This window comes from Acinetobacter sp. GXMZU3951, assembly GCF_054457875.1.
This window is the reverse complement of the sequence record NZ_JBTLFO010000004.1, coordinates 1-230,686: the sequence shown is the minus strand read 5'-3', so window position 1 is coordinate 230,686 and position 230,686 is coordinate 1. Positions and strand designations below refer to the sequence as shown.

Genomic DNA, 230,686 nt, shown 5'->3' with positions numbered 1-230,686 from the left:
TGGGTTGATTAAAGACTTGTTGTTCAGAGAGTTGCTGTAGTAAAAATAATTTTTCAGATTGAATTATGGAAGATTCATCATTCCAAAAGTTTTGGCGCATGGCCATCAGGTTGTTGTGCTTGTAGCTCATAGTGAGAGTAAGAGTAAATAGTGCCTTTATATATAAGACGCGATCCAACAGGTTTCAAGTTGCATTTCGAGTGATTGGTGAGTGTTTTGTATCTTTATGTTTGAGCTTTTTGTATCTTGCAACAAATTCCTGAACTGAACCTGCACTGGAAAAATTGTATTGAATTGCATGTGGCTGAAAAATGGAATGAAATAAAGCAGAAACAAAGTTAAGCATTATAAAATCAGGAAAAACAAGGTATCATAAGCCGTTTTTATGAAAATGACCTTGGAGACGCCCTAAGTGGATCGACCGACTATTAGCCCTGAACATTTACAGGAAGCAGCTGAAACCCTGACAACTATCCGTGATTTTATCCGTTTTGGGGTGACAGCATTACGTCAATACGATGCACACTTAGGTCAAGGTACAGAAGACTTTTTTGCAGAAAGTTCTGCCTTGGTATTACAGACTTTATCTTTAGAATGGAATGCAGATTCAGAAATTCTCGACTCTAAACTGCTACCAAGTGAAAAAGCTGAATTTCTCGCACTTTTAGAGCGCCGTATCAATGAAAAAGTGCCAACTTCTTATTTGTTGAATTTAGCCTATTTCTTTAATAAACCGTTTTATGTAGATGAGCGCGTATTGATTCCGCGTTCACCAATTGCTGAACTGATTGAAAACCGCTTTGCACCGTATTGCCTAGATGAAAATGGCGAAATGCGTGCAGCGGACAATAATCTTCCAGTCAATACTCAACCTAAAACACCACAACGTATTTTAGATATGTGTACGGGTTCAGGGTGTATCGCGATTGCCTTGGCATATGCATTCCCAGATTCAGAAGTGGATGCAACCGATATTTCAAAAGAAGCATTAGAAGTTGCTTCAATTAATGCTGAACATCACGATAAACAATATCAAGTAGCGTTATTAGAGTCTGACTTGTTTGCTAAAATTCCTGCTGAAAATCAGTATGATTTAATTGTCTCTAATCCGCCTTATGTTGATGCCGAAGACATGGCTGATTTACCTGATGAATTCCGTCATGAGCCAGAATTGGCATTGGCTGCGGGACAAGACGGTTTAGATTTAGTGCGTAAAATGTTGGCTCAAGCAGCAGATTACTTAACTGAAGATGGCTTAATTGTTATTGAAGTAGGTAATTCTGAATGGGCGATGAAACAAAACTTTAATACCATTGATTTCCATTGGTTAAAATTCCAGAAAGGTGGTTCAGGCATCTTTGCTTTAACAGCAGCACAATGTCGTGAATTCCGTGATTTATTCATTCAATCTGTTCAAGCATAAGGAGTCGTGAACATGGCAGGTAATAGTATTGGACAACTTTTCCGTGTAACGACCTGTGGTGAATCTCATGGCGTAGGCTTGATGGCGATTGTGGATGGTGTACCGCCAGGCCTAGAGCTTTCTGCTGAAGATTTGCAAAAAGATTTAGATCGCCGTAAACCGGGGACGTCAAAGTTTGCGACCCAACGTAAAGAGCCTGATGAAGTCGAAATTATTTCAGGGGTATTTGAGGGTAAAACAACGGGCACTCCAATTGGATTGCTGATTCGTAATACTGACCAAAAGTCCAAAGATTATGGCAATATTGCACAAACTTTCCGTCCTGGTCATGCCGACTATACCTATACGCAAAAATACGGTTTCCGTGATTACCGTGGTGGCGGGCGTTCAAGTGCGCGTGAAACGGCAATGCGTGTGGCTGCGGGTGCAATTGCAAAAAAATATCTTGCTGAAAAATTTGGTATTGTGATTCGCGGTCATGTGACACAAATTGGTACAGAGAAAGCAGAAAAGTTAGATTGGAATGAAGTTCCAAATAACCCATTTTTCTGTGGCGATGTTGATGCTGTGCCACGTTTTGAAGCGCTCGTCACTTCTTTACGTGAGCAAGGCACAAGTTGTGGCGCTAAATTGGAAATTCTGGCTGAGAAAGTCCCAGTGGGTTGGGGTGAGCCAGTATTTGACCGTTTAGATGCCGATATTGCTCATGCCATGATGTCAATTAATGCGGTCAAAGGTGTTGAAATTGGTGATGGTTTTGCCGTAGCAGAACAGTTTGGTCATGAGACTCGTGATGAATTAACCACAGATGGTTTCTTGGCTAATCATGCTGGTGGAATTCTCGGTGGTATTTCTAGTGGTCAGACTATTCGTGTTGCGATTGCACTCAAACCAACGGCCAGTATTACTACGCCAGGTAAAACGATTAATATTGAACGTGAAGATACGGATGTATTGACTAAAGGGCGTCATGATCCTTGCGTGGGTGTACGTGCCACACCGATTGCAGAAGCAATGTTTGCAATCGTGCTGATGGATCATTTCATGCGTCATCGTGCTCAAAATGCTGATGTGGTTGCACCATTTGCACCAATTGCACCGTAATTTTTAGCATCAAGCCAGTTTGCAACAAACTGGCTTTTTATTATGTCCGAATAAAATAGCCTAAGCATAAATAAAAATTAGATTATAAAATTTACAGGGGATACTTATGCATGCATTACAATTTCGCAAAGCAGTTTTAACAGATTTACCTCGACTCCTAGATTTAATCAATCAAGCTTATCGAGAAGACTATGCATATAGTTGGAGTAATGAAGCGAAGTATGTTTCTGGTCTAAGAATTAATGAGCAACAATTACGAGAAGCTTTGGAAGATAAAAGTTTTCATTTATATGTTGCTGAAATAGATCTCGATCCAGCAAGCTCAAGAATAGTTGCGACTATTGGTTTAACTTTTAATTATGATGAGGTGGAGATCGGAACTTTCTGTGTAGATCCAACTTTTCAAAATACAGGAATTGGTAAGGTCGTTTTATCTTTTGCAGAGAAACAGGCATTGTTGATACAGCCAGAGCTGCATATATATGTGATGTATGTACTTGATATTCGTGCAGAGCTAATCGCGTATTATCAACGCCGTGGTTATAGTCCGACAGCACCCTAGATGCCAATGTCGGACAGCCGTTTATGCATATTGAACTACTGCAACTCATTAAGAAAAAAACTGAATTTTGACAAGCTATAAAAAAGCCCTCAATCATGAGGGCTTTTTTATTAAGCAAGGAACCAAGTGTAATAGCCCCATAGCATGAGTGGCCAAGCGATGAAGGGGCTAAACAGCCACTTCCACAGCCAAAAGCGAGGAATGAAACCAACACCGTAAACAAAGCCACCTGAAATACCAATCATAATTAACATCATGGCACGGTGACTATATTCACCATTGGCATCGAGCATTGCACTTGGGTGTACTAATAACACCGCAGCAAGCGGCAATGCCAACAAAAAGGATACGGCCATGACCAATTTATTTGGTTTTTGCGATTGCTCTGTTGTCATTGCTACTTCCGTCATTGTTTATTCCTCATCTAAATCTTGATGATGCTCGATATAGAGGGCGCTGAGTACGCCAGCAAAGCATGCCATCAAAATACCGAGAATCCAGGCAAAATACCACATAATTTATTCTCCTAAGCATTGCCTTAGTACAGGCTATGTGAATTCTCTTGAATATGTTTTTTGGTAATCACGCCCCACATTTTGTAGTAACACCAAGTGGTGTAGCCCAAAATGATGGGTACGAAAATACATGCTGCAACTGTCATAACAGTTAAGGTGGTTTGACTTGAAACAGCATCCCACATGGTTAAGCTTGCAACAGGGTTAATGCTTGAAGGCATAAGGAATGGGAACAGCGCAAAACCAGCCGTTAAGATTGCACCAATCACAGAGAAAGAAGTCCCTAAGAAAGATAGACCTGCTTTATCTTTACCTGCCGCAAGGATCACAATTAACCCACCAAGAATCGCTAAAACTGGAGCAATAATGGTGATAGGGTAAGTTGAGTAGTTGTTCATCCAACCTGGGTTAGCATTGGTAATGACTTCTTTAGCCAATGGGTTTGCAACACCATTCGTATCAAAAGGAGCAGCAAGTGTGTAGCCCTGAATACCGCCGAAGTATAACCATGCACCTGCAGCAAGGAAGCAGACTAAGAAAATAATGCCCATTAATTGAGTTGCTTTCGCAGAACGTTTTCTAAGTTCGCCATCAGTACGCAGCATCAACCAAGCACCGCCATGAGCTGAAAGCATTGATAAGCTCACAATACCGCAGACCAAAGCAAATGGGTTGAGTAAGGCAAAGAAGCTACCCGTATACGTTGAACGTACAGTTTCATCTAAGGTAAAAGGTACACCAAGGAACATATTACCAAAAGCTACCCCGAACACGAGTGCGGGTACTGCACCACCGACACATAAGCCCCAGTCCCAAGCGGTACGCCACTGCGTATTTTCCAGTTTAGATCGGTAGTCGAAGCCAACAGGTCTTAAAAACAGCGCAAATAAGACCAAGAGTAGTGCCCAATACATGCCAGAGAATGCGGTTGCATACACCATAGGCCATGCCGCAAATAATGCACCGCCTGCAGTAATGAACCAAACTTGGTTGCCATCCCAGTGCGGTGCAATCGTATTGATTGCAGCACGGCGTTCTTCATCGGTTTTACCTACGAATGGCATGAGTGCCATCGAGCCCATATCGAAACCATCAGTGAGTGCGAAGCCAATCAGTAATACACCGACCAACACCCACCAAATAATTTTGAGAAGTTCATATTCGATCATGATTGAGCCTCCTCAACAGGGTTATTTTGTGCAGCATTTTTTTCAAAGTGGTATTTCCCAGTATGAAGCGCACTAGGACCAAGACGAGAGAATTTAATCATCAAGTACATTTCAATAATAAGAAGCACTGTGTAGAACGTTGCGAGGGCAGTAATAGAACCCCAAATATCTGCAGTTGTTAAAGTCGATGCAGATAAGTGAGTCGGTAATACTTCACCAATGGTCCAAGGTTGACGACCAACTTCCGCAACATACCAACCAGTTTGAGCTGCGATCCAAGGTAATGGTAAAGCAAATAATGCAAATTTAAGTAACCAAGGTTTGTTTTCCGCATTACGTTTAGCGACTGCAAAAGTGGCTAAAACAAACAGCAATAACATTAAGAAACCAGATGCAACCATTGCACGGAATGCCCAGAACAAACTTGGTACATGTGGAATCGTATCTAAAGCAGCAGATTTAATTTGTGCTTCAGAAGCATCTACAACATTCGGTGTATATTTTTTCAAAAGTAGACCGTAGCCTAAATCTTTTTGAGTTTGTTCGAAAGCTGCTTTAAGTTCAGGAGATGTATCACCAGCACGTAGTTTCTCGAGCTGAGAGTAGGCAACCATACCATTACGGATACGTTCTTCATGTTGAACTAAAAGGTCTTTAATACCAGTTACTTCTTTAGTTGTTGAACGTGTCGCAATAATTCCCATGACATATGGAACTTTAATCGCATAATCAGTGGTCATGGTTTCTTTATTTGGAATACCGAATAAAGTAAATGGTGCTGGTGCAGGGTGAGTATCCCATTCTGCTTCAATCGCAGCGAGTTTAGTCTTTTGCACATCACCCAGTTCATAACCCGATTCGTCACCAAGTAAAATGACAGAGAGGGTTGATGCAAGGCCGAAAATAGCGGCAATGGCGAAAGAACGGCGGGCAAATGGAACATCACGTTTTTTCAATAAGTAGTAGCTTGAGATGGCTAAAACAAAAATTGCACCTGTTACATAACCAGCTGAAACGGTATGTACGAACTTCACTTGTGCTACAGGGTTAAAAATCAGTGCCCCGAAATCTACCAGCTCCATACGCATGGTTTCGTAGTTGAATTTAGAGCCAACCGGGTTCTGCATCCAGCCGTTTGCAACCAAAATCCAAAGTGCGGACATGTTCGAACCTAGAGCAACTAACCATGTTACAGCTAAATGCTGCACTTTGGTGAGTCGATCCCAACCGAAGAAAAATAGACCGATGAAAGTGGATTCTAAGAAGAATGCCATTAAACCTTCAATTGCGAGAGGTGCACCAAAAATATCCCCAACATAGTGCGAATAATAAGCCCAGTTCGTACCGAACTGGAACTCCATGGTCAACCCCGTCGTTACCCCGAGTGCGAAGTTAATACCGAAGAGTTTTCCCCAGAATTTGGTCATATCTTTATAAATTTCTTTACCAGAAATGACGTAAGTCGTTTCCATAATGGCAAGAATAAAAGCCAGACCAAGAGTAAGTGGAACGAAAATAAAGTGATACATCGCGGTCATTGCAAATTGGAACCGCGAAAGATCGACCACGCTTTCAGAAATCATCAACGTGTCTCCTTGATTTGGGAAGGACTGCCAGCAATACGCTCAGCAACTTGATTGTCAAAGTTTTTGGGAATGGTAGGAGCATCAAACCAGATATGTTTAATGGTGAGTAAGATAACGACCTTAATTATTAAAATGATCGTTATTTCACGAACTAAACGTTGGTTAAAATCTTTGGGAATTAAGCTCATGGAAATAAGCCTATTTTTATAACTTACTGGATATTATTAAACAAATTTATACAAAAAATAAATAGGTAGAACAGTTAAAATAAAAATATATTATTTTAACTTTTTAAATCAGTATCTTATGAGTGTAGTGGTTTTAATTTTATTCTAAGTAATATGTGTTTATTTCTGAGTAAAACGCTTGTGTTTTAATAAAAATAAACCCGACAAAAATACTTATATTTAAAAAATTAAATCCAAGTGTTTTAGTCTATTAAAAAATAGACCAATTATTAAACTATACTAAAAAGATCGGATTATGGTTTAGTCTATTTAATCAATGCTCTTTTTTTTATTGTGTTGATTAATAAATATACACAGGATTATTCTGAGTGCCATAGGCTGATTTGTAATTTTTTTTAACAAGGATAAATCTGTACAGAATTTTGTGTATGTCGCAAGGTTAATGTCAGATTGAACTCAGCGAGATGAGTCGTTCAAACTTGTCACAACAAAGCTTCAATTTGATGAAATACAATAAAAATCCAAAAAAAAGTGCTTATCAGCACTTTTTAAATACAGTCTTCATTTTTGCTTGATTCAGCGGATGAGATTATTTATTGATATCTCTGGTAAACAGATCATTAGATTTGGAAATTTTTTTAGCAATGTAATGTGAATGCTTTAAACGAATCAGGATAATTTGTGATTGGAACTCTAATTCTCCAAACTCAGGTTCAACCTGAATGTAATGCAGTTGCCCAAATTCATCTCTGACACGTGCTTGCGCCGAAAAACCGGGACGAGCATTACCACTCGATATGGTCGCCAGTCGACCTAATAGATTGGTTTGAAGTTGTACCTGTTTTGGTTTAATGACTTGATCCAAGCAGTGAATCATAAAAACGGTAAAGAAAATGGCAATAATTAATGCAGGCAGAATTACATAGTAAGCAGGTAAAAACTGTTGCTGTTGTGCGAAGTAACTAAATTGTAGGAAATAGCCTGAAAAGCTAAAGTTCATTAATAAGAAAACTAAAATCAAGATTTTGGAAAACTTGACACTGAGCAAGGGGGCTTCAGCGATTTTTTGCGGGACAATTTTTTTGAAAAATTGGCTAGGCTTAATTTTTAAGAAATAACCAATGGTTTCTACCATGCTGAGTACGACAAGAGCCAATAAACTTAAATGGAAAGGCATTAAATTTATATTGTGTAATAGCTCAAGCATGGCAAATTCCATTAATTATTCGGACAGGTATATTCCGCCATCAGAATGTACGTTAATGGCTACTTTTTCAAGGGCTTGTCCTAGGCATGGCCCTGAAATACATTCACCGGTTTCGACTACAAATAATGCACCATGGGTAGAGCATTCAATATATTCTTGCTCACGATCTAGAAATTGATTTTCCAAGAATTCTAGTTCAACTTGTAGGTGTGGGCAGACATTCTGATAGGCAAAAAATGCCCCATCACGTTGAGTAATAAAAATTGTATCACCATTCGGCGTTTCATAAGCACGTGCTTCACGCTCTGGAATGTCTTCAGTCATACAAATTTTATGCATTAGGCACATTCCTTTTTTTCAAAACTCGCCAGTAGTTGAGCATAAGCTTGATTCGCAAGACGAGGGCCAAACTGAGACACGACTTCACTCGAAATCAGAATGGCAAGTTCAGCCGCAGTTTGTAAACTTTGCCCAGCATTTAATGCGTACAAGAATGAACCTGCAAAAGCATCGCCAGCACCGTTGGCATCGACAGCAGTCACTGCACGACCAGGGACACGAATAGTTTCTTGTTCAGAGGAAACTAAAGCACCTTCTGCACTTAATGTAATTACAACATATTTACTATGTAATTTTAATTTAGCCAATGCATCTTCAACTGTGGTGGTTTCGGTATACATCATGGCTTCGTGTTGATTACAGAACAGTAAATCGACACCATCATCTAATAGTTCGTTTAAGCCATCGCGGGCATATTGCACCATTGCTGGATCAGAAAGTGTTAAGGCAATTTTAACATTATGGCTGCGAGCGATTTGGCGTGCTTGTTTGACTGCAGAACGAGCGGTTGCGCTTGTTGAAAGGTAGCCTTCAATATATAGCCATTCTGCTGTTTTTAGAGGTTCGAAATCGATTTGCTCTGCTGATAACTCTGCGGTAATGCCTAAATAAGTCTGCATAGTACGTTCTGAGTCCGGACTTACCAAGACCATACAAGTTCCAGTGACACCTTCACTCACAGATTTAGGTGTAGTCTGAATGCCAGCCTCGTTGAGACCATCTAAATAGATTTTACCAAGCTCATCATGACCTACACGGCAACCGTAAAATGCAGAACCGCCTAAGGCGCTAAATGCGACTGTGGTATTCGCAGCAGAACCACCAGAAGCTTGCCCTTTATAGATTTCTGATTGTTGAAGCTGGGTGTATAAACGAGCTTGTTGTTCACCATCAGTCAGTTGCATGGTTCCTTTTTGCAAATTATGTTGCATAAGGAATTCATCAGAAACTTTAAATTCTTGGTCAATCAGCGCATTACCAATTGCAAAAAGATCAACTGAGGCCATGTCGTTTAATCACATCTAAAAATAAAACCTAAGTTTACACCAATGCTCAGGATTGCAGAAGTTTTGTGAATAAAATTCAAGATTATACCTAATTGATTGTGTTTTATTGTTTAATAGGCAAAAACCAGTGTTAGGTATTAGATAGAAAATGAATCTCATCATTAAAGAAGCTGAACAATTACCTGCTCAAATTGAAACTTTACTAAAACTAGCCAATAAAGAGGGTGTAAATGTAGTTCAGCGGCTAATTGAAGAATACGCGAGCGGTAAAAATCGGTTTCAGGATGAAGGTGAGTTTTTTTTACTAGCGTATGATGGGGATAAGTTAATTGGTTGTGGTGGTTTAAACCAGCAACGCGAGGAAGAAGGGCAAAAAAGTCGTATTGGTCGGGTCAGACGTTTTTATGTGCATCCCAAGTACAGACGTCATGGTGTCGGTAAAGACTTGTTAGCCTACTTAGAAAGTAAGGCCAAACCGAATTTTTCGGCCCTTTGTTTGCAAACAGACACTCGTCTTGCTGCGGATTTTTACCAAAAACAAAACTATGTCTGGGTCGAAAATAATCCCAGCTACAATTATTTTAAATATTTAATCTAGTTTTTCTTTAACTTGTTTAAATTTTGGCAATATATCCTGTAATCGGGTGTATTGCCTAAAGCCTGAATAAAATACTCGGGTTTAGTGCGTGAATTATGGTTCAAACTAAAGCTATAATCATTTCAGTTTTATTTATATTATATTGGAGTACACATGACTGTAGATGTCACTGAAACCCTTTCTCAAACTGTACATCCTGCGTTTCAGTTGATTCGTCAACACCATGTTGAAGCCTTAGATATTTTGGTGACTGAGTACCAGCATAAAGTCACAGGTGCGGTACATTATCACCTTGCGACCAATCATGATGAAAATGTTTTTCTGGTCGCTTTCCGTACCCAGCCGATGGACTCCAAAGGTGAAGCGCATATTTTAGAACACACGGCATTGTGTGGTTCTGAAAAATTCCCAGTCCGTGACCCGTTCTTTTTAATGATTCGTCGTTCATTAAATACTTTTATGAATGCCTTTACTGCGGCGGACTGGACCGCATATCCATTTGCAACGCAGAATAAAAAAGATTTCCAGAACTTATTAGAAGTGTATTTAGACGCAGCATTTGCAGCCAATCTGAATCCTTTGGATTTTGCTCAAGAAGGTATTCGCATTGAGCTTGAAAATGACGTGCCTGTTTATAAAGGCGTTGTTTTTAATGAAATGAAAGGCGCAATGAGTTCACCTTCAGATCAGCTCTACCATCAACTAGCGTATCATTTATTCCCGAAAACGACATATCACTATAATTCAGGTGGTGATCCAAAAGATATTCCAGATTTGACTTACGATGAGTTAGTTACTTTCTATAAATCACATTACCATCCAAGTAATGCCGTATTTATGACTTTCGGTAGTCAATCTGCATTTGAATTACAAGAACAATTTGAAACTTTGGCTTTGGCTAAATTTGGCAAAGGTGAAACATTATATTCTAAGCCTGAGCAACGTTTAGCAGCACCTATAGAAGTCACGGAATCTTATGCTGTTGATGCAGAAGATTTGAAAGATAAGACGTATCACATTATTTCTTGGTTATTGCCACAAGCCAGTGATATTAAACTACGTCTCGGCATGCGTTTGGTTGAAGGTGTTTTACTTGAAAACTCAGCGTCACCTTTACGTCATTATTTAGAAACCTGCGGTTATGCACAATCGACTGGCCCTATTATGGGGGTTGACGATTCTAACTTTGAAATGACCTTCTTCTGTGGGGTGCAGGGTTCTAATCCTGAACATGCTGAAACCTTTAAACAAGGTGTATTTAAAGTTCTCGAAGATGTTGCCTCAAAACCGATTGATTCGGCATTGGTGGATGCGATTTTGCACCAAATTGAGTTGCATCAGCGTGAAATTAATGGAGATGGCATGCCATATGGTTTGAGCCTGATTTTAAATGGTTTAAGCAGTGCAATTCACCATAGTGATCCAATCCACGTTTGGGATGTCGATACTGCGATGGAGCAAGTCAAAGAAGAGTTGCAAGACCCAATGTGGTTGTCGCGCCTTATTCAAGAACACTTAATTGACAATCCACATCGTGTGCAAATGACTTTGGTGCCAGATGCGACAAAATCAACAAAAGAAGCACAAGCTGAAAAAGAGCGTTTGGCTGCGATTGGTGCGACATTAACTGAAGCGCAAAAAGCTGAGATTATTGCGCAAACAGAGGCGTTAAAAATTCGTCAAGATACGCCTGATGATTTGAACCTGTTACCGAAAGTAGGCTTGGAAGATGTCCCTGCCGAGCTGCCAATAGTACAAGGTCAGTTACGTGAAATTATCTGTAATGGTTTAGATACGCCATTAAATCTCTACCATGCAGGCACGAATGGTATTTATTATCAACAAGTCCTGATTCAGATTCCTGAGGAAATTGTTCAGTCGCCATATTTTAACTTGTTGTCGATTTTACTAGGTGAAGTCGGTGCGGGAGAATATGACTATTTAGAATTGCAACAACTTCAAACTGCAGTGAGTGGTGGTTTGGGAATGGGCGCATCTCTTCGTTCAAAAGTTGATGATAAGCAAAAAATCAGTGCATGGTTAACCTTAACGACCAAATCTTTGGTACATAACTTTGAAGCAATTCGACTGCTTAAAATTGCATTTGAACAGCTGCGTTTTGATGAAAAAGACCGGATTGTAGAGTTGTTGCAACAGCGTAAAACCCGCTGGCAGTCGCGTTTATCGGGTTCGGGGCATAGTTATGCCATGCAGATTGCTTCACGTCATCACAGTGCATTAGCACTACGTGACTATAACAATACTGGTTTAGGCGCACTCAATTGGTTGGGTGAGTTGGTCACGCAAATTGAATCAAGCGAGGAAGCATACAATCAACTGATTGCTGAGTTGCAATTGATTCATCGCAAACTGTTGCAAGCTCCAAAACAGTTCTTATTGGTGTGTGAAGAGCATCAAACAGATCGTTTGTTAGAAGAAATTCAAGAAGTGTGGAACAAGCTCGCTGTAGACAAGTCACAACAGGCTTTAAACCTTGTGATGCCAGAAGTTAAATCTCAGGATCAAGCCTGGTTGATTCAGGCCAATGTACAGTTCTGTGCATCGGCTTATCCTGCGGTAGATGTTGCTCATGCAGATGCTGCACCGTTGATGGTTTTGGCAGCCTATTTGCGTAATGGTTTCTTACACAGTGCGATTCGTGAAAAAGGCGGTGCCTATGGCGGTGGTGCGAGTTACGATGGTAATGCTTGCTCATTCCGATTCTATAGTTACCGAGATCCACGTTTAGCTGAAACCTTCAATGATTTTGAAGCCAGTGTGGCATGGTTGTTGAATGTTGAACAACAGCCGCATCAGTTGGAAGAAGCCATTTTAGGTTTGATTGCTTCAATGGATAAGCCGGGTTCTCCAGCAGGTGAAGCAATTACCGCGTGTTATGCATTGTTACATGCTCGTACTCCAGCATTCCGTAAGCAATTGCGTGAACGCTTGCTAGCTGTGACTTTGGATGATTTAAAACGCGTAGCGGAACAATATTTGCTGCAACAAACACCAAGTAAGGCAGTGGTTGCTCCAATGGCGAAAAAAGAAGAGTTGTTGACCTTAGGTTTCGAAATTTATCAAGTCAATTAATACAATAAAAAGAGGTGTATTTATGGCGTTCAAATCATTTGAACGTGGTGTGCTGTCGCTGAGTGTGATTATGCTCAGCACAGCTTATGCTGCTGCAAATGCCCAAGATCCTGATAGTCAAATTACGCCTGCAAGTCCTGAAGCATGTGTTGCTTTGGAGTCAAATGCAGATCGTTTGGCCTGTTATGATGCTTTATTTAAACTACCTGCAGTAGATCAAGCCCAGCCTGCTGCTGAGCCGGTGTTGGTGAAGCAAGCGACTAAGTCTCCGGTAGAAACTGAAACAGAGGAAAAGAGCAGTAGTTTAAGCAACCTCTTTGCACTAGAGGGGCCAAAGATAGATCCAAACCAATCTTTACTGGATAAACGCTGGGAATTATCCGAAGACAGTAAATTGGGAACTTGGAACATTCGTGCTTACAAACCAGTCTATCTCTTACCTGTATTTTGGTCCAGTAAGAAAAATGAGTTTCCTGAAAGCCCGAATCTCAAAAATACCGTTAATCAAGATCAGAATTTGAAATCGACAGAAGCGAAATTTCAAATCTCGCTTAAAACCAAGGCGGTCGAAAACCTATTTGGAAACAATGGTGATATTTGGGTTGGCTATACCCAATCCTCACGTTGGCAAGTCTATAATCAAGATGAGTCGCGACCATTTCGAGAAACCAATTATGAGCCTGAAGCCAGCTTGATGTTTCGTACCAATTATGAGTTTCTGGGTTTAAATGGTCGCTTGCTGGGGGTTACGCTTAACCACCAGTCGAATGGTCGTTCTGATCCCTTATCGCGTAGTTGGAACCGAGCCATTTTCAACATTGGCCTAGAGCGAGACAACTTTGCGTTAATGATTCGTCCTTGGTATCGTTTTGATGAGAGTGCTGAGGACGACAATAATCCAGATATTAAGGATTATGTGGGGCGTGGCGATATTACCGCCTTTTATCGTAAAGATGACCACGACTTTTCCTTAATGTTGCGACATTCTTTAAAAGGTGGAAATGATTCGCATGGCGCAGTTCAATTTGATTGGTCATTTCCGATTCATGGCAAATTGCGTGGACAATTCCAGCTCTTTGATGGTTATGGTGAAAGCCTGATTGATTATAACCATCGTGCAACTTATGTTGGGCTGGGCGTATCATTGCTGAATTGGTATTAATGCACTCAAAATTTAAAAAGCCTGAAATATATATTTCAGGCTTTTATATATGGATTTTTGATGGTTTATTTGGGTTTGTTTTGAAAGCTTGCTTGAGGATGATGCTAAATACATCCTCGCTTAGATGCCTATTTAGCGCCCGCACAAATTCCAGTATGTTCAATATATTCTTGGTTGATACGATACCATTGATGTTCTTTTATATTTTCTGGATTTTTGACTTCAAAGAATTCGGTCACTAAGGGGGGATTTACATTCGGTTTAAACTCGAAATCTTCTGCATAGTAGCGTTGAGCAATATTTGCAACTTTTTGCGCTTTACAGTCGATCAGAACTTCATTCACCACGGAAGTTGCTGATTTTCCATCAATAAAAAATTCATCATAGCGCTTCATGCGCAGTAAAAAGGGGTGTTCTAGACTGACATGTTGAAGATCTTGTTTATTAATGTAATTCGGCATGACCCTTTCATCAGGAGTAGTCAGCTTCCAGTCTTTTTGGCTGTCATTCTTTGCAGGATTAAACGCTTTAAAGTCCGGTGCTTTAGCGCAATATTGCTCTGCAGCATATGAACCTTTCAAGAACATATTCCATTTAGAGTCATCTATGGGTTTATTCAAATCAATCAATGTTTCAGAGTGTTCTCTTGCCTTGCCTGTATCATCATGGTCTTGAGTTTCTTCATAAACACGGGCGAATTTTAGGTTAGCGCAATCAAGGAGTAGGACTTGGGTAAATATGGTGTCTTCAGCTTTGCCAGAAGGACCGATTGCTTTGACTATACTTTTTTCTCGGACTAAAAAAGGTGTATTAAACTGAATTGACTTGATATTTTGCTCGTCCACAAAACGTTGTGTTGAAATGAGATTAGGTTGATTCGGGTCAATTCCATCTTGTTCAGCAGACCAATGATCGGCTAATTGCCAATTAGGCTGAACTTTGAGGAGAGTGTCTAAATGAGCGTCTATTTTTTTATTGGCACAAGCAGAGAGTAAGAGTGTTGAAGCAGTGAGTACGCATAATGTTTTTATTTTCATTCTAAGTCTTCTTGTTCGGTTGAAAAGGCTGGTAGTATTTTTTACAGCTGCTTTAAGCGCACATTGTTGAGTAAAACGGCATACATTTGTTGATGGTATTCACCAAAATTTAGAAATTGGCTCTCTATATTAAATAGGAAAGCCAAATCTTTTGTGGACAATAATGAAACTCAGTCTATTTTTTTAAGTTATATAGTAAAAATTTCAGTAACTTAAACTCGCTCGTTTCGCTTCTTTGAACATATCTAAAGAAGCAAAAGAGTTCAAGTGAAAAGTAACCTCATAGCCCATCATGGTTCTTGTTTGGGTTTAACCAATTTGAATGTCGGTTGATGGGTGCTTTAAACGTGTTCTTTTCGGTGTCGCAATCATATAGGCTAAAGTTAACGGTCCGAGGCGTCCAGCGAACATTAGCAGCATCAGGGCGATTTGACTGGCAGGTTGTAAATCGGCGGTGATTCCGCGTGACAATCCGACGGTACAAGCGGCAGATACCGCCTCAAACAGTAAATCCAAGAAATGCTGATCAGGCTCTAAGAGCAATAAACTCAGAAATCCTGCAAAGACCAGCATCGCGGTGATTGAAACCACGGCCATGGCTTTAAATGAGGTTGCATGTGGAACTGAAAAATTAAAAATTCGGATTTCATCTGCACGGCGTAAGAAACTAATTACACTCAGGATCACCACGATAAAAGTCCCGACTTTGATCCCTCCGGCAGTACTTAGTGAGCCACCGCCAATAAACATCAATATCATGGTCACCAGTGCTGCGGCATCGGTCATGCTACCGACATCCAAACTATTAAAACCAGACGAGCGAGGCACAGTGGCATGAAACCAGGCATTGACCGCCTGATCGCCGATGCTCATGGGTGCTAAAGTCAATGGATTATTGGCTTCAAGCAGCCAAATGACAATAAAGGCAATCAGATTGAGTCCTGCAATGGTCAACAAAATCAGCTTACTGTTCGGACTTAGTCTTTTCCATCTGCGGTGGCGTTTAATATCCATCAGAACCAAAAAGCCAATGCCGCCAATAATATACAGCAGGCTAATGGTGAAGGTGATGAAGTAATGGCTGGAAAAGTCCATAAGGCTGTTCGGGAAAAGTGAAAAACCACCATTGTTAAATGCAGAAACACTATAAAAGGCTGCATAAAAAAGAGCTTTCAAGAAGTCGTATTCTTGCATCCAAGCAATGGTTAAAATTACCGTACCGATTGCTTCAAAGAAAATTGAATACAGAAATACCGCTTTAATGGTATGTGAAACTTTAGATAAACTGGTTTGTCCGATGGTTTCTTGAGCCATGATTTGTTGCTTTAGCCCAATTTTAGTGGACAGGCTCATGACGGCTAAAATAGCAAATGTCATAAAACCCAAGCCCCCACATTGTAATAACAACATGATGACAATTTTGCCAAAGACCGTATAAGCCTCACCGACATTTACCACGGAAAGCCCAGTAATGGTGACTGCGGAAGTGGCCGTAAATAATGCGTGAATCCAAGGGAGTTCACCATGATGGGCAAAGGGTAATTTCAGCAATAGGGTGCCAATTACAATAAAGCTCAGAAAGCCAAGGGCTAATAGACTTGGTGGACTGAGATTGATCGTACTTTTCGGCTTCTTTCTTAATCTTTTCATATTATTTAAAGCGATTTGATAATCGGCGTAAGTGTTCGAGGTGACCTTCAACCACTAAAATATCCCCGCGTTGTAAGATTAAGTTCGGATCGATATGGTAGTGCATCTCTTTGCCACGTTTATGCAAAATCACGTTAATTTCTTTGTTGTATTCACAAATGCTGTGGAAACGAGAACCATGTAAATTGTCCTTAATTTCAACTTTGACAATATAACGGTCATCCTCAAGTGACATGTAGCGGCTCACCATCGGATAGCTTAGGGATTGTGCAATCCGAACCCCCATGTCTTCTTCAGGATGAATAATTTTTTCAATGCCGAGATGACTGAGAATCATGTGGTGGGATTCTGATTTGGCTTTAACCCAAATTTTTTCCACACCTAAATTTTTTAAATGCAGTACACATAGAATGCTGGCTTCAATATCTTCACCAATGGCAACTACAACCGCATCGCAGTTTTGAATATTGAGTTCATTCAGGACATGTTCATCGGTGGCATCGGCAATAACTGCATGGGTCAGTACGTCTGAAATATTTTCAACGTATTTTTTATTGCTATCAATGCCAATCACATCATGTTTTAACTCAACCAGTTCAGTTGCGACTGTTGCACCAAAACTTCCTAAGCCAATCACCGCAAATTGAGCCATGTAAGGTCCTTATCTTGTGAAGTGTATTATTATTTACACATTTAAATTACATAATATCCAATCATAGCTTTATTTGAGGGTTGAAATGAAGGGTCTACGTTTTGACTGTATATTAAGTAAAGCAATTCACATAACAATAAGGGTTTCAGGATGAACGAAAAGAAGATTTATAAGCAATTAAGACGCTGGTTTCCCAAGTTGAAGCAAAATCCACTACCGAAAAAAAAGCATCGGGCGAAACCCAAGTACTTTTTACAGTGGTTAAATTTTCAGGATGACAGTGAGCAACAAGGGGAATGGATTATGCCGCTGAACCTCAGTCGATATTTGGAAAATGGTTTGACGGAGCATCCGTTTTTTAGTCAGATGACCACGGAAATCGAGATTGTACAAATGCAAATTCAATCTCGCGCAGATCCGATTCTAAAACACTACGAACAATTTGAGCATGTGATTGGGCGCTTTTATCGAGTGCAAGATCAGATTTTAGAAATTATGCTAGATGAAATTTATAAATTTTTAAAATCGCAAAATTTTGCATTGCTTTTACTTTGGGGCGATGGTTATTACTGGCTGGCTGTACCCAATCAACCCAAGAAAATTGAGTTATTTTGTGAGTTATTTAATCAGCAATTTTTAGAGGAAGGCTTAAGGGTAGAAAAATATGAGCCCTCGGAGATGTCTTGGTCAATATAAAACACAAACAGAGCCATTTTAGACTCTGTTTGTAGGGTAGATGCTGACTTATTTTAAGAAGCGTTGATAGCCGAGGTTATTGGTAATTTCCACATATGGATAGGTAATGCTTTCCAGTGTTTCAATTAAACCATCAGGATTCTGTTTGGCATCACTGGCTTCTAGACCTACCAATACGCGACCTTCGGCGGCACCGTGGTTACGGTAGTGGAACAGCGTGATGTTATGTGTAGGACCTAAACGTTCAAGGAAGGTGAGCAAAGCTCCTGGGCGCTCTGGAAACTCGACACGGAATAAACGTTCGTTTTCCAAGTCTGCATGACCACCCACCAAGTAACGAATATGCAGTTTAGCAACTTCATCATCAGACAGATCATCAACATCGTATTGCGCTTTTAATAACTCATGAATGTCGTGACGTTCTTTTTCACCGCTTTTTAGGCTAATGCCGACAAAGACTTGAGCAGCAGATGCATGGCTGGCACGGTAGTTAAACTCTGTGATGTTACGACCTTGCAAGGCGCGGCAGAAGTTAAGGAATGAACCCTTTTCTTCTGGAATGGTGACGGCGAAAATGGCTTCTTTGTGTTCACCTAATTCGGTACGTTCTGCAATATAGCGTAAACGGTCAAAGTTCATGTTTGCACCGCAAACAATCGACACCATGTTTTTACCGTGAATATTGTGTTGCTCTACGTATTTTTTAATACCTGCTAAAGCCATTGCACCAGAGGGTTCTACAATGCTACGGCATTCATCATAGGTATCTTTAATCGCAGCACAGATTTCATCAGTATTCACCAGAACCACATCGCGTTCCACGATTGGTCCAGAATTATCTGATTTTTGTAATTGCAGCACTTCAAATGGTTTTTCACCAATCTGTGCTACGGCCGTACCATCAGCGAACAGACCTACAGAAGGCAGAATGACACGTTCATTGGCTTCAAATGCTGCTTTTAAGCAAGCAGATTCATCATATTCCACAGGAATAATTTTGACATGTGGAGCAACATCGCCAAGGTAAGCTGCAATGCCTGCAATTAAGCCACCACCGCCTACCGCAACGAAGACATATTCCACATCGCGCCATTGACGTAAAATTTCATTGGCAATCGTACCTTGACCCGCCATGACTAACTCGTCGTCATAAGGGGGAATAAAGGTCATGCCTTCATCTTTGGCACGTTGAATCGCATATTTGTTGGCAACATCAAAGGAGTCACCATGCAATACAACCTCACCACCCAAGCGTTTAACTGCTTGAACCTTAATGTCAGGTGTGGTTTTTGGCATGACAATAATGGCGCGAATACCTAACTTTTGACCAGATAACGCCACGCCTTGAGCATGGTTACCTGCTGAAGCAGTAATAACGCCACGTTCCAACTGAGATTTCGGTAATTGACTAATACGGTTATAGGCACCGCGTAGTTTGAAAGAAAAGACAGGTTGTAAATCTTCGCGTTTAAAGCGAATGTTGTTGTTTAGCCTTTCACTAATTCGTGGCGCTGCTTCGAGTGGGGTTTCGATTGCAACGTCATACACCGTTGCTTGTAAAATTTGTCGAACCAAACGAGACAGCATGTTAATTTTCCATCTAACAGTTTAAAATAGGCGTTTATTGTAACAAACCCCTGCACATTTGCGTTTTAAAATTGCGCGAAACGTGAAAAAAAGTTGAGTGATGTCATGAGTCTATATGCAACCCAAGATGAGAAAAAACAAGCAGCAGCGAAAGCCGCTTTAAAACACTTACCAAAAGGTGGCATTTTAGGGGTAGGTACAGGGAGTACAGTGAACTTTCTGATTGATTTGTTACCAGAACTTCAACTCGAAGCAGCTGTAGCAAGTTCTGAAGCGACTGCTGAACGCCTGAAAAAATTAGGCATTGAAGTGGTTGATATGAACCATGTTGGTGGTTTAGATGCCTATGTCGATGGTGCGGATGAAATTGACCGTCATATGCACATGATTAAGGGTGGTGGTGCTGCACTCACTCGTGAAAAGATTGTGGCTTCAATTGCCAAAAAATTTGTATGTATTGTGGATGACTCTAAATGGGTTGAGCAATTGGGTCGTGAATTTCCATTGCCTGTAGAAGTCATTCCTATGGCACGTTCTGCTGTAGCACGTAAAATTGTGAGTTTGGGTGGTGATCCTGTATATCGTGAAGGTGTAGTGACTGATAACGGGAATGTTATTTTAGATGTTTATAACTTAAATATTTTAAATGCCCTTGAACTCGAAAAAACCATCAATAACATTCCTGGTGTGGTGTGTAATGGTATTTTTGCTTTAAATAAGGCCGATATTGCGGTAGTTGCAACTGATAATGGTATTGAAGAGCGTACTGCGATTTAAATAATCCTGCGTAAGCCGCCTTTGAAAATGAAGCAAAGTCCTTCTTTTTCAGAGCAAAAGTTAAAGCAGTGCTTTAGCTTTTGCTCAGACTTGGGAAAAATTGAATAATCTATATAAAATTTTAAAAATAAATGACCCAGACTCTACCCGAAATTCAAATTACCCATCATGCACGAGCTACGCGATTACGCTTGCGTGTAGAACCGACTCAAATCCGTTTAACGGTTCCAAAATATTGTACCCAAAAGCAAATACAGCATTTTTTGAATGAATCTGAGCAATGGATGCGGGAAACTTGGCTGAAACAACAAGAAAAAATTGGACAATTCGATCGAAATTTACCAACTGAACTTCAATTATTTAATCTCGAGCAGCCAATACAAATCGATTATGTCACGCAGAAGCAATCCTATCTCTGGAATGCCGATCAGCAAAAACTTTTGGTCAGTGATCGACAGCCTGAGCAGTACTTGAAAGCCTTTGTAATTGCCTATGCAAAACTGCATTTGCCTCTTTATCTGAGTCAGCTGAGTCGGGAAACAGGTTTGAAGTATGCACAATGCAGTATTCGCCAGCCTAAAACGCGTTGGGGAAGCTGTAGTGCAAAGCATGACATTATGTTGAATAGTGGCTTGGTGCTTTTTGCATTTGAAATTACGCGTTATGTTGCTATTCATGAATTGGCGCATACTGTGCACTTTGACCATAGCCCAAAGTTTTGGGCAGAAGTAGAAAAGCATGATCGAGATTATCAGCAGCATCGTAAAATTTTAAAAAATACAGCATTACCTTATTGGTGGTTTACGGCATAAAAATGTAATTGAATGCTTTATTATTGAAAGTATTCAATTCAGTTTAAATCATCTAAACTGTTTTTAGTTTTGGTCTAGATGTTTAGTTTCGAGCGTGAATTTCCCAGAAACACATTACTTTATATTAATTGTACCTGCTTGCCTGATTTTAATCGGAAGCGTGTTCTTAATATGTCATTACAATTATAAAGCACCTACATATTTATTTTGGTTAGGGTTGGGTTATATCGTCCCTTCATTTTCTGTTGCGGCACAAAGTTTTATGCCAAACCAACAGCTGGCTTTGTTTGCACCGCTATTAGGAGCGATGTATTTGTTTGGTGCTTGGGCAAGTGCCTATGCCATGGCGTTAAGAAAAAATGCGCAGGCACACTCTTTATGGTGCTTAGGAATAATCATTATTGCATTGATATTGATTGGCTATTTTGCCTATGTTGATGAAAAATTATGGCTCAGGATGTTGATTCTCAATTTTTCCATTGCCTTGGTTGAGTCCTTAGTTTTGTTTTCTATTTTCAAACACTATAAAAAAGAAGATTTACTCAACAAAATTGTCGACTTTTCCTATGTGTTTATTGTGCTATATACCTTTGCACGTAGTCTTATTATTTTTTTGTTTTTAAAAGATATTGAAGCCAATATGTTGGTCAGTTCGGTATGGTGGTTAATCATGCTGGCAGCCAGTATTTTCTTAAGCATGTGGTTTGCCATGGTGCTTATGGGGACTTTGGTGCGCGATATTATTCATCATTTAAATGATGAGCGTTTAAAAGACCCCTTAACGCATTTACTGAATCGCCGTGGATTTAATGAGGCTGTGTATAAAAGGCTGAAGCAGGTATCTCATCAACGTTATTTTTTATTGATGTGTGATATTGATCATTTTAAAAAAATTAATGATCAATATGGGCATTTGGTGGGTGATCAAATATTGCAGCACGTTAGCCGAGTGCTTCGACAAAACCTTCGAGTACAAGATTTAATCGGCCGTTTTGGTGGGGAAGAATTTATTGTCTTATTCCAAGCACGGGAGCTAAATCAGGCCTATGAAATTGCTGAGCGCATTCGTTTGAACATAGAAACAGAGCCGCAATACGCATTAAATATACCCATCACCGCTAGTTTTGGCTTAACTGAAGTTTTTGATCAAAATCTAATACATACCATCGGTGTGGCAGATAAATTACTGTATAGCGCAAAACAATCTGGACGTAATTGTGTCTGTCTAGAAAGTCCAAGCTAGAATTCGATTGTACTGAAATAGAGCTACAACGAGACGAAAACATATAAAATACAAGTAAAACAGTTTAGAAAGCCCTAACTTCCTGTCATACTACGCAGTTACACAAAGAATGCTTTTGAATAGGGGTAAAGCACGTGATTTCAGTAGGTATTGTTGGTGGTACAGGCTATACAGGCGTTGAATTGTTGCGCCTATTACTTCGACATCCAAATGTACAAGTAAATGTACTGACTTCGCGTACTGAAGATGGCCGCCGTGTCGATGATATGTTCCCGAGCTTGCGCGGACATACTGAGCTTAAATATTCAGATTTAAATATTGAACAATTAAAACAATGTGATGTGGTGTTTTTTGCGACACCGCATGGCGTTGCCATGAAACATGCTGAAGAATTGGTTGCTGCCAATACTAAAGTGATTGATTTGGCAGCGGACTTCCGTTTGCAAAATCTCGCTCAGTTTGAAAAATGGTATGGCATGCAGCATGCTTGTCCAGAATTATTAAAAGATTCAGTCTATGGTTTATCTGAGCTGAATCGAGACAAAATCAAGCAAGCCAATGTTATTGGTAACCCAGGTTGTTACCCTACAACGGTACAGCTTGGCTTGGCCCCATTATTTAAGCACAGCGACACATTAGTTAAACCAGAAAGTATTATTATTGATGCGAAATCGGGTGTTTCTGGTGCTGGACGTAAAGCCAGTATGGGCATGATCTATACAGAAAATGCGGATAACTTCAAAGCTTATGGTGTTGCAGGTCATCGTCACCATCCTGAAATTGTTGAAGCATTAGAAAATATTTCAGGCCAAACAGGTGTCTTTGATCAGATCTTGTTTGTGCCGCATTTAGTGCCAATGATTCGTGGCATGTTGAGTACGATCTATGTCGATTTAACTGAGCAGGGCGCTGCGGTTGATTTGCAGGCATGGTATGAGCAGTTCTATGCCAATGAAAGTTTTGTCGATGTGATGCCTGAAAATAGTTCGCCTGAAACGCGTTCTGTACGTGGTGCGAACCAGTTGCGAATTGCGCTTTATAAACCACAACCAAAGAAATTGGTGGTGTTGGTTGCACAAGATAACTTGGTTAAAGGTGCAGCAGGTCAGGCGGTGCAAAATATGAACTTAATGTTCGACTTTGCCGAAACCGCGGGCTTAGAAGGCATTGGTTTATTGCCATAAAATATGATTTACACCTTCACACACATTTAAATTTGGATTTAAATGTGTGTTTTGAATAATTCAAAATAAGAGATGACGATGCAGAATACTGACTCGAACATAGCGTCACAACCAGATGAACCTGTCAAAAAACCGTTTCTTGAAACCAATCTCCCTTTAGCCATTGGCGCAGCGGTATTGGTGTTGGGAAGTGGATTTATCGGTTATTCGGTGGGTCATCGACAGGGTTTGACCGTGGTGGGTTATGATGCAGATGCCGAGCAACTGGTTGAAGTTGTTCAGAAGCAGAAGCAAACATTGGAAAGTCTGAACAAAAATTTGAATCTGGCTGTTCAGGAGCGTGATGTTGCTGTTAGTAATTCAAACGATTTGTTTACAGCATTAACTCAAGCCCAAGCCACAGAAAGCCAGTCACGTAGTTTGGCAGCGCTCTATCGTGAAGTATTGCGGCAACGTGGCGGGTTAAGTTTAACCATACAGGGTTTAAGTATTAAGCCACTTCCAGAAAACGCCTATGAGTATCAACTTGATTTGGTGCAAGTGAGTCCGAGTAAGCGTAACACTTCTGGTGAGGTAGAATTGCGTCTCATTCAAGGTACTGAAGTTTTGGTTGTCCCGATGGAAGATAAAAACTTTAATTTTGATGAATATGAACGTTTGACCGGGCGTTGGACGATGCCTAAAGGATTTAATCCACAATTTGTAGAAGTTCGTTTAACGGGAACGAATACACCTGTAATCAAACGCTTTAGTTGGTCTAAAGGGAATGCCGTGGAGTCAACCACAAGTAACATTTCCGAAATTCCACAAGCTGAAGCCAATGCGCAATAGTTGTAAAAAAATCTTATGCCAAATTCAAAACGTCAAATTTGTTTGAACGATATTAAAAATAGTTTTTATCAGTCTGGTTTGGTGGACTGGCACTTTAATCCGCGCTTAGTGGATGAGCCTCAGCATGAGGAACACGGGGATGTTGCGGTACAGACTGCACCACCCGAATTAAAGCGTCCTCCACAGTATGTTGTCGTTTTAATGAACGATGATTACACCCCAATGGACTTTGTAATTGAAATTTTACAACAATACTTTGCAATGAATCTTGACCAAGCGACTCAAGTAATGTTAACAGTACATTACGAAGGTAAAGGTGTTGCAGGCGTCTATCCAAGAGATATCGCGGAAACCAAAGCGAACCAAGTCAATAATTACGCTCGATCTCAAGGTCATCCATTGCTTTGTCAGATTGAGCCAAAAGATTAAGGGGGTTACATGCTCAGTCGTCAATTAGAAGTATCATTACGTTTGGCTGTTAGCATGGCTCGTCAAAAGAGACATGAGTTCCTAACAGTTGAACATTTATTATTAGCCTTACTGGATAATGATTCTGCTGTAAATGCTTTAAAAGCATGCGGTGCAGATATCATCGTCTTACGTAAAGAATTAGAAGAATACGTAGAACAACATACTCCCAAACTTGGTGAAAATAGCGATCAGGCACCGCATCCAACAGAAAGTTTTGATCGCATTCTACAGCGCGCAATTTTCCATGTGCAATCTAGCGGTGGTGACCGTACTGTAGAAGGGGCTGATATTCTCGTGGCAATGTATTCCGAGCGGGATTCATTTGCAGTGTATTTATTAAAACGTCATCAAATTAACCGTTTAACCTTAACGCAGTATTTGTCTCATGGTACGCGTAAAGATGAGGTTCAAGTTGAAGAAGAAGCGGAGGAGCTAGATGGAGAGTCAGCATCTTCTGCGAACTCAGGTCCTTTAGAGCTGTACACAACCAACTTAAATAACGAGGCACAAAAAGGCAAAACGGATCCGCTCATTGGTCGTGAAAAAGAGATTGAGCGTGCGGCACAGATTTTATGCCGTCGCCGTAAAAATAATCCATTATTAGTCGGTGATCCTGGGGTTGGTAAAACTTCGATTGCAGAAGGCTTGGCTTGGCTGATTGTAAATGGCAAAGCACCAAAACCTTTGGCGAATGCTGAAATTTTCAGTTTAGACATTGGGGCGTTGGTCGCGGGTACGAAATACCGTGGCGACTTTGAAAAGCGATTAAAACAGTTACTGAATGCGTTGAAGAAAAAACCAGAAGCCGTTTTATTTATTGATGAAATCCATATGATTATTGGTGCTGGTTCGAGTATGGGTAGTACCATGGATGCATCAAACCTGATTAAACCTGCTTTGGCGAATGGTACACTTCGTTGTATTGGTTCAACAACGTTCCAAGAATATCGTCAAGTATTCGAAAAAGATCATGCACTTTCTCGTCGCTTCCAAAAAATTGATGTGAATGAGCCTTCAATTTCGGAAACGATTGATATCTTGCGTGGTTTAAAATCTAAGTTTGAAGATTTCCATCATGTGAAATACGAAGATAAAGCATTGGTATCTGCAGTAGAACTTTCTGCTAAATTCATTAATGATCGTTTCTTGCCAGATAAAGCGATTGATGTGATTGATGAAGCCGGTGCACAACGCCGTTTGAAAGCTGAACAAGATGAAAGCTTGATTACTGTTGAAAATATTGAAGATATTGTTTCTAAGATTGCGCGCATTCCACCGAAAACAGTGTCTAAAGATGATAAGACAGTATTGGAAAATCTGGAACGTGATTTAAAACGAGTGGTCTTTGGTCAAGATGAGGCGATTGAAGCTTTGGCATCTGCGATTAAATTATCTCGTGCGGGCTTAAAGTCACCAGACAAACCAGTGGGTAGTTTTGTTTTTGCGGGACCGACCGGTGTAGGTAAAACAGAAGTCACTAAGCAGTTGGCAAAACTGCTAGGGGTTGAACTGGTCCGCTTTGATATGTCTGAGTATATGGAACGTCATGCGGTTTCTCGCTTAATTGGCGCACCTCCTGGCTATGTCGGCTTTGATCAGGGAGGTCTATTAACCGATGCGATTCATAAAAATCCGCACTGTGTTTTATTGTTAGATGAAATTGAAAAAGCGCATCCAGATGTCTTTAATTTGCTCTTGCAAATTATGGATCATGGCTCGTTAACGGATAACAATGGACGTAAGTCTGATTTCCGTAATGTGATCTTGGTTTTAACCACGAATATTGGTGCAGAAAGTATTTCTCGCGTCAGCATTGGTTTCATGGAACAAGACAACAGCCGTGATAATCAGGAAGCCATGAAGCGTGCATTCTCTCCAGAATTCCGTAACCGTCTAGACGGTGTTATTCAGTTTAAAGCACTTCCAACCACAGTGATTGAAAGCGTGGTGGATAAGTTCTTAACTGAGTTGCAAGCACAACTGGATGACAAGAAAGTTATTCTTGAAGTTGACCAAAGTGCGCGTGAGTGGATGGCTGAGCATGGTTATGATCGTTTAATGGGTGCTCGACCAATGCAACGTTTGATTCAAGAACACTTGAAAAAGCCGCTTGCCGAAATGATTCTATTTGGTGAGTTGGCTGAGCATGGTGGTAACGTTGCAGTTTCTGTGAAAATGGAAAATGGCGAAGCGGTTGGTTTAAAACTGGAAGTGTTTGAAGATCAAACCGCAGAACCTGCCTAGTTAGCCATTTAAAAAATAACCCGTGCAAATACGGGTTATTTTTTGCGTACGATTTTATCCTCTAAGTTATAGCTTTTTGAATGGTGCAAGACATATTTATGGATCTGCCAGTGATCAAGATTTTTACCACGTTTTTATTATTTTTGCTGACGGCGATTGCGGAAATTTTAGGCTGTTACTTTCCATATCTAATTCTGAATCAAGGTCGTTCTTATTGGTTGTGGATACCGACAGTTTTGAGTTTGGCGCTTTTTGTTTGGTTATTAACACTGCATCCTGCCGCTTCTGGACGCATTTATGCCGCTTATGGCGGAATTTATATTTTTACCGCTTTAATGTGGTTACGTTATGTTGATCAGGTGATGCTTTCACGTTGGGATATGATCGGTGGGGGAATTGTGCTACTTGGAGCGGCAGTGATTATTTTGCAGCCCCAAGGATTGATGCGTTAACCTTGTTACTCCGCTTGGTCAAAATTACATTCTGAATTTTTTAATTGAAGATCGTAACTCTTTTGTTCTGCGGTTAATTTAATGTTCACATGATAAGGATTGCTACGTTGGAATTGATGTTCAAAAAATTTTGGACAGCTATGGACCAAATTTTTTTTCATCATGGTTTTAACTTTTTGGTCACCAATATCCTGCGCAAATTGTTTGAAGTCTGGTGACGTAATTAAACCAGAAATCTCCATATGGTCTGCGTATAGGCGCATTTTTTCGATCACGATATTCTGATCCAGCTGGTAAGGCATGGTGCGTGAATCTTCATCACTGATATAGTCAAGAATTTCATTCAGTGCAGCGCTATTTTTAATACCGTAATTGTTATCGACGATTTTTTTCTTTACGAGATATTGATCTAAGTCAGTGGGTTGGGCGAGGGCTAAAGTGCTCACTGTGCTGGTGAGTAGTGTTAAGATAATTGTTTTAAATTGCATAAGATCAAATCACTTATAGATGTTATGGTTTTGATTATAGCCTTGCTCATAGAAAATAAGCACCCGAAGGTGCTTATTTAGAATGAAAAATTAGTCTTTTTTTAGATTTTCATTGATTAAGAATTCAACCAAGGCCTTTTGTGCATGCAAGCGATTCTCCGCCTCATCCCATACCACAGCATTCATATGATCTAACATGGTTTCTGAAATTTCTTCACCACGATGTGCAGGGAGGCAGTGCATAAATAAGCAATCTGAGTGTGCCAGACTCATTAATCGTTCGTTGACTTGATAATCTGCAAACGCTTTTGCACGAATTTTCTGTTCTTCTTCCTGCCCCATGCTTGCCCAAACATCAGTCACAATCAGGTCGGCATTCACTGCAGCATCTTCGGCTGAATCAACCAATTCTACACAATGGGCAAATTCTGAGAGAAATTTCTCTTGCGGTTCATAGCCTTTTGGCGCTGCAATTTTCAATTTAAAGCCCCACATATGCGCGGCTTCAATATATGAATTGCACATATTGTTACCATCGCCAATCCAAGCAACGGTTTTACCTTGGATTGAACCGCGGTGTTCAAGGAAGGTTTGCATATCTGCAAGCAACTGACATGGATGATGGTCATCGGTCAGGGCATTAATGACAGGCACTTTAGAGTAAGAAGCAAAACGTTCAACAATCTCATGGCCGAAAGTACGAATCATCACAACGTCGAGCATGCTTGAGATTACGCGTGCCGAATCTTCAATCGGTTCTCCACGACCTAGCTGCGTGTCACGAGGAGAAAGAAAAATTGCGCTTCCACCAAATTGGCTCATACCAGCTTCAAACGAAACACGTGTACGGGTACTCGATTTTTCAAAAATCATCCCCATAACTTTGCCAACGAATGGTTGAAAAACTTCGTTATTGTGTTGCTTTCGTTTTAGTTCGATCGCACGGTGCAAAATTTGGTTGAGTTCTAAAGTCGATAAATCACGTAATGTTAGAAAGTGACGCAGAGCCATAGTTACTCCACAATAATTGCCGTCTTTGGTAGTACAACAATTAGTTGTTGGTTGGTTAAAAGAAAAGACTAACATTTATATACTATAAGTGTCAGTAAATGCAAAAAAACTAGGCTTTTTGATGACCGTCTAAGAAGCGATCGACACAGTACTGAATATATTTCAGGTTTTCTTGCTCATTCTCTTGCTCATAAATGTTCATGAGCACTTGCCACTCGAGATTCCGAATAATGCCAAAAAATAGCTGTGCTGAATAAGCGGGTTCTGTACAGGTAATTAATCCGAGCTCATCTGCTCGAGTTAAGATGCATGCAATTGCACTTTGGATATGTTTTGGACCTTGTTCGTGAATATATTGTGCAAGTTGTGTACTACGCTGCGTTTGTTCAAAAATAAGCCGAAAAAAAGCAGCATTATCGGGCAGGACCAAATGGGTTTGAAGATTTAATAAGGTTTGAATCAGATACGTGCGTAAATCATCTTTTTCAATATCAAATGGCAAACAAATATCTTTAAAAAACTGTTCACGGCGGTAGTCACAAATTGCAGTGAACAAACCTTCTTTATTGCCAAAATATTTGTAGATGGATGCTTTGGAGCCACCCGCATGATTAACGATGTCATCTAGCGATACGGCATCATAGCCATGCTTTAAAAACAACTCGTTTGCACTCAATAAAAACGCAAGACAACGCTCATGACCACGTTTAGTTTGAGCAACATCTCGTGCGAGAGGTTCTAAATCAGCGATATCATGCATGTTCAGGAACGCGTGTAATTAAAAAATTACTTGAAATTATAGCAAAAGTTTGCACAAGTTTTCTTAATCCCTAGGATTTATATGTATTTATCGTGTTATGAGGTTAATTAATAACACTATATTTTTTTATATTATGTTTTCTTAAGTTGAGAGGATCTAGCACACGTGAAGGGCTGATTCAGCCTTAATCTGAATTAAAACAACATGGAGAAGAGGTTCTCCATGTTAGGCGATCTATTGCAACAAGAATGATTCAATAGGAATACTAAAGATGATAATTAAAGCGCAATCACTTTGACTAAAATGGTTTGGCTTTCCTCAAAATCATCTTGAATTTGTTTGCGATGCAATTCTTTGCTTTTTACTTTGAACTCACGGTTTTGAAATTGAATCACCAATGGAATCTGATCAAAATATTGACCATCGACATCCAGTTCTTCTTCAAACAGTGGTGTGCCAAGTTGGTAATCTTTACTTTTTAAAACCACATATTTGACGGTTGTTTTCATTCTAATGTCTGCCTTTGTTTCCATGCTTTATTTTTAGTTGTATCAGTTTTTAACTGGGGAATAAACAGTTATGCTTATGGTTTGTTTATGAATTGGACAAACACTCCCTTGAATCAAGGTTTTGTCCAATTTTTGGGGGAAGCTATGCTCAAGCGATGCTGTAATGAATTGGAACGACAGCAACTTAAAATTGCTTTTGTCGAGAGCGCGAGTTCTGGGTTCTTGTGCAGTCAATTTTCAATCTATAAGCATAGTGGCGCAGATATCTTATTGGGCAGTATAGTGTGTTATGACCCCAGTATAAAGTTAGAAATCTTGCAGCTTGATCCTGCCTTAATTGAGCGCTATAGCGCTGAGTCTGCTGAGGTCACTACGGCCTTGGCTTATGCAGGACAGCAGTTATTTGCAGCAGCCGATGTGATTGTAGCGTGTACCGGACTCTTAAAGCCTGGAGGAAGTGCCACGCCAGAAAAACCCGAGGGAACATTCTATATTTCCATTCTTTTTAATGATCAATGCCATGACTATCATTATTGGATTGCAGGAACGCCCAAACGGCGACTTGAACAATTGACGGAGTATGTTGCGAATTCCGTCTATCAGCTGATTACGTTTAAAAAAATTAGCCGCTAGTTTTTATGGCTCCTTGAGAGTTTGGTTAATAATGTTTCATTATTGTCTGTAAATGTCAAAATTTGTCACATTTTTGGATTGTAAATGTAGTGTAAACGTGTCTAAATAGACCTACCTCTGAAGAAATAGAGGGTGAGGTATGAAAGCTTTAGAATTATTAATCACGTCATCGTCGGTTTTGATGTTGATGCTAGTAATTTATGCCTTTGGGCAAATGATGCACTAATCGTCTTGTAAGTATGTGAATACGTTGCAAAGCAAAAAATAAACCCTAGTTTGCATGACTAGGGTTTATGCTATGCGGTTTTAAAATGATTCATTTTAACTCCACCAATAGCGCAAAATGTGAAAGAAAATTGGTGCAGAAAAACAAATGGAATCAAGACGATCTAACATACCACCATGTCCGTGAATAAGTTGCCCCCAGTCTTTGACACCACGATCGCGTTTAATGGCAGACATGACCAAACCACCAAAGAATCCAAAGATACAGACAATCAATCCGATCAAGGCTGCTTGCCAGTAACTAAATGGCGTTAACCATTTCATCACGATGCCTAGACTGGTCGCTAAGAAAATACCGCCTAACAGCCCCTCTATTGTTTTTGAAGGCGAAAGGATTGGGGCAACCGGATGTTTGCCAAAGAGTTTTCCGCAAACATATTGTAAAACATCTGAAGCTTGAACGACGATAATTAGCCAAATTGCCAACCAGATTTTTTCGCCAGCAAAGCCGGGGAGTTTTAAGTTCATCAAGGCGGGGACATGAGAAATACAGAATACGCAGACCATTAATCCCCATTGGATTTTGGCGCTGCGTTCTAGAAAGTGCTTGGTATCTTCTTGTTTTAAGCTGGCAATCGGGATCAGCAAAAAGACATATAGGGGAATAAAGATGGAATACAAGCCATACCAGTCAATATAGATGAGATAATACTGGTAAGGAATCACAAAATAAAATGCGATCAGTAATGGAAAATAATCACCACGTCGTGTGGGCAATAGACTGATAAATTCACGGAGTGCGAACAGGGAAATTAAGGCAAACAATAAAATAAAGGTGACCTTACCCAGTAAGATTGATGTCGCAAGGACAATCAACATCACCCACCAGGCATTAATGCGCGCATTTAAGTTGTCAATAACAGGTGAAATTTGATGTGCATTACGTTGCTTGAGTATCCAGCCGACCGTAGAGGCAAAGATTAAAATTCCAGTGAAAATAGCAAAGAGCAAATAGGTTTGCTGTAAATTATTGACGGTCATTGGAATTCGACCTCTTTTAATGCCAATAATGCTTGTTCCGCTTGCTGCAAGAACTCTGATTTAGGCAGATCGGGCTGTAAGTTTAAAGGTGCTCCAAAAATAACAGTGGAAAGCAAGGGTAGTGGCACTAAGGCACCTTTAGGCATGACACGTTTAAGATTAGAAATCCACACAGGAATGACTTCTACTTCAGGAAACTGCTGGCTTAAATGATATAGCCCACTTTTAAAGGGCAGCAATTCAATATCATCATTCAAATTTCGGGTACCTTCAGGAAAGAAAATAATGGAGTCACCTTGTTGCAGCACCGTCTTAATGGGTTCTAGTGGATCTAAAGGACCATGTTGGCTCCTTTGGATGGTAACGCCAGTAAAGGTGTCATGAATAAGAAAACGTCGAAAACCATCTTTTAGCCAATAATCAGAGGCGGCTACAGGTCTGGTTCTACGGCGGACAGGCGTCGGTAAGGACGACCACAATAAAATAAAGTCGATGTGACTATTATGATTGGCGTAATAAATCCGTTGTTTGGTGGCGGGCTGACATCCGACCCATAAACTGCGAGCACCTGTAAGAAGACGGGCACTGCGACGAGTTAGAAATGCAATAGTGCGGGCAAGCGTTTGACTCAAGAAATGTGTTTTACGGGGAACTTCGGATGGGGAAGCGTGGGGATTTGGCATAAAGTCACCGTATTTATTCTTGTTGTAATAAAAATATCATGAGTATGAGTAAAACGATATATTGGCAGACCACCACCATCACATGCAGTTTAAACAGATGCAAACAGCCTGCAAGGCGGTCTTGCCATGGGCGGGCACATTTTTCTGAGGGAATGAGATTGAGTTCGACTAAGCTTTGATCCAGTAGTATGGTTTTGTGGTCTAACTGTAATTCATCTTCGGTAGGGTTAGAAGTTGTGAGTAACTCGAGAACTTCGGCATCAAAACGCAGGCGAATGCTGAGATAATGTTGCAGCAGACATAACAAAAAAATGCAGAACAGGCTGAGATAAAGCCAGACCGAATACCATGCATAAAAAAATAGCCGAATATAGACAAGCTGAATGCGACATAGCCAGAATTGCGTATGCCATCGGTATTACGCAATAGCTTTGCGACAAGCTGTAGTTTCATAATTTTGCCTTTAAGTATTCTGCTTGATAAGTGTTTAAGGCTTCGAGTTGTGCGCTGTTTAAGACAATCCACGGGCGGGCACGGTGTATTATTTGCACGGCCTCTACTACATGATGGGCTTGCTGGGTATAGAGTAGCCATGCTGCTAATATACTGCTACTACGTGAATAGCCCAAAGCACAGAAAATCAGAATTTTACTCGGCTTGTGTTGGATTAATTCATTGAGAGCCAATACGCCATTGGCCAATTGCTGCGGCTGTAAAGGAATTAGGTCTAGACTTAAAGCTTGCTGGTAGGTTTGTCGTGGAGTCAGGGGAAGTTCTGCGCAACAGTCCAATAAGGCTTCATAGTGTTGTGCCTGTATTGAGGACGGGATGCGTCCCAAAAAAATGGAAGTTTGATTGACTTCAAGTACCAAGCTGTCTTTTTGATGCGAGCGTGTCCAGATCCGGCTGTTGAGTTTGGCGAGGGCAAAATAAGGAACAAACAAGATCCATGCAGCCAAGGTCATGCTGCCATTAGCTTGCTTCTGGAAAAAATGAAATCGGTTGAGAGCATACGCCGTGGCGACCAGTAAGAAGCTACTGGCAGGATAAGTGAGCCATAGTGCCCAGCCCTGAAAATAAGCCGCGATACAGGTTAATACCGCTGAAGCAAACAAGTAATAACCGGCAAGTTTTAAATGCTTGACGGTTTTATACTGCATGGATTGGGCTTGAAATGGAGATTTTCCTTGTAATGGGAATAGCCATAAGCAGAATGCACCGACCCAAATTCCTGTAGGGATATCGATAAAATGATGTTGCCAAGTGGTTAAGACCGAGATGCCAATCAGGCTACACCATAGATGTACCAGCCAACGAGCGCTAGGTTTGATATGGCGAGCATAGAAATCCCATAAAATGATCAGCAGGACGATATGTAAGGATGGGGCTTGGTTAAATGGCTTGTCAAAACCCATAAGGATATCAAACCACAGGCCAAAGAATCCGTGTAATTCGGGGCGTTCAAAACTGAATTTCAGCGGGAACAATAAAAAGCAGCTAATCGAGATCAGTTGAGCTGAAAATAAACGGAAGGCATGTTGGCGAAGTTCAAATTTATTCCAGCACAACAGCAAAGAGAGACCATAAAACAGGTCAATCGACCAATAAGGCACAATCGTCCACGGCCATAAAGGAATATACTTTTCCCAAGAGAATACAATACTGGGCACATCGATGAGTCCCGCAGCATAGTGATTGGCAAAACCATAACTGAGAAAGAAAAATGGGGCTAAAAAAATTAGGCAGAGCAGCCCCCATAGCCACGTACCTGCCTGATGATCTAGTTTAAGCATGGATGGCTAAGACTCGATTTTCTGTGCAACAGACACAGTGAAAATGCCATATTCATCAATACACTGATCAATTTTTTTAAATCCTGCTTGTTCGACCAGCGCATCCATTTCGGCTTGCGCACGTAACCGCATGACCCATGCTTCACCCTGACGATGGGAAGTTAGGGCGCGTGCAATGAATTCCTGCTGTGGATGCCAGATTTGCCCGGTATAAATTAAATAACCATCCTTTAACAGGGCTTTATTTAATCCAGCCAAAGACTGACGTAACAGGTTGTTATCGCTAAACAGCTCATAAAGTCCGGACACCACAGCCAGTGTCGCTTTCGGTTTAATATTGGCTAAAGATTCTGTATCAAAGGCATCTGCTTGTACAAAGGTTGCAATATCACCTAAACCACGCTCATCAATTAAACTTCTTCCGGCTTCTACATTCAGCTCGCTATAGTCGCGCAGCAAAATTGACTCGGGGCGTTTCGGGAGTTGTGTAACTGCATCCAGAATGTAGCGTCCATGGCCCGAGGCAATATCCAAAATTCGTACAGGCTTGCGCTTTTTGACTAATTGCTGCGCGTATTTTTGTAAAAGCTGTTCAATATGTTGCTTACGGATACGGATGCCGCGCCAACCGATGGCATTCAAATAGTGGTGGTCGATTAGTTGCCCCAATCGATTTTGACTTTCGGGTTGATTGCGATAGACAAAGTCTAAGGTGCTTCCAGAGTCATATCCAGTTTGTTCACCAATTTTAAGCCCGATAGAAAACAAGCTGCCAAACTTAAGTTGACGCTGAGTCAGACTCCAAAACATTTGTTTGAGCGACTTTTCAGGTAGAGGCTGGCTAAACTGTTCAGCCGCAGAGCAGCTTGCACCAATTTTATCGGCATTCAGCACAGCGGGGGCTTGGTATGGTGTGGCATAACACTGTTGAATAAAGCGTTTGATTTTATGAATCGCTATAGCACGGTCTTTTTCGCCCAAGGTATCGTGATAAAAACCTTCTAGAATATGGAACTCTTTATTGGGATGAGATAAGCGCTCATAAAATTCATATTGGGGTTTTTGCTGCACCACAAAATCTGAACCTGAACACAAGACTTGCGTGGGAACATAAATATTTTGCGCATCTTTGACCAGTCGTTCTGCGGCATCATAAAGCCCGAGCAGCATTCGGACTGAGATGGCACGTGCAATTTTAGGATCATGTTCATATTGCTGTGCACGTTCAGGGTCATGCGTCAGCATTTTGGCTTTTACATAACTCTGAATAAAGAAATTGCCTTTTAACTTTCTGAGTAACGTTAATCCCGTTTTGGCAAAAGGTACATACAGTTTAATGTCAAATGCAGGTGAGGCTAAACACAGGGCTCGAATTTTAGGGGCATAGTCATGCACCCATGTCGCAGCCAACACAGCGCCTACACTCTGTCCGATAATGGCAATATTTTCAGAGGGAATGGCATAGTTTTGTTCAATATGTTGGATAAAATATTGAATATCTTTGACGCACGCAGAAAAACTTGGTGCATCACCACGCTCACCTGGGGAGTCGCCGTGTCCACGTGCGTCCCATGCAAAGAAATCAAAATCGGGCAATCCTAATTCTTCAACCAAATGCGCCATGCGTCCTGAGTGCTCATGCCCTCGGTGGAACATCACAATCGCTTTCTTCTCGGCATGATTGGTGGCTGCCCAGTGTTGGTAAAATATAGCTTCGCCATCATGGCTAATAAAATGGTGCTGACTATTCTTGTGATGCATGTTTTATAGTCCTGAAAATGATCAATATAATGAATTAATTTGTCGTATTTTGAATAGCGTGATGTATACGGTTATAAATGGTCACAAGCAATAAGAGGATGATGAACGTTAATAGGCCATTGCCGATATAGGTGAGATGTTGTTCCGTGACAAAGTCAGCACAATAAGGGCTGGCGACAAACAGAATTGCCAATAGACTAAACCAAAAAGCGCGGTCACTTTTACCCATCGGGCCATCATAACGGCGCTCTTGCCCAATTAAAGGCGCCATTACGCCTGCATATTCACTCACAATCGCGAGAAATATGGTCAATAAAACGAGTGGGGTTGAAATAAAGCTAAGCACAATAAAGCACAAATAGAGCGCCGTGTCTGAAATAACATCACATAATTCATTTAGATAAGCCCCCAATTTAGATTGCTGTTGAAATTCACGCGCCAACATACCGTCAATCGCATTAAAGGCCATACGAATAAGCATCCAAACGGGAATGCTGATGAAATACCATGCCGATGCAGTCGGGGAAGAATGAAAAACATATCCAAGATAAGCTGCTAAAAATACGGAAATAAACATCGCCAATACGGTGACTTGATTCGCCGTTACACCACGGTGATATAAGCCACGAACCATGGGGCGTAATAAATTTTGAAAAGCGGGTTTAAGCTGATAGATCGAAGGCATGTTTATTTTTAAGTATCATATTCTGGCTAAATTGTACTCATTTCAGGAAGTTGAATTCAAGTAGTGTGAATTTTAAAATAAAATAGCCTAAGCATCTTTCACAATTTAAGCCTGAAATGCCTATAATTGGTTTAATTTATTGAAGAGCTCCCAGTAGATGACACCAGCTTGTAAATTACTTAAAAGTAAAAAAATTGATTTTTCTATTCATGAATATGAACATGATGCCAATGCGAAAAGTTTTGGTCTTGAGGCGGCTGAAAAATTGAATCTCAAGGTCGAAGAAGTATTTAAAACGCTATTGGTGACCGATGATAAAAATTACTACGTTGCGGTTTTACCTGTTCATCATTTATTAAATTTAAAAAAAGTTGCGACAGCCGTTGGGGCAAAAAAATTGCATATGGCAGACCCTAAAGATGCTGAAAGATTAACGGGATATTTGGTTGGCGGAATTAGCCCAATCGGGCAGAAAAAACGACTAAAGACCGTCATTGATCGTAGTGCTCAAAGTTTAACGAAAATTTATGTCAGTGGCGGTAAGCGTGGTCTGGATATTGGCTTGGCACCGCAAGATTTAGCTGAAGTATTGGGGGCAATATTTGCAGATGTTATTGATGAATAAAGCCGAGAAGTATTGATTGACTGATTAATCAACAGATTTGCTTACATGAATTAACATTAAGCTTAATAAAAAACACAAAAAATAGCCTATTGTTTAAGTTTTAGATTAATTATTAATCAATATTATTTCATATCGTGTCATTTCTGCTCCAAGGTTATTTTTTTGATTAGGCTAAAAGCTGTACATAACAATAATTTGAGGAGCATAAATGCTGAAATTTCATGATGATGTGATTTTGGGTGCAATTTTTGATATGGATGGAACAATGTTTGATACTGAGCGGCTTCGGTTTCAAACCTTGAAACAGGCATCTCAAGAATTGATAGGTCAAGCATTTTCAAATGATTACCTGATGGCATGTTTAGGACTGAGTGCCAAAACCGCGCATGCCTTAGCACAGAAAACTTATGGTACAGATATTCCGTATGCCGAAATCCGTAAACGGGCAGATGAACTGGAGTTAGAGTCTGTCCGCACTCATGGCGTACCTATTAAAAAAGGGCTGGTGCAGGTTTTAGAGCGGTTAAGAAAGTCTGGCTTACGCATGGCGGTTGCGACCTCCAGTCGACGTGCTATTGCAGAAGAATACTTAATTAATGCCAATGTTTATAAATTCTTTGATGTAGTGGTTTGTGGTGATGAAGTCGAAAAAGGTAAACCACATCCTGAGATTTTTCTCACTGCCGCAGAAAAGCTTAATTTAAAGCCCGAACATTGTTTGATGTTTGAAGATTCAGAAAATGGCGTGACTTCAGCCTATGAGGCTAACGGCATTACGATCTTGCTCAAAGACATTAAGCCCGCGAATGCCAATATGCGAGGCAAAGCCAATTATTATTATGAATGCATGTATGACTGCTTGGCAGATTTAGATTGTTATACCAGTAAGCAAGACTTGCCTCAGTTACAGGATACTTTCCCGCAAACATTGAATCAGCTCACGGTTGGGATTCATGGTTTTGGTGCGATTGGTGGTGGATACTTGGCGCAGATTTTGTCACATTGGGATGGTTATACCCGCCCCAAGCGTTTGATTGCATCGACACGCAATAGTTTGTTTCGAGAAGCAGTGAATGCTTTTGGTGGATACTGTATTCGCTATGGACAAATCTCTTACGATGAACACATTAATAATATGTCGGTAATTGATGCAGATGATGAACTGCAAATGACCGAGATGTATGTGGAATCAAGCCTGATTGCGGTTTGTTTACCCGAAAGTGCATTGCAACATGAATTAAAAATGATGGCGAAAGGCCTTTATGCACGCCATATCTCACAAAATGGATCAGCCAAAGAGCCTTTAACACTCTTAATTATTCTAAACAAGGTCAATGCAAAGCAGTTGTTTATGGATGAATTGCGCAAATCCTTGAATGAGTTGACCAGTGTGGGAATTACCGAGCAGATTCTACAGCAGCATTATTTCTGTGATACGGTGGTGAACCGTATGGTGTCTAAGTTAAGTGAGAAAAATCTCTATCGGCAATTAAAAATCAAATACAGTATTTTTAAGCAGTTTCAGGAAGAGGCAGATACTGATAGTGCAGACAGTGTAGATATCGAGGAAAGTACTAAATTAAGCTCCACTCAGGAGCATCAGGCCTCTGTATATATTGAAGACTTGCGTCGTAACTTCCAGCCTAGCCATATTTTGCAAAGCATGGATTTAATCCTATTTCATGCAGAACTGGACATGCCCATCTATGTAGAGAATCAAAGTCCATTACTGAGTAAAATGCGGCAAATGATTTTGGTGGATGATATTTCTGAAATTCAGCTCATCAAAAACCGCTTGTGGAACGGCACACACGCCATGATGGCATGGTATGCCAGTTTGCTGGGTCATGAAAGTATAGGTGTAGCCATGGGCGACATGCGGATTCAGCAGTTTACGCAAGCTGTACTGACTCAGGTTAAAAGCGGACTGTTACAGCAGCTTCCGCATCGAGAGGCAGATTTAAAGCGCCTAACTCAAAGTTTTATGGATTCCTGCCGTTTTGCCTTTAAAGACCCTTGTAGCCGTGTCGCGCGAGATCCTCTACGCAAATTAGAGAGAACAGAACGTGTTTTGGCCTCATTGCAACAGCAATTAGCAAGTGGAAAGGCGTATGATCAGCTTCTTGCAGGGGCAATCATGGGCTATGCCTATGCGCATAGGCAAGATCAAGTGGCACTCGAGGATGTGCTGCTAGCTATGCGGCAGGAAGTCGAGATGTTATTGCTTCCTGTATCGCAGCAACAAGCGCTTTTGTTGCAATTAAAACAAGGGCTGAGCTATCTGTTACAGCGGCCCGAACAGTTTCAACCCCGTGAAATTCAGCATTATGTGCAAACCTTCTCTGCAGATTGCGCATAATTTGAATTATTTTCAGGTCAAACTGAATATTTCTAAAGGTTACCCTACATAACTGCATGAAATAACGTGTTTTAATAGCGCTTTTAGCATCAAGCGATTTAACCCTGTGTTTTTAACGTCTACAAGCCAAGTGGTTCCTACACAGCGCCGTGATTATCCAGAATGGCATCATGGTCGGGAACACTTTGCCTTGTGGTATATCGAGTTGCAAGATCCCGACTTGATTTTGTATCTTAATCAAGTTCGGGATTATTTTTCTGATTTTTTGCTGTTGCCGAATAAGCGACAATTTCATATCACCCTGTTTGTATGTGGGTTTTTAGCAAAAGAGGGCATGAGCCGTGATGATGACTTCACATTCGCTCAGTTTCAACAACAACAGGCACAATTAAAATTACAACAGCCGAGTCCATTCAAACTAACAATCGCGCAGGTCAATAGCTTTCATAGTGCCTTGTTTTTAGAGGTACAAGATCCTGATGGAGTTTTGAGTGCAATTCGCACGCAATGTGCGCAGTTTAGTGATGAAATCGCAGCGTTAACGTATTGTCCGCATATTACTTTGGGGTTATATAACGCCGCGTTTCCAAGTCAGACCATATTAGACAAAATAGCCTCCTTTAAAAGCCATGCCTTTGAGATAGAGATTACTCAGCTGAATTTTGGCTATTATCAAGCTCAGGTCTTACAAGGGCCTTTATATTCTCTTCAGACTGTTACGTTAGGTGAAGTATGTTGCAACTGATATTAGGCGGTGCACGTTCGGGCAAAAGTCGTCTCGCTGAAAAAATTGCTCAGGATTCAGGTTTAATGGTTCATTATGTTGCCACAGCACAAGCCTTAGATGCAGAAATGCAGTCGCGGATAGCGCATCATCAGGCACAACGTCCTACACATTGGCTACTGAGTGAAGAGCCGCTGTATTTGGCAGATCGTCTACTCGCGATTGATGCTCCTCAGCAATTAATTTTGATTGATTGTCTGACGTTATGGATGACAAATTTGCTTTTGGCCGATGATCAATCCTTGTTTCAGCAGCAAATACAAAAACTTCTCGAGATTTTACCGCAATTACAGTCAGAAATTGTGATGGTGAGTAATGAAACTGGTTTGGGCGTTGTGCCGCTTGGAGCATTAAGTCGTACATTTGTAGATGAGTCAGGGCGATTACATCAGCAATTGGCCCACATCGCCCATAAAGTCCTGTTTTGTGTCGCAGGATTATCCATGCAATTAAAAGGAGAGCAAACGTGAGTTGGTGGTTAGCAGCGTGTAAACAGCCGAATACTGAAATGCAACAACGTGCAGAAGCCCGTCAATTACAGTTGACTAAACCGACTGGCTCTTTGTCGGAATTAGAGCGTATCGCAATTTTGCTGGCGAGTTTGCAGCAAACAGAACAACCGAACATTAATACGCCGTGGATTTGTATCTTTGCGGGGGATCATGGCGTCATGGCGGAGAATATCTCAGCCTATCCGCAGGCAGTTACGCGGCAGATGCTCTTGAATTTCACCACGGGTGGAGCATGTATTAGTGTGATTTCCAAAGAGTACGCGGCTACGCTTCAAGTCATTGACTGCGGTACGGTAGGTGAAGCCTATCAATATCCGCTGGTAGAAACGCACTGTATTGCACCAGGAACAGCCAATTTTGCCAAACAAGCCGCTATGACCGAGCAGCAATGTCTGCAAGCTATGGCACTGGGTCAACAGAGCGTTGAACGTGCCGTAGCGGCTGGTGCTTCAATTTATGTTGCCGGTGAAATGGGGATTGGTAATACCTGTTCTGCTTCAGCGTTGGCTTGTTTGTTATTGAATGAACCCGCAGAGCAATTGACCGGTGTGGGGACAGGCATTCGTGCGGAACAATTGGCGCATAAGAAGCATGTGATTGATCAAGCCATCGTGTTACATCGTAATGCTGTTCAAGAGGATGCCTTTAAAGCCTTATGCGCAGTGGGTGGATTGGAAATTGCAGCGATGGTGGGAGCATATATCCGCTGTGCCCAGTTAGGTTTAGCCATGGTGGTTGATGGTTTTATCAGTACGGCAGCAGCATTGGTTGCGGTAAAGTTAAATCCAGCTGTACGTGCATGGATGTTGTTTGGACATCAGTCAGCCGAATATGGACATCAACGCCTATTACAAGAATTACATGCAGAACCTATTTTAAAATTGAATTTACGCCTAGGTGAAGCCAGTGGTGCGGGGGCTGCTTTAGGAATTATTAAGCTGGCATGCAGCCTTCATAATCAAATGGCAACCTTTGCTGAAGCCGCTGTAATTGGTGAGAAAATATAGAGCCCTCATGATGAAACTACAGATTGATCTGCTACGGCACGGAGAAAGTGAACTGAGCCATACTCTGAGGGGTTCACTAGATGATGCCTTAACACCATTAGGCTGGCAGCAAATGCAGCGTAGTATCGATCAATCTGGTGATCCGCATTGGGACATGATTTTTTCTTCGCCGTTACAACGCTGTCGTCTCTTTGCTGAGCAGCTAGCACATCAGCAACAGATACCGCTTAAACTGGACCCTAATTTACAAGAAATGCATTTTGGCGATTGGGAGGGACAGTCAATAGTAATGCTTTATCAGCAGTTCCCAGAGTTGTTGTCCGATTTCTGGCAACAGCCGATGCAAACGACATTGCCGAATGCAGAGAGCATGCAACAGTTCCAACAACGAGTCAGCCGAGCACTCACCAATATTCAACAGCAGATGCAGATGCAGCAACAGCACCGTGCTTTGCTGGTGACCCATGGCGGAGTCATTAAGTTGCTGAAATGCATTGCCTTGGCTCAACCACTAAATGATCTTTTGAAAATGACCGCAGAACTGGGACAGTTAAACGCCTTTTTTTGGGATACTGAACAACAACGCTTGGTCTTAGGGGAGTAGCGATGACGCCATTCTTGATTTCGTTACAATTTCTAACTACATTCCCGATTCAATTAAAACAGATGCCAACAGCGAAACAGAATGCCTATTCAATTCTGTTTTATCCTGCGGTGGGGCTGATCATTGGTGTGGTTTTGTATCTTGCAGCGCTGGTACTTTCAGGGTTGCCGATAGCTTTAGCATCCAGTCTGATTTTGGTTATTTGGATTTGGCTAACAGGTGGATTGCACCTTGATGGTTTGGCCGATACCGCTGATGCTTGGGTCGGAGGATTTGGAGACAAAGAACGCACCCTTAAAATTATGAAAGACCCCAGTTGTGGTCCGATAGGGGTGTTGAGTTTATTAATGGTCTGTGGGTTGAAATGGTCAGCACTGTATGTGCTACTTCAGACCCAGAGCAGTTTGGCATTACTGATTTTTCCATTTTTGGCACGTATTGCTCCTTTGGTTCTATTTTTAACCACGCCTTATTTGCGCGCGCAAGGTTTAGGTCGCAGTATTGCACTGCATTTACCTAAACGCCGTGCTTGGTGGGTGGTGGGCATTTCACTTAGCATGATGCTGTATTTTGGCTGGCTTGGGTTAATGGTGACTTTGGCCTTTATATGCACGCTGATGTATCTTCGTATTAAATTCCTGCAACGCATTGGCGGCATTACAGGAGATACGATTGGGGCAAGTATTGAAATTTCCGAGACCATTGGTGTATTAGTCTGGGTCATTGCATTACATTATTTGACATTCACCCCGCTATTTTAACAAGACCTTAATGATTTTTGATCGCTGGAATAACCTTGTCTTTATGCCAAATAGTGAATAACGGCATGAATCAAACTTGGCCCGACAATCACCATAAAAACGCCTGCCAGCACCATGGTCAAAGACGCAATCACACCTTCCTCATGATGGCGCATAAATGCCTTACTGGTACCGAAACCATGGGCGGCATTGCCTAAAGATGCGCCTTGGGCAAATACAGAATTTAGCCTAAGCAACAATAGAACCAAATCACCGAATAGCACACCGACAATGCCTGTAATCATGGTAAATAAAATCACCAGTTCGACCGAACCACCAATATGAGAGGTGAGTTCCATGGCAAATGGTGTTGAAATTGAGCGTGACATGAGGCTATAAGTCGTTTGGCTGTCAAAATGGAACAGTTGTGCTAAATAGAAGGCACTCATCACGCCAGCACACATTCCGATGACAATCCCAAGACTGATAGAAAACAGATGTTCCCGAATCAACTGACGGTATTCATAAATAGGAATCGCAAAAGCAATGGTTGCGGGTCCAAGCATCCAGACAATCCAGTGATTATCGGTCATATAGGTGTCATAGGAGATATGGAAACCCAATAGCACTACAATCAGCACAAAAGGCACCAGTATGGCTGGAGAAAGCAGCATATACGGAAAGCGACGATAGATTTTTTTCGCGACGATATAACCCGCAATGGTTGCAACAAAGCAAAACAGCGCCGTTAGGTTCATATGTGGATTTCCTTTTTGCTATGGCGGCTCAATTGTCTCTGTTGTAATTTACGTTCTAGTTTAAAACCAAAATATACACTGTACGCCGTCATAACCATCACGCAGATGGTACCAAATACCACAGCAAGGATGAGTTGCCAACCTTGAGTCAGGAACAGGTGTTTGTACTTTACTAAGCCGACGACGCAGGGAATAAACATCAGCACCAGCTCGGTCAGAATAAAATCTGCACCCGCTTTAATCCAAATCAGTTTGATGATTCCCGTCATTAAAGCGAATAAAAGCAGAATCAGCCCGATTACACCCGCGGAAAGCGGCAGTTGAAAGAACACCTGAATAAAATGACTGAGCCACCAAAGTCCAATTAACACGCCTAGCTGAGCAATGACTTTAAGGGCGTATTTAAATTTTATATCACTGGGAGAAGTCATAATCTGCGTAATAAACCAAACAACTTGGTGCTATTGTAGAATTGACCCAAAAAGTTAATTATGAATAATAAAAAAATTATTATGCAAATTTGGAATGTTTGTGTGGATATTAAAAGCCTGCAAATCTTTGTTACCCTTGTAGAAACACAAAGTTTTACGGTTGCAGCAGAGCAGCTTAATTTAACCCAACCGACCATTAGTAAGTCGATGCGCGGCTTGGAAGAGCAGCTGGGGGTTGCATTACTCCATAAAGGAGAAGCAGGGCGTAAGCGAGGTGTGGCGCTTACCTATGTCGGGCAGCAAGTTTATGAACATGCCTTGGTTATTTTAAACGAGCAGCAGCGTATTCTGGATACAGTGACTCAAGTCAGAGGCTTGAAGAAAGGCAAGCTGACTATTGGATTACCTCCTTTGGCAGCCATGATGTTAAGTACCGTGATTGCCAAGTTTCATAATCAATATCCGCATATAGAGCTGAACTTTTTAGAAGTCGGGGCGACAGGCATCGAAGAAGCGATTTATCGTAAAGAAGTTGATGCCGGCGTAATTATGGGCGATTTAAAGCCTTTATTGAGCGGTTTTGAAATTATCAACTCACCGATTTGTCTATTGGCGAAAAAGAATGCCCATTGGCGTAGAAAACACGAAGTTCGCTTAATTGAGCTGAAGGAAGAATCCTTCTTACTGTATGCCAACACCTTTACCCTAAATAATGTGATACTTCAGGCCGCACAATCTGTAGGTTTTGAGCCTAAAGTGGTTTGTCGTAGTAGTCAGTGGGACTTTATTGCCAAACTGGTCGAGTCTAATGTGGGAATTGCCTTATTGCCACAAGCCTACTGTGAACGCCTTAATCAAGATGAATTTCATATAGCCTTGCTTACCGAGCCGAAAATTAACTGGAATCTAAAAATGGCATGGAATAGTACGGTCAGCATGACACCTGCAACCCGCGCGTGGCTGAATATTATTGAAGATCATCTAGAGAGCATCCACTTTTAGGGGGGGGAGTGTTATTGGATAAATAGACAGCAGCATTGAATATGTTAATATGAAGACAAACCCTTCTATACGGATGGAGTACGTAACCTATGTCGTATCCAGTCATGAAAATAAGTCGCTATGAAGATGAGATGATCCCTAAATTGGCTGCTCATGCATTTCGACGTGCTTTCCAGCAAGCATGCGCCGTGTCAAATGTGGTGTATGTGAAAAACCATCAGATGATTCAACATCATGTAGATGGTCATGAGGAAGTATTGAAGGACTTATCTTCAGCCTATGTGAATATTGGCCAATTACCGAAAACCTTAAAGCGCAAAAAACACGCGGCAACGGTCTAATTCATGCCAAAACCTAGAATCCGAATGTTTGCTGGTCCAAATGGTTCTGGGAAAAGTACAGTAAAAGACTACTTATTGCCGCATCATATTGGGGCCTATTTAAATGCAGATGAGTTAGAGTCGGAGTTAAAAGCCACGTCTCAGCTGGATTTAAATCGCTATCATCCGGCTTTATTAGCCATCAATTTATTAGAATTTTTACAACAAAAACAACGACCAACAGCAATAGGTTTAGTGCCATTATTAACAGCACCTCCGCAGCTGATCACAGCACAACGTATGCAGTTTGAGACAAGCGAAATCGATTCCTATTTGTGTGCGCGGATTATTGATTACATTCGGCTTGAATTCTTAGGTTTAAAAATCAGTTTCACCTTTGAAACAGTGATGTCGCATATTTCCAAAGTGGAGTTTCTACAAGCGGCCAAACAACAAGGTTATCGGACATATCTTTATTATGTGTCAACGGTCGACCCAGAGATTAACATTGCCCGTGTGCAATACAGAGTCAGTCAAGGCGGGCATGGCGTACCCGAACAGAAAATCCGAGAGCGCTACGTGAGAAGTATGCAATTATTAATGCAGGCCGTAGATGCTAGCGATCGAACCTATTTCTTTGATAATTCATCCAATGGTGAAACAGCCGTCTTTATTGCTGAAATTGAAAATGCCGAAGTTTTAAAAATTAATCCCGCTTTAGATGAACTGCCTAAGTGGTTTGTAGAAAGGGTGCTGACTGAATTTGAAAGATGAGTGCGAGAATATTGTACAAATATGCACTTGAATAATTTGCAAATAAACATATTATAAAAACATATAATGTTTTAATTGGATCACACGAAATGCATGACTATTTAACAGCTTTCATCGGTGGAACACTGTTGGGTGTTTCTGCTGTGGGTTATTTGTGGGTCAATGGTCGTATTGCTGGTATAAGTGGTTTAATTTCCCAAGTTTTAAGTCCTAAAACACTGTTCAGTACGCCTGCAATTTGGTTTTTATTAGGATTAATCATTGTCCCATTTGTTTATGGTGCTTTTACACAGCCGAATATTCAAATAGAAAGTTCACCAATGATCATGATTCTGGCGGGTTTGCTGGTCGGCTTTGGTACACGCTTAGGCTCGGGATGTACAAGTGGACATGGGATCTGCGGGATTAGCCGCCTCTCTAAACGCTCCATCTTTGCCACCTTAACCTTTATGTTTGCCGGTGCAGTCACCGTATTTGTAATGCGTCATATTGTGGGAGCCTAAAAATGAAAAATGTATTTGCCTTTATTTTTGGTGGCTTATTCTCGGTTGGTCTGATGTTCTCCGGCATGGCCAATCCAGAAAAGGTATTAAATTTCCTTGACGTATTTGGAACATGGGATGCAAGTTTAGCCTTTGTAATGATCGGTGCGATTGCGATTGCATTTATCCCATTTCAGATTCTATCTAAACAGAAAGCTCCAAAAACCGTATTTAAAGAACCGATTTTGTTGCCGACCAATACCAAATTAGATCCTAAATTATTAACGGGAAGTGCTATTTTTGGCATAGGTTGGGGACTCGCGGGTATTTGTCCTGCGCCAAGCTTGACTTTAATCGGTTTAGGACATTATCAGGCCTTCTATTTTATTGTTGCGATGGCTGTAGGGGTTATTTTATATAACAAAACACTTGGAGAAAAATTATGATAAATCAGCCTGTTGTAAAGGCATTCTTTGAGAAAGAAACCAATACATTTAGTTATGTCGTTAGTGATCCTTCCAGCCAGCAATGCGCAATTATTGATAGTGTGTTGAACTATGATGCGGCATCCGCGACGACAAATACTCAATCGGCAGATGAAATCATTGCTTATATCCAGAAAAATAGCCTAAGCGTAGCATGGATTTTAGAAACCCATGTGCATGCCGATCATTTGACTGCTTCACAATATTTAAAAGAGAAAGTCGGTGGGGTAGTGGCCATGAGCGAAAAAATTTCGGTTGTGCAGGACACATTTAGTACGATTTATCATATTGATCTTAAATATGATAACGCTACGCGCTCTTTTGATTATTTATTTAAAGATGGTGAGCATTTTAGTATTGGTGAGCTAGATGCCTACAATATTCCGACACCTGGACATACGCCAGCATGTTTAAGCTACATGATTGGTGATGCTGTTTTTGTCGGTGACACATTATTTATGCCTGATTATGGTACAGCGCGTTGTGATTTCCCAAAAGGCAGTGCTGAAATGCTGTTTGATTCCGTGCAAAAACTCTATGCACTAGACGATCATACCCGCGTGTTTTTATGTCACGATTATCTACCCGAAGGTCGTGATCATTACGTTTACGAGTCTAGCATTGCTGAGCAGAAACAAAAAAACATTCATATTCATAGCGGCACAGCAAAGGCTGAGTTTGTGCAGATGCGCCATCAACGTGATGCGACCTTGGCCATGCCTAAACTGATTTTGCCTTCGATTCAAATTAATATGAATGCAGGAAAATTTCCAGAACCTGAGGCAAATGGTGCTCGCTATCTGAAAATCCCATTTAATTACTTTAAATCGAAATAACCTTAATTTATTGGTTTTGCAAATCCCTCTAATTCTCTAAAATTACTGGGATTTTTTATTATATTAAAATAGCCTAAGCAAATTTATTGATTCTTAAACAAGAAAAATACACTATATATAAAAATTTCGGAAAAGGGCATTATGATTCTTAATTATCAAATAGAGCAATCAGTTGAACAAAGCGATTTAGAGCCAATAGTGTTAATTCATGGCTTATTTGGTAGCTTAAGTAATCTTGGAATGCTTGCACGCGGTTTAAATACAAAACATACAATTATTCAGGTTGATGTGCGAAACCACGGATTATCAGCACATAGCGACATTATGAATTATGATGTTATGGCACAAGATGTATTAGAAACTTTAAATCATCTGACTATTGATCGTTTTTCTGTCATTGGTCATTCAATGGGTGGAAAAATTTGTATGAAGCTTGCAGCTATAGCCTCAGAACGCATACATAAATTGGTTGTACTGGATATTTCTCCATTTGCATACCGTGAGAGCCATCACGAACAGATTTTTAAAGCATTATTTGCTGTTCAGGAAGCTTCACCACCATCTAGATCGCAAGCAACAGTGATTATGAAGCAATTTATTGCTGAGGATGCTGTGATTCAGTTTTTATTGAAATCATTCAATCAGGGTCAATGGCGCTTTAATTTGAATGCTATTTTTCAAAACTATGCGGAAGTCTTGGCATGGAAAGATATTGAGCCTTATCCAAAGCCTGCGTTGTTTTTGCGTGGTGGTCAATCTACATATATTCAACAGCCAGAACATTTTGAGGCTATTCAACAGCAATTTACAAATGCTGTAGTTAAAGAAATCATAAATGCTGGGCATTGGTTACACGCAGAGAAAACTTCTGAAGTTATGTTAGAGCTCTCTAATTATCTAAATTCATAAAATGCATTACGGCGGCCTTGTTTATTCAAGGTCGCCGTTCACTTAACTAAAGTTGTTACTAATGAAAAATATATAAATCAATTAGATATAGTTTTTTATCCATGGTTTTAGTTAATTACTTTTTAACTAATTTTGTAACTCTTATGAAGAGTTAACTAAAATTGTAACTCTTGTAAACGTTTTATTATCAATATCTTATCAATCGAAAATCTTTATTTCTAAGCAGTGTTATGACAGCACCATTTAATGAGGTTACTAGGTGCATACCATTCATTTCTTTTAGACCAGGACAAATACTCTTGTATTTATCAACTTCTCTTCTACCTATACTGTAATAAACAGCACCATTTGGGTATTTTTTTCGTCCGAATTTCAAGATATTAGCAACGTGTCTTGGTTTGATACCTCGTTGTGAAGATCTTTTCACAGCATGCTTACTGAACCCTAAGCTTAATTGTTCAAAGTTCATAGAGATAGTCATTGTATCCGTCCTTAAATCAAACTGTGTACAATGAAATATATGCGAAACGCCAATTTTAAGAATGGTTTTACAAGCTTACGACAAGCCATTTTAATAAAGTATGCGAGTTATTATTTAAGTTGAAATTTAAAAATATTCAGAGTTTTTGTTTCAACTTTACTTGGTAAGGCAATAAAAGGTTAAGAAAAGCTTTCTAATTAAGTTAATCTAATATTAGAAGTTAAGTAATAGCTGAAAAAAGAATAGTTCATAGTTAGAGAGCAGAACTGTATGCAAAAGAATATCTTATTTTTAGTTACGGGAATGACACCTCAGATCATTACTGAAACTTTATATGCCTTGGCAGTTGATCCAGAGCTTACTGATAAATGGGTGCCCACTGAAATCCATGTGCTGACGACTGCAAAAGGTAAAATTCAGATTAGATCACGGTTGTTTAATGATGGAATTTTTGAAAAGTTTCTTCAGGATTTTCATTTACCCAATATCAAATTTGATGATTCCACACTTCATGTCATTAGTCGTGATGGTGAAGAAATAGAAGACCTTAAAAATTTGGATGATAATGAACTAGCAGCGAATGAAACGTGCCGTTTAATTAAGCTTTTTACAGATGAGGAAAATTCTAGCGTACATGTGTCGATTGCTGGTGGACGCAAGACGATGGGGTTCTATGCAGGATATGCACTATCGTTATACGGCAGAGCGCAGGATAGTATGTCTCATATTTTAGTATCAGAAGAGTTTGAGTTTGCAACGAACTTTTACTATCCAACACCCTATGAGCATTATGTTGGCAAATACAATTCACAAGAACATTTGAATGCTCAACATGCGAAAGTCTTTTTAGCAAATATTCCTTTTGTTCGTTTGAGAAACACTTTACCTGATACACATCCATTGAAAATGGAAAACTATACGTTTTCAGATGTCATTGAACAACTTAATCAGGTCAATCAGCCGATATGTTTGGAAATTAATATAACTCAACGTTATATCAAAATTAATGATTCATCCAGGGTTGAATTACCACCTCGAGAAATGGCAATGCTTATGTGGTTCGCAGACAATAAAATGCAGGGGAAAGCAGGTATTAAAGCACCTACTGGTTCTCATAAAGGCGAAATGAGTCCTGCCGAACAGGTTTATATTCAAGAACTAACTGAAGAATATTTGCTTCATTATGATGAGTTAAAAGATAGTGATAGTACGATAGAAGTGACGAAGGACTTTTTTGATAGTACGAAGTCTAAGCTTAAAAAACAGTTAGCGAAACAATTAGGCAATGAGCTAACGGCTCGAATTATGCCAAAACAGAATGCGAGAAGTGCTCCTTTTTATTTGCCGATTGAGAAGGAACAAATCGCGATTATTAATCACTTTAAAGATAGGGTGATCTAATAGTGATTTAGTGGCAATCGTAAGCTTACGGTGATTTATGAATACTTATGGATCGAATAATCGTATTTTAGGCATTTAGATAGTTGCAGACTGTATTTGGGGCATAAGCTTCCAGAATGAAAAGTTTTAATAGGATTTTCTCTAACATTTACCCATAAATTAGAAATTTACAGGGTACAGAGATGAACCATTTAGCAATGAATACGGTACATAATGATTTAGTTCTTCATGCAATTCAGAACAAAACTTTGACTGCCTCTAACTTAGATTTCCAAACCTTACGTAATTTTGCGGGTATTGATAGTGATAAGCGTGATGAGCTGGATCGAGGTCGCTTAACGATCCATCGTCAAGATTTATTGAATCAATATCTATATTCGTATGGCTTAATGGTTCAACGTCAATGGGACTATGTAGTTCCGAACATTATCGATATGTTAAGTGGTAATAATGGTGAACCGATTCATTTTTATGACTATGGTTGTGGTCAGGGTTTGGCAACTTTACTCTTATTAGAGAATACATTAGGTTTTCAAGAACAAGTAAAGAAACTGACATTGATAGAACCTTCACAGATCGCATTAACCCGTGCAGAGGGTTTAATAACGTGTAAATTGCCAAATATATCAATTCGATCAGTTGAGAAAAAATTGGATGATGTTATATCAGATGATTTAGAGATCGATCCTGAAAAAATGAATGTGCATATTTTTTCTAATATCTTGGATATTGAGGGTTTTGATCAATTTGAATTGTTTAATAAAATTTTAGAGCAAGGTGGCAAGCATTATATTATTGCAGTGAGTAACGATCGTAACTGTTATGGGGGAACTGCACGGCTAGAGTCATTATATAACGCCCTATTAAGTATCAAACTACAAGAGGGTGAAAATTTATCTATTACTTATGAACAATTTAAGCAATTCACTGATGCCAAGAATATGAATCACGTTTACTTTTGTCTGAAAATTGAGATTCACTAAAATGAATGATTTATTTGATGCAATAATTGAAAACCAGATGAAGACGCTTTCATTCGCGTTACCTGAAGTTGATGGGTGTTCAAGTCAATGGGATGAGTCACGTCAAGGTTTTATTATTCAGATTCCGAATGGTGCGTTATTCTACGCACCTCAGTTTTTCCCTCAAAAAATTGGTGATCGTTCAGTAGAGTATTTTTTGGAAAATGACACTTATGATCTGAAGCAAGTAGATTGGAGTGCAATTCAAGTGGAAGACTTTAAAAAAATCCAATTCAAAAATATTTTTTGGAAACAGGATTATATCCATTTATATGGGAAAAAAATTCCATTACCTAGATTAACCAGTTGGTATGGGGATGAGGGTAAGGCTTATAAATATTCAGGTATTTTGTCACAGCCGAATCCATGGAATAAAGGCTTACTGTATATCAAAGAGCAAATTGAAAGGGTCGCAGGTACACAATTCAATAGTGTGCTAATGAATTGGTATAGAACTGGTGAAGACTATTTAAATTGGCATACAGACGATGAGCCAGAGCTTGGTAAAAATCCGACGATTGCCTCTGTGAATTTTGGAGAAACTCGAGATTTTCAAGTACGTCATAAAGATGATCACCAGCTTAAATTTACGGTACCATTACAACACGGTAGCTTGTTGATTATGTCTGGTGAAATGCAGCATTTTTGGGAACATGCTGTACCTAAACGGAAAAAAGTGTTGAGTTCTAGATTCAATCTTACTTTTAGGCTGATCTATGATTAATCAATTTGGTTTCTCAGTTTGAGAAACTGTTATATATCGAAATTAGACTAAAAGATATATGTAAATGTTTGATTTTTCTGTGATAAAAATCATATAATTCAGAATAAATGATAAATAAATTTGTGCGAAGCTAATTTTAAATAAGTGAGAGGGGGAAATTAAAATGGTAATGCAACAATTTGCTGTAGCAACAGCACGACCTTTACCAGTCATTATATTGGCTGATGTAAGTGGGAGCATGACACAGGATAATAATATTGGCGCACTCAATGCTGCCTTAAAAGATTTCCTCAGTACGTTATCTCAAGAAAGTCGTTTAAATGCTGAAATTCAGGTTTCTATCATTACTTTTGGTGGTTCAAAAGCTGAGGTGAATGTGCCTTTAACACCTGCATGGCAAATTAATCAAACAAATGATTTGGTTGCTTCAGGTGGAACACCAATGGGTGGTGCTTTTGAGTTGGCCTTAGAGATGATTGAAAATAAAGAAATTATTCCTAGTCGTGCTTACAAGCCAACGATTATTCTGATTTCTGATGGTATTCCCACAGACAATTGGGAATCTTCTTTTAATAAGTTGAAAAATTCTGACAGAGCACAAAAGGCATCGCGTATGGCAATGGCCATAGGTGCAGGTGCTGATAAAAACATGTTAAAGGCATTTGTGAATGATTTAGAAGCGACGGAAGTATTTGAAGCACATAATGCAAAAGAGATACACCGTTTCTTTAGAGTTGTCAGTATGAGTGTTAGTAGTCGATCTCAGAGCAATACACCTAATCAACTTCCTACAGTAGACTTTTCGAAATTACCAGATGATGAATTGGATCTGAGTGATTTTTAATTGTGTATTTATCCCTATGTTCCATTTCAGTGATTGGTCCACGCAATCTGCGTGAAAAAAAAATGAATCAAGATGCTGTCATGCACCGGTTTTGGAAGAACAACTGGTGCATTGCAGTGTGTGATGGTATGGGCTCTAAGCCTCTATCTCATATTGGTTCATCCTTAGCCTGTCAGTCAGTCTATGAAGTTTTGAAGCATTGTGATTTTTCTTTAGCTGAGAAAGAAGTGGCGAAGAAAATATACATGTACTGGCTAAAACTGCTGAAAGACAAAAATATTTTACCTACTGATGCAGCCACAACTTGTTTATTTGCTTGGGGAAATCGTCAGGGAAATGTGCGCCTGTTTCAGTTGGGAGACGGTGCTATTTATTATCAATCAGACAGTTTTGGTCATGTAGGTGTGAAGTCTGATGATTTATTTAGTAATCAGACCAATGCCTTAGGGTATTCCAAAAAATGGGATGATTGGTCTTATAAAGAAATTAATTTAACCGACCCAAACCACGGCATCATATTAATGACTGATGGTATTAGTGAAGATTTATTGAATGAACAACTCTTTACGTCCATGTTGATTCAAAAAGCGACATTGCACAGTGTAAGGCGATTAAAAAAATATATACAGCATGAGCTCATTCACTGGCCAACACCTCAACACAGTGATGATAAAAGTATTGGAATAGTTTTTTGGAAAAAATAATGGATGCAAAACAAATAATAGTCAAAGATCTTCATGGAGCGACCTATACGCTCATAGAAAAGATTGGTGAAGGCGGGCAAGGTACTGTTTTAAAAACTGATCATGCGAACTTGGTTGTAAAAATCACAAATAAGCTTTCCGAAGGTCAATTAAAAGAAGTACGTAAGCAATTTCAAAATGTGATGCGTTTACCACTACGTGATTTAAAAATTGCATTACCTTTGAGTTTATTGCAATTAAAAAATCGTACGGGCTACGTGATGGAACTCATGGATGGCCTAGAGCCTCTTTCCTCACAAATAGAGCGTATGTACACCCTAGAAGGGCAACTTGATATTATCAAGTATAGAGACACAGGTAGTTTTTCTCGTCGGTTACTCATTTTAAAAGAACTTGCCGAAACTTTGGCGAAGCTACATGGTAAAGGTTTGGCTTTTGGAGATTTATCTCCTCAGAATATTTTTGTATCTACTTCAATTGAACATCATCAAGTTTGGTTAATCGATGCCGATAATATTCATTATGCGGAACAATCCAATCAACATCATTTCTATACCAAAGGTTATGCTGCACCTGAGCTGATTCGCAATGAAACAGGTACAAATATACAAACAGATGCCTGGTCTTTTGCAGTCATTGCACTTCAATTATTAACACATACGCATCCGTTCAATCATGGAATTGCTGTTGAGGATGAAGATCCTGATATTGCCGAAGAAAAAGCCGCTCGAGGGGAGTTTCCTTGGGTATTTGATGTTGAGGATGACTCAAATGAAATAGCCGTAGCAGGTTTTCCTGTGTTTGAAATGTTAAATAAACGATTATTTAATCTATTTCAACGTTGTTTTGGATCGAGCCGTTTAATAGAAAACATATATGACCGCCCGACCATGGCGGAATGGCATTATGAGTTAAACAGAACATTGTCCTTGGTTTTGCTTTGTCAGGAAAAAGATTGCCGTAGTAGTTTTATAGTTAATCAGCGATTAAATTGCCCATTTTGTAATACTCTCCAAGATAAAACCGAATATATACGCTTAAGATATTGGGGCTATGACCAAGATCCATTGATGGCTGAACAGCCTTGGTTTGCAAGTTCTGAGCAATTGTTTTTAAGTTTAGGGCAAGAGAAGGCTATTTATCATGCATCGCATAGTTCTTTTGATAATGAACAGAGTCAGCCTTGGTTTAAGATTGCCTTAACTAATGATGGATTAAAGATTACACCTGAAGAAGGTGAGCATGCCATCCTCCAAAATGTAGATGGCTCAAAATCATATACTTTACATAAACCTCAGATTTTAAAAAACCACCAAAAAGGTGATAAAGACCTTTTGATTACACATGCTTCTTTGCAAATGAATAGTGAAAAAACGCATTCATTCTTTTGGCGTTTCTCTTGGTAGTGCTATGAAATTACATGAGTTTAAACTTGCTCAGCTACAAATAGTGCAAGCTGAGTGTTTGGAAAAATTAGACATTTCTGAAAATCATCCAGTTCACTTATTTTTAGAAGATGAACAGTGTTATTTAGAATTTGAAAACCATATTTACCCGATACAATTGAACTCAACTGGTTCTATTACAGCATCATCAGCAAAAGAGTTAATCAAACAAAATGGTTTGTGGTTTTTTACTCATAAACAAAATACAACGATAGCTTTATCGGGCTTTGTACCAGAAGCCCGTACCGCTTTAGATCTAGATATTGCAGTGGATGAAGCAATTACACAACTACTGGCGGATGATGGGAAAATTGAGCAGAATGATATTCAACTTGCAATTGATTGGCTAACAGAAGAGTTTTTAGTTGAACTCGATCAATCAACATCTGTAGCATTCTCAATTTTTTATACCAATCAGAGTGAACATCACATTTTACTGGTCGGTCAAAATCATCAATTAGACATTAGAGCAATTCAGGGCTATTGGCAAGTTGAAAAAATTAGTAAAAAACGTCCTAGAGGGAATTATCGCTTAGTTGCACTACAGGGTGGAATACAGTTTAAAGACCATTCAAGTGCAAAAAGAATGGGGCATTTTCCCCATGAAATTGCTTTAAAAGAACATACCGCTCAACATGGTGACTACATTGATGTTTGGAAACAGTATAGTGATGCCCAATGGGAAGATGCAGTACGTCGCGCAAATCAACTGAATTATTTGAAGTATTGTGGCTATGAACCGGCTCATAAAACTAGTTATTGGTATGTTCATGTTGAAGATCGAGAAAAATTATTAGATTTTGAAAAAAAATGGGATCGTTTAGATCGAAAAAAAGATGAACAGGTGCAATTAAGTTTGACGATTGCCGACTGGTTGGATAATCAGTTGGATGTTAAAGAAACAGGCTTAGATGTTGAAAAAAAATCTTGGCGGGCTGAAATTATTCAGATTGAGCCACAGAACAAACGTATTTTGCTGAAATTTGCAGAAAAGAGAGATCGACGTCCACCATTAAACCAGAATACAAAGCAAGGTTTTCTATTTTTATCTATATTTGCCATTAATATTCAACGTAAGCGACAGCAGGAAGCACTTAATCTAATTACCAGTCGCCGAAATCCAATGCCAAGCTTACATGGTCTTTTACAGGGTATTGAAGTTGCAACACCTGAGCGAACGTTGCGAAAAGAAAAATGGAAGAGCACTAAAACCAAAGCGCTGTTTAAAGGTGGTCGACCAACGATTAAGCAACAAGAAGCGATAGAACTTGGTTTAAATAGTTCAGATTTAACCATTATTATTGGTCCACCTGGAACGGGTAAAACGCAAGTAATTACTGCATTACAGCAACGTATTGCTGAGTTATCTCATGAGAAGATTCAACGTAGCATCTTACTCACGAGCTATCAGCACGATGCAGTGGATAACGTTGTAGACCGCAGTAATGTCATGGGCATTGCGGGTTTACGAGTAGGTGGAAAAATTAGAAATGAAGATGATGAGCTTCATGGTGTTGATACCATTGAAAAATGGGCAATTCCCGTCCAGAAAGATCTGAAAGCATTAATTGAAAGCAATGATTTTCTAAATTTATATCGACAGTTAGAGGATCATGTTCTCAAATTAAGATTTGGGCATGCAGAGCAGAAACAAAAAAGCATTGTAGAAATTCAATGTATTTTTGATCAATTGTCTGAAAAATATAATATTTATTTAGCTCATGATTTAAAACAATGGTGGGAGGACTTCACAGAACCTAAACAGTCTTTGCCTGTTGCTCGTAAACTCATGGAACTCTATCCACTTCTATATTCATTGCGCACAAAAAAATCAAGTTTTGTTGATGATGGTGTACAACGATGCCGTTTAGTACTGGCTTCATTACAGCTTTTAAAACAGCAAGACAATACACAAATGATTTTATTGGACGATGAGCAAAAAGTTCTAGAGCACTTTATTCATTTGAATATCAATGTCAATCAAGATATAGATTTTTCAGCATTAATTGAATTAAAAAACAAACTGCTTGATCGATGTTTACCTGATTTTAGACCGGCAAATATACAGCGCTTGTTAGATGAAGAGACTTGTCAAAAATTAGATGAGCTACTTAAGGATATTCATGATAAAGCGAAAAAGTCAAAAACCTTAGCCCATTTAATCAGTTTGGATAAGTACCGTTATCATTTAATGACTTCTACCGGTGATATTCGAGAAGCTATTTCACATTATACAGCGGTACTTGCAGCAACGTGTCAGCAATCAGCGGGTAATGCGATGCAAGATCTAAAATCTTTCGATAATAAGATTGTTTTTGAAAATGTCATTGTCGATGAAGCTGCACGAGCAACACCGCTAGATCTGATGATTCCAATGGCAATGGCAAAACGTCGATTAATCTTGGTGGGCGATCATCGTCAATTACCTCATATGTTGGATGACAAAATTGAAAAAGAATTGTCACAGCAAGAGGATTGGAAAACAGTACAGCGTGAAATGTTAGAGCAGAGTTTGTTCCAACGACTCGTTGAAAATATGCAACGTTTAGAAGAGGAAAAGCAGCAACCTCAGCGTGTGGTGATGTTAGATACCCAATTCCGTATGCATCCTATACTGGGTGATTTTATTAGTAAAAACTTTTATGAAAATCATAAATTACCGCCAATTAAATCAGGTCGACCAGAAACAGATTTTATTCATGCGATCAGTGGCTATGAAGACTTAGTCTGTGGATTTAAGTCAATTTCCAACGAAAAGCAGCAACGCTTTGGCACCAGTTGGCATCGACCAAGTGAAGCACAATGGATTGCGCAAGAAGCAAAAAGAATTTTGGATGAAAAGCCTGAGTTAAGTGTCGGTATAATTAGCTTTTATAGTGGTCAGATTCAATCTATTTTCAAAGCAATGGAACATCCTCAAATTGGATTAACCACAGGAAATAAAATCACTGAAAATTACCGAATGATTTCCACTGGTCCCAATATTGGGGACGAACGACTCCGCATAGGCACTGTAGATGCTTTCCAAGGTAAAGAATTTGATGTGGTTTTTGTTTCATTGGTACGTACTTTGCCGAATGAATTGAATGTCGAAACATTAACTGAGCTTGAGAAGGACGAAGTATTGACACGTGCTTATGGTTTTTTACGCGTGGATAACCGCTTAAACGTTGCACTCAGTCGACAACGTTCTTTATTGATTGTGACTGGAGATAAAGCATTGCTCGAACATCCTGCAACTCAAGAAGCTGTACCTGCTTTACCTGCATTTTTAAAACTATGTGGAGGTCAGCATGGCAAAATTTTCTAACCAATTTTTATCATATTATGACGCTTTGCCTAAAGATGATGCGAAACAAAATATGGTTTTTTTGCCAATCTGGATTTGGCGAATTTGGGCACCAGTGGCGGGGAAAACAACCAATATTAATGTGTTTCAAAAGACCCTTTTAGATCTCTTATATATTGGGCGGCAGGATCGTCAAGAGCTGGCAAATTGGATTGGTGTCGATATAGAACTGGTTCATCTTATTATTGATACAGAATTAGAACCGCATGGTCTGATTCAGATTGATGATAAAACTAAGAAGATTACGCTCACCGCAAAAGGAATACAGGCTTTAGAGGACGAAATTGATCGTAATGATGACCTAAAGACTTACTATTTGGTACAGGATGCCATCACAGGGAAGTTGTGGGATCGACTTATTCCCAATGATCTGGCGTTGATAGATGTAGAGGAGCATCATTCAAATATTAAGATTCAAGGAAGTCGCGATTCAGGGAAATTGATCAGTGTCTTTGTTGTAGAGCCACATAAATTTTATGAACCTCAGGCTCCATCACATTATAAAATCACGCAAACCATCAAAAAACACAATATGGCGATGCGCGGAACTTTAGTGCGTGATCAGGATGAAAAGGCTCAATATGTCGATAGTCAAAATTTAAAAAACTACCAATTTTATTCTCAAAAACCAGAAGCTTGCTTTATTTTATCGCACTTAGAAGAAAGTCTGGATTCATCGCATATCTGTCAGTTACAAGATCCTTGTCATGTTTCAAAATATGATGATTGGATACAAAACTTACATTTTGATTTAGCCATGCAGCATCAGGGCTTTGCTACGAAAATCAAAACATATTTAAAACAGGATATCAGTAGCGATGAAACGATCGATGAATTCGAGGCTCGTTTATTAGAAGAAATTGCGTTTGAACTGTCTGTAGATTTCCCATTTTCTGATCGTATTGAAAACCTTTCACAACATTTAAACAGGTTACTCACGCGAAAGAAAAACTTGGAAGAAAAGGGGAATTATTACGATATTGATGATTTATTGAATCAATGTCAAAAGGCATTAGAGTCATGCTTTAAACATATGTTATGTCAATGGAAACATAAGCATGCAAATACGACCCCGAAGCAGTTAAATCGTGAGCAAATGAAAACGGTTTTAATGTTACAAGTGGGTGAGTATTTTTCTGAAAATCTTATGGAAAAAATGAAAACTGTGAATTCATCACATGTTTTTAGTGCAAATGGATATTCTGCGGGCAGATTTCCTCGTGTCGGCGTGTCGTTAAAACCGCTTATTATTTCAAATTTATTGTGTGTGTCGGAATATCAACAGCATCCACTCATTCGTAGAAAACAACATCAGCAAGATCTACAACAGCTCATAGAAATATGCGAGCGGCGTAACCAAGGCAGCCATGATTCTGGCGAAGAAATCGATATATCAACAGCATTAAACCTCTCTGAATTTACTTTGGAGTGGATTTCATTTTATACAGCAATTGAGGCGTAATATTTAAATGGCTAAAGCATCCAAAAAAACAAATCGTTTTCAAAATACGGGTATTCCTTCTACTCCAGTTGATGTGAAAGAAAAAGTGTCTATTTCATCTTTATTTCAGCAGGTGACAGGTGTTGTTGTAGATAAAGAAAAAGAAGAATTATTGGCCCGTGATGAGCAATTGCGTCAAGAAGTAAAAGGTGCGCTACAAAAATTAGAATCGGCTTTAGAAGACACACGTCTGAAACAAGCAGATTATGAAGAAAAAGTAAAACTGCTTGCAGATGAAGATGAACGGTTAATGACACAGGAAAGTCGTCTTCAAAAACAAGAACAAGAACTTAGATGTTTAGAGTCGGATCTGGAAGTTAAAAAGTCTGATCTTCTAGAGCAAAATAAAAAAATTGCATCTGAAAAATCAGCCTTAAGATCTGAACAATTTAAGTTACAAGAGAAGTTAGCGACATTAGCAGACCTTAAGGCAAATGCTGAGCTCGGCTTTGCATTAGAAAAGCAAAAAGCATTAGAAGACAAAAGAGCGGAATTAGATCGTCTGCAAACTGAAGCTCTGGAAAAACTATCAGATACGGCACAACGCTTAGCAGAGCAAGAAAAAAAGCTACTTGAACGCGAGGAAAGCTTACTTCTCAAAGAAGCCGAGGCCATTTCAGGTTTTATACGTGAAAAGAAAGACATCCTTAATCAACAACATGCTGAAATCCAAGCGCTACAAAATGCGTGGAACAAAGAAAAACAGCAACAAGAACAGGAGTTAGCTCAGGCTAAGCATGAAATTGTTGTAAAGCAAGTAGAAATAGAACAAGCAGAACATCAGCTTAAAAATGACAAAGATCAGTTTGAAGCAACGATCGAAGCGATGCGCAATAGTATTCGAAATGAATTTAGTGTACAGATCACTAAACTAAAATCATCGAATGAAAGTTTGGAATACAGCCATAATCAGGCTTTAGATGAAATTGATGCTTTAACAGCAAAATTACAACAATATGCCGATTTAGAAAGACAACTTGAAGGTCAGGGCATCATTGAAGTTCAAGAAGAGTTAACGGATTTACGTGAAAGAAATCGTGAATTAAGAATTAAATTGAGTGAGCGTTCAGAAGAAGGTTTAGAAGAAGAAAATGAGCGTTTAGAAGAGAAATGCGATGATCTGGAGTCACAAGTGTTTGAGTTACGTCAAAGAAATAATGATTTAGAAAATGAACTGAATAATTCACGCTTAAGTGTCATGGCTAAGCAGCATCTACAACAAGAAAAGCGCGTTTTAGAAGAGCACAAACGTGTTTTAGATACCAGTATTGGTCAATTACGAACACAAATTGATGACTTGGTCGAGAAGCAACAAGGTGAGTTGCCATTCAAGAGTCTGAGTGAAATGGATCAGATCTATAGAAGTGAAGCAAGAGGACTGCAAGCTGTCCCAGAGCTTCAACGATTTGTATCCATCATGCAGTCAAATATTGCAAAACAGAAGTTCTATTACAGTCTAAAAGATATCCGTTTATTCATTGCTGGTTTAGCGATGAGTAAGCTGCATTTACTTCAAGGTATCTCTGGAACGGGTAAAACCAGCTTAGCGCGTGCATTTGCTAAAGCAATCAACAATGCGACAGGTGAAGGGCAAGAAAAACAGTACTGTGAAATTGTTCGTGTACAAGCTGGATGGCGTGATCGTGAAGATTTATTGGGTCATTTTAACGCGTTTGAAAAACGTTTTTATACCAAAGAAGCTTTACAAGCATTATACCGTGCCCAACAGCCAAAGTTTAAAGATACTTTACAAATCATCTTGTTAGATGAAATGAACTTATCACAGCCGGAACAATATTTTGCGGATTTCCTCTCTCTCATGGAAACGCCAGATCGTGCTGAGATTAATTTGTTGGATAGTGCGAATGAAAAAGCACCTGAGTTGTTTATCAATAAACGTGCCATCAAAATTCCACACAACGTTTGGTTTATTGGTACAGCCAACCATGATGAAACGACAAAAGAATTTGCTGATAAAACTTATGATCGTGCCCATGTCATGGAAGTTAAACGCAGTGAAGAAGACGTTGATATCAGTTATGCAAATACTGAACAGTATTCATTTAGCTCATTGATGCAAAGTTTTGAACAAGCTCAACACAAGCATAAAGCCGTGGTGAAAAATATCTTCACTCAATTGCAAAATAGTCTGCTTGAAGATGCTTTAAAAGCGGTGAATGTCAGCTGGGGAAATCGTTTAGAACGTCAAGCATACAGCTTTATTCCTGTATATATTGAGATGGGAGGCTCAGTGTCGGAAGCGCTTGATCATCTATTTGCGACTAAGGTTTTCCGTCAGGGGAAAGTGACGGGTCGATACGATACTCGAGTAGATAAAATCGAACTCATTATTTCATGTTTACAAGACGCTTGGCTGGATCTTGGTTTAAAAGATGAAAAACCTGTAATGAGCTTAGCGTTATTGAATCAAGATGTTGAGCGTTTAAAAGGTAATCTATGAAACTAATAGACCGACTCACTCAACAATCTTTAGCTGCGGAGGAACTATTGCATATCGATGCAATCGTTCCTGAACGCTATGTACTTGCTACTGATTGGGAGTTTCAGTCTCTCACATTGCCAAAATTCAGTTTTTTATTTGCGGATGGTGGTTCTATCCGACTAAACGCAAATAAAAATTTACATACGCATACACCTGAGATCTCGCCGACCATTGCTGAATCAATTCAATATATAGGCGAGCTTGTCCGAGAATGTGGCATAGGTGAGTCTTTCAACAATTTACCAAATCCGCTTGTACCCAATAGCGTATTTGATTCTGAAACTCAATTAAAGCCTTTAGAGGAAATGTTGCAAGATGTCTTAGAAAAAGGGCATCTGCATCATATTGCCTATAACCCGCGGATGGATATGCGTTATGACGAAGAACTCGTTGATGTCAGTCGTGCGAAAAAAATTTCAAATAATGCGCATCGCTATTTGGCGGGGCATTCTGAAACATGGCAACAACGTAGTTTAGTTGGGATTAGACCAAAGAAAGTACTTGCGAAAGTGAGTGATGATGAACTACTGATTTATGAAAATAAGGTGTTTGCACAACTGCTTGATAAGTTAAGATTTTATATTGCTTCGCGTCTCAATGATTTAGTGCAACAGCAATCTAATTTACAAGCGGCTTTAAATTTAGGTGATTCTTCAGAAACTTATTATAAGTTGAGCAATGAGTTATGTGAACTTTGGGCAGATAATCTCACTGCAGATGAAACAGAAAATATTCTTTCTCAGCTAGAAGAAACTATTCTCTATAATCAGCAGTTGTTGTCGAACATTAAAACTTTGCAATCGTCTGGTTTATACGTGCAAATCCCACCACCACATCGTAAAGTGGCCGATCAGCTGCATAAAACCAATATTTTAAATTATGATCAACATTATCGGCATTTAAATCGCTTATGGGCAACCCTATACGAGCAAAAAAATAAAACACCGAATTTTAAGGAAAAGTTCGAAGCTTATTGGCATTTTCAGCTTCATTATGTTGAGGAATATAGCTTACTTATTATTTTACAAGCCTTTTCTAGCTTGGGCTTTCAGATTTCAAAATCGTCCGATTCAAATATGCATTATTCCTTGAACAGGGAAAATATCAGTTGTGCTTTAAAATTTGATGCAGAGCTGAAAATTTGGAACATTACTTCAGTACACGACACATTAAATATTGTACCGATTGCCACAGATCGCCATGAAAGTCTTTTGGATGCATTAAAACACAATCCACATCTTGTTATTTTTTCATTAGGTGGCAACTTAAAAATTCAAGAAAAACATAGGCATTTTGTCTGGACGAATCCGTTTAATTTTGAGGCCGTTGAAAAATTTATCGTGATTGTCTTGGAGTGGATATATAAGCCTCTTTTACAATCGTACTCGAAAACACTGAACTTAGGCAGAGTCCCTCAATCTGTTAAAAATGAACTGGGGCTACATGCTTATATGGTAAATAAAAACGATGAAATGCAATTGGTGAATGTGCTTAATTCCGAGCAGTTAAGTTCATTAGCATCAGCTTGTTCGGCTGCAAATACAGAGAATATTTACCGTGTTATTCGAGCGCAGCATGATGATTACTTAAATTTTACGAACTGTCCGGTGTGTTTATCTCAGGCTGAATTTGAGCCTCGAATATCCAACCAAACTTTTATCGCGCAATGTACTGATCCTGAGTGTGGTGTGAGTTATAAGTTAATCAGTAGTGGAAATCAGGATAAAGAATTTTCTTTACAGGCTGCCGGAGATTGGGTGAAGGGTGGAAGATGGGATTTAAATTTCCAGATTTGAATTTACCCACAAATATAGATTGTTAAATACAGATCTTATTTTAAATAATATAGGCTGCTGAGGATTGTATATAGCAGCTTATATTACTAAGCTATTGACTTTATATAAATAAATTAAAATCGAGGGTTGTGATGCAATCTCAGAACTTTGAATTTCTAAGAGAAAACTTTCCACTTTTGGCAGATTTGGGGGCACTTGCGGAAGCGATAATTTATACAGATCCGGGCAGTGCAACCACACGGTTACGTGCTTTTGCAGAAGAAGTGGTCAAATCTATCTATGAGTTTGAAGCTTTAGCACGTCCTCAAAAAGCGAATTTTTCAGAATTGCTCACTGAGTCTGATTTTAAAAACAGTATTACACCGTCGCTATTATACAAACTTGATTACCTACGCCAACAAGGTAACTTGACGGCGCATGGTGCTTTGGGTAATCAAAAAACAGCTTTTGCTTGCTTAGGTACAGCCTTTGGAATCGGGCAGTATCTGATGGTGAACTACTGTAAAGTTCCCAATGAAGCTCTACCTACATTTAAAAATATTGAAAAGCATTCTGCGACTGAAAAAGAGCTCAATTTACAGTATGAAGAGAATCAAAAGTTAAGAGAAGAATTAGATAAAGAGCGTTTAAAGAACCTAAAAGTAGAAAAAATCAGTACCGAACTCGCTCAACAAAAACGTGCGAGAAGTACCCATGTTGCCCACAGCTTACAGTGGAATGAAGAAAAGACGCGTAAATTTATCATTGATAATATGGTGTTAACCGCGGGTTGGGATATTACCGATCCACAGCAGGTTCAGCTCGAATTTCCTGTAGACATGCGCGATGGGCAAAAAGGCTTTGTTGACTATGTGTTTTTTGATTTAGAAGGTCAGCCTATTGCGGTCTTAGAGGCTAAAAAAGCTAGTGTCAGTGTGCATCAGGGCCGAGAGCAAGCTCGACATTATGCAGATGCTTTGGAAGACATGGGCTTTAAGCGTCCAGTCATTTTTTATAGTAATGGTTATGAAACCTATATTTGGGACGATGCACGATATAGCAGCTATCGCCAAATTTATGGTTTTTATAGTCGCGACAGTTTGGCAAATTTACGTTTCCAACATCAATATGCGAATAAAGAATTAGAGCGTAATAATCCGGACTTATCCATTGTTGAGCGTCCGTATCAAATTGAAGCTATTAAAACCTTAAGCCGTAAATTTCAAGATCAAGGTCGTAAAGCTTTAATCATTCAAGCCACAGGTACAGGTAAAACCCGTGTAGCAATTGCCTTGTCGGAATTACTCATTCGTGAACATTGGGCTCAGCGTATTTTATTTTTATGTGATCGTCGAGAATTACGTAAACAAGCAGATGATGCTTTTAAGGACTTCTTGAGGAGTGAACCACGTTGTGTGATTGGCGCAACAAATAAAGTACCCACAGATTCTCGTATTTATATTGCAACTTATCCAGGCATGATGAATCGCTTTGCCCAGTTCGATGTGGGGTTCTTTGATTTAATCATTGCCGATGAAAGTCACCGCAGTATTTATAATCGTTATAAAGATCTATTCGACTATTTTGATGCGCTACAAGTCGGTCTAACAGCAACACCAGTTAAGTTTATTAGTCGTAACACGTTTAAAATGTTTGACTGTACTGATACGCAACCGACCTTTGAATTTGGCTTAGACAAAGCCATTGAAAATGAACCTCCTTACTTGGTTCCATTCAAAGTCAAAGATGTCACGACAGAATTCTTACGTGATGGGATCCACTATAATCAACTTTCTGAAGAGCAAAAGAAACAACTCGAAGATGATTTAGGGGAAGATGTTGCCAAGCAAACGACCATTAAAGGTAATCAGATTGGTAAGAAGATTTTTAGTGAATCAACAGACACTTTTATTTTGCAAAATCTGATGGAAAATGGCATTAAAGATGCCACCGGAAGTTTAATTGGTAAAACAATCATTTTTGCGCAACGCCAAGATCATGCAGAGCATCTAGAACAACTGTTTTGTAAGCTTTATCCTCAGTATGGTGCGCGGGTATGTAAGGTGATTCATAACAAGATTCACAAGGTAGATAACCTGATTACAGAGTTTAAAGAACCGAATAATGATTTTCGAATTGCCATTTCAGTGGATATGCTCGATACAGGAATCGATGTTCCAGAAGTGGTTAATTTAGTCTTTGCTAAACCTGTCATGTCTTGGGTGAAATTCTGGCAGATGATTGGTCGTGGTACACGCCTTTGTGAAAATCTATTTGGTCCAGGTAAAGACAAAAAAGAATTTTTGATTTTCGATCATTATGGCAACTTTAAATATTTTGAAGAGGAATATGAAGAGCCGGAAGATGTTAAATCGGTTTCTTTATTGCAGTCGACTTTCCTTGCTAAGTTGGATTTTGCCAAAGCTGCTTTAATCCATAGCGACATTGATGGTTTTGAGATTGCAACCAATCTGCTCGCCGCTGATATTAATGATTTACCAAATGATAGCGTGACCGTTAAGAAGCACTTACGTATCGTACATCAGTTACAACAAACCCAGTTGATTAAAGAGTTTAGAGCCTCCACGCAGCATATTTTACTGGACAAAATTGCACCCTTAATGGATGCACGTGTACTGAAAGAAAAAGAGGCAATTGCATTTGATAAGCTGATTGCACAGACTCAAGAAAGTTTAATTCGTAAATCTAGTTCTTATGAAACTTATAAAGCGCAAGTTCTTGCTGAAGTTTCATCTCTAGCTGTGAACATTCAGGCAGTCCGACAAAAGGCGGAGCTGATTAAGGCGGCGCAAACCAATGCCTATTGGTCAGATATTACGGTCAGTAAATTAGAGCAACTGCGACTTGAACTGCGGTTATTGATGCAGTTTAAACAAGCAGGAAATACAGTAGGTGGTGCATGGGCAACACCAACGACAACGACCCAAGATGGTGAAGTTCAAATCATTGAAAAAGATATTAAACTCAGCAATAACGAAGCAATGCTTTATCGTAAAAAGCTGAAAGAAATTTTAGATCAAATGATTGAGAGCAACACAGTATTACAGAAAATTCGCCAGCAACAACCAGTCGAAGAAGGTGAATTACAGATGCTCACTTCAACTGTATTGTCTGAACATCCGAACATTGAAATTGACGTGCTCAACAAGTTTTATGGTCGTACAGCAACCGAATTACATCTGACCATTCAAGACATTGTCGGTTTAGATCCTAAGGCGGTGGAGCAGCACTTTAGAGCGTTTTTATACAACCATCCACAATTGACCGCTCGACAAGTGCAATTCCTCAATTTATTGCAAGCTTACATTTCTCAAAATGGTGGCATCATTATTGATAAATTATATGAAGCACCATTTACGGGGGTTCATCCACAGAGTCTAGATGGTCTGTTTACACCGGATGATGTAACAGATCTCATCCATGTGATGAAACCCTTTGTTAAAAAACAACCACCTGAGCAGCGGATTGCTTAATTTAAAGCCCTCGCTCGATTAAACTGATGAAAACTTTGCTGTTATTGGAATTGCTATGCTAACTGGATCTATTCGCAACGATATTGATAAACTTTGGGAAAAATTTTGGACCGGAGGCATTACCAATCCTTTAACCGTGATTGAGCAAATTAGTTACCTAATGTTTGCCCGTATGTTGGATATGCAAGAAGACGTTGCCGACAACAAAGCAGCTAAAGGTTTGACGGTGACAGGGCGTTTGTTCCCACAGACACCAGAAGGTCAGTTACTGCGCTGGAAAAACTTTAAAAACTTAAGCGGCAAAGAATTACATCAGCATTTAAAAAGCAAAGTTTTTCCATTTTTTGCAGAGTTAGGCAGTAAAAGATCGACAGAGCAAGGTTTTAGTAGCATCAGCGAATATATGCAAGATGCCGATTTAGAAATTAAAAATGAATCGGTCTTGGTGTCTGCGGTGAAGATGGTCGATGAATTGCCACTCATTCAAAGCGATGTCAAAGGTGATATTTACGAGTATTTACTGAGTAAATTGACCACTGCAGGGATTAATGGTCAATTCCGTACACCGCGCCATGTGATTGATACCATGATTGAAATCATGGATCCTCAACCAACTGAAAACGTGTGTGACCCTGCCTGTGGTACAGCAGGATTTTTGGCACGTACCCGTGAATATTTAAACCGCCAACATTCTAGTGAATACGGCGTAGTTGTCGATGAAGATGGCAATAAAAATTACCTCGGTGATTTGCTGACGCCCTATATGGATCATATCAATCACGATATGTTCTGGGGCTTTGACTTTGACAGCACCATGCTCCGTGTTTCGAGTATGAATATGGCATTACACGGTGTGACCAATGCCAATATTTTGTACCAAGACAGTTTAAATAAATCCATTAAAGAGCATTATCCACAGCAGGAAGAAAACTTCTTTGATGTGATTTTGGCAAACCCACCATTTAAAGGCAGTTTGGATGAATCCAACATTAATCCGCCTTTATTGAAAATGGTCAAAACCAAGAAAACTGAACTGCTCTTTGTGGCGCATATTTTACGTGCTTTAAAGCTAGGTGGTCGTGCGGCTGTGATTGTACCTGATGGTGTTTTATTTGGCTCTTCGAGTGCGCACCAACAACTGCGTAAGAGCATGATTGAAAACAATCAGCTTGAGGGCATTATTAGCTTACCAAGCGGTGTGTTTAAGCCGTATGCGGGTGTCAGTACTGCGATTTTACTGTTCACGAAAGGCGGTTCGACTGAGCGTGTTTGGTTCTATGATGTTCAGGCAGATGGTTATTCTTTAGATGATAAGCGTACGCCACTGAGCGGTGAGGGTGCGAATGATTTACCGGATGTGGTTGCACAGTGGAAAGCGTATCGTCAGCTTGTATTGAATAATGCTTCTGCTGAGGAAATTGCAACAGCGTTTGGTGATAAGTCGAAAAAAGCTTTTGTGGTGGATGCCAAAGATATTATTGCCAATAAGTTTGATTTTTCGATTAACCGTTATAAAGAAGTCCTGTATGAAACGGTTGAATATGCTGATCCAAAAACGATTTTGGCTGAACTCAAACAGTTGGAAAATGAAATTCTTCAAGGGATGAATGAGCTTGAGGAGATGATTAAGTGAGTTTACCTTTCATCAAAATAAAAGATTGCGTAGAAAAGGTTAGTAACTGGAATCCAATTACTGAAGCACCCGATCAAGTTATTGACTATGTAGATCTGAGTGCTGTCGATAAAGATAGTAAAGCAGTATCAGATGTAATTAGAGTCGAAGGGAAATCAGCGCCATCTAGAGCACGACAGTTAGTAAAAGCTGATGATATTTTAGTGTCAACTGTCCGACCTAATTTAAACGGTGTAGCCAAAATTGATTCATCTTTAAATGGAGCTACTGCTTCTACAGGTTTTACAGTTCTACGGGCTAGGAGAACTGTTTTAGATCCAAATTATTTATTTCATTGGGTCAAAACATCTCAATTTATTAATGATATGGTAAGTAAGGCTACTGGGCAAAGTTATCCTGCTGTTTCCGATAAAACAGTATTAAATTCAGAAATTCCCTTACATCCATTAGAAGAACAACGCCGAATTGCGTCAATCTTAGATAAAGCTGATGAAATCCGCCAAAAACGTCAGCAGGCAATTGCAAAGTTAGACGAGCTTTTACAAGCAACGTTTATTGATATGTTTGGGGATCCAGTTTCTAATCCTAAAAAATGGCCTATCAAGTCTTTGAAAGAGTTTGGAAACTTTAAAAATGGTTTGAACTATGGGAAAGGTGAGTCAGGTGTTACTAGAAAATATATTGGTGTAGGAAACTTCAAAAACTTCTCAAAACTAGATGATATAGAGTCATTAGGATCAATAAAACTGAATAATGATCCATCTAAAGAGTACTTCTTAAAAGATGGAGATCTTTTATTTGTTCGCTCAAATGGTAATAAAGAATTAGTTGGCCGTTGTATGGCTGTTTATCCAAAAAATGATTTGGTTACATATAGTGGATTTTGTATACGTTATCGAATTGAAAAAGATGGACTTACGCCCGAATATTTAAGTCATTTATTCCGTTCTGAATCATTTAGATCTAGTATTTTAAAAGCAGGGCAAGGTGCAAATATTCAAAATATTAATCAACAGTCATTGAGTGAGTTACTTATCCCGATCCCACCTGAAGAACTACTTAGTAAATGGTCTATTTTTTTAAATCAGATTGAAAAGCAAAAGTTGCTTTGCTCAAAAGAATTAGAAAAGGATTTATTTATTTCTTTACAGCAAAAAGCATTTAATGGAACGCTTTAAATGTCAGTGCAACAAGTATTTAATCGATCCGTCAATCGAGTCTTTCTCTTAGGCAAGATCAAAGACATTCAAACCCTTCAAATCGATCAGACCACTTTAAATTATCTGATTATGGAAACAGAAGAGGGTTGGAAGGACAAATTTGGGAATCAGAAAACACAAGTAGAGCAACACTATGTTGTTCTACCATCTCACTTTGGCGAATATCTGAATAATCTCGAACCTAACCAAAACATCATGCTTCAAGGTAGCATCAAAACCAAACAGCAAAATCAATATCCACAGTTTCAATGTATGAGCTACGTTTTGGCTGAAAGCATCCAAGATATTGCCAGCTTCACAGAACTTCATGAAATGGAAGTCAATGACGGCTTACCATTTCCAAAACGTCTTATCTCTCTGTGGTCTGAGCCAACAGCGCACTAATTATTCCGTGTTTTAAAGGAATAGGTTTATCTATGTTAATCCAATATATCCATCATAAAGATACCAATCAAACAGCCGTAAAAGCTTTAAGTCACCAATTACAGCAATACTTTAATGTCACTGATTATCGGGTCAATGTCGGTTGGATTCATTCACGCACGCGCTCAGAACAGGGTTATAACATTCGTTCAGTGAAAGGCACAGAACGCTATTATTTACATACAGGTAAGGATAAAGCTGAACTTAAAACTGGCGAACTGGTTTTCTTCAATTATACCGATTCAAAACATTGTGAAGACCGTTTAGACCTCGTTGCACATTGTAGTTTAGAAGAATTTTTTGACACGAAAAATACCGCACTGATTAGCAGTTTTTTAGACTTTTTCTATGTCATTTTCTCTTACGCAACAAAAGCGGATGTTTATACAAAGCAACTCGATCAAGTATGTACATTACTGCTAAAACAGCAATATGAGGATGCTGTTTACCAAAACATCTTTGCCAATAGAAGTTTGCTGAACACGCTGATTTTAGAACATCGTGCGCTTAGCAATTCCTATGCCCATGCCTATTTACTAAAAGCAGAAGAAGAATTACCTGAAAGCTTACTCATTAGATTTCTGAAGCAAAATGTCGACCGACCGAAAGACCTCGACTTTTTAGTGAAATATGCAGCACATAAGGGTTTTAAAAAATTAAACTTTGCCATCAAACTGGTTATTGGTCATTCACTCGATGTAAATGAAATTAATGACCTACAGCTTGAAGTTCAATATAGCTTTTTAAATGAATACATACCTAAACACCCTTTGTGGCGTGAAATGGTATTGGCGCATCCAGCAACACTGTATAACGATGCCATTGCTGAAAAATTTATTGCAGAATTACCGCAAGATAAAACTCAGTGGTATAATACCCTACTGCAATTTCCACTGAATATTCAAAATGATTTAGCCAATAAATTGGCGGAAGACAATTTTGAATATGTCTATCAGTTGATCTCTGATGAACAACGATATATTCATCATATTATGCAATGTATACAACATAGCTACTATGAAAATTTCGCTAATTATTACGAGTTTTCCAAGCAACGTAATTTTCATCATGTATTTTGTATTCTTAAAATAATTGAATACAAAATTTTGAATAAGCCGATTAAAGTTTATGAACTTAATAAAATTATAGAAAATTATGTAGATGGTCTTTTTAAAACCAATAGTCAGGATAATTTATTAACAAAAATAGATTTCACTATCTTTTCCGGTTGCACATATATGCCAGAAAGTTATGGAAAAGAAAATACAGTAAATATCTATAAAAATGCTAATCCGGATGCAAAATTTTATCCAACTCCTTCTGTATTACAGCCATTAAGTTTTTGTGAGGGAGGAATATGGTTTAAGGATAAAGAAGTTCAATATAAAGAGATCAATGGAGGAAAAATTAATTTAGAACTCTTAACAGAAGATGAAAGAAAAACTTTAAAAGATGATGAGATTGTTAAAGAAGTTGTTAAAGAAAGAAATGTACTATGTAGACGACATGCCTGCCAACACTGCACAACAGATACGCTTGAATCTAGTGTATTTTATCAGCTTTTACGCAAAGTTGATTTTGATCCTTTAGTTTTACATGATGGTAGAAAAGACAATAATCAAGTTATACGTCGAATAGCCGGGATTAATCGATGGAATGAAATCATTGATCGATTAACTTGTAGAACATGTAATAGTAATTTTTCAGTTTCAGAGCATACTAAATTTTCAATCGGTAAAATGGCATATAGTGCAAGTTATTGGCATTGTTCGAATGAAAATTGTCATGAATTTACTCATGTGGTGAAAATTACCCATTGTCTAGCTTGTATGTCAGTCATTGATAGTCGTGACTCGCACTTTAGCTGTAATCCATATGAAACTTTATCATTCAAAAAATTTTATTTATGTAAAAATTGTGCTGGTTGCTGTTGGGAGCATGGTTTTAAAGGAACATGCCCATCATGTGGGTTAGAAGATGCCTATCCGAATTTAACAGAAGAGAACCGTACTAAAGCACAATGTAAAGGATGTGGCGAAAAAGTATCAATTAAGAAAAGACTTTTTCAAAACTATATGTTAAAGAAAAATCTACCGCCCAAATTGGTCAAATATGAAGATCAAACAGTTATAACAGAATTCAAAAATGGGGTTCAAAAACTCTACGTCTATGATTTATATAATGCGCTAACAAGTAAGAGAATGCAGTTTAGTCGACTGAAAAATTTCGACTTTATTATTGATGTCAAAATTTTATATAAAATGGCATTCCTTGGCTTAGATCACAAACAGTATAAAAATATCCTGCCGGATGATCAGATTCCTGTACAGCTTGAACAGGACGCTGTGAATGTAGATATGGTGACTTTGGAAAAGCTCAAAGAGCTTGCGGATAAAGCCTTAAGCCGTCCTTATTTCCATCAACTCTACAAAATGATTGAGTTACCTTTTGCATTAGCTTTATATCAATATGCTCAGACAGGGCTTTATCTTCCTTCTAAGAGGATTAAAGCATTTGCTGAAAAGATTGAGCATGCACGCAATGCAATTAACTTTAAGGTACAAAATGAAGTCGGGGTCTTTGCTTCAGATCAAAATGAAGTAAAAAAATATCTTGAAGATAAATATCATCATCAACTTTTATTAGAAATCAATAGTGAGAGGGATTTTGAGAGCATCATCAAAAGACAAAAAGATGACCTCATTGTGCAGCAATTACAAATGCTGGATAAGATCAATCGAGCTGGTTCTGTTATTTCAGAGTTTTCTCGTTTAAATAGTGAAATAGTACATCCAGAGTACCAAATTATAGGGACGGTAACAGGTCGATGTACTGCGAAAAAACCAGCAATTTTATCATTCCCGAAAGTCTTCCGTTCTATTTTTGCCGGTATCCCAGATCATCAGTTGTATTCATTTGATTATGGACAAATTGAGCTAGGGATATTGGCAGGTTTATCTCAGGATGAGCAATTAATTGCTGACTATAATGAATCTGATATCTATCAGGAATTAGCAGATGAAACAGATCTAACACGTGATAATGCAAAGATCTTTTTCTTGGGTCTACTCTATGGCATTACAGACCAAAATCTAATCAAAATGATGGGAATTAGCCAAGGTGAAATCTTAGAGATTAGACAACGTTTAATGGTACGTTACCCAAAGATTGAGGAACTCAGACAACGTTGTATCAGCTTTGGACAACAGCATGGTTTTATCAATAATATGTTTGGCTTACACCGAGCTACGATAGAGTCACGAAATAAATCACCGTATGTACAGAATTGGGAAAAAAATTGGTTCTTTAATTTCCCAATCCAAAGCACGGCTGCTGGCGTTTTCAAGAAGGCATTGATTCACATTTTTGAATCTGATACAAAAAAAACCATGAAAATGGTCTGTCCTTTGTATGATGAGTTTTTAGTACAAATTCCGAATGCAGATCGTGCTTATTATATTGCATTGATTCGAACAGCGATGATTACAGCACTGAGTGAAACATTCCCACAGTTAATCCCTAAAGTTGACTTACAGGTTTATGAGGATGAAGGGGTAGATGAATTTAATACGCATGCTTGGTTAGCTTGGTTTGAGCAGTTTAATGTTAAACCTATGCAGCAGGTTGTGTATCACCATGATCCAGATTTACCATTTTAAGAATAAAGAGCGAAGTTAAATATTATGAAAATCACCAAGATTTCTCTCACCAATTTTAGAGCTTTCAAGCAAACTCAAACGATTGAGTTTGCTCCTGTGACCTTACTTTTTGGTCCAAACAGTGTTGGGAAAAGCACTGTGCTCAAAGCATTGTTCTATGTACAGCAAATTCTTGCTAAAGGACAATGCAACCCAATGTACTTAGATGCTTTAAATAAAAAGTACATTGGTGGTTTTGAGAACTTGGTGCATAAACGAGATTTGGACACCAACATCACCCTTAAAATTGAATATGTTAAGGGTGATGCAATTGGGAGTAGTTATGCTTACCTCTATGAATTATTGAGCGAAGAGCTGGATATTCAGCTCAGTAGTCCAGTCGTTGATGCTAAGACGATTGCTGTTGAATTTGAAATTGCATGGCATAAATTTGAGAAAACGGCTTATATCAAAACGTATCGAGTGGAGTTTGACGGAGACATTATTGCGGAAGTCTCAAGTTCTGGACCGAATCAAGCGTTTCTTACATTCTTGAACTATATTCATCCATTGCTGTTACCCGCGAATCATGAAGATTGGTTAAAAGTTCAAAAAGAGTCAGAAGCAAATTTACATCCGTATAATCGCTTGTTATTGGATGGGAATTATGTTTATGAAAATTATGATGAACGTGACCAAAGTGAATTAGAAGAAAAATTAAGCCAGAAGCTATTGGAGCATTATTCTTCATATTATGAAAATGCAGTAGATGAAGAGTCATTACTAACGGTATTTAACCAACATCTACAAGAATATGCTAAACATCTTGCAACGTACAAAGCTCTGTTGAATAAACAATATACTATTAATCAAAATAAGGTGAGTGTTGAAATAGGTGAAAATTTCGGTTTTGCTTTTACAAATGATAGCTCACTTATCGTAGGTTTAAATAAAAATACATTAGGCATAGATGCCTTTGAATTTTTAGAAAAACATAAAGGTATTGGAAGATATACATCTAATAATTATTTTGTCAGTGCATTACATGAGCTCATTAATTTGCATGAGCGAAATCAACGGAATATGATTTCGATCCAAGATCATCGAGAGTATGATCTTTTACATAATGTATTGACGCTTGAAACGGGTAGTGGTGCTTTGCCACCCTTAGGTAAAAAGATCAGAACTAATCTTGAGTTAGATACGATTAAACATGATGAGATTATTACTGAGTTATTGAGTGATGTTCTAGTTGCTCCATTGGATAACCTTCTAAAGTTATTAAATGAAAGCTTGTGCATTGGACCAATTCGTAAAATTCCGGATGCAAACTATCAACCATTGCCATATGTGGAACAGGCTGATTGGTATGATGGGAGTGCTGCCTGGAGTGTGCTAAAAAAAGCCTCTTTCAATGAGTTAAAGCAAATTCACCAATGGATGTCAGATCAAGACAAATTAAATCTTGGTTATGGTATATCTGCAAAAGTAAGTAAGACATTTAGTTTGTATAACCTTGTTTATGATACACATAACTTTGAAAGTTTATCTCCTAAAATTGATGAACTCATTCGTTGGTATTTAGGTGATAAACGTTTAAATGAAATGGAAGGGGTATTGAAGCTAATTTCTGAAATTGAAACCCGTATTGTAGATCCTACGAATGAAGAGGAATATAAGCATGATTTCGCGCAGAAAGCCATTATTAAGCAATACCGGAAATTGGAAAACCAAGCGAGAAATTTAGAGTCACTTATCGCTGAAGTACAATCTAAGAAAGATTTTGAAGAACATTCATTGGATTTACAGAGCAGTGCGCTTATCAAGCAATTAGATGAAGAGGATTACGACCTTCAGGAGCTTTTAAATAATAGAACTTATGAAGACGTGATTTCTGATTTAACGGCTAAATTGGAAGAAATCCAAGCTAAGAGATACAAAGTTTTAAATCAAACTGATTTTCTGAAATTAGACACAAATGATTTAGTTCAAGGATATTCTATTTGGGATCAACAAAATGACATATCAGTAGAGCCAAATGAAATCGGTACTGGTGTGTCTCAGTTGATGCCATTAATCGTTGCAGCAATTACCCAAAAGAGTGGTTTAGTTGCCTGTGAACAGCCTGAGCTCCATTTACATCCACGAGTACAGGTCGCTATTGGTGATTTGTTAAGTCAAAATACGGAGCATGTAAATTATTTAATTGAAACGCATAGTGAGCATTTGATTTTGCGTCTCAGAAGACGTATTAGGCAAAACACAGACCATGAATTACCAATAGGATTAAAAGCATTTAGCCCTAAAGAAGTGATCATTAACTATTTAGAGCCTTCAAAAGACGGTGTACAAGTTAGATGTATCCGTATGGATGAAGATGGTGAATTTACAGATCCTTGGCCAAATGGGTTCTTTCATGAAAGATTGGATGAGGCAATGTAATGATTTACGAATATGCTCTAGACCCAAAAGTTATCTTAAAGTGGTTAGAAAGTGAAAGTACTGCAACTTGGTTGGAAAGTTTAAATGGAGTTGGAATAGGAACTCCACGGTTTTTTAGTACTTTCCCTAGTCAGAAAAAAAGAAAGTTTATCAGTGGTTTGGCAAAATTAAGATATGAAATGTCAGATCATAATCTCATAAGTCGTTTAGATCGTTTATGTGAATACTTAGATAAGGCAGGGATGTTTATTAGAGCATCAGAAAATTTTTCAGGAGATGAATGGCATGAAAAAGTCATTCAATCACACAATATAAGCCCTTTTAAGGCCATAGTGACATCAAATAAATTGGAGGTGTTAGAGTGGCTACCTCCAGAAAACGTAGTCTACTCGCAACTATGGAATTTACCATCACAAATAAGTTTTAGTCGAACTACAAAAGATTTTTTAGAAAAAATATCTAATTTCATTAATTCAACTGAGAAAAATTTAATCATCGTCGATGCTTATTCCTGGAAAGAAAATGCTATTACTGTAATCGGTAAGATTCTCAATCAGTTTGGAAATAGTTCATCTCTACCATCAGTAAAAATTTATTATAAAGAAAATCGAGAAAACTGTTCACCTAGTGTTGATCATATAAAAAGACAGTTAATTAGGGTATTAAAAAATAATGCTAAACACTTAAATATAACAATTTATCAGATTAAGGAAACTGATCAGAGTGATGCTTTCCATAATCGTTATATTTTAAATGATTTAGGTGGAGTTCATATAGGGCATGGTTTAGATCTTTCAGAAAAAGAAAATCATACAGATGAGGTTACTTTATTAAACCGTGAGATCTATATGAAACGATGGAAACAATTTTACTATCCAGATAAATTTGAAATTCTAGATAAAAGTGAGTGAATTTAAAAACCGCTATTAAATGATATAAAATTTAGTAATTATAAATAGAATAGCTTTAAACAGCTATTCTATAGAAATATCTGTCATTCTTCATGAATTTTATCACATAGCTCAATCCATCCGTTCCAATAATTATTTTTTCTATAAAAACTTTTATCCCAGATATCTTTCCACCAAGGCGTATAAGGATTAAATACGCATAAAGGATGAATATTCCCAGAAACCAGCTCTTCGAAATCATCACTTTTTAAGATAAAACTTTTTATTTTTTTTCTTAAAAAAGTTAACTCTAAATTCTTATTTATATCCTTTAAAATATTAGAAAATATCTTAATATTTTTTAAGTTTTCCCCATATACCATTTGGTTTAATATTATATTATTTATGAAAATAATTTCAAATAGATGAGATTCATATATTTTAACAATATAAAAATCACCAAGATCATCTTTACTACGTAGTAACAAAATTTCTATTGGTTGATTATATAAATTATGAGACTTATTAAGCCATTCTATAGCGGCAGAATTATCGAGAGGAAAATTATCTTCTAGAATGGTGAAAGGATTACCTAGGCCATGAAATAACCATTCAACATTGCAATTAAATAATTGAGCTATTTTCCTTAACTGCGAAAAAGACGGTTCTAATTTTCCTTTAAACCAAAGATCCACATGCTCCGCATATTCTTCATTGATTTTATACGCAATTACTGATGAAGATAAGTTTTTTTCAATTCTATTAAACTGATCCTTTAATAAGTTAAGGCGGTTTGATAAATCAGCCTTTCGATTTGAATAAATATTTTTACTGACTAATTCCTCTATTGCTTTTAGTACTGTATTTAAGGAGTTGATATCTACGTCAAAAGAATCTTGTAAACGCGCAACGATATCGGCATTCATAGATCGATTTTTTTCTTGAGCAGATTGCTCAATTTTTTCTTTCAAATCTGCCGGGAGCCGCAGCTTGTACTGCGGATCTTTTTGAAGAAAGCTCATACGAATTCGTTAATTAGTAGTCATTTCTTAGGTTATTGACATTTACAAAAAAACTCAATATGGTACCTACTAGGTACCTTTTGTGGTTTTAGTCATGATAAATTTTGTTGCTCTAAGAAAAGGGCGTATTGGTATAGAGCTTCAGAATATTGTGGAATGGCCAACTTTTGATGAAGGGGCATTAGAAAAAAAGAAATATCTTGAATACATCAACAGAAAAAAAGGTGTTGAGATGTATGCAAGAGGGCATGATGCTAGTTTGATAAAAACTGAAACAGGCTTCTCAGAAAAATACATATTCAGACTTATTACCGAGAGGTGTTTAGCAACACATCAAGATGGACGTATTTATGGTTGGAGAGGACTAGTTCCTCATATCAATATTAATGGATATAAAAGGAAAAATAAGGTATCAGCAAATTCCTTTGGACATGGATGTAGTGGGGCATTAGATTCCTTATTTGTAAGATTTCCAGAAGTTAAAGAATCTTTTAATAATAAAATTCTCAATTCTAGAGGACAAAAAAATCTTGACTACGTAAATCAATCTAGCAAAGGATTATGGTTGTGGTTTTTAAGCCAATTAAAAGAGTTAGGGCTAGAAATCAAACAAGAATGGCCTTTCGACACAGACAAAAGAGGTTACGTAACTATTACTAAGTACATAAAAAAGGTTTTAGCAGAAAACCCTGCACAGGCAGTGAAGGTATTTGGTAAGAAAAGCAGTCAAAAAATTACAACAGGAGATGGTACTGACAGACCTATTGACGCACCATTATCACGAGTAGAAATGGATGCACATCTTCTTGATGGTCACTTTTGTATTCTTGTACCAGACTTTTCGGGGGATTTTACTGAAAAAATTATTCATAGAGTTTGGGTAATTGTACTCATTGATGTTTATACAAGAGTAGTTTTAGGTTATCACCTATCTTTAGGTAAAGAGGTTAATAAATTTGATGTATTAAAAGCCATTAGAAACTCTGTCACAAAATACAAACCTAGTAACAACTTTTCAGATATTAAATATTGTGAAGCCCCTGGTTTTCCTTCGATGTTATCTGATAAGTATATTGGTTTGTGTTGGGATGAGATGTGTGTTGATGGGGCCTTAGCAGAAAATTGTACTTATATTGAGCATATTTTGAATAATGTAATTGGATCAAAACTAATATCTCCAGTATCGAAAATTACCAATTATGCTAAACTTAGAAATAAAGATGATAGGCCAAATATCGAAGCTTTTTTTAGAAATATATCTACTTATGGCTTTCAGAAGTTAAGTAATACAAGTGGTAAAGACCATAAATCAAAAAGAGAGAACCCTCAAAAAATTGCCATAGAGTCTAGATTTCAACTGGAGTATGCTGAAGAGTTACTAGGTGCAATGATTACTGAATACAATAATACTCCTCATTCGAGCTTAGGATATAGATCTCCTTTGGAATATTTTGAATTTACGATACGAAAACAAGAAAATCTTAGGTATGTAGATCAAGAAAAGATTGATATTTTGTTTAGTTATAGAAAAAAATGTCAAGTTAAAGGTGATCTTCAACAGGGAAGAAAACCTTACATAAATTTTGAAGGAGCAAGATATAACAGTGAAATATTAGGGCAAAGATTTGATCTAATAGGTAGCTATATTTGGGTTTCAAATCATTTACCTGATGATGCACGAGTTGTTATGGCATCTACAGAAAATGGTGACTCTTTAGGAATATTGCGAGCTGCTATGCCATGGCATAAGCATCCTCATAGTTTGAGAGTTCGAAAACATATCAACTCTGCTATTAACAAAAAAATTATTCATGTTTATGAAAATAAAGATGCTGTAAGTGCTTTTATGGAGTTTGCTATTACTCATAAAACACTACCAACGCACCCAGCTTACTTAGAACTACAAAGAATATTAGTAAATGATAACAGATACTAGTGATTCATTTATTGATGAGAATTCGACCAATTTCCCAGACAGTTTAGAGATTAGCTCTAAGGAAAATAAACAAAAAATAGAATTATCAAATGTTGAGCCTGGTTTTAAATCATCTAAAACAAACAATAAAAAATATGATTTATCCAACTTACCAGCTAGAAGAAAAATAGTACAGGGGTGATGTATGAATCAAAATATTAATTTTAACCATCCCATATTTACTCAGAAATATACAATTTATACTCCTCCAATGGATGAAATGATAGCAGTTATTGGTGATTGGATAGAACAAAGGTTGAGTGGAGGTTATTTGTATGGTCCGTCAAGATTTGGAAAAACTCGTACTGTAAGGGATTATTTAATAGGTGAATTATCACAACGTTTTAAACATGAAATTCCTTTAGTATTATGGAGTCGAAAAGACTCATTAATGAGTGAAGGTGAGTTTTGGAATGAAATATTAAAATCAACAAATTATGAATTTTATGATATAAAAAAACCAAAAACAAAAATGATTGCAAGGAACTTAGTAGAAGAAAGATTTAAAACCATAGCTGATTTCGCTTATAGTAATTATGTAATTATTTTAATTGATGAAGCTCAAGAGATGACTCTTAAAGAGTGGAAATGGTTATTAGGTTTGCAAAACAATTTTGACTTAAGTGGTTATAAACTAAGTGTTTTTTCAATAGCTACCCATAATGTAAATTATAAGCCAAATTATTTAGCAAGAACTGGTAATCCTCATATAGCAGCGAGATTTTTTACAGGTGATTACCGCTTTAAAGGTATTAAAACCTTGCAAGAAATTGCTTTTATTCTTAGATCATATGAAGAAGAATCTGAATGGCCAGTCGGAAGTGGAACCACATATTTGGAATATTTTGCTCCAACAGGTTATAAAAAAGGTAATCGTCTAATTAATTATGCTGAATTAATATGGGACGGTTTTCAAAAATCATATCCACAGAAGGCATATAAGAAGAGTCAATTTGAAATACCTATGCAACACTTAGCCTTATTAATTGAAAAAACTCTTAAAGACCTAGCTAATGATGGTGAAGATTGGGGTAAGCTTGAATCATTAGATTACTGGTTAGATTTGATTAAGAAGACGGGTTTCGAGAGTCATATTTCAATGATTACAGAAATACCTATTTAGGAATTATAATGATTAAAAAATCAGTAAATATTAATTCCCCCAAATATCCTAATTTTAATTGGAGTATCGATCTTTTAAATAAAACAGAATCATTTGAAAGTTTTATTGCTAAATTTTGTCATTTAAATAAAATAACTGTAAAAAAATTTTTACAAAATTGGAATTACTTATATACTGATAAAATTAAATTTGATAATTTTTTTAGAAATATATCAAAAAATGATAAGGATATTTTAGAATCTTACTCTCAATTCAAGTACGCTAAACTAGATTGCATTGAACGTGGAATAAAATTAGAAAAAGGAAACAATACTCATAAGCAAATATTTTCATACTGCGAATTATGTATGAAATCTGGATTTCACAGTGAAATTTTTAATAAAAATTGGATTAGTATATGTCCAGTACACAAGACTAAATTGCAAAAAATAAACTTGTTGACAGAATCAACATCTAATAAAAATGACTATTTTGAGTCAAGGGTTGAAAAAATAAAAGAATTGGCAATTAGTTTAAATTTAGATTGGCCAAGAAGTAAAGAAAGGGTTTCAACATTGAGATTTTGTAAAATAAAAAATTGGGTGGTCGGATTGGAAAAAGAAATTCAAGAATATTTCTCAATTACAGGGAATATTATATGTGCTACGAATGAGAGTGATATTAATAGATTATTAGTATTTTTTAACTACATTTTTCCCATCAATAGTACTGATCTTAATTTTATATTCAGGAATACAAAACAGACATCACCCGAAGTAAAATTATATTATGACAAGGAGGTCTTAATTTTTATAAGAGATTATAGGTATGAAATAAATAATTTATTAGAGCACTATAAAAATAAATTTCAAGCTGACAAGTTTAATAATTTTAAATTTTTCAAATTTATTAATAATTACTTAAATTATATTAATAAAATTCATTGCAAAAAAAAATGTAAATGGGCTGATAGAAAGAGGGAGTATTATTGGAAAACAAGTGAAAATCAATTTCACAACAATTTATGGACGACTTGTCAATACGAGCAAGTAGGATATTTAATCAGTGCTAATTGGTTAGATTACTCGTTATTAGGACATACTGAGGTCAAGAGAATCTTAAGTCAGGAGTTTCATTATCGAAAAATAAACATCAGCAAAAAAGTTGAAAAATTCCTTGAGGAAATCCTGTTCGAATTACTTATAAATATTATTTTTGAATTAAGCAATAAAATTAAAGAGGTACAGAAGTTCCCAGGAAGAAAGATAGATCTCCATGAAATATTTGCATCTAACATCTATCTAAAATTAGAAGATGATAAATGCATACTCATCAATACTGTAGGATCATCTACATCTGATAGAGTTACAAAATTAGTTAATTTTCAGTAACAAGTTTAATTAAATGAACGTGACTTCCATTTTTATTCCAAATTTTTAAGTCTGAGATTTCGTATAATATAGATTATGTTAAATAAGGTGTTGTGCCATAACTACCTAATTATTAGAACTAGCTCAGGTTATAATGATGACCTCCCAAAATATGATTGATCAATTATGAACACCTCCAATGACCCTTTACACGGCAAAAAACTTGCTGACATTTTGGATGAATTATTGGATTACTACGGTGGCTTTGAAGGCTTAAGTCGTAAAATTGAAATTAGATGTTTTTGCATAGATCCAAGTGTTAAATCATCATTGCGATTCTTGCGTACCACTCCATGGGCACGTGAAAAAGTAGAAAGCTTATATTTGTATGTCTTACGCCAAAAAGCCAAACAGAAATCGTAGCTATAAAAACCCAGCCTCAGCATTTTAATTAGTGGTGGACTGCCACCACTCTCCTAGACAAATTTAGTCTATTCTTAAGACCTTTTTAATAGGAAAATATGTATTCATAGTCAGTTTCATGAACCTAATATTTTATAAGTTATTGAATAGCCACCAAAATTCTAGACACACATAACCATCTTTTGATGGGCCTTTTCATAATCTAATGGAGAACGTTGCCCATTGGAACCATGCCGTCGTTTTGAATTATAAAACATCTCAATATATTCAAAGATATCAGACCTGGCTTCAGTTCTTGATGCATATATTTTCTTCTTTATTCTTTCTCGCTTTAACAACTGAAAGAAACTCTCAGCAACAGCATTATCATGGCAATTTCCTCGTCTACTCATACTGCATTCCAGATTGTGTTGTTTAAGGAATGTTTGCCATTCATGACTCGTATATTGGCTGCCTTGGTCGGAATGAATCAGAACTTTATTCTGTGGTTTTCTCCGCCATAGAGACATTAATAATGCATCTAAAACCAGATCTGTCGTGATTCTGGATTTCATTGACCAGCCAACAACAAGACGTGAAAAAAGGTCAATCACAACTGCAAGATACAACCATCCTTCATGTGTACGAATATAGGTAATATCAGTCACCCACAATTGATTGGGATGAGTTGGATTAAACTGTCGGTCTAAAGTATTTGCGGCAACGACAGCAGGCGTACCAGCGTGAGCTCTAGGTTTACGATAGCCACGCTGTGATTTGAGACCATTCGCTTTCATGAGCCGATGTACTCGATTGATACTACAACTTTCGCCAACATCTTTTAAGTCACAGTGAATCTTGCGATAGCCGTAAACTCCGCCAGATTCCAGCCAGAACTGTTTAATCAATCCTGAAAGCTGTTGCCGTTTCCTCGCAGTTTTACTTGTGGGTTGCTTTAACCATGCGTAATAACCACTGTGATGAACATCTAACGTTGAACATAAACGACGAACAGGCCATATATGCTGGTTGTCCCGAATAAAGGCGTACCTCATTTGGACTGACTTGCGAAGTACACCGCGGCCTTTTTTAATATGTCTCTTTCTTCAGTGACCCTTTGCAGTTCTTTTTTTAATTTTGCTAATTCTGTACTTGGATCATTAGATTCTGTTGTCTTGGGTTGTTGTGGATCATAACGTTTAATCCAGGCATATAAACTATGTGTAGTTGTACCTAAACGCGCAGCAACCTCGGCCACGCTATAACCTTTCTCGGTAACTTGCTTTACTGCTTCAATTTTGAATTCTTCAGGGTATCGTTTACTGCTCATAAGCACCTCGTTAATTAGCCATTTTATCTAACTAAAAGGTGTCTACAAGATCGGTGGCTATTCAATCACTTTAGTGCTCTAAGTAATTAAATTTTTTGTTTATTAAACATAAATTTAATTGTGAACTAGATTACAGGTAAACATAAGTTAAATAACGTATCCAAGACTGTAGCCTACACAACTCGGTTGTTACTACACTTCAACATCTCAAGAAAATTTAAATTATATCGGGCACATTTAAAGATACTTTTACCCGATCTAATACAACCGTTGTTTTAAACCATTCTACATTTGAATTGTTATGAAATAGTTCATCACAAATCTCTTGGAAGCGTTTCATACTTGGTACTAATAAAACAAGCATAAAATCTGCTTCACCTGTGACGTAATAACACTGCTGTATCTCTGACCTAGAGAAACTTTCTTTTATTGCTTCAAGATCTGTAATATGAGTTTTATTAAGCCTAACTTCGACAATAACAGTAATGACTTGATTCAGCTTATCTGGATCAAGAACAGCAACATTCCTAACGATATAACCGTTTTCACGTAATTTCTGAATACGTCTTTGTATTGAAGCAGTCGATAAGTGCACAGCTTCAGCTAATTCACGTAATGGAATTAAACAATCCCTTTGAAGCAATTTTAGCAATAAAAAATCAAATTTATCTAGAACCATATTAGTTTATGCTGTGAGAAATTTTCTCGTTAAGGATAAAAAATAAGAGCCTTATTATCAATTATTCTGAAATAAAATATCGTTTAAATGATTCAACAAGTTCAAATCCATGCATACTCAATCTAATACGGCTCTTGGTATTACCTTTAATGTTATCGCCTCTTTATTATTTGGGTTAATGTTTGCATATACCTCTCTACTCCATTCATTACAGGGAAATGAAATCTATGGTTGGCGTATATTACTTACATTCCCATGCCTGACGATTTTCATTATTCTTCAAGGAAATTGGTCACAAGTTATCAGTATTTATAGACGTTTATACAATGAGCGCTATTTCTTTTTTACTCGGGTTATATCTTCATTTTTAATTGGAATACAACTTTGGTTGTTCATGTGGGCACCCAGTAATGGTTATGGGCTGGATGTATCTTTGGGCTATTTTATGATGCCTATTGCCATGGTGATTCTAGGTCGTATTGCATTTAAAGATAAAATGTCACGATTACAAAAGTTGTCCTGTATCTTTGCAATACTGGGCATTATTAACATGCTGGTTCTGTCACAAACGTTGACATGGCCAACTTTACTGATTTGTTTAGGTTATCCCATTTATTTTTGGTTAAGACAAAAAACAAATACCAACAATATTGGTGGTGTTTGGTTTGATATGATCTTCAGCCTGCCGATAAGTATTTTTTTTATCCTTCAAGGTGGAGTCTTATCCGGAGAATTTGGCCCTCTATTTGACATACTTTGGTTGGTTTTAGGCTTAGGACTCATCAGTGCATTGGCATTAGGTTTCCAGTCGCTATCAGCTCCGCATCTTAATCTTAGTCTTTTTGGTCTTCTTGTATATGTTGAACCAGTATTGTTACTGACCGTTTCTATATTACTTGGAGAAACAATTAAGTCAGCAGAATGGCCAACTTATATTGCGATTTGGTTAGCGGTGTGTGCCCTCATGCTTGAAGGCATTATCAACTTAAAGAAAAAGCATATTGCTTAATTATCAGAACTGATGGATTTCAATTCAAAAGGTAAAGGTGTTCTTTTAACTTAAAATGCCTAATCAAATTATTTAGCTTTTGCTTCCTGTTTAAGCCAATCTCTAAATGCACTTAATTTGGCAAGTGATTGGCTTTCCGAACGATATACAACATAGTAAGCAAGCGCAGAAGCACATTGTAATTCAGGATAAAGTCGAATTAAACGTCCTGTCTTTAAATCATCATGAGTCATCATGTTTATCATTCCAGTCGATAAACAAATTTTGCAGATTATTGCTTTAATGGTTGCTACACCAATGGCTGGGAACGTTGTTGTAATCTCCAATACTTTGGGCTTACATCCTGAAAAAGCTGCTACTTCAGTCATGTTGAGCACAATGCTGGCTTTAGTTACGGTTCCTATCGCACTCTACTTTGTTATTAATTTTTAAACTCTAATTAATGATAAAACGCCTTAAAATTGTAAGGCGTTTTCTCTGTTTAAAGATCGATAAGGTTGCTAACTGTATTTTCGAGGTAAATTAAATTTTAGAAAGAGCTTCAAGATGCTCGGCAAAGCTCCCTTCCTTTCCAGTTGCATTAACATGATCAAAGTAATCATACCAACCGCTTGCTTTAATGCCAGCAAGTAACGCATCACGAGCTTCTTGATTTGGGAAGTACCAGACACCTAAAAAAACTATAATGATTCATGCGCTGTGGTTTACGGTAAATCTACTTCTTAATTTATTGTTTTCATTAATGATCTTAATGGTGAAAATGATGAATTTAGATTATAAAAAATAATCCGTATCACTCTCAATTTTAGGTGAAATATGCTGTTCAACCCACGTTAGCCATGCTCTGGTTTTAGCATCAATAAAATGACGTGAAGGTAATAAGGTATACACCCCTATATCAGGCGATCTCCAATCTGTTAAAATACGGCGTAATCGTCCAGTACGGATAGCCTCAATCACTGTAAAAGTTGGAAGCAAGGCAATGCCCATGTCTTGCTGAACCATATCCAGCAAGAGTTCTGGTGAATCTGCAATTAATGGTCCTGTTATATCAATTTGATTCGAACAGCTATTTTCACTCACCAAATGCCATTGCGGTGTTATTGAGGGGTTCACCAATCTTAAACAGGCATGTTTTTGTAAATCATCTAATGATTTTGGTTCGCCATATTTTTCTAAATACGTTGGTGATGCACAAAGTACCGAAAAAATTGTCCCAATCTGACGGGCTACAAATCGTGAGTCAGCCAAAGATTCCGCAAGATATAAACTGACGTCAATTCCTTTACCTAAAAGGTCAGGGACATTCTGAGAAGTTCGGTATTCAACAGTCAACTCTGGATAGGTTTGACAGAAATCGGCCATCATTGGCGACACATAATGATGCCCAAAACTTGCCATACTCAAAACACGTAACTTTCCCTGCGGTTTGGTTGCCCTGCCCATGGCTTGAGTTTCAGCTTCATCGACCATGGCGAGTACGTGGCGACATTGCTCTGCATAAGTTGCACCAATATCGGTCAGTGCGTGCTGTCTTGTCGTTCGTTGTAGTAATTTTGTTCCTAAACGCTCTTCTAACTCGCTAACGAGTCGCGATACTTGCGCTGTTGTCAGTTCCATCTGCTCTGCCGCAGCAGTAAAGCTTCCACTATCAATGACTTTGAGAAAAGCATGCATTGCATGAAGTAATCCACCATCAAGATTTTTGCGCATAACGTAAATATCTTTTGCTTAATTACGCATTGTTGCACCAGTCTGGATCAATCACAATGACATTAATGTACATACATTGAGCAGTTCTAGTGTCTGAAATGAACTGATCAACCTTTTCTGAGTATGTCATTTACTCCAAATATTCAACAGGATGTTGAAAAAGAAAGTAGCTCGAACTACAAGATTCTAAGGAGACATAAATGAATATAGCGACAAAATTTACTCCAATTAAAATTCCAACCAAGGATGTATCACTCGAAGATAAATATCTCAGTGATCACGGTACTGCTTACATGACAGGTATTCAGGCCATGGTGCGCTTACCCCTCGCGCAAACACGGCGGGATACTTTAAACGGTTATCATACTGCTGGTTTTATTTCTGGTTATCGTGGTTCCCCTGTCGGAAATTATGATAATTATCTCTGGCAAGTTGAAGGCATACTTAAAGACCATCATGTGGTTTTTCAACCTGGCGTAAATGAAGATCTCGCTGCTACTGCAATTTGGGGGACTCAACAAGCCAATCTCGCTGGTCAAGGTAAATATGATGGTGTGACCTCTTGGTGGTATGGCAAAGGCCCTGGTGTAGATCGTTCTGGAGATGTTCTGCGTCATGCCAATCTTGCGGGTACCTCAGAACTGGGTGGTGTGGTGGCTTTCTTTGGAGATGACCATTCTTGTAAATCTTCGAGTATTCCACACCAGTCAGAACACGTGATGATCGGTTGCGGCATTCCCATTTTTTACCCGAGCTCAATCCAGCAACTTCTAGATTTAGGTGTGCATGCTGTCGCAATGTCCCGCTTTGCTGGCGTATGGACATCAATGAAGTTGGTCAGTGAAATTGTCGAAACTTCTGCTTCTGTGCATGTAGATTCAGATCGCGTCACACCTATTTTACCTCAAAATATTCAAATGCCTGAAGATGGTGTCAACATTCGTTGGCCGGATCACGGTATTCAACAAGAAGAACGTTTATATAAATATCGCATACCCGCAGTATTGGCTTATGCTCGTGAAAATGAACTGAATCAGGTCACATGGCCTTGTCCAGATGCGCGTATTGGTATTGCCGCCAGTGGTAAAGGCTATTTAGATACCATTGAGGCTTTAAGGATTCTAGGCATTGAAGACGAAACCGCCCAACAGCTTGGTCTACGTGTGTACCAAGTTGCTTTAATTTGGCCTTTGGAGCCACAAGGTCTGCGTGAATTTGCTGAAGGTTTAGAAGAACTGATTGTTGTAGAAGAAAAACGTCCGATCATAGAAGCACAAATTAAAGATGAGTTGTATGCACTGCCAGATGGCAAACGCCCGCGTGTGATCGGTAAAGCCTGTGATGGAAAAGGTGAATGGAGTACCTCGATTGAGGAAGCCCCTTTGATTGGTTACTTTGAGTACCAACCTGAACCGATTGCCAAAATGTTGGCCGCTCGCTTCTTAAAATTGGATATTCCAGAAACTTTAAAAACGCAAATTCAAAGTCGCGTTGAGCTATTACAAAAAGCAGAGCAAGAATCAGCACGTGTGCTGGATATTGCCGAACGCAAACCTTTCTTTTGTAGTGGTTGCCCTCACAACGCATCCACAAAATTACCCGAAGGCAGTCGCGCACTAGGCGGGATTGGTTGTCATTATATTGCCGTGTTACAAAATCATGGAACAGAAACGTTCTCGCATATGGGCGGCGAAGGTGTGAGTTGGGCCGGTGCCTCTCACTTTACCAATGAAAAGCATATTTTTGCCAATATCGGCGATGGAACTTATTTCCATTCAGGTTATCTAGCAATCCGCCAAGCGATCGCGGCAAAACTCAATATCACCTACAAAATTCTCTATAACGATGCTGTTGCAATGACGGGTGGTCAGCATGTCGATGGCCATCTCAGCGTGGCACAGTTAACCCGACAACTCGATGCAGAAGGCATCACCAAACAAGTGATTGTTACGGATGAACCAGAGTTAATTCATGCAGAAGAAGGCATTGCACCTCACGTCGAGATTTACCACAGAAACGAACTCGATGAGGTTCAACGCAAACTACGTGAGATTTCTGGCGTTACGGCGCTCATTTATGTTCAAACCTGTGCCAGTGAAAAACGTCGTCGTCGTAAACGCAATGCTTATCCTGATATTGCCGAGCGCGTTTTTATTAACAGTGAAATTTGTGAAGGCTGTGGCGACTGTTCTAAACAATCGAACTGTTTATCGATTGAACCTGTTGAAACGGCGTTAGGCACTAAACGTCAAATCAATCAAAGCAGCTGTAACAAAGACTTCTCCTGTATCAATGGGTTCTGTCCGAGTTTTGTGACCGTACATACCCGTGATACGAAACGCCCAGACATATTCGAAGGGATACCTGCTGGCTGGCCTGAAAAGCCTGTTATTCCTGAACTTGCGCAAGATCCAATGCGTATCATGGTCGGTGGTATAGGAGGTACAGGTGTGGTGACATCAGGTGCTCTACTGGGGATGGCTGCACATTTGGAAGGTAAAGCAGCACGCATTATGGATATGGCCGGACTTGCTCAAAAAGGCGGTACCGTTTACTCCTACATACAACTTGCAACTGAAGATGATCAAATTTCCTCCACCAAAATCCCTGCAGGGCAATGTGATGTTTTAATCGGTGCAGATGCGATTGTCGCAGGCAGTAAAGCAGCACTCTCTCGTTTAAAAGCAAATGCTGTGGTGCTCGTCAATGAAGATAGTTCCCCTACTTCAAATTTCCTTGAGTCTCGTGATTGGTATGCGCCAATTACAGATTTGATTCATCGACTCCGTGGACGAACCACACAAGGAAAACTCATCGCTTTACCTGCAACACGTATTGCGACTCAAGTGCTGGGTGATGCAATCTTTGCTAATCAAATCTTGCTTGGCATGGCTTGGCAAGCCGGTCAAATTCCGTTGAAGCGGGAAAGTATTGAAAAAGCAATCCAACTAAATGACACGGCGGCCGAACAAAACCTTGAAGCGTTCCGTATCGGTTGTCATCTAATCAGTGAGCCAGACTTAGCCAAACGCATTATTGCAAGCATACCAGCAACGCATAAACCAAGCACCTTGCCCGAACTGGTTGATGACCGTGCTGCGCGTCTTGTTGAGTATTGGAATCAAGACTACGCAACACAGTACCGCACACTGGTGGAACAAGCTGCCAAAGTGTTGCCAGAAGAATTAGCTGGAACCATTGCGACCCAGCTCTATCGAGTCATGGCGTATAAAGATGAGTACGAAGTTGCGCGTTTACTTACCGGAAAAAGCTTTAAACAATCGATTGAAACGCAATTTGGTCAAGGCCTACGTTTAACCTATCACCTTGCACCGCCAGCTTTGGGGACTCATGCCACCACCCGCAAACGTGCTTTCGGTTATTGGATGCGTTTCCCAATGATGATTCTTGCTCGTCTACAGTGGCTCAGAGAAACTTTCCTTGATCCTTTTGCTTTACAGCAAGAACGTCAAAAAGAACAGGCTTGGCGTGATCGCTATATCGCCTTTGTGAAAGACATTAGTTCAGCTGCTGAAAGCTATGACTTGTCTGTAGCTGAGCAAATTGCTCAATTACCCGCGGAGGTACGTGGCTTTGGTCATATTAAAATGCAAGCAATGGAAACAGCAATCCAACGCTGGGATGAACTTTCATTGAGTCTGCGTAAAGAACCGCAATAAAGCGAACGGATCATTGAATAAGGTGGATCGTTTATAAAAAAGAGCCATAAGCTGTATGGCTCTTTTTTACTGAAGATTAAGCTGAAAAAGATGTATGATTTCGGGATGTGTGAAGTTGTAAACAAGTCTGAATATACTCGGCATAGACCGATAATTTTTCATAAATATGTTCTGCATAAAACATATCCTCCACTAGTTGCTTAGCTTGAATCTGGTTATAACGACCACTCACAGAGAGCAACTCTGCATTTAATATTGAAAATTTCTCACAGAGTTCCATATAGTTTTGATCTTTATGTTTAAACAACAACTGACGCATATTTAATTCCGTACTCTCCTGGATTTTGTCCCACGGATCCGTCCGAATCCAATAAATTTTGATTTTAAAAAACTGTTCAACCGCCGCTAATTTTTGGGCATCAAGCTTTAAGTGAGTAATTAAATAAATCTGAGTGACATCTGCTCGGCACAAAGCATTCAGTAAGGCGTAATAGAGAAATTCAACCTCGTCTAAATCCGTATCATGCAGGTCTAAATAAATATTCAGGGCTTGTAACACCTCATCTATTTTTATATTCACCTTGTTTTCCGCCTGATAGTAGCGGTTCAATAGATTCAGTACAGGTGTGGTGGCTTGACTATGATAGAGCGTGGTTTGATTTAAATTCCCCAGAATAAAAGGGGCAAACAAGTAAGCCAAACTTGACTGCTCAGGCTGAATGGCCGACTGCACAATATAATTGGCTTTCGCCTGAGAAAGTTCACGTAATACTTTGGACCGTAATAGTGTTGCTTCTAAATTGACAAACTTCTGTATTAGCTTCATTTTTAGCTTTTCAGACATTCCCTGTTCAATAATTTCCGGAATTCGATTCAGACTCTCTGTAACAAACATTTCAGCACGCTCTGTATGTATCATATCCCTCATTTTTAATGCTTTTGCGAATCAGCAGTAGCTACAGAATCGGGCTGAATGAATATAACAGCGTATTATTATTGACGATCTCTGTTATATTTTTTAAGGGGTATTCCTGTACCTACATCTTGAATATTTTGTCCTGCAAAATCTTGATAATTATTCAAAGTAGGTAGTTTTGATGAAACGATCTATAATTTTCTATAACACTGAAATAAAGCGTGTTGGTTCCAAAAATCTCAGAAATCTATGTCTGAAATGGGAGGTCCTATGAACCTCGGTTTAACCGCACTTGAACTCGCTCGAATTCAATTTGCTTTTACTGTTTCATTTCACATTATCTTTCCTGCCACTTCAATTGGCTTAGCCTGCTTTTTAGCCTTGCTCGAATGGAAATGGTTACGCACGCAAAACCCGATTTATAAAGATCTATTTAAATACTGGATTAAAATTTTTGCAGTCGCTTTTGCAATGGGCGTTGTATCTGGCATTGTTATGTCCTATCAGTTCGGCACCAACTGGAGTGAATTTTCCCGTATTGCAGGTTCTGTTACAGGTCCATTATTGGCTTATGAGGTATTAACGGCATTTTTCCTCGAAGCTGGATTTCTCGGCATTATGCTGTTCGGTTGGGGACGTGTCGGTCCTAAAGCACATTTTTTTGCCACCTTGATGGTTGCGATTGGCACCTGTATTTCCATGTTCTGGATTTTATCTTCCAACAGTTGGATGCAAACTCCGCAAGGCTTTGCGGTAGAAAATGGCATTATTGTGCCATCAGACTGGCTGGCGATTGTGTTTAACCCCTCCTTTCCCTATCGCTTTGCCCATATGGCAACCGCTGCTTTTCTTGTTTCTTCTTTATTGGTGGTCGGAACTGCCGCTTGGCATTTATTCAAAGGTCGTCGAGATGCGTTGGTCAAAAAGTCTTTCTCTATGGGACTTTGGATGGTGCTCGTCACTTCATGCCTGCAAGTGGTGATTGGAGACCAGCACGGTCTAAATACCCTTGAGCATCAACCGACTAAATTGGCTGCCATTGAAGGTCACTGGGAAACCAATCATGACCATGGCATGCCACTACTGTTATTTGCTTTACCCGATATGGAAAATGAACGGAATAACTTAGAAGTTGGCATTCCCAATTTAGGCAGTCTCATTTTAACCCACTCCATGGAGGGAAAAGTCACGGGATTAAAAGACTTCGCCCCAGAAGATCGACCACCTGTGCCCATTGTGTTCTGGAGTTTCCGCGTCATGGTGGGACTCGGCATGCTGATGGTGTTGATGTCGCTGACTGGGTTATGGCTACGTAAACAAAACCGTTTATATGAGAGCCGTCGTTTTCATCAGTTTGCAGTCCTTATGGGACCGACCGGTTATATCGCCTTACTTGCAGGTTGGGTGACTACGGAAGTTGGTCGACAGCCTTGGGTGGTCTACGGCGTGATCCGTACGCAGCATGGTTTATCACATACTGTCACAGCGGAACAAGTCGGTCTGAGCCTGATTATTTTTGTACTGGTCTATACCGTAGTTTTTGGTACTGGCATCTACTACATGCTGAAATTAATCAAGGCAGGTCCCGTACATATCGACAGTGTAGATTCGCAGCTTGCAGGTCCAGGCCACTTTAAAACCCCAATGCGGCTCTTAAGTGCTGTGGATGAGAGCATAGAGGGTTCGGCAAAGCATACACCTGACAATAAGGAGCAGCATCATGATTGATCTTGCATTAGTCTGGGTCGGTATTATTGGCTTGGGCGTATTAATTTACGTGGTCATGGATGGTTTTGATCTTGGTATTGGTATCTTGTTTCCTTTCATTCAAGGCAAACAAGAACGTGATGTCATGATGAACACGGTTGCTCCTGTGTGGGATGGTAACGAAACCTGGATGGTCTTAGGTGGCGCGGGGCTGTTTGCCGCTTTTCCTTTGGTGTATTCCACTGTCTTATCCGCCTTGTATTTACCCATCATTTTTATGGTGGTGGCTTTAATTTTCCGCGGCGTGGCTTTCGAATTCCGCTTTAAAGCCAATCGCAGCAAGCCCTTATGGGATCAAGCATTTATATGGGGTTCTTTCTTTGCTAGCTTTTTCCAAGGGGTGATTCTCGGCGCATATATTCAAGGGATTGAAACCCGCAACGGCATTTACAGTGGTGGTCCACTCGATTGGCTAACCCCATTCTCTTTGTTTGTGGGCTTAGGGGTAGTCATCATGTATAGCGCCTTAGGTTGTGCATGGCTCATCATGAAAACCGAAGCGGATTTACAAGCGAAGATGTATACACTCATGCCTAAGCTGATCATCATCTTGTTGATGGTATTTGGCGCAGTCAGTATCTATACCCCGATTAGCCATCCTGACATTGCACAGCGCTGGTTTAGCTTGCCGAATCTATTTTATTTCAGCCCTGTGCCTGTTTTGGTTCTGGTCTGTTCGGGATTCATCTTAAAAGCATGTACACAGCGCAAAGATGTGCAACCCTTTGTCTTGACGCTCGGTCTGGTCTTTCTGGCCTTTACAGGGTTTGTGATTAGTTTATGGCCCAACATCATTCCACCGACGGTTTCCATTTGGCAAGCAGCAGCACCTGAATCGAGTATGAAATTTGCCTTGGTTGGTGCTGTCATTTTGATTCCAATTATTCTGACTTATACCTTTTTATCTTACTGGGTATTCCGTGACAAAGTCCGTATTGGTGATGAAGGCTATCATTAAGCAAGGTGACCCTGATGAAAAAAATACACAATCGTTTGAGCCCCACTGCATGGTTCATATTATTATGGTGTTTTGGTTTTCTGACCCTTGGCTTAATTGCTGGTTTTTTTAGACTGCTACTGCGTCTAGCCTATTAAAAACGGACTTAATAAAAATTTGGATAGCAGTGCAATGGCTGCTATCCCTTTCCCCTATGAGCATGACACTGTATGTATAAATCAGAACAACTGGCCTTAAGTCTTAAGCATTTAATTGAAACTGGGACGTGGAAAGCCCATGAGAAACTTCCCTCTTTAAGACAGCAAGTTGAGATTTCAGGGTTTAGCTTAATGACGGTAATGAATGCCTATCAGGAGTTGGAGGCACAAGGACTAATTTATTCTAAAGAAAAATTAGGCTACTTCATTGCCGAAAATCCTGTGCAAATGGCGCTTGCAAAAAAAGTCATTGTGAATGACAAAATCGAAATTAACTCCATTGTTTTTAGATATTTAAAATCGATTCAATCGGAAAAAATTATCCCTTTGGGGAGTGCTTTCCCGAATAGCCAGCTGCTTTATTCAGCAAAACTGATGCAGACTTTGGCGCAACAGGCCAAATACCGCGTGGGTTATGAGCAGATGCCCAGCTTACCCCCAGGCAACTACGAGCTAAGAAAACTGATTGCGCAACGCTACTGCATGCAAGGCATTCCGACGGATCCTTCGGATATTGTGATTACGTCAGGTGGTCTGGACGCATTAAATCTGTCTTTAAGAGCCATGACTCAAGCCGGTGATTACATTCTCCTGCAAGAAACGGTGTTTTATGGTGCATGGCAAGCTGCGGAAAATCTGGGTTTAAAAGTCATTACTATTCCAGAACATCCTGAACATGGATTAGATCTGGAAGCCTTTAAAAAAGCCATTAGCAGCTATCCCATCAAAGTCTGTTTACTGATGCTGAACAGCCATAATCCAATTGGTTTTACCGTCAGTGATGAAATTAAATTTGAGCTGGCGAAACTGCTGCATCAGCATGACATTTATTTGATTGAAGATGATGTCTACGAAGAGCTTTATTATGATCAAAAAAAGCCGCTGTCGATGAAATATTATGACCAGCACAATTTAGTGCTGCATTGTTCTTCATTTTCCAAAACATTGGGGGCAGGTTTTCGTGTCGGTTGGGTCTATGCGGGGAAATTTTCTGAACATGTTCAGCATTTGCAATTGATGAGCACCATCTCGGTCAACTCCTTTATTCAAAATGCACTGGTGGACTATCTTTCACACCGTCATTATGAAAAACATTTAAAGGATCTGCGTACCACCTTAAAACGACTTAAAAATCAATATCATCAATATCTCAGCCATCACTTACCCGAAAATTGTAGCGTGCATTATTATCCTTCTGGCTATTTTCTTTGGGTGACACTGCCTGAACATATAGACAGCAGTCACATTTATGAAAAAATGATTCAGAATGGGATTGGTATTGCTCCAAGCATGCTGTTTTATCGTAAGAATAAAAAGCAGAACCACATTCGCATTAATTGTTCCTTTGAAATGAATGAAAATATCACTCAAGCTTTGGATCTCTTAATTAAACAAATTGCGGAAATGTAGTAGCGATATTGATCATCGCGATAGCTCTATGTCTGGCAAATTTAAGCCCGCATGTTTTGCATAACACAACATCCAATCAAAATGCACTTTGTGGGTTGTAGTTTATTGTTTTATTGATATTAATTTTCACTGTAAAACATATTCCCAGATGATAAAACCAATGAAAAACCCTAGAAATGAATAGGCCGTGATGATAAAGAATACAAACCATGCCTTATTTTTTTTAAATAAAAAATCCATCACTACGTCCCATCACTGATCTTGAATGAATATTTTAAGCGTCAGATCTGGGAAGTGTAGGTACAGTTTTTCAAGGAAAAATATAACAGCAGTGAATTACTTAACGTCAAAGGCATCTGCTAGATTTCGCCATCTGCATGCTCAGCGTATATAATTAAGCATCGTGCCTTATTGCTTTAAATCAAATATGCCCCATGCTTTTAATGACAACGCTCAAATTAGCGTGGTCTCTACTTTTTCTGAACTCGTAAATTCGAATTTTCACGGCGAAATGAATGCGATTTGCTGGTATAGAAATTTGGCGGGTGATTTTCGAGAAATTGTGGCTAAACTTCAGTTAAAAGAAAATATTACCGAAGTGTCGGTTGACGATCTTTTGGCCCTGCAACTCTCAGAAGCAGGTCATCAAGCACGAGCAATTATTTTAAGTGACATCCAGTTATTAACTGATTTTGGCGCATCCCCCTGTCTAAATCTACTGAAATGCTATGAGCGCGATGACGAACTCGATTTCATTTCTACCGATGTGTATTCCTATCACGTTGATCGCTCACCGATTGAAACGGATACATTTCTCTGTACCTATCATGGTTCTGCCAGTGAGATTCTGCCGAATGATCAGGTTCAGCAAAAGATTTTGATCCCAGCAATCCGAGAGAAACTCAAAGAGTTGCATGATGGTCCCGAAGCAGAATTTGAAACTTTTTTGGAAGAATATTTCTTTGATTTGCACTATCAGGCTAAAGCCGAAGCCACCCCTGTGAATTTAGGCAAAGGTCATCTTTGGCGCTTGGCAGTAGATCATCCCACGCAACAGGTTTTACCTTGTGTGCATCGCGCGCCCATAGAGCAAGAGGGTGAGTATAGACTCCTACTGATTTGTTAAATGTTTATTTGAGATTTTGAATTAATCAGAAGTGTTTTTCTCCGACTCAGTTGCTTAGTATTACTCAAGTTGGAGGAGTCATCGCAATTACACTCGAAGCAAAAGCATCTTGCTTTTTATTTAGCACAAGCCTAAAGTTAGCTTGAATGTCGAGCGGAATTGAGTCAAATGAACATTAGCGAATTATCCAAACAAAGTGGGTTGAGTACCCCGACCATTCGTTATTATGAACAGATTAAGCTACTGCCTAAAGCAAAACGCAAGTCAAATGGCTATAGAGAATATAGTGAAAATGATCTCAAACAGCTTTTTTTAATTCAACAGGCACAACAAGTTGGTTTTTCCTTGGCTGAGATTAAAGCTTTTTTACCTTCCAATGTCTCAACTTGGAATCACGATGTGCTGATTAATATTCTTGAAAGCAAAATTAAGGATATTGAGGATCTTGAGCAAAAATTAGCGATGAGCAAACAAAACTTGCGCACTATGATTGATGCCATCAATAAAAAACCTGATGAAATCACCTGTGAAGAAAATGCCCAACGCTTATTAAATCTCTATTATGAAAATGAAAAGAATTCATGATTTTTCTCGAATTTAGCCCTATCCAAGTTTTAATTTTCCCAACAAAAACAGATTGACCTTAAAGTAGACTTTAAGCATAGCATAGGCCACAGGTGATATAGAGGAGCCTGTCATGTTTAAAAGTGGGAATATTCAAACGTGGTTAATCTCGGTTTTAATGCTATTCGTTATAAGCAACTCAGTTCATGCTACCGAGACTGCTCAAGTCGGAGATCGTCAATCTCTCGGCAAAATTCTGGTGGTGATGACCAATCACTCAGCCTACCCAACGCGAACAGATACAACGGGTTTATGGCTGACTGAATTGACGCATTTTTATGATGTTGCACAGACGGCTGGTTATGAAATGGATTTTGTCAGTCCCCAAGGGGGTGCTATTCCTCTCGATGAGCGTAGTTTGAAACCTGTGTATATGGATCAATCTGCAAAAGCGCATTTAGCCGATCCTCAATTTATGCTGCGCTTAAAAACCACACTCGCAGCAACTGCAATTGAACCATCCGACTATAAAGCGATTTATTACACGGGTGGGCATGGCACCATGTGGGATTTCCCCAATAACCTTGCGTTAAAGCATATTAGTGAAAAAATCTATCAGCAAGGTGGCGTGGTATCTGCTGTCTGTCATGGTGTGGGCGGATTATTAGCTTTGCAAGATGCTCATGGTCAATCTTTAATTGCTGGCAGAACAGTGACAGGGTTTGCCAATATTGAAGAGACCTTATCTGGAGTCAAGTCGCAAGTCCCTTTTTCACTTCAAGATGGCTTAATTGCACGCGGTGCTAAATATCAACGTGCATTTTTACCGTTTACCTCGTATGTGGTTTCGGATGATCGAATTATTACTGGTCAAAACCCTCAGTCCAACAAAGAAATTGCACAAGCCGTTGTGGCACGCTTAAACAGCATCAATTAAAGCTCATTGTCTTCATCTAGGTCGGATTTATAACGTCTGACCTTTTTATTATCTGTCTGATTTCAATCTTTCTTTATTCTATTCATCTTATTTCATTTCCTCCTCAAAAAACACTTGACCTTAAAGCTTACTTTAATCTTAGCATTTGATTAAGGTTAATAGGAGGAACATGATGATGTTCAACAATCTTAATTTACGCCGTACGGCATCCGCGATCTCCATCGGCTTGTTGATCAGCTTATCAGCTCAAGCCGAGGATGCTCATCTTGGTGCGGTGGATAATGCCAAGCAAACGACCACGGTGGAATTTGGACCGTATAAGGTTCAAGTGCCTAAAGGTGGCTATTATGATCGATTCCGTATGAATCCCGATCTAGATGAAGTAGCCAAAGACCCGGCTGCGGGCAATATTGATTACTTCCGTACAATTCCTAAACAGCTGGTCGATACACGCGTGGGTAAGGTCTGGTCGCCAAATTTTTATTATCGTACCAGTAATGTGCAAGTCTTAATGTTAGCGCCTATTGCTAAATTAAAAGCCAAACTACCTGCGCCACTCGAGCCTTTACAAGCTTTTCCGGGGTACGGTTTGGTTTCTCTCACCTTCTTTGCCTATGCTGTCGGCGATGTAGACCCTTATGATGAAGTCTCTGTTGCGGTTGTTGTACGTCAACCGGGTGCACATCATTTTAATAGCACTGAATTACTCAGCTCGATGCGCACGCATCAGTATTATGGTCATGTACTGGCATTACCTGTAGATACCGAAATCGCTCGTGTGCGTGGCGTGTATGGTTATCAATTACCCAAATGGTTGACTGCAATTGATCTCAACATCGGTGAAAAGCAGGTTCAAGCGCAAATTTTCAATACAAATGGAACACCTGACCTCAGCCTGACAGCAGCATTGCCAACGCTGAAAACAGTCCAACCTCAGTCACGGATTGAGACGAAAACCATGTATCAACTTGTTGATGGTAAATGGCACAGTACCTCTGTCGAATCCAACACACTGACATATGGACAAACGTTATTTCCGAAGCATGTTGAACTGACCAGAAATGGCGGTCCTTTGAGTCAATTGCTGGATGAGCTTGGTGCAGCCAAAATTTTACGTTTCGATGTGGTTAAAGATGCACAACTAGCACTGAATATGCCAGTTCCCTATACCTCTTTAGATAAGGTTAAAGTAGCTAAGAAAAACTAATCTCGCTCAAACACTATAGCCTCTTTATTTAAAGGGGCTATTTTTTATTGCCTTAAATCGGTATTTTGATAGATCTATAACCGTTAAACTTTTAAAATTGAATATGTTGGAGGGGTTTGTTTTAATCTTATTTAATGCTCTGTTTCAAGTTTGAATAGACAACACCAGTCCATTTTTTTTATGAAAAAATAATGCCAGTAAAATAAAACCATAACTTCATCCTCTGTTTTAGCAGCCCTCCGTTACACTACGATCATTTCAGTGCATCTTAAAAAGGGAGGCCTATCTGGATGTCTGCTGGATGAGCAGGGTTATAGAAATTTAACCTGATTTTCATTTGAGATTGGCTATAAATTATAAGCATGCATAATTTATAAAAAAGCCAACGACTGAACATCCATCGTTGGCCTTTAATTAGTCATCTTAATCTTTACGAAATTGTTAATGAGCCTGAACCCGGAATTTTCGTAACCAAATCAGCACCCATCAATTTCGCAGGTGTATATGTCCCGCCCTGAACGGTATTTTTCAGTAAATACTGAATGACCATAAGCGAACCACTGATCGTTAAACTGTAGGTATTATCCGTTTGTATTCTCGCTGTTTTCGTGTGTCCTTGGGTATTTCTGACCTCACCCCAGACATACGTTGGGAGTGTGGCACGAATGGACTCATCTGGTCCAACCACGGAGGTGCTAATCCTTGCTTTAATCATATGCTGTATAAATTTAAGCTTTAACAATGGACGAATATAGTTCAACATTTTTGCCACAGCAATCATTTTAGGCGTTGCTGGAACAAAGACCTCAATATTCGGAATACCCGTGGTATAGAATGCAGTTGAAACGTCTCCCCAAGGGATACTCATTGCCGTTTTTTCACCATCGCCAAAGTTGATTTTGCGTACATGATGGGCTAATGCAACCTTAGTAATCTTCGCATTCTTGCGGATTTTTCCACCTTCAGCCATTCCCTCGGTACTGGTTTTTGCTGTCCCCGGTGAAAAACCTGACTTTGAGTCAAATCCTAATGCTAAATGTGTTGCATCAGGCATGGCTTGTTTAAGTGTTGCCGCGACGCAATCTGTAGGGATGACATCAAAACCCACACCAGGACAAAGTACCATATTGGCGTGTTGCGCTTGGCTATTTAAGGATTGTGCGAGTTCAAATACTGCAATTTCACCCGTAATGTCGAGATAATGTGCTCCTGCCTTTAAACACGCGAGCATCATTGGTTTAGAGGTTGCGGAAAATGGTCCTGCGCAGTGCATCACAAGTGCAACGTCTTTGAGTTGTTCACTGACCTGTTCAAGATCATCTAAAGCAAAAGCTTTGAACTCAAGTCCTAGCTCTTGCGCGAGCGTATGCACTTTTGTGGTATTACGTCCAGCCAATATAGGTGTTAAACCTTGCTGCACAGCTTTACGGGCGATTAACTCGCCCGTATAGCCATTTGCACCGTATATCATCCATTTCTTGTTGTTTTCTGTCATATCTAACCTTTTTTATGATGCTAATGCATAGTCACGCATACGACTTTTATATTGGCGGGTACGACGCGCCATGGCCGCTTGTTGTAAGATTAATGCCCATAACGGTGAAACTTTTGGATTTGGTGCTTTGCCAATACTAAGTTTACGCAACTGAAATTTCACGGTCGCCATATTGGCAAGCGAAGCCAAAGTTTTATTTTCCCAAGTAATTGGCTTGAGCTCTGGTGCAACATTTTGACCTTGTTTCCAAGCATTGGGTAAGTTTGGATCAATCGCTAATGCAGTTGCAATGCCGACCATATCCACACCGCTTTCAATTACTTGTTCAGCAACTTGTTTACGACGGATGCCCCCTGTCACCATTACAGGCATTTTGGCCACTTTACGAATTTCTTGGGCAAACTCTAAGAAATAAGCTTCACGGGCTAGGGTTCGACCATCACGTGCCTGACCCTGCATGGCGGGTGCTTCATAGCTCCCCCCCGATAATTCAACCAAGTCCACAGGCAATTCATTTAACATTTTGACCACTTGCTGAGCATCTTCGGCACTAAAGCCCCCCCGTTGAAAGTCAGCTGAATTTAGCTTAACGGCTACAGTAAATTCAGCTGAAACCACAGCACGGACGGCTTTAACAATTTCAATTAAGATCCGCGCTCGGTTTTCTAATGAACCGCCCCATTGGTCTTGGCGTTTGTTGCTCAGGGGAGATAGAAATTGGCTTAATAAATAGCCGTGTGCAGCATGAATTTCAACCCCTGTAAAACCCGCTTTTTCACCTAAACGTGCGGTATTGGCAAAACGTTGAATCACTTCTTTGATCATGTCTTGCGTCATTTCAATCGGAGTATTAAAGCGATCTGACATTTTGCCTAAATCTAGTGGAATTGCTGAAGGTGCCCATGTTGCCTGCCCCAAGTTAGATTGCATTTGGCGACCAGGATGGTTGATCTGCAACCAAACTTGAGCACCTTTAGCACGACCCGTTTGAGCCCAGCGTTTAAAGGTGTCTAAGTGCTTTTCGTCTTCCAATACGACGACGCCCGGTCCTGTCATCGCACGGCGATCCACCATTACATTGCCTGTAATGATCAGTCCAACACCGCCTTCGGCCCAAGCTTGATACAAACGCATTAATTCTTCAGATGGCGCATGGTTTAAATCCGCCATGTTCTCTTCCATTGCTGCTTTAGCAATGCGGTTAGGGATACTTGAGCCATTTGGGAAAACTAATTTTTCAAACACTTTCATTTTCGTGTCCTCATTGGGTATGAGTTCACTTTAAGATTAAAGCTTACTTTAATGTCAATAAGTTTTATCTCTTATTTTTTATTTTCTATGTAACCAATTATTTTTATTAAATAATTTTTTCTTTAAAGCAAAAAATAGAAGCACATAGGCTTCTATTTTTCTTTTTACTTTAAAGTGAACTCAGGATTAGGATCGAATAAAGGCCAATAAATCAGGGTTTATCACCTCGGCATTGACGGTTAACATGCCATGAGAAAAGCCTGGATATGTTTTCAGCGTTCCGTTTTGCACCAGTTTTACAGCTAAAGCACCCGAATTTTCATAAGGAACCACTTGGTCATCATCGCCATGCATAACCAAGACAGGGACTGAGATTTTTTTAAGATCTTCAGTAAAGTCGGTCTGTGAAAATGCCACAATGCCATCATAATGCGCTTTGGCCCCACCCATCATCCCTTGGCGCCACCAGTTCCAAATAATCGGTTCTGAGGGTTCAATACCCTCTCGATTGAAGCCATAAAAAGGCCCTGCAGGTACGTTATAGTAAAATTCAGCGCGATTTTTAAAGAGCTGATTTTGTAAATCATCAAAAACTTCTTTAGGTAAACCATCTGGATTATTTTCGGTTTTGACCATTATCGGTGGAACCGCACTCACCAATACGGCTTTAGCGACATTTTCCTCGCCATGACGAGCGATATAATGGGCAACTTCACCTCCACCTGTTGAGTGGCCAATGTGAATCACATTTTTTAGACCTAAGTGCTGTACCACTGCTGCAACATCATCCGCATAATGGTCCATGTCATGACCGTCCCAGACTTGACTCGAACGGCCATGTCCACGACGATCATGTGCGACAACGCGAAAACCTTCATTTAAAAAGAATAAGAGTTGAGTATCCCAGTCATCTGAACTGAGTGGCCATCCATGATGGAAAAAAAGGACTTGAGCATCTTGAGGTCCCCAATCTTTATAGAAAATATCTACACCATCTTTCGTTGTGACAAATGCCATGTTTGTTTCTCCTGTGTAAGATTTACACGTTAGAGGGGGTGTCTATGTTTTAATTAATGTGTGTTATTAAAATACTATCCTTATTAATAGCTCCATTATACTAAGATTAAAGCTCACTTTAAGGTCAATGCTTTTGGTCTTCGTTAGATGGTAAAATTGTAAATTAGCATGCCAGCAGAAATTGAAAAAATTAGACTAGATAACTGAAAATAAAAGGATTTAATTTTTTAATTGGCATTTAAACCTTTATTTTCTTTACATTCTCTTAACCAAAACATTCTCTATTTTAAAAATTTTAGATTTTGATACTTGACATTAAAGTTGACTTTAAACTTATAGTGATTCAACCAACTCAGGAGCGCTAGTACAACATCGCTAATCTCTTGGGTGATTTATCAATGTGAAGGTTGACGGACATGAATACAAAAAAACAGTTCACTGAAGTTGAATTTGGCCAACAGAAAGTCAAAGTCCCCAAAGGTGGTTATTACGATCGCTTTAGAATGAACCCCAACCTAGATGAAGTCGCTCAAGATCCTGCTGCGGGAAATATTGATTTTTTCCGTAAAATTCCAAAGCACATGGTGGAATCTCGCGTAGGTCCAGTCTGGGCACCAAATTTTTATTATCGTAGCAGTAATGTACAAGTGCTCATGGTAGCGCCGTTAAAGCAACTGAGAAAAAAACTCCCTGCCCCTTTAGAGCCGCTACAAGCATTTCCGGGATATGGGTTGGTCGCAGTGACCTTCTTTAGTTATGCAGTTTGTGATAATGATCCTTATAACGAAGTCTCCGTGGCCATTGTTGTGCGTAAACCGAATGCCAAAGGACCGAATGCTTTAGAGTTGCTGAATTCAATTCGTCAGCGTCGTTTTTATGCACATGTTTTAGCTTTGCCTGTAGATACTGAAATTGCTCGGGTTCGCGGTGTATATGGTTATCAGCTCCCCAAATGGTTAACCGAAATTAATGTAGATATAAATCCCAAACAGATCTACGCCGATTTAAAAGATACATCTGGTAATCCTGATTTAAGTTTAAGCACGCCAACCCCCAAATTAAAACATGTGAACTCCGAGTCTCGCATGAGTGAAGCCACCATGTTGCATCAGGTCGATGGTACAATGGCATCAAACACTCGTTCAGTCAAATACGCTGACTTTCGCGCAAAAACTATTCCCCAAAAATGTAGAATTGGTCCGTCATGGGGGGCCAGTCAGCCAACTTTTAAATCAGCTTGGCGCTTCAAAAATTTTACGCTTAGATGTCGTACAAGATGCTCAGGTTGTGCTGCATTTACCCAAAGTTTTGTAATTTATAGTCATAAATAAAAAAGGATAATCGCGAATGAAAAAAGCAAACTATGATCTTGTGGTCTTTGGTGCAACCAGTTTTGTCGGGCAAATTCTCACCCAATATCTCGCGGAATATTTTGCACAACAAGATGAAAAGTTGAACTGGGCAATTGCAGGACGTTCAAAGAGTAAGTTAGAAGAGCTGAAGCATGCCTTAGGTGCTCTAGGTGAAAACCTCCCCATCTTGATTGCCGATGCTGGCAGTGATGCAGATTTGACAGCCCTCTGTACAAACACGCGTGTGGTTGTGTCTACAGTTGGACCTTATGCGCTTTATGGTGAACCACTGATCAAAGCTTGTGTTGAAAATGGCACGGATTATTGTGATCTCACGGGAGAAACCCAGTGGATTAAGAAAATGATCGAAAAATATGAAACGCAAGCGCAGCAATCTGGTGCGCGGATTGTTCATTGTTGTGGTTTTGATTCTGTCCCATCGGATATGGGGGTTTATTTTCTACAACAGCAGGCCTTAAAACAATTTGGTGTGCCTGCCACCCAAGTCAAAATGCGCGTAAAAACCTTAAAAGGTGGTGCATCTGGTGGAACCGTTGCAAGCTTGATCAACGTGATTCAAGAAGCTGCCGCTGATCCCGTGTTAAAAAAAGAGCTGGTCAATCCTTATTTTATTTGTCCGAAAGGTCACTCTTTCACACAGCAGCAAGATTTTATAAAAACGGCAAAACTCGATCCTGATTTTAATGCTTGGATTGCCCCTTTTGTAATGGCGGCAGTAAATGAACGTGTCGTGCATCGTTCTAATGCCTTATCTGGAAATGCGTATGGATCTAACTTTAGTTACAACGAAGCAATTTTAACCGGCACTGGCATCAATGGCCGTTTAAAGGCGCTTGGTATGGTCGCTGGTCTGAGTGCATTCATGTTAGCTGCTATCAATAAACCGATTAGCCAACTCATGGAGCGCTATGTATTGCCCAAACCGGGTGAAGGCCCTACACCTGAACAGCAGCGTTCGGGTCGTTTTGATTTACGCTTTTTCGGCAAAACCAATGATGGTCAGAGTTTAAGAGTCAAAGTGATGGGGGATCGTGATCCAGGTTATGGCTCTACAGGGAAAATGCTCGGTCAAGCCGCGATTAGTCTTGCACTTGATCATGTGAAAGATGGGGAAAAAGTCGGTCGTGGTGGTGGTTTCTGGACACCAGCGACCATGTTTGATGACCGTTTTATTCAGCGATTAACACGCCATGCAGGTTTAGTTTTCCAAGAAATCTGAATAAAACCATTTTCATAGATACGTCCCATGAGGTGAAAGATGAACGCTTCACATCCAATCAACCCGACAGCTGCCGCTGAGATACTCAATCAACAGCGTCGAGCATTCTTCACTGAAGAGCCTCCGACTCTCGCTCAACGAAAAGCAAATCTGAAAAAATTACGTGATGTAGTCATTGCATATCGTAGCGAGTTACAAAAGGCGGTCAGTGCAGATTTTGGGCATCGTTCTCATCATGAAACAGATGTGATGGAACTGGTTGGGGTTGTTCAGTCAATTGACTATCTGAGCAAGAAACTCCGCCGTTTCATGAAACCCGAACGCCGTCATGTCAGCTGGTTTTATCGATCGGCCAAGGCATATGTAGAGTACCAGCCTAAAGGAATCATTGGTGTGATGGCGCCTTGGAATTATCCAATTTCTTTAACCTTAATTCCATTAGCGACCGCATTGGCTGCGGGTAATCGTGCCATGCTTAAACCGTCTGAATTAACCCCTCGAACCAGTGAGGTGATTCATCGCATGCTTGCTGCAACATTTTCGAGTGATGAGGTAGCGGTCATCTTAGGTGGTCCTGAAGTTGGTGCGGAGTTCAGTGCGCTTCCTTTTGATCATTTACTCTTTACAGGGAGTACCCCTGTTGGTCGGAAAGTGATGAAAGCCGCCAGTGAGCACCTTGTTCCTTTAACCCTAGAGTTAGGGGGCAAAAGTCCAGTCATTGTCGCGCGGGGCAAGATTAATCACCGAACAATGAGTAGTATCGCCTACGGAAAGTTATCGAATGCGGGGCAAACCTGTGTTGCACCAGATTATGCACTGGTACATGAAGATGATTTAGACGCTTTTATTCAACAGTTCAATCAAACCGTGACGCGTTTCTATCCGAATGGTCCAGATTGCCAAGACTATACCTCCATCGTCAATGAGAGGCATTATGCTCGTTTGCAAAGCTTGCTTGATGATGCACGAGAGCACGGCGCACGCGTAATTGAAATGGGGGCTAAGCCAGAATCCGCTAGTGGTCGTATTCGGACCATTGCACCAACCCTTGTTGTGGGTGCAAAAGACGATGATGCCATTATGCAAGAAGAAATCTTTGGTCCAATTCTTCCTGTCCGGACATATCGGAATATTGATGAGGTCATTGAGTATATCAATGCGCGTCCACGTCCTCTTGCGCTGTACTATTTTGGTGAAAACGATGCAGATTGCAAAAAATTGCTTCGGCGCACAACTTCAGGAAATGTTGGTATTAACAACACCATCATTCACGTAGCGCAGGATGATTTACCCTTTGGTGGTGTCGGTCCTAGTGGTATGGGGGCTTATCATGGCATAGAAGGCTTCCGTTCTATGAGTCATGCCAAAGGGGTGTTTGACCAAGGGCGATGGAATTTACCGAGTTTACTGCAAGCGCCTTTTGGAAAATTTATGGACTTTGCGTTGCGCATGACTTTAGGCAAGAACAAAACCACGCACTAATCAAATCTGCATGGGATTCACTCGCCCTAGAATCCCATGCCTTCTGCGTTTTCAATTTACACATCCAATAAAAACCCCTCAATTTTCATAAGGAAACCTTGATGAAATGCATTACTTTTAATGGTGCTGGCGGCCCTGAAGTGATTCGCTTAAGCGAACGAGACATACCAGAGTTAACGGATGATGGTGTGCTAATTGAAGTTGTTGCCGCGGGCATTAATGGTCCCGATGTGATGCAACGTCAAGGTTTATATGCCCCGCCTCCCGGTGTCACAGATATTCCCGGCCTTGAAGTTTCAGGCATCGTGAAACAAGTAGGTAAATCTGTTCAGAAGTTTAAAGCAGGTGATGAAGTTTGTGCTTTGGTTCAAGGTGGCGGTTATGCCGAGTATGTGGTTGCACAGCAAGACAATGTGCTTTTTATTCCAGAAGGATTAACTCTGGTTGAAGGTGGGATTTTACTTGAAACCTTTATGACGGTATGGTCGCATTTGTTTCAACATGCCAAGTTTCGCCCAAACAGTTCTATCTTGATTCATGGTGGGACGTCTGGAATTGGAACGACTGCAACAATGCTCACCAAAGCATTTGGCGCAACTCAGATTTTTACGACAGTATCGAGTGCAACTCATCAAAAAGCAAGTTTAGAACTTGGTGCAGATGTTGCGATTCACTATAAAGAACAAGATTTTGTTGAAGAAGTCAAAAAGCATACCGATGGCAAAGGTGTGGATTTCGTTTTAGATATCATCGCAGGTGATTATATTCAACGAAATTATGAAGTTGCAGCAATGAATGGCACAATTTTACAGGTCGGTGTGTTAAAAGGACTCGCTGAAAAAGTGAATATTTTCCCGATGCTTGCAAAACGCCTGACCCATACGGGAGCAACACTACGTTCTCAATCTTCAGAGGCAAAAGCCGAGGTCATGGCTGCCCTTCAAGCACAGGTTTGGCCTTTAATCTCAAAAAGACAATTAAAACCGTTGTTATTTAAATCCTTTGATCTTGAGCAAGCACGCCAAGCACATGAGTTTTTAAACCAAGGTCAACACGTGGGGAAATTGGTTCTGATTGTCAAAAAATAGTCAATCTTGTTCAGAAGTTAAGCGCCTTTCATTTAACTTCTGAGCTTTTCCATTGATGTCATTATAAATTTCAGCATACAGACTCAATTCAGCTTTAAATGGCATTGCTGCTACTTACACGATGACGGATAAAAAGTTAATCAGCCCTCCTTATTTTGAAATCCGCATAAGCTCATTAAGCATTATGTTTGCGCTAGTCAAAACACTGTTTTATAACACCGCCAGAGTCTAAATGTGGCATGCTTTTTTATCTGTATTCGATACATTGGATCTATACACACGGTTTAAGTCATCTCCGATAGACAAACCCTATGATTATATCTAGCAAACCTGACTGACCCTTAGTCTGTATTAGGTCTAGCGAAAGCTCGACATGGGGTAAAATATGCGGTTGCTATTTGAATCATTAAATAAAATTTCAATACAAGCAAAATCACGAGATATATAGCTGGGCGATATCAGAACTAAAAAAACATCTTTACAGTTAATTTTTTGATTTAATTTAAATTTCAATATTTTTTCAAAATAATATTCTGTATTGGAGATGGAGTTCTTTTATACTTCAGTGATTGCGAAAAAAATAAAGCTAAGCACGTCGCACTATCGTCAAGGAAAGCGCATAAACTCGAGATTTTGTGGATGATCACGTGATAAATTATGCTAAAGCTTGCTCTAAGTGTTCACATTCGTCACTGAACCACCATCTGACTTAGGATATTCCTTATGTCGAATTTCATCATTAAAGCTAAAAAGTCGGGGGTAATTGTCTATTACGGTACTCGGCATGGAAAGCAGACGGTGCTTGGATCGTTACAAGAATGGTTAGATGATTTAAGTCAGGGAAATTGTTTCTATTCGGAAAAAAGAGCAAAAGAACTGGTGGTCTTATTAGAGTCGCATTACAAAGATCAAGCACACATTAGTGATATTGCCATCGAAAAAGTAATGGGATGACCATTATCCTCTCTGAGATTTACTGGTTTTAATATCTGGTTAAGATGGTCTGGAACTCAGAACCTATTGAACTTGTATACGCATAAAAATTGGGTCTACTTACAAATTGATGCGCCTAAATTCAATAAACGAAGCACCTGAACATGCAGAATACCTCGTTCTCCCTAATTAATATAAAGAAGATTACAGCAGCACGTTTTTAATTTCGCAACTAAAAAAGCACCACATAAAGTGATGCTTTTTTATTATCTTGCGGGAGTTCAAGACTTAGAGAGAATTCTTTTGCTCATTCGGAATAAGGGGTTGAACCAACGCCGTTTCGCTTTCTTCAACTTTATGACTTTCAGTCTTAGCAATGACCGCTGTTGCGACACTATTACCAATAATGTTGGTTGCTGTACGCCCCATGTCTAAGAAGTGATCCACTGCAAGAATCAACAAGATACCAGCTTCAGGAAGTTTAAACATTGCTAATGTTGCAGCAATGACCACCAACGATGCACGAGACACACCTGCAATACCCTTACTGGTAATCATTAGCGTCAGTAACATCAAGATTTGTTGGGAGATACTTAAATCAATGTTATACGCTTGAGCAATAAATAATACCGCAAAAGACATGTAAATCATTGATCCATCAAGGTTAAATGAATAGCCTAATGGTAATACAAAGCTCGTAATACGCTTTGGTACACCAAACTTTTCCAAGGCAGTCATAAGTTTTGGATAAGCAGATTCACTACTTGCTGTTGCAAAACCTAATACTGCTGGTTCACGAACAGTCTTGAGTAAACGGAAGACATCTTTTTTCAGGAAGAGATAACCAACGGTAATAATCACAGCCCAAAGAATGAAAAGACTCGCATAAAATTCGCCTATAAAAACACTATAGTCGATAATGATTTGTGGGCCTTTTAAGGTAATCGCAGAAGCGATTGCCGCGAAAACAGCAATAGGAGAAAACGTCATCACGTAATCGGTAATACGGAACATGATACGGCATAATTCATCAATAATTTTTGCAATAACCGTATCACCTTCATCTTGTTGATGATGCACGTAAGCTAAAGCAGAACCAAAGAAAATCGAGAATACTAAAATCTGTAAGATTTCGTTATTCGCCATCGCTTCAGCAAAGCTTTTTGGGAAAATATGCGTAATAAAGGTCTGTATATTTAAACTGGTTGCACTGACACCAACATCAACAGGAGCTGTAGGAATTGGAAGATTCATTCCTGCACCAGGTTGAAGTAGGTTTGCCATGCCCATGCCTAACAGCAAAGAAATGAGAGATGCACCAATAAACCAACTCATGGCTTTAAGCGTAATTGAGCCTAAAGATGATGATTTACCCATTGAGATTAACCCAGAAACAATCGTTGCAAAAACCAATGGTGCAATGATCATTTTAATTAATCTTAAGAATATGTCTGTAAGAATTTTAAAATATGACGCGATATTTTCAGCTTGAGTAGTACTCAAATTACTATGAAAAAGCCAACCAACTAATATTCCAGAAACCATCGCAACTAGAATAAATTTTAATAGTTTTTTCTGATCCATAAAAATTTCCTTTTAATACCCTAAAATCGATAAAAACATCTTATTGTTTTATAAGATGTTATGATTTTGTTCCATCCAAGCCAAATATCCATTTAGCTTAGGGGTGTTGGCAGAATCTAACGAAAGTTGATCAAAATTAAAAATGCAAAAAAGTATTTTTCTATGCAAATTTTGCATGGAGATTGTTAAGAAAATATACAAAATGCCAATGACGCTATTCGTGAAAGAAACTTAAATATTGTTAATGTTTGTACACATCAAACATTGTTGTTAATGGAATTTAAGAACTAGGATCTGGTTAATGATAAGTAAAACTCTCCAATCATGCGGCTTGGCACTCACCCTTTTGGCATCTTCCACAGCACTTTACGCAAAAAATAATGTCGTAGTGGTCGCAACGGGCGGAACCATTGCTGGTGCAGGCGCAAGTTCAACCAATAGTGCAACCTATAGCGCGGCAAAAGTTCCTGTTGATGCACTGATCAAAGCTGTGCCGCAAGTGAATGATCTGGCAAATGTGACAGGCATTCAGGCACTGCAAGTTGCATCTGAAAGTATTACAGACAAAGAATTGTTATCTTTAGCGCGTCAAGTTAATGATTTAGTGAAGAAACCTTCTGTCAATGGTGTCGTCATTACCCATGGTACCGATACCATGGAAGAAACCGCTTTTTTCCTGAATTTAGTGGTACATACGGATAAACCCATTGTGTTAGTAGGCTCTATGCGACCATCGACGGCCTTGTCTGCAGATGGCCCATTAAACCTATATAGCGCTGTTGCTTTGGCCTCTTCTGATGAAGCTAAAAACAAAGGCGTAATGGTGTTAATGAATGATTCGATTTTTGCTGCACGAGATGTGACCAAAGGCATTAATATTCATACCAATGCTTTTGTCAGCCAATGGGGAGCTTTAGGGACTTTGGTTGAAGGCAAGCCGTACTGGTTCAGAAGTTCTGTAAAAAAACATACCAATAATTCTGAATTTAATATTGAGAAAATTCAGGGTGATGCTTTACCTAGCGTGCAAATTGTCTATGGTTCAGATTCTATGATGCCGGATGCATACCAAGCGTTTGCCAAAGCAGGCGTTAAAGCGATTATTCATGCAGGCACGGGTAATGGTTCTATGGCAAATTACCTCGTACCTGAAGTCAGAAAACTGCATGATGAACAAGGCATCCAAATTGTCCGTTCATCACGTGTAGCACAAGGTTTCATTATTCGAAATGCCGAACAGCCTGATGATAAATATGGTTGGATTGCGGCACATGACTTAAATCCGCAAAAAGCCCGTATTTTGACTGCTTTAGCACTCACCAAAACCAATGATGCCAAGCAAATTCAAGAGATGTTCTGGAAATACTAATCGTTAAAACAGATCCATCAGCGTTAAAAAAAGACCGATTCTAGTCTATGAATCGGTCTTTTTTATTTCAATAAATAAATGAGTAAATACAGTTTCTTATTCCATTTGAATGGGTCCTGAGGTTTGTGCATCAGAGTCATACCAATAGCCTGCATTTCTGTGCATTGACCCGCCCTCTAAAGTATATTGAATAAAACCCTGTTTAAAGACTAAGCCTGCATCACTTTTTTTGGCTGTGACTTTCTGTCCATTCACCCAGACATTTTCATCATTATCTACTCGTATGGTCGCCACAGTTTGACCGGTATTGGCATTTTTTGCCACCCACTGCCCCGTATAAAGATAGTGATTCTGATGATGATGCATCGGATAGACCTCTGCACCATACCCAGCTTTGGCATTTTCGGCTTTGCTTTTATTAATATCACAGCCCTGCATTTCGGACATTTGTGTACAACCCGACTGCTCTAACTTGGCTCTGTATTTCGCATCAATCGCATGTGCCGTATTAAAACTGCACAGAGTTAAAAGGATGAAACCTGTTTGTATAAGCTGTTTATTCATTGGATACATCCTTTTCATTGCTGCATTCAGTTCAAATTACTGACAATCGGATGAGCTCACTTTGCTCACGGCATTGATACGTCCGTTATAGCTGACTGTCGCAATACAACTGTAATTGCTGGCATTCCACCAATAATTGGTTTTCGAACTGTAATCTGCTGAACGGCTGGTAAGTGAATAGTTGTAGCGTTTAAATACAGAACCGGCCGTATTCATTTTGGTTTCTTCAAGATTTTTGATCTCGGGCGGCATTTGCATATTTTCATATTTTTCATTGTTGGCTTGTTCAAATTGAGCCAATGCCGATATAGAAGCAATAGAGAGTGCCGCACTCGACAAGGTCGCTGGATCAGTCCGGTAAGATTTTGTCGAAATAGGATCGTTTTCTGAACCTAGACCTGAATTCACATCATCTGGGTGTGTCGAGGATGTTTGAGCTTGAGCCACGTTTAATCCAACAGCAAACAAAAAAATGATGTTGAGTATTTTTTGGGTATTATTCATTTTTATGGCTCCTCTTTATCCTTAAGAAGATTTTTGTTATCTAAATACTCTATGCCTTTTTTACTCAAAAAAAAAGGGCTGAAATATTTTTTCACAACACTAAATCTTTAAATCTTATACTTATTTTTTTGCTCTTTTATAAATATCATAGATTTATATGCAATGTATCTGTAGCAATTTAAAAAGCGAAGGCTGTACACCTTCGCTTTTTCTAGATCCGTTTTTGGATTAAACGTAATCAGGTTTCTTTTGCTCAATTAAATCGTGCTGTAAATTAATACCCGGAGATAATTTTGCCGGTAATTGCACTTGTTCACTTTCCAGTGAGGCCATAGGCCATGCGCAATAATCTGCTGCATAGTAAGCACTTGGGCGATGATTGCCTGATGCACCAAGTCCACCAAATGGTGCAGCACTTGAAGCACCCGTTAATGGCTTGTTCCAGTTCACAATGCCCGCACGCGCTTCAATCAACACACGTTCAAACAAGTCACGATCTGGTGAAACCAGTCCAAATGACAAACCAAAACGGGTATTGTTGGCAATACGCATAGCTTCATCAAAATCTTGGTAGCGATAGATCGTGGTTAATGGACCAAATACTTCTTCATCTGGCACATCAGCAACATTAGTCAGATCTAAAATACCTGGTGTCAGTAATGAACTGTTTGGATCAATGCGTTTCATTTCAAGCAAAGGTTTTGCACCTAAGCTCAATAGCTGTTGTTGAGCTTGAAGAATTTGCTCTGCAGCACGTGATGAAATAACCCCACCCATAAATGGTTGTGGTTCAGCATTCCAAGCACCTACAGCTAATTTACTTGCAGCTTCAACCAAGCGCTGAACAAATGCATCACCTTCCGCACCTTGTTTCACCAAAATACGTCGAGCACAGGTACAACGTTGCCCTGCTGAAACAAACGCAGACTGAATTGCTAAATGCACAACAGCATCAAGGTCTTCAATCTTGTCAATAATGAGTGCATTGTTACCACCCATTTCAAGCGCTAGAATTTTCTCAGGATGACCTGCCATTTGTTTATTGAGGTGATAGCCCGTATTGGCACTGCCCGTAAACAACAATCCGTCAATTTGAGATGCTGCTGCAAGTGCTTCACCAGTGCTACGGCCACCTTGTACAAGGTTTAACACGCCATCAGGTAATCCTGCCTGTTGCCAGAGTTTAACGGTTTCTTCAGCAGTCCACGGCGTTAATTCGCTTGGTTTAAAGACGATCGTATTGCCCGCGATTAAGGCAGGAACAATGTGACCATTTGGTAAGTGACCCGGGAAGTTATATGGCCCGAAAACGGCCAGCACACCATGCGGACGATGACGCAATGAAGCCACACCATCCGGCATAGCCGTACTGCTAGAACCTGTTCTTTCATGATAAGCACGAATTGAAATCGCGACTTTACCAATCATTGACTGAACTTCAGTCACTGTTTCCCAAAATGGCTTACCCGTTTCCTGACTAATGACTTGCGCCAAATGCGTTTTATTTTGTTCAAGTAGCTCTGCAAAGCGTTGAACAACCGCAATTCGCTCTTCAAGCGCCAGTTTTGCCCACAATGGAAACGCTTTACGTGCTGCCAGTGTCGCTTGCGTTACTTCAGTTGCGGTTGCTTCTTGCGCAGTCCACAAAGCTTGATTACTCACAGGATCGGTTTTAACCCAGTTGCTGCCTTGCCCTTCGACCCATTGCCCCTGAATGTACAATTTACCTTGAATCATGCTGAGTACTCCTATGGGGTTAAATCCAAAATACGGGCTTGAGCACTATGGCTCACCTTGCGCTGATTCGCCTGTTCCTGTGAAAGCTTCTTTACATCAGCCTCAGAATCTTGCTGCAGCTTGCTGCCGTGTGAATCTTGATCATTTGAAATGTAGAATGGCTCTTCGGCTTCAAATAATTCATCGACCTTTGGGTTTAAAGAGAGAATACGGACTTGATCACCCTGACTCACCATGAGCTGATTGGCCTGATCTTGCGTAAGTTTCACTACTGCAGTTTCAGGATCATGCTGAATCATAAGGCCGCGAAAATCTTGATATCGATCATTTGAAACCAAGTAAGGCTCTGCACCTTCAAAAACTTCAGCGACAATTTCGACTTGTGCTTTAGCACTTTCTTTAATTGAACGTAAGTTTTCGACATCCGCCTCAAGCGTCGCGCCACCATCAAAAATATCGACATAGCCCTGAAAACGTAGTCCTTCACCTACTAATAACTTGTAGGCTGGGTATGTGTTCGGGTGGACTTGTCCAATGACCTTTTGCGCAGCTTCTGGCAACATATCGACATATAGTGGATAACGAGGCATCAGTTCCGCTATAAATGATTTTTGACCCGTACCGCTAAGATAGTCTGCCTTGGTAAATTCAATATCAAAGAATTTATGCCCTAAAGCATCCCAGAACGGTGAATAGCCTTGAGCATCTGAGTAACCACGCATTTCTGCGACAATTCTCTTTTCAAATAAGTTTCTAAATGCTGCTAAATACAAGAAGCGGATTTTAGACAGGAATTTACCATTCTTATCTTTACGATAATCAGGGTCTAAAAACAGCGTACATAATTCACTACAAGTCGTATGATCGTTACTCAAAAACAAGGTTTTATGTGATTTATAAATCCCCAATTCCTTTGAAGAGTGAACTTGTGTCCCGACATGGAAATTGTACCAAGGCTCACTTAACCCTAAAGCCACTTCAATACCACAAAGTCCGATCACTTTATTGATTTTTGTGTCTTCTAGAACAAAGAGGTAAAGTTGATCCCCTTTGTCCACAATCCCTTTAACCGTATCGCAGGCACGTTTAAGTTTAGCGCTCAAAAGTTCCATGTGCGGTTGTAATGACGTTAAACCAAATCCAGCTTTTTCTGCGAGTTTATAAATGTCATGAATGTCATCTTCTCTGACATAACGAATAATCATCATTTATGCGCACTCTTTCAATTCTAATGAAAACTTAGCCAAAGCTAGCTCAAAGCGACGTAAACCTTCATCAATATCTGCAAATGGAATGATCAGTGAAGGCGTGAAGCGAACAATATTTGGACCTGCAACCAGCGCCATTAAACCTTCGTCACCAGCTAAATTCACAATGTTCTTGGCTTGACCTGCATGTTCAGCTTTTAATACACAGCCAATTAACATGCCCTGACCACGAATTTGTTCAAAAAGGTCGTATTTGGCATTGATGGCATTTAGACCTTTCACAAAGTGTTCATGACGTTGCTTAACACCTTCTAAAACTTCAGGAGTATTAATAAAATCAAATACTGCACCAGCTACTGCACATGCCAATGGGTTACCACCATAAGTTGTACCGTGGTCACCAACTACAAATAATTTTCCGTATTTGTCAGTGGTAATCATTGCACCAATTGGGAAACCACCGCCTAATGCTTTAGCTGTTGTTAAAATGTCTGGTGTAACACCCGTGTTCATGTATGCATAAAGTGAACCTGTGCGGCCCACACCTGTTTGAATTTCATCAAAAATCAGTAGAGCACCATGTTCATCACAGAGTTGACGTAAACCTTTTAAAAATTCATGGTCAGCTGGAAGTACACCACCTTCACCTTGAATCGGCTCAATAATGACAGCACAAGTATTTTCGCCAATAACCGCTTTCGCAGCTTCTAAGTCATTGAACCCAACATGTTGAATGCCTGCTGGTAAAGGCGCAAAATCTTGAGAATATTTAGGCTGTCCACCAGCTGACACAGTAAATAAAGTACGACCGTGGAAAGCATTCTTGAATGCTACAATTTGATTTTTTTGCGGGTTACCACTAAGTAAACCGACTTTACGCGCCAGTTTAAGTGCAGCTTCATTGGCTTCTGCACCCGAGTTACAGAAAAATACTTTATCGGCAAACGTGCTTTCGACTAATTTTTTAGCCAAAGCTAAAACTGGTTCATTGGTATAGCCGTTACCAAGATGCCATAGTTTGCTGGCTTGTGCTTTCAACGCTTCTACCGCTACAGGATGTGCATGACCTAGTGCGTTTACTGCAATACCACCGGCAAAATCGATATATTGCTTATCATTTTGATCCCAAATTTGAGAACCTTCACCGCGTACTGGAATAAATTCTGCTGGTGCATAAATTGGAACTAACCATTGATTAAAATCTGCACGTGTTACTGTAGTCGTAGTCATCTTCACTAATCTCCAATATTTTATAAACGTTAAGTCAATTTAACGGCATCCGAACCAGTCGCTGGGAATGCTGGGTTCTGAATGTCATAATTCCTTCCCTAAACAACATAATTCCTAATTGTGGTTAATTTTTCCCACCTCAAATTACAGTCATTTCGATTCTGCAACTTCGCCTGCTGGCCTTAGGTGGTTCGCCCCTCCTTCGTAAAAAAATTCAGGTCTAACCGTACCTATATTATTAAGAATCAAAATGATTAAAAAAATTTGTGTTTTTTTTAAAAATGAATTATTTTTTTCCAAATTGGTAATTGCAGGATGCAAAATGAGTAATATTGATCAAATTATTCTAGGATTGTTGAAAGAAAATGCTCGAATGTCTGTTACTGAATTGGCAGAAAAAATTGGAGTTTCTCGACCAACAATTAAGAGTCGAATCGATTATATGGAGTCTTCAGGTGTAATTTCTGGATACACCATTCGCTATCGTCCAGATGCACAGAAAAATACGATTCGTGCATGGATGAGTATTATGGTTGAAGGTACTAAAGCTAGAGCAGTAATCAGTGAATTAAGAACAATCCCTGCTGTAGAACGTTTGCATAAAACAAATGGCAAGTGGGATATTTTAGTTGAAATTGAAGCTGATACCTTAGAGAATTTTGATAATATCTTACTCGGAATACGTTGTATTTCAGGTATTTATAATAGTGAAACGAATATTTTACTGTCTACATATAAGACTTAAAACTTGATATTAAACTTACAAACCTATGGAGAAAAATTCATAGGTTTGTAAGTAATTTATTGAAAAATATTAAATTATAAGAATATTTTTAAAATATAAACCATATTAAATTAAATGCGCTTAATTAAGCATTTAAAATAATATACTTTTTAACCATTTTTTTATATTTAAACTGGCCATTTAATATTTATTTAGGGAAATTTTTTTAATATTAACGTACTCATAAATGCGACTTTGGTATTAATTATGCTTATATAAAATACAAATGAATATCATCAGTTTATAATTAACAGGTAGTTAAATAACCAATTAATCGCTTAAATTTTGACTATAAAGAGTATAAAAATGATCAATTTGCTCAAATGTTGATTATTTTTCAAACGTTAGCTCTTGTTGCTTTACTCGTTCTAGCCCTTGGGTTGGGATTCGTAAAGACAATGTCAGGCAACTTTAAATCGCATTTTGCTAGATTGTCATCAAGCTTAAAACGAATAAAAGATGAATCCACAACACCCTCGCTCACCACATCGCTTACTTTTCGAAGCACATAAATGACTTTTGTTCATCAAACTCTAGTGAGGACATCCAAATGCGAAAATCTATCTAAATATGTGAATTGATTTTTAGGTGTATAACGAATTGCTAAATTGCTGTTATCACTATAAATTTGATGATGATATCTAAAAAACAAAAGGAGTCTAAACATGGCATTGACTGCACTAGAATTTTATCAAGCCAAATTAAATTATGAGATAGATTCTTGGGATTTGTTTGAAGCTTTAGATCAAGGACAAAAAATTATCGTGGTGGATGGTCGTAGTGCTGAAGCCTATCAACATGAGCACATTCCGAATGCTGTGAATATTCCGCATAGAGAAATTAGCCCAGAATCCTTAGCGCATTTAGATCCATCGGTATTGTATGTCACTTATTGTGATGGCATCGGATGCAATGCTTCAACCAAGACGGCACTTAAAATGGCTCATTTAGGCTTTCAGGTCAGAGAATTAATTGGCGGGCTTGACTGGTGGAAGCGTGATGGCTACCAAACTTCAGGTCAACAAGCACAATCGGGTAAAGTTGTGAATTGTGGTTGTGCAGGTTAATTATTTGATTCCTCTGTTGATAGACTTATTTTTTTGAAGTGATTGCATCTACCTCTCACATTAGAAAAGTGCATAAAGCCATTAAGCATCAAAAACCTAATCTGCTAACTCGCACAATTGGCATATTTTCATCAGCTAGGGATGGCCTGGATGGATTATAAAGCACAAGACAAAATATCGGCTTTTACATCAAAACATGCCATCGGTATGATCACGATTGCGCAATTATTTGGAACTTCCTTATGGTTTAGTGCCAATAGTGCTGCTTTGGATTTAATGCGTGAATGGCAAATTACAGTGGCAGATATTGGCTGGTTGACCAATGCCGTGCAAGCGGGCTTTATTATTGGCACATTTGTCATCGCCTTTAGCGGTTTTGCCGACCGCTTTAAAGCCAGTGTAATTTTTACAGTTGCAGCATTGCTTGGTGCCCTATTTAACTTATGTTTTGCTTGGCTGGCGCATGGCTTAATTGATGGCATGGCGTATCGTTTTGCAGTAGGTGTGTGTTTAGCCGGTATTTATCCAATTGGTATGAAATTAGTGGTGCAGTGGGCACCAAATCGAGCAGGACAAGTCTTAGCCTTATTGGTGGCTATGCTCACTTTAGGTTCAGCCTTGCCACATGCGCTTAACGGCTTTTCTACACAGCTCAACTGGCATTATGTAATTACCTTTTCCTCTTTATTAGCCGCTTTGGCTGCACTGCTTATTTTCCTTTTGGGAGACAACAGCACCATACCCCCGAAAGTATCTAGTAAAAATAAACAAGTATTTCAGGTGTTTAAAGTCACGAAATTTAGAGCATCTGCACTGGGTTATTTTGGGCATATGTGGGAACTTTACGCATTTTGGACCATCCTTCCTGTCTATATTGCCCATACAGGAATTGTTGAACGACTAAATCTAGCTAATCTGGCTTTAACCACTTTTTTCATTATGGCAAGTGGTGCAATAGGCTGTTTAATTGGAGGGGCTTGTGCAAAACGTTATGGCAGTGATCGTGTTGCAATTGCTGCTTTAATGACTTCTGGCTTGAGCTGTTTGGTGTTTGTACTCGGTTGGCGAACTTTACCAGATTGGTTCCTTTTGTTTATTTTCATCTTGTGGGCGGTATCAGTCATTGCCGATTCACCCCAATTTTCTGCCTTGTCCGCAGCGGCATGCCCTCCTGAAAAATTGGGAGCAGGTTTGGCATTACAAAATTCGATTGGCTTTGCCATCACAATTATTTCAATTGCTTTAACCACAGCAGCATTTGATCAAATTGGGCTAGATTCTGCCTGGATTTTACTGATTGGACCTGTGCTAGGAATATTTGGTTTTTATAAAACCCTCAGCAGTAGCAAAGCTTAACTTACTTATTATTGGTCACCATATTTTTGTTATTATTAATTTTGCAACGACTAGAGTGATGCCAACATAATTAAAATAAAAGTACCCGTAATCTTGCTACGGATACTTTTCAAAAAAATTAGTATTTTATGGTATAGCTCAAAGCGAAAGTACGTCCTTCAGCAGGAATTGCCAGTAATGAATTAGCATTCGTGACGGCTGCTTGCTGTGCAAAAACCGTTTTATATTGTTTGCCCCATACATTATAAACGCCAAAGTCAACACGCCCTTTTGCCAGTGGGAAATGTGCCAACACATCCATAGTGGTATAGCCTTTAATTTCCGCAGCACTATTACTATCGCTATATCCTGCTGCCTCCAATTCAAGATCATCTTTATAGGCTTTATTCGTGCCTTGAATTGCCAGCATTTGCGCACGCAAACCGTAACCTTCAGAATTGCTCCACTCCGCAAACAAGGTTCCCTTCATTGGTGAAACCGTAAAGGCATTTAACTCATGCCAATTATCGGCTGCATCTTTGTACTGACCACGTGTATAACCCAAAGTCCCACCCACTTTATAGTTCTCCATAAATGGATAACTCACAGTGGCTTCTGTTCCATAAACCCGTTGGTCGGTATCTACCACATTCACAGATCGGTCAGAGTTAAATTGCACAACTTTGTCTGATGTATTGTAGAACCCAGTTAAACCTATATTTAATCCTGAATCTTGGGCTAAACGCCAACCCAGTTCATAGCTATTCACGGTTATAGGTTCAATGCCTGAAGTTGTTAAAGTATAGGCAGCGACATCACGCAAAACACGTTGTACATCTGGGTAGCTGTAGCCCTGAGAGAAATTGGCATAAATCTGTTGTGCATCTGTCAGTTTGTAAACTGTACCTAAGTTAAACAGGAATTTATCTGAATCTGTCGAATCTGCTGCCATTAAGGTATAAGGCTTACGCGCAGTTAAATAACTGTCAGTATCTGCCTGTACATATTGATAGCGTACTCCTGCCTGAATATTGAGGCGATCCGTTAAAGCGTAATCCCCTTGCACAAAAGTTCCAATATTCTGGATTTCGGTATCAGGGCCTAGACCCTGTGTTTCTCCTGTAGCGGTATAGACCAAACCGTTACTACTTGGCGTATAGTATTCTGCCCATTGATGATCTTTTTCCCAGTCATAGTCCAGACCATAAGTCAGTTGTAACTCACGATCGACTAATCTCAGATCGGACTGTAAAGTTGATCGAATTCCTGCATAGTCCACATTCGACTGGCTTTGTTTGACACTGACACCATCTGCCGAATAACCATATGGGACAAAGCGCGATTTCTCATTTCGATAATAGGCTTCCACATTTAGAATTTGCCCTAAGACGTCTTGATTTTGATACTGGGTATTAAAAGCATAACGTTCGGTAAATGGCTGATTATCTAAGCCCCAACCTTTAACCGCTTTTAACGAAGGGGCGGTTTTGGTTTGTAAATAAGAATAATCAGGACCATATTCGGTATCTTGTTCATCTTTATAATATTGCGTACCAAAACTTAAACTTTGGTTATCCGTCAAATTGAAATTCAGTCGTCCATTTACATCTAGCGTATCGGTATCCATGGTGCTGCCTTGCCACGGGCTTAATGAAATACGATCTCCTCGACCATCAAACTGTGAACCACGGCTGGTATAGTCTACGCCCAGAAAACCATCTACTTTGTCATGGGCAAAAGAAGCGGTCTGTCCAACTTGATAAGCTAAACTATCACTTCGGAAATTATCAGCCGATGTGACCCCTAATTTGGTTTGAAAACTGATAGGTTCGGATTGATCTGCCCGTTTCGTAATAATGTTAATAATTCCGCCCGTAGCGCCAGAACCATAAATACTGGTCGCTCCAGAAACAACTTCAATATGATCAATCATATTCGGGCTAATACTGTTAAGTTGACGTGCTACATCACGAGATCCTGTTTGTGATACACCATCAATCATCACCAGTACATTACGGCCACGCATGGTTTGACCATAGTTACTGCTTGTTCCGCTGCTTGGCGCAAGCGAAGGTACAAGTTGTGCCAAAATATCTGCAACTTTACGACCCGTACCTGCCTGTTGTGCAATTTCATCTGCTGAAATGGTTTGAACCGTTCCCGCAATTTCCGCAATAGTTTTGGGTGTTCGTGTGGCTGTCATCACTAGAGTTGGGAGCTTCGTTTCGATATTTTGTGTTTCAGCCCCTATCACAACAGCATCATTTGCATAAAGTTGGCTGTAAATTGCTGTTGTAAGCAAGCAAAGACTAAAGTGTGACAAGCGCATTCTTATTTATTCCAAGAGTTGTAAATGTTATATCTTGCGAATGATAATCATTATTAATAAATATGTAAAACATTAATTATCTTTGCGTCATTCATGTTCTAATTCAAAAAGTATCGTTGCACGCTATGCATTATCCTTAATTTCATTAAGGAATAACTAAAATGAGCATTAAGCCAACCAATATATAGTGACTATCTTTTGTTAATTATGAGCTGGCTTCCATGTCCATTTAACCTACCTAACTCATGCTAGAATGTAGAGCATCTACTTAATAATAATTGAGGGAAACTCATGATTTATAAATTTACTGCGCAGATGGATTGAACAAATAATGGGTATTTCAATCTTCTGTCTCATTCTCGGATTTATTATTGGTTATTTATTTCGTGATTCTCGTAAAGAGGTACACGCCACAAATACTAAACCCAAGTCCAATACGCGAAATGTTTATTTAAGTTATAACGAACGACAACGAGCCAAGCTTCAACATTACAGTGATGCAGATCGAATTCGAGAGCTGAATTTACTTTCTCCAAATGAAAGTAAATTCATGCGTTTGTTACAACATCAGTTCCTTAATGAACTTTTGATCATTAAAGATCATCGTTTTTATATTGCCGATCAAGATCGATACCCGATTGCAATATTTGAGTATCGTGATGGTTCTAAAGAGCTAAAAGTTCAAGATGTGGAAGATGGTATACCAGTCTTTATTTACAAGGCGATTCTTTCTAGTGAGGCTATTGCTGATGATCACGTGTTCATAAAAAATAGAAGCTCGGCAATTCAGTAGAAAGTTCTCATAATCTAGCAATATACTTGCCTTCCTTGAAATTTAAAGATTATTTTTATCAATTGCTTATGCTGTATTTAAGATTTTAAATCATACCCCAAAATATACAATAAGCTATAAAAATTTAGGCATTTGAATATTGCAAATGCCTATTTATGCAAACCGCTAAGAAATCTAATTTCTTTAAGCTAAACAACAACACTCCAGATTAAGCGTAATGCGATTCCAGCCAATAACACGCCCATAACTTTTTCAAGTACACCATTATATTTGAGGAAACCAGCCCGAATATTCACACGTGTAAAAATCAAACTGACACCAACAAACCATAAAGCATTCACTAAACACATCCAACCACCATAAAAAATTTGGATGCCTAACGGAGTTGCTGTACTCACAATACTCGTAAAAATTGCTAAAAAGAAAATAGTTGCCTTAGGGTTCAATGCATTAGTTAAAAAGCCCATCATGAATGCTTTCAAACTGGTCATTTGTGCTGGGTTAGAAGCTTCACTAAAGTTGAGTTCAATTGGTTTAGATCCCACCTTGAGACAATTCCACCCCAAATAAAGTAAATATGAAGCTCCGATCATTTGGAAAATAATCATAAAACTCTGATTCTGCGAAAGAATAAGCCCCACACCCATGAGGGTATACAACACATGAACGGAAATACCGCAACCTATACCCAGAGCTGTCATACACCCAATTCGATGGCCATATAAGGTACTTTGCCGAACGGTGACAATAAAATCGGGCCCAGGCATAATTACAGCAAGAAAGTGAATCAGTGCTAAGGTCAAAAACTCGTGGTAATAGACATTCATGCGCTATGCTCTGTAGCTAAAGCATAGTGAATCGAAAGTTTTCCTTTCTTTGTTTCACATTGAATAATCTCAATTTCACCTATTTCTGAGAGCGATTGAACATGCGTTCCACCACATGGATAACTAGACAGATGACCAAATGCAATTTCACGAAAGCCATTTTCATGCATGGTAATTTTTGCAGGTAAATCTTGATCAATGTACTGTTGTAACAGGCTTTGTAAAACAATTTGATCCACAGCTTGGCTGTTTTCAGTGGCTTTAAATTGTACTTTTGCATCATTTGGCCAGTGTTGTGCCTTAACGGGCTGCCAACCGAAAGTCTCAACAAGATGCCCTATTAAATGCCCTGCACTATGTAGCCGACTGTGAAAATGTCGCTGCGCGTCATCCACCTTTGCATAGGCTTGTCCAAGTGCAACTGCCTGTTTACACAGATGAATAATGTTGCCCTCTTCATATGTAACATGCAGCACTTCGCTTGCTGCAATTCTCCCCACATCACTGGGCTGCCCGCCTCCTTGCGGATGAAAAGGGGTTTGATTCAATATCACTTTGAAATAATTATTCTCACAGGGCTCACAAGCCAAAACTTCGACGTTATGTTCGCTAATTCCAAATAAATAAAGACTTTTTTCCATAGTTAATAGCCAATTTCTTCACATGAAAAAATTCTATAACTTTGTCTGTAGCGTGATAATCTAGCAAAAAATCAAATAACTTTTGCCCCATGAGCACAAATCAAAATATTCACTTACTCAATGAAATGGCAACATTTGTCAAAGTCGTAGAAACCCGTAGTTTCTCCGAGACTGCTCGCCAGATGGGTACAACCCCTTCTGCAATCAGCCGTGCAATATCACGCCTCGAAAAAGCATTGGGTACAAGATTGCTGCAAAGAACGACCCGAAATTTACGTTTAAGTGAAAGTGGACATGCGGTTTATGAGCGTTGTCTAGACATGGTAAATGCGGCTCAGGCGGTCATGGAAAGCTCAGAAAAGTTTCATTCCGAGCCACAAGGGCAAATACGGATGAGTGTACCTAAAGCGGTTGGACATTATTTAATTCATCCGCACTTACCTGAATTTCTCAGACTATATCCAAAAATCGACATTCAACTTCTATTAGAAGATCGATATATAGATTTGATTGAGGATGAAGTTGATCTTGCCATTCGCATTACCGAACAGCCTCACAATGGCTTAATGGGGCGAAAATTAATCGAAATTGATCATGTGATCTGTGCATCCCCTGCCTATTTGGCACAACGAGGCATCCCCCAACACCCGCAAGATTTAAAAGACCATGACTGTGTCTATTTAGGCGAGCAAGCCATTGATTCAAAATGGAAATTTCAAAAAGGCAGTAAAAATATAACGGTTCATGTAAAAGGACGCTATGCAGCCAATCATACGGGAGTTCGTCTAGACGCGGCATTACAACATATGGGCATTGCGAGTTTGCCCTATTTTGTTGCCAATCAAGCCCTTCAAAGCAAAACCTTGATTCAGGTCTTACCAGATTGGTATTTCAAAACGTATTATAGTGGCGGAGCATGGTTACTTTACCCTGCAACCAAACACTTACCTCCAAAAATGAAAGTATTGATTCAATTTTTAGCGGATAAGCTAGCCACGGCTCCGATATTGTTAAGACCAGATACATAAATGGATTTTCAAGCCCATTCGAGATCAGGATGAAAAATCCTGTCAATCGTGAAAATCCAAGTACAATACAGCTTAAATTCTGCACACAATTTGAGTAAAAAATAGTTTAAAAGGCAATAAATAAATAGATTAAAAAATGATTAATCTTTTATTTATACAATGCCTTTTTATTTTATTGGATTAAGGTATTCCAAATATAATCCATACGCTGAGAGTAAATTACTTTACTTCGAATAATATAAACATCTTGGAAAAAATGATAATTATCTAAGACGCGTAATTTATTTTCCGAAATTTCCTCTTCAATTAAAAGTTTCGGTAGCCAAGCGATGCCTAGTCCTTGTAAAACCAAAGCTTTTAAGTCACCGGCATTATCAGTTTCATAAAGAATACGATAGTCGAGTTTATTTTCAATTTCACGATCAACACATTTTCTTAAATATGCTTGTTTACTATAAGACAATAAAGGGAAGTGTTGATCTAAACTATATTTCTCGTGTTTTTCTCGCGCTGAAGCCACGGGAAGTACTTCCATTTTCACAATTTTATGAAATGCAAAAATTGCATGGTCTAATTGTTTTAAAGTTTCTTCATCACAATAGCAAATTAAGAAATCACATGAACCTTCCTTTAATAATCGCATGCCTTGCTTCATGTTTGCAGCGATAATTTCAAGTTGAAGATCTTTAATATCTGTATATAAATTGTGAATGAAGGTGGGAAAAAATTGAGTGATTAGCGAGTGTGAAACGGCAAACTTGATGGAGAGCTCATTGTTCTTAATGTTCTTTTCCAAGTATTTAATGGTTGTATCTAACTGATTTTGTATGTTTTTTGCAGAAGATAGCAAGATTTGTCCTGCATCAGTAAAGTCTACATTTTTACTGTAACGCTTTAAAATTTGGAAGCCTAATGCATCTTCAATGGCTTGAATTCTGCGGGTAAAGGCAGATTGAGTCACATGTCTGAGTTCTGCTGCTTTTGAAATAGACTTTTCTTGTTCAAGCGCAAGTAAGTCTTCAATCCAGCGAATTTCCAATGACATTGAATTTGTCCGTAAATTGATCGTTACTAATAATTATACAGTGTTATGCAAAAAATGCATGGATAAATATTTTTTTACATTAGTCAGGTCGGGGGTAGTCGCTCTAAGATAAAATTAATCCCGCTATAGAGCTTTTCTCAATGAACATTGAAATTAAATCACGGACTGAAAAAGATTTGCTAGGCTTTAAGGAAGTGCCATTCCATTGTTATTACGGCGTACAAACCCTAAGAGCATTAGAAAATTTCAATTTAAGCCCGAATAAGTTAAGCCATTTTCCTATTTTTATTAAAGCACTTGCGATGGTTAAATCGGCATGTGCTGTTGCAAACTTCAAACTCAACAAACTTGAAGAAAATAAATACAATGCGATTCAGTTTGCTTGCCAACAATTGATGAATGATTTGTATCATGATCAATTCCCAATTGATATGATTCAAGGTGGTGCTGGTACTTCAACCAATATGAATGCGAACGAAGTAATCGCAAATATTGGTTTGGAATCTATGGGCCATTTAAAAGGTGAATATAAATATTTACATCCAAACAATGATGTAAATATGTCACAGTCAACCAATGATGTATACCCTACTGCAATTAAAGTCGGTCTATTGTTTTCTTTAGATCAACTTAACACACCGTTCCAAAACCTAATTGACAGTTTCCGCGCAAAATCTGAAGAATTTTCGCATATTCTGAAAATGGGTCGTACGCAATTGCAAGACGCTGTACCAATGACTTTAGGTCAAGAATTTGGTGCATTTGCAAATACTTTGCAAAATGACTTAAACATGTTGAACCGCATTATGCCGAGCGCATTAAGTGTGGTGAACTTGGCGGGTACAGCGATCGGTACAGGTATCAACACTGAAGTTGAATACCGTTTACATGCTATCGAAGCTTTATCGCAAATTACGCAAAAGAATATCTCTAGTTCTCCTGACTTAATTGAAGCAACTTCAGATATGGGTGATTTCGTTTTATTGTCTGGTTTCTTAAAGCGTACAGCGACGAAACTTGCAAAAATTTCAAATGACTTACGTTTGTTGTCAAGTGGTCCACGTGCAGGTTTAAATGAAATTCATTTAGAACCACGTCAGCCTGGTAGTTCAATCATGCCGGGTAAAGTAAACCCTGTAATTCCAGAAGCAATGAACTTGGCATGTTACCAAATTATTGCAAATGACTTGGCAATTACCCTTTCTGCTGAAGCGGGTCAATTGCAGTTAAATGCAATGGAACCTTTAATTGCATTCAAATTATTTGAATCCATTGATTTACTAGGTAAAGCAATGCGTATGTTCCAGCAAAAATGTATCGAAAACATCCGTGCTAATGCTGAACATTGCCAACACTTAGTCGATAACTCGATTGGTATTATTACTGTGTTGAATCCATACCTTGGTTATGAAACAACTACGCGTATTGCCAAAGAAGCCAATGAATCTGGTCAAAGTATCCTTGCTTTAATTAAGGCTGAAAACTTACTTTCAGAAGAAGTTTTAGCAGAAGTGCTTTCTGTACAAAACATGGTTCACCCTAAACAATCATCTTAATCGATTGATTTTTAGGTCAAAATAAATAAAAAAGGAACTTAGCCCATAAGTTCCTTTTTTACGTTATTACAAGAAAAATAAGCAAAGATTTGAAAAACATGGCTATTTTTTATTATCATGACCCTTCTTCAATTTTATGATGAGTGTTATTTAAGATTTTTTCTGTTTGCTGTTTTTCTTTCATTTCTTTATTTCTTCTAGATTTTATTCAATAAAATCATTGATGTAATCCATAATTATTTTTTTACATCATCTTGTCTTAAAGCTATACCGAAGCCTTTGCATCAGTTTTTCTACAACACTCATATTGTTGACATATTTCATTTTTAATCTTGTTGAGGAAACTTACATGCTTAAAAAATATGCGGCTCTAACGAGTTTACCTATTTTCTTTTTTTACCCAAATACCACATTTGCCGAAGATGCCCATTTTCAGTTTTCTGGCGTTGCGAATAGCAATTATCAATATAAAGACTATGTTGAAACTGAAAAAAGTAAATTAAATTTCAATGATGTGACCTTATCTTTCGCTTATCAGCGCGATAATTGGGGCGGACTCGTCACCGCGCGTTGTTATCAATTTGATGAATTATGCGATTTTTCTGTGCTGTCAGATGCTTATTTCACTTATCAGTTTAACCCGAATCAACTGCTAAGCGTCGGGTTACAGCCCATACCTTTTGGGGTGGATACCTATTGGGATGCCAGTTATTACGAAAGTATGATGTATACCTTAGGTATGCAAGATACACATAACCTTGGTTTTCGTTATGACCAGCAAACTAAGCAGCACCAGTGGAGTATTGGCTACTTCCCTACAGATGGCGGCCATCATATCGGCTCTAGTAAAGATGCAGCACGCTATAGTGCAAACTTGATCAAGGGCGATCAGCCTGACACCACGCGTATTCAAGAGCAACATATGTTGTTCGGAAAATATAGCTATCACGATCAATATGCGGGTTTAGATTATAAAGTTGGAACTTCGGTCTGGTATTCCTTATTAGACAACCAGAATACGCACAAAACTGGTTCACGCTTTAATAGTAATGTCTTTGCCAAGAGCCAAAAGAACCAGCTGGATACAACGCTAACCTTTGGCTATCAAGACATTAACAATGGGCAAGCTGATTTAAATTACTCTACCCTAGGCTCTTTTGACACCGAATATAACTTGGCCAATCAAGCTTATTACTATGTTGCAGACATTGGATATAAATTTCCAGATCGCATGCAAAACTTAACTGGCTTTCGTCCTTATCTAGTCTTGAGCGGTTTAATTAAAAAAGACAAACTGCCAAACTCGTATCGAAATATCGCTGGTCTCCAGTTTGACTATAAACAGTTACGTATCAATGCGGAATATATGTTTGCGAAAAATGATGCTTTCATTGGTGGGGATATGAATGCTTTTGCGGACTCTAAAGATACGGAGTGGAAACAAATGCTGAATGTTAATTTTGCTTTTAATTTCTAGAAGCTTGGCTATATAAATTGATGTCTAAGGGCTTATTCAGCAATATTATTTACTGCTGAATAAGCCTGTTACTAAAATCCTAGCGATCACAAATTGATTGCTTTAAATAGCAATTACACAGCTAAACTAGTGGATGCTATAAAAACCTGACAATTAAAAATGCTGATCTCATCGCTACACTGTTCATTTTTTACCTGAGCTACAGCATTTGTATATGAAATCATCATATACAACAGCGGAACAATTCAGTGACCCACTGAGTCTAGTGATGAAATTTTTCTAATATTTTCCTCATCTTTTATTGAAACAAAGAAGTTTTATGAAACCTTATTTTTAGGTATCAATTTGGCCGAGAATAAAAACAATGATGTAAGAAAATGTATTTAAAATAAATTGATTTTTAAATTCAGATATTTATTTTAATTTAAATTTGAGTATTGAAATATCTTCTTATTGTTTTTTTGCTATATTGAAAACTGAGAATAATTGATTCACTTGTTTAAGCGCATTCGAATGAAAGTCTATACATAATAAGGAAGATAATGATGAGTAAAGAAAATGGAAAAGTTACGTGTGAAATTCAAGGGCATCTTGTCTTGATTGGTTTAGACCGTGTGGGGAAAAGAAATGCCTTCGATAGCCACATGATTTTAGCGTTGTCGCAAGCCCTAACCGACTATGAAGCCAATGCGAACTTGCGTTGTGCCGTAATTTTTGCCCATGGCGAGCACTTTACCGCAGGGTTAGACCTACTTGAACTCCAAGATAAACTCACACAAGGCATTTTTAATTTTGCTCAGGATCAAATTGATCCATGGGGAATTAGCGGTAAACCGCGTAGTAAACCGGTGGTGGTTGCTGTGCAAGGCACATGCTTTACCGCAGGCATCGAATTGATGCTAAATGCAGATGTGGTGATTGCCAGTGAAGACTGTAAATTTGCGCAAATGGAAGTTTTACGTGGCATTATGCCCTTTGGCGGTGCTACAGTACGCTTTATACAAGCCGCGGGCTGGCAAAAAGCAATGCCCTATTTGCTTACAGGAAAAAGTTTTACCACCAGTACCGCCCTAGAATTAAAACTCATATCCGAAAGTGTCGCTCGGGGCAAACAATTAACCCGCGCCATTCAAATTGCTGAAGAAATTTGTGCTGCTGCGCCTTTAGCAGTGCAAGCTTTAATTCAATCAGCCATTGAGGCAAACTTAAAAGGATCAGCCTTTGCTTTACAAAATCTAGTCAACTATTTGCCCAAATTATTCCAATCCGAAGATGCACATGAAGGTGTCATGGCAATGGTTGAAAAAAGAAAACCCGAGTTTAAAGGGAAATAACATAAAAACTTAAATGAAAAATCGAAAGGAATATCGATGCCAACACAAAATTTGCAGTCTACTGCTCATAAACGGTTCATTCAACATATCCATTTTCCATCACAACAAGATGCTTACCCCCTGCATGGCTTACTTTACAGTCCGCAAACCACACTGCCCAAAGCCAATGTGGTGATTGCCAGTGCAACAGGCGTTCCACAAGAATTTTATCGACGTTTTGCTGAATATCTGACTTTTTCGGGGTATCAGGTCTTAAGTTTCGATTATCGAGGTATCGGGCGTTCTTCTCCTGAACATCTCAATGGTTTTAATATGGATTATCTAGATTGGGGACGTTCTGATTTGGCAGGAGCTATTGATTACCTAAGCCAACAAGACCTTCCGTTATTTATGATTGGACATTCTTATGGTGGACAGGCCTTGGGCATGTTAAGCAATCATGATCAGATTAGCGCCTGTTATAGTTTCGGCACAGGATTAAGTTGGTCTGGTTACATGCCACTCAAAGCCAGATTAAAAATGCAAATTCTACAAAATCTGGTCTTTCCACCAATTGCCAAGCGTTATGGTTTTATGCCTTGGAGTAAATTTAACATGGGGACAGATTTACCCTTAAATGTCTATTTGCAGTGGGCTGAATGGAGTAAAAATAAAGAATACTTTTTTGCGGATCCCTTGTTAAAAGAGTTACTAACACAGTTCGCTCAAGTCCGAACCCCGATTATTGCAGCAACCTCGATTGATGATGAATGGGCCTCGCCCAAGTCGAGAAATGCTTTTATGAAATATTATCCTCAGGCAACAATCCAATATCATGATTTAATACCGCGGCAGTTGGGTATGACCAAGATTGGGCATATGGGCTATTTTAAAAAGGATGCCAAGCAAATCTGGGATCATGTTATTGAAAATTTTGATGAAATTTTGCAGAAAAAGATGGCGTAGTCTTACATGCAGCTGAACAGCTCATCGATTTAAGAAAAACCTTAAATTTTATCTAAATTATGACAGACAGCATCATGGATGCTTGATCTGTTATAGTTTTTTAGCATGGATGTGTATCTACCTGAGTAGCTTTAGTCTGAGCATAATCATGACAGAATAGAACAGAGTGAGTTTTGTGATGAATGATGATCAAGCTTCTAAAAAACCAGAAAAGTATGCGGACAGCTCCATTTCTGACAAAGCTTTTAAACGTATGATTTTATGGTTTTTCTTATACTGTGCTTTTTTCTGTATCTGCGTCATATTTGTAGTAAATGCAGACTCGGCATTTATGCGCTAGTTTTATAAAACTCGGCATTACATATCGCATCGGTTAGGGCGTCATTTTAACTGATGCTTATGTATTTGCATAAGCCGCTTAAAAAGCGTAGCTATACATCTCAAACAACTTACAATCATCTGCAACAACTTATTAAAAAGCGGCATCTTCTAACCCAACAAAAAAGCTGTCTTTGCCTAGTCCAGCATAGCCGTCTGGTTTAAGTTTAATGACGATCATGAATGCCCAGTATTCCAAAATCAAAGCACTTAAATTTTTCGTGAGCCCAATCTACCATTCCAGCAATCCCAAAAAAAGCTGACTTCAATCAGCCACTACGTTGAAATTAAGGCTTTTGCTTTGAGGTCATTGCAATCAATTCTCCCCAGCCACTAAACATGATGTATTAAATACACGTATTGTGTAACGCTTTACCATACAAGGGATAGCAGCCATATTAGATGACATTGTCATTACATTAAATTATTAAGATATACGACCTGTCATTACAATTTATCGCACAATGAGCAGAGCATCTGCTGCAGCAGTCAACCCTCTTTTAGAGCATGGTAAGCCGTCGACCTCTGGGACTTGTATCACTACGATTCAAAAATGTTCTGATTAGTTAGGGGTATGAATTAAGTGCTATGAACTCATCTTCTGGCTCCTATCCCATTAGAGTATGCAAGTACCTGCTTTAATCCGAATTGATTTTAAGGCCAAACTGGCATGACTTTGCTAAGCAACTTTAATCGGCTTCAGCCAACTCAAGCACATTTATCATATGACTTGTCGAACTAGCCTTTAATCAACAAAAAAAGGATGGCAAAGCATCCTTTAATTTTAATGGTTCAAATTATTCAATCAATTTAGCGAGCTAAAATTTCATGGCACATCTGGCGTAACCATTGATGGCTCGTTTTGTGGTGACATGACATATGCCAGAATTGCTTTACGCTATAAGTTGGGAATGAAATGGGGGCATTAAAAATTTGCAAATTGCCACGCGACAATAACACTTCGCTTAAATAATACGGTACCGTTGCAATGGCATCTGACTCTTGCACCACCAAACCGACCCCTAAATAACTCGGCAGACGCATAATGATGTCACGTTTTAAATCTAACTTCAAAAGTTCATTTTCAATATGGTAATGCCCAATACCCGCATCAATATCAATATGAGATTCAGCTAAATACTGCTCAATACTTAAATGATTTGGGGTCAAGCGTGGGTGATTCTTTGCGGCTATGACCACATAGTATTGTTCAAATAGCAGTTGTTGATAAAAGCCATTTTCCATATGCGGCAAAAAACCAATCGCAAGATCAATTTCACCATTTGCCATTTGATAACTGGTTTCAGACGTAATTGGGCGTACATTGAGTCTGACATGCGGTGCATGCTGTTTTAGATACTGCGATATTTTTGGCAACAGCACCAAATGAGAGACATCAGTCATCGCAATGTTAAATTGCTGATGAGAATTCATTTCGTCAAAATCAATGGTGAAATTATTAATTAATTCAATACGATTTAAAGCTTCACTCACCAAAGGAAATAGCTGCTTGGAGAGTTCCGTCGGCATCATTTCATTGCCAATGCGTAAAAACAGTGGATCGTTATAATGTTGTCGGATTTTATTTAGGCTATTACTGACTGCTGGTTGGCTCATACAAAGTTGTTCTGCCGCAACCGATACACTTTTAAATTTATATACGTAGAAAAAAATGCTAAGTAGTTTACAGTCGAGTTCGAACACTAAATTAAAAATCCTGATATTTTTACCATAGGGTTATATCATCGCGCTTTTTCAAATGTACGCCAATATCTAATTCTATCTTTTTGGTTGATTGTATGTATTTTCTAAAGGGTTTGGTCTATTAATTGTCCTGCCTGCATGCAAAATATTTTGGCATTTAAACTTTCCAACTCCTCAATATGATGCGTCACATAAATCATGGGCAATACCAAATCATGTTTGATGCGATCAAAAAAAGGGAGAATCTGTTGTTTCAGTTGCGGGTCTAAGCCAGTAAGTGGTTCATCTAAAAGTAATAAATCAGGCGATGCCAATAACGCCCGACCTAAGCAGACGCGTTGTGCTTCACCTCCTGAAAGTTGATGGGCTTTACGTAAAATCAGTGTATCTAGTTCTAATAATTTTACGATGTGTTCATAACTAAATTTGGTGTGTGGTGTATTTTTAAGTTTTTCTGCGTATTTTAAATTTTGCTGTACATTTAAATGCGGGAACAATAAGGCTTGCTGAAATACTAACGCAATCCGTCGCTGGTGGGTTGGCAGCATAATCTTCTGCTCGGCATCGAATAATATGCGCTCATTGAGCTGAATAAAACCAGCTTGTGGCTGAAGCAGCCCTGCCAAATTTTTTAAAAATGTACTTTTACCACTTCCTGAAACACCAACAATACCCAGAATACTCTCTGACATCTGCAATTGAATATGTTGCTTGAAATGACCCTGCTGAAAATGGAAGTCACAGTTCAACATGCTTTAACCTCCAAGTCGCTTTTGGTATTTCTGTAAAATCATATGGTTAGCAATTAATGCAGCAAAGGCCAACAGCATGGATAGCCCCACCAAACGCATCGCCATGTCTTCCCCATTCGGTTGTTGTAAAAAAGAATAAATAGCAATCGGAATGGTTCGGGTTTCATCAGGTATATTGCCGACAAAGGTAATGGTTGCGCCAAACTCGCCAAGGCTGCGACTAAAACATAAAATACTGCCAATAATGATGCCGGGAATCGCTAAAGGTAGACTAACGCTCCAAAATGCCCAAATGGGACTCGCACCTAAGGTCGCAGCGACCTGTTCCAGTTGCTGGTTAATGAGTTGAAATGACAGACGAATGGGTTGCACCATTAAGGGAAATGCGACAATCATTGACGCGAGTACAGCCCCCTTCCAATTAAAAGCCACCTGTATGCCAAGCTCATTTAAAGAACGCCCAATCCAGCCTTGCTGACCAAACAGCAGCAAAAGCAAATAGCCCAAAACCACGGGAGGCAAAACCATCGGCATTTGTAACAACGCCTCAAGCACATATTTAAACCGAAACTCATAACGTGCAAGGAGCCATGCCAATGCAATTGCGAATGGCAGACTCAGGAATGTGGCGAACAAAGCCACTTTAGCCGAGAGATATAAAGCACTGAGTTCTTCTGGACTTAACATAGCATTGTCCTATTCTATGGCTTTACAACAAAACCATAGCGTTGAAAAATCTGTTTTGCTGTGTGATGTGTACGCACAAAATGTTCGAACTGCACTGCCTCTTTATTGGTTACACCCTGACGAGTTAAGGCAATCGGATAAATAATCGGTTGATGGGTATTTTCAGGAAAAATTCCAATAATTTTGACTTTTTGACTCATTAAGGCATCGGTTTTATAGACGATCCCTACGGAACATTCACCACGCTCCACAAAAGCCAATGCCGCACGCACATCATCCGTCCCGACCATTCGCCCCTTTAAACCATTCAGCCAGCCGAGTTTACTCAGACTTTGTTTGGCATATTTCCCTGCGGGTACTGACTCCATTTGCCCTGTACATAAATGCCCCTGAAATGAGTGTGCAAAGTTAAATTGCGGCTGGGCTTGAAACGCAATCTTCATTTGGCGTGGACTAATCACGACCAACTGATTAAATAAAAAAGGTTTTACCTGTTGAGGACTAACTTTCTGCTTTTTTAGCAAATAATTCATCCAGTCCAAGTCAGCAGAAAAATAAATGTCGCTATTGGCACCCGCTTCAACTTGTTTGGCCAAAGCCGATGAGGCTCCAAATACTGGCACAATTTTACTTTGCGGATACTGAGTTTGATAAAGTTTTGAAATATCGGTTAAAGCATTGGTCAAGCTAGCCGCCGCATAGACTTTCACTGTTCCAGCCTGTGCTGTAACTGTTAAAAGTGCTGCTATGCCGAACAGTATGACATTTATGCCTTGCATTTCATCACCACTCAAAATCTTGGACTCAATTTTATAGATCAGGTCTAAATAAATAATCCTTGTACCATCGAGCCCTCGGTCAGCGCCTGATTTTCAGGAATTCGAACTAGGCAATTGGCCTGCATGAGATTACTCAGCATATGTGACTGTTGTTTAGACAAATTTTTGATCCTTAACTGCCCTTGCTCAAATTGTGCGGACATTCTTAACAAGCGTTCTCTGGAATCACTTTTAATCGGTTGCGTCAGTGTGGCTGTAAACCAGTTCGGCAAATGTGCTTGACCTTGCAAGGCCAGAAGTAAAGTTGAAGTATAAATTTGCATTCCCACAAATACCGCAGCAGGATTGCCTGGGAGTCCCAATAAATAGCAGACTTGATCCGATGATCGCTGAAATATTGCAAAGAACATGGGCTTGCCAGGTTTTTGTTTAACTTTCCAGAACACTTGCTCGAAGCCTTGGGCCAATGCGACAGGCCTTACAAAATCATAATCCCCGACGGAAACACCGCCTGTAGTCAGAATGACATCGTATTGCTGTTTTAACTGCTGCATCAATTGCATCACCGCAGACTCGGTATCTGCCACATGGAAAATTTTAACGTGTTGCTGCCGCTCGATGAACCACGCCTGAATTAACGGAGCATTGGCATCGAAAATCATACCTGCTGCAAAATCAGCTAAGTTTTGCGCGACTTCATCGCCAGTTATGACCACAGCAATACGTGGATAACGGTAAACCTCGACATCCATTACACCTGCCATACTCAATGCAGCAATTGCACCGACACCTAAATATTGCCCTTTTTGTGCCAGTAATTGCCCTTTTCTGAGTTCTTCCCCGACATCACGAATATCTGCATGAGGTGCCAAATCCGTGGTTATCTTGATTTGATTAGAAGCCAATAGAGTCACAATTTCTTGCCGCGCGACTGTCGTGGTACCTTCTGGAATCTTGGCACCAGTAAATATACGCAGTGCCTGTCCATGTGTTAATTGAATATGTTGATCTTGTCCTGCACGTATTTCACCCACCAATTCAAATGTGGTATTGGCTAAGATTGGCTCATGGCTACATAACGCATAACCATCGACTGCACTTTGGCTAAACAAAGGTAAATCAATTGCAGAGTAAATTTCTGCTGCCAGATAACGATGCAGAGCTTGTGCTAAGGGTATGTTTTCACTGGGTAAAGCGTGTACCTTTTCTAAAATCAAATTCAATGCCTGATCAATGCTAATCAGCCCATGCTCTGCACCACAGCCTGCCATTATTGATATCCTCCCGCATGCGGAATATTTTTCTGTACATCAAACAGATGAATCAAAGCCGGTTGAATGGCAATCAAAGACTCTTTTGCCCCTTGTCGACTACCTGGCAAGGTAATCACCAAACTTTGATCAATATAGCCTGCAACTCCGCGACTAAGTGCAGCATAGGGCGTACGCTTTTGTCCGAAACTTCTAGAAGCTTCCATCAGGCCCGGAATTTCTCTTTTCATCAATGGTTGCAGGGTTTCAACCGTCAGGTCCTTAGGTCCCAGTCCCGTTCCTCCCACGGTCAAAATCAGAGGGTACTGATTTTTTTGCTGTTCAATCAGCGCTAAAAGCTGCTCAGGGCTATCGGGAATAACTTGATAAGCGATCTCTTTAAAATTTGCCTCTTTCAAGATGTCTAAAACATTTAGACCCGCTGTATCTGGCTTTTTCCCTGCGGCCACTGTATCTGAAAGCACAATGATGGATGCAGGAATCGCATCTTTTAAGGCACGGGTATAATGCGATTTTCCGCCTTTTTTTTGCGCCAATTTACACTGATCTAAGCATAAATCTTCAGGTTCACAGTGCGGTTTAAGCATGTCATACAGGGTTAAGCCTGCCAAACTGACTGCCGTGAGTGCCTCCATTTCGACTCCCGTCGGGCCAATGGTTTCGACGGTCGCGGTAATCAGCACATGTTGTTCAAAGAGTTCATATTCCACATCCGCGCGGTAAATGGGTAATGGATGGCACAGTGGAATCAGTTCATCTGTCCGTTTTGCTGCCAAAATTCCCGCAATACGGGCCGTTTTCAAGGCATCCCCCTTTTCGGTATTGCCATTACGCAGTAATTCTATGCAATGTGCAGGTGCATGCAGAATTCCCGTTGCAACCGCAACCCGATAACTTTCGGCTTTCATGCCTACATTTTTCATTGCTGATTCCTATAATTCTAAATTTAGACCGAAGCGGTATGAGTATGCTGCTGCTGGCAGTCATGCTGATGGCGATGCTCAGATGTTTTCACCCCATCATCATGGTCTTTACGAATACAACAGCCTTCTACATATTGACTGCTGCCATCTGCATAAAATTCTTCCTTCCAGACAGGCACTTCATGTTTGACTCGCTCTACCGCTTCTTCGCAGGCTTGAAAAGCTGCACGGCGATGTACGGCATAGGCCATGGCAATAATGGCGGTATCACCAATTGCTAAAGCACCAACGCGGTGGATTACTCGCACATAGGACACCTGATATTTGGCTTGAATTTCCTGCTCAATCGCTCGAATCATTTTTTCTGCAACAGGTGCGTAAGCGGTATATTTCAAAGCTTTGACGGCTTTACCCTCGTGATGGTTGCGCACTGTGCCGATAAAAATGCCAATTCCGCCACACTCAGGAAAATGCTGTATGCCATCAAAATAGTCTTGGTTGAGTGCCGTCGTCTGAATTCGGGAAAAATTCTTCAAGCTCATCTGCTTAGCCTCCCGCCACAGGTGATAACAACACCAAAGTCATGGCATGTTGTATGGGAGTTTGACGCGGTACAATGTCTTCACCAACTGCACAGGCACATCGGTCAATCAAGGTTTTGGCTTCAGGATACAATGCCGCAACATGGCTTAAGACGGCACCAATATCCGCATGTGCTGGACTCTGAATGACCAAATTCGAGGGCAGTAATTTTTCTACCGCACCATAGGCTTCAATTCGAATGGGAATACTTGAATTGGCTTGCATCAGACTAACCTCCGATCATATGCATACTAATTTTTCTGTGAGTCTGCTGCGCCTGTATGGCATGAAACCCTGCGTTTTTATTCCAGATATAAGTTGCAAGCTTTTGCTCTAATCCGTTTGGGGATAGTGTTGTCTCAGCTTCAAGTTGTTCAATCTCCTTTTTTAAAGCCAAGCCCTGCGTGGCAAACAAACAGTTATAAAACTCACCTTGCGCAGTCAGTCGGACACGGTCACATTCCCCACAAAAGGCATGGGTAATGGTTGAAATAATGCCAATGGGATGCCCATCGACCAAGTATTGTCGTGCTGGACTGCGGGTTGGCTCTGTTAGGGTTTGAATGCTGAAGGTAGATGCAAGCGTAGTCAAAATTTGATGTTCACTAACCACTTGTTCCGTAGTCCAACGACGGTCGCCATCGAGAGGCATAAATTCAATAAACCGCAGTGGAATCCCCAAGTCTTTTGCCCACTGCACCAGTGGAATAATCTGATCTTCATTTGTGCCTTGCATCAACACCGTATTAATTTTAACTGGCAGCCCGACTGCTAAAGCAGCTTGAATTCCTTCAAGTACAGGCGCTAGCTGTTTTTGGGTGAGCTGTTCAAATTGTGTGGCATTTAGACTATCTAAACTAATATTGAGATTGTCGAGTCCGGCAAGTTTTAACGCTTGTGCATATTTCTTTAGGTAATGACCATTACTGGTCATGGAAATTTGCTTGAGTCCAAGTGGTCTTAGTTTTTGTAATTCTGCAATAAAGTGCACCACCCCCTGACGCATTAAGGGCTCACCCCCGGTAATGCGGATATGTTCAATGCCACGTTGCACCATAAACTGGCAAAACTGGAACAGGGCTTCAAAGCTGAGCAATTGGTGTTTCTTCATCCATTCTGGATGTTCAGGCATGCAATAGACACACTTGAAATTACAGCGATCCGTCACTGAAATTCGAAGTTTACGCTTGCTGCGACCAAATTGGTCTGTAAAAGCCACGCTAACGTTGTGTCTAAATTTTGTCATACTGATATTCCAAGTTGGGAATGACCACCGCACCATCACTGTGCTGTTGCATTTATTGCACTGCGATTGTGCTTATAGCTATAAAATACTTAGCAATAAGTGTTCCAACTTTGTGCTTGAAGAACATTTAACTGAGGAGTTTTAATTGCTGATGTTGTTGTAATTCATCCAGTGAATTAATACTGTGAAAAAATAAGTTTTTGTTATTAAAGTGCGCTACTTGCGGGTGCAATTCTGCAAAGCACTGTCTTAAGCTGAACTGTTTTAGTTCAATATGATGATTTAGTTGCGTCAATGCACTGCGTTTAAGCAGACAGAAGGGATACAGTGCCCGACCATTGATTGCCACATAAGCCACTTCTGCATGTATGTTTTTTGCCAGTGCGGCATGCAGTTTGTCAATCACACGTTTTGGTATATACGTCACATCGCAAGGTACAAATAATACATAATCGGCCTGAACATGCGCCCACGCACTTTTCATGCCCATCAATGGACCTAAAAAGCCCGCTTGTTCATCTTGATAATAGTGAATACTCGGCACAAGTTTACGATACAGTGAATAGTCCCGATGACTATTCACCCAGACGGTATTGACCTGATTTTTTAAAGTTTGTTGAATTTTTAAAAGTTGCATCTGGTCATCAAAAGTTTGTAAAAGTTTATTCATCCCATTCATGCGTCGTGCTTGTCCTCCCGCAAGAATGACCAGATCAGTGACAGGATAGCTTTTGCTCATTCCACACCCTCCGTTTGACAGGCTTTAATTAAACCGCGAATTTCAGGCAGACAAGAACCACAGTTGCCGCCTGCTTTTAAACATGCCGTGACTTGTTTTTCGTTGGTGATGTTTTTCTCTTTAATGGTTTCCATTATTCGGTTCTTGCCGACTTTAAAACAACTACAGACCAATGCACCTTCATTGTTGTTCATCGACATAGGCTGCCCTGCCAACAAAGCCTTCCGGTGCAGAGCACTGAGACGTTCACGCTTAAACAAAGTTGCAACCCAGTCACGATCTGGCAGCAAGGCACGCGGTGCAATGTAGAGGCTGGCGATTAAAATCCCATCTTTCAATATGACACTATGGCTGATTTGAGCACTATGATCATCAAGATTGAGCCATTCAAAACTTTCATCATGAAATGGCAACAGGGCTTTTAAATCTTGGGTGATATTTTCATATTTACGACGATCTGCAAGTTCATAGCGTACGGCTTTGGCCGTAGTGACTTTGGTCCACCAAACACAGGCTTCAATAGAGCCCTTCACCATCGCAGCAAACTCATTTCGCACATAAAATACCCCTTGCCATTGGGTATAAAAGGGTTGCAGCATCACCGGCGTGTGTTTAAATTCAGGCTCACCAGAAATGGCATCCACCACGGGATTCACCACTTTACCAATGCGGGCATCTGAAGCGACTTGGTCATTCCAATGAATTGGTGCAAAGATTTGACCACGGCGAATGCCTTGTGAAATGGTGGTTTTAAGTACACATCGCCCCCAAGCCGATGAAACCTCAACCAAATCTCCTTCTTTTAAGCCATATTTCAAAGCATCTTGTGCATGAATTTCACAAAATGGCTCGGCACGATGGGTACTTAAGTTTGCAGACAATCCTGTACGGCTCATGGTATGCCATTGATCACGAATACGCCCAGTATTTAAGATCAAAGGATACTCACGGGTACACGTATGCGCAGGTGCGACATTTTCAACAGAAATAAATTGAGCTTTTGCATTGGCATGGCTAAATTGCCCATTGGCATAAATTTGTCGCACAGTTTCAGCGGACTGCTGTTTCTCCCAAACGGGCCACTGGATAGGATTTAAATCATCATATTCTTGCGCTGTGAGTTCGGTTAAGCCTTGCAAATTAAAATAGCGAAAGGTCTCTGATTCATCTCGACGTACTAAAGGGACATTGTTACAGGCAGAAAGTTGAGCGTGTTCGGTAAATATCTGACTGACATTTTGAAAGTCAAACCCACTAAAGCCCATTTTTTGGGCCACTTGAGAAACCGTCCACCAATCTGCCTTGGCAATACCTGGGGCATCTAAAAAGGCACGTTGTCTGGAAATGCGACGTTCTGAGTTGGTGACGGTGCCATCTTTTTCTCCCCAGCCTAATGCTGGTAATAAAACATCGGCAAAAGCAGTGGTATCCGTGTTTTCACAAATATCTGAAACCACAACGAACGGACATTTTTCCAAGGCGCGTTTGACTTGATCAGCATTGGGTAAACTGACGACGGGGTTGGTTGCCATAATCCACAGCGCCTTGATTTTGCCAGTTTCAACCGCCTCAAATAAGTCTACCGCTTTTAAACCGGCTGCTTTGGCAATAACAGGACTTTGCCAGAAATTCTGTACCAACTGCTGATGCTGCACATTATCAAGATCTAAATGGGCGGCCAGCATATTGGCGAGACCACCCACTTCACGTCCTCCCATGGCATTCGGCTGACCTGTCATGGAGAACGGTGCGGCACCAGTTTTGCCAATTTTCCCACTATATAAATGGCAATTGGTAATGGCATTGGCTTTGTTCACCCCTTGCGAGGATTGATTCACGCCCATTGAAAACAGGGTCATCACGCGTTCAGTTTGTGCAAATTTTGCATAAAATTGCAGGAGTTTTTCGAGGGTAATTCCGGTTTGTGTTGCGACATCTTCAGGGTCTTGTTCCGCTAGGCTACTGTGTAAGGCAGCTTCCACACCTTGGGTATGCGCCTCAATAAAAGCCTGATCGGCAAAACCGTTTTGATGCAGATATTGCAATAAGCCATTAAAGAGTGCGATATCCTGTCCGGGTAAAATAGGCAAATGTAAATCTGCCTGTTCACAGGTACTGGTAAATCGTGGATCTACCACAACGACAAAAATATCGCGTTCTGCTTTCGCCTGCATAATGCGTTGATAGAGAACGGGATGACACCACGCTGTATTAGAGCCGACCAGCACCACCATATCCGTCTGTTCGAAGTCCTGGTAACTCGCAGGGACTATGTCTTCCCCAAAAACACGTTTATGTGCTGCCACTGCGGAAGACATACATAAGCGTGAATTGGTGTCGATATTTGCAGTACCTAAATAGCCTTTTACAAATTTATTGACCACATAATAGTCTTCAGTCAGAAGTTGTCCTGACACATACAAGGCTATGCTTTCAGGTCCATATTGATCTATACAAGCTTGGAACTGTTCTGCTACCTGATTTATGGCTGCATCCCAAGTTGCCATTTTACGTGCAGTACTTCTACCTAGCATAGGTTGTAATAAACGTGTTTCCAGTCCAAGGGTATCGGCTAAGTTACTGCCTTTAATACACAATTTACCGAAATTGGAGGGATGCGTAGCATCGCCCTCCACACTGACAACCTGTCCTTGCGCCGTATGTTTAACATGTGCAACAACACCACAACCTACACCACAATAAGGACAGGTTGTACTTGTACTCACCGCAACTTGAGTCGTCGAGCTTTGAAGTTCCACAAATGGAATACTGGTCATACGGTGCTCCCTTTTATTACTTTTGAACCCATGGCAGCAAAAATTGTTGTACCTAAAGTTAACCTACTTTTTTTAATGCAAAATCCCGACCAAAAAGCAATTTATTGCGAATATTAGAAATTGGAGTTTGATCCGCAATCAATTCTGCATACCAAGCCCCATCTTCCGTATCGCCAAACAATACCGCGCCAATCACTTTGTCATGCTGAATAATGATGCGTTTATAAATTTGACGCTTTTCATCATTTAAGATGATGTCTTCAAAATCTTCCGTCGGTTCGAAATTACCTGCGGAGAACACATCCACACCACTGACTTTCAGTTGAGTTGGCACAGTAGGTGCTTTGAAGGTCAAACTGCCATGCTCTGCCAAATGCGAAGCACAGATAAAAGCTTGTCCCCATAATGGTTCAACTAAACCAAAGGTCTGACTACGATGTTCAATACATTCACCGACGGCATAGATACTTGGGTCATAGGTTTGCATGGTGTCATTCACCATAACCCCGCGATTCGTTCTTAAACCTGCACTTTGCGCCAAGCTGATATTTGGGCGAATACCGACTGCAAATACCACTAAGTCTGCATCTAATAGCGTTCCATCTTTCAGGCGAATTTGATTGACATGACCGTCTACACCTAACAACGCCTCAGTATTGGCTTCGGTAATAATTTTGATGCCTTTTTCTTCAATGCTATGTCGAAGCATGTGGCTGGCACGACTGTCGAGTTGACGATCCATAATACGATCCATCAAGTGCAGTACGGTGACATTCATGCCACGGCGTTTTAATCCGTAGGCGGCTTCTAGTCCAAGTAAGCCTCCACCAATCACCACGGCATTTTTCTTGTTTTGGGTATATTCCAGCATCTGATTGACATCATAAATGTCGCGGAAGCTCATCACACCTTTCAGTTCAGTCCCAGCAATTGGAGGAATAAACGGTTTTGAACCTGTCGCTAAAATTAAACGATCGTAATTCACTGCCACGCCTTTTTGGGTATGGACTTGCTTACGCGGACGATCGATCTTGATGGCAGGGTCGTCTGCAATAAACTGGATGCCTTTTTCACTATACCACGCATGCGAATGTAGCATAATGTCTTCAATGGTTTTATCCCCCGAAAGCACAGGTGACAGCATAATGCGATTATAGTTGCCCCATGGTTCTTCACCAATCACCGTGATTTCATAACGATCGGGTGCCATATCCAATAAGTCTTCAAGGCAGCGCATGCCTGCTAAACCATTCCCCACCAACACCAGTTTCATTTTTTCTGAACTGACGCCGTTGTTAGTGATATAGGTTTTTTGTGCAGTTGGACAGACCAGAACACGCTCATTCTGGATTTTAGTTGGAAAAACCAAAAGCTTTTGGTCTTTGTCCTCCAAACAGCGTCCTGTCGCCAAACTAAAATGTTGTTTATAAATTGGCGAAGCAATCACGCGCTCCCCTTGCAAGTCGCCGATAATGCCACGGCTCATGACATTGGCTTGGCTAAACGGGTCTTTATTACTGAGTGCATACACCCGCTTTTCTGTACCGACACGGAATAACGCCACAGATTGTCCACCAACTAAGGCGCCCACACCTGTATTCGGGGTGATGTCCTGTAATGCGCAAACATCTATCCACTCTTGTTCTGGAAGCATATTTTTATTGTTTAAACTGGTCATCTTGATTCTCCTGATTATGCTTCAACCATTGGAATACGCTCTGCGGCACGTTCCGCTTCACTAAGTGGACGAATTTGTCCACGCTCTTGCGTAAATTGAATATGTGGATCAGCTTGCTGGTCTGCCTCAGCATTAATATACGTTTGGAAGCGTTTACGGATTTCAGGGTTTTCCACTGCGGTACGCCATTCATCTTGATAAGTACCAATAATGTGCTGCATACGACGCTCAAGTTCAGCGGCAAGACCCAGTGAGTCTTCAATAATCACTGATTTTAGATAATCCAAGCCGCCTTCCATGTTGTCACGCCATACGCTGGTACGTTGCAAGCGATCAGCCGTTTGAATATAGAACATGAAGAAACGGTCGATATAACGAATCAGGGTTTCAGTATTTAAGTCAGATGCAATCAGTTCTGCATGGCGTGGTTTCATGCCGCCATTACCGCAGACATAGAGGTTCCAGCCTTTTTCAGTGGCAATCACCCCAACGTCTTTCCCTTGTGCTTCAGCACATTCGCGGGTACAGCCCGACACGGCCATTTTTAATTTATGTGGTGAACGGAGTCCTTTGTAACGGTTCTCAAGGAAAATGGCTAAGCCGACTGAATCATCTACACCATAACGGCACCACGTACTTCCAACACAAGATTTCACAGTACGCAGTGATTTACCGTAAGCATGACCCGATTCAAAACCTGCCGCATTCAGTTCTTCCCAAATGAGTGGCAACTGGTGGACTTGTGCTCCGAACATGTCCACACGTTGACCACCAGTAATTTTGGTATATAGATTATATTTTTTTGCAATTTGACCGACTGCAATAAGACCATCTGGAGTCACTTCACCTCCTGCCATTCGCGGTACAATTGAGTAAGAGCCATCTTTTTGAATATTGCCCAAATAGTAGTCATTACTGTCTTGTAAACCCGCATGTTTTGGTTCAAGTACAAAATCATTCCAGCAAGATGCCAAAATGTTGGCTGCTGTAGGTTTACAGATGTCACAGCCTAGACCATGTCCATGTTGATGAATCAAATCTTCAAAACTCTTGATTTCATTCACGCGTACCAAGTGATACAACTCTTGGCGCGAATACGGAAAGTGTTCACAAATGTGATTATTGACCGTTACCCCTTGACGTTGTAATTCGGCTTTTAATACCTGTGTCACCAATGGTGTACAACCACCGCAAGCCGTCGCCGCTTTGGTACATTTTTTCAATGCACCCAGTGAAGTAGAACCCTCACTAATGGCTTGGCAAATATCAGCTTTGGAAACGTTGTTACAGGAACAAATGGTGGCACTGTCTGGGAGTAAATCAACACCACTGCCGCCTGCTTTGGTACCTGAGTCGGTAAAGCCCGGCATGATCAGACTTTCTGGCACTTCGGGTAAGGCCAGCCCATTTAGCATCATTTGAAGTAAGTCATTATATTCTTTAGCGTCACCAACCAGTACTGCACCGAGCAGTTTGGTTTTTTCGGCATTCACCACAATTTTTTTATACACCAGTGCGGCTTCATCGGCATAAAAATAGCTGAGTGAATTGGGTGTCATGGCATGAGCATCACCGACTGAAGCCACATCGACCCCCATCAATTTTAGTTTGGTGCTCATGTCGGCACCCGCAAATAACCCAGTTTCTTGCTGCATGATGTGTTTAGCCGCAATCCGTGCCATGTCATAACCCGGTGCAACTAAACCATAAATTTTATTGTTCCAAAGTGCGCACTCACCAATGGCATAAACATCTTCATGGCTGGTTTGGCAGTAATCATTGATTACAATGCCGCCACGCTCACCAATTGCGAGTCCGCTAGCGCGAGCCAGTTCATCACGTGGGCGAATGCCTGCTGAAAACAGCACGATATCCGTTTCGAGTTCAGAACCATCGCCAAATTTCATGACATGAACTGCGGACGCACCATCCTCAATGGCTTGGGTTGCTTTTTGGGTATGCACTTTAACGCCAAGATTTTCGATTTTCGTGCGTAATACCTTTCCGCCCAAGTCATCAACCTGAACGGCCATCAAACGTGGTGCGAACTCGACCACATGGGTCTCCAGTTCTAAATCACGCAGTGCTTTGGCAGCTTCCAGCCCCAATAAACCACCACCAATCACAACCCCTGTTTTGGCATTTAAACTGGCGGCTTTAATGGCATCTAAGTCTTCAATGGTCCGGTACACAAAGCAATTTTTACGATCATTGCCCGGAATTGGCGGTACAAAGGCATAAGACCCTGTTGCCAGCACCAGTTTGTCATAACTTATGGTCTCACCATGATTGGTGGTCACGCATTTATTTTCAACATCTATACTGCTGGCTTTGGTATTGAGGCGTAAATCTATGCCATAGGCATCGGCAAAGTCCGCACGGGCAAGCGATAAATCTTTGGCACTTTTACCAGAGAAGTATTCAGTTAAATGTACTCGGTCATAAGCAAGACGAGGTTCTTCGGCAAGAATAGTGATTTCAACGTCATCCCCCGCATGTTCCAGCACACTCTCAATAAATTTGTGCCCGACCATACCATGACCAATCATAAGTAGTTTCATATCATTCTCCTTAATTTTTTTACTTATGCCATGTTGTTGCGATCAAGCACGGCTTGTTCAAATAGACGTTGTTCTTTCTCTTTGTGTTCGACTGAAAAGCGGATCATGAGGACAAAACTTGCGGCAATCACAACGAGCCCACCGAGTACCATGAGGCAGGTTTGAATATCCAAAACACCTTTGAGGAGGAAACCTGCCGCAACTGCACCGACATTGCCGCCTGCCCCAATAATGCCTGCAACTCCGCCTAAGGCATCACGGTCAATAAATGGCACCAAGGCATAAGTTGCACCACACGCCATATGGGTAAATAAGGCAAATATCGTCATGCTTAAGATGGCCAGCATGGCTGTGTTCATTTGCGAGAATAAAATCAGGAACAGACCTTCCATCAAAATCATGCAGAACAAGACTTTGGTTCGACCATCCAGCCCTTTTTTAGTAGCAACCTTATCTGAAATAATGCCGCCTAAGGCACGAGCGAATAGCGCCAATAAACCGAAGATGCCTGCTGCGAGTCCTGCTTCTTTTAAACCGAAGTCAAAATTTTCGACGTAGTACATCGCCACAATGTTGTGAATGAAGATTTCTATGCCAAAGCAAGCCGCATAAGCCCCAAATAAAATCCAAACCCGATAGTTACGCGCGGCATGTAGCAGAATGTTTAAGCCACCTTTTTTATCACTACCAACTTGCACGCCTTGAGCACGTAATTCTTTAAAGTTGCCTTGAGGACAATCTTGGGTATATTTCCAGTACAAGCCCCCAACAATCAGCATCATGATGCCTGGTACAAGCAAGGCAATACGCCAGCCCATAGATTGCTCTACACCAAACATCACAATTGCAGCTAACAACAGCGGCATTAAGGCTTGTGTAGCACCACCGCCCGCATTGCCCCAACCCGCCGTAGTGGCATTTGCCGTACCCACCACGTTGGGAGCAAACATAATGCTGGTGTGGTATTGGGTAATCACGAAACTTGCGCCAATCGCACCAATTAAAAGGCGGAAAAACAGGAATGATTCATAGCTATTCGATGCTGCTACCCCGAATACCGGAATACTGCCTAAGATCAGTAAGGTGGTATAAGTTTTACGAGGGCCATATTTGTCACACAGCGGCCCCACGATCAATCGAACCAAAATGGTGATGGCGACTGCTGCAATATTGATATTGGCAATTTGATTTTTAGTGAGATGAAATTCACCCGCAATCACCGGCATTAAGGGTGCACAGGCAAACCATGCAAAGAAGCAGACAAAAAAGGCGAGCCAACTCATGTGGAAGGCTCGCATCGCTGAAGTCTTAAAGTTGAAAAGACTTATTGTTGTGGCTTTTTTCTCATATAAATTTGAAGACATAACCTTCTCCTTCCTGAACTGAACGTATTTAAAGTTCTGTTATCCTGCTTGTGCGGTTTAACAGTTCGATCAGAACGGACATCGTTGGCCGTCTTGCAAATTTTAAGAGTCGTCTTTGACTCAAGTTGAATATTGCAAAGTGTGTGCCAATATTCAAATATAAACTCTAAACATATGATTTATATCAATAATATTTTTTATAGCGCGATCAATCATCGTTTAATTACGTTCGCGAAAGAAAGATGCTCTCCGCTACTTTGGTGCAAAATGCATTTTTTATTATCGAATGCCACTAAATGGCTCAACTTGCCTTTAAATAGTGCAAGATTGCGCGCCCAACCTAGTTCATCGTTATTTTTTGTATATGCAATCGTGATTAAAATTAGTTGGTCTATTTTTTGCTTACAAAATATTCAAATATAAATCGAGTCGATTTAGACTCATGAATTAGCGATAGCTTACATATGTCAAAGCTTAGAATTGCCTTGATTGATGATGATCAAGATCGTGCGCACTACATTCAAGACTCCCTGATTAGTCATGGGTTTGATGTGGTTGCCTGCTTAACCATCGATCACCTGAATATGTTCAAACTTGAACATTTACATGCAGATGTCATTTTATTAGATATGGATCATCCTCATCGCGACATTATTGAAAGCTGCGTCAGCCAATTCGACCTACCTACCGTGCTTTTCACTCAAAATAGCCAAAAAGAGATGATTAAAAGTGCGATTGATGCAGGCATTACCGCTTATATTGTTGATGGCATAGACCCTGCCAAACTGGACAGTATTTTAGAAATTTCGATTGAACAATATAAAAAACATAAAAAATTACTGGCTGATTTAAAGGAAACCAAAAGCAAACTGGCAGATCGTAAAGATGTCGAAAAAGCAAAAGTATTGCTGATGCAATTGCATCAACTGACCGAAGATCAAGCCTTCCAGCTGTTACGTAAAAATGCGATGAGTCACCGCATCACGATGGGTGAAATGGCACGACGTTTACTTGATGCTCAAGAATTACTGCAAACCAAATTGAAGGATTAAGCCATGTCTGCATTAGAAAAAACTCAAATCCAACTTGGCTATATTCCGCTTTTAGATTGTATTGCTCTACTCTGGGCAAAACATCGTGGCTATTTTGAGGAACAAGGCTTAGAGGTCACACTGGTTAAAGAAGCTTCTTGGGCGAGTTTACGTGACCGTTTGGCTTTTGGGCTTTTAGATGCCGCGCACTGCCTTTCAGGGATTTTACCCGCAGCGTTAATTGGTACGGATCATATTGGCATTCCGTTCCAAACCCCGTTGGTGCTGAGCGTCAACCGCGCTTATATTAGCTTAAGCCAGAAACTGTGTTTTGAGTTGAATATACAACCAGAGCAGTCACCGGCGGATGTCGCACAGAAAGTGGTGGATGCAATACAACAAGGAAAAGATATTCAACTTGCGCATGTATTTGCCAATTCGATTCATCATTTTTGTATTCGGGAATGGCTGGCACTGGCTAATGCTGAAGTCGCCCATGCGGTAAAATTACGAATTTTGCCTCCGCCTTATATGGTCGAAGCATTGAACAATCATGCAATTGATGGCTTTTGTGTGGGTGAACCGTGGAATACTCAAGGCGAAATTTTAGGGATTAGTCAGATTGTTGCCTCTAGCCAAGATGTCATTCCCGCCATAGCCGATAAGGTGCTGGCTGTGACAGCGGATTGGGCGAGTACTCATCCCAATACCCTACAAGCCATGACGCAAGCCATTAGCAAATCCCAAAATGAAATTAAGACCATGCAGGATTTTAGTCAAATTTGGGAATTGTTACAGGCTTATGATGTGATTCAGTTTGAATGTTCCGACACGGTGCATGTGCAAAAATTTTATAAAATTCAGAACATCATTCGTAATTTTATTGAAGAGAGTGCCAGTCCAAAAGTTGAAGACTTTGCATGGCTCATTCAGCAAATGCAAAAATGGAGCAAACTACAAGTGCATGATGCTGAACTTAAAAACTTAAGCCAGCAATGCATCATTCAGCTTTAATATGTTTCGATGAAGTTAAAGTTTTCTTAAGGTAAGGATTTGTTCACTGCGCCCAAACGGTCCATGCGTGTCATGCAATACCGCACTGGTGAGCCCCACACCATCAGCACCATATTGCTGTTCAACTTGCAGTCCTAACCACTCACCTTGCGGCAGTCGATACAAATGAATCTGTAAATCCAAATTCGGAAATGCCCAACCAGACTGCGGATCTTGACGAGGCACCACACCATTGGCCGTATCGACCATGCCCATCAGTTTAACAAAGTCACTGGTTGTGCTGCCTTCGACCATGTCACAATGATTAGTCAACCAAACCAAGCCCTTACCTGCACGTCGTGTCGGTTCGGCACGGGCTTCAATACTTTGAATATAGCCGCCTGGCCAACATTGCATACCATCCCAGATCGGTAATTGTTCTGGATGTTGCACCTTTTGATCTTCAAGTCCGGCAATACTGCTGCTATCTTGGGTCAGCATTTTCCATGCGCGTGCCACAATACAGGTTTTCCCCTGTGCCTGCATTTCACTTTCAATCAGCTCTATGGTTTTTCCTGCACGAATCAGTCGCGTAGTAATCGTAAAATCACCAAATGCAATCAAACCAAAAATATCTAAACTGATTCGTCCAATCCGCATTTCATCACGAGGTAAAAACTGTTCCAGTTCTGCACATAACACGCCTGTTGCTGGTGCCATATGTTGCTCATGTGGATTCCAAGCGCCTTGCGCATGAATATTGGCGGTATAATGTGCTATCATGCTACCATTAGCATGCTGTTCACGCTGAATTAAACGATAATATGCTGGCATAATTCTGTCCCTGTAATTGCTCGACTGTGGTCTAAAATTGCTCCACAAAAGTGTTTATTTCACGGCACAAAAACCGTAATAATTCATCAGTTGGCTGTAGGTTTTCACCTTCTTAAACCCGACATTAGAAAGTAATTGCTGCCCCATTTTGGGTGATACCAGAAAGAAATCATGTTGTAAGCGCTCGACCATTTTTTCACTTTGCCCTGCACTCAAGCCATTATTTTCACAAAATTGTTTTAATACCAACACTTCATGAGCTTCGCTTTCTTTCATTAAGTCATAAGTCAGCAACATGCCGTTGGGTTTTAAGCCCGAAAAAATATCTTTAAAAAAGCTTTGTTTCGATTCTAGCGGAATAAAATGTGCCACCAATATACTGAGAACAGCATCAAACATCGGTTCATTTGCGAGACTTTTGGTATCCCCATGGATAAAGCGAACACGGTGAAGAACACCATGTTTTTCCAGGCGCTGCTTAGCTTTACACAGCATCACATGTGATGGATCAATCGCAGTGAACTGCCAGTTGGGGTGTTTTTGTGCTAAATATTGCAGTTCATAACCCGTACCGCAGCCCACCACTAAAATTTGCACCTGAGCTTGCTCACCATAGTGATGTGATAAAATGGCATCAACCTGCTGATGCGTTAATTCATATCCAGGAATGAGCTTGCGAATATGCTCATCATATCCATCCACCACCTGTTGGCTGTTAAAGTCTTTGCCCATGCTGAACCCTTTATTATTGTTTGGCATACATTCATGCAGTTTTAAAATTTGCTGTGTTGTATGCGACTCTATTGTTTCATTAAGCCACTGCCATCGCATCGACCGTTAGTTCAGAAATACTCGGTTTTGGCTGTTCTACCGTTAAACCTAATTTTTGAAATAATTGCTGATCTTTACCCTGTGCCACATTTGTGGTGGTCAAAAGTTTTTCACCAGAGAAAATCGAATTTGCCCCTGCCATAAATGCCAGTGCTTGATCACTGTCTGATAGTGACTCTCGCCCAGCAGAAAGCCGAATATAGCTTTTCGGCATCACAATCCGTGCAACAGCAATCGTGCGAATCCATTCAGTTACATCAAGTTTTTCGACCTCTGCCAACGGTGTGCCTTCAATCGGCACCAACATGTTGACTGGAACAGATTCAGGATGAATCGGCAAGGTAGCCAATTCAAAAATTAAACCAATACGATCGGCCCGTTGCTCCCCCAAACCGACAATGCCACCACTACACACTTTTAAACCTGCATCACGCACATGCTGCAAGGTGTCTAGGCGGTCATCAAAACTGCGCGTACTGATAATATTCGGATAATGTTCACGTGAGGTATCTAAGTTATGGTTGTAATAATCCAAGCCAGCTTGCTGTAAGCGTTGTGCCTGAGAAGGATTGAGCATCCCGAGTGTCATACAGGTTTCTAGACCTAAGGCTTTGACTTCGCGCACCATCTCTAATACATAAGGCATGTCACGTTCATGCGGATTACGCCAAGCAGCCCCCATGCAAAAACGCGAAGAACCCGAAGTTTTGGCGAGTTTAGCTTCTGCAATCACTTTTTCAACTGCAATGCGTTTTTCCGCTTCCAACTTTGAATCATAGCGCGCCGATTGTGAACAATATTTGCAATCTTCTGGGCATTTTCCCGTTTTAATCGAGAGTAAGGTGCTGACCTGAATCTGGTTAGCACTGAAATTTTGACGATGAATCTGTTGTGCCTGAAAAACCAAATCTAAAAATGGTTGATGATACAGGTCTTGTATTTCTGCGCGAGTCCAATCGTGACGAAGTTGCATCATGATTTCCTTTTTATTGTTTGATTAGTTCAGACCATTTTTACTTCCCCCTTTATTCTCAGTCGGAGAATAAAGGGAAAACTCAATTATCATGTAGAATTATGCGATATCTTCCAATAAATTCAGTTCCTTACGCATAAATTCTTGTAATTTGAATTTTTGCGCTTTGCCCGAAGCTGTCATTGGAAACTCGGTAAAGAAACGCACATAGCGCGGCACTTTGTTATGCGAAATATGCTCGGCACAGTAACGACGAATACTTTCTTCAGTCGTTTCATGATGTTCATGCAGAATAATGCAGGCACAGAGTTCTTCACCATAACGGGCATCCGGCAATCCAATCACTTGCACATCACTAACATCTGGATGGGTATATAAGAAATCTTCGATTTCTTTCGGGAACAGGTTTTCACCGCCACGAATCACCACATCTTTAATGCGACCCTTAATTTTCACAAAGCCTTCATCGTCCATTTCTGCGATATCGCCCGTATGCATCCAACGTGCGTTATCAATCACTTCTTGGGTTTTCTCGCCATCTTCCCAATAACCCAGCATCACCGAATAACCACGGACACAGAGCTCACCCAGCTTGCCACGTGGGACGACCTTACCTGCTTCATCGACAATCTTGATTTCTAAATGCGGATGCACGCGACCAACTGTACCGACACGCTGCTCTACCGAGTCTGTGGTTGAGCTTTGCGCACTCACAGGAGCCGTTTCAGTCATGCCATAACAAATGGTAATTTCTGTCATATGCATACGTTCCATCACACGTTGCATAATTTCACGTGGACATGGACTGCCCGCCATAATGCCAGTTCGTAAACTGCTTAAATCAAATTCATCGAATTGCTCATGCTCTAAAGTGGCAATGAACATGGTTGGTACCCCATACGCTGCGGTACATTTTTCTTGTTGAATGGCTTTAAGCGTATCTAAAGGATTAAACACGGCCGATGGATAGACCATGGTTGAACCATGTGTAATACACGCCAAATTGCCCATGACCATACCGAAGCAGTGGAATAATGGCACTGAAATACATACTCGATCTTTCGGGCTTAAATGAATCGCTTCTCCGACAAAATAACCGTTATTTAAAATGTTATTGTGCGTGAGCATGGTGCCTTTCGGATTACCCGTAGTGCCCGAAGTAAATTGAATATTGATGGTTTCATCAAACTGGAGTTCACTGGCAATTGCACTTAAGGTTTCTAGCTGTTTTTTGGTCGGCTCAAGCAAAAGATCATCGAAACGATGAATGCCAGTCTGTTCTACTGGATCAATTTTAATCACGTGTTTTAAATGCGGTAAACGCAAAGAACTTAAAAATTTATTCTCAGTTTCCAGAATTTCTGGGGCAATTTTGGTTAAAAGCTCTTGATAATTGGTGGTTTTAAATTGCGAAGCAATCACTAAACCTTTACAAGACACCTTATTTAACACGTACTCAAGTTCATTACTTTTATACGCAGTATTCAGGTTGACCAAAATAATGCCAGCTTTAAAGGCAGCAAACTGGGTAATGGTCCATTCCACACAATTGGGTGACCAAATGGCAAGACGATCGCCTTTTTTAAATCCTAGTTTGAGTAAGCTACAAGCCAGTGCATTCACCTGAGCTTGTAGCTCTTTATAGCTTAAGCGTACATTTTGGTGCACACTGACCACTGCATCCTGATCTGCATATTGTTCACATGCCTGATCAAATTTTTCACCAATGGTCATGCCCAGTAAAGGCTGACTGCTGGTTCCATACGCGTAGCTTAACCGTACCTGTGTCATTTGAATCACTCTCCTTGATTCTTTGTAATTCTGATTTTTACTCTTTTAGTTTTACAACGTTGACTACTGTGTACGTGATTGCCTACTTTGCATATAAGACTATTTAATTACGCTCCTGTAATTTGCACAGCTTGTACACAAAAATCAGCGACCTGTTTCACAAAGTAGTCTTTGTATTTTTGATCAAACATCACATTACGTGATGGATTTAAAGGCTCAATTACGACGAAAGTCATACTTCCGACAATGCATAACGCCACAGTATTCAAGTCTTCAAATCCGAACTCGCCATTGACTTTCCCTTCGGCAAGAATCTCGTTAATGCTTTGTTTAATCAATTGTTTACTGCGAAAACGCTCATGTTCAATAATTGGATCTACAGGTTCGAACATCAGAGAATACGACAGTTGAGGACTATTTAATGCCCGCTTCACAAACGTGGTGACAGCCTTGTGGAGCTTCTGCTGTGCCGTCATGCCTTCGCTGCTCGCAATGGTATTCAAAATATGAATCTCATGTTGAATCGCTTCAGACAACACTTCAATTAAGACTTCACTTTTATTGTCAAAATAACGGTAAACTAAGCCACTAGAAACGCCTGCACGCTCCGCAATCGCTTGAATTTGCGCATCCTTAAATCCCCCTTGAGCAATAAGTTCACGCGCAGATTGCAAAATCGATTGTCGATTTTGTTCCATTCGTTCTTGCATCAAAGTCGATCTTTTATAGCTCATAATCTTATTCTCATCCAGATAAAATGAATTGTAAATCATTTTGTGAATTTTAGTTCACTTTTTTAAAAAATAGATGTATTGTAAAACTACAAGCACAACAACAATGCTTATTGGACAACAAATATAACCTCAGGATGAACAGCATGAACGCACACGTTCCATTACAACTTAATCTTCAAACCTTAAGTTTCGGTTTAGATGAAACTCTGCTCGCACTACGTGATTCAGTTGCAGCTTTTTGTGCAAAAGAAATTGCACCGATTGCTCAGCAAGTAGATCGTGACAATGTATTCCCTGCTCACCTGTGGAAGAAAATGGGTGATATGGGCTTACATGGTCTAACAGTCAGTGAAGAATACGGTGGTTCTAACCTCGGTTATTTAGCGCATATTATTGTTATGCAAGAAATCTCACGTGCATCTGCCGCTATAGGATTGTCTTACGGGGCACATTCTAACCTATGTATTAACCAAATTAAGCGAAATGGTAACGAAGAACAAAAACAACGTTATTTACCAAAACTCATTTCGGGTGATTATGTTGGTGCTTTAGCCATGTCAGAACCGAATGCAGGCTCCGATGTAGTCAGCATGAAGCTGAAAGCAGAAGAACAAGGTGATCATTACATTTTAAATGGTTCAAAAATGTGGATTACCAATGGTGGTGATGCCGATGTTTTGGTGGTGTATGCCAAAACTGATTTACAAGCGGGTGCGAAAGGCATGACGGCATTCCTGATTGAAAAAGATATGCCAGGTTTTAGCCACGGTAACCATTTAGACAAGTTAGGTATGCGCGGCTCAAATACTTACCCGCTATTTTTCGACAATGTGAAAGTACCGAAAGAAAATGTACTCGGCGGTGTCGGTAATGGCGTGAAGGTATTGATGAGCGGTCTAGACTATGAACGTGCGGTATTAAGTGCCGGTCCGCTGGGCATTATGGATGCTTGTATGGATACCGTAATTCCGTATATCCACGATCGTAAACAGTTTGGGCAAGCATTGGGTGAGTTCCAGCTCATGCAAGGCAAAATTGCCGATATGTACTCAACTTGGTTAGCTTGTAAAGCACTGGTGTATGCCGTAGGTGCTGAATGTGACAAAGCTGAGCATAGCCGTAGCTTACGCAAAGATGCTGCCAGTGCCATTCTTTATGCGGCTGAAAAAGCCACTTGGATGGCCGGTGAAACCATTCAAGCCTTAGGTGGAAATGGTTATATCAATGAATTTTCTGCAGGACGTTTATGGCGTGATGCGAAACTTTATGAAATTGGTGCAGGAACTTCAGAAATCCGCCGGATGTTAATCGGTCGTGAATTATTTAACGAAACTGCTTAATCCCTCTGGCCCAATTTATACAAGGAAGTTTCTATGAATCAATTACAAACCAAAATGCATAGCGGTCAGGATGAGTTTAATCTGGTGCAAATGCCAAAACAGACCAATCAGAACATGACTTTTGCAAGCCAAGGCTCAGACTTGAATCAGCTTAAAACGAAGATTAACAGCCGAAGTGATGAGTTCAAGAACAATCAGGCCACGATGCTGAATTTGGTTCAAGATTTACAACAAGTCAGCCAGAAAATTGCGCTGGGTGGTGGTGAAAGCGCGCGTCAAAAACATATTGCCCGTGGCAAACTTTTAGCACGTGACCGTATTGACCAACTTATTGATGCTGGTACAGCTTTCTTGGAAATTGGCCAATTGGCTGCGCACAAAGTCTATGCGGATGATGTCCCTGCGGCAGGTGTAGTCGCTGGGATTGGCCAAGTGAATGGTGTTACTTGCATGATCGTGGCGAATGATGCAACCGTAAAAGGTGGTACTTATTATCCACTCACAGTGAAAAAGCACTTACGCGCGCAAGAAATAGCGGAGCAAAATCACTTGCCTTGCATTTACTTGGTCGACTCAGGCGGTGCCTATTTACCCATGCAAGACGAAGTATTCCCAGACCGTGATCACTTCGGGCGTATTTTCTATAATCAGGCTCGTATGTCGAGCTTGGGTATTGCCCAAATTGCGGTGGTGATGGGCAGCTGTACCGCAGGCGGGGCTTATGTGCCTGCCATGTCGGATGAAACCATTATTGTGCGTAACCAAGGTACGATTTTCTTGGGTGGTCCCCCATTAGTAAAAGCAGCCACAGGTGAAGTGGTCAGCAGTGAAGACCTTGGTGGTGGTGATGTGCATACTCGCCTGTCTGGAGTCGCTGACCATTTGGCAGAAAACGATGAGCATGCCATTCAAATTGCACGCAACATCGTGGCGAACTTGAATATCAAAGCTCAAAAAACTGCGGATGAAATTGAAGCGCCACTTTTCCCAGCCGAAGAATTGTATGGCATTGTACCAAGTGATACGCGTAAGCCGTTTGATGTGCGTGAAATTATTGCCCGTATTGTCGATGGCTCACGTTTAGATGAATTTAAAGCTCGCTTTGGTACCACTTTAATTACTGGCTTTGCCAAAATTTATGGCATGCCGGTTGGGATTATTGCCAATAACGGCATTCTGTTTTCCGAATCTGCACAAAAAGGCGCACACTTTATTGAGCTTTGTGTGCAACGCAATATTCCTTTACTGTTCCTACAAAATATCACTGGCTTTATGGTCGGACGTCAGTACGAAAATGAAGGAATTGCCAAACATGGTGCCAAACTGGTGATGGCAGTTGCCACAGCCAACGTACCTAAACTGACCTTAATCATTGGCGGTTCATTTGGAGCAGGCAACTACGGCATGTGCGGTCGTGCCTATTCCCCACGCTTCTTGTGGACTTGGCCAAATTCACGTATTTCCGTGATGGGCGGCGAACAAGCAGCCAGTGTCCTTTCAACCATCAAACGTGATCAAATTGAACAGAAAGGTGAATCTTGGTCTGCCGATGCAGAAGATCAGTTTAAACAACCAATTCGCGATCAATACGAACGCCAAGGTCATCCATACTATGCCTCTGCACGTTTATGGGATGACGGTGTGATTGACCCTGCTCAATCACGTCAAGTGTTGGGTTTAAGTTTAGCCGCGGCATTGAATGCTCCAATTCAACCGACCAAGTATGGCGTGTTCCGCATGTAAGAGGTGAAAAATGGACTATCAATTTTTACAACTGGAACAACAGCAGCAAGTGGCAACGGTGTGGATTAACCGTGCCGAACTGCACAATGCCTTCAATACGACAGTGATTGAAGAGTTGCATGACTGCTTTCAACAACTGAATGGGCGTGATGATATTCGCGTGGTGATTTTAGCGGGTCGTGGCAAAAGCTTTTCTGCGGGTGCAGACTTAAACTGGATGAAACAAGCTGGACAAGCCTCACAAGCAGACAACGAAGCGGATGCTTTAAAACTGGCGAAAATGCTGCAAAGCCTTGCAACGTTGAAACAACCAACCATTGCCCGTGTGCAAGGTATTGCCTTCGGTGGTGGCATGGGTCTCGCTTCTGCTTGTGATATTTGTGTGGCCAGTACGGATGCGAAGTTTGCGACTTCAGAAGTTCGCTTAGGTTTAGCCCCATCCACCATTAGTCCCTATGTCATTCGTGCCATTGGTGCGCGTCAGGCTTCGCGTTACTTCCTTACCGCTGAACGTATCAGTGCCGAGCAAGCGCTCCAGATTGGTTTAGCGCATGAAGTTACCCCATCTGAATTGCTGGATGCCAAAGTCGATGAAATTGTACAAGCGCTGTTGTTGGGTGGACCTGAAGCACAGGCTGCATCCAAACAACTGATTCAGATGGTCAATCAACAAAGTGTGGATGAAAGTTTACTGCTGAAAACCGCGCAACATATTGCCCATGTGCGTCAAAGCGAAGAAGCAAAAAATGGACTGAATGCTTTTTTAAACAAACATAGCCCCGCTTGGATTAAGGCAACGGCATAACAACAATAAGGACACAACAATGTTTGAAAAAATTCTAATTGCAAACCGCGGTGAAATTGCCTGCCGTGTTATCCGTACCGCGAAAAAATTGGGTATTGCCACAGTTGCCGTCTATTCAGATGCCGATGCACAATCTCAGCATGTTAAACAGGCCGATGAAGCCATTTATATTGGTGAATCCCCTGCTGCACAAAGCTATTTACAAATTGAGCGCATTATTCAGGCGGCACTTGCAACAGGTGCTCAGGCAATTCATCCAGGGTATGGTTTTTTATCGGAAAATGACCAATTTGCCGAAGCCTGTGAAAAAAACAATATTACCTTTATTGGTCCACCTGTTGCCGCAATTTTAGCGATGGGCTTAAAAGCCACCTCTAAAGCATTAATGGAAAAAGCAGGTGTACCACTCACTCCAGGTTATCATGGTACCAATCAAGATGCGGCTTTCCTGAAACAACAGGCTGATCAGATTGGCTACCCAGTCTTAATTAAAGCCAGCGCTGGTGGTGGTGGTAAAGGCATGCGTCTGGTAGAGCGTGAGTCTGATTTCCTGAGTGCCCTAGCTTCTTGTAAAAGTGAAGCAAAGTCGAGCTTTGCCAATGATGACGTTTTGATTGAACGCTATGTCGTGCAACCGCGTCATATTGAAGTTCAAGTCTTTGGGGATAAGCATGGTAACTACGTTCACTTGTTTGAACGTGATTGTTCGGTGCAACGTCGCCACCAAAAAGTGTTGGAAGAAGCACCAGCACCCCTCATGCCACAACATAAACTCGAGGCCATGCGCCAAGCCGCGATTGATGCTGCACGCGCAGTAAACTATGTTGGTGCAGGCACAGTGGAATTTATTGTTGAACAGGATGGCACCGCGTATTTCATGGAAATGAATACACGTCTACAAGTTGAACATCCTGTAACGGAAATGATTACCGGACAAGATTTGGTTGAATGGCAATTGCGCGTGGCTTATGGCGAGCCTTTACCGAAGCAACAACATGAGTTGGAGATTTGCGGTCATGCCATAGAAGCACGTGTCTATGCAGAAGAACCTGAAAAAGGCTTCCTCCCTGCAATTGGTCAGATCAGTTATTTACATTATCCTGAACAAAATCAGCATGTTCGTGTGGATAGCGGTATTGTAGAAGGTGATGAAATTACCACCTTCTATGACCCGATGATTGCCAAGTTAATCGTATGGGGGGAAAACCGTGAAGCTGCATTGGTGCAAATGCACCGCGCTTTGGGGCAATTCCATGTAGAAGGCTTGGGCAATAACATTGCATTCCTAGATCGAATCATTCGTTGTGACTCATTTAAACATGCCAAGTTAGATACCAATCTGATTCAACGCGAAGATGCCTTCTTAATGAATGCTGAACCCGCTTCAGCAGAAACTATTGTATCTGCGGCATTGATCGAGCTATTAAAACGCTTTCACCAACAGCAAAAATCACATTCAGTCTGGTCTTCCTCACCACTTTGGCGTGTCAATGTGAAGACCCAATACAGTGTGAAATTACAGCTCAATCAAGAAACTATTGAGGTTCGCTTTTCTGCAATTGATAACGGTTTTATTGCTCACTATCAAGGTCAGGAATATACAATTCAAGGGCAATTGCTTGATGCACATTTAGCCCAACTCAATTTAAATGGTCAACAAGTCAAATTGGCATTTAGTGCAGATGCAGACCACTTGACGGTATTTAAGGAAGGTCAAACCTACAAATTTGCCTATGTCCGTGCCAATTATGGCAATAGTGATACCCAGCACAACGAAGGTAACTTAAAAGCACCTATGCCGGGTGTAATTACCCAAGTTTTGGTCGAAGCCAATGCCCAAGTGAAAAAGGATGACATTCTGCTCACTTTAGAAGCCATGAAAATTGAATATACAATTCGAGCACCGCGTGATGGCGTGATTACTTCTGCCTACTTCCAAGCGGGTGACCAAGTCAAAGCGGGTGATGAGCTGGTGGAATTTCAAGCACTAGCGGAGGAAGTCGCATGACGGAATTTGTGAAAATCGTAGAAGTCGGTCCGCGGGATGGTCTTCAAAATGAGAAAACACCACTTTCACTGCAAGACCGTAAACAACTGATTATGGACTTGATGCAAACAGGACTCAAAGCCATTGAAGTAGGTTCGTGTGTTTCGCCAAAGTGGGTGCCGCAAATGGCGTATAGTGATGAACTGTATGCCCAATTGCCGAAAGATGCAGATATTCAGTTCAGTTTGCTCACCCCAAACATGAAAGGTTTTGAATCAGCTTTGGCGGTGGGATGTAAAGAGGTTGCGGTATTTACCGCAGCTTCTGAAAGCTTCACACAAAAGAATATTAACTGTTCCATTGATGAAAGCTTTGAAAAATTTGCCGACATTCTAACGGCTGCCAAGGAACATGATATTAAGGTACGAGGTTATGTATCTTGTATAGTCGACTGCCCCTATGAAGGTGCGATTGATCCGAAGCAAGTCAGTCAAGTTGTGACCCGTTTGTTTGATATGGGCTGTTATGAAGTATCTTTGGGAGAAACCATTGGCACAGCAACGCCGAATCGAGTCAAAAAGGTTTGGGAAGCCTGTTTAAGCGAATTGGATGCCCAATTTATGGCAGGTCATTTCCACAATACCTACGGTATGGCCATCGCCAATATTTACCAGTCGCTAGAACAAGGCATTCGTGTTTTTGATTCTTCAATTGCTGGTCTGGGTGGTTGTCCTTATGCCAAAGGCGCTTCAGGAAATGTCAGTACTGAGGATTTATTATATTTACTGAATGGTATGGGCTTTGAAACAGGCATTAATATTGAGGCACTCATGCAGGCTAGCCAGAATATTAGCACACGATTAGACCGCCAAAATCCTTCAAATTATGCCAATGCTTATTTACAAACGCGTTGTGCTTAATCAATGGTACACATTAATCAGCCGCTCAATGAGCGGCTGAAGTACTTTTACAAACCACTCTTGTTTAATCTGCAGAGATATCTTCAAAAAGTACAGAAGATAAATAGCGTTCGCCACTATCTGGTAAAATCACCACAATGTTTTTCCCTGCATTTTCAGGACGTGCTGCCAACTGTGCAGCTGCGGCCATGGCTGCACCACAAGAAATACCGACTAAAATACCTTCTTGAGTCGCAGTTTTACGCGCCCAATCGATTGCATCTTGGCTAGCAATTGAAATGACTTCGTCCACCAAGTCCAAATCTAGGTTCTTTGGAATAAAGTTTGCCCCAATCCCTTGAATCTTGTGCGGTGCAGGTGTGATTGCTTCGCCACGTTTGGTTTGACTAATAATTGGAGATTCGGCTGGTTCTACCGCGACTGAATAAATCGGCTGATTTTTCACTTTTTCAAAGAATCGTGAAATCCCTGAAATTGTACCACCCGTTCCTACGCCAGCGACCAAGATGTCAACCTGACCATTGGTCGCTGCCCAAATTTCAGGCCCTGTCGTATCTTCATGAATTTGTGGATTGGCTGGATTTTCAAATTGTTGTGGCAAATAGTAAAGCTCAGGCTGCTCCGTTGCTAAACGAACGGCTTCATCAACTGCACCTTTCATGCCTTTGGCAGCTTCGGTAAGCACCAAGTTTGCGCCTAATGCTTTAAGCACTTTACGACGTTCAATACTCATGCTGGCTGGCATGGTTAAAGTAATATCATAACCTTTTGCTGCTGCTACAAAAGCCAAGGCAATCCCCGTATTGCCACTGGTTGGCTCTACAATATGCATACCCGCCTTTAACACACCACGCTTTTCAGCATCGGCAATCAGTGCAGCACCAATACGACATTTCACTGAAAATGCAGGATTACGGCTTTCAACTTTTGCAAAGACATTTGCACCACCAGAAATGACACGGTTAATACGTACCAAGGGTGTATTACCGATTGCTTCGGCATTATTACTATAAACCGCGATACCTAAATTATTCGGTGTTGGAAAGGCTGAATCAGTACTCATGTTATATCCCTAAGTTTATTCACTATTTATAACTGAATCATGATACAACCAATTTTACTGAAATACAGAAAGTGCTCGGAATTTTCTGTTGATTTCTGTTTAAAAACACGCGACTGAAATCGCTTGTTCTGGCATTTCCTTATGCCATCTCAAGTTTAGGCCTGTAATACCGTTTGGTTCCATTGTTCTAGTACAGAAACAGCAGCAGTAAAATCCAACTGCTCTGCCTGCGCTTTCGGAATTTCTTTAAACAGTGCTTGAATACTTTCAAAAATCGGGACAGTTGACTCCTGCTGTTGCGCTAAGTCCAAACCGATCCCAATATCTTTTTGCAGTAAATTCAAAGCAAACGTTTTAGGGAAAGTTCGGTTCAGTACCTTTTGCGCCATGATGGAATCCGACACCGTACTTTTCCCACTAGAATGATTAATACAATTTAATGCAGCCGTAACATCAACATCCTGCTGTTTCAGAATGGTCAGCCCCTCTGCCAAGGCCCACAAATGTGTTGCCATTAATACATTGTTCACGGCTTTTACGGCAAAGCCTGAACCACTACATCCGACATATTCGACCAAGCCTGAAAATGCTGAAATGATAGGTAAAGCCTGCTGATAGGCTTGCTCGTCTCCACCGATCATCACGGTTAAAGTACCGCGCTCTGCGCCAATGGTTTGCCCCGATACTGGCGCATCTAGATAAGCGACCTGATGTTTCTGTAGCTGCTGCGAGAGCTTACGCGCTGAATCTGGCACGCCACTGGTACAGTCAATCCAGATACTGCCAGCTTTAGGTGGATAGGCCGCAATTAACTGTTCCACATCGGTACTGGTTGGCAGGCAAGAAAAGATGAAATCGGCTTGCACCGCTTGTTCTAAACTTACCGCTTGTGTCGCAAATTGCTGTGCATGCTGTTCAGCTTTTTCAGCGGTGCGGTTCCAGACATAGACTGGTAAACCGAGCTTTGGCAAATGGGAAGCCATATGCCAACCCATTGCCCCCAACCCAATAAATGAAATACTTTGGCTCAATTGATCTCTCCATTCAGGTTCATTAAGAACCTTGCACAACGCTGTTGTTCGCTTCACTTTCCACGCTTTGAACTTTTGCTACCGTCTCTTCACCACGGTTTAAGAAGAGGTTGAGTAAAATCGCTGCCAAGGTCGCGGTGCCAATCCCACCCAAGTCAAATGAACCAATGTGCAAGCTGAAGTTGCCCGCGCCCATAATTAAACTCACAGCGGCAATAATCAGTGTGCTGTTTTGCGTGAAATCAACTTTGTTATCGACCCAGATTTTGGCACCAGCCACGGTAATTAATCCAAATACCACTATGGATGCACCCCCTAACAATGCCACTGGAATAGTACTGATCACCGCCCCGAATTTGGGTGACAAGCCCAGTAAAATCGCGAAGATCCCTGCGACCACAAAAATGGTGGTGGAATAGACTTTGGTCACCGCCATCACCCCAATATTTTCGGCATACGTCGTCATACCCGTACCACCCACCGAAGCAGATAATGAGGTACAGACCCCATCAGCAAAGAAGGCACGCCCCATATAAGGTGATAGGTTTTTGCCTGTCATAGCAGAAACAGCTTTGAAGTGTCCCAAGTTTTCTGCGACTAAAATAATCGCGACAGGCGCAATCAGTAACATGGCATTGCTGTCAAATACGGGAGCATGGAACGTTGGGAGTCCAAACCAAGCAGCATTGCCAATGATGGAGAAATCAATCGGTTTACCCCAGCCCATCACATTGGCAAGCAAAAAATACACGAAATAAGAAGAACATAGCCCCAGTAACAACAATAGACGACGCACCATACCGCGGGTAAAGACGGCAACCGCACTAATACATAAAATAGTCACCAGTGCCATCCAAGTATCAAAGGTATTACCAGACACACTCTTAATGGTAATCGGTGCAAGGTTTAAACCAATGATCATCACAATCGCACCCGTGACAATCGGAGGCATCAGTTTCTCAATCCAACCTGTACCTGTTTTCATCACCACCAAGCCTATCAGGGCATAAATCATACCGCAGGCAATGGTTCCCCCTAGTGCGAGAGCTATATTCGGATTTGCGCCAACACCTGCATACCCCGTTGCCGCAGCGACGGCACCAATAAATGCGAAGCTCGATCCGAGATAGCTGGGCATTCTACCTCCAGTCATCAGGAAGAATAGGATCGTTCCAATACCTGTGATGAAAATCGTCAGGTTGGGGTCAAATCCCATCAGCAAGGGTGCCAATACCGTTGCGCCAAACATGGCAAAGGCATGCTGTAAACCTAAAACGATACTGCGCCCAACTGGCAGGTATTCGTCAATTTGCACAGGGGTTGTATCTAAATCGCCTTGGTAAGGCTTAAATTTCGGAAACCACGATTGTTTTTCTTGCATGGGTTTCCCCTCCTTCATTCGGGTTGGTTCTTTAGCACATACGGTGGGGTTCACAATAAGCACGATTAAAATACATCAGTGCATTCAAGCCCTGATTCTGCTGAATGGCTTTGACCTGACAGAATAAGACATCATGACTCCCGACGCTCATGCTTTGTACAATTTCGCAGTCAAAACTAATCAGGGCATCTTGCAAAACGGGTGCTTGAGTGGTGAGCGTGTCCCATTGACCCGCAGCAAAACGTTCATGCATTGGCGTTTTTCCGCCAAACACATTGGAAAGCGTCATTTGATGTGACGCCAAGGTATTCACACATAACACCTTATTGGCCTTAAATGTTTCGAACACTGAAGCCGAACGGTTTAAGCAGACCAACAAGGTCGGTGGCGTATCCGTTACGCTGCATACGGCTGATGCAGTAAAGCCTGCTGTGCCTGCGGCACCCGATGTGGTGATCACATTGACTGCTGCACCTAAATTTGCCATGCCTTCTCGGAACGTTTTTTGGTCTACGTCGCTATGCTTATTTTTTTGCGTGCCATGAATTTGTTCTAAGCAGTCTTCTTTAATCAAACTTTTGAGTAATTCGCTATTCATCTTATTTCTCCTATTAAGCTAGATATCGCTACAAACTAAGCAGTAGCGACATGAGCAATACTGGCAATTTCAACTAAAGCATCGGGTTTAACCATACCGACCTGAATGCAATAGCGTGCTGGTTTATCTCCGGGAAAATATTCTGCATAGACCTGATTAATGGCTGCATAATCTGCCCAGTCTTTGACAAAAATATGGTTGAAGGTCACATCATCCATAGTGCCGCCCGCTTCTTTGAGTACCGATTGAATCGTTTCTAAAATATGTCGTGTCTGTGCGGCGGCATCTCCGACATGCACCACATTGTTGTTTTCATCAAAGGCCAATGTCCCAGAGACATACACAATATTGTCTGCCTGAGTTGCAGGAACATACGGCGCTAAAGGTTTAGAGGTTCCTGCTGGAATAATCACGTGTTTAGGCATGCTTTAAACTCCTTGGCTTAGGCAGATTTTGCGAGTTGATCGGTATTGGGTACAAAGGTATCGATAAAACTTTGTGTATCCGAGACCCAGCCAAAAAAGGTTTTAATGTTGTAAAGACTCGCTTCTTGCATTTCTGCAGGTCCTGCTTGATAACAGGCATCTTTTAACGCTACCCCAAAGTACTCGAGGAAAAAGCCATCGCGTAAGGTTGATTCCACACAGACATTGGTCGCAATGCCCACGAAAACTAAATTACGGATACCGTGGGCACGTAACATGCTGTCCAAAGCAGTATTGAAGAAACCGCTGTAGCGTGGTTTTTCAATCACAATGTCTTGCGCTAAGGGCTGTAACTCATCAATCAGTTCAAAGTCCCAGCCTCCTTTTGCCAATAATTTGCCCTGTAGTTCGGGTTGCTGACGCATGGTTTTTAGCGCATTAGACTTATGGAAATTCGGTGAACCTCGCCCCCCTGCTTCTACATAGTGCTTGTCCCAGCCATTTTTAAAGTAAATCACTTGGATGTTCGCAGCATGTGCCGCTTCAACTGCCTTTTTGATGTTTTGCACCACAGGTTGAGTCGTTGAAACATCAAAACCAGCCAAGTCTAAGTAGCCTCCCTTTGAGGTATAGGCATTTTGCATATCAATCACGATTAATGCGGTTTGTTCAGGTGCAAACTGAATGTTTTCTGGTTCCGCCTTTAAGGTTTTGCCTAATCCTGTTGCTTCAGTAAAATCACTAATCACGGTATGTGTGTTGACTTGATTCATGCTGATTTCTCCAAAACAGTTACAGCTGCTTGTTCAGACATTTCCGTGACAACGTGTTGACGACATTGCATCAGCGGTTGAATTTTTTGACCAAAATCTTCTACGCCCTGAACAAAATCATCAAAGGTCAATAAAATACCTTCCGTACCTTTAATTTCTCCAATTTCATCCAGCATCGCCGCCACTTTTTCAAATGAACCGACCAACGTTCCCATGTTGATATTGACAGGTGACACGCTCGATGCCATTTGTCGGATATTGGTATCTGTGCCTGAAGTGGTGTCTTTACCGCCTTGGTTCATCAGCCAGTTGATCGCTTCCATATCTGCACCATCGTTATAGCTTTGCCATTTTGCAAAGGCTGCTTCGTCAGTTTCAGCTGCAATCACCATGAACAGCACATAGGTTTGAACGTCACGCCCAGTTTTATCGGTATGTGTTTTTAAACGATCATTAATCTCGGCATATGCCGTTGGCGTATTCAGTCCTTTTCCAAAAACGAAGTTGTAATCAGCATATTCCGCAGAAAATGCCAGCCCAGTATCCGATTGACCTGCACAGATAATTTTCATGTCGGCTTGTGGTGTTGGACTGACACGGCAGTCCTGCATTTGAAAATGCTCGCCCTTGAAATCTGACTTGCCTGTTGCCCAGAGTTCCCGAAGAATTTGCACATATTCCGATAAGTACTCATAGCGTTTGCCGAAGTATTCATCTCCCGGCCACATGCCCATTTGGGTATATTCAGGGGCTTGCCAGCCTGTGACCACATTCAAGCCAAAACGACCATTAGAAATAGAATCAATCGTTGCTGCCATGCGTGCCACAATTGCAGGTGGCATAACCAATGTTGCTGCTGTTGCATAAATTTTGATTTTACTGGTGACAGCAGCTAAGCCTGCCATGAGTGTGAAAGTTTCTAGGTTATGATCCCAAAATTCGGTTTTGCCACCAAAGCCACGCAGCTTGATCATGGACAAGGCAAAATCAAAACCATAATGCTCGGCACGTTGTACAATTTTCTTGTTGAGTTCGAAGCTTGGCATGTACTGCGGAGCATTCTCAGAGAGTAACCAACCATTATTTCCGATCGGGCAAAAAACACCTATTTTCATTCGCTACATCCTCTTTTTATTAAAAAATACTGAAAATTTAAATTCTGACAAATATTCAGAATAAAAATTTATGATCCTTAATTTAAAGATTGCATAGAGCATGCCAACTCTTAAATACTTATAAATATTAGTTGGTTATATGTTTTATAAAAATTATGTATTTTACCAATGGGTAAAATATACAATTTTATAATGCACTTTTTTTGTGATCCATGATCTAAATTTGTGCATATTTTTTACCAAATGGAAAAATATCACCTATAAAAAAAGCACTGTCATTTGCAGTGCCTTGCTCAAAATAAAGCATCAAATCATTGTTGTGTACAAAACTATCCAACTGCACGTTGCATGGTTTTAAAGTGGGCTAATTTTCCCAGAATAAGCTGGTTAAATTCATCAGGTATCGTCACAGTTAACGCATGCCCACCACGTGGCAATATTTCTAAATCTGCATGTGGAAGCACTTGTTTTAAAAAGTAACTTTGCTGATAAGGCACAAGAAAATCATCTTCGGTTGCAATCAAATACACCGGAATTTTCCCTAAACTCAAAAGTGTCTCGTCACTGAGCTGATAACTCATCAGGGCTTTTAGCCGTGTAAATACATTCAACAACGGTGGAAACTGCGTAAGCTGTTTATTTTCTTGTATTTCAATCGCAGCAATTTGTGCTGAAATCCATGCCGGCGGATATAAAAACAGGGCTTGTGCTCGGACATAGGCTTCGGCACCCGCATATTGTAATAACGTGATTCGGGCATTAAAACACTTGTGTGTATGGGCATCCAAATGCTGCCAGCCATTAACAATAGTCAAGGAAAGCATTGATTTTTCAGTTTTTTCCAACAAAATCGCCAATTCTGCGCCAATAAATCCCCCCAAGGCATGTCCAATAAAGTGAAATTGTTGAATATTTAAAATGTGTAGCAAGTGCAAAACTTGTTCTGCCAAATGCCTCATGCTGTAATCATCGTCCAGTATTTCACTGCTTTTATGACAGCCTTCCTGATCATAAATCACCACATGAAAATATTGTTGTAAGGCACTGATTTGCGGTGCCCAGTATTGTCCATGTCCCCCTAAACCCGAAGAAAGTAGCAGATATTCAGCCTGTGGATGTTCAGATAAAAAAAGTTGGTATTGCATACAGTTTGCCTTTAAAAATTGTGCTCCTTAGGCTTTAGAGCAAAATTTATGCCGACTGTGGTTTGCAACGGGCTTTGCAATGATTCCATAGACTTGATGAGAAGCTACGGTGCTGTTCAGATACGTTCTGTTACGTACCTAATGTTTTATTTAGCAGCAAAAGCATTTGTATTCTTGCGGAAGATTGCACAAAATAATCCCCGAAACATGGTTCAAAGGAACAACAATGTCCAATAAAGGTTATCGCCAACTTTATCGTCAACTCACACAGAAAATTCTAAATAAAGTAGTGAGTCCACAAGTATTAGGCACGACCACAGAACTTGAACAGCAAATTTCTAGTACAACTGAGTCCAATCGTATTTGTTATGTTTTACAAGATGCCTCTTTAAGCAATACGGTGCTGATTGATACTGAAGCCCAAAAAAGAAAACTCCCTTCGGTTTATCAACCTCTTCAAGTTGCAACAGCGACTGAAGAAGACTCCATTTTGGTTTTGAATGATAAAGATCATCTTAAACAAGGATTTCACTATCCTGAAAAACTGATCCGTTTAATTGAAGCACTTGAACAACATCCAGATCAGGATATTGATTTGGTGCCTGTTACCATGCTGTGGGGACGAGCACCTGAATATGAAGATTCTTGGTATAAAGCTCTGTTTGCGGATGCATGGTCAACGCCATCGCCATTAAAACAAGCCGTGAATATTTCGCTCTACGGGCGTGAAAACTATTTAGAGTTCCACAAGCCACTTTCTTTAAGAAAGTTACTTACTGAAGCCAAAGAAATCAGTCCTAACTTTTCACCTGCGCATCATGTGATGCAGCAACTCAATTTAAGTTTTAATAAGTATAAAGAAGCAATTTTAGGTCCCGATCTGTCCGACCGTCGTAATGTCATTCAAAATCTGATGATCAGTGACGGCATTAAACAGGCCATTCGTAAAGAAAGCATTGATGAAAATATCAGTCTGTTTGAAGCTGAAAATCGTGCGCGACATTATCTCACGGAAATTGCATCTGACTTTTCTTACTCGACGCTACGGTTTGGCTATTTGGCGCTGACCAAGCTCTGGACTCAACTCTATGATGGCATTGAGGTTCATCATTTCGACACGGTACGAGAGCTGGCGCAGGACTACGAAATTGTCTATACCCCATGCCATCGTAGTCATATTGACTATTTATTACTGTCTTATGTGATTTTCAATCGTGGTTTAATGGTGCCGCATATTGCAGCGGGAATTAACCTGAATTTACCGATCGTCGGGCAACTTTTCCGTGGTGCTGGCGCATACTTTATTCGCCGTAGCTTTAACGGCAATGAACTATATACCTCTGTGTTTAAAGAGTATTTACACAGTTTGTTAATGCGAAATACCCCTTTGGAATATTTTATTGAAGGTGGGCGTTCGCGTACTGGCTTATTACTGCCAGCGAAAAAAGGTATGCTGTCGATGACCATTCAAAGTCATTTACGTGGAAATTCAAAACCTATTGCCTTTATTCCGACATATTTCGGTTATGAAAAGCTACTTGAAGGCACATCATACTTAAACGAGTTGAGTGGTAAGCCCAAAGAGGCTGAATCACTTTGGGGCATTTTAAGTTCGGCACGAAAAATTGAAAAAGTTTTTGGACAGGTCTATGTCAATTTTGGTGAACCTGTATTCCTCGATGATGTCCTGAAACAGCAAAATGCAGAAAAAGTAAGCTTAAAATTAAATGAAAAATTACCCGAATCTGTCGTCCAGACAGTCGACCAAACGGCTCAATCGATTTTAGAAAATATCAATAAAGCAGTGGTGATTAACCCGATTTCCATTATTTCTTTGATTTTACTGAATGCGCCACAACACCAATTGCGAGAATCCGACTTAATTGCAAGCTTGGATCAGTACCGTAGCCTACTCGAACAGAATCGTTATGATCAACGCATGATTATTTCCGAGCTGTCCAGTGCTGAGATTATTCAATATGCCTTGAAGCTAAAACAGGTCGAAATTCACAGCAAAAATGACGAAACTTGGATTCATGTTGCAGAAAGTCAAAAAATTCTGTTGAGCTATTTTAGCAATAACATTCTGCACTGTTTTATTTTGCCTGCTTTGCTTGCGCGTATTCTAATTCAGCAGCCACAGCTTGAAATGAAACATCTGCATGACAAGGTTCAGTTGCTCTATCCGTTTATTCAGGAAGAATTTTTCCTGAAATGGCCTTTACAAGAATTAGCTTTGCAAGTTGAAGCCATTTTAAATAGCTTTGAAAAGTTAAATTGGATTGAACGTAAAGGAAACCAAATACTCGTGTCTAAAGCGACAGAGTCAGAACTTCAGCGATTGGCCGTGCTGTCAGAGCCTAGCCTGAATAACTTCGTGGTAATGCAAACTTTATTTCGCCAATATGCCAATACTCAAGCTTTCTCAGAAAAAGTATTTGAAAAAATGGCTAAATCAGTTTTACACAAGCTCAGCCATGATCAAGTGATTGCCCCGGGCTATTATTTTGACAGTGCTACCTTAAAAGGCTTTATCACTGCGCTGAAAAAGTTAGCTTTAGTTGAAATCACCCGTGAACATCTGTTGCTTTCTCCAGACTTTGCTAGCCAAATGCAAAATTGTTTTGCTTGGTATTTACAAGAGCGTCAAGACTCTTTTGAACAAGCAACCCATTTTAGTGATAAGGAACTTAAGCATTTTTATGACAGTGTAAAAGCCAAAAAGAATTAATCTGCAATTGGCATAGCATGCAACATCGACTTGCATGCTATGCGCCCTACTTATAAATAATATTGATAATTATATTCATTAAAAACCATCGAGATTGAAAAAAAGCATACATGTAATCTGCATTTTCTGGCTTTATAATATTGTCCTACGTAAAATGAGGCGGTCTTATGGAAAATGATTTTGAAATTACATCAATGCGAAATTCTGCAGAGCATGTAGTCAGTATTTTAAAATCACTGGGTAATACAGATCGTCTCTTGATTCTGTGCCATTTGGCCAAACAAGAACTGAATGTTTCTCAAATTGAACAAATTACCCAAATTACTCAACCAACGCTTTCACAACAACTCATGATGCTACGTAAAAGTGATGTCGTTAGCACGCGCCGTGATGGCAAACAAATTTTTTATTCGATTAAAGATGAAAAATTGGTACAGGTACTGCAAACCTTATATGAACTGTATTGCACGAAGGCCGTGTTGAATTAAGCAGTTTTTTTAAGTTTTGGTTTTTCTTCTGTGTTTTTGTGCATAATAGATCTAAAGTTGCGATTTAGATCAGAATATGACCCAATCTAATAAAAAAGATCTTCAGTATTTCCCAGCTTCAAAATGGTTGTTTGATTATAATTTTAATACGTTTAAATCAGACCTGCTCTCTGCATTCATTGTAATCGCAATGTTGGTACCGCAAGGCATGGCCTATGCCATGTTAGCGGGCTTACCACCGATTACTGGACTGTATGCCAGTGTCTTCCCAATGATTGTGTATGCACTATTTGGTGGCAGTCCCACACTTTCCATTGGTCCTGTGGCCATTATTTCGATGATGACTTTTGCTACACTGAGTCCATTTTATCAAGCAGGATCTGAGGCTTATATTCAAGCTGCGGGTCTACTCGCCATATTGGTGGGTGTAATTTCTTTATTGTTGGGGATTTTTAGATTCGGCTTTCTTATTCAGCTGATCAGTCATCCTGTTATTCATAGCTTTATTATTGCTTCGGCTTTGCTGATTGCCTTAGGGCAAATTAAATTTTTACTCAATCTGCCGCTACAGTCGAATAATATTCCCGAACTGGTGACGAGCCTGTTCCATAGCATGGGTCAGACGCATTTGGGTACGTTGATATTTGGTAGTCTTGCCATCGCATTTTTGGTTTTTATCCCCAAAGTGTTAAATGTAAGTCATATACAGCAACGCTATAAATTTGCTCATTTTTTTGTTAAAGCAATTCCCTTAATTTTAGTGGTACTTTCCATTACGGTTGTTTCATATTTCCAGCTGGAACAACTCGGTATTAAAACTGTGGGGGAAATTCCTTCAGGCTTTCCGCCTTTAACCCTACCGACATGGAATACAGAACAGATCTTAACGTTATTGCCCGGCGCCAGCATGATTGCCATGATCAGTTTTGTCGAATCTTTATCAATTGCGCAGGCAACGGCATTACAGCAAAGAAGTGCTTTGAATAGTAATCAAGAGTTAATTGCTTTAGGGCTTTCTAATCTCAGCGCTGGGCTTAGTGCGGCTTTCCCTGTTACAGGTAGCTTGTCCCGGACTGTGGTTAATGCCGATGCTGGGGCAAAAACCCCCATGGCGGGCATTCTCTCCTCATGTTTTATTGTGTTTGTCAGTCTGTTTTTTACTGGCTTTTTCCAAAACCTTCCCTTAGCAATTCTTGCCGCCACAATTATTGTGTCAATTTGGAAACTGGTCGATTTCAATCCTTTTTTTGAAACTTGGCATTATTCCAAAGCAGATGGCCTCGCCATGTGGATTACCTTTTTTGGGGTTATTTTTATCGATATTTCGACTGGACTGATTATTGGGGTAATTTCGACTTTTATTTTGTTACTTTGGCGTATTAGCCGACCACATATGGTGGTTATAGGTTTGGTTGAAGGCACTCAGCATTTTCGTAATCAGCAACGCTATCCGGTTAAAACCACAGAAACAGTGCTTTCATTAAGAGTTGATGAAGGTTTAAATTTTTTAAATGCCAATAGCTTTAAAGACTTTTTCATTAACGCCGTGAGTGCAAAAAAGCTGGTCAAATATGTCGTGATTAACTGTTCTGGTATAAGCAGTATTGACTACAGTGCACTGGAAATGCTGGAAGAGTTGGACGCAGAACTTCAAAAACTCGACATTCAATTACATCTAGCCGAAGTCAAAGGTCCCGTCATGGATAAACTGATTCACTCAAGAGTCTTCACTCGTTTAGAAGGGCGAATTCATTTGACCCATTACCAAGCCATTCAAAGTTTAGCACCTGAATTTTTAAGTCACGCTTGAAAGCTAAGTAAATAATTTAAAAGCTGTTATTTGCTTAAAAGCTTCATTTTTGGCTTAATTATGCAATAAAATTCGGTTTTTAAGCGATTTAAAACAGAAAATATCAACTTTAAAAATAATAAGTTAGTTTTTATAGCAAAAAAATTTTTATTGATTTTAAATTTTAGGTATAGAATTGCACACTTAATTTTAACCCTCTGCCCTCGTAGTACTGACAAGGCTAACCTATGTTTTCAGCTTTTGCGCGTTTAAGTTTAGTTACGCGAATCATTATCGCCATTATATTAGGGATGGCAGTTGCCTTCACATTCCCTGATGCAGCTCCTTACTTGAGCCTTTTAGGTGACCTTTTTATTAAGGCGCTGAAGTCCGTTGCCCCTATTTTGGTTTTTGTGTTGGTTATGGCTTCCATTACCAACTTTAAAGTTGGACATAGCGCAAACCTGCGTCCAATTATAATTTTGTACGCTGTTGGTATGTTACTCGCGGCATTCAGTGCTGTAGTTGCTAGCTTGGCTTTTCCAAGTACCCTATTCTTAGATATTCCAGCGCAAAGTGACTTACAACCGCCTGGTAGCCTGGCAGAGATTTTAAAGAATTTACTTTTAAGTTTTATTGCAAACCCAGTGGTTGCGATTAGCAATGCAAACTTTATTGGTATTTTAGCGTGGGCAATTGCGCTAGGTTTAGCCTTCCGCCATGCGCAAGACACAACCAAAGCCTTCATTTCCGATGCTGCACATGCTGTCAACCAAGTCATTCGTATTGTGATTAACTTTGCACCGATTGGTATTTTTGGTCTAGTTGCCGTCACCTTTGCCGATGCAGGTCTTAAAACCCTAGAAAGCTATGCACAGTTATTGGCAGTGTTGGTGGGCACCATGTTCTTTGTGGCATTGGTGATTAACCCGATCTTAGTGGCATTGGTCATTCGTCAAAACCCTTATCCATTAGTTTTTCAGTGCTTACGTGAAAGTGGTATTACTGCCTTCTTTACCCGTAGTTCTGCGGCAAACATTCCAGTCAACCTCGACTTGGCTAAACGTTTGGGTGTGAATGAAGCGACTGCTGGTGTTGCAATTCCATTGGGTGCAACCATTAATATGGCGGGTGCATCTGTGACCATTACCGTATTAACCCTAGCAACCGTCAATACCTTAGGGATTTCTGTTGACTTATCGACCATGCTGATTTTATCTGTGGTTGCGTCGATTTCTGCATGTGGTGCGTCAGGTGTAGCGGGTGGTTCTTTACTGTTAATTCCAGTTGCATGTGGCCTATTTGGTATTTCATCTGACATTGCGATGCAAGTCGTAGCAATAGGTATGGTCATTAGCGTACTTCAGGACTCAACCGAAACTGCTTTAAACTCATCTACTGACGTTTTATTTACCGCAGCAGTTGATCGTGCAGCCCGTTAATATTATTGTATAAATAATAACTTAAGCGATTCTTGGATGGTTGTATCACGATATGCCATTTCAAACTTTACCTATGTGGATGCAATTTGGGGCATTCTTTCTCGCAATTAATGCGGGCATGATTAACGTACTCGGGCTGGTGACTGTATTGCACCAGTCCGTTTCCCATATGACGGGAAACGTGAGTATGCTAGCGATGGCACTCATTCACTGGCATCCTGCGACCATTCTGTACTTATCTCTGGTGATTCTGTGCTATGTAGCTGGGTCCTGTTATAGTGGACTCATACTCGGCAGCGGCCAAGTTCAACTCGGTCGTCGTTACGGTGTGCCACTGAGCCTCGTGGCTCTGTTCATTTTATTGTGCTGGATTTTTCTCCCCTATTACCCTCGTTATGCCTTATTGTGGGCGTGCGCAGCCATGGGCGTCCAAAATGCGATGGTTAGCCATTACAAAGGCACAATTATTCGAACGACCCATCTTTCCGGAGTATTAACCGACTTAGGTCTCGCTGTGGGCTATTGTCTGCGGGGTTTAAATGTGGGACGGCGGCGAATTATTTTACATTTACTCATTTTATTTGGCTTCCTGATTGGCGGATTGCTTGCAAGCCTGATTTATCCTTATTTAAAATTGAATGCATTCTTGATTCCAATGTGCTTAAGTGCAAGTTTAAGTCTGGTGTACTGGATCATTTATTTTCGATATCGTCATCATTAACCTTTTTGGGAATTTATTATGGTTAAAAATGCATTACAGGCTCAATTATTAAAAGCGGGTCTGGTAGATAACAAAAAGGCAAAAAAGCTCTCGAAACAGGCGGTGCATGAGCAACGCACTGGACAAAATGATGATGCAGAAATTAAAGCGAAAATTGCCAAAGCTCAGCAAGAAAAAATGGCAAAAGACCAAGCGTTAGAACAAGAAAAGAAAGTCATCTTGCAGGAAAAAGAGCTGAAAGCAGCCATTGTACAAATGATTCAGCAACACAAAATTAAAGATGTTGCAGGTGATGTTGCTTACCAATTTATTGATGACTCGAAGATCAAAAGAGTTTACCTCCAGCAGCAAGTATATAATGCGCTGGTTTCTGGCAGTCTGGTCATTGCCAAAGATCAGGACAGTTATGCTTATCTGCCGAAAGCATTGGCAGATCGCATTAATGAAAAAATGACGGGCTTTATTATCGTCAACAATTCTGAAAAGAATGAACAAGTGACTGATGAGGAAGATCCGTATGCAGCATACGTGATTCCAGATGATTTAATGTGGTAATCAAAAGGGCGTCATGATGACGCCCTTTTTTATAAGGTCTTGGTTTGGGATTAAAACTTCATGGTGGCTTTAAGTAGCGCTTGACGTGCATCGCCTTGTAATTTCGCATTAAAACTATTCTATTTACATGTGATAATGTATTGAAAATGTTATTCAAATACGCATGAAAGCTGATAGTTTATAAACTATTTCTTTTGCAATTCTATAGAGGTCGGCTTTGGAGCAATTTGCTATTCATAAACGCATTCTAGACTGGTCAGATCAGTACCCTTTACTGGATATGTTTTTATCCCTCGGTCTCATCATTTTATTGGCCATTTTAGCTAACTTCATTGCTAAACGAATTGTAGTTCGAGGCATCCGTAAAATTATAGAAAAAGTAAGTTTTGCGAATCAGGATGTTTTTTCACAGCATAGTGTCATTCGTCGTATTGCGAATATAGTGCCCGCCATTATTGTGATGAATGGTATTATTACCGTACCGCATTTATCTCCCAAAATTGTCAGTCTGGTACAAATGGGAGCGCAAGCCTTTATTTTCTTGACCATCGCCCTTGCGATTGGTGAAAGCCTCAACATCTTTAATCTGGTTTATCAACGTAATCCAAAATCTAAAAACAAGCCAATTAAAGGCTATTTGCAACTGATTAAACTGATTATTTTTGTTGTTTGTGGGCTCATGATTTTAGGCACCTTCCTCAAAAAGGATGTATTCACTTTACTGGCTGGATTTGGTGCCATGGCCGCGGTACTGATGCTGGTCTTCCAAAACACAATTTTGTCTTTGGTTGCTTCTGTACAAATTTCATCATATGACATGGTTCGTATTGGGGACTGGATTGAAATGCCATCTTTAAATGCGGATGGTGATGTCATTGATATGTCCTTACATACCGTCACGGTGCAGAATTTTGATAAAACTTTTACCACGATTCCCACCAATAAACTGGTAACCGATACCTTTAGAAACTGGCGCGGTATGGCGCAGGCTGGTGTACGCCGTATTAAACGTTCTCTTTATATTGATCAGAGCAGCGTACACTTTATGGGTGAAGAGGAACAAAAGAAACTTAAAGACTTTTTATTGCTAGATCAGTATTTAAATAGCAAACAAGAAGAACTTGAACAGTTCAATTTACAGCTGTCTAATCAAGCCATTTATAACCAGCGCCGTTTAACCAATCTGGGGACTTTCCGTGCCTATATTGAATTTTATTTAAAACAGCATCCTGGCATTGCGCAAAATCAGACTTTACTCGTGCGTCAATTACAACCAACAAGCGAAGGTTTACCGATTGAAATCTATACTTTTGCCAATACCACCGTTTGGAAAGATTATGAAGCGATACAATCGGATATCTTTGATCATCTGATCGCTATTTTGCCTGAATTTGGTCTAAAAATTTATCAAGCTCCATCAGGTTCAGATATGAAATTTTTAGCCCAGCAGACTGCTCATACTGCCCAAAACAACTCACATAATCATTATGTAGAACACTCATAAGGCCTCTGTAGTAGCGGAATACCATGACAGGACATTGGACTGAATGACTCTGCTATAGCCTTGAGTACATATTTGAACGGCAATTGCATTTCCCCTCTTTTTGAGGGGATTTTTGTGCAAGCGATATTTGAACTGCAACGATGTATTGATTCATCCAATCAAGGAAATTTTGACTTTAAAAGACCGAAGGAAGGACTGGAAGCACATTTATTCACTGGCTTCTGCATGTTCACAATAATCTAGATATTCATGCTTAAAACTGTCTATGACTTGCTGTTTATCTATTTCACTAGGCAAAATCGGTATATTGTAAGCATCTTCAACAATTGCTTCATATAATTCGCGGGCACCATCTTCATATTCAAGCGCAATGCGTTTTTGCGTATCCAATGACACATCCTCTTGTCGTTGCTGCATCACATTCGCTGCAACAATCGCGATCGCATCACATAAGCCAATATTATCTTGTACAGAAGCAAATAAGCTTGCCGAATACAAACAACAGCAACACATTATTATTTTTTTCATAATGCACCTGTTTTTTATGCTTTATATCTATTTTAACGACTGCAATGTGAAGCTGTTGTAATTTATTGTTGGGTGAAAACTTACAACAACTTTTCACCCATATCTTCATCAATGATGTGCTAACGTTTACTCAAGAGCAATTTGAATGCAAAAGCCAAGAAAATAGCCCCTGTGACCTGATCCAAGCGTTTAACAATTTTAGGCTGCTTAAGAAATTTAGAGATGGGTTTCATCATAAAAATCAGCATTGTAGACCATACAATTCCCAAAACTACATGAGTGGCTACCAAACCTAAAATCCACAGCACAGTATTTCCAGTCAAAGGAACGAATTGTGGTAAGAACGTCACATAAAAAATACCGACCTTAGGATTTAACATATTGCACAAGAAGCCTTTCAGAAACCAGTTTTGTGCTTTTTGCAGCTCTACTTTATTTTCGAGGCTACTTCTAGGTTTAATAAGCAGTTGTAATCCTAACCATGCCAAATAAGCTGCCCCAATCCATTTTAGTAAATTAAAAGCGAATTCAGAGGTTGCCAATAATGCACCTAGGCCACATGCAACAATAATGCCCCAGACAATACACCCTGTACAAATGCCAAGTGCTGTTTGGAAGGCCTTGTTTTGATTCTCAACTGTTGCTGTACGAATAATTAAAGTGGTATCTAAACCTGGTGTAATGGTTAAAATAATAATTGCGATGCTATAGGGCACAAGAATTTCAAACATTTCAATAGACTCTAAAGATGATAGTTTGTTTAGCTCGATATTCTCGATTGAACTCTTCAATAACTTAGTCGTTATCTGTGCTCAATAGCAAGTTTATTTCACCATATGAAATTAATGAGATACCGTCATATACAGTTAAAAAAATAAAGGTCTACCTGTTGGTAGACCAGTGTCACTCTTTTCAGGTTCAACATGTTTTTGAACGCTAATGCGGCATTTTGACTTCCCATACTGAAGTCACCTCATCACCATTAATTACAAAATCAACCACTAAACCATCTATCGGCAAATTGCTTGGGTCATTCCACTGCTCAACCGCAAAATAAAACCATTCACCACACTCATCACGAATCATGCCCAATTGTGTTTGGGAGTCATATCGTTCAACGCATCCTCTCATATTGCCACCTTTATTATTCGTCTAATTTTTTAAGTTAACAATGACAGACTTTTTAACTTATTAAACTCATCTGTACGAAAAAAATATTATCATTTTTTACAAAAAAATCATGAGGATTGAATAAAAAAATTATTATTTTTTTGTTGTTTTAGGCGAATCAGCTTTTCTATTTATAAAGAGTCTTTGGCGACGCTAAGATGGAGTCAAAAACTCCATCTAGAGTGTTTTCGACCCAGAACCATAAAATTTAAACACAGTTTATTGCACTTGAAAGTAGTGCTTATCTGTCACCAAGGTAATTTTCAGCTTCTTGTAATACCGTGTTTTTGGCTCTTCCTGCCCTTTCTGAATTTGGTCGGCAAATTTATCATCTTGCATTAACATCGCATAAGTCTTGTAACCAAAAATCAGACTGCTAGGCGCTTTTCCATTCTGGGTAAACTCTTCAATTTGTTTATTTATTTTCTTTACAGTTAAGTCATTCATGATGATGTTATATCTCAGCTTTGTATCACTTTTTTATAATTTAAATATGTGACAACTACATGAACCCTGAGCGGATTTTATTTCTTTATCACTGTTTAAATTCTTATTGAAATTTTAGCCAGAAGTTTTACATGCACCCTCACGACTTAAATGTCTAAACATGCTAAATTGCCAATAAACATTTTATCTTGCGTATCATTCATTTAATTACGTAGTATTTTACCAATAGAGAAAATATATGTTCGGTTGGTTCGAGAAGCGAGTTGATCCTTATCCCTCTAAAGGACTTAATGATCCACTCCCTACAACTTTTTTTGCCTTTGTTTGGCGCGCCTCTCAAGGTGTACGACCTTACTTACTCATTTTGGTGCTATGTACCGCTGGCGCAGCGAGTTTTGAAGCCATTCTGTATGCCAAAATCGGTGATTTGGTCAACTGGCTCAGTAAAAGTCAGCCAGATACCTTCTTAGCCGAACACCGCCAAAACCTTATATTGCTAAGCATGATTTTGTTAGGCAATATCTTCTTTGCCAACTTCCAATCCCTGATCAAACATCAGATTTTGTTTAGTAGCTTTCCAATGCGTTTACGCTGGAAGTTTCATAACCTATTGCTACAACAAAGCCTCGATTTTTTTCATAATGATTTTGCTGGTCGCCTATCTGCCAAAGTCATGCAAACCGCATTGGCAGTGCGTGAGTTTTGGATGATTTTGGGAGATATGTTGGCCTATGTGCTGATTTATTTTTTCACAGTCAGTTTGGTTTTGGGCTCAATCTCCCCTCTGCTTATTATTCCCCTCTTGGTATGGCTTGCTCTGTTTTTAGTTGCAGCTTGGATTTTCATTCCTCGTTTGAGTAAAGTCTCAAATGAACAAGCCGATGCCCGAGCTGTGATGACGGGACGGGTCACGGATGCCTATACCAACATTCAAACCGTAAAATTGTTCGCGCATGCGGGGCGTGAAAGCCAGTACGCCAAGCACTCTATGCAAGAGTTCATGCGTACCGTCTTCAAACAAATGCGTTTGGGTTCTAGCTATGAAATTAGTATTAACTCGTTGAGTATTGTGCTGTATGGCGGTGTACTCGGTACCGCCATTTGGCTTTGGACTGAAGGCCGGGCTGAATTAGGTATTATTGCCGCAACTACAGCCATGATTTTAAAACTCAATAGCATAGCTGAATTTATGATGTGGCAAACTTCAGCACTCTTCGAAAATGTCGGTACCATTCAAGATGGTATGAAAACCCTAGGACGCCCAATTAGCATTCAAGACAAACCGAATGCAGTCGCACTGAATGTTCCCAAAGGTGAAATTAAATTTGAAGACGTCAGCTTTGCCTATAATGAAAAAAATGTCATTGATCACTTCAACCTAACGATTCGTCCTGGTGAAAAAATTGGTATTGTGGGACGTTCTGGCGCAGGTAAGTCGACACTGATTCAATTATTACTGCATTTTTATACGTTGAAACAAGGTCGTATATTGATTGATGGTCAAAACATTGAAGATGTAACCCAAGACAGTTTACGCAAAAATATTGCTTTGGTGACGCAAGATACATCTTTACTGCATCGGACTGTTGCGGAAAATATTAAGTATGGTCGTCCGGATGCCAGTGATGTAGAAATGCATGATGCGGTACGTAAAGCGAAAGCTGAAGAATTCATCCCGCAGCTGACTGACCTCCGTGGTCGTAAAGGTTACGATGCTTATGTTGGTGAACGTGGGGTTAAACTTTCTGGCGGACAACGCCAGCGTATTGCCATAGCACGTGTGTTCTTAAAGGATGCGCCTATTCTGATTCTGGATGAAGCCACCAGTGCCTTAGACTCAGAAGTGGAAGCGGCAATTCAGTCTAGCCTTGATGATTTAATGCAGAATAAAACGGTGATTGCGATTGCACATCGACTTTCAACTATTGCCCAAATGGATCGCTTAATTGTGTTAGATCAAGGTCGAATCGCAGAACAAGGAACCCATGATGAACTGGTCGCTCTAAATGGTATTTATGCCCATTTATGGCAACGCCAAACTGGCGGTTTTTTAATTGAACAACACGAGATAAATAAGAAGGATAGTGCTTAATGTTGTATTTGGAAGATCTACATGTCGGAGCTCGCTTTATCAGCCAAGCTTATGAAATGACTTTGCCAGAAATTAAGAAATTTGCGCATCAGTTTGATCCGCAACCTTTTCATACCGACGAAGCAAAAGCAGCCGAACACCCCATCTTTCAAGGGCTCGCGGCCAGTGGATGGCATACTGCTGCGGTCACGATGCGACTTTGGACAGAGTGCTTCCCTGTGGCTTATGGTTTAATCGGCTCAGAATCTCATGTGCGTTGGCCTAGACCTACCCGCGCAGGCGACCAACTCCATGTAGAAGTCGAAATTACCGAAATTAAACCCTCTCAATCAAAACCTGATCGTGCCATTGTGACTTATGTGACCCAAACCCTGAATCAAAAAAATGAGGTGGTATTTATATCGACGACCAAAATTTTGGTGTTTAGCAAAAATTATCAGCCTGAATGAGCTTGTGGTGATTCTCAAATTTGCTTTAGCAACAAGAATCACCTTTATTCACTTTGTCCAACAATTTATACGGCTCAAGCAAATATTTCATGCCAATATAAAAAAACTGACAGATAGAACAACACTTAACGTGCAATGGATCGCGCATGAATACTATTTCGTCTAGACAAGATCAGGGGATTCCGGGGGTCTATGGTCTATTACTTTTAGATGTCTTATCGCGATGGGGATATACAGCAGATACCTTGTTTACCCCATTTCAATTAAATAGTGAAAAATTGGCCGAGCCAGATTTTCGTATTCCGACCACAGTGGCGAATCAATTATTTCAACATGCATTAATGCTCACTGGTGAATCCACACTGGGTTATCACTTAGGTACGCAAATGCGCATTTCCATTCATGGCTTTATTGGCTATGCCATTATGACCGCCAATGATATTACCGATGCACTTGTTCTTGCGAACCGCTTCGTTCAATTACGGTTGCCGTTTTTGCAAATCTACTTTTCCACCTTTGCAGAAAAGGCCACTTTGCAAATCCGAAGTGATGTGACCTTAGAACCCTTGCGTTCAGAAATTTGTATTGCCTTGACCATTGGCATTATTTCTATGGCAAAAGCCATAACAGGCGTAAATGATTTAGGCGGAGAAATTGACTTTGACTTTCCCCAGCCTGAAGGATTTGAACGCTATATGACCAAGTTCCCCAATCATCAATTTCGCTTTGACCAGCCACACTTGCTCATGAGCTTCGACAAACAATATTTAGCATTAAAAATGGTCAATGCTGATCCGATTGCCAGTCAAATTGCGATTAACCAATGTGAAGCAGAACTTTCAGCACTGGGTGAGCGCAGACGGCTCTCTATGGCGGTTCGAGACATTTTAACCCATTCGGAACAGCACTATTTAAGCATCGAAAATGTGGCATATCGTTTACATATGTCCGACCGTACCCTAAAGCGTCAACTGGCTACGGAAGGAACCTCTTTTTCAACCATTGTTGATGAAGTTCGCTACAGACATGCCACATCGTTATTGTCTCGGACGGACTATACCCTCGAACAAATTGCTGATGAACTCGGATATAGCGATGTCGCCAATTTTAGCCGTGCTTTTAAACGCTGGAGCGGACGCAGCCCAAGTAACTGGCGTAAAGATCCGTATTTATAAGCCTTTTGTTTTGTTGTAAAAACATGTATAAAGCATGACAAAAATAAATGAATACTTTAAGGAGTCATCATGAATCATCCTTCAGATTTAAAATATGCGAGCACGCATGAGTGGGTGAAAATTGAAGGTGATCTTGTTGTAACTGGGATTTCAGACCATGCGCAGGATGCCTTAGGCGATTTAGTTTATGTCGAAATGCCTGAAGTGGGTCAGCAAGTGACTGCAGGTGAACAAGCGGGTGTGGTTGAATCGGTCAAGACAGCTTCTGACATTCACGCTCCTATTTCGGGTGTCGTTGTTGAAGTGAATACCACCCTCGAAGATGATCCAGATTTTGTGAATGACGAGCCTTATGGTAAGGGCTGGATTTATAAGATTAAACCTCACAATCTAGATGATGTTAACGCTCTCTTGTCTAGTACGGACTATGAAGCTGGACTCTAATCCAAGATTATCAAAAATCAGCCTGCGGGCTGATTTTTTTAACACTAAATATTCGCATATTGATAATTAATAATTTTAAATAGCTATAAATTTTAAAATAAAATAACAAAATCTCAATTTACTTTAAATTTCACTTATAATTGTTTATTATGCATACTCATTCTCATGACCTTCGCTCGCTCGAAACAACAATAACAATCGATAGATAGCTGCATTGTCATGATTCACTCTTCATTCTGGGTAAATTATGTCAAATGTCTCTACAACTCCTTTATGGAATAAGTCTTTTATTCTGTGTTTAGCAAATAACTTATTCTTGTTTGTGTTCTATTTTGCTCAAACCACTATTCTACCTATTTACATTTTGCAAGACTTAAACGGTAGCCTTGCACAGGCAGGACTTGCCATGACCTTGTTCATGGCCTCTTCCATTGCCGTCCGTCCATTTAGCGGTTTGATTATTGAAAAACTGGGACGAAAAAGAACACTGTTTATTTCTGAATTTTTATTCTGCTTATTTTCAGTCGCTTATATTTTTGCAGATAATCTCCAGATGCTTCTGGCTTTACGCTTCTTACACGGCATTTGGTTTAGTATTTTAACCACCGTGGCCGTACCAATTGCCAATCAATTTATCCCAGAGTCACGTCGTGGCGAAGGTATGGGCTATTTTGTCATGTCAGTGAATTTAGGGATTGTATTGGGGCCTTTAATTGGTCTAACGCTTATTCAGCCCTTATCTTATTCTATGGTGGCAAGCATCTTGGCTGCTGTGGTTTGTCTCGGTTTTATTTTTTGTTTTTTAATTCCCATTCATACGCAGCCGTCTACTACGGCTACACCCCTAAAGAAAAGCTTGTCTATTCATGATTTTATTGAAAAAAGAGCATTATCGATATCCATCTTGGCCATGATGGTTTCTTTTGCCTATGCCAGCATCATGTCCTTTATTTCGACTTATGCGGCTTCAAAAAATTTATTGGCTTATGCCAGTCTATTTTTCATTGTGTTTGCTTTTTCCATGATGAGCCTGCGACCATTCACAGGCAAAATCTATGACCGTAAAGGTCCAAGCTACGTCATTTATCCTGCCTTAGCTCTATTTTCACTCGGTTTAGTGGTACTGAGTCAAATTAATAGCTTAATGGGGTTAATGTGCGCTGCGGTTTTAATTGGGGTCGGGTTTGGTTCAGTACAGCCTTGTTTGCAAACACTTGCAATTCAACGCTCTGAACCTGAGCGTATTGGTCATGCTACATCCACTTTTTATACTTTTTATGATATTGGGATTGCCTTAGGTTCAATCCTGTTAGGCATGCTGATCACGGCGCAAGGCTATAGCGTAGCGTATTTACTCTGTGCCGTGATTATTGTACTGAGTCTGGTTTATTATAAATTTTCGGTAGCAGCAAAAAGTTAGCCCACTAAAAAGCCCCTTTCGGGGCTTGCTTGTTAAGCACTGCGCTGTAATGCTTGCATGTTTAACTGCTGGGCAGCTTCTAATAATAGTTGTTCTGTTTGATCCCAACCAATACAACCATCAGTCACCGACTGGCCATACATCATGTCGCATGAAATCTTCTGGCTGCCTTCCACCAAATGGCTTTCTAGCATAACTCCACGAACTTGAGTCTGTTCACGCTCTTGTACAATTTGACGCAACACTTGTGGCTGTAAGGCAGGATTTTTGCTGCTATTGCCATGACTACAATCAATGACCAGTGCAGGTAAATCCCCTTTTGCTTTCGCCTGAATTTTAGCAATTTCTTCGGCTTGATAGTTTGGTCCAGTATTTGAACCACGTAGAATCAAATGCGCTAAGGGATTGCCTTGAGAATGGAGTACACAAGGTAGACCCGATTGGCTCATGCCTAAAAACTGATGCTGATTTGAAGCGGATTGAATCGCATCAAGTGCAATTTGAATGGAACCATCCGTACCATTTTTAAAGCCGATGCTATAAGGCATTTGACTTGCGATTTCACGATGAATCTGCGATTCGCTGGTTCGTGCACCAATTGCGCCCCAAGCCAATAAATCATCAAAATATGCAGTCGCCATTGGGCTTAAAATTTCGCTCGCAATCGGCAAGCCCATTTCAATAATATGCAGATATAACTGTCGTGACTGCTCTAAACCAGCCTGTAAATCAGAAGATCCATCTAAATCAGGATCATACATAAAACCTTTCCAGCCCACTGTGGTACGTGGTTTTTCTATGTAAGTACGCATTACAAGAAAAACTTGGTCAGAAATACGAGCTTGTAACTGTTGTAATTTTTGCGCGTATTCCAAAGCTGCAACTGGATCATGAATCGAACATGGACCAGTAATCACCAATAAGCGTTGGTCTTTGCCCGCTAAAATATTCTGAATAATTTGGCGATGTTCAGCAATCTGAGCTGCAAGAGAGGCAGAAAGTGGTAAGTGTGCTTTGAGCTGATGGGGCAAACTCAATAATGTTTCTTGCGGTGTTGTTTGATGTTGTAGAGCAGTATTTAGAGCGTTCATCGGTCTTTCCTTTGGACTGTTGTTCAGTCCGATCTTTTATTTGTGCTTTTTGGGTCTATGGGATGATAAGGATTGAGTCATAAACTGACTAAAGTAAAACCAATAACCGTTGCTAAAATATGAAGTGTTAAATGCGTACATGTGAATCTCCTAAAAAATATATAAAAAACAAAGCATAAAAAAACCTGACCGGGGTTGCCGATCAGGTATCAACTGGTGGGCAACCTTTTTTTTGCCCAAACGCGTTCAGGCAATTATCTAAACTGCCAAAAATAAAAATAAGCGTTTGCGATTAAAGGTTGCTTTAACATCTTTGTTTCATCAAAAAAGTCTCTGAAAATAAAAATACGCCTAATCACAACGTTTGACAACCTTTATTTTAAGAAATAATAGTTATACTTTCTGCAACTTTTACTTATCAATACACTGAAATTATTTAAATTTCAAAAGCCAGTTCACAACCAGCTTTGTATAGTCTTTTTAAATTGCCCTGTCATATCGTTTGGGAGTGAACATTTTGCCAATCTAAACCAAACACTGGCGAATTGACGGACAAAGCTCGCTTCGTTGTAATGAATACCATATTCAGCACATAGGGCTTTAATTTTCGGTGCAATTTGCGCATAACGATTTGCAGGCATATCGGGAAATAAATGATGCTCAATTTGATGGCTCAAGTTTCCACTCAGAATATGTAACCATTGTGTGCCTGTGAAATTACTCGAGCCGCGGATTTGGCGGATATACCATTCGGCACGTGTTTCATTTTCAGTGTGGTCTTGTTCGAAGGTTTCCGCATCTTCCGTGAAATGCCCATTAAAAATTACCGCAGATGCCCATAAACTGCGAATCACATTGGCTACAGCATTTGCCGTAAAAACAGGTATGGCATTCGGTCCAGCAATCATCGGGAAAAAGACATAATCTTTCACGATTTGTCGTTTTACTTTTTTTCTGAGCTTTGTTGCATCTTGCCAAACTTCACGCCAAGTTTTGCGTTTATAAGCAATCACCTCTTCCAAATGTAAATTTTGTACGCCTACATACCATTCAAAAAATACCATCAACTGCATGGCTAACGGAATATTGAATAAAAAGCGCGGTTCCCATACTTGGCTCTCGCTCACACGAATTAAACCATAGCCGACATCATGGTCTTTTCCGACAATATTGGTATAGGTGTGATGAACATAGTTATGTGTGTATTTCCAGTCATCCCCTGTGGCAATGGTATCCCAATCATATTTGGCACCATTCAGGCTTGGATCATTTAACCAGTCGAACTGCCCATGCATGACGTTATGCCCCAATTCCATATTTTCAACAATCTTAGAGATACCTAACAAGGCTGTCCCGCATAACCATACTGGGGGCAACCAACCCGCGAACATGAGCATGCCTCGAGAAGCAATTTCACTGTAACGAACAAAATTTCGGATGTTATAAATATAGGCCGCATCCTGTTCACTCAAACTTTGCATCACCTCTTGGCGAATAGCTTCAACCTTTGCGGCAAAGGACTGCATTTCTTCTTCACTTAGATAACGTGATTTACTGCCGGCTTGAAAATTAACGGGTTTATTCATTTTATTTGTCCCTAGCTTAAAGTTTTATAAATTAATTACGACCGGACTGACGGCTTGAGAAATACAAAGTTTAATCTGAGTATTACTCTGCGCATCAATCTCACCTGTAAGGAGATTGCGCACCGCCCCCTGAACTTTGGTACACGAACAGGTATTGCAAATACCCATCCGACAGCCGTGCGCTGGTCTCAGCCCTGCTTTTTCTGCACTTTCCAAAAGGTTATTTTGGGCTTGAAATTGCTGTTGAGCACGTAAGAAAGTCACTGGTTGGGCTTCCAAAGTGCTATCAACCTGAATTTGAAAATATTCAGTTTTTAAAGCATGTATTAGCTCTAATTCAGCATAAAGTTGTTGAATGCTTTGCATCATAGGAGCAGCTCCGCAGGCATAACAGGCTCTCTGCTGGAAATCTGGAATGCATGCCGTGAGCAGACTTGGACTAAAATGCTGAGCAGTTTGCCGGGTATTCACATGATGATATTTAAACTGCGGATATTGCTGGGTTAAGGACTGAATTTCTTCGTGATAGGCATTATCACGAGTGAAGTAAAGTAAATCGACCTTTTGATCAGCGTTTCTAAGCATCTGTTTTAACAGTGCATAAATGGCGGTAATACCACTACCCGATGCTATGAGCAGTATGGGCATCGGCAATTGTGGATCAACTACAAAATCGCCTTGTGCTTGAGAAATTTCAATCACTGAATTTACTGCCATGCTGGTCAGTGCTTGGGAAACTAAGCCCTGACGCTTCACAGCAATGACTAGATCTTTATTCGGTAAAATTTCGACCACCGAATAACTTCGTTGCTGGTGTACTCCCTGAATCACGACCGTCACTAAAATACTTTGACCGGCCTTGACCTGATCGACTTTAAAGTTTTTATTTGGCCGCAACTGGAGCTGAATAAAATCATCACTTAGTGCTTTTCGCGCACTAAGCTGAGCTTTGACCTTTTTCCATGCCCATGTAGGGTGAAGTTTTTCTGCGAGAAAATCGACAAAATCTTCACGCACCCATTCAGGCTTATATTGCACATGATTGACCATAATTGTACTCATCCGAATCAGTCTATATTTTTATACAACTGTCTTTTATTTCTAACTTAACAATAGATTTAACTGATCGCATGCTCTATGTCAGATGAGGACAAAACATATCATTTGGCATTTATTATCATTTTTTGTCTAACAAAATGTCAGTTTCTGCCAATCTCACATTTTCCTGTTTTAAAATAGATCAGATCGAATGGAACACTCTGGTCTTATTAAATATGGCTGATTAAGGCTTTTTCATATCGCCAAACAGGTCAAATCGCTTTAACTGATGAACTACAGTAAGCATTTTTAAAGCCTTAATTCTGCCCTAACATCATGATAATATGTGCATATATGGGTCATAATGAATTAGAAGAAAATGCAAAAAAATAACCGATACTTCCCTATATTATTATGTGTGAGCATGGGATCACTGACCGCTTGTAGCCTACCTCCCAATCAGGCTAAAAAAGAAGCTTCCTCGAGTTACCATACCGAGCACTGGGTACAACGGCAAAATGTTGACACTCAGATCCAGCAAGGGCTCAGTGCATATTTGGCACTCGATGATGCTTTTATGAGTATTGCCTCACGTATTCATTTAATCCGTGAAGCACGACATACGCTGGATTTGCAATATTACATTTGGGAAGACGACTCTTTGGGTCATATGATGCTGACAGAATTGTTAAAAGCTGCAGATCGTGGGGTCAAAGTCCGCCTGATGATTGATGACCAGAATGGTACAAAGTTAGACCCTTTGCTTAAAAAACTAGCCGCTCACCCAAACTTTGAAATTAAACTCTATAACCCTTACAAGTACCGAAATTTCAGAGTCCTAGATTATGCTTTGCGAATGAAGCAGATTAATCATCGCATGCATAACAAGTTGATTATCGCGGATGGTGCGATTGCAGTCACAGGTGGGCGCAATATTAGTCGAGAATATTTTGATGCCGGCGATGAATTCCAATTTACGGATATGGACATTTTATTCTTTGGCAATGCAGTTAAATCTGCCAATCAAATTTTTATTAACTTCTGGAACAACGATTTAAGTTATTCAGTACCACAATTACTTGGCAATGCGACAGCCGCTGAGCTTGATGAACTACGTCAAAGCAATGCCATGAGTGATATGCAAAAAGATCAATTTAAGGATCAACTTGAATTGTCGCGTCAACACATCATGACTCAATTAAATGAACAAAATATAGAATGGGTCAAAGCTCAATTTTTAGGTGACTTTCCTGAAAAGACTCTTGGAAATATCAGCCAAGATAAACTGCTATATACCCAATTAAAGCATGTGATGGGTACACCCGAACAACATTTAGAGCTGGTGTCTGCCTATTTTGTTCCGACCAAGGATGGGACAGCATTTTTAAATGATTTATCAAAACAGAAAATACAAGTCCGTGTTTTAACCAACTCCTTCTTGGCGAATGATGTTGCTTTGGTACATGCCTTTTACCAAAAATATCGTAAAGATTTGCTAGAAAATGGTGTACAGCTTTATGAATTTAAACCTGATATTACGCGTAAACAGCGAACATGGTATGAGGTTTTAACTGGCAATGCCATCCCCGCTAAAGGTAAAAGTTCCTCACGCTTACATGCCAAATTCTTTGATGTTGATGGCAAAGTCTTTATTGGCTCTTTTAACTTTGATCCGCGATCAGTTCATTTAAATACTGAAGTAGGCTTAGTGGTGGAATCAGATCAACTACAAAATCGGGTCACACATGCACTGGATCGTTATCTTCCGAAAATTGCCTATGAACTCAAACTCAACTCTAAAGGTGAAATTATTTGGTTAGAGCATCATGAAAATGGCCAAGTGACTGAATATGACGTAGACCCACATACCACCAAATTCCAACGTTTTACGTTTAAAAGTCTCGCTTACTTACCCGTTGAATGGATGATGTAATGACAATATCATTACATCCTATCCTACCCAAGCAATGTGTTTAAATTTTACTGCTTGGACTCAACTGTAAAAGTTTTTAAGGCTTCTGCGAGCAAAGCAAACACTTTTGGATTCATGCTCTGCGCTACATTAAATCGCAAAAAGTGTTTTGCATCCTTATCTTGGCTAAAGGCATTTCCGGGCGCCAGAATTAATCCACGTTTTAAACATTGCTTGGATAACTCGGAAGCATCTATATGCTGCGGCAATTTACACCATAAGAAAATTCCAGCTTTAGGAATAAACACGGGTTGAATATCCAACTGTTGTAAATTTTGAATACATTGCCCCATACAGCTATTGAGTTTATTCTTTAACCACTCCATATGTTTTGGGTAATGGCTATCCATAAGGGTGTTATAAATAATTTCCGCATTTAGATGCCCACCACTAAAATTGGTCGCGATTTTTAAATTAATATATTTTTCAATATTTTGCTGATTTGCAACAATATAGCCACAGCGTAACGACGCCGTCAGTGTTTTTGAAAAACTCCCAATCTGAATCACTTGATCCAAACCCATTAAAGTGGAATAGCGCGGTGCAGGCAGATATTCAAACTCGGTAAAAATATCATCTTCTATAATCAGCAGATTGGTTTGTTCAGCCAATTTTGCCACTTGGTGCGCGGTATAAATCGACAAACAGCCCCCGGTAGGGTTATGTATGCCAGAATTGGTTAAATACAATTTTGGCTGATACTGCAGGGCCTGCTCAAACTTGGTTAAATCAGGTCCCTGCGCGGTAAATGGAATTGCTATTGCCTGTAAATGATGCGCTTGAATTAACGCCTGAAAATTAAAATAACAAGGATCATCAATCAGTACGACATCACCTGCTTTTAAATGAACTCTAAAAATCAGATCAATCGATTGTGTGCCAGAATCCGTAATCATGACCTGTGAAGGTTCAACTTGCATTTGATATTGCGTATTTTTACGAACAATCCACTGTCTTAAACCTAAATGTCCATGTGGTACTGGATATTCGACCAACATTTTTAACGAAGATTTTGCAGCCTGTTTCAAGGCTTTGCGTATACTGGTTTCTGGCATCCATTCTGCTGGTAGCCAGCCGCAGCCCGGTTTTAGCATAGAATCACTGGCTTCGAGGGATTGACGTGATATCCATAAGGGATCGATTTCACGGTCATACTGAATGCAAGGTTCTGCCATTTTTAGCGGCAACATTTCTCCTTTCACATAAAAGCCTGAACCGGCTCTGGCTTCCAGCACACCTTCAGTGACTAAACGAGCATAGGCTTCGACAACCGTTGAAACTGAAAATTGCATGTCCTGTGCTAGGCGACGCACAGATGGCAATCTTGCTCCAACGACAAATCGCTGACTCGCAATATTTGCTTTAATTTGCGCAATGACAATGTCAATTTTACTCTGCATAACGATCGTGAATACCAAAGGCCAAGGAGGATACACAATAAATTGTATACCCATACAGTTCTTTTAAATTGTACTGGATTGTATCTGTTTCGTGCGCTTGATTTGGCATGTAATTCTTGTATATCAACATGAGTAGAAAAACATGCAGCAAAATAATATTGGTTGGCTACATGGTTTATTGGGTGTCATTATTTTTGCAGGATCAATGCCAGCGACTCGACTTGCTGTGTCTGATTTTAGTCCTGAGTTTCTGACTGGTGCGCGTGCAGTGCTCGCCGCAGGTTTTGCAATTTTGTTTCTGATTTATTGCAAGCAAACACTGCCCAATTTTAAGCAAATCAAATCCTTGCTTATTATTGCATTTGGCGTCGTATTTGGCTTTCCATTTTTTACGGCCCTTGCTTTGCAAGACATGACAGCCGCTAGAGCATTGGTCTTTGTTGCATTATTACCCCTCGCTACAGCATTATTTGCCGTACTCCGTGCAGGTGAAAGACCGAGTATCAAATTTTGGTTAGCCGCACTGACTGGAAGTAGTTTTATCATCCTGTTTATGTGGCAACAGGATAATCAGCGCCTGAATTTAACTGCTGATTTATATATGCTGATTGCCATCTTTGCCTGTGGTTTAGGTTATGCCGAAGGCGGGCAATTGTCGAAACAACTTGGAGGCTGGCAAGTGATTTGCTGGGCTTTGGTTTTGGCTTTACCTGGTATGCTGGTGCTCGCTGGCTGGTATTTCCCACCGAATTTAGCCGACATTTCGCTCGCAGCTTATGCAGGACTCATTTATGTCTCGCTATTTAGCATGCTCATCGGCTTCTTTTTTTGGTACAAAGGCTTAGCCTTAGGCGGTGTAGCCCGTGTCGGACAAATTCAGCTAATTCAACCTTTTTTGGGCTTAATGCTGTGTGCCATATTTTTAAATGAAGCGATCGAGATCAGCATGATTCTGGTCTGTTGTGCAGTTATTCTGTGCGTGTTTTATGCCAAAAAACATGCATAACATCTGAAGTTATGCAATTAAGCCAATTTGCTGAAACAACTGCTGATAGGCTTCGGCCTTTTTTTCTAAGGCTAAAGGATATGCTCTTGAAGATGAAGGCATCCGCGATAGCGTCAACACTCGATCAGCAAACATCGTCTGTGTACTCGAACCAATGATTGGTTTATGAGCATCTTCAGGCATGGAAAGCATTAAGGTATCTGTTGCTTTATCGCCTGTCGTCACAATATTTTGGCAAAGTGGAATTTGAGCCAATAGCATATTTAAATCTGCAGGGGTTTCAATGTGCAAAAACTTATCTGAAGCATTGTCCTTTAAGCGCACCACTTGGTAGGCAGTATCAAAAATCGCAATACCTTTTTCATTTAGGAAATTACGGATCAATGTTTCTTTAAATTTTTTCTGATCTAAATCAATAAAATGATTTTTGTTTTGAAAAAAAATCAGCCCAAAAATACGCCACATATCGTTTTGAAAATTCGGATAATAGAAATCCATTTTCCAGCGTGTTTTCGGGGGCGGAAAACTGCCTAGCATCAGTAATTGAGCATTAGGGGGTAAAAATGGTTCGAGGGGATGGGTTTCTATTGTGGACATAGTAAAAATCAGAAAAATGTAAATAACTAGATCATGCGGTGAAGAATATATTCATTACGAAGATACTTTAATTTCCTTTATCCAACATTTTATATTAATTTGCAAAATACTTTTATCTCAATTAAACACACAATACATTCTAGGTACATTCTTTATAAAGCCAACCCTACTTATAGAGTCGGCTCATCTTACTCATTCGCTTGTTATTATGCTTTATGCAACAACATCTTGCGCTTTTGTATAATGTTTTTTTAGTTCCCGCTTAAGAATTTTTCCACTTGCATTTTTAGGCAACTCCGTCCTAAAAAATATCTTTTTAGGGGCTTTGTAGCTTGATAGTTGCGTTCGGCAATACTGCAAGATAACGTGTTCATCGATTTCAGCATGCTCATGTTTAATAATCACGGCAACGACCTCCTCAATCCAATGATCATGAGGTATACCAATGACAGCAACTTCTTTAATGCCCTCCAAGGTGTAAATCACCTCTTCAACTTCACGCGTTGAAACATTCTCACCGCCTGTTTTCACCATATCCTTTATGCGATCTACAACATATAAATATCCATGTTCATTGAAATAACCCAAATCACCGCTATGGAACCAACCATTGCTAAAGCTTTCACTGGTTTTTTCAGGATTTTGATCATAGCCCAATGTTAAATGGCAACTGCGATGTACAATTTCACCGACCTGACCCAACGGTAATATATTTCCATCCTCATCCATAATTTCAGTTTGTACATGAACAGCAGGCTTCCCAACTGATTCAATAAAATGTTCATGATCATCTGGACTCAATACACTCGCCACAGGCGCCATTTCCGTTTGACCATAAAATTGCCAAAAGCGTATATGCGGAAGCAGCTGTCTTAATTGTTCAATGACTGTGCGAGGCATTGTAGAAGCACCATAATATGCTTTAGCCAGTGAACCTAAATCAACTTGAGTAATTACTTCACTGTTTAATAAAGCAATCCATGCTGTTGGTGGGCAAAATAATTTCGTAATCTTTTCCTGAGCAATGGTTTTTAATACTAATTCAGGATCAAAACGTCTAAAAATGTAACTTGTTGCACCTAAAAATAAGTCAACATTTAAGAATGCGTCGAGCTGCGCACAGTGATAAAGTGGAAATGCGTGAATTTCTTTATCATTTGCACTCATTTCGCCTTCAATAATGCATGTCGTATATTGCAGAATTAGACTCTCACTATTTAAGAGTACACCTTTAGGTAAAGATTCTGTGCCACTGGTATACATCATTCGTATTGGGTCATGTGAGTTCAGTTCAATTTCTGGTAAATCCACTGAAATATCTTGTAGATAATGTTCAAAGCATTGCCATGAATCAGAGATATGCACCTTATTGAGATTTAACACAATTTTCTGTGGCTGAAGAAAAGTAATCTTTTCACAGGCCGCATCGATGATATGGCACAATTCATCTTCACTCACAACCATTTTAGGCTGTGCATGTTCTAATAAATAACTAACCTCGCTGGCATTCAACATAAAGTTAATGGGTACACCGATTACACCTAAACGTGCTGCAGCATGTAAAATTGCAGGAAATTGCCAGCAGTTATGCGACATCACAACTAACTTATCGCCTTTCCTTAATCCAGCCTTATATAGATGAGCAGTAATTTTACTTACCAGCAGATCTAAGTCTTTAAAGCTAATTTTTGTTTCGCCGTCAATCAGTGCAATTTTATGACCATGGCGCTTTGCACTTCTTCCTATAATGTCTGCAATATGAAGCTGCCGTGCACGTTGAATATCCTTAATCACGCTATTTTCCTCTTGTTATATTTCCTGATTTTTTATTTTGTATTTAGAATACTGGGATATAGAAATTTCTGATCTGTTTTTGAAATTTCTATATTTCTACATCCTATCAGTTCTTTTAGAGCACTCAATTGTCAAATTTGATCATTATTCGCCCCAAAAAATAGTTTTTCATATTTTTGGGACTTAATTATTTAAATCTATAACCATGATGCCGAATGAACTTCACTTCTTCTTATAAAAGATGATGAGTAAAATGAGAATAATAACCAAGATTAAAGAAATAATAGCTGTTTCCATTTTTCAATATCCTTTTTATTTTATTTATAGTTTCTTTTGAGTTTGGAAATCAATAATTTTCTTTAAAAAGAAAGTCATTCACTCTCTTTTTTTGATCAGCATCACCATTTAGTCTATCTAGCTTGAGTACTCAGGATCTGAAATTGTTTCACTAACTCATAAGATTTAAAATATGCTCATAATTTTCAGCTCAGCCAATCGAATTCAATGATGGCTGTTGATACAGCCCTAATTCCACCTATTACTCACCCACTGCTGACTATCACGCATTTGTAAATCTAAAGCGTAAGTTATGCTTATTGTATTAGTGAACCCTCTTAAATTGTTTGTATTAAAATTACTGTATAAATTTTTATAAAGATAAGGGTTTAAAACCCTTATCTGGTAAAGCTTAACCCAATTTATTGACAATGCGTAAAGGCAACACTTTCATAGCCAAACCCATTGGTAACCATGGCCATTTGGGTACATAAGCTTTAACAGGCGCTTTCTCAATCGCTTCGGCAAGTAAATGAGATCCTGTCTTTTCATCAACTTCAAATGGCAGTTTTTTGGCACCTTCATTGAGTTCAGTGCGAATATAACCCGGGAAAATGGTTGATACTTTAATTGGGGTATCAATCAACTCGGCTCGAATGCCTTCAGCTAAATGTGCCACCGCGGCTTTGCTCGCGGCATAAGTTGAGAGATGTTTTGGTAAGCCACGCATGGCACTCATAGATGAAATCACCACCAAATGCCCAGAATTTTGTGCACGAAAGATTTCTACTGCGGCCTCACATTGCGCTAAAGCAGAAATAAAGTTGGTTTCCGCTGTCGCGCGGTTAATCTCAAAATTCCCTTTACCAATACGACGCCCTTGCCCGACTCCGGCATTTACGATAATCCGATCCAGCTTGCCAAAATCCTGTTGAAATGCCTTAAATACGTCAAAGACCTGATCGTAATTGGTGACATCTAAGGTTTTCGCAATGACTTGAATACCATACTGGCTTTCAAGTTCTTGTTTCAATGCTTCTAAGCGATCCATACGTCGTGCACAAATTGCAAGGTTATAGCCTTTTTGTGCAAATTCACGCGCCATACCAGCGCCCAAACCTGAACTAGCCCCGGTAATTAAAATAGTTTTTGCCATGGGTCGAATCCTTGTTATATCCATGTTAAAAGTTCTGAGTCATCTGCTTTAATAAAATGATGCTCATTTAAACTGAGTAATTGCGGCTCATTGCCAACTAAACGCAACGTGGTAATACTGGTATTGGTAATTGCCCAATTCAGTGCAAAAGTACGATTGGGGTTCAGTTCTAAAATTTTCCCTGCAGCAACAGAAATCACCCCCCCTGAGGTAAATACAACGGCATAGCGTGGTTGAGTTTGTGCCAACTCATCACATAAATTTTGCAGGGCTGTTTCCACGCGGTCTTTAAATAAAGGCCATGATTCATCATATTCATGATGAAACTCTCCGCCCGTCCAGCGTTCAATTGCCCCTTCAAAAATTTTGGCTAAATATGCTCGGGGATTAACGTGATTGGCCACATCTGACTTTAATAAATGCGGCTCATTAAATCTTGGTTCGTATTGAGCAAAAACTTGCTGATGGTTAAATTCATTCCACAGATGGTCGGTCACTACCTGACTATGTGGAAAACACTCAGCTAGTGCTAATTGAGCTGTTTGCTGATGACGATGCATTGATCCTGCAACAACATAAGGGGCTTCTTTTAAAATCTGCTTGAAATATTGCCCTAAGCGTTGTGCTTGAAGTTCACCCTTACTGGAAAGCTTGTCGTAACTTTCAGCTCCAAACGAGGCTTGCCCATGACGGATCAAATAAATGGTGGTCATTTTTCTAAAATTTCCTTCATTTTTTCAATATATTTATGGGCAATTTCATTGGCTTCTAGCTTTTGTAAACCAATCAACTTTAATGCTCGAATATGCAAGGCATGAATAATGACCCAGAAATCTTTAAACGCAGGGTTATTGGTTTGTTTGTGGAAATAACGGTAGTAAATTTGTTGGGCTATCACCGCCAAACGGAAAATTCCAAACACTTCATAGAACGTCCAGTTTTTCGGCTGTAATCCTGTTTTTTCCAGATAATATTCAACCACTTGTTTACGGGTAAACATGCCTTTGGTATTGGTGGGTTGACGACGGGTGGCTTTAAAAATTTTATTGTCGGTCTCTTCAACCCAATACGCTAGCGCAGAACCTAAATCCATCAGTGGATCGCCCAATGTGGCCATTTCCCAATCCAACACGCCAATGACTTGCGTTGGATCTTGCGGATCTAGAATGACATTATCAAAACGCCAGTCATTATGAATCAGGCATGTGGCAGAGTCTTCAGGAATATGTTCCATGAGCCATTTACGCACGAATTTAAATGTTGGAACGTTAATCGTATGGGCTTTTTCAAAGCGTTGATCCCATCCCTCAACTTGACGTCGGCAGTAACCCTCTCCTTTGCCTAATTTTTCCAGCTCAGTGCCTTCGTATGGGACTTGATGTAACTCGATCAGTTTGTCGATAACATTGACACAGAGCTGCTGGACTTGTGCTTCCGTAAAATGCAATTCAGGAGGTAACTTAGCCCGTGGAATAATACCTTCAATACGCTTCATGACATAAAAGTCACAGCCAATGACCGACTCATCCTGACAAAGTCCAATCATTTTAGGCAGCACAGGATAAAAAGGGGCTAGATTTTTCTGCACCGTATATTCACGTGCCATATCATGCGCAGATTTGGCTTTAGTCCCTTTAGGTGGACGACGCAGAATTAAATCCGTATTGTCATACTTTAAACGATAAGTCCAATTCGAAGCCCCCCCTGAATATTGAGTGACTTCAACTTGACCTTCCAAAGTGACACCTTGTGACTTTAACCAGTCTTCTACCGCTTGGACATCCAGTTCTTCCCCTTCACGGACATTGCCACCGACATCAATTACCGACATACTTTTATCCCTAATTTTTTAGACTTTGAGTGCTTAACTTACTTTTACCACAGCTTTATTTTTTACGCGCGCCGTATCCACGTTTTTTCAGTTCAAGTTTTGCAATCATGCCTTTATGAACTTCATCTGGACCATCAGCTAAACGTAAACTGCGGGCTTGAGCAAAAAAGCCCGTTAACGGCGTATCTCTAGAAACACCCGCACCACCATGGATTTGAATTGCCATATCGACAACTTTCTCCAGTACGCTTGGAGCGACGACTTTAATGGCTGAAATTTCGGTCAGTGCAGCCATATTGCCTAAGGTGTCCATCTTATATGCCGCATACAACGTCAATAAACGGGCTTGGTCAATGGCAACACGGGCTTCCGCGACACGCTCCAAATTTCCACCCAGTTTTAAAATTTCTTTACCAAAAGCGGTTCGGCTCATGCCTCGGTCAATCATTAACTCTAAAGATTTTTCCGCTGCACCGATACAACGCATGCAGTGATGAATTCGCCCTGGGCCAAGACGACCTTGTGCAATTTCAAAGCCCTGACCTGCACCACCAATAAAGTTAGCCACGGGTACACGAACATTATCAAAACTAATTTCACCATGACCATGAGGTGCATCATAATCACCAAAGACCGGTAACATCCGTTCAATGGTGACACCCTTGGCATCAATCGGAACCAAAACCATAGAATGTTGATGATGACGATCTTTGCTGTCATCTGGTGTATGCGCCATAAAAATAATGATTTTGGCATTTGGATCACCTAAACCTGATGACCACCATTTACGTCCATTCAATACAATTTCATCACCATCTACCACCGCAGTTGCCTGCATATTGGTGGCATCACTTGAAGCAACAGCGGGTTCTGTCATACAGAACACCGAACGAATTTTGCCTTCAAGTAATGGCATCAACCATTGTTGCTTTTGAGCCTCATTTCCATAGCGCCATAACACTTCCATGTTGCCACTATCTGGCGCATTACAATTAAAAACGGTGGGAGCAATCAGGCTACGGCCAGTTAATTCGGCAATATGTGCGTATTCTTGGACAGAAAGCCCTGCACCCAATTCAGGATCAGGCAAAAACATGTTCCATAACCCCGCCTCTTTAGCTTTGGATTTTAATTGTTCTAATTGTGCGGGCCATTGCCAGGTCGTCCAATCACCATTCGGGTTTAAATGATGAACTTCATTCCAGAATTCCGTTTCAACTGGCTCAATTTCATGGTTTATAAAGGCTTTAGTGCGTTCAATATAGTCTTTGGCACGTGCTGAAAGTTCAAACATTTTGTCATCCTGTAAATTTTGTCTTTTTTCACTTTACAGTACATTAGCCTGAAAACTAATATGAACCAAATGATTTAATTCAATACATCAGCATGAACAAAATTCATAATATGGTCGATATGGATTTGGCCGCCTTTTATCATATCGATATTAATCTCTACCCTTTGTTTGTGGCTATTTTTGAACAAAGCAGCATATCGAAAGCTGCTCAAATTCTGAATATCACACAATCAGCTGCCAGTCATGCTCTACAACGGCTGCGTCATCAACTCCAAGATCCTCTGTTTATTCGAGCTGGCACCAAAATGCTGCCAACTCCTTTTGCTGAGCAATGTTACCCAACCATTAAAAAGGCACTGAAAGCCCTTCAAAGCATTTCTTTACAAAAACAAAGTTTTGAGCCAAGCATGATTCAATCACTTAAAATTGCCGTGCATGATGAAATTGAACCGATTATATTCCCTCGTATTCTGCAACATTTTCAAAATCTTAATTTAGATATCCAATTTAGTAGCATTAAATTAGACCGTAAAACTGTCGTGGCAGATTTAGCTGCCCAGCAAATTGATTTTGTGATGGATTTAGAACAAAACTTCGGTGAAAAAATCCAGTTCTATCCTTTAGTTCATGACCAATTTGTTGCCTGTACTCAGCAAACTCAAATGAATGAAGCCATTTATTTTTCATCACCACATATAGGGGTTTCTTCGCGCCGTACCGGTTTATTAATCGAGGATATTTACTTACAACGTCAACAATTAAGTCGAAATATCTTTTTACGCTGTCAGCATTACTCCACTGCTTTACAAATTCTGGATCAAGATTCAAAAGCGATTTTAACTATGCCAGAAACGATCTTGTCGCATTTGTTAGTGTCTAATGCACTTAATATTTTTGCTGTGCCTGTTGATTTACCAGATATGAAAATGGGTATGTTTTGGCATAAAGATGTAGATGAAAATTTAAGGCATGTTTTTTTGCGGGAGCAAATTATTTCAATTTTTGCTTAGGCTATTTAGTAGTATACAATCTGCTTAGGCTATTTTGATAGATCGTTAGATAATCTCACTGAGAGTAAAAAAGTGATTTACTGTTCTGTAAATCACTTTTTTGCATGTGCAGATGCTGTCTTTAATTTTTTAAGCTCATGATTAAGTTGAAGATTAAGCTTAACTTTTGCCTCATTAGCTTTAAAAATAAGTATGGTACAGTCTCATTGTTATTTAGCATGTTCAAGGACTTCGGCTAAACCCTAGCGCAGCACTAAATTTAAATGACTAAAACTATAAGAACACTTTAAAACGTTCCGAATTATCAATATAAGTTTTCTCTTTTGCTTCCCCTGCAACTGAACCAAAAACCAATTGGGCACGTAATTTCCAGTTCTGAGGTATATTCCATTCTCCATGGACTTGCTCATCTACAATCGGATTGTAATGCTGCAAGGAAGCCCCTAGCCCCTCTGTGTGTAATGCTGTCCAGACTGCAAACTGTGCCATAGCGGTAGAATGTTCCGCCCAAATTGGAAAGTTTTCAGCATATAAAGCAAAACGGTTTTGTAAGTCTTCAACTACATTCATATCTTCAAAAAATAAAATGGTGCCCATGCCAGCAGCGAAACTATCCATTTTACTTGCTGTTTTTGCTTCCGCAGTTTCATCTGCTGCATAAGACTGCAACTCTTGTTTAACGAAATTCCAAAATTTTTCATGTTCAGCATGAAACAAAATAACCGCACGTGAAGACTGCGAATTAAATGAGGATGGACTTTCACGAATGCTGTTTTGAATCAGATCGGTTAAATATTCAGGCGTTTGTTCCACTTTTCTCGCCAATGCATAAATGGTACGGCGCTGTTCAATCAAATTGAGAAATTCGTTAGCCATCAGTCAATCCTTATTTCAATATACCTAGATTTGATGAATCCATGACTTGTATTCATCTACGCTGTGATGGACTACATTATGCAAATTTAATTCCAAATCACTTATAAAAATTTATAAATTTCATATCTATATTTTTTATATTTGGTAAAAAACATATTGTCGTATTTCACTTTCTCTTCGTGTCTTGGTAATTTTCTTTAAGTTTCAGACTCATAGGACACAAAAAACCCTTGAGTGCGTTCACTCAAGGGTCTAATTCATCACATCTGTGATTGGTCTAAATTATAAATTTGCCTGTAATACGGCATTTGAAAGATGTACTTTCCATTGTTCACGTAATGTTGGCAAGTAGAACTTCTCGCCCAATTCCACCAATTCCGCATCAATCAGTGCATGAATTTCGTGCATGAACAAATAATCTAACTCGACTGTTTTCAACTTTGCATGCTTTTCAGCATCTAATTTGCGCTTTTGTTGTGCACGCTTGACCAGCTCATCGGCAAACTTTCTATCTTTAAATTTTGCTAAAGCCGTTAAGCGTAATTCAATCACACCCCAACCACCTAATAATAATTTAAACAGTTCAAAATCTTGAGTGGTTGATTCCCATGTCATTTCTTCTAAATTTTCATTTTCAGGCAGGACAGGCAATAAAAGCTCCATCACACTCGGGAAAATTTTCTTGAAGTTTAGAATAAATTTAACAGGATGCTCACCTGGGTAATCCTTAAATTGCACACGTTTCTGAACATCTGTCAAAAATATATCAAGCATAGGTCATCATCAGCGGTAAAAATCTAACTGCATATTGTACGCACTTATGCGGCAGATAAAAACCGCTGATCATGTTTCGTTTTACAGAAGCTTATTTTACGTTCGGAGAAACCATATTCTCTGGTCGAACCACTGCATCAAACTGCTCTTCTGTCACCAATTGCAACTCGACGGCCACTTGTTTCAAGGTTTTACCTTCCTTGTACGCTGTTTTAGCGACTTTAGCGGCATTTTCATAGCCAATCACTGGATTCAACGCTGTGACCAGCATAAGTGAATTATGTAGGAAGTAATCGATTTTCTCGCGATTAGGCTCAATTCCTACTGCGCAATGATCATTAAAGCTGTTACATGCATCTCCTAATAATTGAATCGACTGTAATAAGTTATATGCAATCACTGGCATAAACACATTCAGTTCAAAGTTACCCGAAGCACCTGCCACATTAATGGTGGTGTCGTTACCCAATACCTGTGCAACAACCATGGTCATTGCCTCACTCTGCGTCGGATTCACTTTACCCGGCATAATGCTAGAACCAGGTTCATTTTCTGGAATACGGATTTCACCAAATCCGCAACGAGGGCCACTGGCCAACCAGCGAATATCATTGGCAATTTTATTGAGACTGGCAGCCAGCGTTTTTAATGCACCCGAAGCAAAAACTGCGGCATCACGTCCTGCTAAAGCTTCAAATTTATTTGGTGCTGTAATAAACGGCAAACCCGTTAACCGAGATAATTGCTCGGCAGCTTTTTCCGCATAATCAGGATGGGCATTTAATCCTGTCCCTACAGCAGTTCCTCCCAAAGGCAGCTCATACAAGCCCGAAAGTGCCTGATGTAAGCGCTTTAAACCATGATCAAGTTGGGCAACATACCCACTAAACTCTTGTCCAAGGGTTAACGGCGTCGCATCTTGTAAATGTGTACGCCCAATTTTCACAATATCACTAAATTCTTGTGCCTTCGCATCTAAGGTATTTCGAAGCTGAGTCACCGCAGGAATCAGCAACTCATTCATTTGCAGACTTGCCGCAACATGAATTGCTGTTGGAAACGAATCATTGGTCGATTGCGCACGATTCACGTGGTCATTCGGATGGACTGGCTTTTGTGCACCCAGTGGATTACCTAGTTTTTGATTGGCAATGTTGGCAATGACCTCATTGCAGTTCATGTTACTTTGGGTGCCTGAACCCGTTTGCCAAACAACCAATGGAAATTGACTGTCCCATTGCCCCTGAATCACTTCTTCGGCAGCATCAACAATATAATGTGCTAATTCTTGTGGAATTTGATTTAAATCCGCATTGGTCTGCGCTGCCGCCTTTTTCACAAGTCCCATGGCACGGATCATTGCACGAGGTAAACGCTCACCACCAATTTTAAAATTCTGTAGACTACGTTGGGTTTGCGCGCCCCACATTGCTTCTGCAGGAACTTCGACTTCACCCATGGTGTCATGTTCAATACGTGTTTGCATGTCTACCTCATTCTTTCTCTATGATCGTTATACTTATTCATGTATTGAATAATAATTTTATTCTAGTTTATTCTTTTAAAATAGTAAACGATAATAATTATCGTTTACTATTAGTGTTCTGCTTTACGTTCGAAGCGACTGTTGATAGAACCGCCATTCATCTTCCAGCATTTGAGTCAGACTACGTTTCGCTTTCCATCCCAGCAACTGTTCCGCTTTGGTTGCACTTGCACCAACCTGATCAAGCTCTTGCGCAATGGTATAGTTGGTATCAACGGTCTTAATTTGAGTACCTGTGACTTGTGCAATCTGCTGCAATACGGTTTGGATTGAATAGTGACTACCCGCAATATTAAATGCTTCACAACTATGCTGCTGATTAAACAACCATTTTAAAGCGGCAATTACAGCATCACAGCTATCCAGCACATGCACAAAACTACGTTCTACTGTCCCATCATCCGTCTTGGCATTTTTGTGCAGATCAATATACTCACGCTGACCCGAGGCAACTTGCATTGCCAAAGGTACAATGTTCTTAGGTAAAGGTTGAACGAATTCACCCAAAATACCGTGTTCAAATGCACCGACAATGTTGCCCAGTCTTAAAATGGCGATATTCCATTCCTCGTCGGTTTTGAAGGTATCTCGTATAATTTCCTCAATCATTTGTTGAGACTTAATATACGGATTTGGATATGCATAGTTAAACGGCTGGTCTTCTTGCAGATCTAAACTTGATTCACCATATACCGCCAAACTGGATAAATGCACCAAATGTCGTACACCGGTACGTTGCATGGCACGCATTAAACTCATAATACAACTGACATTGTCGTTGTAATACTCTAGCGGCTTTAATACAGACTCTTGCAGAGATTTAAAACCCGCCGCATGGACGACTGCATTCACAGTATATTGCTCAAAGACCTTATTCAAAGCAGGCGTGTTGCGAATATCTAGCTTCGCAAACGGAACATACATGCCAGAGATGTATTCCAGTCTTTCCAAGGTCTGTAGATTGGCATTGGACAAATTATCTACAATAATGACTTCTTGCCCCTGAGCCATTAAGCTAAGAGCGACATGAGAGCCTATAAAGCCTAATCCACCAGTTACTAAAATCATTGTATACTACCTTTTTCTTATGAAGTCTGGACGTTCCAAATTTTGATTGGTACAGCCTTTAAGTGAATTCCATGAGTACATTACTGTTAATTACCTCTGCTCCTACTTCCATTTATGCTTGGCATGCACTCGGGCTTGCACAAGCGTTACATACACAACAGCAACCGTTTCGGGTTTTCTTTTATCAAGATGGGGTTACGGTGGCAAACGCCCTGCAATGGGTGCCTGATGACCAACGTAATCTCATGAATGAATGGCAAAAGCTCGATATACGCTTACCTGTATGTGTAAGTGCAGCTTTGGCAAGGGGCATCACAGATGAAGAAAATGCAAAAAGACACAATATTGACCAACATAACTTAGCGCATGGCTTTGAATTGGTCGGTTTAGGTGAGCTTGCCGATGCCGTACAATCCACTGAACGTCTAATTCAATTTTAAGTGGTTATTTTTGGCGAATTTGTTGCATTTAAAAGGTAAATTGTGTGAAAACTGTACTCGTGATATTAACCCAAGCCAACCTAACCAGCTTACAAGTGCATGAAAGCCTTGCTGCGACTATGGTTTTAGCGACATTCGGTTGTGAAGTCAAGGTATTACTCGTGAATGCTGCGCTCAGTTTATTACAGTCTGAGCAGCAGTTTGATGCGATGAAACATGCTTTTAAACTGGGCTCAAACATGGTGGATAGTTTTGAATTTTACGATTTAACCCCAGTTTTGGTCGAAAGTGTGAATCAAGACCATCCTTTTGTGGTCCAAGCCGCGCAAGAAATCGAATTTGTCGAGCTGAATGCCCAGCTTTTACAAGGCTTTGATCACGTTTTATATTGGTAACGGATGAATGTTTTTTATGCAGACTTCTACACTTTATTTGATTCAATCCGATTATTCATCGACTGCCGCAAAGCTGGATCAGTTACAAGCACTGCTACAAAGCAATGCGCATATCGTACTTATGGGAGATGCGGTTTTACATGCACATCACCCTGCCTTACAACAGGCTGAACAGTTATTTGTCCTAGATCCCGATGCTGCCTTGTTAGGCTCTGTTGCCCCACAACACGTACAAGTAATTTCTTATCCTCAATTTGCCGAGATCTGCTTGGCACATACACGCTGTATGACCATTAAATAATAGGTTTGAACATAACATGATGAATCTAGAGCTTGACCAAGACGGTCACTTGGTCGACTACACCATCTGGACACCTGAAGTAGCACAAGAATTAGCGAATAGCTTGGAGCTAGAGTTGACGGATTGGCATTTCACTGTTTTACAGGCTGTACGTCAGTTTTATCAGCAATTTGGGCATTCACCTGCAACACGTCCGCTGATTAAGTTTTTAATGAAAAGCGTGAACCCAGACATTAATAATGCGCTCTTACAAGAAAAGTTTAACACTGGACTGGTTGCACGTCATTTGAGCCGTTTGGCTGGTATTCCTAAACCCGCCAACTGTTTATAAATTGGCTGCATTAAGCCTGCTGCTGTTCAGCAGGCTTCATTTCAGTATGAAATGGATGCTGTCGGAAAACAGGTTTTACCTGACGTGCATGAAGGGGTTCACCGCATTCCGAACACACCATTACCGCAGTAAACACTTGACCACACGGTTTATGCAGCAATTGCATCGGTTTGCCAGAGCCATCATCCATCCATTTGTCCGCCCAAGTGACCATACTCATGAGCACAGGATAGAGCTCTAAGCCTTTTTCAGTTAAGCAATATTCAAAACGCTGCTGGCGCTCGATATAAGGTCTTTTCTCTAAAATTTCATGTTCGACCAGACGTTTTAAACGATCTGCCAAGACATGCCGAGTAACGCCCAACTGCTGCTGAAAATCATCAAAGCGTTTCATTCCCATAAATGCATTGCGCAAAACCAGGAGTGTCCAACGATCTCCTACTATGGATAAAGCTCTTGCAATTGAACATGGCTGCTCGCCTATCTCATCCCATTTCATACATATCGTCATTTCATCCAGTCTTCTTAAAAGTATCGGATTGTTATAGTTTTGACAACATCGGCGGCACTGATTGCTCAGTGCTCCATAAAAGGCAGATAAAAAAAGCCACGTTATTCACGTGGCTAATCAAGGGATAAAACAGCAACTAGGGAAAAGTTGCCTGATTAAAAGAGATTGCTCCCCTTCAACACAGCTATTGTGCTGTTAAGCAACTTATCATTTCCCGTCATTTTCATGTCATTTCCAGTCAATGTGGAGCAAGTGCTTAAATTTCATCTCCTTCTTTCCACACATCTTCATATTCTTCACGATCAATCATAAAGCGATAGCCATGATCAAGTGCTAAATACGGTAGAACCTCAGGTAACAGTTTATGCAAATCTTTTACAGCAACCGTTTGGAAAAAATCTTCTCGATCATCATGCTCACCCGCATAAATGAACCAAGAAACCTCATCCCCAGCTTCAGGTTGATTACGAATTCCAACAATAGGATCCTGCTTTAATGAATCAACCGCTACCGCAATCATATCCTCATCATTTACAGCAAGATACTTTGAGCCATATTCTTCACACACCAGTTTTTGTTCAGTGATTAAGTCCATATCCATAGTGGATACCAAATGCAATGATTGATGTTCCGCAGTTTAGAACCAAGTGCCCTTTGTCTCAAGTCATCCCTACACAAAATATACTGTTGTCATTGACTGTCTTCTGCTAATCTTGATTATGTAACTTTATCAAGGTGAATTATGAGCTCATCCATTAAGACCACACATGGTGGCAAACGTACTAATGCTGGGCGCAAGGCACACTACCCAGAGAAAACTGTGGTCATGCGCGTGCCTGAGTCTAAAGTCATTGCCATTAAAGAATGGTTAAAACCCGTTCCTAAAGATGACCGCCAAGCAGATATAGAACTTAGCTCTATTCATTTGCAGACGGAATTAAAACTTCCATATCCCTTGGAATCTGTCGCAGCAGGTTTTCCCTCGCCTGCACAAGACTATATTGAAGACTATATTGATTTAAATAAGTATCTGGTACGTAATCCTGTCAGCACTTTTATATTAAGAGTGAATTCTCTGTCCATGAAAAATGCAGGGATTGAAACTGGTGATCAAATTCTAATTGACCGTAGTTTACATGCAGAGCATGGCGATATTGTTTTAGCCCTGATCAATAATGAATTCACGGTAAAACGCTTTATGCAAGAAAAACAGGCAAAGCATGGTTTTAAAGTCTGGCTAAAAGCGGAAAATCCAGATTACCCCGATATCTATCCGCATAGTGAAGAAGATATTGTGGTCTGGGGCGTTGTGACCTGTATTTTAAAGAAACTCAAATAAGTCACGCTTATGGATAAGCTCTACCATCAAGAATTATACGCGCTGATTGACATTAATAATTGTTATGTCAGTTGCGAGCGTGTATTTAACCCCAAACTAAATGATAAGCCTGTAGTTGTGCTGAGTAACAACGATGGTTGTGTCATTTCACGCAGTAATGAAGCCAAAGCCTTAAATATTTCCATGGCTGTGCCATGGTACGAAATTGAACGAGAAGCGATTCAAGCGGGCGTACAGGTACTTTCCAGTAACTATCCCCTGTATGCGGATATGTCACGCCGATTTTTTGCCATTTTGGCTGAGCATTTCAATGAGCACGACCTCGAACCGTATTCGATTGACGAATGCTTCATCCGACTTACCAGTTATGAATCGCTTTTTGATCTTGAACAGTACTGTCGTACACTGGTCGACACCATTGCACAATGGATCGGTTTACCTTGTTGTATTGGCATAGGCTATTCTAAGACTCAGGCAAAGCTGGCCAATCATTTTGCAAAAAAAAGAAAAGGCTTTAATCAAGTATGTTATTTACCCAAACTCGACTTGTGCAGTTTCGAAAGCCTGCTTTTAGAGACGCCAGTAGAAGAAGTTTGGGGCATTGGGCGAAAAATAAGTAAAAAATTACAACATTATGCCATTCATAATAGCTTTGACTTAACTTTTGCCAATGAGCACTACCTCTGCAAAGAGTTTTCCGTGCTGATCGCACGCACAATTCGTGAGCTAAAAGGTCAATCCTGCATTGCGTTAGATGACCCCAAATTACCCGCTAAAAATATTCTTTCTTCACGAAGTTTTGCAAAAGCCCTGTCACAAAAAGAGATCATCAAACAAGCGGTCATTTTTCACATAAATCGTGCACATAAGCGCCTAACTGAACAACAACAACTTTGCGCCTGCATTCATGTTTCATTGTATGAGAAAATCCCACAATCACCGTATAAAAAAAGCCATTCTCACGCCATTGGTCTGGAATATGCTACGGATGACATCCTGATTCTCAACAAGGCTGCGCTACAGCAAATTGATGTTTTATTTAAAGAAAATAATAAGTATGTAAAAGTTGCCTTAATGTTTTCAGCCTTGCATCCTAAAAGTCAGCATATCGATGATCTATGGCAACCTTTAGCGTTGATTCAACAACGTGAAACTTTAATGAAGACTTTATACAAAATGAAACAGCGCTACGGTTCCGATTGCGTACAAATTGGTTATCATTCCAGCAGTACAAGTTGGAAGATGAAGCAACTGCATCGTTCGCCACGCTACACCACTTGTTGGAATGAAATGTTGACGGTTGATGATTCTGTATTCAGTCAAATCTCTTACAAATGAACTGTTTTGGTCAATTCAAGCCCTAAAAGAAAAAAGCGAACGAACCATAAATTTTGTCATTTTTTAACATTGCCAATTGTCAGCAAAGTTCTCAATATATGACCCAAGTTCTGGCACAAGATTTCTACGACAATTCAAAGAAAAAAACAAAAGACTTGTAGGAAATTATGCCATAATAAGCAAACTTTGCTGTGATCTTGCAAAGTATTATTGCAAACTTAAAAATTGGAGCACGCTGAATGAGTTCGACCATTTTGGTCATTCATGGACCGAATTTAAATTTACTAGGAAAGCGAGAACCTGAAGTATACGGCTACCTCACCCTAGAGGATATCAATCAGCAGCTCATCTCTCAAGCGCAAAAAGCATCAACCTCTCTTGAAACTTTTCAAAGTAACTGGGAAGGTGCAATTGTCGACAGAATTCATCAAGCACAACAAGACGGCGTTCAATTTATTATTATTAATCCTGCTGCACTCACGCATACCTCAGTAGCAGTGCGGGATGCCCTTCTTGGCGTAGCAATACCTTTTATTGAAGTGCATTTGTCGAATGTTCATGCCCGTGAAGCATTTAGACATCACTCTTATCTTTCCGATAAAGCCGTAGGCGTAATTTGCGGTTTGGGTGCAAAAGGCTATGCCGCTGCACTCGATTACGCCCTCGAAAAAATTCAACCATCTAAGTAATCATAATCAGGAATACTGTCTCATGGATATTCGTAAAATCAAGAAACTCATCGATTTGATGATTGAATCTGACTTACAAGCGATCGAAGTTAAAGAAGGTGATCAATCGATTGCATTGACTCGTCGCAGTCCAGTCGTTGCTGCAGGAATTGCGGCAATGCCAGCTCCATCAGCAGAAATTCCATCTGCACCAAAATCGTCTCCACGTGGTGCTGTTGAAACTTCACCAATGGTTGGTGTGTTCTATGCTGCTCCAAGCCCAGGCGAAGCACCATTTATTAAAGTAGGTCAAACTGTAACTGCTGGTGAAACACTAGGTATCATCGAAGCAATGAAAATCATGAACCCAATTGAGGCAACTCAAAGCGGCGTGATTGAAGAAATTCTTGTGAAAAACGGTGAAGTGATCCAATTCGGTCAACCTTTATTCCGCTATCGCGCATAACACCACGGGGACTCACAATGTTGCAAAAAGTTCTAATTGCAAACCGGGGTGAAATCGCTTTACGTATCACCCGTGCTTGCAAAACTTTAGGAATCAAAACGGTTGGTATCTATTCTGATGCCGACAAAGACCTAATGCATTTACGTTTTTGTGATGAAGCGGTCTGCATTGGCCCAGGAGCGAGTAGCGAGAGCTATTTAAATATTCCTGCAATTATTACTGCTGCAGAAATTACAGGTGCAGATGCCATCCATCCAGGTTATGGCTTCTTATCTGAAAATGCTGAGTTTGCTGAAATTGTAGAAACCTCTGGTTTTATCTTTATTGGTCCACGTCCTGAACATATTCGCCTGATGGGGAATAAAGTTTCTGCGATTACAGCGATGCGTAAAGCTGGCGTACCAACAGTACCAGGTTCTGCAAATGCAGTAACACCACAAAACGCCCTCGCTGAAGCGAAAGAAATCGGTTTCCCACTGATTGTAAAAGCTGCTTCTGGTGGTGGTGGTCGTGGTATGCGTATTGTAGAACGTGTTGATACTTTGCTTGAATCAGTTCAAGCAGCTCAACGTGATGCAGAAATGTGGTTCGGTGATGACACCGTCTACATGGAACGCTTCCTACAAAAGCCACGTCACGTCGAAATCCAAGTACTTGGTGATGGTAATGGTCATGCAATTCACTTATTTGACCGTGACTGTTCTTTACAACGTCGTCACCAGAAAGTACTCGAAGAAGCTCCTGCTCCTAACTTGCCAGAACAAGCTCGTGCAGACATTTTAGAAGCATGTGTAAATGCTTGTAAATTAATGCAGTATCGTGGTGCGGGTACTTTTGAGTTCTTATTTGAAGATGGTGAATTCTTCTTTATTGAGATGAATACCCGTGTTCAGGTTGAACACCCGGTCACTGAAATGGTAACTGGTGTTGACATTATTGAGCAGCAATTACGTATTGCCGCAGGTCTTGGACTTGAAATTGCTCAGGAAGATGTAGAGTGTAAAGGCCATGCGATGGAATGTCGTATTAATGCCGAAGACCCATCTACCTTCATGCCATCTCCAGGTAAGATTGAGCATTTCTATGCTCCAGGTGGTGCAGGTATTCGCTTAGACTCGCATATTTATCAAGGCTACAGCATTCCTCCTTACTATGACTCAATGATTGCGAAACTCATTGCACATGGTAAAGACCGTGAAACCTGTATTGCCCGTATGCGCCAAGCTTTAGATGAAATGATTTTGACAGGAATTAAAACCAACATTCCTTTGCATAAAGATTTGATTCTAAAAGATAAAAACTTCTGCAAACATGCCATGGATATTCACTATCTAGAAAAGCACTTGTTGAAGCAGCTTGAAGGTCAAGCAGAGAAAGAAGCTTCTTAATAAAAGCTTCGTGATCTATGCAAAAAGCCAGTCAAATGACTGGCTTTTTTCTTATCTGATCGGGAAATCTGAAACTTCACTGATCACATTAAAGATTAAGGCAAGACTCTACGCAAAGTTGCAAAGCACTTACCTGCTTTATCGTTATTGCAGAAATTAATCGTGGTAGGATTTTTCCACTGCACAAAATACTGAGAAATTTCGCCAGACTGATCTTGCTGATAACCTGAACAATCTTTTTCGTTATTGTCGTACTTTACTTGCAACATCAAAACAGGTAATTGAGCAGTCGCGTCTTTAGATGCTTGATAGTCATAGACTCCCGTAGACCATTCCTGACCACTTTTAATAAACACATCGTTATTACTTTTAAAATTATAGTATTCGATACATTTTTTATTATTTGGAATTTCCATTCCCCATAAACCTACAATTTCAGGTCGCGTCATAATACGAATCGTATTTGCAGTGCGATCTGCCGCATCTTGAGCATTTTGTGTTGCAGTAGAACTTTCATTCGCCATGCTCATTGTCGAACATAACATTAAGAACACTGTAAGATATGCTTTTTTCATATAATTAATCAGCCATTGCACTACTGCAATTAAGTTACCATATTTTTATGCAAAACCATCACTTATAACCATTTCACAACAATCTATTTGTTTAAAAATTTGTACTTCTATCATCTTTTGATAGCGATTTATTATACACATTCTATAATATAGCCTCAGTCTGCTTTGAGTGCCAAAAGCAGCATAAAAATCTTTTATTTTCTCTACTTATAGAGAAGCATTATCTTGATTAGGGATGATCATTTGCAAGCGCAAATCAAACGGTTTTTTAATTCTTCACTGACGCAGCAATCCTACGCATTTTCGATCATTGCGATGGTAGTTTTTACGTGCTGCCTAATTGGCATTTTTACTCGTCCTCTAACATTTCTAGCAATTCTTTGGCCGGCTAATCCAGTTTTACTGGGCCTGTTTTTACGATTCCCTAAACTGAATAATCTAGGGGGTTGGTGCGGTGCTATTACGGCATATATTCTTGCCGATTTGCTTACTGGGAATTCCCCCGAAATCACAATTTACCTGACCCTTTCAAATTTAATCAGCGTGTCTGTCCCCCTAATTCTGCTTTCACTCTTTAAAGTGAATATCCGCAACTACAATCACGGTTTTAGTTTTCTATACCTATTTGCGATGTGTGCCTTAGGGGGCTGCTTACTAAGTGCTACTTTTGCCGTTCAAACCATTACTCAAGTACCGAACAGTTTTATGCCTCCCGAACGATTCTGGACTGAATTTGGCATGTGGTGGACTGGAGAGATTGTCAACTTTATTACATTTTTACCACTTATTCTGACCTTTCCCAAAAAAGCTGACCGTCAACAATGGTTGTTTGAATTATTTACTCGACCTCTAAAAACCAATGATGTGCTGCCTTTTATTGCAATTGTCATTTCAGTAGCATTTACACATATTTTCTTTGGGCCGGGAGCGCTGCTTTACCCTTTAGCGGCACTGATTTGGGCGGCACTCAGCTATCGCTTATTTAGCGTTGCTTTAATTAACAGTATTGTCTGTCTGGTGACCTACCATAGCCTGACCTATTTTTACTTATCCTCCTCTTCAGATGCGTATTTGGCTACAACAATCTCCATACGTATTGGCTTATGTATGCTGGGCATTGCCCCGCTAATTTTATGTGTGATTAGTCAAAATCGGCAAAAACTGTTTCATCAGGTACTGCATTATGCCAATCATGATAGCTTGACCAACACATTGAATCGACGTTATTTTCTAGAACAAAGCCAATTACTTATTGAGCAACCCGAGCATAGATCGGTCTCTATTTTAATGATTGACTTGGATCATTTTAAGCAAATGAATGATCGCTATGGACATCATGTCGGAGATTTAGTGCTACAACAATTTTCCAGAATCGTGAGATGCAAAATAGGACCAAATGATTTATTTTCACGTGTAGGTGGAGAGGAATTTACTGTTTTTAGTTTAAATAACTCACTGACTGAAACCATACAACTTGCAGAGCGCATTCATCATGCAATTGAAACTGCGGTGTTAAACATAGAAGATCATCTTAAAATTCAGATTACTGTCAGCATCGGCATCGCACATCAAGCCTTACCGTTAAGCGCAACATTACAACAACTGATTGTTCAAGCCGATCAAGCCCTTTATAGTGCTAAAGCGCAAGGCAGGAATCAAATTATTATTTCAACTTAAGAAACACCCCACTCGTTTTATCAAAGGACAAAAACAATAATGAAATATTCTGAATATGCACAATATGATGGTTTAGGGCTTGCCCAACTTGTCTCGAAAAAAGAAGTCCACCCGCATGAGCTACTTTTAACTGCGATGCTAAGAGCTGCCGAAGTCAATCCGAGACTTAATGCCATCACAATTCCTATGCATGAGTATGCGCAGCAACGTTCTCAACAAGTACTGCAAGGTGCTTTCGCTGGCGTACCTTTTTTAGTGAAAGATCTATTTCAGGAATTCAAAGGGTATCCTAGCACTTTTGGCAGCAAGGCCTATAAGAGAGCAAATTATATTGCACAGTCCAATTCAGAAATCGTCGACCGTTGGGAAAATGCAGGCATTGTTACTTTTGGCAGAACCAATACCCCTGAGTTTGGAATTAAAGGCGTGACTGAACCTGAAGCATGGGGAACTTGTCGTAACCCATGGAATTTGAAACACAACAGCGGTGGCTCCTCGGGTGGTTCAGCCTCTGCTATAGCAGCAGGGATTGTACCAATTGCAGGTGCAGGAGATGGCGGTGGTTCCATTCGCATTCCAGCTTCTTATTGTGGTTTGTTTGGTCTAAAACCTAGCCGTGGACGAACCCCATGGGGACCACATTTGAGTGAAGCAATGCATGGTGCTGCTATGCAACATGTTCTGAGCAAATCTGTTCGAGATAGTGCTGCGATGCTAGATGCCACACATGGTCCAGAACGCCATTCATTATTCACCATCGAAGCCCCGCAAAGCAGCTATTTAGAAATAATTCAACACCCACCTAAAGCTATGAAAATAGCGTACAGCACTAAATCGCCTATCGGAACCAAAGTATCTGCCGATGCGGAAGCTGCTATTCTGCAAACGGCTAAACTTTTAGAATCTTTAGGACATACTGTGGTTGAGGCTCAACCGAACATTGACGGTATGGCTTTGGCTAAAGATTTTATTACGACATGGTTTAGCCAGTTCGCGCATACCCTGCAAGAAACTCGCCTGAAGCTTAATGCCCAAGATCAAGATTTTGAACTTGATTCCCTTGCCTTATCGGCTTTTGGTGAGAAAACCTCAGCACTACAATATATTCATAATTTAAATAATTGGGGCATCTATGCAAGCCAAATGAATCAATTCTTTGAGCAGTATGATCTCTATTTAATACCTTCGACCGCCTCTACATCCCCCAAAAATGGTGAAGTGAAAACACCTACATGGCAAAAACAACTGCTTAAAAGTTTACTGAAGATTGGGCAAGCTCATCGGCTGGCTGAAGGAAAACTGATTGAAAAAGTCATCCAAGAAAATCTGCAATGGGTGCCTTTTACCCAGTTAGCCAACATCACAGGCTTGCCTGCAATGTCTGTTCCACTTTACTGGAGTAAAAACAATCTACCTTTAGGTTCACAATTTGTTGCACCATTCGCTAGAGAGGATCGTTTATTACAACTTGCACAGCAATTGGAAAATGAACAACCATGGATGAGCAAATACAGTGAAATAAAACTTTAACTAACGATTGTTAAGGTCGACTTTCTGTATTTTGTTGGGAATTCCTGCAACAAAGAGTAAGCCAAGAAATGCAGAAAGTCCTGCAATAATAAAAATATGCTGCCCTGTAAGCGTAGTCCAATATTTTCCAGCCAGTAAGCTACCTAATGCTACACCCAGTCCCCACATGGTACTGTAAAGCGCTTGACCACGCCCTTGCTGCCCCACTAGAAAATTTTCAAAAATGATCCGCATGGCCAACATATGAAATAACCCAAAACTCAGCGCGTGGGTCATCTGTGCAAAAACTTGGATTAAAAAATTGCTAGGGAAAATGCCGACTATCATCCAACGCAGCCCTGTAAATACAAGACAAACACTAATCAACCAACGCCATGAATAACGTTGCAAAAATCGATTCGCAAACGCGAACATAATGATTTCAGCAATGACCCCCACGGACCACAAAAAACCAATTTCTGTGGTGCTATAGCCTGTTTGCTGTAAATAATTGCTATAAAAACTATAAAATGGCGCATGTGAAAACAACATAATAAATTCAATGACAAAAAATGTTGCCACAACCGGTCTACATAATACTGGCCACAATGGATCAAGATTTTTTTGTGATTTTGGTGCTGTAGAAGGTTCTTGAATAGAGAAAGACCAAAGAAATGCTAAAAATGAGATCGCAAGCAACATTACAGGCAACATCGAAATTGGGATGATCTCTAATACTGCGCCAATACAAAATACCCCAACAATAAAGCCTATAGAGCCCCATTTTCGGACTTTTCCGTAAAGTTCAGTCCTTTGCTCGCCTAACCAAAATAGTGTTACCCCTTCAAATTGAGCCAAAATTGCGTTTTGAAAAAAACTGAAGATCAGCATCAAAAAAGCAATGGATTGGAAACTGTTCGGGATAATAAAAATTAAAAACCAAATACATGCTTCCATCCATGTTGCGATTCGCACCAACAACATGCGCTTACCAGACTTATCAGCAATCCATCCCCATATAAATGGGGCAAAAAAACGCGTTATAATCGCAATCGAGGATAAAATGCCAATTTCTTGATAATTGAAACCTTGATCTTCGAGATACAAGCTCCAATACGGCATGAATGTCCCAACAATACAATAATAGAAGAAGTAGAAACCACCGAGTTTAGTTGTCATTGGAAGGGTTAGCATCAGGTGGTTTTCTCTAGCAATTACAATAACTTAACATTTTTAAAAGTTGTATCCGTGTGTACCTGAAATGCTCAATTAGCAGTTAAACGGTATACAAAATAGTATACAAATCTTGTTTAAGAAAATTATTTCAAAATTTGTATACTGTGAAAATATGGCATATTTTATCACTTTAGATGTGGGTCTCCATAGAGGAGATGGGAAAAATGAAAAAATGGCTCTGCTTCTACATCAAACACACGATCAAAAATGCTGAACCATTCTATAAAGAGACAGTCTGGTCGTTGGGTTTGAACAAAAACTATACGGTTATGAGCTGAGAGCGAAGCTGATGATTGGTCATGTGATGCAGCCGAGCAAGGCACGTACAATTACTATGAGCATATTCCGCAGCAAACTGAAGCTTATGCCAAGTGGATAGAAAAATTAAAATCACTTACAACATAATTATTCAATTTCAGAATCAGATAGGTCTTTGGAAATATTAAGGTCAATTTTAAAATTTTCATGCAAACCCTCCTTGGACCAATCACCGTATATTAAAGCCTGCACATTGATACCCGAGTCTTTGGATAGATTATTTAATTTTAATAATTTAGTAAATTTAACTGCATCGTCTTCAGAAAGATAGCCTAGCCTCAAGTCATTCACTAGAACCATTACTCGGCATTTATCATCTTTATTACTAAAATCTCTTACTAAAAATGCTGTAACTTCTTTTTCTACAGAATCACCTAGCTTAGGACCAATTATTTCAATAAAAGCCCCTTGATAGGGTTCACCATTCAGGATTTCATGCTGGAATTTGTTTTTTTTAATATGCTTGAATTTGCCTGATAACTTGAAGTTTTCGCTTGAGTTAACCATCACAAAAAAAGTAATGGCTATGATGAACAAAAAAAAGAGTAATAACCACATTGTCTGCTCTTTGCATGAAATTGTGGGTTGATCTCAATTTTATCACTAAAAATACAATAAAAGAGGCTCTACGGAATATCTAGTGTAATTCAATAATTCATAGATACTCCGTAAAATGGAATAAGTAGTAGAATTTAGATCAGTCTCAATCGCTCATTTGAGCTTAGATTGCATTTCAAACGAGCTATGTGTGTCTAAAATTTTGGTGGCTATTCACACTATCCATTAGGGTGAGCCATTCTCCAAATAGATAGCTTAGTCATTCGGCTTAAAGACTAATTATATTGTTTTGTGCCGAGTACAAAGTTAAAGCACTACAGAATATCCAGTGGCATAAAATATTACATAGATATTCCGTAGCTCGCTAATTAGAAACTATAATTTTTATCATTGCCTAGTTTTGAAAATTGAGCTTCCATATCGTTAAATGCATCAGTAAAGCCATCCAATGAAACTTTATTCTCAATAACTTGTTTTTTATTATTCTGGAAACGTGTAAAAGCAAAATTTCCCCGTTTAAATTGTTTAATCAGTTCAGAACCATTTCTAAATAATCCTTCACGCTCTTTGAGAATTTCTTGCTGATCTACATGAATAAAAGCAGGATTGTCTTTTAAATGCTTTTCACCAATATTTACGATATATTGTTGATTAACACGCAAAACAGAAATAGGACCTTTACTCATCACACAGGCTTTGATGTCTTCAAATACTTTATATTGACATTTTATTTTCCAGCTAGCGCGTCCGAGCAATTTATTCTCTAATAAGTCGATTTCCTCATTATTTTTCGATTTGCTGTTAACTTTTAAAATTAAACTAGAAATTTTATCTTCAGCATAGGTAGTGTTTACACTGCTGGACATTAGAATAAAGAAAAATAAAAAAAGTTTTTTATGCATAATATAATCCCCAATATTTTAAAAAAGCTATATTAATCAGCATTTTTTTGATATCTATTGCCTAATGTGTCATTTTTATGAAATAAGGATGTTTTTTTATAAATTAATTCAGGAAATGTGTACCAATGCACACTTTCACTCTGATTGCCTTCAGTTTGTAGAGGCCTTATTTGTACAAAAATTTAAAATTTTTCTATACAAGAAAGTTGCAGAAGATCAGGATTACCCTGAATATCTGTGGATGAGAATGATGTATTATTACAGAATTCATTCATACTTCCATCCGCAGCAACAGAAAAAGTAGACATCATAAATAGCGAGGAGAATATAAAAAGTGATTTTTAGTCAATCTCATGCTTTTCTCTTTATATATTTTTCAAATTTATTTAAGAAATAAAATTGTTTTCTATATTAGACATAACTCAAAATACGCGAAAATTATTCTAAATATTGAAGATGCTAGCAATCAGCCAAATACCAAGTGATGAAGATTTAAGCTATAAAAATGAGCCAGCGAATCGATATTATTTTTCGTCATTATATGCATAAATTATCAATGACCTGAACTTCATCAAAACAATCAAACTATGTGTTTTATAATTTATACTAAAAAATAACCACCCGAAGGTGGTTGATGAAATCAAGCCAATTAACAACATTCCTGTTCTAAGCAGATCTCTTGCAAAAACTTATTTTGATCAGCCAAGTTTTTAAATTTCAATCGCTTAACACTACCAACATTAAAATGAATCACAATAGCAAAAGGAGGTTCATTTTTAATTTCCATATATTGAATTAAATCCGTATTGACGATTACGTCATTGATCCTAACTAGCATCCAAGCACCACAAACATCTGTTAAGCCAACTATATTAGTAGGCTATGTCATGAAAATCTATGCTTGAAATCAAAATATAATAGACGCGGGATTCATATCATTCTTACTGCACCAGGATCTCGATATTGAAATCAATCCTTATCATTCATAACAGTTACACTTGGTGTCATTAGCACAACTTCTAACTTAATTTACTCTATAGAACTTGAAATAGTCTTTCTTAAAATCATAAGTAGATTAATTATTTAAGTAAACTTCATAAAAAAAAACCTGCAACTTGGGGAAGAAGCAGGCTGGTAACTAGAGGACTAGTTAAAATGGAGAATATTTAATGTTGATTATTCTACTATGATTTATTATCAAAGAAATTGTCATTATGTAACTTTTTTGTAAAATAAAGCACAATAAAAATTAGCATAAGGATTAAAAATTATTCAGAATATTCGACCCACATTTTTGCCATATCTTTAGCTCAAACAAATAATATAATATTAAGCTAAATCAATTTTTTAATAAAAAAGTCAATTCAAAATCATCATGGGTAATTTTAACTTTTACATCACGATAACTCCGTTTATCTGGATCTAGAGATGAATTTAAGATGTCTTCTGAAAATTTTAAATCTTCCATAAATTTTGCATAAAGTTCGTAACCTATGCGTATTTTCTTAATTTTTTTACCTTTTGCCTCATATTTATCTAGGGTCTGATCTAGGAATTCTAGAGTTAAATCAGTCACAAGCTCGATCCTTTTTATTGTTGAATAAATATTTTATAGTATTACCCGATTTTACAGCATTATCAGTCTTTAAGTGCAGTCTACTTACCTTACTCATTCAATTAATAATCACCATTTTCGCTTATCTCTACTAAATAATATACTTTTTAATACATTGTCTTTTAGATAAAAATGATGGATTAAAGCAACGCCTGTATGTAATCCTACTAATGAAATAAAAAGATTTCCTAGAAACTGAGAAACTGATGTACCGTCCCAAAAAACTCATTTTGTGACACTGAAGAAAATAGCATTAAATTAAAACCCAATAATCGAAAGTGATCCGTGAGACTTGATAAAGCTAACCACCCCAATAGCGGTACAGCAAATAGAGAAACATACAAAAGCAATCGTACAATTTTAAATAATATTTCTTGTGTTCTGTTGATGATTACATTCTGTGGCAGCTGACCACGATAGTGAAATAAAAATAGTATTCTTATCAGAAAAAGAATAAATACACTCATACCAGTGATCACATGAATCTGACCTTGAAGTCCTGTTTTTAAGGGATTACCACTGCTTAAGTAAGCTGCTACAACAAACAATAAAGTTAACCAATGCACAACAATCATTGGTTTAGGATAATGATTCACCATCCTTACCCCCTACTAGGTTTAATTTATTTATTATCAGTAAATAGCATACAGTTCATCAGTCATCTTTGTAAATTAAATATCAAATTGCAATCTTTTCTCAACTGCTCATCTAAACCTTTAACATACCTCACAAAAAATATTTTTAACTTAAATTTCAAGCTATTACATGGTTATTTAAGCAACCCCACATCTCGTACAAAAACAATCAATTAAAAAATATACAACAGTCATAAATCATTTTATCTTATAAAAAAAGCCCTAAGTTCATAACCATGCACCAGAAAAAAAGATTAATTCTTTTTTTTGATGGCACTTGGGATGATGCCATCGAAAATACTAATGTCTATCGGCTATCGGCTATCGGCTATCGGCTATCGGCTATCGGCTATCGGCTATCGAGTTTACTTCATGACTACGATGGCGATATCCAACAACGATTTTTTTATAACCCAGGCGTTGGCACTCGACCATTTGAGAAAATCGTAGGTGGAATCGCGGGTATAGGTTTATCCAAAAATTTAATTGATGGTTATGAATGGCTTATCAAAAGATACTGTGAAGAAGACGAAATCTGGATATTTGGATTTAGCCGTGGTGCCTACACCGCTAGAAGTTTAGCTGGATTAATCCGAAAATGTAGACTTTTACATACCTCAACCAAACGTCTTTTAAGAGAAGCAGAAAAATTATATCGGAATAAAAGTATTGGCCCTGACGATGCTTTAGCCAAAACTTTTAGACGTAAATACAGCCGTGAAGTAGATATTCATTTTCTAGGTGTTTGGGATACTGTTGGGGTACTCGGGATTCCTAGCACTAATCAGACTAACCGCCATAAACTCACTTGGCATGATACTCAACTATCTAAAATTGTAAAACGTGCCTATCACGCTATTGCATTAGATGAAAATCGTGAAGTTTATGATGTCACACTTTGGACTTTTCCAAACGGACAGAAAAAACCTGAACAGATTGAAGTTGAGCAACGCTGGTTTATTGGATCGCATGCTAATATTGGTGGTGGCTATGAAGCAGACCCCTTAGCAGACATTACTCTCGAGTGGATGATTAGCAAAGCTAAAACCGCAGGTCTTAAAGTTTCTGATTTTAAAGCTTCTCCAAATGCTTGGAAAAACTTACCGACAGATTCTTATCAAATCTTCTTACATAACATTTATGCTTTGTTAAAAGACTTACTCAACCATGGAGATGGGCGTTTCTATAGAAAATATAATTTGGACTATAAAAATGATTTGGCCGTTAACATCACTATTGATGAGAGTGTCTATAAATTATATTTAGCCGATGAGAGATATAGACCACGAACTTTAATATCGGCAAATCAACTCCCCCAAGATTATTCAATCTAAATATTTTTCCAAAAGATGGCCTCAAGTACTTTAAGGCCACATATATTATTGAATAGCGAATAGTCTAGCCACAGTTTGCATGGATAATAGTATGATTCACGGGATCAAGCGTTATGGTCACTCGATCTTCCCTATAGTCCATTGTTACTGCTTGCCCACTAGTTACACTTCTCACAACTTTAGCTTGAGAAATTTGTTGAATTTGCTGTTCAGTTAGTCCCTTCTGTCCGATCAAGGTTGCAGCTTTTTCAGCTATACATAGCGAATGATTGTCTCGATAATATTCCCACTCTTCTATTTCATCCCCATTGGGTAAATTACAGTATCCAACTTGTCCATTCTTTTCATTTTTTATAATCAATTTTCCACCTTGAGAAATACAATATTCACTGGCTGGATTAGCAATTGCAAGCTTTGTTGAAGCAAACTGATTCTCTTTCATAGAATTACAGGCAGTCATGGGTAATATCAATAGTAGAGAAATTAATATTTTATTCATGGCGTTATAACATTGTATTAAATATTAAAAGTAACAAATTAATTTTATTTTTGGAATAAAGATTACATAAAAGCATTATATTCAACTTACACACTAAATTAAGCCCTAAATTCATTTTCAAAATCATCTATTTTAAGTTCAATACGTCTATGCTGAAGTTTTAGATTAGAGTATCCTCAATATATTGTCCAAGATATTCTTTTATAGGAGTCTCAAATGCTTAAAAAATTCTTTTTGCTGTTTGCAAGTTGCATTGCCTTTGTGCTCATTCTAGGATTAATATTTTCCAATTTCACCAGCTTCAGCCATCATGTTGAATACTGGATTGTATTATTAATCCCTACTTTTGCAATTCCAATCTTGACAGCGGTGCTCGTATATAAAGAACCCATTACACTTTAAGTTTTAGCTGTTTTCTCAAATATTATTACTATTTCCGCACATAAAAAAACACCCCCTGTTGATTAACAGGGGGTGTTTAGAATTAATGAGCTGGCGATGACTTACTCTCACATGGGTAACCCCACACTACCATCAGCGCTAAGAGGTTTCA

Annotated in this window: 209 protein-coding genes and 3 pseudogenes (1 of these 212 cut by a window edge); 111 read left to right on the top strand and 101 right to left on the bottom strand. The window is 39.8% G+C overall.

Going from position 1 to position 230,686, the window contains the following annotated elements; all coding sequences use genetic code 11:
• On the bottom strand, positions 1 to 130 hold the 5' portion of the coding sequence (locus ACX17N_RS08865; RefSeq protein ID WP_458892196.1) for a hypothetical protein. Its footprint begins 173 nt before the window's first position; only the first 130 of its 303 coding nucleotides appear in the window; it begins with the start codon at positions 128 to 130; its stop codon lies beyond the left edge, outside the window.
• Between the two features lie 282 nt (positions 131 to 412).
• On the opposite strand from ACX17N_RS08865, the gene prmB reads away from it, so the two are divergent.
• From prmB to ACX17N_RS08850, 3 genes and pseudogenes are all read left to right on the top strand, one after another.
• Positions 413 to 1,423: a 50S ribosomal protein L3 N(5)-glutamine methyltransferase gene (gene prmB / locus ACX17N_RS08860; protein WP_458892195.1), complete on the top strand. Its 1,011-nt coding sequence runs from the start codon at positions 413 to 415 to the stop codon at positions 1,421 to 1,423.
• 12 nt (positions 1,424 to 1,435) lie between these two features.
• Positions 1,436 to 2,527, top strand: coding sequence for a chorismate synthase (aroC, locus tag ACX17N_RS08855; protein ID WP_458892194.1), 1,092 nt, complete (start codon positions 1,436 to 1,438; stop codon positions 2,525 to 2,527).
• A gap of 106 nt (positions 2,528 to 2,633) precedes the next feature.
• Positions 2,634 to 3,160, top strand: a pseudogene (locus ACX17N_RS08850) (GNAT family N-acetyltransferase).
• 39 nt (positions 3,161 to 3,199) lie between these two features.
• On the opposite strand, the gene ACX17N_RS08845 reads toward ACX17N_RS08850, so the two are convergent.
• From ACX17N_RS08845 to ACX17N_RS08810, 8 genes are all read right to left on the bottom strand, one after another.
• Positions 3,200 to 3,499: a cyd operon YbgE family protein gene (locus ACX17N_RS08845; RefSeq protein ID WP_458892193.1), complete on the bottom strand. Its 300-nt coding sequence runs from the start codon at positions 3,497 to 3,499 to the stop codon at positions 3,200 to 3,202.
• 3 nt (positions 3,500 to 3,502) lie between these two features.
• The gene (gene cydX / locus ACX17N_RS08840; protein ID WP_002120988.1) at positions 3,503 to 3,604 is read right to left on the bottom strand and encodes a cytochrome bd-I oxidase subunit CydX; all 102 of its coding nucleotides are present in this window, start codon (positions 3,602 to 3,604) and stop codon (positions 3,503 to 3,505) included.
• Positions 3,605 to 3,627: 23 nt separating this feature from the next.
• Positions 3,628 to 4,773 (bottom strand): cytochrome d ubiquinol oxidase subunit II, encoded by a 1,146-nt coding sequence (cydB, locus tag ACX17N_RS08835; protein ID WP_458892192.1) that lies wholly within the window; start codon positions 4,771 to 4,773, stop codon positions 3,628 to 3,630.
• The gene (locus ACX17N_RS08830; protein ID WP_458892191.1) at positions 4,770 to 6,356 is read right to left on the bottom strand and encodes a cytochrome ubiquinol oxidase subunit I; all 1,587 of its coding nucleotides are present in this window, start codon (positions 6,354 to 6,356) and stop codon (positions 4,770 to 4,772) included. Before ACX17N_RS08830 ends, cydB (ACX17N_RS08835) begins: the two co-directional genes overlap by 4 nt.
• Positions 6,356 to 6,547, bottom strand: a complete 192-nt coding sequence (cydP, locus tag ACX17N_RS08825) for a cytochrome oxidase putative small subunit CydP (protein ID WP_458892190.1) — start codon at positions 6,545 to 6,547, stop codon at positions 6,356 to 6,358. Before cydP ends, ACX17N_RS08830 begins: the two co-directional genes overlap by 1 nt.
• A 589-nt stretch (positions 6,548 to 7,136) precedes the next feature.
• The gene (locus ACX17N_RS08820; RefSeq protein WP_458892189.1) at positions 7,137 to 7,754 is read right to left on the bottom strand and encodes an OB-fold-containig protein; all 618 of its coding nucleotides are present in this window, start codon (positions 7,752 to 7,754) and stop codon (positions 7,137 to 7,139) included.
• A 15-nt stretch (positions 7,755 to 7,769) separates the two neighbouring features.
• On the bottom strand, positions 7,770 to 8,078 hold the full coding sequence (locus ACX17N_RS08815; protein WP_458892249.1) for a Rieske (2Fe-2S) protein: 309 nt from the start codon (positions 8,076 to 8,078) through the stop codon (positions 7,770 to 7,772).
• Between the two features lie 14 nt (positions 8,079 to 8,092).
• Positions 8,093 to 9,100 carry an adenosine kinase gene (locus ACX17N_RS08810; RefSeq protein WP_458892188.1) on the bottom strand — a complete coding sequence of 336 codons (1,008 nt, stop codon included), beginning with the start codon at positions 9,098 to 9,100 and terminating at the stop codon, positions 8,093 to 8,095.
• 148 nt (positions 9,101 to 9,248) lie between these two features.
• Here ACX17N_RS08810 and ACX17N_RS08805 point away from each other — a divergent pair, with 148 nt between their 5' ends.
• The 3 genes from ACX17N_RS08805 to ACX17N_RS08795 all read left to right on the top strand — a co-directional run bounded on the left by ACX17N_RS08805 (position 9,249) and on the right by ACX17N_RS08795 (position 13,953).
• Positions 9,249 to 9,698, top strand: a complete 450-nt coding sequence (locus ACX17N_RS08805) for a GNAT family N-acetyltransferase (RefSeq protein ID WP_458892187.1) — start codon at positions 9,249 to 9,251, stop codon at positions 9,696 to 9,698.
• Positions 9,699 to 9,851: 153 nt separating this feature from the next.
• Entirely contained in the window at positions 9,852 to 12,791 is a 2,940-nt protein-coding gene (locus ACX17N_RS08800) for an insulinase family protein (RefSeq protein ID WP_458892186.1), read from the top strand.
• A gap of 22 nt (positions 12,792 to 12,813) precedes the next feature.
• Positions 12,814 to 13,953, top strand: coding sequence for a phospholipase A (locus ACX17N_RS08795; protein ID WP_458892185.1), 1,140 nt, complete (start codon positions 12,814 to 12,816; stop codon positions 13,951 to 13,953).
• 128 nt (positions 13,954 to 14,081) lie between these two features.
• Here ACX17N_RS08795 and ACX17N_RS08790 read toward each other — a convergent pair whose 3' ends face one another.
• The 3 genes from ACX17N_RS08790 to ACX17N_RS08780 all read right to left on the bottom strand — a co-directional run bounded on the left by ACX17N_RS08790 (position 14,082) and on the right by ACX17N_RS08780 (position 17,292).
• Entirely contained in the window at positions 14,082 to 14,990 is a 909-nt protein-coding gene (locus ACX17N_RS08790; RefSeq protein WP_458892184.1) for a hypothetical protein, read from the bottom strand.
• 309 nt (positions 14,991 to 15,299) lie between these two features.
• Positions 15,300 to 16,640, bottom strand: a complete 1,341-nt coding sequence (locus ACX17N_RS08785) for a TrkH family potassium uptake protein (RefSeq protein WP_458892183.1) — start codon at positions 16,638 to 16,640, stop codon at positions 15,300 to 15,302.
• 1 nt (position 16,641) lies between these two features.
• Positions 16,642 to 17,292 (bottom strand): potassium channel family protein, encoded by a 651-nt coding sequence (locus tag ACX17N_RS08780; RefSeq protein ID WP_458892182.1) that lies wholly within the window; start codon positions 17,290 to 17,292, stop codon positions 16,642 to 16,644.
• Positions 17,293 to 17,442: 150 nt separating this feature from the next.
• Here ACX17N_RS08780 and ACX17N_RS08775 point away from each other — a divergent pair, with 150 nt between their 5' ends.
• A complete protein-coding gene (locus ACX17N_RS08775; protein ID WP_458892181.1) occupies positions 17,443 to 17,988 on the top strand; it encodes a hypothetical protein in 546 nt (181 codons plus the stop codon).
• A 48-nt stretch (positions 17,989 to 18,036) separates the two neighbouring features.
• On the opposite strand, the gene ilvA is transcribed toward ACX17N_RS08775, so the two are convergent.
• A complete protein-coding gene (gene ilvA, locus ACX17N_RS08770; RefSeq protein WP_458892180.1) occupies positions 18,037 to 19,575 on the bottom strand; it encodes a threonine ammonia-lyase, biosynthetic in 1,539 nt (512 codons plus the stop codon).
• 105 nt (positions 19,576 to 19,680) lie between these two features.
• On the opposite strand from ilvA, the gene rpiA reads away from it, so the two are divergent.
• The 8 genes from rpiA to ACX17N_RS08730 all read left to right on the top strand — a co-directional run bounded on the left by rpiA (position 19,681) and on the right by ACX17N_RS08730 (position 27,589).
• Positions 19,681 to 20,352 (top strand): ribose-5-phosphate isomerase RpiA, encoded by a 672-nt coding sequence (gene rpiA, locus ACX17N_RS08765; protein WP_458892179.1) that lies wholly within the window; start codon positions 19,681 to 19,683, stop codon positions 20,350 to 20,352.
• Positions 20,353 to 20,483: 131 nt separating this feature from the next.
• Positions 20,484 to 21,164, top strand: a complete 681-nt coding sequence (locus ACX17N_RS08760) for a M48 family metallopeptidase (protein WP_458892178.1) — start codon at positions 20,484 to 20,486, stop codon at positions 21,162 to 21,164.
• Between the two features lie 151 nt (positions 21,165 to 21,315).
• Positions 21,316 to 22,407, top strand: a complete 1,092-nt coding sequence (locus ACX17N_RS08755) for a GGDEF domain-containing protein (protein ID WP_458892248.1) — start codon at positions 21,316 to 21,318, stop codon at positions 22,405 to 22,407.
• Between the two features lie 134 nt (positions 22,408 to 22,541).
• A complete protein-coding gene (gene argC, locus ACX17N_RS08750) occupies positions 22,542 to 23,591 on the top strand; it encodes an N-acetyl-gamma-glutamyl-phosphate reductase (RefSeq protein WP_458892177.1) in 1,050 nt (349 codons plus the stop codon).
• A gap of 78 nt (positions 23,592 to 23,669) precedes the next feature.
• The gene (locus ACX17N_RS08745; RefSeq protein WP_458892176.1) at positions 23,670 to 24,422 is read left to right on the top strand and encodes a DUF6776 family protein; all 753 of its coding nucleotides are present in this window, start codon (positions 23,670 to 23,672) and stop codon (positions 24,420 to 24,422) included.
• Between the two features lie 15 nt (positions 24,423 to 24,437).
• Entirely contained in the window at positions 24,438 to 24,851 is a 414-nt protein-coding gene (clpS, locus tag ACX17N_RS08740) for an ATP-dependent Clp protease adapter ClpS (protein WP_458892175.1), read from the top strand.
• 9 nt (positions 24,852 to 24,860) lie between these two features.
• Positions 24,861 to 27,137 (top strand): ATP-dependent Clp protease ATP-binding subunit ClpA, encoded by a 2,277-nt coding sequence (clpA, locus tag ACX17N_RS08735; RefSeq protein ID WP_458892174.1) that lies wholly within the window; start codon positions 24,861 to 24,863, stop codon positions 27,135 to 27,137.
• A gap of 98 nt (positions 27,138 to 27,235) precedes the next feature.
• On the top strand, positions 27,236 to 27,589 hold the full coding sequence (locus ACX17N_RS08730) for a YnfA family protein (RefSeq protein ID WP_458892173.1): 354 nt from the start codon (positions 27,236 to 27,238) through the stop codon (positions 27,587 to 27,589).
• Positions 27,590 to 27,594: 5 nt separating this feature from the next.
• Here ACX17N_RS08730 and ACX17N_RS08725 read toward each other — a convergent pair whose 3' ends face one another.
• The 4 genes from ACX17N_RS08725 to ACX17N_RS08710 form a co-directional block, all read right to left on the bottom strand.
• Complete coding sequence (locus ACX17N_RS08725; protein WP_458892172.1) at positions 27,595 to 28,077, bottom strand: hypothetical protein; 483 nt, start codon at positions 28,075 to 28,077, stop codon at positions 27,595 to 27,597.
• A gap of 90 nt (positions 28,078 to 28,167) precedes the next feature.
• The gene (argF, locus tag ACX17N_RS08720; RefSeq protein WP_458892171.1) at positions 28,168 to 29,088 is read right to left on the bottom strand and encodes an ornithine carbamoyltransferase; all 921 of its coding nucleotides are present in this window, start codon (positions 29,086 to 29,088) and stop codon (positions 28,168 to 28,170) included.
• Between the two features lie 109 nt (positions 29,089 to 29,197).
• On the bottom strand, positions 29,198 to 29,848 hold the full coding sequence (locus ACX17N_RS08715; RefSeq protein ID WP_458892170.1) for a TetR/AcrR family transcriptional regulator: 651 nt from the start codon (positions 29,846 to 29,848) through the stop codon (positions 29,198 to 29,200).
• A gap of 278 nt (positions 29,849 to 30,126) precedes the next feature.
• On the bottom strand, positions 30,127 to 30,357 hold the full coding sequence (locus tag ACX17N_RS08710; RefSeq protein WP_458892169.1) for a hypothetical protein: 231 nt from the start codon (positions 30,355 to 30,357) through the stop codon (positions 30,127 to 30,129).
• A gap of 144 nt (positions 30,358 to 30,501) precedes the next feature.
• Between ACX17N_RS08710 and ACX17N_RS08705 the strand changes: the two genes are divergently transcribed.
• Entirely contained in the window at positions 30,502 to 30,990 is a 489-nt protein-coding gene (locus ACX17N_RS08705; RefSeq protein ID WP_458892247.1) for a CinA family protein, read from the top strand.
• Positions 30,991 to 31,311: 321 nt separating this feature from the next.
• Here ACX17N_RS08705 and ACX17N_RS08700 read toward each other — a convergent pair whose 3' ends face one another.
• From ACX17N_RS08700 to ACX17N_RS08675, 6 genes are all read right to left on the bottom strand, one after another.
• Positions 31,312 to 32,256: a phosphatidate cytidylyltransferase gene (locus ACX17N_RS08700; RefSeq protein WP_458892168.1), complete on the bottom strand. Its 945-nt coding sequence runs from the start codon at positions 32,254 to 32,256 to the stop codon at positions 31,312 to 31,314.
• Positions 32,253 to 32,939 (bottom strand): lysophospholipid acyltransferase family protein, encoded by a 687-nt coding sequence (locus ACX17N_RS08695; protein ID WP_458892167.1) that lies wholly within the window; start codon positions 32,937 to 32,939, stop codon positions 32,253 to 32,255. The genes ACX17N_RS08700 and ACX17N_RS08695 overlap by 4 nt, the downstream gene beginning before the upstream one ends.
• 13 nt (positions 32,940 to 32,952) lie before the next feature.
• A complete protein-coding gene (locus ACX17N_RS08690) occupies positions 32,953 to 33,246 on the bottom strand; it encodes a hypothetical protein (protein WP_458892166.1) in 294 nt (97 codons plus the stop codon).
• Between the two features lie 142 nt (positions 33,247 to 33,388).
• Entirely contained in the window at positions 33,389 to 34,732 is a 1,344-nt protein-coding gene (locus ACX17N_RS08685; RefSeq protein WP_458892165.1) for a phosphatase PAP2/dual specificity phosphatase family protein, read from the bottom strand.
• A gap of 6 nt (positions 34,733 to 34,738) precedes the next feature.
• On the bottom strand, positions 34,739 to 36,493 hold the full coding sequence (locus tag ACX17N_RS08680) for a bifunctional alpha/beta hydrolase/class I SAM-dependent methyltransferase (protein ID WP_458892164.1): 1,755 nt from the start codon (positions 36,491 to 36,493) through the stop codon (positions 34,739 to 34,741).
• 34 nt (positions 36,494 to 36,527) lie between these two features.
• Positions 36,528 to 37,178 (bottom strand): CDP-alcohol phosphatidyltransferase family protein, encoded by a 651-nt coding sequence (locus ACX17N_RS08675; RefSeq protein WP_458892163.1) that lies wholly within the window; start codon positions 37,176 to 37,178, stop codon positions 36,528 to 36,530.
• A gap of 157 nt (positions 37,179 to 37,335) precedes the next feature.
• On the opposite strand from ACX17N_RS08675, the gene ybaK reads away from it, so the two are divergent.
• From ybaK to ACX17N_RS08640, 7 genes are all read left to right on the top strand, one after another.
• Positions 37,336 to 37,803 carry a Cys-tRNA(Pro) deacylase gene (gene ybaK, locus ACX17N_RS08670; protein WP_458892162.1) on the top strand — a complete coding sequence of 156 codons (468 nt, stop codon included), beginning with the start codon at positions 37,336 to 37,338 and terminating at the stop codon, positions 37,801 to 37,803.
• Positions 37,804 to 38,011: 208 nt separating this feature from the next.
• Positions 38,012 to 40,162 carry a bifunctional mannitol-1-phosphate dehydrogenase/phosphatase gene (mtlD, locus tag ACX17N_RS08665; RefSeq protein ID WP_458892161.1) on the top strand — a complete coding sequence of 717 codons (2,151 nt, stop codon included), beginning with the start codon at positions 38,012 to 38,014 and terminating at the stop codon, positions 40,160 to 40,162.
• Positions 40,163 to 40,292: 130 nt separating this feature from the next.
• Positions 40,293 to 40,907 (top strand): 2'-5' RNA ligase family protein, encoded by a 615-nt coding sequence (locus ACX17N_RS08660; protein WP_458892246.1) that lies wholly within the window; start codon positions 40,293 to 40,295, stop codon positions 40,905 to 40,907.
• Positions 40,895 to 41,416 (top strand): bifunctional adenosylcobinamide kinase/adenosylcobinamide-phosphate guanylyltransferase, encoded by a 522-nt coding sequence (gene cobU, locus ACX17N_RS08655; protein WP_458892160.1) that lies wholly within the window; start codon positions 40,895 to 40,897, stop codon positions 41,414 to 41,416. Before ACX17N_RS08660 ends, cobU begins: the two co-directional genes overlap by 13 nt.
• Positions 41,413 to 42,465, top strand: coding sequence for a nicotinate-nucleotide--dimethylbenzimidazole phosphoribosyltransferase (gene cobT / locus ACX17N_RS08650; RefSeq protein WP_458892159.1), 1,053 nt, complete (start codon positions 41,413 to 41,415; stop codon positions 42,463 to 42,465). The genes cobU and cobT overlap by 4 nt, the downstream gene beginning before the upstream one ends.
• A gap of 10 nt (positions 42,466 to 42,475) precedes the next feature.
• Positions 42,476 to 43,069, top strand: a complete 594-nt coding sequence (locus ACX17N_RS08645) for a histidine phosphatase family protein (protein ID WP_458892245.1) — start codon at positions 42,476 to 42,478, stop codon at positions 43,067 to 43,069.
• Positions 43,070 to 43,071: 2 nt separating this feature from the next.
• Positions 43,072 to 43,830: an adenosylcobinamide-GDP ribazoletransferase gene (locus ACX17N_RS08640; protein ID WP_458892158.1), complete on the top strand. Its 759-nt coding sequence runs from the start codon at positions 43,072 to 43,074 to the stop codon at positions 43,828 to 43,830.
• 41 nt (positions 43,831 to 43,871) lie between these two features.
• On the opposite strand, the gene ACX17N_RS08635 is transcribed toward ACX17N_RS08640, so the two are convergent.
• Together ACX17N_RS08635 and ACX17N_RS08630 are read right to left on the bottom strand one after the other, a co-directional pair.
• Positions 43,872 to 44,567: an LrgB family protein gene (locus ACX17N_RS08635; protein ID WP_458892157.1), complete on the bottom strand. Its 696-nt coding sequence runs from the start codon at positions 44,565 to 44,567 to the stop codon at positions 43,872 to 43,874.
• Complete coding sequence (locus ACX17N_RS08630) at positions 44,564 to 44,998, bottom strand: CidA/LrgA family protein (RefSeq protein ID WP_458892156.1); 435 nt, start codon at positions 44,996 to 44,998, stop codon at positions 44,564 to 44,566. The genes ACX17N_RS08635 and ACX17N_RS08630 overlap by 4 nt, the downstream gene beginning before the upstream one ends.
• Before the next feature lie 102 nt (positions 44,999 to 45,100).
• Here ACX17N_RS08630 and ACX17N_RS08625 point away from each other — a divergent pair, with 102 nt between their 5' ends.
• From ACX17N_RS08625 to ACX17N_RS08595, 7 genes are all read left to right on the top strand, one after another.
• Positions 45,101 to 46,000, top strand: a complete 900-nt coding sequence (locus ACX17N_RS08625; protein ID WP_458892243.1) for a LysR substrate-binding domain-containing protein — start codon at positions 45,101 to 45,103, stop codon at positions 45,998 to 46,000.
• A gap of 89 nt (positions 46,001 to 46,089) precedes the next feature.
• Positions 46,090 to 46,341 carry a hypothetical protein gene (locus ACX17N_RS08620; protein WP_458892155.1) on the top strand — a complete coding sequence of 84 codons (252 nt, stop codon included), beginning with the start codon at positions 46,090 to 46,092 and terminating at the stop codon, positions 46,339 to 46,341.
• A 3-nt stretch (positions 46,342 to 46,344) separates the two neighbouring features.
• The gene (locus ACX17N_RS08615; protein WP_458892154.1) at positions 46,345 to 47,094 is read left to right on the top strand and encodes a zeta toxin family protein; all 750 of its coding nucleotides are present in this window, start codon (positions 46,345 to 46,347) and stop codon (positions 47,092 to 47,094) included.
• 89 nt (positions 47,095 to 47,183) lie between these two features.
• Positions 47,184 to 47,597 carry a YeeE/YedE family protein gene (locus tag ACX17N_RS08610; RefSeq protein ID WP_458892153.1) on the top strand — a complete coding sequence of 138 codons (414 nt, stop codon included), beginning with the start codon at positions 47,184 to 47,186 and terminating at the stop codon, positions 47,595 to 47,597.
• 2 nt (positions 47,598 to 47,599) lie between these two features.
• On the top strand, positions 47,600 to 48,022 hold the full coding sequence (locus tag ACX17N_RS08605; protein WP_458892152.1) for a DUF6691 family protein: 423 nt from the start codon (positions 47,600 to 47,602) through the stop codon (positions 48,020 to 48,022).
• Positions 48,022 to 48,897, top strand: a complete 876-nt coding sequence (locus ACX17N_RS08600) for an MBL fold metallo-hydrolase (protein ID WP_458892242.1) — start codon at positions 48,022 to 48,024, stop codon at positions 48,895 to 48,897. The genes ACX17N_RS08605 and ACX17N_RS08600 overlap by 1 nt, the downstream gene beginning before the upstream one ends.
• A 141-nt stretch (positions 48,898 to 49,038) precedes the next feature.
• The gene (locus ACX17N_RS08595; protein ID WP_458892151.1) at positions 49,039 to 49,806 is read left to right on the top strand and encodes an alpha/beta fold hydrolase; all 768 of its coding nucleotides are present in this window, start codon (positions 49,039 to 49,041) and stop codon (positions 49,804 to 49,806) included.
• Positions 49,807 to 49,993: 187 nt separating this feature from the next.
• Here ACX17N_RS08595 and ACX17N_RS08590 read toward each other — a convergent pair whose 3' ends face one another.
• Positions 49,994 to 50,275 carry a DUF4258 domain-containing protein gene (locus tag ACX17N_RS08590; RefSeq protein WP_458892150.1) on the bottom strand — a complete coding sequence of 94 codons (282 nt, stop codon included), beginning with the start codon at positions 50,273 to 50,275 and terminating at the stop codon, positions 49,994 to 49,996.
• Positions 50,276 to 50,557: 282 nt separating this feature from the next.
• On the opposite strand from ACX17N_RS08590, the gene csm6 reads away from it, so the two are divergent.
• The 17 genes from csm6 (at position 50,558) to ACX17N_RS08505 (ending at position 79,316) form a co-directional block, all read left to right on the top strand.
• The gene (gene csm6, locus ACX17N_RS08585; RefSeq protein WP_458892149.1) at positions 50,558 to 51,688 is read left to right on the top strand and encodes a CRISPR-associated ring nuclease Csm6; all 1,131 of its coding nucleotides are present in this window, start codon (positions 50,558 to 50,560) and stop codon (positions 51,686 to 51,688) included.
• Positions 51,689 to 51,870: 182 nt separating this feature from the next.
• Positions 51,871 to 52,671 (top strand): hypothetical protein, encoded by an 801-nt coding sequence (locus tag ACX17N_RS08580; RefSeq protein ID WP_458892148.1) that lies wholly within the window; start codon positions 51,871 to 51,873, stop codon positions 52,669 to 52,671.
• A gap of 1 nt (position 52,672) precedes the next feature.
• The gene (locus ACX17N_RS08575; RefSeq protein ID WP_458892147.1) at positions 52,673 to 53,434 is read left to right on the top strand and encodes an alpha-ketoglutarate-dependent dioxygenase AlkB family protein; all 762 of its coding nucleotides are present in this window, start codon (positions 52,673 to 52,675) and stop codon (positions 53,432 to 53,434) included.
• A 163-nt stretch (positions 53,435 to 53,597) separates the two neighbouring features.
• On the top strand, positions 53,598 to 54,278 hold the full coding sequence (locus ACX17N_RS08570) for a vWA domain-containing protein (RefSeq protein WP_458892146.1): 681 nt from the start codon (positions 53,598 to 53,600) through the stop codon (positions 54,276 to 54,278).
• Positions 54,279 to 54,280: 2 nt separating this feature from the next.
• Entirely contained in the window at positions 54,281 to 54,982 is a 702-nt protein-coding gene (locus tag ACX17N_RS08565; protein WP_458892145.1) for a PP2C family serine/threonine-protein phosphatase, read from the top strand.
• A complete protein-coding gene (locus ACX17N_RS08560; RefSeq protein ID WP_458892144.1) occupies positions 54,982 to 56,388 on the top strand; it encodes a protein kinase domain-containing protein in 1,407 nt (468 codons plus the stop codon). The genes ACX17N_RS08565 and ACX17N_RS08560 overlap by 1 nt, the downstream gene beginning before the upstream one ends.
• A gap of 4 nt (positions 56,389 to 56,392) precedes the next feature.
• Complete coding sequence (locus ACX17N_RS08555) at positions 56,393 to 59,737, top strand: DEAD/DEAH box helicase (RefSeq protein ID WP_458892143.1); 3,345 nt, start codon at positions 56,393 to 56,395, stop codon at positions 59,735 to 59,737.
• Positions 59,721 to 61,238 (top strand): hypothetical protein, encoded by a 1,518-nt coding sequence (locus ACX17N_RS08550; protein ID WP_458892142.1) that lies wholly within the window; start codon positions 59,721 to 59,723, stop codon positions 61,236 to 61,238. The genes ACX17N_RS08555 and ACX17N_RS08550 overlap by 17 nt, the downstream gene beginning before the upstream one ends.
• A 7-nt stretch (positions 61,239 to 61,245) precedes the next feature.
• Positions 61,246 to 63,738 (top strand): AAA family ATPase, encoded by a 2,493-nt coding sequence (locus ACX17N_RS08545; protein ID WP_458892141.1) that lies wholly within the window; start codon positions 61,246 to 61,248, stop codon positions 63,736 to 63,738.
• Positions 63,735 to 65,576 (top strand): hypothetical protein, encoded by a 1,842-nt coding sequence (locus ACX17N_RS08540; RefSeq protein WP_458892140.1) that lies wholly within the window; start codon positions 63,735 to 63,737, stop codon positions 65,574 to 65,576. Before ACX17N_RS08545 ends, ACX17N_RS08540 begins: the two co-directional genes overlap by 4 nt.
• 131 nt (positions 65,577 to 65,707) lie before the next feature.
• Complete coding sequence (locus tag ACX17N_RS08535; RefSeq protein ID WP_458892139.1) at positions 65,708 to 69,049, top strand: DEAD/DEAH box helicase family protein; 3,342 nt, start codon at positions 65,708 to 65,710, stop codon at positions 69,047 to 69,049.
• A 55-nt stretch (positions 69,050 to 69,104) separates the two neighbouring features.
• Positions 69,105 to 70,682 (top strand): type I restriction-modification system subunit M, encoded by a 1,578-nt coding sequence (locus ACX17N_RS08530; protein ID WP_458892138.1) that lies wholly within the window; start codon positions 69,105 to 69,107, stop codon positions 70,680 to 70,682.
• On the top strand, positions 70,679 to 71,860 hold the full coding sequence (locus tag ACX17N_RS08525; protein WP_458892137.1) for a restriction endonuclease subunit S: 1,182 nt from the start codon (positions 70,679 to 70,681) through the stop codon (positions 71,858 to 71,860). Before ACX17N_RS08530 ends, ACX17N_RS08525 begins: the two co-directional genes overlap by 4 nt.
• Positions 71,861 to 72,286, top strand: a complete 426-nt coding sequence (locus tag ACX17N_RS08520) for a hypothetical protein (protein ID WP_458892136.1) — start codon at positions 71,861 to 71,863, stop codon at positions 72,284 to 72,286.
• Positions 72,287 to 72,318: 32 nt separating this feature from the next.
• Entirely contained in the window at positions 72,319 to 75,984 is a 3,666-nt protein-coding gene (locus ACX17N_RS08515; RefSeq protein ID WP_458892135.1) for a DNA polymerase, read from the top strand.
• Positions 75,985 to 76,008: 24 nt separating this feature from the next.
• Positions 76,009 to 78,405 (top strand): AAA family ATPase, encoded by a 2,397-nt coding sequence (locus ACX17N_RS08510; RefSeq protein ID WP_458892134.1) that lies wholly within the window; start codon positions 76,009 to 76,011, stop codon positions 78,403 to 78,405.
• On the top strand, positions 78,405 to 79,316 hold the full coding sequence (locus ACX17N_RS08505) for a hypothetical protein (protein WP_458892133.1): 912 nt from the start codon (positions 78,405 to 78,407) through the stop codon (positions 79,314 to 79,316). The genes ACX17N_RS08510 and ACX17N_RS08505 overlap by 1 nt, the downstream gene beginning before the upstream one ends.
• An 83-nt stretch (positions 79,317 to 79,399) precedes the next feature.
• On the opposite strand, the gene ACX17N_RS08500 is transcribed toward ACX17N_RS08505, so the two are convergent.
• Positions 79,400 to 80,317, bottom strand: a complete 918-nt coding sequence (locus ACX17N_RS08500) for an Arc family DNA-binding protein (RefSeq protein WP_458892132.1) — start codon at positions 80,315 to 80,317, stop codon at positions 79,400 to 79,402.
• Positions 80,318 to 80,411: 94 nt separating this feature from the next.
• Here ACX17N_RS08500 and ACX17N_RS08495 point away from each other — a divergent pair, with 94 nt between their 5' ends.
• From ACX17N_RS08495 to ACX17N_RS08475, 5 genes are all read left to right on the top strand, one after another.
• Positions 80,412 to 82,253 (top strand): hypothetical protein, encoded by a 1,842-nt coding sequence (locus ACX17N_RS08495; RefSeq protein WP_458892131.1) that lies wholly within the window; start codon positions 80,412 to 80,414, stop codon positions 82,251 to 82,253.
• Positions 82,237 to 82,434: a hypothetical protein gene (locus ACX17N_RS08490; RefSeq protein WP_458892130.1), complete on the top strand. Its 198-nt coding sequence runs from the start codon at positions 82,237 to 82,239 to the stop codon at positions 82,432 to 82,434. The genes ACX17N_RS08495 and ACX17N_RS08490 overlap by 17 nt, the downstream gene beginning before the upstream one ends.
• 3 nt (positions 82,435 to 82,437) lie before the next feature.
• A complete protein-coding gene (locus tag ACX17N_RS08485; protein WP_458892129.1) occupies positions 82,438 to 83,415 on the top strand; it encodes an ATP-binding protein in 978 nt (325 codons plus the stop codon).
• A gap of 8 nt (positions 83,416 to 83,423) precedes the next feature.
• Positions 83,424 to 84,785: a hypothetical protein gene (locus ACX17N_RS08480; RefSeq protein WP_458892128.1), complete on the top strand. Its 1,362-nt coding sequence runs from the start codon at positions 83,424 to 83,426 to the stop codon at positions 84,783 to 84,785.
• A gap of 165 nt (positions 84,786 to 84,950) precedes the next feature.
• Positions 84,951 to 85,187, top strand: coding sequence for a VF530 family protein (locus tag ACX17N_RS08475; protein ID WP_074947644.1), 237 nt, complete (start codon positions 84,951 to 84,953; stop codon positions 85,185 to 85,187).
• Positions 85,188 to 85,348: 161 nt separating this feature from the next.
• On the opposite strand, the gene ACX17N_RS08470 is transcribed toward ACX17N_RS08475, so the two are convergent.
• Positions 85,349 to 86,496 (bottom strand): IS3 family transposase gene (locus ACX17N_RS08470; protein ID WP_458892127.1). Its coding sequence is split into 2 segments (ribosomal slippage): positions 85,349 to 86,250 and positions 86,250 to 86,496, totalling 1,149 coding nucleotides; the frame shifts between segments, so codons are not numbered across the junction.
• 217 nt (positions 86,497 to 86,713) lie between these two features.
• Positions 86,714 to 87,175, bottom strand: a complete 462-nt coding sequence (locus ACX17N_RS08465) for an Lrp/AsnC family transcriptional regulator (RefSeq protein ID WP_458892126.1) — start codon at positions 87,173 to 87,175, stop codon at positions 86,714 to 86,716.
• 109 nt (positions 87,176 to 87,284) lie between these two features.
• On the opposite strand from ACX17N_RS08465, the gene rarD reads away from it, so the two are divergent.
• Positions 87,285 to 88,184 (top strand): EamA family transporter RarD, encoded by a 900-nt coding sequence (gene rarD / locus ACX17N_RS08460; RefSeq protein ID WP_458892125.1) that lies wholly within the window; start codon positions 87,285 to 87,287, stop codon positions 88,182 to 88,184.
• Between the two features lie 68 nt (positions 88,185 to 88,252).
• Here rarD and ACX17N_RS08455 read toward each other — a convergent pair whose 3' ends face one another.
• The 3 genes from ACX17N_RS08455 to ACX17N_RS08445 all read right to left on the bottom strand — a co-directional run bounded on the left by ACX17N_RS08455 (position 88,253) and on the right by ACX17N_RS08445 (position 89,897).
• Positions 88,253 to 88,552, bottom strand: coding sequence for a hypothetical protein (locus ACX17N_RS08455; protein WP_458892124.1), 300 nt, complete (start codon positions 88,550 to 88,552; stop codon positions 88,253 to 88,255).
• A gap of 154 nt (positions 88,553 to 88,706) precedes the next feature.
• Complete coding sequence (locus tag ACX17N_RS08450) at positions 88,707 to 88,868, bottom strand: DUF6616 family protein (RefSeq protein WP_458892241.1); 162 nt, start codon at positions 88,866 to 88,868, stop codon at positions 88,707 to 88,709.
• Between the two features lie 90 nt (positions 88,869 to 88,958).
• Complete coding sequence (locus ACX17N_RS08445) at positions 88,959 to 89,897, bottom strand: LysR substrate-binding domain-containing protein (RefSeq protein ID WP_458892123.1); 939 nt, start codon at positions 89,895 to 89,897, stop codon at positions 88,959 to 88,961.
• 200 nt (positions 89,898 to 90,097) lie between these two features.
• Between ACX17N_RS08445 and ACX17N_RS08440 the strand changes: the two genes are divergently transcribed.
• Positions 90,098 to 93,577, top strand: coding sequence for an indolepyruvate ferredoxin oxidoreductase family protein (locus tag ACX17N_RS08440; RefSeq protein WP_458892122.1), 3,480 nt, complete (start codon positions 90,098 to 90,100; stop codon positions 93,575 to 93,577).
• A 76-nt stretch (positions 93,578 to 93,653) separates the two neighbouring features.
• Here the strand turns inward: ACX17N_RS08440 and ACX17N_RS08435 are convergent, their stop codons facing one another.
• The gene (locus ACX17N_RS08435; protein WP_458892240.1) at positions 93,654 to 94,472 is read right to left on the bottom strand and encodes a hypothetical protein; all 819 of its coding nucleotides are present in this window, start codon (positions 94,470 to 94,472) and stop codon (positions 93,654 to 93,656) included.
• Between the two features lie 291 nt (positions 94,473 to 94,763).
• Between ACX17N_RS08435 and ACX17N_RS08430 the strand changes: the two genes are divergently transcribed.
• The 3 genes from ACX17N_RS08430 (at position 94,764) to ACX17N_RS08420 (ending at position 98,825) form a co-directional block, all read left to right on the top strand.
• A complete protein-coding gene (locus tag ACX17N_RS08430; protein WP_458892121.1) occupies positions 94,764 to 96,221 on the top strand; it encodes a cytochrome ubiquinol oxidase subunit I in 1,458 nt (485 codons plus the stop codon).
• Positions 96,214 to 97,218, top strand: a complete 1,005-nt coding sequence (gene cydB / locus ACX17N_RS08425) for a cytochrome d ubiquinol oxidase subunit II (protein WP_458892120.1) — start codon at positions 96,214 to 96,216, stop codon at positions 97,216 to 97,218. The genes ACX17N_RS08430 and cydB (ACX17N_RS08425) overlap by 8 nt, the downstream gene beginning before the upstream one ends.
• A gap of 209 nt (positions 97,219 to 97,427) precedes the next feature.
• Positions 97,428 to 98,825 (top strand): aminotransferase-like domain-containing protein, encoded by a 1,398-nt coding sequence (locus tag ACX17N_RS08420; protein ID WP_458892119.1) that lies wholly within the window; start codon positions 97,428 to 97,430, stop codon positions 98,823 to 98,825.
• Positions 98,826 to 98,951: 126 nt separating this feature from the next.
• Here ACX17N_RS08420 and ACX17N_RS08415 read toward each other — a convergent pair whose 3' ends face one another.
• Entirely contained in the window at positions 98,952 to 99,065 is a 114-nt protein-coding gene (locus ACX17N_RS08415; protein ID WP_458892118.1) for a hypothetical protein, read from the bottom strand.
• A 187-nt stretch (positions 99,066 to 99,252) separates the two neighbouring features.
• Here ACX17N_RS08415 and ACX17N_RS08410 point away from each other — a divergent pair, with 187 nt between their 5' ends.
• The 4 genes from ACX17N_RS08410 (at position 99,253) to ACX17N_RS08395 (ending at position 102,659) form a co-directional block, all read left to right on the top strand.
• Positions 99,253 to 99,951 (top strand): DUF1826 domain-containing protein, encoded by a 699-nt coding sequence (locus ACX17N_RS08410; protein WP_458892117.1) that lies wholly within the window; start codon positions 99,253 to 99,255, stop codon positions 99,949 to 99,951.
• A gap of 168 nt (positions 99,952 to 100,119) precedes the next feature.
• Positions 100,120 to 100,536, top strand: coding sequence for a MerR family transcriptional regulator (locus ACX17N_RS08405; protein WP_458892116.1), 417 nt, complete (start codon positions 100,120 to 100,122; stop codon positions 100,534 to 100,536).
• Between the two features lie 112 nt (positions 100,537 to 100,648).
• Entirely contained in the window at positions 100,649 to 101,452 is an 804-nt protein-coding gene (locus tag ACX17N_RS08400; protein WP_458892115.1) for a type 1 glutamine amidotransferase domain-containing protein, read from the top strand.
• Between the two features lie 175 nt (positions 101,453 to 101,627).
• Complete coding sequence (locus ACX17N_RS08395) at positions 101,628 to 102,659, top strand: acetoacetate decarboxylase (protein ID WP_458892239.1); 1,032 nt, start codon at positions 101,628 to 101,630, stop codon at positions 102,657 to 102,659.
• 430 nt (positions 102,660 to 103,089) lie between these two features.
• On the opposite strand, the gene ACX17N_RS08390 is transcribed toward ACX17N_RS08395, so the two are convergent.
• The 3 genes from ACX17N_RS08390 to ACX17N_RS08380 form a co-directional block, all read right to left on the bottom strand.
• Entirely contained in the window at positions 103,090 to 104,154 is a 1,065-nt protein-coding gene (locus tag ACX17N_RS08390; protein WP_458892114.1) for a saccharopine dehydrogenase family protein, read from the bottom strand.
• Positions 104,155 to 104,166: 12 nt separating this feature from the next.
• Complete coding sequence (locus tag ACX17N_RS08385; protein ID WP_458892113.1) at positions 104,167 to 105,405, bottom strand: NADH:flavin oxidoreductase/NADH oxidase family protein; 1,239 nt, start codon at positions 105,403 to 105,405, stop codon at positions 104,167 to 104,169.
• Positions 105,406 to 105,591: 186 nt separating this feature from the next.
• Positions 105,592 to 106,422, bottom strand: coding sequence for an alpha/beta fold hydrolase (locus ACX17N_RS08380; protein ID WP_458892112.1), 831 nt, complete (start codon positions 106,420 to 106,422; stop codon positions 105,592 to 105,594).
• Between the two features lie 416 nt (positions 106,423 to 106,838).
• Here ACX17N_RS08380 and ACX17N_RS08375 point away from each other — a divergent pair.
• From ACX17N_RS08375 to ACX17N_RS08355, 5 genes and pseudogenes are all read left to right on the top strand, one after another.
• Positions 106,839 to 107,736 (top strand): annotated as a pseudogene (locus ACX17N_RS08375) (acetoacetate decarboxylase family protein).
• A gap of 33 nt (positions 107,737 to 107,769) precedes the next feature.
• Positions 107,770 to 109,014, top strand: coding sequence for a saccharopine dehydrogenase family protein (locus ACX17N_RS08370; protein ID WP_458892111.1), 1,245 nt, complete (start codon positions 107,770 to 107,772; stop codon positions 109,012 to 109,014).
• A 39-nt stretch (positions 109,015 to 109,053) separates the two neighbouring features.
• On the top strand, positions 109,054 to 110,496 hold the full coding sequence (locus ACX17N_RS08365) for a coniferyl aldehyde dehydrogenase (RefSeq protein WP_458892110.1): 1,443 nt from the start codon (positions 109,054 to 109,056) through the stop codon (positions 110,494 to 110,496).
• 101 nt (positions 110,497 to 110,597) lie between these two features.
• Complete coding sequence (locus ACX17N_RS08360) at positions 110,598 to 111,584, top strand: NAD(P)H-quinone oxidoreductase (RefSeq protein ID WP_458892109.1); 987 nt, start codon at positions 110,598 to 110,600, stop codon at positions 111,582 to 111,584.
• Positions 111,585 to 112,307: 723 nt separating this feature from the next.
• The gene (locus ACX17N_RS08355) at positions 112,308 to 112,538 is read left to right on the top strand and encodes a hypothetical protein (RefSeq protein WP_458892108.1); all 231 of its coding nucleotides are present in this window, start codon (positions 112,308 to 112,310) and stop codon (positions 112,536 to 112,538) included.
• A gap of 267 nt (positions 112,539 to 112,805) precedes the next feature.
• On the opposite strand, the gene ACX17N_RS08350 is transcribed toward ACX17N_RS08355, so the two are convergent.
• Positions 112,806 to 114,101: a dicarboxylate/amino acid:cation symporter gene (locus ACX17N_RS08350; protein ID WP_458892107.1), complete on the bottom strand. Its 1,296-nt coding sequence runs from the start codon at positions 114,099 to 114,101 to the stop codon at positions 112,806 to 112,808.
• A 301-nt stretch (positions 114,102 to 114,402) separates the two neighbouring features.
• On the opposite strand from ACX17N_RS08350, the gene ACX17N_RS08345 reads away from it, so the two are divergent.
• Positions 114,403 to 115,470, top strand: coding sequence for an asparaginase (locus ACX17N_RS08345; RefSeq protein ID WP_458892106.1), 1,068 nt, complete (start codon positions 114,403 to 114,405; stop codon positions 115,468 to 115,470).
• A 96-nt stretch (positions 115,471 to 115,566) separates the two neighbouring features.
• On the opposite strand, the gene ACX17N_RS08340 is transcribed toward ACX17N_RS08345, so the two are convergent.
• From ACX17N_RS08340 to ACX17N_RS08320, 5 genes are all read right to left on the bottom strand, one after another.
• The gene (locus ACX17N_RS08340) at positions 115,567 to 116,034 is read right to left on the bottom strand and encodes a hypothetical protein (RefSeq protein ID WP_458892105.1); all 468 of its coding nucleotides are present in this window, start codon (positions 116,032 to 116,034) and stop codon (positions 115,567 to 115,569) included.
• Positions 116,035 to 116,070: 36 nt separating this feature from the next.
• Positions 116,071 to 116,538: a hypothetical protein gene (locus ACX17N_RS08335; RefSeq protein ID WP_458892104.1), complete on the bottom strand. Its 468-nt coding sequence runs from the start codon at positions 116,536 to 116,538 to the stop codon at positions 116,071 to 116,073.
• A 228-nt stretch (positions 116,539 to 116,766) separates the two neighbouring features.
• On the bottom strand, positions 116,767 to 118,275 hold the full coding sequence (astD, locus tag ACX17N_RS08330) for a succinylglutamate-semialdehyde dehydrogenase (protein ID WP_458892103.1): 1,509 nt from the start codon (positions 118,273 to 118,275) through the stop codon (positions 116,767 to 116,769).
• Positions 118,276 to 118,286: 11 nt separating this feature from the next.
• Positions 118,287 to 119,483: an arginine N-succinyltransferase gene (gene astA, locus ACX17N_RS08325; protein WP_458892102.1), complete on the bottom strand. Its 1,197-nt coding sequence runs from the start codon at positions 119,481 to 119,483 to the stop codon at positions 118,287 to 118,289.
• Positions 119,484 to 120,713, bottom strand: coding sequence for a bifunctional succinylornithine transaminase/acetylornithine transaminase (locus ACX17N_RS08320; protein ID WP_458892101.1), 1,230 nt, complete (start codon positions 120,711 to 120,713; stop codon positions 119,484 to 119,486).
• Between the two features lie 322 nt (positions 120,714 to 121,035).
• Between ACX17N_RS08320 and ACX17N_RS08315 the strand changes: the two genes are divergently transcribed.
• The 3 genes from ACX17N_RS08315 to ACX17N_RS08305 all read left to right on the top strand — a co-directional run bounded on the left by ACX17N_RS08315 (position 121,036) and on the right by ACX17N_RS08305 (position 123,920).
• Positions 121,036 to 121,458 carry an Lrp/AsnC family transcriptional regulator gene (locus ACX17N_RS08315; protein ID WP_458892238.1) on the top strand — a complete coding sequence of 141 codons (423 nt, stop codon included), beginning with the start codon at positions 121,036 to 121,038 and terminating at the stop codon, positions 121,456 to 121,458.
• A 704-nt stretch (positions 121,459 to 122,162) separates the two neighbouring features.
• Positions 122,163 to 122,564, top strand: coding sequence for a rhodanese-like domain-containing protein (locus ACX17N_RS08310; protein WP_458892100.1), 402 nt, complete (start codon positions 122,163 to 122,165; stop codon positions 122,562 to 122,564).
• Between the two features lie 150 nt (positions 122,565 to 122,714).
• Positions 122,715 to 123,920 (top strand): MFS transporter, encoded by a 1,206-nt coding sequence (locus ACX17N_RS08305; protein ID WP_458892099.1) that lies wholly within the window; start codon positions 122,715 to 122,717, stop codon positions 123,918 to 123,920.
• Positions 123,921 to 124,038: 118 nt separating this feature from the next.
• Here the strand turns inward: ACX17N_RS08305 and ACX17N_RS08300 are convergent, their stop codons facing one another.
• Positions 124,039 to 126,228 (bottom strand): TonB-dependent receptor, encoded by a 2,190-nt coding sequence (locus ACX17N_RS08300; protein WP_458892098.1) that lies wholly within the window; start codon positions 126,226 to 126,228, stop codon positions 124,039 to 124,041.
• Positions 126,229 to 126,559: 331 nt separating this feature from the next.
• Between ACX17N_RS08300 and ACX17N_RS08295 the strand changes: the two genes are divergently transcribed.
• Positions 126,560 to 127,021, top strand: a complete 462-nt coding sequence (locus ACX17N_RS08295) for a hypothetical protein (protein WP_458892097.1) — start codon at positions 126,560 to 126,562, stop codon at positions 127,019 to 127,021.
• Positions 127,022 to 127,209: 188 nt separating this feature from the next.
• On the opposite strand, the gene ACX17N_RS08290 is transcribed toward ACX17N_RS08295, so the two are convergent.
• Complete coding sequence (locus ACX17N_RS08290; RefSeq protein WP_458892096.1) at positions 127,210 to 127,848, bottom strand: LysE family translocator; 639 nt, start codon at positions 127,846 to 127,848, stop codon at positions 127,210 to 127,212.
• Positions 127,845 to 128,489, bottom strand: coding sequence for an alanyl-tRNA editing protein (locus ACX17N_RS08285; RefSeq protein WP_458892095.1), 645 nt, complete (start codon positions 128,487 to 128,489; stop codon positions 127,845 to 127,847). The genes ACX17N_RS08290 and ACX17N_RS08285 overlap by 4 nt, the downstream gene beginning before the upstream one ends.
• Before the next feature lie 89 nt (positions 128,490 to 128,578).
• Here ACX17N_RS08285 and ACX17N_RS08280 point away from each other — a divergent pair, with 89 nt between their 5' ends.
• Complete coding sequence (locus ACX17N_RS08280; protein ID WP_458892093.1) at positions 128,579 to 129,517, top strand: LysR family transcriptional regulator; 939 nt, start codon at positions 128,579 to 128,581, stop codon at positions 129,515 to 129,517.
• A gap of 172 nt (positions 129,518 to 129,689) precedes the next feature.
• Here the strand turns inward: ACX17N_RS08280 and ACX17N_RS08275 are convergent, their stop codons facing one another.
• Positions 129,690 to 130,562, bottom strand: coding sequence for a LysR substrate-binding domain-containing protein (locus ACX17N_RS08275; protein ID WP_458892091.1), 873 nt, complete (start codon positions 130,560 to 130,562; stop codon positions 129,690 to 129,692).
• A 140-nt stretch (positions 130,563 to 130,702) separates the two neighbouring features.
• On the opposite strand from ACX17N_RS08275, the gene ACX17N_RS08270 reads away from it, so the two are divergent.
• The 4 genes from ACX17N_RS08270 to ACX17N_RS08255 all read left to right on the top strand — a co-directional run bounded on the left by ACX17N_RS08270 (position 130,703) and on the right by ACX17N_RS08255 (position 135,874).
• A complete protein-coding gene (locus ACX17N_RS08270; protein WP_458892089.1) occupies positions 130,703 to 132,118 on the top strand; it encodes an aspartate ammonia-lyase in 1,416 nt (471 codons plus the stop codon).
• Between the two features lie 349 nt (positions 132,119 to 132,467).
• Complete coding sequence (locus ACX17N_RS08265) at positions 132,468 to 133,595, top strand: porin (RefSeq protein ID WP_458892088.1); 1,128 nt, start codon at positions 132,468 to 132,470, stop codon at positions 133,593 to 133,595.
• Between the two features lie 545 nt (positions 133,596 to 134,140).
• Entirely contained in the window at positions 134,141 to 134,929 is a 789-nt protein-coding gene (locus ACX17N_RS08260) for a crotonase/enoyl-CoA hydratase family protein (protein WP_458892087.1), read from the top strand.
• A gap of 36 nt (positions 134,930 to 134,965) precedes the next feature.
• The gene (locus ACX17N_RS08255; protein WP_458892086.1) at positions 134,966 to 135,874 is read left to right on the top strand and encodes an alpha/beta hydrolase family protein; all 909 of its coding nucleotides are present in this window, start codon (positions 134,966 to 134,968) and stop codon (positions 135,872 to 135,874) included.
• Between the two features lie 1,188 nt (positions 135,875 to 137,062).
• Here ACX17N_RS08255 and ACX17N_RS08250 read toward each other — a convergent pair.
• From ACX17N_RS08250 to ACX17N_RS08185, 14 genes are all read right to left on the bottom strand, one after another.
• Positions 137,063 to 137,956: a LysR substrate-binding domain-containing protein gene (locus ACX17N_RS08250; RefSeq protein WP_458892085.1), complete on the bottom strand. Its 894-nt coding sequence runs from the start codon at positions 137,954 to 137,956 to the stop codon at positions 137,063 to 137,065.
• Positions 137,957 to 138,060: 104 nt separating this feature from the next.
• Positions 138,061 to 138,708 (bottom strand): ATP-binding cassette domain-containing protein, encoded by a 648-nt coding sequence (locus ACX17N_RS08245; RefSeq protein ID WP_458892084.1) that lies wholly within the window; start codon positions 138,706 to 138,708, stop codon positions 138,061 to 138,063.
• Between the two features lie 3 nt (positions 138,709 to 138,711).
• A complete protein-coding gene (gene modB / locus ACX17N_RS08240) occupies positions 138,712 to 139,395 on the bottom strand; it encodes a molybdate ABC transporter permease subunit (RefSeq protein WP_458892083.1) in 684 nt (227 codons plus the stop codon).
• Positions 139,396 to 139,409: 14 nt separating this feature from the next.
• A complete protein-coding gene (gene modA / locus ACX17N_RS08235; RefSeq protein WP_458892081.1) occupies positions 139,410 to 140,174 on the bottom strand; it encodes a molybdate ABC transporter substrate-binding protein in 765 nt (254 codons plus the stop codon).
• 44 nt (positions 140,175 to 140,218) lie between these two features.
• The gene (locus ACX17N_RS08230) at positions 140,219 to 141,445 is read right to left on the bottom strand and encodes a molybdopterin molybdotransferase MoeA (RefSeq protein ID WP_458892080.1); all 1,227 of its coding nucleotides are present in this window, start codon (positions 141,443 to 141,445) and stop codon (positions 140,219 to 140,221) included.
• Positions 141,445 to 142,368 carry a bifunctional molybdenum cofactor biosynthesis protein MoaC/MoaB gene (gene moaCB, locus ACX17N_RS08225; protein ID WP_458892079.1) on the bottom strand — a complete coding sequence of 308 codons (924 nt, stop codon included), beginning with the start codon at positions 142,366 to 142,368 and terminating at the stop codon, positions 141,445 to 141,447. Before moaCB ends, ACX17N_RS08230 begins: the two co-directional genes overlap by 1 nt.
• 23 nt (positions 142,369 to 142,391) lie before the next feature.
• Positions 142,392 to 142,910 carry a molybdenum cofactor biosynthesis protein MoaE gene (locus ACX17N_RS08220; protein WP_458892078.1) on the bottom strand — a complete coding sequence of 173 codons (519 nt, stop codon included), beginning with the start codon at positions 142,908 to 142,910 and terminating at the stop codon, positions 142,392 to 142,394.
• Between the two features lie 4 nt (positions 142,911 to 142,914).
• Entirely contained in the window at positions 142,915 to 143,175 is a 261-nt protein-coding gene (locus tag ACX17N_RS08215) for a MoaD/ThiS family protein (RefSeq protein ID WP_458892076.1), read from the bottom strand.
• Positions 143,176 to 143,179: 4 nt separating this feature from the next.
• Positions 143,180 to 144,196, bottom strand: coding sequence for a GTP 3',8-cyclase MoaA (gene moaA / locus ACX17N_RS08210; protein WP_458892075.1), 1,017 nt, complete (start codon positions 144,194 to 144,196; stop codon positions 143,180 to 143,182).
• 127 nt (positions 144,197 to 144,323) lie between these two features.
• On the bottom strand, positions 144,324 to 144,935 hold the full coding sequence (mobA, locus tag ACX17N_RS08205; RefSeq protein ID WP_458892074.1) for a molybdenum cofactor guanylyltransferase: 612 nt from the start codon (positions 144,933 to 144,935) through the stop codon (positions 144,324 to 144,326).
• Entirely contained in the window at positions 144,932 to 147,712 is a 2,781-nt protein-coding gene (locus tag ACX17N_RS08200; RefSeq protein WP_458892073.1) for a molybdopterin-dependent oxidoreductase, read from the bottom strand. Before ACX17N_RS08200 ends, mobA begins: the two co-directional genes overlap by 4 nt.
• Before the next feature lie 58 nt (positions 147,713 to 147,770).
• A complete protein-coding gene (gene nirD, locus ACX17N_RS08195; protein WP_458892072.1) occupies positions 147,771 to 149,390 on the bottom strand; it encodes a nitrite reductase small subunit NirD in 1,620 nt (539 codons plus the stop codon).
• 14 nt (positions 149,391 to 149,404) lie between these two features.
• Positions 149,405 to 151,951 carry a nitrite reductase large subunit NirB gene (gene nirB, locus ACX17N_RS08190; RefSeq protein WP_458892071.1) on the bottom strand — a complete coding sequence of 849 codons (2,547 nt, stop codon included), beginning with the start codon at positions 151,949 to 151,951 and terminating at the stop codon, positions 149,405 to 149,407.
• A 23-nt stretch (positions 151,952 to 151,974) separates the two neighbouring features.
• Positions 151,975 to 153,315 (bottom strand): MFS transporter, encoded by a 1,341-nt coding sequence (locus ACX17N_RS08185; RefSeq protein ID WP_458892070.1) that lies wholly within the window; start codon positions 153,313 to 153,315, stop codon positions 151,975 to 151,977.
• 464 nt (positions 153,316 to 153,779) lie between these two features.
• On the opposite strand from ACX17N_RS08185, the gene ACX17N_RS08180 reads away from it, so the two are divergent.
• Together ACX17N_RS08180 and ACX17N_RS08175 are read left to right on the top strand one after the other, a co-directional pair.
• Positions 153,780 to 154,367, top strand: coding sequence for an ANTAR domain-containing response regulator (locus tag ACX17N_RS08180; protein WP_458892068.1), 588 nt, complete (start codon positions 153,780 to 153,782; stop codon positions 154,365 to 154,367).
• A gap of 3 nt (positions 154,368 to 154,370) precedes the next feature.
• Complete coding sequence (locus tag ACX17N_RS08175; RefSeq protein ID WP_458892066.1) at positions 154,371 to 155,360, top strand: ABC transporter substrate-binding protein; 990 nt, start codon at positions 154,371 to 154,373, stop codon at positions 155,358 to 155,360.
• Positions 155,361 to 155,375: 15 nt separating this feature from the next.
• Here the strand turns inward: ACX17N_RS08175 and ACX17N_RS08170 are convergent, their stop codons facing one another.
• The 5 genes from ACX17N_RS08170 to ACX17N_RS08150 all read right to left on the bottom strand — a co-directional run bounded on the left by ACX17N_RS08170 (position 155,376) and on the right by ACX17N_RS08150 (position 160,502).
• Positions 155,376 to 156,173 carry a thioesterase family protein gene (locus tag ACX17N_RS08170; protein ID WP_458892064.1) on the bottom strand — a complete coding sequence of 266 codons (798 nt, stop codon included), beginning with the start codon at positions 156,171 to 156,173 and terminating at the stop codon, positions 155,376 to 155,378.
• A 54-nt stretch (positions 156,174 to 156,227) separates the two neighbouring features.
• Complete coding sequence (locus ACX17N_RS08165) at positions 156,228 to 156,905, bottom strand: class I SAM-dependent methyltransferase (protein WP_458892062.1); 678 nt, start codon at positions 156,903 to 156,905, stop codon at positions 156,228 to 156,230.
• Between the two features lie 79 nt (positions 156,906 to 156,984).
• On the bottom strand, positions 156,985 to 157,977 hold the full coding sequence (gene bioB, locus ACX17N_RS08160; protein WP_458892060.1) for a biotin synthase BioB: 993 nt from the start codon (positions 157,975 to 157,977) through the stop codon (positions 156,985 to 156,987).
• A gap of 99 nt (positions 157,978 to 158,076) precedes the next feature.
• A complete protein-coding gene (locus ACX17N_RS08155) occupies positions 158,077 to 159,768 on the bottom strand; it encodes an AMP-binding protein (protein WP_458892059.1) in 1,692 nt (563 codons plus the stop codon).
• A gap of 107 nt (positions 159,769 to 159,875) precedes the next feature.
• Positions 159,876 to 160,502, bottom strand: coding sequence for a TetR/AcrR family transcriptional regulator (locus ACX17N_RS08150; RefSeq protein ID WP_458892058.1), 627 nt, complete (start codon positions 160,500 to 160,502; stop codon positions 159,876 to 159,878).
• Positions 160,503 to 160,645: 143 nt separating this feature from the next.
• Here ACX17N_RS08150 and ACX17N_RS08145 point away from each other — a divergent pair, with 143 nt between their 5' ends.
• The 5 genes from ACX17N_RS08145 to ACX17N_RS08125 all read left to right on the top strand — a co-directional run bounded on the left by ACX17N_RS08145 (position 160,646) and on the right by ACX17N_RS08125 (position 167,297).
• On the top strand, positions 160,646 to 161,842 hold the full coding sequence (locus ACX17N_RS08145; protein WP_458892057.1) for an isovaleryl-CoA dehydrogenase: 1,197 nt from the start codon (positions 160,646 to 160,648) through the stop codon (positions 161,840 to 161,842).
• Positions 161,843 to 161,983: 141 nt separating this feature from the next.
• Positions 161,984 to 163,585, top strand: a complete 1,602-nt coding sequence (locus tag ACX17N_RS08140; protein WP_458892237.1) for a carboxyl transferase domain-containing protein — start codon at positions 161,984 to 161,986, stop codon at positions 163,583 to 163,585.
• 10 nt (positions 163,586 to 163,595) lie between these two features.
• Positions 163,596 to 164,390 (top strand): enoyl-CoA hydratase/isomerase family protein, encoded by a 795-nt coding sequence (locus ACX17N_RS08135; RefSeq protein WP_458892055.1) that lies wholly within the window; start codon positions 163,596 to 163,598, stop codon positions 164,388 to 164,390.
• A 19-nt stretch (positions 164,391 to 164,409) separates the two neighbouring features.
• Positions 164,410 to 166,398, top strand: coding sequence for an acetyl/propionyl/methylcrotonyl-CoA carboxylase subunit alpha (locus tag ACX17N_RS08130; RefSeq protein WP_458892054.1), 1,989 nt, complete (start codon positions 164,410 to 164,412; stop codon positions 166,396 to 166,398).
• Entirely contained in the window at positions 166,395 to 167,297 is a 903-nt protein-coding gene (locus tag ACX17N_RS08125; protein ID WP_458892053.1) for a hydroxymethylglutaryl-CoA lyase, read from the top strand. Before ACX17N_RS08130 ends, ACX17N_RS08125 begins: the two co-directional genes overlap by 4 nt.
• Before the next feature lie 64 nt (positions 167,298 to 167,361).
• Here ACX17N_RS08125 and cysK read toward each other — a convergent pair whose 3' ends face one another.
• From cysK to rutD, 8 genes are all read right to left on the bottom strand, one after another.
• The gene (cysK, locus tag ACX17N_RS08120; protein ID WP_458892051.1) at positions 167,362 to 168,360 is read right to left on the bottom strand and encodes a cysteine synthase A; all 999 of its coding nucleotides are present in this window, start codon (positions 168,358 to 168,360) and stop codon (positions 167,362 to 167,364) included.
• A 155-nt stretch (positions 168,361 to 168,515) separates the two neighbouring features.
• Complete coding sequence (locus ACX17N_RS08115) at positions 168,516 to 169,355, bottom strand: NAD(P)-dependent oxidoreductase (RefSeq protein ID WP_458892236.1); 840 nt, start codon at positions 169,353 to 169,355, stop codon at positions 168,516 to 168,518.
• Between the two features lie 58 nt (positions 169,356 to 169,413).
• A complete protein-coding gene (gene rutG, locus ACX17N_RS08110; RefSeq protein WP_458892049.1) occupies positions 169,414 to 170,772 on the bottom strand; it encodes a pyrimidine utilization transport protein G in 1,359 nt (452 codons plus the stop codon).
• Positions 170,773 to 170,803: 31 nt separating this feature from the next.
• Positions 170,804 to 171,370, bottom strand: coding sequence for an NADH-dependent FMN reductase RutF (gene rutF, locus ACX17N_RS08105; protein ID WP_458892047.1), 567 nt, complete (start codon positions 171,368 to 171,370; stop codon positions 170,804 to 170,806).
• A gap of 35 nt (positions 171,371 to 171,405) precedes the next feature.
• Positions 171,406 to 171,795, bottom strand: a complete 390-nt coding sequence (rutC, locus tag ACX17N_RS08100) for a pyrimidine utilization protein C (protein ID WP_458892046.1) — start codon at positions 171,793 to 171,795, stop codon at positions 171,406 to 171,408.
• 17 nt (positions 171,796 to 171,812) lie between these two features.
• Positions 171,813 to 172,568 carry a pyrimidine utilization protein B gene (rutB, locus tag ACX17N_RS08095; protein ID WP_458892045.1) on the bottom strand — a complete coding sequence of 252 codons (756 nt, stop codon included), beginning with the start codon at positions 172,566 to 172,568 and terminating at the stop codon, positions 171,813 to 171,815.
• On the bottom strand, positions 172,565 to 173,683 hold the full coding sequence (gene rutA / locus ACX17N_RS08090) for a pyrimidine utilization protein A (RefSeq protein WP_458892043.1): 1,119 nt from the start codon (positions 173,681 to 173,683) through the stop codon (positions 172,565 to 172,567). The genes rutB and rutA overlap by 4 nt, the downstream gene beginning before the upstream one ends.
• A gap of 329 nt (positions 173,684 to 174,012) precedes the next feature.
• A complete protein-coding gene (gene rutD, locus ACX17N_RS08085) occupies positions 174,013 to 174,828 on the bottom strand; it encodes a pyrimidine utilization protein D (RefSeq protein ID WP_458892042.1) in 816 nt (271 codons plus the stop codon).
• A gap of 226 nt (positions 174,829 to 175,054) precedes the next feature.
• Here rutD and plsB point away from each other — a divergent pair, with 226 nt between their 5' ends.
• The 7 genes from plsB (at position 175,055) to ACX17N_RS08050 (ending at position 184,058) form a co-directional block, all read left to right on the top strand.
• Complete coding sequence (gene plsB, locus ACX17N_RS08080) at positions 175,055 to 177,559, top strand: glycerol-3-phosphate 1-O-acyltransferase PlsB (protein WP_458892040.1); 2,505 nt, start codon at positions 175,055 to 175,057, stop codon at positions 177,557 to 177,559.
• Between the two features lie 167 nt (positions 177,560 to 177,726).
• Entirely contained in the window at positions 177,727 to 178,047 is a 321-nt protein-coding gene (locus ACX17N_RS08075) for a metalloregulator ArsR/SmtB family transcription factor (protein ID WP_458892038.1), read from the top strand.
• A 76-nt stretch (positions 178,048 to 178,123) separates the two neighbouring features.
• Positions 178,124 to 179,857 carry a SulP family inorganic anion transporter gene (locus ACX17N_RS08070; protein WP_458892036.1) on the top strand — a complete coding sequence of 578 codons (1,734 nt, stop codon included), beginning with the start codon at positions 178,124 to 178,126 and terminating at the stop codon, positions 179,855 to 179,857.
• 227 nt (positions 179,858 to 180,084) lie between these two features.
• The gene (gene sstT, locus ACX17N_RS08065) at positions 180,085 to 181,278 is read left to right on the top strand and encodes a serine/threonine transporter SstT (protein ID WP_458892034.1); all 1,194 of its coding nucleotides are present in this window, start codon (positions 180,085 to 180,087) and stop codon (positions 181,276 to 181,278) included.
• Positions 181,279 to 181,330: 52 nt separating this feature from the next.
• On the top strand, positions 181,331 to 181,999 hold the full coding sequence (locus ACX17N_RS08060; protein WP_458892033.1) for a YoaK family protein: 669 nt from the start codon (positions 181,331 to 181,333) through the stop codon (positions 181,997 to 181,999).
• Between the two features lie 18 nt (positions 182,000 to 182,017).
• The gene (locus ACX17N_RS08055) at positions 182,018 to 182,554 is read left to right on the top strand and encodes a DUF2058 domain-containing protein (protein WP_458892032.1); all 537 of its coding nucleotides are present in this window, start codon (positions 182,018 to 182,020) and stop codon (positions 182,552 to 182,554) included.
• Between the two features lie 217 nt (positions 182,555 to 182,771).
• Positions 182,772 to 184,058: a mechanosensitive ion channel family protein gene (locus ACX17N_RS08050; protein WP_458892030.1), complete on the top strand. Its 1,287-nt coding sequence runs from the start codon at positions 182,772 to 182,774 to the stop codon at positions 184,056 to 184,058.
• A 207-nt stretch (positions 184,059 to 184,265) separates the two neighbouring features.
• Here ACX17N_RS08050 and ACX17N_RS08045 read toward each other — a convergent pair whose 3' ends face one another.
• The 4 genes from ACX17N_RS08045 to ACX17N_RS08030 all read right to left on the bottom strand — a co-directional run bounded on the left by ACX17N_RS08045 (position 184,266) and on the right by ACX17N_RS08030 (position 186,203).
• Positions 184,266 to 184,586, bottom strand: coding sequence for a hypothetical protein (locus ACX17N_RS08045; RefSeq protein WP_458892028.1), 321 nt, complete (start codon positions 184,584 to 184,586; stop codon positions 184,266 to 184,268).
• A gap of 119 nt (positions 184,587 to 184,705) precedes the next feature.
• Positions 184,706 to 185,317 carry a LysE family translocator gene (locus ACX17N_RS08040; protein ID WP_458892026.1) on the bottom strand — a complete coding sequence of 204 codons (612 nt, stop codon included), beginning with the start codon at positions 185,315 to 185,317 and terminating at the stop codon, positions 184,706 to 184,708.
• Between the two features lie 205 nt (positions 185,318 to 185,522).
• A complete protein-coding gene (locus ACX17N_RS08035; RefSeq protein WP_458892025.1) occupies positions 185,523 to 185,717 on the bottom strand; it encodes a hypothetical protein in 195 nt (64 codons plus the stop codon).
• 258 nt (positions 185,718 to 185,975) lie between these two features.
• Positions 185,976 to 186,203: a hypothetical protein gene (locus tag ACX17N_RS08030; protein ID WP_458892023.1), complete on the bottom strand. Its 228-nt coding sequence runs from the start codon at positions 186,201 to 186,203 to the stop codon at positions 185,976 to 185,978.
• A 238-nt stretch (positions 186,204 to 186,441) separates the two neighbouring features.
• On the opposite strand from ACX17N_RS08030, the gene ACX17N_RS08025 reads away from it, so the two are divergent.
• From ACX17N_RS08025 to ACX17N_RS08005, 5 genes are all read left to right on the top strand, one after another.
• Positions 186,442 to 188,295: an ABC transporter ATP-binding protein gene (locus tag ACX17N_RS08025; protein WP_458892022.1), complete on the top strand. Its 1,854-nt coding sequence runs from the start codon at positions 186,442 to 186,444 to the stop codon at positions 188,293 to 188,295.
• Positions 188,295 to 188,744 (top strand): MaoC family dehydratase, encoded by a 450-nt coding sequence (locus tag ACX17N_RS08020; RefSeq protein ID WP_458892020.1) that lies wholly within the window; start codon positions 188,295 to 188,297, stop codon positions 188,742 to 188,744. Before ACX17N_RS08025 ends, ACX17N_RS08020 begins: the two co-directional genes overlap by 1 nt.
• Positions 188,745 to 188,890: 146 nt before the next feature.
• The gene (locus ACX17N_RS08015; RefSeq protein ID WP_458892019.1) at positions 188,891 to 189,919 is read left to right on the top strand and encodes a helix-turn-helix domain-containing protein; all 1,029 of its coding nucleotides are present in this window, start codon (positions 188,891 to 188,893) and stop codon (positions 189,917 to 189,919) included.
• Positions 189,920 to 189,988: 69 nt separating this feature from the next.
• Positions 189,989 to 190,363 carry a glycine cleavage system protein GcvH gene (gcvH, locus tag ACX17N_RS08010; RefSeq protein ID WP_458892018.1) on the top strand — a complete coding sequence of 125 codons (375 nt, stop codon included), beginning with the start codon at positions 189,989 to 189,991 and terminating at the stop codon, positions 190,361 to 190,363.
• A gap of 247 nt (positions 190,364 to 190,610) precedes the next feature.
• Positions 190,611 to 191,783, top strand: coding sequence for an MFS transporter (locus tag ACX17N_RS08005; protein ID WP_458892017.1), 1,173 nt, complete (start codon positions 190,611 to 190,613; stop codon positions 191,781 to 191,783).
• Between the two features lie 32 nt (positions 191,784 to 191,815).
• On the opposite strand, the gene ACX17N_RS08000 is transcribed toward ACX17N_RS08005, so the two are convergent.
• The 3 genes from ACX17N_RS08000 to ACX17N_RS07990 all read right to left on the bottom strand — a co-directional run bounded on the left by ACX17N_RS08000 (position 191,816) and on the right by ACX17N_RS07990 (position 195,510).
• Entirely contained in the window at positions 191,816 to 192,874 is a 1,059-nt protein-coding gene (locus tag ACX17N_RS08000) for a 3-deoxy-7-phosphoheptulonate synthase (RefSeq protein ID WP_458892016.1), read from the bottom strand.
• 455 nt (positions 192,875 to 193,329) lie between these two features.
• Positions 193,330 to 194,460 carry a fatty acid desaturase family protein gene (locus tag ACX17N_RS07995; protein WP_458892015.1) on the bottom strand — a complete coding sequence of 377 codons (1,131 nt, stop codon included), beginning with the start codon at positions 194,458 to 194,460 and terminating at the stop codon, positions 193,330 to 193,332.
• Between the two features lie 24 nt (positions 194,461 to 194,484).
• Complete coding sequence (locus ACX17N_RS07990; protein WP_458892235.1) at positions 194,485 to 195,510, bottom strand: flavin reductase family protein; 1,026 nt, start codon at positions 195,508 to 195,510, stop codon at positions 194,485 to 194,487.
• A gap of 412 nt (positions 195,511 to 195,922) precedes the next feature.
• On the opposite strand from ACX17N_RS07990, the gene ACX17N_RS07985 reads away from it, so the two are divergent.
• The gene (locus ACX17N_RS07985; RefSeq protein WP_458892013.1) at positions 195,923 to 197,431 is read left to right on the top strand and encodes a phospholipase D family protein; all 1,509 of its coding nucleotides are present in this window, start codon (positions 195,923 to 195,925) and stop codon (positions 197,429 to 197,431) included.
• Between the two features lie 47 nt (positions 197,432 to 197,478).
• Here ACX17N_RS07985 and ACX17N_RS07980 read toward each other — a convergent pair whose 3' ends face one another.
• On the bottom strand, positions 197,479 to 198,870 hold the full coding sequence (locus tag ACX17N_RS07980) for an aminotransferase-like domain-containing protein (protein ID WP_458892012.1): 1,392 nt from the start codon (positions 198,868 to 198,870) through the stop codon (positions 197,479 to 197,481).
• Positions 198,871 to 199,012: 142 nt separating this feature from the next.
• On the opposite strand from ACX17N_RS07980, the gene ACX17N_RS07975 reads away from it, so the two are divergent.
• A complete protein-coding gene (locus tag ACX17N_RS07975; protein ID WP_458892011.1) occupies positions 199,013 to 199,876 on the top strand; it encodes a DMT family transporter in 864 nt (287 codons plus the stop codon).
• A gap of 9 nt (positions 199,877 to 199,885) precedes the next feature.
• On the opposite strand, the gene ACX17N_RS07970 is transcribed toward ACX17N_RS07975, so the two are convergent.
• The 6 genes from ACX17N_RS07970 to ACX17N_RS07945 form a co-directional block, all read right to left on the bottom strand.
• Positions 199,886 to 200,473: a uracil-DNA glycosylase family protein gene (locus tag ACX17N_RS07970; protein WP_458892010.1), complete on the bottom strand. Its 588-nt coding sequence runs from the start codon at positions 200,471 to 200,473 to the stop codon at positions 199,886 to 199,888.
• 213 nt (positions 200,474 to 200,686) lie between these two features.
• Positions 200,687 to 202,267, bottom strand: a complete 1,581-nt coding sequence (locus tag ACX17N_RS07965) for a fatty acyl-CoA synthetase (protein WP_458892009.1) — start codon at positions 202,265 to 202,267, stop codon at positions 200,687 to 200,689.
• Positions 202,268 to 202,955: 688 nt separating this feature from the next.
• On the bottom strand, positions 202,956 to 203,699 hold the full coding sequence (locus ACX17N_RS07960) for an SDR family oxidoreductase (RefSeq protein WP_458892008.1): 744 nt from the start codon (positions 203,697 to 203,699) through the stop codon (positions 202,956 to 202,958).
• A 14-nt stretch (positions 203,700 to 203,713) separates the two neighbouring features.
• A complete protein-coding gene (locus tag ACX17N_RS07955; protein ID WP_458892007.1) occupies positions 203,714 to 204,412 on the bottom strand; it encodes a histidine phosphatase family protein in 699 nt (232 codons plus the stop codon).
• The gene (locus tag ACX17N_RS07950) at positions 204,409 to 205,530 is read right to left on the bottom strand and encodes a phosphotransferase family protein (protein WP_458892006.1); all 1,122 of its coding nucleotides are present in this window, start codon (positions 205,528 to 205,530) and stop codon (positions 204,409 to 204,411) included. The genes ACX17N_RS07955 and ACX17N_RS07950 overlap by 4 nt, the downstream gene beginning before the upstream one ends.
• 55 nt (positions 205,531 to 205,585) lie before the next feature.
• Positions 205,586 to 206,824 carry an acyl-CoA dehydrogenase family protein gene (locus ACX17N_RS07945; RefSeq protein WP_458892005.1) on the bottom strand — a complete coding sequence of 413 codons (1,239 nt, stop codon included), beginning with the start codon at positions 206,822 to 206,824 and terminating at the stop codon, positions 205,586 to 205,588.
• A gap of 92 nt (positions 206,825 to 206,916) precedes the next feature.
• On the opposite strand from ACX17N_RS07945, the gene ACX17N_RS07940 reads away from it, so the two are divergent.
• Positions 206,917 to 207,834 (top strand): LysR family transcriptional regulator, encoded by a 918-nt coding sequence (locus ACX17N_RS07940; RefSeq protein WP_458892004.1) that lies wholly within the window; start codon positions 206,917 to 206,919, stop codon positions 207,832 to 207,834.
• Positions 207,835 to 208,107: 273 nt separating this feature from the next.
• Here ACX17N_RS07940 and ACX17N_RS07935 read toward each other — a convergent pair whose 3' ends face one another.
• The 4 genes from ACX17N_RS07935 to galE form a co-directional block, all read right to left on the bottom strand.
• Positions 208,108 to 208,710 carry a nitroreductase family protein gene (locus tag ACX17N_RS07935; RefSeq protein ID WP_458892003.1) on the bottom strand — a complete coding sequence of 201 codons (603 nt, stop codon included), beginning with the start codon at positions 208,708 to 208,710 and terminating at the stop codon, positions 208,108 to 208,110.
• A gap of 282 nt (positions 208,711 to 208,992) precedes the next feature.
• A complete protein-coding gene (locus tag ACX17N_RS07930) occupies positions 208,993 to 209,484 on the bottom strand; it encodes a hypothetical protein (protein ID WP_458892002.1) in 492 nt (163 codons plus the stop codon).
• Positions 209,485 to 209,575: 91 nt separating this feature from the next.
• Positions 209,576 to 210,970, bottom strand: a complete 1,395-nt coding sequence (gene fumC, locus ACX17N_RS07925; RefSeq protein WP_458892000.1) for a class II fumarate hydratase — start codon at positions 210,968 to 210,970, stop codon at positions 209,576 to 209,578.
• 123 nt (positions 210,971 to 211,093) lie between these two features.
• Positions 211,094 to 212,098, bottom strand: coding sequence for a UDP-glucose 4-epimerase GalE (gene galE, locus ACX17N_RS07920; protein ID WP_458891999.1), 1,005 nt, complete (start codon positions 212,096 to 212,098; stop codon positions 211,094 to 211,096).
• A 71-nt stretch (positions 212,099 to 212,169) separates the two neighbouring features.
• Here galE and tusD point away from each other — a divergent pair, with 71 nt between their 5' ends.
• The 4 genes from tusD to ACX17N_RS07900 are packed head-to-tail and all read left to right on the top strand — an operon-like array spanning position 212,170 to position 213,565.
• Complete coding sequence (tusD, locus tag ACX17N_RS07915) at positions 212,170 to 212,538, top strand: sulfurtransferase complex subunit TusD (protein WP_458891998.1); 369 nt, start codon at positions 212,170 to 212,172, stop codon at positions 212,536 to 212,538.
• A gap of 44 nt (positions 212,539 to 212,582) precedes the next feature.
• Positions 212,583 to 212,933 carry a hypothetical protein gene (locus tag ACX17N_RS07910; RefSeq protein ID WP_458891997.1) on the top strand — a complete coding sequence of 117 codons (351 nt, stop codon included), beginning with the start codon at positions 212,583 to 212,585 and terminating at the stop codon, positions 212,931 to 212,933.
• A 16-nt stretch (positions 212,934 to 212,949) separates the two neighbouring features.
• Complete coding sequence (locus tag ACX17N_RS07905) at positions 212,950 to 213,234, top strand: DsrH/TusB family sulfur metabolism protein (RefSeq protein ID WP_458891996.1); 285 nt, start codon at positions 212,950 to 212,952, stop codon at positions 213,232 to 213,234.
• A gap of 19 nt (positions 213,235 to 213,253) precedes the next feature.
• The gene (locus ACX17N_RS07900; protein ID WP_458892234.1) at positions 213,254 to 213,565 is read left to right on the top strand and encodes a TusE/DsrC/DsvC family sulfur relay protein; all 312 of its coding nucleotides are present in this window, start codon (positions 213,254 to 213,256) and stop codon (positions 213,563 to 213,565) included.
• A gap of 10 nt (positions 213,566 to 213,575) precedes the next feature.
• Here the strand turns inward: ACX17N_RS07900 and ACX17N_RS07895 are convergent, their stop codons facing one another.
• Both ACX17N_RS07895 and ACX17N_RS07890 read right to left on the bottom strand, forming a co-directional pair.
• Positions 213,576 to 214,064, bottom strand: a complete 489-nt coding sequence (locus tag ACX17N_RS07895) for a winged helix-turn-helix transcriptional regulator (protein ID WP_458891995.1) — start codon at positions 214,062 to 214,064, stop codon at positions 213,576 to 213,578.
• A 268-nt stretch (positions 214,065 to 214,332) separates the two neighbouring features.
• Complete coding sequence (locus tag ACX17N_RS07890; RefSeq protein ID WP_458891994.1) at positions 214,333 to 214,677, bottom strand: immunity protein Imm33 domain-containing protein; 345 nt, start codon at positions 214,675 to 214,677, stop codon at positions 214,333 to 214,335.
• Positions 214,678 to 214,818: 141 nt separating this feature from the next.
• On the opposite strand from ACX17N_RS07890, the gene ACX17N_RS07885 reads away from it, so the two are divergent.
• The 5 genes from ACX17N_RS07885 (at position 214,819) to accC (ending at position 219,275) form a co-directional block, all read left to right on the top strand.
• Positions 214,819 to 215,415, top strand: coding sequence for a LexA family protein (locus ACX17N_RS07885; protein WP_458891993.1), 597 nt, complete (start codon positions 214,819 to 214,821; stop codon positions 215,413 to 215,415).
• Between the two features lie 9 nt (positions 215,416 to 215,424).
• Positions 215,425 to 216,753 carry a Y-family DNA polymerase gene (locus tag ACX17N_RS07880; RefSeq protein WP_458891992.1) on the top strand — a complete coding sequence of 443 codons (1,329 nt, stop codon included), beginning with the start codon at positions 215,425 to 215,427 and terminating at the stop codon, positions 216,751 to 216,753.
• 239 nt (positions 216,754 to 216,992) lie between these two features.
• Positions 216,993 to 217,442, top strand: a complete 450-nt coding sequence (gene aroQ, locus ACX17N_RS07875; protein ID WP_458891991.1) for a type II 3-dehydroquinate dehydratase — start codon at positions 216,993 to 216,995, stop codon at positions 217,440 to 217,442.
• A gap of 22 nt (positions 217,443 to 217,464) precedes the next feature.
• Complete coding sequence (accB, locus tag ACX17N_RS07870) at positions 217,465 to 217,887, top strand: acetyl-CoA carboxylase biotin carboxyl carrier protein (protein ID WP_016167895.1); 423 nt, start codon at positions 217,465 to 217,467, stop codon at positions 217,885 to 217,887.
• Positions 217,888 to 217,904: 17 nt separating this feature from the next.
• Positions 217,905 to 219,275, top strand: coding sequence for an acetyl-CoA carboxylase biotin carboxylase subunit (gene accC / locus ACX17N_RS07865; RefSeq protein ID WP_458891990.1), 1,371 nt, complete (start codon positions 217,905 to 217,907; stop codon positions 219,273 to 219,275).
• Between the two features lie 95 nt (positions 219,276 to 219,370).
• Here the strand turns inward: accC and ACX17N_RS07860 are convergent, their stop codons facing one another.
• Entirely contained in the window at positions 219,371 to 219,850 is a 480-nt protein-coding gene (locus tag ACX17N_RS07860; RefSeq protein ID WP_458891989.1) for a hypothetical protein, read from the bottom strand.
• A 543-nt stretch (positions 219,851 to 220,393) separates the two neighbouring features.
• On the opposite strand from ACX17N_RS07860, the gene ACX17N_RS07855 reads away from it, so the two are divergent.
• Together ACX17N_RS07855 and ACX17N_RS07850 are read left to right on the top strand one after the other, a co-directional pair.
• Complete coding sequence (locus ACX17N_RS07855) at positions 220,394 to 221,527, top strand: sensor domain-containing diguanylate cyclase (RefSeq protein WP_458891988.1); 1,134 nt, start codon at positions 220,394 to 220,396, stop codon at positions 221,525 to 221,527.
• 39 nt (positions 221,528 to 221,566) lie between these two features.
• Positions 221,567 to 223,057 carry an amidase gene (locus ACX17N_RS07850; RefSeq protein WP_458891987.1) on the top strand — a complete coding sequence of 497 codons (1,491 nt, stop codon included), beginning with the start codon at positions 221,567 to 221,569 and terminating at the stop codon, positions 223,055 to 223,057.
• Here ACX17N_RS07850 and ACX17N_RS07845 read toward each other — a convergent pair whose 3' ends face one another.
• The gene (locus ACX17N_RS07845) at positions 223,058 to 224,230 is read right to left on the bottom strand and encodes an MFS transporter (protein WP_458891986.1); all 1,173 of its coding nucleotides are present in this window, start codon (positions 224,228 to 224,230) and stop codon (positions 223,058 to 223,060) included.
• Between the two features lie 322 nt (positions 224,231 to 224,552).
• Between ACX17N_RS07845 and ACX17N_RS07840 the strand changes: the two are divergent.
• Positions 224,553 to 224,677, top strand: a pseudogene (locus ACX17N_RS07840) (tyrosine-type recombinase/integrase); the annotation flags it as partial.
• Here ACX17N_RS07840 and ACX17N_RS07835 read toward each other — a convergent pair.
• From ACX17N_RS07835 to ACX17N_RS07820, 4 genes are all read right to left on the bottom strand, one after another.
• The gene (locus tag ACX17N_RS07835) at positions 224,678 to 225,148 is read right to left on the bottom strand and encodes a hypothetical protein (protein ID WP_458891985.1); all 471 of its coding nucleotides are present in this window, start codon (positions 225,146 to 225,148) and stop codon (positions 224,678 to 224,680) included.
• A gap of 368 nt (positions 225,149 to 225,516) precedes the next feature.
• Positions 225,517 to 226,050, bottom strand: coding sequence for a hypothetical protein (locus tag ACX17N_RS07830; protein WP_458891984.1), 534 nt, complete (start codon positions 226,048 to 226,050; stop codon positions 225,517 to 225,519).
• 1,339 nt (positions 226,051 to 227,389) lie between these two features.
• Positions 227,390 to 227,626, bottom strand: a complete 237-nt coding sequence (locus ACX17N_RS07825; protein ID WP_458891983.1) for a hypothetical protein — start codon at positions 227,624 to 227,626, stop codon at positions 227,390 to 227,392.
• A gap of 227 nt (positions 227,627 to 227,853) precedes the next feature.
• Positions 227,854 to 228,264, bottom strand: a complete 411-nt coding sequence (locus ACX17N_RS07820) for a cytochrome b (protein WP_458891982.1) — start codon at positions 228,262 to 228,264, stop codon at positions 227,854 to 227,856.
• Between the two features lie 272 nt (positions 228,265 to 228,536).
• Here ACX17N_RS07820 and ACX17N_RS07815 point away from each other — a divergent pair, with 272 nt between their 5' ends.
• A complete protein-coding gene (locus ACX17N_RS07815) occupies positions 228,537 to 229,634 on the top strand; it encodes a DUF2235 domain-containing protein (RefSeq protein ID WP_458891981.1) in 1,098 nt (365 codons plus the stop codon).
• 64 nt (positions 229,635 to 229,698) lie between these two features.
• Here the strand turns inward: ACX17N_RS07815 and ACX17N_RS07810 are convergent, their stop codons facing one another.
• Positions 229,699 to 230,133, bottom strand: coding sequence for a putative hemolysin (locus ACX17N_RS07810; protein ID WP_458891980.1), 435 nt, complete (start codon positions 230,131 to 230,133; stop codon positions 229,699 to 229,701).
• Positions 230,134 to 230,686 lie beyond the last annotated feature (553 nt).

Excerpts from the sequence above, each read along its gene's own strand:
- ACX17N_RS08025 (WP_458892022.1), top strand. The coding sequence starts at position 186,442 with ATGTTCGGTTGGTTCGAGAAGCGAGTTGATCCTTATCCCTCTAAAGGA.
- ACX17N_RS08260 (WP_458892087.1), top strand. The coding sequence starts at position 134,141 with ATGAGTAAAGAAAATGGAAAAGTTACGTGTGAAATTCAAGGGCATCTT.
- ACX17N_RS07990 (WP_458892235.1), bottom strand. The coding sequence starts at position 195,510 with ATGGTCAATCATGTGCAATATAAGCCTGAATGGGTGCGTGAAGATTTT.
- ACX17N_RS07940 (WP_458892004.1), top strand. The coding sequence starts at position 206,917 with ATGAACAAAATTCATAATATGGTCGATATGGATTTGGCCGCCTTTTAT.
- ACX17N_RS07950 (WP_458892006.1), bottom strand. The coding sequence starts at position 205,530 with ATGTCGGTAATTGATGTCGGTGGCAATGTCCGTGAAGGGGAAGAACTG.
- ACX17N_RS08270 (WP_458892089.1), top strand. The coding sequence starts at position 130,703 with ATGAACATTGAAATTAAATCACGGACTGAAAAAGATTTGCTAGGCTTT.
- ybaK (WP_458892162.1), top strand. The coding sequence starts at position 37,336 with ATGACACCAGCTTGTAAATTACTTAAAAGTAAAAAAATTGATTTTTCT.
- mtlD (WP_458892161.1), top strand. The coding sequence starts at position 38,012 with ATGCTGAAATTTCATGATGATGTGATTTTGGGTGCAATTTTTGATATG.
- ACX17N_RS08305 (WP_458892099.1), top strand. The coding sequence starts at position 122,715 with ATGGATTATAAAGCACAAGACAAAATATCGGCTTTTACATCAAAACAT.
- ACX17N_RS07830 (WP_458891984.1), bottom strand. The coding sequence starts at position 226,050 with ATGCATAAAAAACTTTTTTTATTTTTCTTTATTCTAATGTCCAGCAGT.
- csm6 (WP_458892149.1), top strand. The coding sequence starts at position 50,558 with ATGCAAAAGAATATCTTATTTTTAGTTACGGGAATGACACCTCAGATC.
- clpS (WP_458892175.1), top strand. The coding sequence starts at position 24,438 with ATGCCAAATTCAAAACGTCAAATTTGTTTGAACGATATTAAAAATAGT.
- moaCB (WP_458892079.1), bottom strand. The coding sequence starts at position 142,368 with ATGAAAAATGTAGGCATGAAAGCCGAAAGTTATCGGGTTGCGGTTGCA.
- ACX17N_RS08315 (WP_458892238.1), top strand. The coding sequence starts at position 121,036 with ATGAGTAATATTGATCAAATTATTCTAGGATTGTTGAAAGAAAATGCT.
- ACX17N_RS08265 (WP_458892088.1), top strand. The coding sequence starts at position 132,468 with ATGCTTAAAAAATATGCGGCTCTAACGAGTTTACCTATTTTCTTTTTT.
- ACX17N_RS08455 (WP_458892124.1), bottom strand. The coding sequence starts at position 88,552 with ATGACTGAAGTAGCAGCTTTTTCAGGATGTAAGCCCAAAGTATTGGAG.
- ACX17N_RS08290 (WP_458892096.1), bottom strand. The coding sequence starts at position 127,848 with ATGAATGTCTATTACCACGAGTTTTTGACCTTAGCACTGATTCACTTT.
- ACX17N_RS08465 (WP_458892126.1), bottom strand. The coding sequence starts at position 87,175 with ATGGTTCTAGATAAATTTGATTTTTTATTGCTAAAATTGCTTCAAAGG.
- rutB (WP_458892045.1), bottom strand. The coding sequence starts at position 172,568 with ATGAATCAAGTCAACACACATACCGTGATTAGTGATTTTACTGAAGCA.
- ACX17N_RS08710 (WP_458892169.1), bottom strand. The coding sequence starts at position 30,357 with ATGAAAACAACCGTCAAATATGTGGTTTTAAAAAGTAAAGATTACCAA.
- ACX17N_RS08255 (WP_458892086.1), top strand. The coding sequence starts at position 134,966 with ATGCCAACACAAAATTTGCAGTCTACTGCTCATAAACGGTTCATTCAA.
- ACX17N_RS08410 (WP_458892117.1), top strand. The coding sequence starts at position 99,253 with ATGCCCCATGCTTTTAATGACAACGCTCAAATTAGCGTGGTCTCTACT.
- ACX17N_RS08680 (WP_458892164.1), bottom strand. The coding sequence starts at position 36,493 with ATGCATCACAAGAATAGTCAGCACCATTTTATTAGCCATGATGGCGAA.
- ACX17N_RS08035 (WP_458892025.1), bottom strand. The coding sequence starts at position 185,717 with ATGAGAGGATGCGTTGAACGATATGACTCCCAAACACAATTGGGCATG.
- aroQ (WP_458891991.1), top strand. The coding sequence starts at position 216,993 with ATGAGTTCGACCATTTTGGTCATTCATGGACCGAATTTAAATTTACTA.
- ACX17N_RS08060 (WP_458892033.1), top strand. The coding sequence starts at position 181,331 with ATGCCATTTCAAACTTTACCTATGTGGATGCAATTTGGGGCATTCTTT.
- ACX17N_RS08685 (WP_458892165.1), bottom strand. The coding sequence starts at position 34,732 with ATGCTTAAACTAGATCATCAGGCAGGTACGTGGCTATGGGGGCTGCTC.
- clpA (WP_458892174.1), top strand. The coding sequence starts at position 24,861 with ATGCTCAGTCGTCAATTAGAAGTATCATTACGTTTGGCTGTTAGCATG.
- ACX17N_RS07810 (WP_458891980.1), bottom strand. The coding sequence starts at position 230,133 with ATGAATAAAATATTAATTTCTCTACTATTGATATTACCCATGACTGCC.
- cydB (WP_458892192.1), bottom strand. The coding sequence starts at position 4,773 with ATGATCGAATATGAACTTCTCAAAATTATTTGGTGGGTGTTGGTCGGT.
- ACX17N_RS08380 (WP_458892112.1), bottom strand. The coding sequence starts at position 106,422 with ATGGCATTTGTCACAACGAAAGATGGTGTAGATATTTTCTATAAAGAT.
- ACX17N_RS08430 (WP_458892121.1), top strand. The coding sequence starts at position 94,764 with ATGAACCTCGGTTTAACCGCACTTGAACTCGCTCGAATTCAATTTGCT.
- ACX17N_RS08420 (WP_458892119.1), top strand. The coding sequence starts at position 97,428 with ATGTATAAATCAGAACAACTGGCCTTAAGTCTTAAGCATTTAATTGAA.
- ACX17N_RS07960 (WP_458892008.1), bottom strand. The coding sequence starts at position 203,699 with ATGGCAAAAACTATTTTAATTACCGGGGCTAGTTCAGGTTTGGGCGCT.
- ACX17N_RS08725 (WP_458892172.1), bottom strand. The coding sequence starts at position 28,077 with ATGCAATTTAAAACAATTATCTTAACACTACTCACCAGCACAGTGAGC.
- ACX17N_RS08760 (WP_458892178.1), top strand. The coding sequence starts at position 20,484 with ATGACCCAGACTCTACCCGAAATTCAAATTACCCATCATGCACGAGCT.
- rpiA (WP_458892179.1), top strand. The coding sequence starts at position 19,681 with ATGAGTCTATATGCAACCCAAGATGAGAAAAAACAAGCAGCAGCGAAA.
- ACX17N_RS08435 (WP_458892240.1), bottom strand. The coding sequence starts at position 94,472 with ATGTTTGTTACAGAGAGTCTGAATCGAATTCCGGAAATTATTGAACAG.
- modB (WP_458892083.1), bottom strand. The coding sequence starts at position 139,395 with ATGTTAAGTCCAGAAGAACTCAGTGCTTTATATCTCTCGGCTAAAGTG.
- ACX17N_RS08345 (WP_458892106.1), top strand. The coding sequence starts at position 114,403 with ATGATAAGTAAAACTCTCCAATCATGCGGCTTGGCACTCACCCTTTTG.
- ACX17N_RS08730 (WP_458892173.1), top strand. The coding sequence starts at position 27,236 with ATGGATCTGCCAGTGATCAAGATTTTTACCACGTTTTTATTATTTTTG.
- ACX17N_RS08715 (WP_458892170.1), bottom strand. The coding sequence starts at position 29,848 with ATGCATGATATCGCTGATTTAGAACCTCTCGCACGAGATGTTGCTCAA.
- ACX17N_RS08620 (WP_458892155.1), top strand. The coding sequence starts at position 46,090 with ATGTCGTATCCAGTCATGAAAATAAGTCGCTATGAAGATGAGATGATC.
- ACX17N_RS08175 (WP_458892066.1), top strand. The coding sequence starts at position 154,371 with ATGTCTGCATTAGAAAAAACTCAAATCCAACTTGGCTATATTCCGCTT.
- ACX17N_RS08020 (WP_458892020.1), top strand. The coding sequence starts at position 188,295 with ATGTTGTATTTGGAAGATCTACATGTCGGAGCTCGCTTTATCAGCCAA.
- ACX17N_RS08535 (WP_458892139.1), top strand. The coding sequence starts at position 65,708 with ATGCAATCTCAGAACTTTGAATTTCTAAGAGAAAACTTTCCACTTTTG.
- ACX17N_RS08785 (WP_458892183.1), bottom strand. The coding sequence starts at position 16,640 with ATGAAAAGATTAAGAAAGAAGCCGAAAAGTACGATCAATCTCAGTCCA.
- ACX17N_RS08605 (WP_458892152.1), top strand. The coding sequence starts at position 47,600 with ATGAAAAATGTATTTGCCTTTATTTTTGGTGGCTTATTCTCGGTTGGT.
- rutD (WP_458892042.1), bottom strand. The coding sequence starts at position 174,828 with ATGCAATACCAACTTTTTTTATCTGAACATCCACAGGCTGAATATCTG.
- ACX17N_RS07890 (WP_458891994.1), bottom strand. The coding sequence starts at position 214,677 with ATGGATATGGACTTAATCACTGAACAAAAACTGGTGTGTGAAGAATAT.
- ACX17N_RS08220 (WP_458892078.1), bottom strand. The coding sequence starts at position 142,910 with ATGAGCTTGAAGAATTTTTCCCGAATTCAGACGACGGCACTCAACCAA.
- ACX17N_RS08385 (WP_458892113.1), bottom strand. The coding sequence starts at position 105,405 with ATGAAAGTGTTTGAAAAATTAGTTTTCCCAAATGGCTCAAGTATCCCT.
- ACX17N_RS08800 (WP_458892186.1), top strand. The coding sequence starts at position 9,852 with ATGACTGTAGATGTCACTGAAACCCTTTCTCAAACTGTACATCCTGCG.
- ACX17N_RS08215 (WP_458892076.1), bottom strand. The coding sequence starts at position 143,175 with ATGCAAGCCAATTCAAGTATTCCCATTCGAATTGAAGCCTATGGTGCG.
- ACX17N_RS08830 (WP_458892191.1), bottom strand. The coding sequence starts at position 6,356 with ATGATTTCTGAAAGCGTGGTCGATCTTTCGCGGTTCCAATTTGCAATG.
- ACX17N_RS08595 (WP_458892151.1), top strand. The coding sequence starts at position 49,039 with ATGATTCTTAATTATCAAATAGAGCAATCAGTTGAACAAAGCGATTTA.
- rutA (WP_458892043.1), bottom strand. The coding sequence starts at position 173,683 with ATGAAAATAGGTGTTTTTTGCCCGATCGGAAATAATGGTTGGTTACTC.
- cysK (WP_458892051.1), bottom strand. The coding sequence starts at position 168,360 with ATGAGTACTGATTCAGCCTTTCCAACACCGAATAATTTAGGTATCGCG.
- ACX17N_RS08440 (WP_458892122.1), top strand. The coding sequence starts at position 90,098 with ATGAATATAGCGACAAAATTTACTCCAATTAAAATTCCAACCAAGGAT.
- ACX17N_RS08395 (WP_458892239.1), top strand. The coding sequence starts at position 101,628 with ATGTTCAACAATCTTAATTTACGCCGTACGGCATCCGCGATCTCCATC.
- ACX17N_RS08055 (WP_458892032.1), top strand. The coding sequence starts at position 182,018 with ATGGTTAAAAATGCATTACAGGCTCAATTATTAAAAGCGGGTCTGGTA.
- ACX17N_RS08030 (WP_458892023.1), bottom strand. The coding sequence starts at position 186,203 with ATGAATGACTTAACTGTAAAGAAAATAAATAAACAAATTGAAGAGTTT.
- ACX17N_RS08695 (WP_458892167.1), bottom strand. The coding sequence starts at position 32,939 with ATGCCAAATCCCCACGCTTCCCCATCCGAAGTTCCCCGTAAAACACAT.
- ACX17N_RS08545 (WP_458892141.1), top strand. The coding sequence starts at position 61,246 with ATGGCTAAAGCATCCAAAAAAACAAATCGTTTTCAAAATACGGGTATT.
- ACX17N_RS08610 (WP_458892153.1), top strand. The coding sequence starts at position 47,184 with ATGCATGACTATTTAACAGCTTTCATCGGTGGAACACTGTTGGGTGTT.
- ACX17N_RS07970 (WP_458892010.1), bottom strand. The coding sequence starts at position 200,473 with ATGTCCACAATAGAAACCCATCCCCTCGAACCATTTTTACCCCCTAAT.
- ACX17N_RS08495 (WP_458892131.1), top strand. The coding sequence starts at position 80,412 with ATGATAAATTTTGTTGCTCTAAGAAAAGGGCGTATTGGTATAGAGCTT.
- ACX17N_RS08615 (WP_458892154.1), top strand. The coding sequence starts at position 46,345 with ATGCCAAAACCTAGAATCCGAATGTTTGCTGGTCCAAATGGTTCTGGG.
- cydP (WP_458892190.1), bottom strand. The coding sequence starts at position 6,547 with ATGAGCTTAATTCCCAAAGATTTTAACCAACGTTTAGTTCGTGAAATA.
- ACX17N_RS08125 (WP_458892053.1), top strand. The coding sequence starts at position 166,395 with ATGACGGAATTTGTGAAAATCGTAGAAGTCGGTCCGCGGGATGGTCTT.
- bioB (WP_458892060.1), bottom strand. The coding sequence starts at position 157,977 with ATGCAACTTCGTCACGATTGGACTCGCGCAGAAATACAAGACCTGTAT.
- moaA (WP_458892075.1), bottom strand. The coding sequence starts at position 144,196 with ATGACAAAATTTAGACACAACGTTAGCGTGGCTTTTACAGACCAATTT.
- ACX17N_RS08230 (WP_458892080.1), bottom strand. The coding sequence starts at position 141,445 with ATGGCAGGCTGTGGTGCAGAGCATGGGCTGATTAGCATTGATCAGGCA.
- ACX17N_RS08590 (WP_458892150.1), bottom strand. The coding sequence starts at position 50,275 with ATGAACTTTGAACAATTAAGCTTAGGGTTCAGTAAGCATGCTGTGAAA.
- ACX17N_RS07975 (WP_458892011.1), top strand. The coding sequence starts at position 199,013 with ATGCAGCAAAATAATATTGGTTGGCTACATGGTTTATTGGGTGTCATT.
- astA (WP_458892102.1), bottom strand. The coding sequence starts at position 119,483 with ATGATGATTATTCGTTATGTCAGAGAAGATGACATTCATGACATTTAT.
- ACX17N_RS08795 (WP_458892185.1), top strand. The coding sequence starts at position 12,814 with ATGGCGTTCAAATCATTTGAACGTGGTGTGCTGTCGCTGAGTGTGATT.
- ACX17N_RS08485 (WP_458892129.1), top strand. The coding sequence starts at position 82,438 with ATGAATCAAAATATTAATTTTAACCATCCCATATTTACTCAGAAATAT.
- ACX17N_RS07980 (WP_458892012.1), bottom strand. The coding sequence starts at position 198,870 with ATGCAGAGTAAAATTGACATTGTCATTGCGCAAATTAAAGCAAATATT.
- mobA (WP_458892074.1), bottom strand. The coding sequence starts at position 144,935 with ATGAGCAAAAGCTATCCTGTCACTGATCTGGTCATTCTTGCGGGAGGA.
- ACX17N_RS07815 (WP_458891981.1), top strand. The coding sequence starts at position 228,537 with ATGCACCAGAAAAAAAGATTAATTCTTTTTTTTGATGGCACTTGGGAT.
- ACX17N_RS07900 (WP_458892234.1), top strand. The coding sequence starts at position 213,254 with ATGAATCTAGAGCTTGACCAAGACGGTCACTTGGTCGACTACACCATC.
- ACX17N_RS08390 (WP_458892114.1), bottom strand. The coding sequence starts at position 104,154 with ATGACAGAAAACAACAAGAAATGGATGATATACGGTGCAAATGGCTAT.
- ACX17N_RS08300 (WP_458892098.1), bottom strand. The coding sequence starts at position 126,228 with ATGCGCTTGTCACACTTTAGTCTTTGCTTGCTTACAACAGCAATTTAC.
- ACX17N_RS08170 (WP_458892064.1), bottom strand. The coding sequence starts at position 156,173 with ATGCCAGCATATTATCGTTTAATTCAGCGTGAACAGCATGCTAATGGT.
- ACX17N_RS07885 (WP_458891993.1), top strand. The coding sequence starts at position 214,819 with ATGAGCTCATCCATTAAGACCACACATGGTGGCAAACGTACTAATGCT.
- ACX17N_RS08480 (WP_458892128.1), top strand. The coding sequence starts at position 83,424 with ATGATTAAAAAATCAGTAAATATTAATTCCCCCAAATATCCTAATTTT.
- ACX17N_RS08155 (WP_458892059.1), bottom strand. The coding sequence starts at position 159,768 with ATGACACAGGTACGGTTAAGCTACGCGTATGGAACCAGCAGTCAGCCT.
- ACX17N_RS08355 (WP_458892108.1), top strand. The coding sequence starts at position 112,308 with ATGTCGAATTTCATCATTAAAGCTAAAAAGTCGGGGGTAATTGTCTAT.
- tusD (WP_458891998.1), top strand. The coding sequence starts at position 212,170 with ATGAGTACATTACTGTTAATTACCTCTGCTCCTACTTCCATTTATGCT.
- rutF (WP_458892047.1), bottom strand. The coding sequence starts at position 171,370 with ATGAATAGCGAATTACTCAAAAGTTTGATTAAAGAAGACTGCTTAGAA.
- ACX17N_RS08490 (WP_458892130.1), top strand. The coding sequence starts at position 82,237 with ATGATAACAGATACTAGTGATTCATTTATTGATGAGAATTCGACCAAT.
- ACX17N_RS08805 (WP_458892187.1), top strand. The coding sequence starts at position 9,249 with ATGAATCTCATCATTAAAGAAGCTGAACAATTACCTGCTCAAATTGAA.
- ACX17N_RS08185 (WP_458892070.1), bottom strand. The coding sequence starts at position 153,315 with ATGTCTTCAAATTTATATGAGAAAAAAGCCACAACAATAAGTCTTTTC.
- cydX (WP_002120988.1), bottom strand. The coding sequence starts at position 3,604 with ATGTGGTATTTTGCCTGGATTCTCGGTATTTTGATGGCATGCTTTGCT.
- ACX17N_RS08570 (WP_458892146.1), top strand. The coding sequence starts at position 53,598 with ATGGTAATGCAACAATTTGCTGTAGCAACAGCACGACCTTTACCAGTC.
- ACX17N_RS08630 (WP_458892156.1), bottom strand. The coding sequence starts at position 44,998 with ATGACTTCTCCCAGTGATATAAAATTTAAATACGCCCTTAAAGTCATT.
- ACX17N_RS08510 (WP_458892134.1), top strand. The coding sequence starts at position 76,009 with ATGAAAATCACCAAGATTTCTCTCACCAATTTTAGAGCTTTCAAGCAA.
- ACX17N_RS08555 (WP_458892143.1), top strand. The coding sequence starts at position 56,393 with ATGAAATTACATGAGTTTAAACTTGCTCAGCTACAAATAGTGCAAGCT.
- ACX17N_RS08130 (WP_458892054.1), top strand. The coding sequence starts at position 164,410 with ATGTTTGAAAAAATTCTAATTGCAAACCGCGGTGAAATTGCCTGCCGT.
- ACX17N_RS07905 (WP_458891996.1), top strand. The coding sequence starts at position 212,950 with ATGCAGACTTCTACACTTTATTTGATTCAATCCGATTATTCATCGACT.
- ACX17N_RS08500 (WP_458892132.1), bottom strand. The coding sequence starts at position 80,317 with ATGAGCTTTCTTCAAAAAGATCCGCAGTACAAGCTGCGGCTCCCGGCA.
- ACX17N_RS08820 (WP_458892189.1), bottom strand. The coding sequence starts at position 7,754 with ATGCTTGAGCTATTACACAATATAAATTTAATGCCTTTCCATTTAAGT.
- modA (WP_458892081.1), bottom strand. The coding sequence starts at position 140,174 with ATGCAAGGCATAAATGTCATACTGTTCGGCATAGCAGCACTTTTAACA.
- rutG (WP_458892049.1), bottom strand. The coding sequence starts at position 170,772 with ATGCAAGAAAAACAATCGTGGTTTCCGAAATTTAAGCCTTACCAAGGC.
- ACX17N_RS08810 (WP_458892188.1), bottom strand. The coding sequence starts at position 9,100 with ATGGCCTCAGTTGATCTTTTTGCAATTGGTAATGCGCTGATTGACCAA.
- rutC (WP_458892046.1), bottom strand. The coding sequence starts at position 171,795 with ATGCCTAAACACGTGATTATTCCAGCAGGAACCTCTAAACCTTTAGCG.
- ACX17N_RS08360 (WP_458892109.1), top strand. The coding sequence starts at position 110,598 with ATGAAATGCATTACTTTTAATGGTGCTGGCGGCCCTGAAGTGATTCGC.
- ACX17N_RS08640 (WP_458892158.1), top strand. The coding sequence starts at position 43,072 with ATGACGCCATTCTTGATTTCGTTACAATTTCTAACTACATTCCCGATT.
- ACX17N_RS07930 (WP_458892002.1), bottom strand. The coding sequence starts at position 209,484 with ATGCTTGATATATTTTTGACAGATGTTCAGAAACGTGTGCAATTTAAG.
- ACX17N_RS08550 (WP_458892142.1), top strand. The coding sequence starts at position 59,721 with ATGGCAAAATTTTCTAACCAATTTTTATCATATTATGACGCTTTGCCT.
- ACX17N_RS08145 (WP_458892057.1), top strand. The coding sequence starts at position 160,646 with ATGAACGCACACGTTCCATTACAACTTAATCTTCAAACCTTAAGTTTC.
- accC (WP_458891990.1), top strand. The coding sequence starts at position 217,905 with ATGTTGCAAAAAGTTCTAATTGCAAACCGGGGTGAAATCGCTTTACGT.
- ACX17N_RS08635 (WP_458892157.1), bottom strand. The coding sequence starts at position 44,567 with ATGAACCTAACGGCGCTGTTTTGCTTTGTTGCAACCATTGCGGGTTAT.
- ACX17N_RS08200 (WP_458892073.1), bottom strand. The coding sequence starts at position 147,712 with ATGACCAGTATTCCATTTGTGGAACTTCAAAGCTCGACGACTCAAGTT.
- astD (WP_458892103.1), bottom strand. The coding sequence starts at position 118,275 with ATGATTCAAGGTAAATTGTACATTCAGGGGCAATGGGTCGAAGGGCAA.
- gcvH (WP_458892018.1), top strand. The coding sequence starts at position 189,989 with ATGAATCATCCTTCAGATTTAAAATATGCGAGCACGCATGAGTGGGTG.
- ACX17N_RS07860 (WP_458891989.1), bottom strand. The coding sequence starts at position 219,850 with ATGAAAAAAGCATATCTTACAGTGTTCTTAATGTTATGTTCGACAATG.
- ACX17N_RS08150 (WP_458892058.1), bottom strand. The coding sequence starts at position 160,502 with ATGAGCTATAAAAGATCGACTTTGATGCAAGAACGAATGGAACAAAAT.
- ACX17N_RS08245 (WP_458892084.1), bottom strand. The coding sequence starts at position 138,708 with ATGTTGAACTGTGACTTCCATTTTCAGCAGGGTCATTTCAAGCAACAT.
- ACX17N_RS08340 (WP_458892105.1), bottom strand. The coding sequence starts at position 116,034 with ATGAATAAACAGCTTATACAAACAGGTTTCATCCTTTTAACTCTGTGC.
- ACX17N_RS07895 (WP_458891995.1), bottom strand. The coding sequence starts at position 214,064 with ATGAAATGGGATGAGATAGGCGAGCAGCCATGTTCAATTGCAAGAGCT.
- cobU (WP_458892160.1), top strand. The coding sequence starts at position 40,895 with ATGTTGCAACTGATATTAGGCGGTGCACGTTCGGGCAAAAGTCGTCTC.
- ACX17N_RS08540 (WP_458892140.1), top strand. The coding sequence starts at position 63,735 with ATGAAACTAATAGACCGACTCACTCAACAATCTTTAGCTGCGGAGGAA.
- ACX17N_RS08165 (WP_458892062.1), bottom strand. The coding sequence starts at position 156,905 with ATGGGCAAAGACTTTAACAGCCAACAGGTGGTGGATGGATATGATGAG.
- plsB (WP_458892040.1), top strand. The coding sequence starts at position 175,055 with ATGTCCAATAAAGGTTATCGCCAACTTTATCGTCAACTCACACAGAAA.
- ACX17N_RS08745 (WP_458892176.1), top strand. The coding sequence starts at position 23,670 with ATGCAGAATACTGACTCGAACATAGCGTCACAACCAGATGAACCTGTC.
- ACX17N_RS07845 (WP_458891986.1), bottom strand. The coding sequence starts at position 224,230 with ATGCTAACCCTTCCAATGACAACTAAACTCGGTGGTTTCTACTTCTTC.
- cydB (WP_458892120.1), top strand. The coding sequence starts at position 96,214 with ATGATTGATCTTGCATTAGTCTGGGTCGGTATTATTGGCTTGGGCGTA.
- ACX17N_RS08075 (WP_458892038.1), top strand. The coding sequence starts at position 177,727 with ATGGAAAATGATTTTGAAATTACATCAATGCGAAATTCTGCAGAGCAT.
- ACX17N_RS08675 (WP_458892163.1), bottom strand. The coding sequence starts at position 37,178 with ATGCCTTCGATCTATCAGCTTAAACCCGCTTTTCAAAATTTATTACGC.
- rarD (WP_458892125.1), top strand. The coding sequence starts at position 87,285 with ATGCATACTCAATCTAATACGGCTCTTGGTATTACCTTTAATGTTATC.
- ACX17N_RS07945 (WP_458892005.1), bottom strand. The coding sequence starts at position 206,824 with ATGTTTGAACTTTCAGCACGTGCCAAAGACTATATTGAACGCACTAAA.
- aroC (WP_458892194.1), top strand. The coding sequence starts at position 1,436 with ATGGCAGGTAATAGTATTGGACAACTTTTCCGTGTAACGACCTGTGGT.
- ACX17N_RS08320 (WP_458892101.1), bottom strand. The coding sequence starts at position 120,713 with ATGACTACGACTACAGTAACACGTGCAGATTTTAATCAATGGTTAGTT.
- ACX17N_RS08415 (WP_458892118.1), bottom strand. The coding sequence starts at position 99,065 with ATGGATTTTTTATTTAAAAAAAATAAGGCATGGTTTGTATTCTTTATC.
- ACX17N_RS08180 (WP_458892068.1), top strand. The coding sequence starts at position 153,780 with ATGTCAAAGCTTAGAATTGCCTTGATTGATGATGATCAAGATCGTGCG.
- fumC (WP_458892000.1), bottom strand. The coding sequence starts at position 210,970 with ATGCAAACACGTATTGAACATGACACCATGGGTGAAGTCGAAGTTCCT.
- ACX17N_RS08405 (WP_458892116.1), top strand. The coding sequence starts at position 100,120 with ATGAACATTAGCGAATTATCCAAACAAAGTGGGTTGAGTACCCCGACC.
- ACX17N_RS08350 (WP_458892107.1), bottom strand. The coding sequence starts at position 114,101 with ATGGATCAGAAAAAACTATTAAAATTTATTCTAGTTGCGATGGTTTCT.
- ACX17N_RS08015 (WP_458892019.1), top strand. The coding sequence starts at position 188,891 with ATGAATACTATTTCGTCTAGACAAGATCAGGGGATTCCGGGGGTCTAT.
- galE (WP_458891999.1), bottom strand. The coding sequence starts at position 212,098 with ATGATTTTAGTAACTGGTGGATTAGGCTTTATAGGCTCTCATGTCGCT.
- ACX17N_RS07820 (WP_458891982.1), bottom strand. The coding sequence starts at position 228,264 with ATGGTGAATCATTATCCTAAACCAATGATTGTTGTGCATTGGTTAACT.
- ACX17N_RS08520 (WP_458892136.1), top strand. The coding sequence starts at position 71,861 with ATGTCAGTGCAACAAGTATTTAATCGATCCGTCAATCGAGTCTTTCTC.
- ACX17N_RS07835 (WP_458891985.1), bottom strand. The coding sequence starts at position 225,148 with ATGTGGTTATTACTCTTTTTTTTGTTCATCATAGCCATTACTTTTTTT.
- ACX17N_RS08335 (WP_458892104.1), bottom strand. The coding sequence starts at position 116,538 with ATGAATAATACCCAAAAAATACTCAACATCATTTTTTTGTTTGCTGTT.
- ACX17N_RS08580 (WP_458892148.1), top strand. The coding sequence starts at position 51,871 with ATGAACCATTTAGCAATGAATACGGTACATAATGATTTAGTTCTTCAT.
- sstT (WP_458892034.1), top strand. The coding sequence starts at position 180,085 with ATGTTTTCAGCTTTTGCGCGTTTAAGTTTAGTTACGCGAATCATTATC.
- ACX17N_RS08005 (WP_458892017.1), top strand. The coding sequence starts at position 190,611 with ATGTCAAATGTCTCTACAACTCCTTTATGGAATAAGTCTTTTATTCTG.
- ACX17N_RS08045 (WP_458892028.1), bottom strand. The coding sequence starts at position 184,586 with ATGAAAAAAATAATAATGTGTTGCTGTTGTTTGTATTCGGCAAGCTTA.
- ACX17N_RS08705 (WP_458892247.1), top strand. The coding sequence starts at position 30,502 with ATGCTCAAGCGATGCTGTAATGAATTGGAACGACAGCAACTTAAAATT.
- ACX17N_RS08700 (WP_458892168.1), bottom strand. The coding sequence starts at position 32,256 with ATGACCGTCAATAATTTACAGCAAACCTATTTGCTCTTTGCTATTTTC.
- ACX17N_RS08370 (WP_458892111.1), top strand. The coding sequence starts at position 107,770 with ATGAAAAAAGCAAACTATGATCTTGTGGTCTTTGGTGCAACCAGTTTT.
- ilvA (WP_458892180.1), bottom strand. The coding sequence starts at position 19,575 with ATGCTGTCTCGTTTGGTTCGACAAATTTTACAAGCAACGGTGTATGAC.
- ACX17N_RS08070 (WP_458892036.1), top strand. The coding sequence starts at position 178,124 with ATGACCCAATCTAATAAAAAAGATCTTCAGTATTTCCCAGCTTCAAAA.
- ACX17N_RS08285 (WP_458892095.1), bottom strand. The coding sequence starts at position 128,489 with ATGGAAAAAAGTCTTTATTTATTTGGAATTAGCGAACATAACGTCGAA.
- ACX17N_RS08775 (WP_458892181.1), top strand. The coding sequence starts at position 17,443 with ATGAACGAAAAGAAGATTTATAAGCAATTAAGACGCTGGTTTCCCAAG.
- nirD (WP_458892072.1), bottom strand. The coding sequence starts at position 149,390 with ATGACCAGTTTAAACAATAAAAATATGCTTCCAGAACAAGAGTGGATA.
- ACX17N_RS08295 (WP_458892097.1), top strand. The coding sequence starts at position 126,560 with ATGGGTATTTCAATCTTCTGTCTCATTCTCGGATTTATTATTGGTTAT.
- ACX17N_RS08790 (WP_458892184.1), bottom strand. The coding sequence starts at position 14,990 with ATGAAAATAAAAACATTATGCGTACTCACTGCTTCAACACTCTTACTC.
- ACX17N_RS08780 (WP_458892182.1), bottom strand. The coding sequence starts at position 17,292 with ATGGCTCAATTTGCGGTGATTGGCTTAGGAAGTTTTGGTGCAACAGTC.
- ACX17N_RS08400 (WP_458892115.1), top strand. The coding sequence starts at position 100,649 with ATGTTTAAAAGTGGGAATATTCAAACGTGGTTAATCTCGGTTTTAATG.
- ACX17N_RS07850 (WP_458891987.1), top strand. The coding sequence starts at position 221,567 with ATGAAATATTCTGAATATGCACAATATGATGGTTTAGGGCTTGCCCAA.
- ACX17N_RS08310 (WP_458892100.1), top strand. The coding sequence starts at position 122,163 with ATGGCATTGACTGCACTAGAATTTTATCAAGCCAAATTAAATTATGAG.
- ACX17N_RS08040 (WP_458892026.1), bottom strand. The coding sequence starts at position 185,317 with ATGTTTGAAATTCTTGTGCCCTATAGCATCGCAATTATTATTTTAACC.
- nirB (WP_458892071.1), bottom strand. The coding sequence starts at position 151,951 with ATGAAACTACTTATGATTGGTCATGGTATGGTCGGGCACAAATTTATT.
- ACX17N_RS08475 (WP_074947644.1), top strand. The coding sequence starts at position 84,951 with ATGAACACCTCCAATGACCCTTTACACGGCAAAAAACTTGCTGACATT.
- accB (WP_016167895.1), top strand. The coding sequence starts at position 217,465 with ATGGATATTCGTAAAATCAAGAAACTCATCGATTTGATGATTGAATCT.
- ACX17N_RS08530 (WP_458892138.1), top strand. The coding sequence starts at position 69,105 with ATGCTAACTGGATCTATTCGCAACGATATTGATAAACTTTGGGAAAAA.
- ACX17N_RS07935 (WP_458892003.1), bottom strand. The coding sequence starts at position 208,710 with ATGGCTAACGAATTTCTCAATTTGATTGAACAGCGCCGTACCATTTAT.
- ACX17N_RS08280 (WP_458892093.1), top strand. The coding sequence starts at position 128,579 with ATGAGCACAAATCAAAATATTCACTTACTCAATGAAATGGCAACATTT.
- ACX17N_RS08135 (WP_458892055.1), top strand. The coding sequence starts at position 163,596 with ATGGACTATCAATTTTTACAACTGGAACAACAGCAGCAAGTGGCAACG.
- ACX17N_RS08815 (WP_458892249.1), bottom strand. The coding sequence starts at position 8,078 with ATGACTGAAGACATTCCAGAGCGTGAAGCACGTGCTTATGAAACGCCG.
- argF (WP_458892171.1), bottom strand. The coding sequence starts at position 29,088 with ATGGCTCTGCGTCACTTTCTAACATTACGTGATTTATCGACTTTAGAA.
- ACX17N_RS08515 (WP_458892135.1), top strand. The coding sequence starts at position 72,319 with ATGTTAATCCAATATATCCATCATAAAGATACCAATCAAACAGCCGTA.
- ACX17N_RS08505 (WP_458892133.1), top strand. The coding sequence starts at position 78,405 with ATGATTTACGAATATGCTCTAGACCCAAAAGTTATCTTAAAGTGGTTA.
- ACX17N_RS08000 (WP_458892016.1), bottom strand. The coding sequence starts at position 192,874 with ATGAACGCTCTAAATACTGCTCTACAACATCAAACAACACCGCAAGAA.
- ACX17N_RS07985 (WP_458892013.1), top strand. The coding sequence starts at position 195,923 with ATGGGATCACTGACCGCTTGTAGCCTACCTCCCAATCAGGCTAAAAAA.
- ACX17N_RS07880 (WP_458891992.1), top strand. The coding sequence starts at position 215,425 with ATGGATAAGCTCTACCATCAAGAATTATACGCGCTGATTGACATTAAT.
- ACX17N_RS08575 (WP_458892147.1), top strand. The coding sequence starts at position 52,673 with ATGAATGATTTATTTGATGCAATAATTGAAAACCAGATGAAGACGCTT.
- ACX17N_RS08275 (WP_458892091.1), bottom strand. The coding sequence starts at position 130,562 with ATGTCATTGGAAATTCGCTGGATTGAAGACTTACTTGCGCTTGAACAA.
- ACX17N_RS08845 (WP_458892193.1), bottom strand. The coding sequence starts at position 3,499 with ATGACGGAAGTAGCAATGACAACAGAGCAATCGCAAAAACCAAATAAA.
- ACX17N_RS08115 (WP_458892236.1), bottom strand. The coding sequence starts at position 169,355 with ATGGGTTGGCATATGGCTTCCCATTTGCCAAAGCTCGGTTTACCAGTC.
- ACX17N_RS08365 (WP_458892110.1), top strand. The coding sequence starts at position 109,054 with ATGAACGCTTCACATCCAATCAACCCGACAGCTGCCGCTGAGATACTC.
- ACX17N_RS07955 (WP_458892007.1), bottom strand. The coding sequence starts at position 204,412 with ATGACCACCATTTATTTGATCCGTCATGGGCAAGCCTCGTTTGGAGCT.
- ACX17N_RS08560 (WP_458892144.1), top strand. The coding sequence starts at position 54,982 with ATGGATGCAAAACAAATAATAGTCAAAGATCTTCATGGAGCGACCTAT.
- ACX17N_RS08645 (WP_458892245.1), top strand. The coding sequence starts at position 42,476 with ATGAAACTACAGATTGATCTGCTACGGCACGGAGAAAGTGAACTGAGC.
- ACX17N_RS08445 (WP_458892123.1), bottom strand. The coding sequence starts at position 89,897 with ATGCGCAAAAATCTTGATGGTGGATTACTTCATGCAATGCATGCTTTT.
- ACX17N_RS07995 (WP_458892015.1), bottom strand. The coding sequence starts at position 194,460 with ATGAATAAACCCGTTAATTTTCAAGCCGGCAGTAAATCACGTTATCTA.